This is a genomic window from Campylobacter concisus (assembly GCF_003048675.2).
Taxonomy (GTDB): domain Bacteria; phylum Campylobacterota; class Campylobacteria; order Campylobacterales; family Campylobacteraceae; genus Campylobacter_A; species Campylobacter_A concisus_F.
This window is the reverse complement of the sequence record NZ_CP060707.1, coordinates 1,095,761-1,326,446: the sequence shown is the minus strand read 5'-3', so window position 1 is coordinate 1,326,446 and position 230,686 is coordinate 1,095,761. Positions and strand designations below refer to the sequence as shown.

Below are 230,686 nucleotides of genomic sequence, written 5' to 3'. Positions count from 1 at the left end.
GTAAAAGCGGCATCGACAAGGCACGGGAAGCTATCATAAACCACGCTCTTGGTAGGTAAAATGCAAACCATAAGCAGCTTAGATATTAAAATTTTTAAAGGCTTTTGGTGGGTCATTTTTTTGCTCTCTTACGAGATTGCAACTACGCAGTTTGGCTTCTTGCCACCACTTATTGGCATCTTTTTTACATATATGATTTTGGAGTATTCAAGAAAGCAAAAGCAGTATGATGAGTTTAAGCCTTCGTGGTATTTTTCACTCGTTTTCTTGGTCTTTGCCGAGCAAATTCATGGCTTTTATCTCTTTTCAACGATCATTGCATTTTTGCTATTTTACAACTTCGTGCTAGACTGGCTCTATACGACGATGAAGTGGCGAAATTGCCTGCTCATCATCTTTGTCGCCTCTGGCTATGTGCTAACTTTTCTTGTAAATAACCTTTTTGCCTACGTCTTAAACGAGCCAAATTTGACTTTTAGTGCAGAGTATCTATTTTTCATAGCGCTTGAGAGTGTGCTTGCTATCGTGCTTTTTAGGGATAAAGTGCTATGAGGATGCGTATCGTTTTTGGCGTGATTGCTCTTTTTTGGATCATGCTTTTGGGGCGGATTTACCACCTAAGTGTCAATTCAAACACTTATTACAACGAGATCGCTGAGCAAAATGCGATAAAAACTATCTACATCCCGCCAGTTAGAGGCATCATCTTTGATGCGCACGACAAGCCTATGGCGGTCAATCGTCTTGGCTTTTCTATCTATGTAAAGCCGCACCTTAGCGCAAACAAAAAGGTGAAAATTTTAGACGATGAGCTAGCCTATATCGGCTCGCTATTTGGCGATCTAAACGTCACCAAGCTTAAAAATGAATATATCAAAAACGACTCAGCCTACAACCAAGACTTTATAAACGTGGTCGAATTTGTTGATTATGATAAATTTTTGCCATTTTTTGCACCTCTTTCTCTGCGTGAAAATTTAGAGATAAGACCCGCTTCAAAGCGCCACTATCCATACAATGATCTAGCTTCTCACATCATCGGCTACGTCGGTAGGGCAAACCAAAAAGATATGGAAAACGACCCTTTGACAAAGCTTACAAACTATATCGGTAGAAGCGGAGTAGAGCGCTTTTATAACCCGATCTTGCAAGGAATTCAAGGCTTTAAAAAGATCAAGGTAAATGCACTAAATGAGGAGATCGAGCAGGTGAGCTATCAAGCGCCGCAAAGTCAAAACATAAAGCTCGCCGTCGATCTTGAGCTTCAGCAGTTCGTCGCTGACGTCTTTGGTAAAGATGCAGGAAGCGTCATAGTTATGAGCTTAAAAGATGGCGCTATAATCGCAGCAGGAAGCTTTCCTGAGTATGATCTAAATCCGTTTGTGCTTGGAATTTCTCAGACTGAGTGGGAAGAGCTTGTAAAAAACGTCGATCATCCATTTACAAATAAGCTGATAAACGGCCTCTATCCGCCAGGATCTGTCGTAAAAATGGGTATGGCGCTTGCCTTTTTGGACAATGGCATGAGTAAATATGATAGCTTTTTTTGTAGTGGCTCGTATGAGCTTGGAGGGCGTAAATTTCGCTGCTGGAACTCGCATGGTCATGGCACGGTTAATATGAACACAGCCATTAGAGAGAGCTGCGATGACTATTTTTACAAGGGTAGTCAAAAGATCGGTATAGATGCCATTGTGCCGATACTTGAGCGTATGGGTTTTGGTAGAAAAACAGAGGTTGATTTGCCAAATGAATTTGTGGGGACCTTGCCAAGCAGGGAGTGGAAGATGAGGAAGTATGGCAAGGCGTGGTTTCAAGGCGAAACGCTCATCACCTCTATCGGACAGGGAAATTTTCTAGTCACGCCTATGCAGGTGGCTAAATACACAGCAGGCCTTGCAACTGGGCTAAATGTGACGCCACATTTTTTAAAGAGCATAGATGGCAAGGATGTTGATTTTACGCCAACAGATGATGCTTTTACGCCGTTTGAAAAGTCGCAGCTACCTGCCATTAGGCATGCGATGTATGAGGTGGCAAATCACCCAAGAGGTACGGCAAATAGGCACTTTGTGGGAAGTCTTGTAAAGGTTGCGGCAAAGACTGGAACAGCTCAGGTCGTTGGCATCTCGCAAACTGAAAAGAAACGTATGAAAGAGGAGGATATGGCGTATCTGCAAAGATCTCATGCGTGGATGACGACCTATGCGCCTTTTGAAGACCCACAATACGTCATAACGATGGTTGTCGAACACGGCGGTCACGGTGGTAGCGCTGCTGGACCAAAAATCTCTCAAATTTATAACAAGCTAGTTGAAATGGGATATATAAAGCTAGATAAAGTCCAGACTGAGAAAGAGAAGAAATAGAATTTTTTGAGTATATAGAGGCAAACCCTAGGATTTTGAAGCTTATATGTAAATATGAGGAAGTTTTTGAGTATATTCTTTTTTAAATTTTGATTTTCAAGCTACAAGCAGAATGTAATTCAAGTTTTTTATCCTTTTTTAACAAAAAATATAAAGTTTGCAAATTTTAAAATCTTACTCACTCTCCTTAGCAACTTACTAAATTTAGAGCATATAGTAGTCATTCACCACTAAAATCAGAGCCTACTCGTTTATGAAATTTTAAAATTTGATATATACTCGTCTAACACAAAAACGCATGCAGTGCAAAGCACTGAAGCATGCACTTCTAACGTGCGAGGGGATTGGAAGATTTAAAAAGGGGAATAAGGGGACGGCTTTGCTTCGCAAGCTCACAACTGCAAGCAGACCGTAATTCAAGTCCCCTTGTCTCCCTTTTGAATAATTTGAATAAAAAGAAATTTACAAATTTAATCAAGCTATTTTGCAAATTTTAAAATCCCATTCACTCGCAAGAATTGACTACTAAAATTTGGCTTCGCTTACAGCTTAGCTCAGATTTTAGGACCGAAATTACTAGTTCATGAAATTTTAAAATTTGATTGAAATTTTCGCGTTATATTGTTTAAATTATCAACTACTTATATGTGCTTTTTGTACTTTTAGGATTATAAATTTCTCTAGCCCCAAGTGAGACAAAATGGGGCTAGAGTATGGATTATTTTTTAGCTACAAGAGCGTTTTTTAGCACATCATCGATCGTATCAACTGCGATGATCTTCATATCAGCTTTTACTTCAGCTGGAATATCGACAAGGTCGCGGTCATAGTTTTTATGAGGTATGAGAGCTGTTTTGATGCCAGCTTTATGAGCGGCGATGAGCTTCTCTTTTAGCCCGCCGATAGGTAAAACTCTGCCAGTTAGCGTGATTTCGCCAGTCATTGCGATGTCGTGTTTGACCTTTGTGTCAGTCAGTATCGATGCGATCGCAGTTGCCATCGTGATGCCAGCGCTTGGGCCGTCTTTTGGCACGGCGCCCTCTGGCACGTGCAAGTGAAGGTCGTAGCGTCTATAAACGTCGCTGGCTTCTAGCTTGTGCTTGTCATCGTCAAATTTTGGCACGATAGCCATCGGCACTTTTAGCTTTTTGTTATCGATCAGCACTTTTACGACGCTAAATGCGATCTGAGCGCTCTCTTTCATTACGTCGCCTAGTTGGCCGGTGATCTGCATATTGCCTTTGCCTTGGATCCTGATAGCCTCGATCCTTAGCACGTCGCCACCGACACTGGTCCACGCAAGGCCATTTACCAAGCCGATCTGATCTTTTTTATCCGCTGGCTCGATCTCATAGACCTTTTTCTCTAAAAACTCTTTTAAATTTTTAGCCGTGACGCTGATCTTGCCCTCATTCTTTTTGGTGAGGATATTTTTGGCGACTTTTCTTAGTATGTCAGCGATCCTACGGCGTAAATTTCGCACGCCACTCTCTCTTGTGTAGTCGCTAATGATTAGCTCAAGCGCCTCTTTGCTGATGCTTACATCACTTGGTTTTAGACCGTGCTTTTTAAGCTCTTGGGGCAAGAGATATTTTTTAGCGATCTCAAATTTCTCTTGTGGGGTGTATGAGCTAAGCTCGATAAACTCCATCCTGTCGCGAAGTGCGGCTGGTATCATACTCACGTCATTTGCCGTAGCGATGAAGATGATCTTGCTAAGATCGATGTTGAAATTTAGGTAGTAGTCTCTAAATTTATTATTTTGCTCTGGGTCTAAAATTTCAAGTAAAACAGCGGTCGGATCGCCTCTGTAGCTTCTGCCAACCTTGTCGATCTCATCTAGTACAACCACTGGGTTCATCTGCTTGGCTTCTATGAGCCCTTGCACGATGCGGCCTGGCATAGCGCCTATATAGGTGCGGCGGTGTCCTCTTAGTTCGTTTACGTCCTCAAGTCCGCCAAGCGCGATCCTGACTAGCTCGCGCTTTAGCGCCTTTGCGATCGAGTTTGCAAGACTAGTTTTACCCACGCCTGGAGGGCCCGCAAAGCATAAAATGGCGCCGTTATTTACCTTTTCGCCAACACCTCTAAGCTCTAAAAGCTCACGCAATGCAAAATACTCCTCTATGCGCTCTTTTGGCTTTTCTAAGCTGTAGTGGTCGGCATTTAGGTGCTTGCTCACCTCGGCGATAGATGACTTTTTCTTAGCTACATTCTCAAATGGAATTTCAAGTACCCAGTCGAGGTAGCTTTGCAAAGTGTTCGCGTCGGCTGAGTCTGGGTGCATGCGAGAGAGCTTATCTATTTGCTTTTTGATCTCTTTATAGGCGTCATCAGCCATAAATTTCTTCTTCGCATCAAGCTTTTTGCGGTACTCTTCAAGCTCTTCTTCTCGGCTCGTATCCGCTCCAAGCTCAGCTTGAATTTGCTTTAGCTGTTCTTTTAAAAAGTACTCTTTGTTTGTCTTGTCGATCTTTGAATGAACCTTGTTTTTGATCTCTTTTTGAAGCTTGTTTGCCTCGATCTCTTCGATGACGTAGTCGATGAGCTTTAGTAGGCGCTGCTCTAAATTTTCTTCGACAAAAAAGCTATAAGCGATCTGTTTTTTTAGACGAAGCGCGCTTGAGACTAGGTCGCAAACTCTGATCGCTTCAGCACTCTCTTCGATCGTTTTTAAAAGATCAGGTGGGAAAAAGTGGCTAAACTGCGAAAGCTCTCTTACTTTTTCTCTTAAAACTACGATGAGAGCGTCAGTTTTGACCTGTGATGGGCGCTTTACGTGGAGCATATCGACGATGCCTCGGAGCGGATTTATACCTGATTGTTTTAAAATTTTACCTTTGTCGATACCCTGAAATAGCACTTTTACGCGTCCGTCAGGTAGAGGCACACGGCGCATTATCGTGCCGATAACGCCTGCGTCATATATGCCGTCAAAGTCTCTAGCGCCGTCTTGCTGGGGCTTTGTTGGCACGACAAGGATCGGCGTTTCTCCTTGTATGGCAAGCTCAAGCGCTTTTAAATTTTCTTCGTCGCTTAAAAAAAGCGGCGTTATCATAAATGGATATAAAAATAGCTCGTCCTCAACTATGATAGGGATCTCAGTTGGGAAGCCTTTGTTTTCGTTTATTTGCAAAATTTCTCCTATTCAAACAGTTTTCTATACCATGCCACGTCAGGTTTGATAAGGTCTGAGTTTTTAAACGGTGACTCTTCTAGCTTTTGCTCGTAAATTTTAGCCGAAACATCACGGCCAGTTCTCTTGTAAAGATCTGCTATTTGCATGTCTAAGAAGTAAAGAGCGAGCTTAAATTTGATAAGCATGGTCTCGATAAGCGGTTTATACTCGGTATTTGGATACATATAAAGAAATTTTTCGATCTCAGTTACGCTATCTTCCATTAGCTTTTGGTTGCGGTTTGGCTGGGTAAATGAGTCAAAATTTGCTTTTATTTTTAGGTACTGGGCAAATTCTGTTTTTGGGCCGTTATCGCCGTATCTTTTGATGTATTCATCAAGATAGTGATTTGCCATAAGATACTCTTCGTCATTTGCGTGAGCTTGGGCAAGGATGAGTAAAATTTGCTCCAAAAGTGGGCTTGCAACGTGCTCGCTAGCCATTGAAACGTAGTGTTTGTCAGCTGACTCCAGATCGCCATCTTTTATGTCAGCGATGACCTGAGCGTACCACTCGTCTGGAGTTAGATTGTAAAGTTCGGTGTATTTTTCAGCACAACCACTAAAAAGCCCTAAAAGAGCTACGACTGCTAGAAATTTAGAAAATCTTTTCATGCTTTTCCTTAAAAATTTTAAATTCGCTTATTTTACATTTTTTGGCATTATTTTTGTATAAATTTTTTAAAACTATGCTAAAATAAGGCAATTTTACAAAACAGGAGTTAGTATGATTTTTAGTGTTAAAAGCCCTATTTTAGGCTTCGAGCATATCAAGACGATGGAACTTATTGAGCTCGATAAATTTTTTGTTAAGCTAGCGAGCAAAGATGACGAAACATCTTTTACAATGATAAATCCTTTTGCCTTAAGAAGTTATGAATTTGACATCCCAAGCTACTACGAAGAGCTTATGGATATCAAAGAGAGTTCGCAACTTAGAATTTACAACATCATCGTGGTTGCGCTTCCACTTGAGAAATCAACCGTGAATTTCGTGGCTCCTATCGTTTGCAATATGGACAATATGACTTTATCTCAAGTAGTGCTTGACGTTACAAAATATCCACAATACGGACAAGCTGAAATGATAGAAAATTTCATACAAAAATAACAAACAAGGACGTTTAGAGCTCTTAGCTCTAATTACATTAAGGAGATTGTAATTTGAAAATTCTTTTTTTATTCCTATTTTCTTTTATCTATGTTTTTAGTGATGTTGATCCTGATGATCTAGAGTTGCCAAGCACCGTTAGAGCTTGTACTACTGCTGAACAAGCAGCTTGTGGTGCAGGCATTGTTTGCAGGATCGACTATGACAACATTAGACACTGTGTAGGCGCTAGTCAGGATACCGGAGCTGTTTATCCAGAAACTCCAAATGTAGTAAATGGTAGAGTAGTAAGCCTAAGTGGATATAGGGATGTGAGTTACTATAAAAATTTAAACGATAGTAGCCAAATGAAAAAAAGAGATAAATTTATAAGGGTTATCGGCGACATGGATGTTATCGGTGCTAGTGTCATCGTGCCAAGGGTAAATGGCTTTAAGTTTGAACCATCGCTAAGTGGCACAACAGATGATCCTAGTGCAAACACTTCTCAAATAATAGAAAAAAGATATGTTAACGAAGAGCCAGGTCTTGGCACTAGTAAATTTCCAAATTCATCTCGTGCAACTTTTAAATTTGAAGATAAAAGTGAATATGAACGAAAAAATATAGATAAGACAAAGATTAAATACGCCAGACTTTACTGGGGTGGAGCAGTTTATGATGAGTGGAAAAAAGATAAAGGACTGCTAAATGCTATGTATGAAAATATCTTTGGCTATACTAGTGTTAAATTTAAAACCCCTGATGGATTAGTGCATCTTGTAAAGGCTAATGAGGAAGATGTAAAATGGGATAGCTCTTTTACTCCTTATAATCCAAATGCCGTAACACGCGATACATATTATAAATACTGCAAAGATCCAAACAACCCTGATGATACTGGTGGTTGCGATGCTAAATATACTATACCACTTCATCCTGACAAAGATGGCAATGCTGCAAAATCAACTGTTGGCATAAGAAGTGGTATGTACTTTACCTATCAGGCGAGCGCTGATGTGACTGATCTAGTTAAGGCTAGTCTTGGCAAGAGTGATGCTGGTAGGACATTTGCAGTTGGAGGTATAGCATCAACTATCAAAAAAACTACTCCAAGAAGCTATAAAGTAACGATAGATGCACAAGAGCAAGACGCAAAGGTGGCTCATGGTACAGCTTTGTACGCTGATGGTGACTGGAGTATTAGCTACGTTGTCTCACAGTATGGCGGCTGGAGTTTGGTTATAGTATATGACTTTGGTGAAGAGGATGAAGGCAGGATTAAGCCAAAAGCTGTAAATATCTATAGCGGCATGTCAAATATCTCACCTTTTGTTAAAAGAACGAGGACGACATCAACTCAAACTATACAAAATACAAAACTAAATTTAACATTTGATGACTTTTATACTCCGACTGCAGGCACTGTAAATTCAAGCCTTGCTTTTATGGGCTTTGGTGGACGTAAGGAGATAACAGGCGAAGATGTGATGATAAAGAAGAACGATGGAACTTTTCAAAGCCTCACTTCAGGAGCTAATCCATCTGATCCAAACTCAGTAGGTAACCCAAGCCATAATCAATTTAACTCTTCTATCACAAGGTTTGGCTATCTGGCTAATGTTGATAAAAAATTTAACAGTCAAATGGATCTAGATATCTTTGATATATCAAATTTTATGTCAAATAAACAAAGCAGAGTTGATATGCAGTTTGAAGCAACTGCTTCAAATGTATCTGGAAATACTCAAGGCGATAGGTTAAATATCGGTATGGTTGCTTTCTCTACTACACTATACGATCCTGAGGTTTGTTATACAGAGGAGCTTCAGATATGGGATAGTGTTGCAAAAAAATGGGTGGATGTTGCTGTTAAAGGAGATAATGACACAAATAAAGCAAGAAAAGTAAAAACTGGAACTGAACTTAAAACGCTTGTAACCATACAAAATAAAGGTCACGAAGATGCAAATAATGCTTTTTTAAAGATAAATTTTGATCCTAAATTTATAAGTTATAAACCTAGCTCAAGTTGCCTTCAGATAAATACATCTGGACCAAGCGATTCTCAATATAATAATTGTCAAGTATTACAAGATAGTGGGGATCGTGTTCAAATCATAGGTAATACATTAAAATACGTAATAGGCAAAAATGCAAGTACCGGAGTTGGTGGAACGCTTGCGCATGATTCAGGAAACTTTGCAAGATTAAAATTTGTTGGGGTACTAAATTCAGAATATAAAAAGACAAAATATGAGGCTGAATTTGAAAATGCTTCTATAGGGTTAAAATATAATGGCAGGATTAAAGAGTGTGTGCCAACGAATTACGACTTAAAGATCGTTAATGAAGAGGAAAATGACTTTTATCCAAGAAGTCAAGCAAATGATCCAAGTGGGAATTTTAAAAACAAGCTTTATACAAAGATAGCAAATAAGCCTTTTGATATCACTATCTCAAACTACAAAAAGACTGATGGTACTCTAAAGGCGCCTGACTCAAATACTGATGTGACATTAAAGCTAGTGACTGATTGTAGTTCTGATAAATCAGTCATACCAGCTGAGACTTTGCACTTTACTACTTCAACTCACACTATCACAAGAAGAGTGACCGTGCCAAGACCATATCCTGACTTACATGTAAAGCTTAGCTATCAAAATAAAATCACAAATTTAACCGATGAAAAATGTGCTGCTTTTGATAGTTTTGCAGTAAGGCCAGCGACATTTGGCCTTTATGATGCGATTACAAATTCGGCCTATACGGACAAAACATTAATAGGTGGCAAAAGCTACAGCGAGATAACTCTTGGAGCTTATGACGCAAATGGAGGCTTGGCAAACGGCTATACAAACACCTTAAAAGCTGATAGCACAACTGACAAAGTACTACTTGCCTCAGTGAAAAAAGGCACAAGTGATTGCGTCTTACCAACGGCTATAAGTGATGGAAGTAGCGATCAGCTTCAAGTAAGCTTTAATGATCCTGATAAAGCCATAGGGATTATAAGTAAGCTTGGATCTATTGGTGATGATGATAATGGATTTTCTTTTTCTGATATAGGTGAAGCCTACTTTGACGTAAGAGATGCTAGCTATACAAAAGTAGATCAAAAAACAACACAGCAAGATAGTGACTGTGCGCTTGGCAAGAGCTATAATGAAGAGGATGGGGATGGTAAATTTGGTTGTGATATAAATTTTAATCAGCATAAATTTAATTTTGCGCCAAAAGACCTTGAAGTAAGTGACTTTAAGATATTAGGAGGTGGTATTAGTTATATTGCTAATGAAAAAGAAGCTCCATCTCCAACCTTAAATTTTAAAGTAAGAGCAAGGCTTTTTAACGACAATCCAGCGCTTTTGTATCAAAATGGTTGCTATGCAAACAATACAACATTTAAAATAAAAGCTGGAGAGATCATAGCCGAATATACTGATAATAGTGGTTCAAAGCTAAGCGGTGATGCTGCTGGGGTAGATAGACTAAACAGTGAAATAATATTTTTTGATGATAGCAATCCTTCTGCACTTGTAAAAAAGGTAAATTTATCTCCGCATGATGGAGCTTATAGTGTTAAGAAAGAGGCATTTGGAAGTGATGGCTATGCTGATGTAAGTATCAAATTTAACTTCAAACGTGAAAAAAATGTGGCAAAAAATCCTTTTGAGGTGACAAGTGATGTATTCACTTTTGAAAGCTTAGCTGAGGATCAAAGTAGCAGAAATAAAACAAAGGGAGATAACTACAAAAAGCCAACCACAAAAACATCTGCAAAATTTTACTACGCTAGGACATACGCGCCTTACTATGAGGGACCAAATACCGGCTTTAAGGCAAAAATTTACTACGGAGTGTATTGTAATGGCTGCGACGAGAGTAAATTTATGTTGCAAAAACCAGGATCAAGCGCTCGCTGGGAGGAGTTTGCTGGTACGCACTCATGGTATGTAAATCCTCTTCACGATGCTAGTTATGGCAATGTCGATAGTTACAGCTTTTCAAATCACACTACGCGAGATACAGCCAAAGAGACAGCACTTAGTGACGGCGTCAGCTACATTTATGTAAAAAATAACCGAGCAGTTACGGATATAGCCAAGATGCATACGAAAAACTGGCTCATATATAATGAATTTGATAAAGATGCGGCGACAAATGATTTCACAGTGAGATTTCTCGTGCCAAATGGCGACTGGGCTGGCAAGACCCTAAAAAGTGGCTCTGGCAAAGGTGACGTAGGAAATGTCATAGGCGGCGAAAACAACTTTAACGATCTAAGCGATAAGACAAATAGGAGAATTTCTTGGTAAAAAGAGGCTTTTCTCTTATAGAGCTTATCCTCTCGATAGTCGTTGTGGCGATCATCAGCACGTCGATACCACTTGTACTAAAGACCACATCTGAGCTAAATCAAAAGGCAGTTACACAAGAGAGCTTGATGAATGCCAAGACCTACATGGGACTTATCTTAAAAGCTCCTTTTAGCGACAAGGTCATCAAGGTCTCAACAAACATTGGCGGCAGTAGCGCTGAGACGGCCTACTTTTTCCCTATCATCCTAAAGCCAGGTGATCATAGAAACGAATTTTATAAGATAAACAAAATAACAGGCGATGGGCATAGAGTTTTTGCCTATACAAACTCATCAGATCTAGTACCTGATACGGCAGTGAGGTCTGTGGATTATTACAAAACAAAAAATAAAAATTTAAATACAGCAAATCAAAGCAGAGACTATATAGTTGGCTCAGACTACGAGGTAAGTGTTAGCGAGGATAAGGGCTGGTTTAAGCCAAATTTAGCGCTAGATAACAGCGATGTAAAAGAGATAATAGTAACTGCTACTTCATATAAAAACAACACAAAACAAGAGACAACGTCAGTGCTAAGAGCTTATGCTTTTAACCTAGGTGAGGGCGGCTCGCTAAATACGAAAGCGTGGAAATGAAAAGAGCCTTTACGCTTCTTGAGCTTGTAGTCGTCATCGTCGTACTTGGTATCATCGCTATGATGAGCTTTAATGCGATAATGAACATCTACTCAAACTACTTTCAAACAAAGACAGTAAATGAGCTCGAAACGCAAACAGAAATCGCACTGGAGCAAATTTCAAAGAGGCTAGAGCACCGCATAAAGCCAAGCGTGATTGCTAGAAAAACTGATGGAGCTTTTTTGGCGCTAAACGATAATAGAGTAAATTTAGATGCTAAGTATGAAATTTTAGAATTTATCCCCTATGCGTATGAAATTTTTAATGACGTTATATCTCTTGATGCTAATGACCATGTCATAGAGCAGGGCGGAAAAGCAGGCAGATATAGTGGCTATGCGGATCTTGCTAAGAGCTCACCAGCAACTGGTCTGATAAGTCCTGGAAGTAATTTTACAACTGGAGTTGTAGAGACCATAAAAGATCTAACTTGCAAAGATGACACAAGAAATGCCACTTGTGTGGATTTTACAAAAAAGGATGGTGGCGTTGTAGCGATATTTTCTGATGTTTATTACAATGTGCAAAGCTCTTTTGGCTATAGCAATGGAACTGTGCCTGTCAGTCTAGACATAGCAAAAGTTGGTGTAAATGGCGGTCAAAGTGGTTTAAACGGCAATACGCTAGAAATTTCAGGTTTTGGTGGCAAGCAAATTTCAGAGCAGTATCATCTAGCCTACACTGCAAATGCCATAGTACCAGAGCAAAGTACTGATCCAAAAGATACAGCAAACGGCGTCTTTGATCTAAATTTATACTATGACTATCGTCCATGGATGGGAGAAAAATATAAACCAAATGGCGAAAAAGCAACCCTTGCCAAAAACGTTACGAGGTTTGTCTTTACTGAAAAAAATGGCGTCATCGTGCTAAAACTTTGCATGAGAGCAAAAAACTCAGAGATAACCATCTGTAAGTCAAAGGCGGTTTATTGATGAGGCGAGGTTTTACACTCATTGCGGCGATATTTTTTGTGGTGATCGCAAGCTCTATTTGCATGCTGGCTCTTTCGATCGCTAGCACTTCAGTCAAGCAAAATAGCGAAATTTATCTAAGAGAGCAAAGTGAGCTAGTGGCCCGTGCAGCTACTGAGTATGCTATGCTAGCTATCATAAGCAATGATTTTAGCACCACTTGCCTAGGGAACCAAAGTAAAAATGCAAGTGAAGACAATCCAATAAGTGGCGAATTTGGCGACCTCTTTACATTTAAAGTATATGTAAAATACTTTGGCGATATGGGTGATGCTTGCAAAAACAAAGATGCTGTGATAGTAGAAGGAATAAATCAAGGCACGATAATGCTAGATGTCTTTGTCAGCTCAAAACCAGGAAAAGCCTCAAATCCTATAAATTTTCACAAACGAACTCTTCAAAAACTTTAAAATTTTATAAAGATTTTACTTTAATTTGCTTTTAGTTTCGTCGTGTTATAATCATCTTACTTTCTATAAAGGAGATTGCGATGAACATAAGCATTGTAGGAAAACAATTTGAGCTAACAGAGCCCATCAAGAACTATATCCAAGACGCTTTTGATACCCTTGGCAAGTACAACCTTGACATCATCTCAGCAAGATGCGTAGTAGGAGCAGATGAAAAGCAAGGCAAAAAGGGCTTTAATGCAGAATTTTCTCTAAATATGGCACATAAAGACACGATAGTCGTCCGCCAAAAAGATAAAGATCTCTATGCGGCGATAGATCTTGCTATCGAAAAGGCTTCAAAAGTTTTAAGAAGAGAACATGATAAGAAATTTACCGTAAAAGGTAAGGCCGATGATAAAGAATTTCGCTCAAGAATAGGCGAAGAAAAGATCGAAGGTGTCGAGGAGATCGTGCCTATGGAGCTTGAAATTTACAAACCTCTTGAGGTAGAAGAGGCACTAGATAAACTAAAATCAAGCGATAAACAATTTTACGTATTTAACGATGTCGATGCCAAAATGCGCGTCATCTATAAAAGAACAGACGGAACTTTCGGTCTTTACTAAAACTAGGGGCAGCTTTGCCCCTAAATTTATTATCCATTTTTAACTTGATATTTTTAAATTTCAAATTTTATTTTGTATTATGCGATGGAAATTTTATGGACAAGCTCTAAATTTAACTTGCTAAATAATATAAGACCGCGTAGTCAAATTTAAAGCCTTCGGAGAATATTTTGTTGCTTAAAAGTGGCATATAAATTTAAGAATCTAGCGAGTGAAATTTATAAAAAACTTTCAAAAACTTGATGAAATTTAAGATATAAATTTAAAAAACCAGACAACATCTAAATAAATTTGGCTAGCTTGGTGATTTTAAAATGTTAATAAATTTAAGATTTTGATGAGCAAATTTTATAAAAACTTAGAAATAGTAAAAATTAAGAGTTAAATTTAAAAGATTTTAGCCCAAAATAGGGCTAAAATTTATGGATTATAGACCTTCAAAAGGGTTTGTAGCTACGTCTTTGCGATCAACTATGTAAGGTATGATAGCTGCATGGCGAGCTCTCTTGATCGCTTTTTCTACCATCTCTTGGTATCTTTTTGATGTGCCAGTTAGGCGTCTTGGCATGATTTTAAATCTCTCTGACAAGCAATACTTCAAAAGTGAAGTGTCTTTGTAGTCTATAAAATCAATTTTTGCTTCTGTAAATTTGCAATATTTGCGTGAATATTTTCTTTTTTCTGCCATTTTTTATCCTTTAAAATTAAAACGGTATTTCTTCATTGTTGAAGCTCTCAGCATCAACGTCTATATCAGGAACTTCTGAATAACTCTCTTGCTTTCTTTGTGGTGCAGCTTGTGGTCTAGCTTCTTGTTGGCGGTTATATTGGTTATTTTGATATCCGCCTTGCTGTCCGTAGCCACCGCTATTTTGGCTATTCATAGAGTATCCGCCTTGTTGCGTTTGGTTATTTGAGCCAAGCATTTCCATGCTCTCAACGGCGATAGAGTGTTTTGAGCGGTTTTGTCCGTTATTGTCGGTCCATTGGTCAAATTTAAGTCTTCCTTCGATAAGCAGCTTCGATCCCTTGTTGAGATATTGGTTTGCTATCTCTGCACTCTTGCCAAAAAATGATATATCAATAAAGCAAGTCTCATCTCTTCTTTCCCCATTTGAGGTGATTTTGCGTGTCACAGCTATACTAGAATTTCCTATGGCAACGCCGCTAGTAGTATATCTAAGCTCTATATCTCTGGTTAAATTTCCAACTAATACTACTTTATTGAACATTTTTTATCCTTGATTATTCTTCTGTAAATGTTTGCTCGTCTACTTTTTCAGCTCTTGGCTCGCGTGGTGCTCTTGGTTCGCGAGGTTCTTTTTTTATAGTTTGCTTGATACCTTTGCAAAGTCTTTCCCAAGCTGCGATTTCGCGTTTGTTTTCATATTTAACGCTTAAAAATCTTATGATATCTTCTGTGATTCTTACGTTTCTTGTAAGCTCTGCAAGAAGTGCTGGTGGAGCTTTGTAGTAGATAACAAAATATGTTCCACGCTCATATTTTTTGATGGTATAAGCTAGCTTTCTAGTGCCCATCTCAACGACAGTAGCGATCTCGCCGCCGTTTTTTGTTATGACTTCTTTTACGAAATCAACCTTAGCTTTAACTTCCTCTTCCGTCAATGTCGGCTTAAGAATAAATAAAAGCTCGTAATGTTTCATTTTTTCTCCTTATGGATATTTAGCTCACTTTGTGAGCAAGGATTTTGCATTAAGCAAGGGTGGATTTTAGCTTAAATTTACTTAATATTTGCTGTTGATATGAGGTGCTGGAGGTTTAAAATGGTTGATAAAACGAAAATTTCTTTATCCATTTTTGTATTTGTTTTTAGCTCTAGCTCGGCTAAATTTAGCGTTTTAAATATCTCTAAATAGGCATTTAAACTTAGCTTTAAGCTATTTGCTTTTAGTAAATTTGCCACATTTACTGGCGGCTGATAGCCGATCGCTTCGTCTAAAATTAAGCGGCCATTTATCTTGATGTAAGAGTAAATTTTAAACAGCCTAAAAAACGCTTTATAAAGTGAGTTTAGAAGTAAAATTTCATTAAAATTTGGATCTTCTAAGTAGGTAAAAAAGTCGTTTTTTATATCTTTTAGAGCCATAAATTTATTGAAAAAGTCATCAAAATTTATCCCGCCAAGTCCAAAGACCAGCCTTTTTACATCGTCTTGTTCGATGTGAGCGTTTAGGCTCTTTAGTTTTGTTAGCTCGCTTGCTGCAAGGTATAAATTTTCATTATGCGTAAAATAAAGCTCATAAAGTGCGTTTTTGGTTATATTTAGGCCTATTTTAGCTGAGCTTTTAGCTAGTAAATTTATAGCTTCATCTGGGTTTGAGGGCTTGAAAAACCTAGCAAAATTTGCCCCAAAAGCCTTTTGTGTATCAAAAACTAGCTTCATATCAGCCTCATAAAGCTCAAACAAAAAGTAGTTGTCATGGCTTTTTGAACAAAGCGAGATGAGCTCTTTTAGCTCTTTTGCTGGGATCTTTTTATCGCTTTTTACATAGAGGATATTTTTGCCGCCAAAAAGCGACTGCTCGCTTAGGTGAGAGCTTGCTTGCGCGTAGTTGTACTCGTCAAAATAAAGGCTTAATAAATTTGCATCTTCGCTTGCATAAAAACTCAAAATTTCTTTGCCAAAAAGCTCGATCTGAAACTCGTCTGCGCCAAAAAGCAAGAAGTAGTTGCTTAAATTTGCATTTGCTAAATTTAGCTCCAAATCTTTTCTATACATCGATCTTTCTTATCACTTTTGCAAAAATTTTAGCGCTCGCGATGTCGGCCTCTGTGATCTTTACGACAAGCTTTTGAAGTAAATTTGCGCTGTATCCAGTGATGAAAATCCTAGCTCCAACAAAGTAATCATCAAGCTTAGCGACCAAGACATTTTGGTTTTCGCTCACGTAGCAACGCACCTCTTTGCCGATGTTTGCAGCTGCCCAGCGTGCAAATTTCCTATCCATAAAGTCGTAGGCTACCTTGTCGGCCTCTCTTTCAAGCTCGCTTAAGGTTGCGCAGGTGCTTTGGATGTTTAAAAGCAAGAAGTTGTAAAGCTTATCATCTTTTGAAATTTTAGCCTTTAAAAGTCTGTGTAAAATAAGGTCAGAATAGCGTCTAATAGGGCTTGTAAAGTGCGTGTATCTATCAAATCCAAGCCCAAAGTGGCCTAAATTTTCACTTGAGTATTCAGCCTTTTTTTGAGACTTGATGATGAGCTTGTCTATCTCTTCGCGGTTGCCTAGTTCATCGGCCTTTGCTTGGATCTTTCTTATCAAATTTGCAAGGTCGCTCTCGTAGGTAAAGTCAAGCCCCAAAAGCTGCAAGTCCTCAAGCAATGTATCTATCTTTTTAAAATCAGGCGATGCGTGGTTTCTAAAAACGCCCTTTGTGATGAGCTTTGCTGCAGCTTTGTTTGCTAAAAGCATGCAGTCTTCAACTAGTCTATGCGAGTCGGAGTCACTTTCAAACCTAGTTTGTGAAATTTGACTCTCTTCATCAAGGCTCATTCTAAGCTCTTTTGTCCTGAAATCAAATGCGTGCAAAAGCCTTTTTTTGCGAAGCTTCGTGGTGAGTTTAAAAAGTGGCTTGACCCATGAAATTTCACACTCTCTTTTGCCTTCTAAAATTTCATCGATCTCATCGTAGTTAAAGCGCCTTTTTGAAAGGATGATCGCCTCAAAAAGCTCCTCTTTTTTTACCTCATTGTTTGCATCGAGTGAAATTTTAAAACAAAATGCAAGGCGCGGCACATTTGGCTTTAGCGAGCAGATATTTTCACTAAGCGCGCGCGGCAACATCGGCACTGAGATGTGCGGAAAGTAGATAGAAAAGCCTCTTTTTTTAGCCTCGCTATCAATGGCGCTATACGCGGTCACATACTCGCTTACATCGGCGATTGCGACGTAAATTTCGCGCTTTTTCTCATCAAAATATATGGCATCGTCAAAGTCTTTGGCATCGACTGGATCGATCGTGCAAAACTCTAAATTTCTTAGATCAATCCTGTTTGGATACATGCTAGCATCGACTTCATCACCAAATGCCTTTGCCTCAAGCTCGCAGGCCTCGCTAAATTTATCATTTTTATTATAAATAGCAAGCGAAATTTTCTCATCGCTTAGCGGATCTTCTAAATTTCCTAAAACCTCGACTATTTCGTTGTTTAGGTTATTTATCTTTAGTAGCGTCCCAAGTGGGAGCATCTTTAGGCTTTTTTGAGTTGCCTTTAGGGTTGTGCTTAGCCCAGTTTTTAAATTTGCCCCTAAAATGGCCGCCCCAATGCGTTTTGTATAGACCACGCTAGTCTCATTTGCAAGCTTTAGGCTCATTACTATCTTAGCGCTTTGGCGTTTTTTCTTAAGCGGCAAAAGCTTTGCTAACACGATATCGCCAAGGTGAGAGTTGTTTAAATTTTTATTTTCGACGATAATATCTTGCTTGAAGCGCTTGTCAAATGGCATGATAAAGCCAGTTGCATTTTGGCTGATGTCTAGCTTGCCGCAGACATAGCCGTTGTTTAGGTAAAATTTATCTTTATGTAAGCTTACGGCACCAAGATTTAGGAGATTACGTAAGATCTCTTTGTCTTCGTTTGATATCTCTTTTTCTTTGATGCCAACTAGAAGTGATGTTAAAAATTCTTTCACAAATTGTCTTTGACTTTGCTAACAGCCATTAAAAATGTATCTCTCTCAAAGCCATATTCGTTTATAAGAAGTGTTGCGTTATTTACGCTTACATCGTCAAGCTGGTTAAAGATATTAACCGCTGTTTTTACTACTTTTAGCGCTCTTGCGTACTCTTTTATATGATCAGGTGCCTCTTCAGGAGTGTTTGAGTAGAGGATAGAATTTCCAAGCTCGATCTCTAAATTCCACTGCTCAAAAATTTGAGCTGTAACCTCTTCGTTTGTGATGTCTAAAATTTCAGACTCTAAAAGCGCAAGGTCATAGGTAGATGAAATTTGTTTTAACTTTGTTTTAAACTCAGCAACTTGATTGTTTTCTGTGAGCTCATGTGCTAAAACGATCTTGCCAACTTCAAGCATAAATGAAGCAGGAGAGAGAATTTCTAGATTTTTAGGTTTTATCTTAGAGTACCAGTGATACATCAAAGCATTTTGCATGATTGAGATATTTAAAAAATCTTGTGCGGTAATGTCGTATGGCTCTAAATTTATAGAAAAGGTCTTTTTGATGGCACTTGATAGCGCAAAACCGCGGATAGTAGCCATACCAAAAAGTGAAATGGCTCTTGCGATAGTTGTGATCTCTTGAGAAAAACCGTAAAGTGGAGAGTTTGCTGAACGCAAGATATTTGCTGTTAGCATAGGGTCTTTCTCAACCACTTTTGTGAGATCATTTATCGAGCTATTTTCGTCAGCATGTAGGCGCTGGATCTGTATGACAGTGTCGTCTAGTGGCGGAAGCGCTTTGATTTTTTTAAAAATTGATTCATTCATGTAAAGTGACTCTTTTGGTTAAAAATTTTGTCACATTATAGCAAAAAGCTGCAGCATAAAACTTAAAGATACTTTTTTGCTCTTTTTCAGCAACGTTTTTGTTGCTAAAATGTATAATTTCGCCAAATTTTAACAATAGGAGAAACAATGGCTATAAATGTTTATTATGATAAAGACTGCGATTTAAGCCTTATTCAGAGTAGAAAAGTAGCAATCATTGGCTTTGGCTCACAAGGTCACGCACACGCTGAAAATTTAAGAGATAACGGTGTAAGTGTTGTTATAGGTCTTGCAAAAGGCGGCAAAAGCTGGGCAAAAGCTGAGGCTAAAGGCTTTGAGGTAAAAACTGTTAGCGAAGCTACAAAAAGCGCTGACGTGATCATGATCTTAACGCCAGATGAGCTTCAAGCTGAAATTTATAAAAATGAGATCGAGCCAAATTTAAAAGATCACGCTGCTATCGCATTTGGACATGGTTTTAACGTTCATTTTGGACAGATCAAAGCTCCAGCAAACATAGACGTCATCATGATCGCTCCTAAAGCACCAGGACACACAGTTAGAAGTGAATTTTTAAGAGGTGGCGGCATACCTGATCTTATCGCTGTTGAGCAAAATGCAAGTGGAAAGGCTAAAGAGATCGCTCTAAGCTATGCTTGCGGTATAGGCGGCGGTAGAACTGGCATCATTGAGACAACATTTAAAGATGAAACTGAAACAGATTTATTTGGCGAGCAAGCTGTGCTTTGCGGTGGTCTTTGCGCACTTGTAAATGCTGGATTTGATACGCTTGTAGAGGCTGGATATGAGCCTGAGATGGCGTATTTTGAGTGCTTGCACGAGCTAAAACTAATCGTTGATCTAATGTATCAAGGCGGCATGGCTGATATGCGCTACTCTATCTCAAATACCGCTGAATATGGCGACTACGTAAGTGGCGTAAGAGTAGTTGGCGAAGAGAGCAGGAAAGCTATGAAAGAAGTTTTAAGAGAAATTCAAAATGGTAAATTTGCAAAAGACTTCATCCTAGAGAGAAAAGCAGGATATGTTAGAATGAACGCTGAGCGCGGTATAGCTGAGAGAAGCTTGCTAAATAAAACTGGCAAAAAACTTCGCGCAATGATGCCTTGGATAACTAACGGCAAACTTATAGATCAAAGCAAAAACTAAGCCTTGAGCGAAAAAAAGACTACAAAGAAGCGTCCTGCAAAAAAGAGTGCAGGTCGCTCTCATAATAAAATTTTCCTTGGTATCGGCGTCATCGCTGCTATTTTGATAGTAGCACTCATCGCAGCTCTTAGCATCAAAAATAAAGATGTTGAGCAGATAAGCAAAGCAAATGAGCCAAAGAGCGAGAAGCAAATTTCAAAAAAAGCTGAGCAAAAAGTTGCCAGCAAAGATAAAAAACAAGAGTACGAGAAGAGAAAATACCCTCTAAAATTTGATGAAGATGAAAATTTAAGTAAAATTTTTACCGACCCTAAACATAAAAGTGAGCTTGCTCTAAAGCCAAAAACTGAGCCAAAAGAGCAAAAAAAGATAACTCCTGAGATAAAAACTGAAGTAAAAGTAGAAACTAAAAAAGAAGAGCCAAAAAAAGAGCAAAACGATACGAAAAATCTACTTGCAAATTTATATAAAAATATGCAAAGCAGCGTAGATGCAAGCTCTGAAGCAAAGAGTGAAGAAAAACCTGAGCAAAAGGTCGAGCAAAAGGTTGAGCAGGTTATCGAGCCATTTTATGCAGGCAAAAATGAGGCAAAAACAGAGCAAAACAAGAGCGTTGAAGCAAATTTAAGCATAAAAGAAAATTTAAAGCATAGTGAAATTTTAAAACCAGAACCAGCTAAAAAAAGTGAGGTTGAGCCTAGTAACAAAGCCAAAAAGCAAATTTACAGCGAAAAACCGCAAAAAGAGAGTGCAAAAAAAGATGACTTTGCTGTTGTGCCATTTACTCCAAATAGCAGCGTAAAAGGGCGTGCAAAGCTGGTGCTAATAATCGATGATGTGGCGACATTTGAGCACGCTAGCATGGTAAAGTCAATCGGTCTAAAGATAACGCCGTCCATTTTCCCAGCGACAAAAACTCATCCAGATACGCCAAACATCGCTAGAACGTTTGAGTTTTATATGATACATCTGCCGATGCAGGCAAAGCACTTTGATAGCCCAGAGATAGGCACTCTTACGGTAAATGAGAGCTTTGAGAGCATGCATGAAAAGATAAAAAAGATACGAAGAGACTTCCCGCGTGCAAAATATACAAACAACCACACAGGATCGCGATTTACCAGTGATTATGACGCGATGGACAAGGCTTATAGAGCGCTGATAGAGCAGGGCTTTATCTTTGTTGATAGTAAGACGATCGCTCAAACAGCAGTGGCAAGGGCTGCTAAAAAGTATAATCAGCCTTACATTTCAAGAGATATATTTTTAGATGATGATCCATCGGCTAGTGCGGTTAGGCGAGAGCTTGTGGCTGCTGTAAATTTAGCCAAAAAAAGAGGCTATGCGATCGCTATCGGACATCCAAAGAAAAACACGATCGCAGTGATAAAAGCTAGCAAAAACAACATCTTAAAAGATGTAGAAGTTGTTTATCTAAAAGATATTTTATGAAGCTTGAAATCATCCCAGAGGCGCTAAATAGGCTAAAAAATCCCCCAAAAGAGCTAAATTTCATAGGCGACACTTCGCTTCTTAGCATGCCAAAAGTAGCAGTCGTTGGCTCAAGAAAGGCAAGTGCCTATACAAAAGAGTGCGTCACGGCACTTTGCGTAGCGCTAAAAAATGCAAATGTCTGCGTCGTAAGTGGTGGGGCTATCGGTGTGGATATCACAGCTCATAAAGCCGCCATGCCACGAACTATCGGTGTTTTTGCAAATGGACTTGATATCATCTATCCAGCTCAAAATAGGGCATCGATAAAAGAAATTTATGAAAAAGGCTTGGCTCTAAGCGAGTATGACGATGGCGAGCCACCGATCGCTTATAGGTTTTTAGAGCGAAACCGCATAGTTGTGGGGCTTGCACAAGCTCTGGTTGTCGCACAAGCTGATCTAAGAAGCGGCTCTATGCAAAGTGCGAGGCTAGCAAATGAGCTTAAAATCCCTCTCTTTGTCCTGCCTCAGCGCATAAATGAGAGCAATGGGACAAATGCTTTACTGGCTAGCAAAAAGGCCGAGCTTATCGATGATTACGTTAAATTTGCTTCGCTTTTTGGCGAGGTAAAAGAGCAAGAAAAAACAAGCGATGAGATCTTGAAATTTTGCAAAAACGGAGTTAATCTTGATGAAGCATTGTCTAAATTTGGTGAGATCATCTATGAATACGAGCTTGACGGGCTAGTTGAAATTTCAAATTTAAGAGTAAAAAGCGCGCTATGAGAGAGAAATTTATGGCGATCGATGTTGGACTAAAGCGCATAGGGCTTGCTTTTGGCTTTGGCGAGGTCGTGACGCCCCTTGAGCCAGTTCTCAGAAAAAACAGAAACCAAGCCGCAAGAGATGTAAGCCAAAAAGTAAATGAATACGCTCCAAACACGCTAGTAGTGGGCATTCCGATCGGTGGTAGTAGCGAGGATGAGATGAGAAGGCGTATCGAGCATTTTGTCTCACTTTTGGAGGTGGAAGCTGCGATCGTCTATCAAGACGAGGCCTTTAGCAGCAGCGAGGCAAGTGAAATTTACACAAACACAAAGCGAGATGGCAGGCTTGATAGCGTCTCAGCCACCATCATCTTAAAGAGATACCTAAAAATTTTATAAATTCCTAGCCACTATCCCTAAAGTCTCGTGCAAACTATCGCTAGTAAATGGCTGTCTAAGTGTGGTCATCTTCTCGCTTTTGATACTTTTAGCTTCATCTTTGCTTATGATGACGATGTAGAAATTCTTAAGCTTTTGATAAGTTAGCATCTCATCAAGCCTTGTTTTGTCGCTTAGATACTCCTTTTGCACAAAGATGATGTCTGGCTTAAAAATGGCATCTTTTATGTGTAAATTTAAACTCTCAAAGCTCTTTTGTTTGCTAAGCTTCAGCCCTGTAAAGCTTAGCTCATGACTTAGCGTTAAAAATAAATTTTCATCATCGCAAGCTATTATCGCATTTTTGCCTAAGAGGCTTGCTATCTCGACGCTTTGCCTTTTAAATGTCCCGCTTTTTGGTAGTGGCACGCTTATGCTTATATTAAAGCCATCCTCTGCTTTGCTCATCTTGGCATTTAGCTCTTTTAATAGCTCGCCAGCTTCTTTTACTAGCTTCTCATTTGGCTTTTGCGGGCATGAAGTACATCTTATATGTATGTCAAAATGCACCAAACTTAGGCTGTAGCTTACTAGAGTAAAGGAGATTAGCAGTTTTGAGTTGCTAACGCTATTTAGGTAAAATTTGCTTAAATTTTTGATCGCACCTATTAGCTTGTGTGCTTCAAAGCTTAGATAGCGTGGGTAGTTTGGGTTGTAGTTAAAGACGATGGCGTTATCTCTGGTGGTTGCGTCTTTAAAAAGTGCCTCTAAAAAAAGCTCCATTTGCGCGATAAAATCGACATTTTTCATATCACAAGCATCCCATCTCCATATGAGTAAAATCTATACTTTTCGCTAACCGCCGTTTCATAAACCCTCATCGTTTCTTCAAGCCCTATGAAGCTAGTAACTAGCATTATCAGCGTTGATTTTGGTAGGTGAAAATTTGTTAAAAGGTAGTTTTGTCTGATAGGCTTATTGTTTAGATTTAAAAATAGCTTGCAAAAGCCACTTGGCTGCTTGCTTCTAGCAAATTCTTCAACGCACCTAGTAACTGTCGTGCCAACGCCAAGGATGGGCTTATTTGAGCTTATGATCTCTTGAGCTTTTTCGCTTAGCTCGTAAAACTCAGAGTGCATTTTGTGATCATTTATGTTTTGGCACTCCACACCCTTAAATGTCCCAGCGCCCACGTGAAGCGTGATGTAGGCGACCTCGTGCTTTACCTTTATTCTCTCTAGCATCTGCTCGCTAAAGTGCAGGCTAGCTGTCGGAGCCGCGACTGCGCCGCTATTTTTGGCAAATATACTTTGATACCAGCTCTCGTCATCCTTTGTATCAGCTCTTTTTATGTATGGCGGAAGTGGGACGTGACCGATCTTTTCTAGCTCGCTAAAAAGTCGCGCCGTATCTAAAATAACGCCATCTTTGGTGAAATTTACCACCCTTGAGCCATCGTCATTTAGCTCAAGCACATTTACCTTTATGCTATCAGCGAAATTTAAAACGCTACCGACACTTACTTTGCTCCTTATATAGACGCTAAATTTATTATCATTAAGCGGTTGATTTAGCATCACTTCGCAAGCTCCGCCGCTTTGTTTGTGTCCTAAAATGCGGGCTTTAACTACCTTTGTATTGTTAAAAATGACCGCCGCATCATCTGGGATGAGACTGGCTAGATCTTTAAATTTATAGTGCTTTATCTCTTTTGTTTTTTTAAGATAAACAAGCAGTCTTGCCTCTTCTTTGGGCAAAACTGGCTCTTTTGCGATGAGCTCATTAGGCAAAAAATAATCATAGCTTGAGATATCGTTTATATCACTCATCGCCTGCGTCGCTGTCTGTATCGCTATCTTCTTCATCGTCGTCGCTTTTGCCAGCTCTTTTGGCTACGATGATAGAAATTCCATAAAGTCCGATGAGTGGCAGTGCCATTAAAATTTGACTTATAACATCTGGCGGTGTGACGATGGCTGCAAAGATAAAGATGACGACTACTGCGTATCTGAAGTAGTCTTTTAGCATCTTGTCATCGACAAGGCCTATCTTTGCTAAGAAAAATGTAATGACAGGCAGCTCAAATGAAATTCCAAAGCCGATCAGAAGTTTCGTGAAAAAGCCCACGTATTCGCCGATACTTGGCAGCGCCGTAAAGAGCTGACCGCCAAAATTTACCAAAAATGTAAAGCCAAGCGGGATGACCACGTAGTAGCAAAACGCCGCCCCGCACGCAAACATAAATGAAGCTGAAAGCACAAATGGGATCACATATTTTTTTTCATTATCATAAAGCCCAGGTGCGACAAATAGCCAAAACTGCCAAAAAATGATAGGCAAAGCAAGCACCAAACCAGCAAAAAAAGCGACCTTCATCGCAGTGAAAAATGGCTCTTGGATCTGTGTAAAGATGATATTTGAGCCAGCTGGTAAGACCTGCTTTAGCGGCTCGCTCATCCATGCAAGCAGTGGATTCCAAAATGTAAAGCAGATGCCAAAACAGACAAAAACGCTTACTATGCTTATAAAAAGCCTCTTTCTAAGTTCGATCAAATGGGGTCTTAGCTCTTCAAACATCACGCCTCTTTTTTATCGTTTAAGATCGCATCTTTAACTAAATTTGTTGGATTTTGTATATTTTCTACCGTTTTTTTCGTGTCGCTTACGACGTTTTGTATGCTCTCAGTGACGTCGCTTGCGCTTTTTTTGATCTCGTCAAGCTCTTCAAAAGTGAGTTTTTTACGTACGCTTTGAGCGCTTTGAGTTATGCTTTCTTTATATTTTTGAGCGTCTTCTTTTAGCTCGGCTATCTTCATCTCTTGATCAAAAGTTGATTTTGCGTCGTTTATGCCTTTTTTAAACATCTTTAGAAATTTGGCGATCTGCACCATAGCGCTTGGCAGCTTGTCAGGGCCCAAAACTAGCACGGCGATCACGGCGATGACCAAGATCTCAGAAAAACTCATTCCAAACATTTTTGCCTCTGTTAAATTTTATTTAAGCTTTGTATTTTATCTTGACTTTGCTCAAATTTTTATAAATTTAGCCCTCGATAAAGAGTGCGATCTCGTCGCTTAATAAGAAATTTGGGTTGTAAAATTTGCCCTCTTTAAAGAGCAGTTTTTCATTTTCTACAAGTAAATTTGCTCTTTTTTTCTGAGTCTCGCTTAAACGCCCAGCCTCCACGCCTACGATGCTTCTAAGCCCTAAAAATATATGCTCTCTAGCTAGCTCGCTTTGGCTTAAAATTTCTCTTTCTCTATGCGTTGGCTGAGCGATGTAGGCGTCTATGCTACTTTTGGCGTAGTATCTAGTGCCATTTACAAAGCCCACGCTAAAAGCCCCCACACCAAGGTAGTTTTTGCCTTGCCAGTAGCCAAGATTGTGCTTGCAAATTTCTCCGAAATTTGAAATTTCATACTGCTTAAAGCCAGCCCTCTGGATCTGCTCTATCATAAATTTAGCCAAAGTGTCGCTATCCTTTTTATAGCTTTTTTTGCCAGCAAATGGGGTGTTTTCTTCAAGTGTGAGCGAATAGGCGCTTAGATGCGTGATAGCAAGGCTTTTTAAATTTTCAACCTCAGCCAAAAGGCGCTTTTTGGTATCAAATTTAGTGTCATAGATGAGGTCTAAATTTATGCTCTTAAAGCCAGCTGCATGGGCATTTTCAACTGCTTTAAAAATTTGCTCCTTGCTGTGGATGCGCCCTAGAAATTTAAGCTTATCTTCAAAAAAGCTTTGAGCACCAAAGCTTATGCGGTTTGCGCCTAAATTTTTTACATGCTTTAGCCAGGCTAAATTTGCTGAATTTGGATTTGCTTCAAGCGTTATCTCAGTTTTGGGCGTGCAAAGTGGAGCTAAAATGCTAAAAATCTCATCATAAAGCTTGGCATTTACCGCACTTGGTGTGCCGCCGCCAAAAAAAATGGTTGAAATTTCTTTTACATTTTGGCTTTTTAGCTGGAAATTTAGATCAAGGAAAAGCGCTTTAAAGTAAGCGCTAACCTTCTTAAATTCGTCGTCGCTTGAGCCAAAGGCGCAGTAAGGACACTTGCTCTCGCAAAATGGCACGTGGATATAAACTTGCAAATTTCTCTCTTTTTTAAATTTTGGCGATTATAAGAAATTTGGCATTTAGCGCAGTTTAAAAGTAGCTTTTTTGCCTTATTAGCTCGCTTGGTAAAAAGCCAAAAGTGCCTTTAAAAATTTTTGCAAAATGTGCTGCATTTGTGTAGCCAACGATACTGGCAGCCTCTTTTATGCTGATATCATTTTGCTTTAAAAGGGCAAATGCAAGCTTTAGTCGCTCTTTTGCTAAAAGCTGATAAATCGTCTCTTTGAAAAAGAATTTAAAATTTTTCTTAAGCCAAAAGTCATTAGTGCCGCAAAGATGGGCTAGCTCTTTGATACTTGGGGGATTTTGCATGCGAGTAAGCAGAATTTTCTTAGCCTTTAAAAGCACTTTTTCTTCGTCGCTACTAAAGCAAATTTTCTCATCTTTTAAAGCTTTGCTCTTGTAGATAAGCTCTAAAATTTTTGACTCTATAAAGATCTCTCTCATCGTGCCATCATATAAATTTGTCGTCTCAAGCTCGTTTAAAACGCAAATTTGATCCTTATCTTTTTTGTATTTTATAAGATCGAATTTCTCTTCAAGCCTAAGCTCACTAAAAATTTCAAGCTTATTTGCGTAGTGCTCTTCAAAAAGCAAGGTTTTGGTTTTATAAAATTTATTTTGATATTCAAAAACGCCTTTTAAGCTATCATTTACCAGCCCTATGCAAAACTCATCCCTGCTTAAAAGATACTCTTTTTTATCGAGCTTGAAGCAAAGATTATCTTTTGCTTCGTTAAACATTAAAAATAGATATTTTTTATCTCCCTGGCTCTCTCTTTTTATGATTTCGTTGCATAAAATCTCGCTTTTTAGGTAGCTGATGCCATTATTTTGTTTAAAAAATTCTACATTTATCCGCTTGTTGCTTCGCGAGATTTTACTTATGCCATATCTTTTATCTAAAATTATCATTTTATCCCTTGAGCGTTAAATTTAATCCCTCTAGCGTTATGTCTGATATTGATAACGATTATTTTATTTTAGTAAAATGTGATTTAAATTTTAATAAGGAGTTTTTTGTGAGAAGTCTATTAAAAATTTCTATTTGTGCGGCAGTTTTTATAAATTTACCGCTTTTTGCAAATGAAGATAAAGTTCTGCCAGAGGTTAAAGTAGTGAGCGCAACTGGCTTTGAGCAAAATATAAAAGATGCCCCTGCAACGCTTAGCGTCATCACTCAAGATGCGCTAGAAAAGAGAAATCACAAGGACGTTGAGAGCATGGTAAAAGACGTGCCAAGCCTTTTTGGAACGACTCCCGAAGCGGCAAATAGACGAGGAATTTCTATACGCGGATTCTCTCCAAGATTTACTAAAATTTTAGTAAATGGCATGCCAGTGCCAGGAGATAACGCTTATAAGGGGCTAAGAAGCGTTGGAGGCTCATATAGCTTCATCCCACCAGCAAGTGCGATAAGCCGTATCGAAGTGATACGCGGTCCTATGAGCTCGCTTTATGGCAGTGACGCACTGGGTGGCGTGATAAATATCATAACAGATGAGTTTAGTAACGACTTTCATGCAAATCTTGGCTCAAGCTATAAATTTGCTAGAAATAAAAATATAAGCGGCGAGTTTTACAACAGCCTCTATCTACACTCTGGGCTAATAGACGATCTTTTAAGCATCTCAGTTTATGGCAAAAATTTAAACAAGTCAGAGGATAAAATCTCATACGCAAACAGAGAGCAAAAAGATAGAAATTTTGGCACGAAGCTCTTTTTTAGACCAAATGAAAATAACGACATCACGCTTGAGCTTGCAAGAAGTGATGTGAAATATAAAAGAACTAAAGGCAAAACACTATCAACTGGTACTAACTCGGTTGCTAGCGAGAGAATAAAGGGCGATGTGATAAATTTAAGCCACGAAGCAAGGCTTGATAATATCTTACTTCAAAGCTACCTCTCTTACGGCAAGATAAAAGAGATAGCACAACAAAATTTGACGTTAAAAACACTAAATTTTGATACAAAAGGTTCATATTTTACTGATAACAACGCCTTTACTTTAGGGCTAAACGCCAAAAAAGAAAAGCTTGATGAAAAGGCAACCACCGCAGACGCTGCAAATGTAAAAAGATATGACATTTCGCTTTACGGCGAGGATGATTATCACCTTACGAAAGACTTTATCTTAAGCACTGGCATTCGCTATAACTACGACGAGAACTATGGCTCGCACGTTTCACCAAGAATTTATGGTATATATAACTTAAATGACTTTTTTGCCCTAAAAGGCGGAGTTAGCACAGGATACGCTACGCCTGACATCAAACAACGCACGCAAGATCTTGCATTGCCATTTGCTGGAGGACGTGGAGCACAGCTTGGTAGAAGCAGCCTTAAGCCAGAGACAAGCGTGAGCTATGAATTTGGCGGCGTTTATAATGACAATGAAGGCTTTGAAGCATCGCTAACTGGCTTTTACACAAGTTTTAAAGATATGTTAAGCTATAGCCCTATCTGCTCAAGAGGCAGTGTTTGCAGACATAAAGGCAAAATTTATCCAAATGGTATTTGGGAGAGTGTAAATATCGGCAAAGCTGAAATTTACGGAGTTGAACTAACAAATGAGTGGCAGGTGACAAATGCTCTTAGGCTAAATCAAAGCTATGTTTATACAAGATCAAAACAAAAAGATGGAGCCGAGATAGGCAAAAGTTTAAACAACTATCCGCTTCATACATTTAAATTTGGAGCGAACTACGAGCTAAACAGATGGCTAAATTTCTGGTCTCAGATAAATTATTATGGTAGGACTAAAAACTCATTTAGCTATGCTGATGATATGAGACCTTACGTGATCGCTGATCTTGGCATAAACTACAACGTAACTAAAAATTTCAGTCTAAATCTAAGCGTTTATAACCTCTTTAATGAGTACTTTACGACAAGATCTGGCAGATACGACATCTTGATAGCTGACGGGCAAAAGATCGAGCTTGGTTTTAATCTAAAGTTTTAAAATGATAAAAATTTTGAAAAAATTTCATCTCATCTTGGCTTTTATCTTTGCCTTGCCGCTTCTTGTGCTTAGCATTAGTGGAGCGATCATCTCGTATCACGATGAGATAATTGATATCTTTAGCAAAGATGAGGTTGTGGCTGGCAAAAAGCTTTTAGAGATAGATGAAATTTTAAAAATTTTTAGCAAGAGCGAGCCAAATTTTAATCTTAGCTACCTAAAGATAAAATCAGAGGCAAACAAGGCTTACGTCATAAGCGGAACTAACGAAAACGGCGAGTTTGAGTCGTTTTTTGTAGATCCTTATACTGGAGAAATTTCAGGCAAAAATAGTGCAGAGAAATTTATAGGGCTGGTTTTAAATTTGCATAAAAACTTAGCCCTTTCGCTTTTTAAAAATGAAAATTTGACCAAATTTGCAAGCGAGCTAATAGCGCTCTCTACGCTTGCGTTGCTTTTTATCTTGATAGGCGGGGCGGCTATATATTTTTGGAGGTTTAGAAGCAGGGTGGGGGATGCTTTTAAGCTAAATTTAAAAGCAAGAAAATTTGCGTTTTTGTATTCATTACACGGCTTTTTGGGTATCTATCTTGGCGCCGTTTTAAGCGTGATTTGCATTAGTGGGCTTTACTTTTCTTATGAGAGTTTTGTTAAGGTTATAAATCAAATTTGTGGCGAAGAGAAGGTCTTTAAAAAGCCAAATTTTACAAACAAAAATGGCTTTAGCTTAAGCGACGAGCAAAAGGTGGCAAACCTTAAAAAGGCTTATGAAATTTTCATCTCTAAATTTGGAGACGAGTTTGAGGCTTTAAAATTTATAGCAAATAGCGGCGGCGTCAAATTTATGCTCTTTTACCTGCCAAAAGGTGCTAGCGAGAGAGATGGTGCTAGGCTTTTAGTCGATACAAAAAGCGAGCAAATTTCAAAAAATGCCATGCCAAAGTCATTTGAAATTTATAAATTTATGCTTGATTTGCACGCTGGATATATCTTTGGCGAGCTTGGTAAATTTATATTTTGCCTAGCATCATGCGGTGTGGTTTTACTGCTTTTTAGTGGAGGTGCGATTTATTACAAACGGCGCAAAAACTAACTTCATTTATCTATCTCTTAACTCTTTTTCGTTATCATCTCAAATAAATTTTTTGGAAAAGACATGCAAAAAAAATATAGACCAAATGTAGCAGCTGTCATTTTGTCTAGCTCTTACCCTTTTAAATGCGAAATTTTAGTCGCAAAAAGGGTTGATATGGACGATATTTGGCAGTTTCCTCAAGGTGGCATAGACGAAGGCGAAAGCCCAAAGCAGGCACTAAAAAGGGAGCTTAAAGAGGAGATCGGAACTGATAAATTTGACTTCTTAGAAGAGTATCCTGATTGGCTTAGCTACGACTTTCCAGCAAATGCGTCAAAGAGATTTTATCCATATGATGGGCAGACGCAAAAGTACTTTTTGGTTAGGCTAAAAAATGGTGCTAGCATAAATTTAAAGACCGAGCATCCAGAGTTTAGCGAGTATAAATTTGTAGATATCAACAAGGCTTTAGAGGGGATAAATCACTTCAAAAAGCCTATTTATGACAAAGTTTTGAGTTATTTTAAAGAGAAAGGATATTTTTGATGTTAATCGTTCAAAAATTTGGCGGAACTAGCGTAGGCACGCTTGAGCGCATCGAAGCTGTGGCAAATAGGGTCATAGAGACTAAAAACAGCGGCGCTGACGTGGTTGTGGTAGTTTCTGCGATGAGTGGAGTTACAAATCAATTAGTTGAATATAGTGAGTATTTCTCAAAGCACCCAGACGGCGTTGCTACTGATATGCTTTTAAGCTCTGGGGAGCAAGTAACCACCGCGCTTTTGACGATTGCGCTTAATGCAAAAGGCTATGCATGCGTAGGACTAACTGGCGCAATGGCTGGGATAATGACTGATGATGTGCATACAAAAGCTAGGATAGAAACGATAGACACCACTAGGCTAAAAGCTGAGCTAAAAGCTGGCAGGATCGTCGTCGTAGCAGGCTTTCAAGGCATAGACGACAAAGGCGATATCACCACTCTTGGCAGAGGTGGAAGTGACCTTAGTGCGGTTGCGCTAGCTGGTGCGCTTGAAGCTGATCTGTGCGAAATTTTTACCGACGTTGATGGCGTTTATACGACTGATCCAAGGATAGAGAAAAAGGCAAAAAAGCTAGAAAAGATAAGCTATGACGAGATGCTTGAGCTCGCCTCTGCTGGGGCAAAAGTGCTACAAAATCGCTCAGTCGAGCTAGCAAAAAAACTAAATGTCAAACTAATCACAAGAAGCAGTTTTAACCATAACGAAGGTACATTAATAGCAAAGGAAGATAATATGGAAGCGGTTTTAGTAAGCGGTATAGCACTAGATAAAAATCAAGCAAGAGTAACTTTAAGAGGCGTAGTCGATAAGCCTGGCATCGCAGCTGAAATTTTCACAGCTCTAGCTCATCAAAATATAAATGTAGATATGATCATCCAAAACGTAGGACACGACGGAACGACAAATTTAGGCTTTACAGTGCCACAAAACGAGCTTGATCTAGCAAAAGAGACTATGCAAAAGCTCTCAGCTGCAAAACATGTCGAGTATGACGATGCGATCGTGAAAGTCTCGGTTATCGGCGTAGGCATGAAGAGCCACAGCGGCGTAGCATGTCTAGCATTTGAGACGCTTGCAAAAGAGGGGATAAATATCCAGATGATCTCAACAAGCGAGATAAAAATTTCAATGATCGTCGATCAAAAATATGGCGAGCTCGCAGTTCGCGTACTTCACGATGCGTATAAGTTAGATAAATAATGCAAGATTTTATCCAATGGACGCTTGAGACTATAAGAAGCGAAAGATATATGAGCTGGATGGAGGAGAAGCGCGTCGAATGGACGCCTTTGCTTGCATCTAGGCTTAAATTTTTGCTTGATAGCAAGGCTTTTATAGTCATCTGCGACGATGAGCGAGAGTGGTTTGAAAACTATCTTTTAAGAAATATCAACCGCACAAAAAGCGAGCGTCCATTTTTGCCATTTTTTAGCCTAAGATCGCTCTATCCAGCCTTTGACAGCGTCGAGACAAACGAGCAAAAGCAGCTTTTAAAAGATATGCTAAGCCTTGCCTTTCCAAATGGCTACATCTTTTTTTACATAGGCAAAAGCATAGACAAGCGTGCAAATTTAGCTAAGACTGATGAAAACAGCTATATGTGGCTCTTTGACGAGCAGGCGCAAAACAGCTTCACGCTAAGCTCTAGTGATGAAAACTTAGACATCAAACTTCTAAATTTATATAAACTTTTTGACAAGAGCATAGACGCTGTGCTCTTTGCAAAGGTGATACTCTAAATGCTTAATAAAATCGTCATAACAAGCGATTTTGAAAATTTAAAAGCCAAGCTTGAAGCCGAGTTTGGCGTAAATAATCTAAGATTTTTTATAAGCGATGATTTTTTGCTAGAAAATGCAAAAGAGGTCATCGCCGAAGCTTACATCGCCGAAAAAGATGAGAAAATTTTAGTCATAGAGGCGAAGTCTTTTCGCACCGAGGCTCAAAACGCACTTTTAAAGATCATCGAAGAGCCCCCAAGAAATATCAAATTTATAATAGTAACGCAGAGTAAAAATTTGCTTCTACCAACGATAAGATCGAGGATGCTCATAGAAAATAAGCTCACCAAAAAGCCAAAAATGAGCGTAGATCTAAATTTAAAAGCCCTTAGCCTAAAAGAGCTAACAAGCTTTATCGATGAAAAGATAGCAGAGGAGCAGGCGCAAAAATTTGGCAAAAACGAGCTAAAAGAGCTTGTGGGCGCTATCGTGACAAAGGCGGTTGATAGCGGGTATAAATTTAGTGGCGATGAGATGGAGTATTTTTTCTCGCTCATCAAGCTTGCCGATCTAAACGCCAAGTCTCATGCCGTTTTGACGCCACTTTTGCTTACTATCTTTGAGAAAGGACGACGTTGAAATTTTATAAGATAAATAATAAAAGCGACTTTGATCAAATTTGCAAGGCCATCTCGCCAAGTCCGGCTGGTGCGAAGCTCATGCAAGAAAAGAGCGAGATAAATTTTATCTTCATTGACGAGATAAAGACCCCAGCGGCAAATATCCTAAAGCAAGACGCTCTAAGCGTTGGCGCCGAGCTTGTGACGCATAATGATACGATCTTGGGTCGCGAGAGCCTAAACAAAGCCTTGCTAATGGCGACAAACGCGCAGCTTAGGCAGTTAGCTAAAAAAGAGAAGCTGCAAGACTTTGGGCTTAAAAAGCTTGCAGGTTTTTTAGAGACTAAATTTACAAAGCCAGCAAAGCCTCTTATAATGGGCGTTGCAAATATAAATTCAGATAGTTTTAACGAGCAAAGCCGCATAAATACACAAAATGGCATAGCAAAAATCGAAGCCATGATCGAGGCAGGTGCCCACTACATCGATCTTGGCGGTGTTAGCTCAAGGCCAGGGAGCGAGTATTGCGGACGCGAGGAGGAGTTTAGGCGCATAAAAGATATCGTGGAGGAAATTTACAAGCTAAATTTACATGAAAAGGCAAAATTTAGCCTTGATAGCTTTGATCCTTATTGCTTAGAATTTGCGCTAAACCACGGCTTTAAGATGATAAATGACATCACAGCAAATGCAAATTTAGCCACGCTTGCTGCAAGATATGACGCTCAGTTTTGCATGATGCACATGCAAGGAGACCCTGCCACCATGCAGATCGCGCCAAAGTATAACGACCTAATCGGCGAAATTTCAGACTTTTTTGAGCAAAAGATAGCCCTAGCAAGGGAGCTTGGCGCTAAAAAGATAGTGCTTGATGTGGGTATCGGTTTTGGCAAGACGGCTGAGCAAAATTTACTGCTTATTAAGCATTTGGAGCATTTTTTAAAATTTGGCTGCCCGCTGCTAGTTGGTGCTAGCCGCAAATCAGTCATAAATCACTACTATAAAAGCGAGGTCAAGGAGCGCTTGCCAGGCTCGCTTTATCTACATCTAAAAGCTTTTGAAAACGGCGCGCAGATCATTCGCACACACGATGTGGCCGAGCACAAGCAGCTTTTTGATATGCACGAGGCGATGAGCCAAGCCACGCTTTGGTAGGGCATTTGGCTAAAAAGAGGCTAGATGAGAAATTTATTGCTGCCACCTTGGATCAAATTTCCCCAGATTGCTCCATTTTCTATAGGCTGGAGGATGGGCGCTGGCGAGGATTATAAGTTTAAATTTAATGGCTGGCTAAAAACGCTAAGCCAAGATGAAAAACGTCAATATCAGCAGCTCTTTGCTGAGCCTGCGACGTGGCGTGGATACTGGGATGAGAGGCTAGGCTCTGATGAGAGCGCGCTTTTTATCAAGGATGAATTTGTTATATACCTTTGGGAGTGCGAGCCTAGATATGATCTAAAATGGCTTAAAAAGCGCTATAACGCAGGCAAGTCGGATAAATTTCTCTTATTTTGGGGTCATCAAAAGAGCGCAAATTTAAGTGCAAGCTGCCTTAGTCAGTGGTATAGCTCTAGTTTTTGTGAAGATGAAACTAAATACATTTGCGCCGAGCAATATATGATGGCTAAAAAGGCTCGGTGTTTTGGCGATGACGAGGCTATGGAGCAAATTTTATCCGCCAAAGATCCAGCGCAGATGAAGGCGATTGGCAGGCAGGTGCGGGGCTTTGACGCTAAGGTCTGGGACGAGGTCAAATTTGGCGTCGTGCTAAATGCGAGCTATCTAAAATTTAGCCAAAATGCCAAACTGCGAGAGTTTTTGCTCTCGACAAAGGATAAAATTTTGGTTGAGGCAAGCCCTGTTGATAAAATTTGGGGCATAGGCATGAGTGCTGAAGATCAAAATACGCACAATCCTACGAAGTGGCGAGGGCAAAATTTACTTGGCTTTGCGCTGATGAGGGCTAGAGACGAGATAGCAAAGGTCTATAAAAATGTCCATTTATGTGACGCGAGAGAGTTAAATTTGGATCATTTGTAAAGTATGTTTAAGATAAAATGCGGTGTAAATTTGGAGCAAAAATGACAAAACAAGAGTACGAAAAAGCGGTAGATACGCTAAATGCGTGGGCAAAGGCCTACTACGACGAGGACGAGCCACTTGCAAGCGACGAGGAGTATGACGCGCTATATCACGCGGTGCTTGAATATGAGAGGGCAAATCCTAGTGAAATTTCGCTATTTTCGCCGACTAAGCGAGTAGGCGGAGGCGTAAAAGAGGGCTTTAGCAAGGCAAGCCACATAAAGCGCATGTGGAGCATGGAGGATATTTTTAGTCTTGGCGAGCTTGAAGCGTGGCTAAAGCGTGGCGATAAAGAGAACTTAACCTTTGTTACTGAGCCAAAATTTGACGGAGCGAGCCTAAATTTACTCTACGAAAATGGCGTTTTAGTTAGGGCGATAACCAGAGGCGACGGCGTTACAGGCGAGGACGTGACGCAAAATGCAAGAACCATTAGCTCGGTGCCAAAGAGCATTAGCTACAAGGGGCTCATTGAAATTCGTGGCGAAGTCGTCATAAGAAAAGATGACTTTGAGCTACTAAACGCAGAGCGCGCAAAAGAGGGCGAGGCGCCACTTTCAAACCCTAGAAACGCAGCTGCTGGAAGCCTTAGACAGCTTGATAGCGCGGTTACTGCAAAAAGAAAGCTACTTTTCATACCTTGGGGCGTGGGCGAGCAGAGCCTTGGGCTAAAAGATCACAGCGAGGTGATGAAATTTGTGCGAGATCTTGGCTTTGAGAGGGATGAATTTTTCAAAATTTTAAAAAAAGATGAGCTTGAGGCCGCATATAACGAGCTCTTGGCAAATCGCGACTCAAAGAGCGTGATGATGGATGGCATGGTGATACGAGTAAATGACCTTGCGCGCTGTGAAGAGCTAGGCTACACAGTCAAATTTCCAAAATTTATGGTGGCGTTTAAATTTCCAGCCATTGAAAAGGTGACTAGGCTAAGAGATGTCGCACTTCAGGTTGGCAGAAGCGGCGTAGTAACGCCTGTTGGCGTGCTTGATGAGGTAAATATCGATGGTGCTAATGTAAAATCCGCCACCCTTCATAACTTTGACGAGATAGAGCGCCTTGGTGTCATGAAAAACGACTACATAGGCATCATCCGCTCAGGAGATGTGATACCAAAGATAACAAAGGTTTTTAAAGATAGACGAGACGGCAGCGAGCAAGCGATCGAGAGGCCTAAATTTTGCCCAGTTTGTGGCTCGCACCTGCTTGATGAAGGGGTCTTTGTAAAGTGCCAAAATTTAAGCTGCAGGGCAAGAGTGGTGGGCTCAATAATTCACTACGCATCGAAAAAGTGCCTAAATATCGACGGCCTTGGCGATGCGATCGTAAATTTGCTATTTGACAAGGGGCTAATTGCTTGCATAAAAGACATCTACGGCCTTAAATTTGATGATCTCATGGCGCTTGAGGGCTTTAAAGAGAAAAAGGTAAATAACCTTTTAAATGCCATTGAGGCTAGCAAAGGTGCGGAGCTATCGCGCTTTATCACGGGTCTTGGCTGCGAGCACATCGGCGAAGTGGCGGCTAAAAAGCTAGCAAGTAGCTTTGGACTAGGCTGGCTTGATGCTAGCTTTGAAGAGCTTGTCTCGTTTGAGGGCTTTGGCGCGGAGATGGCAAATAGCCTAATTGATTTTGCCGAGGTAAATAGGGACGAAATTTTAGCTCTTAGTCAGATCGTGCAGCCAAGCGTGACGCAGGTGCAAAGCATCTCAAACGCACTAAGTGGCAAGACGGTGGTGATAACTGGCACGCTAAGTCGCCCAAGGGACGAGATAAAGGCGGAGCTTGAAAGTTTTGGCGCGAAGGTTTCTGGCTCAGTTTCTAAAAAAACGGACTTCGTCCTAGCTGGCGAGGAGGCTGGCAGCAAGCTTGATAAAGCAAATGAGCTAGGTGTGCTGGTGATCGATGAGAGCGAATATGAGAGGCTAAAACTTGAGGTTTGATAACTACGTCGCAAGCGTTTTAAACATAAGTAGAAATAAGGCTAGCGAGCTTATAAAATCTGGCAAGGTGCTAGCAAATGGCGAAATTTGTACCAAGGTTTCAAGCGAGGTTAGCGAGGCTAAAATTTCACTGCTTGATGAAATTTACGTTGGGCGAGGCGCTTTGAAGCTAAAGAGCTTTTTAGAGGCGATGAAATTTAACCTAGCTGGCAAAAACGCACTTGATATCGGCAGCTCAACTGGCGGTTTTATGCAAATTTTGCTTGAGCGTGGCGTAAAGAGCGTGACTGGCGTCGATGTGGGCACTGATCAGCTAGATGCCAGCCTAAGAGGCGATGAGCGAGTAAAAATTTATGAGAAAACTGACGTCAGAGAGTTTGCTAAAACGCACAAAAATGAATTTAACCTCATAACCTGTGACGTGAGCTTTATCTCTTTGGCTGAAATTTTGCCTGCCATTTGTGAGCTAGCAAGCGAAAATTCGCTCATCATAACGCTTTTTAAACCGCAGTTTGAAGTGGGCGTTGGCGTAAAACGCAACAAAAAAGGCGTTGTCACCGACGCTAAGGCTGTAAATTTAGCTATGAAGCGCTTTGAAGTGCTAGCAAGTAGCTTGAAATTTGAACTGATAGCCTGCAAAGAGTGCGAGGTCAAGGGAAAGGAAGGAAATGCCGAATTTTTCTACGCTTTTAACAAAAGATAACATCACTGCCGTTGCGATCGGGCACTTTGACGGCGTGCATAGGGGGCACAAGCAGCTTCTAAAACAGCTTGGCGAGTTTGGCGGACTTGTCGTCATCGACAAAAACAAGGCAAACATCACGCCAAAGCTAAAGCGAGCCGAGTACTCAAACTATCCTTGCTTCTTGTATGATTTTGAGAGTATAAAAGGGCTTAGCGGCGAGGAATTTATCGCACTTTTAAAGAGGGATTTTAAAAATTTAAAAAAGATCGTTGTTGGATTTGATTTTAGATTTGGCAGAAACAGAGCGTGGGACAAGCACGATCTGAAGAGGATTTTTGATGGAGAAGTGGTCGTCGTTGATGAGGTTTGCTATGACGGCATGGGCGTGCATAGCTCCTCCATCAGAGAGCTGATACGCCAAGGCAACATCGATGAGGCAAACAGGCTAATAGGCAGGGAGTACTCGATCGAGGGCAACGTGATAAAAGGGCAGGGCATCGGCGCAAAAGAGCTGGTTGCTACGCTAAATTTAGATATAAAAAGCTATCTTTTGCCGCGCGAGGGCGTCTATGCGACAAGAACGAGGATGGGCTCATACACCTATGGCTCGGTCACTTTTATAGGCAACAGGCTTAGCACGGATGGAAATTTTAGCGTCGAGACGCACATTCTAGACGAGGTCGCGCCAAAAGTGACGAAGCATGTTGCTGTTTGCTTCATAAAACGTTTGCGCGATAATAAGAAATTTAATAATCTTAGCGAGCTAAAAGAGCAGATAAAACGCGATATAAACGAGGCTAGGCAGTGTGTGGGCGTGTGCGATCTCTTTTTTGGAGAGACGATGAGATACTTTGACGGATATGGAGCTGGTATATGAGAGATGAAATTTTTAAAGAGCCTATAAGCAAGCAGTTTGAATTTGATGACTTTGTGGCGAGCGTTTTTGATGATATGATCTCGCGCTCGGTGCCATTTTACGACGTTAGCTCAAATTTAAACGCAAAGTTACTGGCTAAAATTTTGCCAAAATCAGCAAAAGTGTGCGATCTTGGCTGCTCTACGGCAAATAGCCTACTTTTGCTAAACAACCTTAGAAACGACCTCGTGCTAAGTGGCGTGGATAACTCTGAGGCGATGCTTGCAAATGCAAAAAACAAGGCAAAAGCTTATGGGGCTGATATAGAGTTTGTCTTGGATGATATCTTAGAGTGCGAGCTAGAGGGCTTTGACGCGGTTTTAGCAAACTATACTTTGCAGTTTATAAGACCACCAAAAAGGGCTGATCTGGTGCAAAAAATTTATAACGGACTAAATGAAAATGGCGTTTTTTTGTTTAGCGAAAAGATCATCTTTGAAGATAAAAAGCTTACTAAAAGCGTCATAGAAATTTACGAGGACTACAAGCAGGCGCAAGGCTACTCACGCTACGAGATCGCCCAAAAAAGAGAGGCGCTTGAAAATGTGCTTGTGCCATACACTGAAGAAGAAAATAGAAACTTAGCCCTAAATGCTGGCTTTAAGCGTGTCGAGAGCACATTTAAATGGGGAAATTTTATGAGCTTTTTGGCGTTTAAGTAAAATTCTCTTTTGAAAAAGCTATTTTATTCTCAAATATTTAGGGCATGCTTTATAAAACTAATGCCCCAAAAACTTCTAATATAGATATGGCTTAAATAATAAAAATTTAAAATTAAAGACTAAAAATCAGTTTTGATCTGCTTAATAATCGCTTGAAACTTATAAAATTAATTAAAAAAATATAAAAACAAGTGATATCTTAGGATTTGTAAAACTAGAAATTTAAATTTAGTAGTAAAGAAATTTAGCGGGAGTTACCCGCTAAATTTACTCATTTATCGCTGCGTTTCCGTGGTGGTGGAAGTCATCGTAGATGATCTTAGAAGTTTGGAATTTCTCGCGTTTTAGCTCTCGAACTCGTAAAAATTCCTCTTCATCGATCTTTTTGATCTGGATAGCTGCTTTAAATGTCGGAGTCTTACTGATGTAGTCCCAACCGCTGCTTGTTAGCTCGTTGCAAGAGCTCTCCCAGTAGTGGAAAGTCATCTGGATGATGCCATCAGGCACGATGTCAGTTACTTCAGCTTTTACGACGATGTAACCGTATCTACTCCAAGCTTTGATAAAGTCGCCTTGTTTTAGTCCGTATCTTTCTGCAAGTGCTGGGCTCATCTCAGCGATAGGTCCGATGCTATCTCCGCCCTCTTCGATGGCACGTGAGCGTCTTGTCATGGTGCCAACTGTGTATTGATAAACTTTTCTTGTAGTTAAAAGCTGTATCGGATACTCAGCGTCAGTCTTCTCATCGACTGAACCAGCCATGATAGGATACTCTGGCGACATATTCATCTTCTTAGCAAATTCAAGTTTTGCGCTCTCGATCTCATCAGCTTTATCCACAAATAGGCATGGTACAAAGCGACCTTTGCCATCAGGTGTAAAGAATTTCTTATCAAGATAGAGGCTTTGACCACCCATATCATCTTCAGTTGGGCATGGCCAGTGAAGTCCGTGATATTTTTTAAGTCTATAATAGCTCATACCGCCGTAGCGTCTAGGGTCGCATTTTCTAACTTCTTCCCAAATCTCTTCTGGAGAGTTAAAGTTAAAGCCCTCTGTTGCGCCCAAACGACGTGCGATCTCGCAAACGATCCACCAGTCTTGTCTAGCATCACCTGGAGGTGTGATGACAGCTTCGTTGTGTTGGACACGGCGCTCTGCGTTTGTGTAAAGACCCTCTTTTTCGCTACTTGCAACGCCAGGGAGAACGACGTCAGCTTTTAGTGAAGTCTCAGTTAAAAATAGATCTTGAACCACGTAGAAATCGACATTTGCGATGCCTTTTAAGAAGTGGTTTGTATTTGGCTCAGAGATGACTGGGTTTTCGCCGATAGTCCAGAAGAAATGCACTCTGCCATCAAGGATCGCATCAGGTACTTCAGTTTTATGGATACCTATCTTTGAGTTTAAAAATCCAGGCTCTAGGTGCCACATTTTCTCAAACCAAGCTCTTTGCTCTGGGTCGGTGACTGAGCCAAGATTTGGGAAGATATTTGGTAAAACGCCCATGTCACAGCAGCCTTGAACGTTCTCTTGACCTCTAAGCGGCAAGTCGCCTGTGCCAAGCTCGCAGATGTTACCAGTGATCAAGAATAAATTTGATACATCGCAAACTCCGCCAACGCCGTGGTTGAAGTGAGTTACGCCCATGCCGTGAGTGATGACGGCTGGTTTTGTGGTGGCATACATTCTAGCAGCTGCTCTGATATCCTCTGGATTTAGCCTTGTGTATTTAGCTACAACCTCTGGAGCATAGTCTTTTACAGCTTCTTTGACATACTCGATGCCTATTGTGTGGTCTCTTACAAATTCCTCATTTACAAGGCCTTCTTCAATGATAGTGTAAAGAAGTGCGTTGATAACTGGGATATTGTGCTCAGGCTCTAATTGCAAGTGGATGTCTGCTCTACTTGCAAACTCAGTCTTGATAGGGTCGATAACGATCAGTTTTGCACCGCGGTTTAGCGCTCTTTGGATGTGCATAGCTGCGATTGGGTGACCATTTTCTGGGTTTGAGCCTATCATTAATATACAGTTACTATAAGTGCCAATCTCTGTAAAGCTATTTGTGGCAGCTCCGTTTCCGATTGTTTTAGCAAGTCCTGCTACTGTCGGAGCGTGTCAAATTCTAGCGCAGTGGTCGACGTTGTTTGTGCCTATGACTGCACGCATTAGCTTTTGAGCGACGTAGTTGTCTTCAAGTGTACAGCGTGCTGAGAAATTTCCTGCTAATGAGTCAGGGCCGTATTTCTCTTTTGCCTCTTTCATCTTTTCTACGACAAGATCAAGCGCCTCGTCCCAGCTGGCCTCTTCAAATTCACCGTCCTTTGAAAAGACTCCATTTTTCTTTCTAATAAGCGGCTTCGTAAGTCTGTCTGGACTTGCAACGTAGTCCCAGCCATAAAAGCCCTTTAAACATAAATTTCCTTGATTGACTGGATTGTCTTCGACGCCAGTAGCGGCACGAACGACGTTGTTTTCCACGTGCAAGGTTACTTGACAGCCTGTCCCGCAATAAGGACAGATGACTTTGCCTTCTTTCATCACTTTCTCCTTCTAATTATGCATTTTCTGCATATTTATTTTGAGTAATATTACTAGTGCGAAACTTAATCTTTTATGAAAAATTCTTTATTTAAAAAATAAATTTTAATTTTAAGTTATATTTTATATAAAAATTAAAAAGCCGAATATATAGTAATTTAAAAAATATGCTAAATTTGCAGGAATTTCTAAAATTTATCAAATAAGAAATAAATTGTGTAAATTTGACACAGAAGCTGAAAGATAAAAAATTAAATTTAAATTTAGTTTGAGACAAGCTGTTTCAACTATAAAAATAAAGAGAAATTTTGAAAGTAAAAGTGAAATTTAAAAGGAGAGCAGGTCGCTCTCCGTGGGATTATTTATCTCTTAAGCCAAGCTCAGAGATTAGTTTTGAATATGTAGCGTAGTCTTTGTTTTTAAGATACTTTAAAAGTCTTTTTCTTTGACCAACTAGTTTCAAAAGACCTAAACGTGACGAAAAGTCTTTTTTGAAAATTTTAAGGTGTTCTGTAAGTTCAGTTATTCTAGCTGTTAAAAGAGCTATTTGAACTTCTGGAGAGCCTGTATCTCCCTCTTTTCTAGCGAATTTCGCAACTATTTGAGCTTTTTTAGCCGAATCCAAAGCCATGATGACCTCCTGATTGGTGAATTTTGGAAGAGCGATTATAGCATTTAAAACATAAAGTTAGATAAAATTACGCTTTTTAAAAATTAATGAAAAATGCAGTAAAAATTTAATAGAATTAGGGCTATTTAAAGAGTTAAGGAAGATAAATGCTTTTTACAAAGGCAAGCGAATACGCTCTACTTTCGCTTATTTTAATATCTCAAAAATCATCGCCAGTCGATGTTGATACGATCTCAAATGAGCTTAAAATTTCAAAAAGTTTTCTGGCAAAAATTTTACAAAATTTAGCAAAAGATGGAGTTTTGAAGTCATTTAAAGGAGCAAATGGCGGTTTTGCACTAAACGGCGAACCTGAAAATCTAAGTATAAAAAAGATAATCGAATGCGCCGAAAAGCGCGAACTAAGCGTCTTTGAGTGCTCATCTTCAGCACTTGGCTGCCCGTCAAACAAAGCCTCAAGCTGTCAAATTTGGTCGATGTTTAGCGGCCTTCAAGGCAAGATCGACGAGATGCTTGACGCGATAAAACTAAGTGACATCGTTAAGAAGTAAAGTTGGCAAAGCAAAAAAATAATATCTTGACTCTTGTCGCACCGTTTCTTGCGCCGATTGTCAAATTTAAAAGTCTTAGCATCGTTGGCATCATCGTTGCCATCCTTGCTATCATCATCGTGCCGCTTCCAAGTGCGGTGCTTGACTTTTTCTTAGCACTTTCGATCTCGATTTCAGTGCTTATTATTTTGATATCTATTTACGTACCAAAGCCGACTGATCTTAGCACGTTTCCAACACTCATTCTCATCATCACGCTTTTTCGTCTTTCGCTAAACATCGCAACCACACGTATGATCTTAAGTGAGGGTCACAACGGCCCAGAAGCGGTCAGTGAGATCATCTCAAGCTTTGGAAATTTCGTCGTTGGCGGCAACTTCGTCATCGGCACCATCGTCTTTTGTATCTTAGTACTCATAAATTTTATGGTCGTAACAAAGGGCTCAACCCGCGTTAGTGAGGTGCAAGCTCGTTTTACACTTGATGCGATGCCTGGTAAGCAAATGGCGATAGATGCGGACCTAAATGCAGGTCTAATAGACGAAAAAACGGCGCGCGAAAGACGTCAAGCCATCATCGGCGAGGCAAATTTTTATGGCGCGATGGATGGTTCGTCTAAATTTATAAAAGGTGACGCCGTCGCTGGCATCATCATCACTATAATTAACATCATCGGCGGCTTTGCTATCGGCTCGTTTCAGCACGGCCTTGATATGGCGACATCTGCTCAGTATTACACGATCCTAACTATCGGCGATGGCCTAGTTAGCCAGATCCCAGGACTTATCACTTCAACAGCGACTGCTATCATCATCACAAGAGCTAGCAAAGACGACGAGGACTTTGCAGAGGGCACGCTAAATCAGCTATTAGGCGATTATAAAACCTTGCTGATAGTGGGCTTCATACTATTTATGTTTGCTCTTGTCCCAGGACTTCCAACCCTATCTCTTGGCTTTATCGCGCTGCTATTTTTGGGGCTTGGCTACATCATCAAGCAGACAAAAGATGGCGGGCTAAATTTAAACCTTGCGCCAAAAGAGAAAACGGCTTCTAAAAAGGCTGGAGCCGCTACGCCAAGTGGGGCAGGAGCAGCAGCTGCGAGTGGTGGGGCTGCTAAGGCACCAAAGAAGAGCGACGAAGAGATCGCAAGAGAAGAAGAGACAAAGATAAATGACATCTTAAAGCTTGAAATTTTAGAGCTTGATCTAGGATATGGCCTACTAAAGCTAGCTGATGTGGATCTAATCGAGAGAATTCGCGCTATGAGGCGAAATATCGCTTCAAGCCTTGGCTTTTTGATGCCAAAGATAAGGATACGCGACAACCTTCAACTACCACCAAACGAGTACCGCTTTAAGTTAAAGGGCATCGTGATCGGTCAGGGCGAAATTTATGCGGATAAATTTCTAGCGATGGATAGTGGACTAGTGAGCGAAGATATCGAGGGAATTCCTACTAAAGAGCCAGCTTTTGGGCTGGACGCTCTTTGGATCGATGCTAGTGTCAAAGAGGACGCCATACTTAGCGGCTACACGATAGTTGATCCTGCAAGCGTCATCTCAACGCACATGAGCGAGCTTATCAAGCAAAACGCAGCCGAGCTTCTAACTCGCCAAGAGACGCAAAATTTACTAGACAAACTAAAGATCGACTACCCAGTCGTGGTCGAGGATACGCTAAGGATCGCACCTATAAATTTGATCCAAAAGGTCTTAAAAACGCTGCTTAAAGACAATATCCCGATCAAAGACCTACTTAGCATACTTGAAGCCATCAGCGATATCGCCGAGGTTAGCAAAAATTTAGACATGATCATCGAGCACGTGCGTGCAGCACTTTCACGTGTCATCACCTCGCTTTATGTAGATGAAAAGGGCCAGCTAAATTTTTATATCCTAGACACCGCCGCACAGCAAAAGCTCATGGATGCGGTGCAGTATAAAGACGGAGCCTATCATCTGATGATAAACGTAGCTCAGACATCATCGATCGTGCAAGCACTTAGGCGTGAAAAAGAGAAACGACCGATGAGCCAACACGGAGAAATGGTGCTTTGCGTGGAGCCAAGCCTTCGCAAATTTATAGCAAATATCTGCGCAAATTTTGCCATCGACATAGTAGTACTAAGCTTTGCTGAGATCTCGGCAAATACGCCATTTGAAACGGTTGGCGTCATAGAAATAGAAAATTTATAAAGGAAAACGATGAAAATTTATCACCTCTCACACACCGATCTTGACGGATACGGCGCACAATACATAACAAATTTTTACTTCAAAGATGTGAAATTTCTAAACTCAAACTACGGCAGAGAGATAGATGATAAATTTGCTCAAATTTTAGATGAGATAGATGCCTCAAATGATAGTAAAAACGTCATCTTAATCACCGATCTAAATTTAAGCCTAGCTCAGTGTGAGAGCTTTGAGGAGATGATAGAGGGTAAAAATATAAAGCTATTTTTGCTAGATCATCACCAAAGTGGTGTTGAGTGCGCGAGCGCTTACTCGTGGTACTTTTTGGATAGTTCAAGGTGTGCTACAAAGATCACTTATGACTTTTTTGCGGGTATTTTTGGCAAAAACAAAGAGCTTGAAATTTTTAGTGATGTCGTAAATGCAGTGGATATCTGGCTAAAAGATGATAAAAATTTCGAGATGGGCAAGGTCTGCTTGGGGCTTGTGGCAAACGCTAAAGAGATAAATAAGGTGATGTTTGAAGCTGAAAACAACCTTTACATGGATCACATCTTAAAAGAAGCTAGCAAATTTTTTAACGAGAAAAACGACTATATCGGCCTTGACATGCAGGTGCATGCCATTAAAAAGTCATTTTTCAAAGAGGACAAGGACGATACGCTAAGCAACCTGATCTCAAACTACGTCGTCAAAAAACTTAGTGAAAATAAAGAGAAATTTAGCATAAGCTATAAAGATCATAAAGGAATTTTAACCTACAATGTCGGCAACGTTTCGGTTATCGGCAACGACTTTTTAGTGGCAAATCCTGAATTTGACTTCTTTATCGACGTGACAAATAAAAAAACGCTAAGCTTTCGCGCAAATGGCAAGCTTGACGTTAGCGCCATGGCAAAACACCTAGTTGGTGGCGGCGGACACGTGAACGCTAGCGGTGGCTTGTTTGCAAATTTCAAAGATGGCTTTAGCTATGAGCCTATCAAGGCACAGATAGTTGATCTGATAACTAAAAAAACACAGGAGGAGATATGAAAGAAGAAGAGGTAAGCGTAGAGGAGCTTAGCTACGAGCTTAGCATGGTGCTTGAGGCGATGTTTTACTATGCTGGCGTGAAAAAAGATAAGCTTGAAGAGGCGGCAAATCTCTATGTCGAGTGCATCGACGATGCGTTAGAAAACTCTGACGCTAGCGGTAGCGACGAGGTCATAGAGATAGTTGAATATATGAAAAAACACCATCCAAAGTTATTTAAATAAGGAGAAAATATGAAGAAAATTTTAGTTTTTGCAGCGGCACTTTTTGCGTTAAATGCAATGGCAAATGAAAATTTAGACAAGGCAAATGAGCTTTATGCGAAGAAAAATTTTAACGAGGCCTATCTTGCGTTTAACAAAGCTTGCGGTGAGGGCGAGAAAAAAGCTTGCACGATGAATGCGATCATGCTATTTAACGGCGATGGCGTGGCAAAAGATAGAGCTCAGGCTGAGAAAATTTTTACAAAAATGTGTGACGAAAGTGAGGGCATGGCCTGCGAAAAACTAGGCGAAATGACAGCTTATGGACTTATAAAAGATAAAGATGATAATGAAGCAAAAAGCGAAGAGAAGGCAAAAGCTTTGTTTAAAAAAGCTTGCGACAATGGCTACAAACCAGCTTGCGACTTTGTAACAAAATAGATCAAAAAGGGCTTAAAATGGGCTACAAACATAAAGATTTGATAGGAACTAGAGAGCTTAGCAAGGAAGAAATTTTATATTTTCTAGAGGCAGCGAAAGAGTTTAAGGAGCTAAATTTAAGCCAAGTGAAAAAAAATGACTACCTTCGTGGAAAGACCACGATCAACGCATTTTATGAAAACTCGACAAGAACTAGAACTTCTTTTGAGATCGCAGCAAAGAGGCTTGGAGCCGATACGATAAATTTTAGCTCATCAAGTTCGAGCGTGACAAAGGGCGAGAGCCTAAATGACACGATGAATAACATGGCTGCTATGAGAACTGACATCATTGTGCTTCGTCACCCAAGCTCTGGAGCGGCGAAATTTGCAGCTGATAGGACAGAAGCTAGCGTCGTAAATGCAGGAGACGGCACAAATGAGCACCCAAGCCAAGCGCTGCTTGATCTTTTCACACTAAGAGAGCACGGCAAAATTTTGGATAAAAATTTAAACGTGGCGATCATCGGCGACATCACTAGAAGCCGCGTGGCAAGGTCTGACATCTGGGCGATGAAGAAATTTGGCATAAATTTAAAGCTCTTTGCGCCAAGGATGATGATGCCAAAAGACGCTGAGGTCTTTGAGTCTAGAATTTGCAAAAATATGGAAGAGGCTTGCGAGGGTAGCGACGTCATCATCATGCTTCGCATCCAGCTAGAGCGTGGCGGTGCAGACGTGGCATTTCCAAGCTCGAGGGAGTACTCGAAATTTTTTGGACTAAATAAAAATAGGATAAAGCTAGCAAAGCCTGATGCGATCGTGCTGCACCCAGGACCGATAAATAGGGGTGTGGAGTTAAATTCAGACGTGGCTGATGGCACACACTCAGTCATACTAAATCAAGTTGAAAACGGCGTTGCTATAAGAATGGCGATACTAAATACGCTTGCAAAAAATAGGGGCTAACAATGAAAATAGCAATAATTAACGGCACTATCGTAAATAGCGACGAGAAATTTAAGGCAAATATCCTAATAGAAAACGGCAAAATAGCTAAAATCGGAAGTGAGAAATTTGAGGCTGATAAGGTCATAGACGCTACAAATAAGCTAGTCATGCCAGGGCTCATCGACATGCACGTGCATTTTCGCGATCCTGGTCAAGAGTATAAAGATGACATCATCTCAGGCTCGCAAGCGGCCGTAGCTGGAGGAGTGACCACCTGCCTTTGCATGGCTAACACAAACCCAGTAAACGACAATGCTTCAATCACAAGGGCGATGATAGAAAAGGCCAAAAACTGCGGGCTGATCGATCTTTTACCGATCGCAGCCATTAGCAAAGGGCTTGGCGGCAATGAGATCGTCGAAATGGGCGATCTTATAGAAGCTGGAGCAGTTGCATTTAGCGACGATGGCCTACCAGTGACTAGCTCAAGCGTGATGAGAGCGGCACTTGAGTATTCAAGCATGTTTGGCAGCTTTTGTATAAGCCACTCAGAGGACTGCTCGCTTTGCAGGCAGGGCGTCATGCACGAGGGCAAGGTCTCAGCCATACTCGGACTTCGCGGTATGGCAAGAGAGAAAGAGGAGATCGCAGTGAGCCGTGATATGCTGCTCGCAAAGCTCACCAAAGCGCACATCCACATCGCTCACGTAAGCTCAGAGTACTCGCTAAAGATCATCGAAATGGGCAAAAAAGAGGGCATAAACATCACTTGCGAGGCCACACCTCACCACTTTAGCTTTAGCGACGATGAAATTTTGAAAAATGCCTACGATACAAATTTCAAAATGTCGCCACCACTTCGTGAGATAAGCGACGTAAAAGCGGTAAGAGAGGCGCTAAAAAGCGGCCTTATAGACGTTATCGCCACCGATCACGCCCCACACCACACGGACGAAAAGATAGTGGAATTTGACAAGGCGCCATTTGGTATCATCGGACTTCAAACCCTTGTGCCACTCACTCTTAAGCTCGTAAATGAGGGCGTTATAAGCTTAGAGCGCATGGTGGAGCTAACATCTACAAACGCAGCTAAGATGCTAAATTTAAAAGATAAAGGCAGACTTGCTGAGGGCATGCTAGCTGATATCGCGGTGATAGACCCTGAGATCGAGTACGTTTATGACGAGAAGATAAACCGCTCAAAATCGGTAAATTCTCCACTCTTTGGCAAAAAGCTAAAAGGCGCAGCGACTACTACTATAAAAAGTGGCAAGATCGTTTATGAGTTTGGAAAATAATATAAATTTGCTCGTGCGTACAGGTGAATTTGTTTAGATGCTTTGAAATATAAAATTTGCTAGAAATTTCTAGCAAATTTTGTTTTTTTAAGAGTTATATTTTTTAACGATACCGCGAACGACTTTTTCGATAAAAAGCGCAGAAGCTACTTCGCAGTGCTCTCTTGTAGAGTGAGGTGAGTAGATATTTGGTCCTATTGAACATGCACTAAGACCTGCTTTTTTCTCCAAAAGCACTCCACACTCAAGACCTGCATGCACAGCTGTTATCCTTGCATTTGGCTTATAAATTTTAAGCTCTTCTAAGATATCGTTTGCAAATTTATCATTTATAGGTTTCCAAGCTGGGTTTCTATCTTTTGAAATGACGTTAAAGCCAATCGCTTTTGCAAGCTCTGAAATTTCAAATTCCATTCTATTTAGCCCGTCTTTACTCATTGACCTTGCGAAAAACTCTCCAAGTTTATAGATAAGAAATGTAAAAAGAATACGCAATAAAGAAGCGGATAAAATAGAATGGTGACATTAAATTTGAAGAATTTAGGGTTAGCTATTGGAGCCACCATTTGGTAGCCAAGATAGATGCTCATTAAGATAAGTGGAGCAAAACCCTATATAAATAGGTAGGATGAAATTTGTTTTGATAAAAGCCTAAATTTATAGCCCTTATCAAAACGCTTAAATTTAAAGCCAAAAATACTAAATTTTGGCTCTTTTTTCTCTTGCTTTTTTGATCTTGTTTTTAACTACATGAAATTTTGAAGCCGCAGCCGAGCATATATCCTTATAAGTGACTAAAATTTTTGACTCTTTTTTAGTGCAAATGGCTGCAAAAACGCTCTCAAGGTCGATTCTCTCTTTTTGTGTTAAATTTTCCATCTATTTTCCTAGCAATTTTCTCATCTTATTGACAACAAATAATATTTCATCGTCATCAAGCTCACATAGCAGTTTGCAAACAGCAGCAGCAGCTTGTGGCTTTGAGTTACCAAGCCTCCAGTCCTGATATGTCCTCATAGGCACGCCAAGATCCTCTGCCATTTTTGCTTGTGAAATTTTCTTACCGATATTTTTTGCCTCAACTGCATTGTGAAGCAAATTAAATATATCACTTGTTTCAATCATTGAAGAATTATACGTTATTTATCATTAAATATACCTAAAATATTATATAAATAATGTAAAATAGTATATAAATATCAAAATAAAGTATTAAATATACTAAAAATTATTTATAATATACGTTAAAACGTATAAAAAGCTTTTAAATTTTTGAATAAAATTAGAAATTTCGGGTTTTTATGTTGAAGTTAAATTTCTTATTTTGTTTTAAATTTTATTTCTTTTTACGCAAAGCTTATATTATAGGCATTAGAAAAGTTTAGTTATATAGGCTAAATATATATAAATAAATTTTTTTAACTTATATACTTGACATTGATAAACTAAAGTTGTATAATCCGCTTAGCAATTAAAAAGAAAGAGTGCTAAAAGTGAGTAAAACAAATAAACGCGATTTGATACTAAATTCTATCATTGAAGCCTATTTGCAGGACAATGCGCCTATTGGCTCAAATGAGCTTGGCTCTCGCATGAGTATGGCGATACCGGCATCTACGATACGTGTTTATTTCAAAAAGCTTTCAGATGAGGGTGAGATCACAAAACTTCACATTAGTGGCGGCAGGATCCCAACTATCGCTGCGATGAGGAGATATTGGAGCGAAATTTTTGGCGAAAACGACATAAATTTAGAGATAAATGATCCAAGAAGCTTAAAGATGCTCTGTGATGAGTTTGAGCTTTATTGTATGATTTTTGGCACGATCGACAAGGAGTTGCTAGAAATTTTAAATTTAAATGATAGATATCTGGTTTTAAATTTTAGTGGCGATGAGATTGCTATTAAATTTGATGCCAGGACTTATAAATTTTTAAACAACCTTATCGGAGTTAGCTTAGACAAGCTTGAGCTTATCTGCTCTCAAGTTGGCTTAAGCGAACTAAAAAACAAGATAAGAGAGCTTAAAAGGACTAAAATTTACTTCCAAGAAAATGAAATTTTAGCCTTTGATATGTTTAAGGATAGAAGCTTTAAGATGGTTTTTGACCCAAGTTTTAGCTTGCAGATGGATGAAGAACTTACATTTTCTCCTATGTTTGATGAAAATTACATGGGGCTTAAATTTAAAGCAAACTACCTTGGTAGTGAGGCGCAGATGATCTGCGCTGGCAGTGTTTATACTGATTATGTGAAATTTATAAATCTAATAAAGGAGGCCGCGTGAGCGAAGAGGTAAAAGAGCAAAATCTACCTGAGGTCGAGCCTGTGCAAGAGGCAGCTAACGATAGCGTAAATTTAGATGCACTTAGCGATATCTCAAAAGTGGAGAAGCTCGAAAAAGAGCTTGGCGAGATCACTGATAAATATTACAGAGCAAATGCTGAGTTTGAAAATATCAAAAAGCGTTATGAAAAAGAGAAAGCAGACGTTGCAAGCTATGCAAATGAGAAATTTGCAAGGGACTTGCTACCAGTCATCGACGCGCTCGAGATCGCTGCAAATTTTGACCCAGAGGATGATGAATTTGCTAAAAAGATCAAAGAGGGCATTTTGATAACGATAAATCAGTTTAAGAAATGTTTTGAAAAGCATGGCGTGAGCGAGATCGCAACTGATGCCGAGTTTGATCCAAATGTGCATAATGCCGTTTTAAGGGTTGATAGCGAGGAGAAGCAAAGCGGTCAGATCGTGCAAGCTTTGCAAAAAGGCTATATGATAAATGGTAGGGTTTTGCGCCCAGCTATGGTCAGTGTGGCAAACTAAATTTAAAAAAATAAATCTAATAAAGGAAAAATATGTCAAAAGTTATAGGTATAGACTTAGGTACAACAAACTCTTGTGTGAGCGTTTTTGAGCGCGGCGAGAGCAAGGTTATCCCAAACAAAGAGGGTAAAAACACAACTCCATCAGTTGTTGCTTTTACAGACAAAGGTGAAATTCTAGTAGGTGATGTTGCAAAACGTCAAGCAGTTACAAACCCTGAAAAAACGATATATTCTATCAAACGTATCATGGGTTTGATGAGCAATGAAAAAAATGCTGAAGAGGCAAAGGCTCGCTTGCCATATCATGTTGTAGATAGAAATGGTGCTTGCGCGGTTGAGATCGCTGGCAAGGTCTATACTCCGCAAGAAATTTCAGCAAAAATTCTTATCAAACTAAAAGAAGACGCTGAAGCATATCTTGGCGAGAGCGTGACAGACGCGGTTATCACTGTGCCTGCATACTTTAACGATAGCCAAAGAAAGGCTACAAAAGAAGCTGGAACGATCGCTGGTCTAAACGTGCTTCGTATCATCAACGAGCCAACAGCTGCGGCACTTGCGTATGGTCTTGATAAAAAAGAGGCTGAGAAAATTTTAGTTTATGACCTAGGTGGCGGTACATTTGACGTTACAGTGCTTGAAACTGGCGATAACATCGTTGAAGTTTTGGCAACTGGCGGTAACGCATTCTTAGGTGGTGATGACTTTGATAACAAGATCATCGACTGGCTAGTAAGTGAGTTTAAAAACGAAACTGGTATCGATCTAAAAGGCGATATCATGGCGCTTCAACGCTTAAAAGAAGCAGCTGAAAATGCTAAAAAAGAGCTAAGCTCAGCTCAAGAGACTGAGATAAATTTACCATTTATCACAGCTGATGCGACTGGTCCAAAACACCTTGTCAAAAAGCTAACTCGCGCTAAATTTGAAGGCATGATCGACTCACTTGTTGGCGAGACTATCACTAAGATAAATGAAGTCATCAAAGATGCAGGCCTAAGCAAGAGTGACATCAAAGAGGTCGTAATGGTTGGCGGTTCAACTCGTGTGCCACTTGTTCAAGAAGAGGTTAAAAAGGCATTTGGCAAAGAGCTAAATAAGAGCGTAAATCCAGATGAAGTCGTGGCTATCGGTGCTGCGATCCAAGGTGCGGTTATCAAAGGCGATGTTAAAGACGTTCTACTCCTTGATGTTACTCCACTTAGCCTTGGTATCGAGACACTTGGTGGCGTGATGACTAAGATCATCGAAAAAGGCACAACTATACCAACTAAGAAAAGTCAAGTATTCTCAACTGCTGAAGATAACCAAAGTGCCGTTACTATCATGGTTTTACAAGGTGAGCGTGAGTTTGCAAGGGATAACAAATCACTTGGTAACTTCAACTTAGAGGGCATCCCAGCAGCTCCAAGAGGCGTGCCTCAAATCGAAGTTGAATTTGACATCGACGCAAACGGAATTTTAACCGTTTCAGCAAAAGATAAAGCTACTGGCAAAGCCCAAAACATCACTATCTCAGGATCAAGCGGTCTTAGCGAAGATGAGATAAATAGCATGGTAAAAGATGCTGAGCTTCACAAAGAAGAGGATAAAAAGCGCAAAGATGCAGTTGAGGCTAGAAACCAAGCAGACGCGCTTGTTCATCAAACTGAAAAGAGCATGAGCGAGCTTGGCGAGAAAGTCCCAGCTGAAGATAGAAGCAACATCGAAGCTGCGCTAAATGATCTAAAAGAGGTTCTAAAAGATGAAAACTCTTCAAAAGAGCAAATCGATGCAAAAGTAGAAGCTCTAAGCAAAGCTAGCCACAAACTAGCAGAAGCTATGTATAAAAAAGATGAAAACGCTGGTGCAAACGGCGGAAATAACAAAAAAGACGACGACGTCATAGACGCTGAAGTCGAGTAAAACTCCTAGAGCAGGGCGCTTGCCTTGCTCTTTTAAATTTAATCTATAAATTTAAACTTCTAAACACTTCTTAGCACACGCTCACGACATCATCTTATAAGATAAAAAGTATAAATTTCTAAAATGCAAAAATTTAGCCGCACCCAAAAAATCAAGATCTTTTAACGATCTCCACCCATCTATCAAGCTCTTGTTGCTCGGCTTTTAGCGTGCTACTTTCGCCGTGTCCTGGATAAAGTGCGAAGTCACCCTTTAGATTTTTACATTTTTCTAGGCTTTTTAGCATCTCATTTTTATCCGAATATGGAAAGTCCCAGCGTCCGATGCTACCTTTAAATAAAAAATCCCCACTAAAGATCGCGTCATCTATCTCTATCATCGAGCAGCCTGGCGTATGCCCTGGAAAATGATGAAATTTAAAAGAAAAGTCACCCACTACAAAGCTCTCATCTCCTTGAGCCAAAACATCTGGCACAAAGGTGTTTTTCATATAGCCAAAAATGTCACTCTCACACATAAAAGCGTCAAATTTATTGATATAAACTGGGATTTTTAGCTCATTTTTTAGCTCGCTCACGTCGTAAATATGGTCAAAATGCCCATGAGTGCAAAGTATCGCCTTTAAATTTTGTGCATTTTGCAAAACCCATTTTTTTGCCCCATCGCCTGGATCTATCACTAAACTTGAGCCATTTTTGGTAACGATGTAGCAATTTGTCCCAAAATCGCCAAAACTTTTATGCATTACTCTCATTTCTTACCTTAAATTTATCATTTCTTAAATATTTACATCTTTTTACTTAAACTTAAAGAAAAATTTTAAATTTAATTAGTATAATTTTTGCAAAAGGAAGCAAATTTAGGCAAAGGGACAATGAAGGGGTATCAAAAAATAGAAGAAACCTTAGTTTTTAGCTTAAAAGATAAAACTAAAGGTAAAAAACTACTATTAGGAGTAAGCGGCGGTATTGATTCTGCTGTGGTTGCGACACTTTGTGCGAGAGCAAAGCCAGATGAAACTCATGCACTCATTATGCCAACAGCATCATCAAACAGACAAAATATGGACGACGCCTTAAATTTATGCGAAAAACTAAACATAAAATATAAGGTTTTGTCCATAGAGGGCATTTTAAATGCCTTTTACAAAACGATAGATGTAAATTTAAGCAATTTAAGAAAAGGGAATTTAGCAGCTAGAGTTAGAATGAGCTTGCTTTATGATTATTCATCTAGTATAAACGCTCTAGTCATCGGCACAAGCAACAAAAGTGAGCTTATGCTTGGTTATGGCACGATATTTGGGGATTTGGCGTGCGCGATAAATCCTATCGGAGAGCTTTATAAGAGTGAAATTTTTGAATTTGCAAAACATCTTGGTGTTGATGAAAATTTTATCAAAAAAGCACCTTCAGCCGATCTTTGGGATGGGCAAAGTGACGAGGGCGACATAGGTTACAGCTACGCTGTCATTGATGAAATTTTACAAAATTTAGAAAATAACAAGGAGCAAGCCATCAAAAAGTTTGGATTAAAAGCGGTCTTGGATATAGAAAATAGAGTTGTGTCAAACAGGTTTAAACGACAAATGCCGTTGATAGTGAAAATTTAAAGGATTAAAGATGAGAGAAATTCCGTTTTACAAACCAACTATCACTGAGCGTGAGAGTGAGCTTATCGAAGAGGCTTTGCATTCTGAAAATACCACCGATACGGTTGCTAAATTTGAAGAAAAGCTAAAAGAGTACTTTGGTGCTAAATTTGTTATCACTACAAACAACATCGCAGCAGCGCATCATCTGGCTCTAAGCGCGATGGACACAAAGCGCGGTGATAAGGTCATCTGCTCAGTAAATGCCTTCCCTAGCGTGGCTCAGGCTGTTAGACATTTTGATGCCGAGCCTATCTTTGTTGATATCGATGAAGAGGATTTTAACATCAGCCCAGAAGCCCTTGAAAAGGTGCTAAAAGAGCAAAATCACAAGAAACTAAAATGTGCTTTTATCTCACACATCGCTGGACAAAGCGCTAGACTTGATGAGATAAAGGCTATCTGCGAAAAATATGGCATAGTCGTTTTAGATGATGCAAACCGAGGCATAGGACTAACTTATAATGGCAAAAAAGTCGGTTCAGACTCGTTTTTGTCATGCTTTCAGACAAACTCACGCGTGCAAAATCCTATCTCAACAGTTGGATTTTTCACGACAAATGACGAAGAGGTCTATAAAAAAGCAAAACTACTTCGTAACTATGCCCTTGTAAATGGTATAGATAAATTTGGTAGTTTAAGCTACATCTACGACGTCGTTGATATCGGTTTAAAATATGACATAAACTCGATAAATGCGGCATTTTCTATCGCTCAGCTTGAAAAGACAGACGAGCTTATAAAACGTAGAAAAAAGATCGCTGAAATTTACGATAAAGAGCTTAAAGAGTGTCACAACATCACAACTCCAGTCAAAAAACGCGAGCACATCTACACTCAGTACATCATCAAGATAAATAAAAACCGCGACAGCTTTGCTAGAGAGCTTTTGGAGCGTGGAATTCACACTTCGTTGCACTACATACCGATACATTTGCTAAGTTATTATAAAAATAAATATTCGCTTAAAGTAAATGACTTCCCAAATGCTCTAAAGACATATCAACAAGTCTTGTCGCTACCTATATATCATAGTTTGAGCGACGAAGAGGTGCAATACATCTGCAGCACAGTAAAAGAAATTTCTAAATCTCGTGTTTAAGAAATTTAACATCCTTTTACACGCATGGGCGAATGACTACTTCTTTCGCCCAAATTTCTTTCAAATTTTACTAGCATTTTTACTTCTGCCACTAAGTCTTATCTATGCTCTAGTCGTTATTTGCAAGAAATTTAGCGCGCGAAAAAAAGATCTAGGCATAAAGATAATAAGCGTTGGAAATTTAACCCTTGGAGGAAGCGGCAAAACACCACTTTGTGTCGCTATCGCTAAAAATTATGAGGGCGCTTTTATCATTCTTAGAGGCTATAAAAGAAAGAGCAAAGGCATGCAAGTTGTCGCAAGAGATGGCGAAATTTTACTTGACGTGGCAGCAAGTGGCGATGAGGCGATGATATATGCCACAAGCCTCAAAAACGCAAATGTGATAGTGAGCGAAGATAGAAAAGTAGCCATAGACTACGCCAAAAAGCATGGCGCAAAGTATATCTTACTGGATGATGGGTTTTCTAAATTTGACATAGCTAAATTTGACATCTTGGTACGTCCAAACCCAGAGCCAAAGCTAAAGCTTTGCCTGCCAAGTGGGGCTTATAGATATCCATTTAGCTTTTATAAATTTGGTGATTTTATAGCGCATGAGGGGCAAACTCACTTTAGAAAGAGCGAAATTTTAAATAAAACCGAAAAAATGGTGCTAGTTACCGCCATAGCAAACCCAGCGCGCCTTGAGGCATTTTTTAGCGAGTGCGTGGGACAGGTATTTTTCCCTGATCACTACGACTTTTCAAAAGAAGAGCTAAGCGAAATTTTACAAACCTACGGCGCCACCTCGCTTTTGATGACACAAAAAGACTATGTAAAGGTAAAGGATTTTGGGCTGAGAGTATCGCTTGTAACGCTTGAAGTTACGCTAAGCGAGGAGTTTAAAAAGGTTTTGGCGCAGCAAATTTAAGCCCATTTTGTTATAATGAGCCACTTTTTAAAAGGAAAATTTAGATCAAAATGAGAATTTTAATCACCTCAGTCGCAAAGAAAAAAGAGGCAAAAAAACTAAGCAAAAAGCTCGTAAAAAAGGGCCTTGCAGCTTGCGTGAGTAGCTTTAGCGCAAAGAGCATTTATCTTTGGCAAGAGAAGCTTTGTGATGAAAAAGAGCAAATTTTACTCATAAAAACGGACGTGAAATTTAAAAAAGTGGCTAAATTTATAAGAAAGCACCACAGCTACGAAACCCCAGAAATTTTGACACTTAAGCCAAAAGAGGTTTTTAAAAAATATGAAAATTGGATAAAAAAATCAACCACAAAAGGCAAAAAATGAGACTAACACCAACTAGAAGCGTGAAAGATGAAAAGGTAAAAAACGTAAATTTAAGCACAGCTATGCTTAGCCCAAGCTCCGCTCACGGCGGACTTTACGCGCCAAAGAAGCTACCAAAGATCACAAAGGCAAAGTGGCAAGAGCTCTCAAACCTAAGCTACGAAAAGCTCGCACTTCACATCATCTCGCTATTTAAATTTGATGTATCTGAGGCGTTTTTCAAAAAGGCGCTCAAGAGATATGCAAGCTTTGATGATCCAAAGCACCCAGTCATTTTTAAAAAAATAGATAAAAATTTATACGTAAATGAGCTCTATCACGGTCCAACAAGAGCGTTTAAGGATATGGCGCTTCAGCCCTTTGGCTCGCTGCTTAGTCAGCTAGCAAAAGAGAGAGGCGAAAGATACCTTATCATGTGCGCAACTAGCGGCGACACGGGCCCTGCGACACTTCAAACCTTTGCAAACGACGAGAATATTAAGGTCGTTTGCCTCTATCCAGATGGCGGCACGAGCGAGGTGCAAAAGCTGCAAATGCAGACCATGCAGGGTGAAAATTTAAAGGTTTTTGGCATAAAAGGCGACTTTGACGACGCTCAAAGAGCGCTAAAAACGCTGCTTGCAAATGATAAATTTAAATCTGAGCTTAAGAAAAAGCGCCTTAAACTAAGCGCGGCAAACTCGGTAAATTTTGGCAGAATTCTCTTCCAGATCATCTACCACGCCTACGCCTACGCAAATTTGCTAAAACAAAAGGCACTTAAGGCAAACGAGAGTTTTGACATCATCGTGCCAAGTGGAAATTTCGGCAACGCACTCGGGGCGTATTACGCTAAAAAAATGGGCGCAAAGATCGGCAAGATCAAGATCGCCTCAAACGCAAACAATATCTTGACGCAGTTTTTCACCACCGGCGTTTACGACCTAAGGGATAAAAAGCTGGTTAAGACGATAAGCCCAGCCATGGACATTTTAATAAGCTCAAACGTCGAGCGCTTGCTGTTTGATAAATTTGGTAGCGTTAGAACAAATGAACTCATGCAAAGCCTAGCAAAAGATAAATTTTATAAGCTTAGCAAGCAAGAGCTTGAAGCGCTAAAAGAGGACTTTGAGGCCAGCTGGTGCGACGATAAAGAGTGCGAGGCATACATCGCAAAGCTCGCAAAGAGCGGCTACGCGATCGATCCGCATACGGCTACTTGCTTTAAGATGGTGGATGCTGGCCGCATAAACGTCATCACATCGACCGCGCACTGGGTGAAATTTACGCCAAGCATGATCAAAGCGTGCCAGATCAAAGATACAAAAGATGAAAAAGATGCGCTGGCAAAGACCGCTAAAATCTTAAATGACAGCGTGCCAAGCTCGATAAACTCGCTATTTAGTGCGAAAATTTTGCATAAAAATATCATAAAAGAGGACGAGATCGAAAAGTGCGTCCTAGAATGGATCGAGCGATGATAATCATCCCAGCCCGCCTTGCCTCAACAAGGTTTAGTAATAAAATTTTAAAAGAGATAAACGGCGTGCCGATGTTTGTGGCGACGGCTCTTAGAGTAAGCGGCGTGGACGATGTGGCGGTTGCTGTGGATGAGCCAAGCGTGCTTGATATCGCCAAGGCTCACGGCATAAAAGCTGTGCTAACTAGCAAAGATCATCAAAGTGGCACTGACAGGATAAACGAAGCGGCGCAAATTTTGGGGCTAAGCGAGAGCGAGATCATCATAAATGTTCAGGCTGACGAGCCATTTATCGAGCCTGAAAATATCGCTAAATTTAGGGCATTTTGCGAGCAAAATAGGCAAAATGCCTTTATGTTTTCTTGCTATAAAAAGATGGACGATGAGTTTGCAGATGATAAAAATTTGGTCAAAGTGGTGACTGATTTTGAGGGCTATGCGCTTTACTTTTCAAGATCGAGGATACCATTTAACAGAAGCGAGTGTAAAAGCTACAAGGCACACCTTGGCATCTACGGATACAGCGTAAAGAGCCTAAAAGAGTTTTGCGGCCTCTTGCCTTCAAGCCTTGAAAACACCGAAAAACTCGAGCAGCTGCGCGCCCTAGAAAATGGCAAAAAGATAGCAATGCTAGAGGTTGAAAGTCAAAGTATCGGCATCGATAGCGAAGAGGACTACCAAAGAGCGCTTGCTAAATTTGGCAAATGAGCCTAAATTTGCTCTGTTTGGCGTCTTTACTGCGGCAGAGTAAATTCTAAATTTTTATAAATTTGAGTAATGATTTAGCTAATTTTTTGCCTTTGATTTTGCGGTCTAGCTAAATTTAGCCCTGTTATTGGTTAAATTTACTACGAATTTCATATTTTAAATTTATTTGAATAATTTTGTCTATGTGCTGAGATGTTTTAAATTGCAAACTTGACTTAAGTTTTTTGATCTCGTGGTCTTGTTCGTACGTGGTTTGGCAAAAAAAATTGATTAAATTTTGGTTGCGTTGCTACCTTGGTGCAAAGCTAAATTTAGTTTCTATTTCTATTTGTTGGCATGTTTTAAAATTTGATAAAATTTAAGATGACCGCAAGTTTGGCTAAAGTTTTTTGTTTTTGGTCTTATTGGATGTGAGATTGAGCGAAATTTGATTAAATTTTAGTTGCTTTACAATCCTAGAATTAAACTAAATTTACTGAAATTTTGCGATTTTACTTACGTCGCCAAATGATATAAATTTGATAGTCTAAATTTACTTCTTTGCTATATTTCTAGCTAGTTACAAGGTCTGCAAAGCCTAGAAAAATTTGGCTGATAAATTTAAAATTCCAGCCAAATTTGCTTTTTTAATCTAAATTTTCTCAAGCTTTGCTATGAAATTTTTAGCATTTATAAAGCCGATCGTCCTAAGCGCTTTTTGCTCTTCGCCGTCTTTAAAAAGTAGAAGTGCAGGCGGATCAATGAGCCCAAAATTTCTTAACATCTCATCGTTTTGCGCCCCACCACTTGTCACGTCGATGCGAATAAGCGTAAAATTTGCCAAAGCATTTTTCACGCTAGCGTCTTTAAAAGTGATGTGCTCTATCTCTTTGCAGCTCGCGCACCACTCGGCGTAAAAATCCACCAGCACTGGCTTGCTTGAACTTTTTATCATCTCATTTAGCTCGTTTAAATTTTTAGCTTGTTTGAAATTTAGCTCGCTCTCATTTTTGGCTAAATTTAGCCCAGAAAGCGGCGAAAACGCGTCTTTTGAGCCCAAAAATGCGCCGATTATCAGCATGAGCGAGTAGATAAAGACCAGCACGAAAAGTGCTTTTTTAAATTTAGACCAGCCGTTATTTGCTGCCTCAAATGCCCCAAGATAAATGGCTGCAAAGACGCCTATGACGCCATAACCAAGTAGCTCAAAAAACGCTCCAAGCACGCGTGCAAGGATCCAAACGGCCATGATGAGCATCAAAAAGCCAAAGAGTTTTTTAATTTCATCCATCCAGCCACCAGGTCTTGGCAGGAGTTTGCCAGAGCTTAGCCCTATCACAAGAAGCGGTGCGCCCATGCCAAGCCCCATGACAAAGAGCATGATGCCCCCATAAAGTGCGTCGCCGCTTTGCGCGATGTAAAGAAGTGCGCCTGCTAGCGGTGCTGCTACGCAAGGCGAGACGATGAGCGCTGAGGCAAAGCCCATGATGAAAACGCCGATGAGACCTGAGCTGTTTTGCGACTTTTTGCTGATTAAGTTTTCAAATTTAGAGGGCAGCTTGATGTCGTAAAAGCCAAACATACTAAAGCTTAAGATGACAAAAATGGCCGCAAATGCGCCAAGCATGTAGATGTTTTGGAGTGCCCCTGCGATGCCAAAGCCAAGTAGGCTTGCTCCAACGCCAGCAAGCGCGTAAGCAAGGCTCATCGCAACTACATAAACTAGCGAGAGCAAAAAGCCTTTTTTAGCATTTAGGCTGCCGCCCTTTGAGACGATGATACTTGATAAGATCGGTATCATCGGAAAGACGCAAGGTGTGAGCGAAAGCAAGAGACCGTAGCCAAAAAATGTCGCAAGCGAGATAAAAAAGTTTTTGCTGCTTAGCTCGTTTGCGATGCTTTGATCTTCTGAAAGCTCGGTAAATTCAGGATTGGTTTCATCTTTTTGCTCTTTTTCAAAGGCTATGATGTTAAATTTGCCAAATTTCTCAAAGATGTCATAAATTTTATTTTGCGGGCGGTAGCAAATGCCATTTTTAGCGCAGCCTTGATAGCTTAAATTTAGCCTAGCATTGCCGTTTTTAAGATGCTCTTTTACTAAATTTAGTGGGATAAACAGTGAAAAATCTTTTGGGTAAATTTCGTATTCGCCAGTGTTTTCACTCTTTGGCATATTTAGCAAAGAATTTATCTTCTCTTCACCAAGCTTAACCTCAAAGCTATCTTTATAAAGGTAGATATTTTCGCCAAATTTAAACTTGATCTCAACGCCTTGTTCGTCGATACTTGGGCTTAAAACAAATGCCTTGCTAACATCTAAAACCTCGGCAAAAAGTGAGCTTGCAAACAAAATGAGAGAAAAAATAAATTTAAAAAACATGCTAATCCTTGCTAAATTAAAAGAGATGATTTTAGTCTAAATTCTTAAATTTATTCTATTTTATAGTAAAATCTTGAAAATTTAGAAGGAGCGAAGATGTCAAAGGATAAAAAACACCAAAAATCCGATAAACTCGGCTACGAAGATGAGCTTAGGCTGCTTCAGATAGAACTTTTGAAATTCCAAAATCATGTCAAAGACAAGGGACTTAGAGTGCTTATGCTAATGGAGGGTCGAGACGCGGCTGGCAAGGGCGGCACGATAAAGCGCCTAACAGAGCATTTAAATCCACGTGGTTGCCGTATAGTAGCGCTTACAAAGCCAAGTGATGTCGAGAAGACGCAGTGGTACTTTCAAAGATATGTGACGCACCTGCCAAGTGCTGGCGAGATCGTCATCTTTGATAGGAGCTGGTACAACAGGGCTGGAGTTGAGCCAGTGATGGGCTTTTGCACGCAGGCTGAGCATAAGGAATTTTTGCGTGAAGTGCCAAAATTTGAAGAGATGATCATAAACTCAGGCATCATTTTTTTTAAAATTTACCTCTCGATCACAAAAGAGGAGCAAAAAAAGCGCTTCAAAGAGCGTCTAAATGACCCACTAAAGCAGTTTAAGATCTCTCCAGTAGATCAAAAAGCGCAAGAGCTTTGGGATCAGTACTCCATCGCCAAATACTCGATGCTGCTAGCCTCTCACAATAGCATCTCGCCGTGGGTGATCGTCTCAAGTGACAATAAAAAAGAGGCGAGGTTAAATGTCTTTAAATTTATCCTAACTCACGTCGAATATCCAAAAAAGATAGATGAGTATCTAAAATACGACAAAAGCGTCGTAAGAGATGGAAGTGAGGAGATCAAGCGCATAGAAGAGGGGCTAAATAAGGATAAGCTAAAAAGTATCGACTGAAAATTAGACTTGGCTGCAAATTTGGGCTTAAATTTACAGCCAAATTTTACTGCTAAACCCACCACATAAGTTTTGCCAGAATGACCATTATCAGACAAAGCACAAGGGCTATGTGGTGCGAAAATTTACCAAATGGATCTGGCTTTTTTAAGATAGTGACATTAAAAATAGAGATGAAAGTGACAAGGCACATGAGAAGCAAAACTGCGATTTTTGCTAGCAAGAGCTTTTGAAAGTTGCTTTGCCACCAACCATGCTCGCCTCCAAGATAGTCCTTTGCCATAAAAGCTCCGCTTATCAAAAGTAGTAAAAATGCCGTGCCAAAAACCTTTGCACTGCCTTTTGTGTAAGCCTTTTTGACAGCTTCAAGGGTTTGTGGATTTATCGTTTTTTTGGCAAATGGATATATGCAAACATCAAAAAATACATATCCTATAAAGATAATGGCGCAAACTAAATGCGTAATGAGAGAGAAAAGATACATTTTTTGCCTTTTTTTGTTTGGCATTATATAAATTTTATTGGTTATATTTGCTGATTTTGATTAAGTATTGAGAAGTTGAGAAGATCCGAGCGAAAGCTCGCTCGGATAAATGTTTTTAGAAGCTATATTTTGCTTCAAATCTGATACGATTTTGTTTGTAGCTTTCGCCGTCTTTTTTATCTTTAGCAGCTGCATACCAAGAAAGGAATGTAAGTTTTTTGCTATATTTGTAGCTAGCATCAAGAGACCATTCGCTTCTTTTTGCTCTCTCTTTACTAAGAGCCCAGCTATAGCCTTTACCTTGAGTATATCCAGCACCAAAGCCAAATTTATCTATATCATATCCAGTTGTAACAAACCAGTAGTCGTTGTTTCCTTTGATGTTATTGTAGTATTGCTTGCCACCACTCATTACACCATTTAGGATTTTTGCTGGGTTGATAAGTTCGCCATTTGCATCAAGTGTTGCAAATGAAATTTTATTATTGTCTTTGTTCTTAGCATCAAAATCTAAATAACCAGCGTTAAGTTTAGCACCAAATAGTTTTGTGCCAGCTTGAACTGCCCAGAAGTTAGCATCAGCTACATCTTTGTGATCTGAGTCATTGTGAACAAATTGACCTTTTAAGTTTAGATTTACATCATCAGTTACATTAAAGCTTACACCAGCATCAGCACCGTAAAGTGTAGCTACTTCTTGAACATTTGCAATAGCTGCTTTAAATGATACTGGATCATAGCTGCCAGCTGCACCTAAATAGTATATATTGCCAGGAGCGTCACTGATGCTTCCTGCAAGTGTTGTTTTTAGTAGCGGACCATCCAACTCTGTACCGTCACCTTGTACTGCATCAAATGCAGCTGCAGCTAAAGTAAGACCTGGTACGTCAGTATTTATTACTTTTAGACCTGTGCCAGCTACATCTTTGTCATCAAAGAAAGTACCTAATAGTTGTTTACCAGCTGTAATAGCAGTGTTACCTACTTTATAGCCTAGATACATCTCATAAACACCAAATGTTCCTGTTGTGTATGTTTTATCTGTTCCAGCAGCGTTTTTATCACCAGAATCATCAGTTAGATCATATCTTAAATTTAATACACCAAAGAAGTTATCATCTATCGCAGCTTTAAATGCTGTTTGCATTCTAAAAGCATGACCAGCACCACTATTTTTTACTGTACTATTTTGGTTTGAATTTTTTATAAAATCATTTGTATAACGATATCTTGCAAATCCTGAAAGATCTACATTTTTTATAGCTTCTTCAAGTGGAGTTGCACTTGCAACGCTTGAAAATGCACCTAAAGCAACCAAAGCAGCTAAGCTAACTTTTGTAAGTTTCATCTAAATCTCCTTTTGATAAAAAAGTTTTGAAAGGATATTAACACATAAAATTAATTTTTAAGCTTAAAATTCACTAAATTTTCAAAAATTTGTTACCGATCGTTTACCAAATTGAGATATTAGGATAAAATTTCTCTTTTAAAATTTGAATTTATTTGAAGTAAAAGATGAGAATTTATATCTCATCAGTTAAATTTAGCCGTTGTTTTTAGCCTGCGCCTCTTCGCGCTCTTTCTTTTGTCTTATAGCGGCTTCTTTTTGGATATTTTTTTGCTGAGTGACAAAGATATGCTCTTCAAGCGTGACTAGCTGAAAGACGCCCTCAAATATCTTGATCTCTTTTACGTAGCCTATCACTTTTACCTCTCTTTTTCTGCTCTCTTCAAACCTTGCTTGTGCGTCAAATTCGACCACATCGCCAAGCTTTAGCGGTCCAAAGAAATTTATCCTAGCTCCGATGCTAACGCAAAATTCTTCATTTATAGCTAAAAGTGCTGCGTAGTTTGCCCCCATGAAGACAAAACCGCTATGTATGAGCCCTTCAGCATCGCTCACCATGTCAGCTGTGGTAAAAAATCTAGTTTTTGCGTGATTTTTCTCAAGTAAAAATGCCGTTCCACTAAAATTTAGCTTTGTTAAAGGTGCTGTTTTTATCTCGTTTCTTAACGGGTTTTCGTCCTCTGGGAGGATTATTTGCGATTCGTCTTTTGCTTCAAAAATATTTTCATCTGCCATATTTATCCTTAAATTTTAACTCTCACGTAGGCTCTTTTTGGAGCTGGGTAGCCCTCGATGGTCTTTGTATTATCGTCTGGGTCTAAGAAATTTCCAAGACTTTCGCCATCTATCCACTGCGTTTTTCGCTGCTCATTTAGATCAGTCGCCTTTGTATCAAGCAAGCTAAAGTCCTTAAATTTAGCCCTCTCGCACCAGTTTTCAAGTGCGCTAAGCGTTGGCACAAAGTAGATATTTGGAATTTTTGAGTATCTATCCTTTGGGCTTAGAGCAAAGTCGCCATCCATATCTATATACATCGTGTCTAAAAATAGCTCGCCACCAGGATTTAGCGCGGTTTTTAGCTCTTTTAGCATCTTTATAGGATCGCTTCTGTGGTATATCACACCAAGGCAAAAAATGGTGTCAAATTTCGCTGCGTATTCAGGCAAGCTCTCTACTCCAAGAAGCTCGTAAGCGATATTTGAGCGGATAAATTTATTTAAAAAAGCAAATTGCAAATATGTATGCACGCTAGGGTCAAAGCCAGTTATGCTTTTTGGGCCGTACTCAAGCATCTTAAACATATAATATCCATTGTTGCAACCCACGTCAGCCACGCACTTGCCAGCTAAATTTAGGTGTGGGGCAAGGATATTAAATTTAATAAAACTTTGCCACTCGCTATCTATATATATATCATCAAGTAAAAATGGCCCTTTTCGCCAAGGCTTTAGGCTAAGGGCGAGGTTGTAAATTTCATCTTTGCTTGCAGCGTCCAGCTCTTTAAATTTGACATTTACGCTCTCACTAAGGCTAAATTCGCAATCAAAATTTGCTAAATTTTCTATCCTATTTAAAATTTGCTTTTGTTGCTCGTTAAATTTGCTAAGATCCACGCTATTTCCAGTCGACGATGTTGTGCGGACACTCTTTTTGGTAGGTGCCAGTCGCGTCATAATACTCTTTACAATCATTATAATATTGCGTCGAAACTCCACGCTCATTCATATAAAGACAACCATTGCAAAATAGCGCTATAAAGCCTAAAAATATAATCTTTTTCATGTGGCGGATTTTATCATAAATAAAAATTTTATGCTAGAATAGCAGGCAGTTTTAGAGCCAAGTTTGGCTAAGATTAAGCAAAAAGGCATTTTATGCAAAGAAGAGATTTTTTTAAATTCAGTAGTTTTTTAGGTGCAGCAAGTCTGCTTCCAAGTGTCACTCTAGCTAGCGACGAGCCAGCAAACCCAGTAGTTAGAAATTTCGACGTAAATTTTAAACACCAGCTTCTTGAAAAGGGCAAAAACTCAAGAATTTGGTTGCCCCTTCCACTAAGCACCACTTATCAGCAACTAACCCAAGACTACGTCATAAACACAACCGCTAAAAACGTCTATATCTCAGACACGCTAATACCAACAATGTATGGCGAATTTGAAGAAAACGAGCAAAGACCTATTTTAAATATCCAGTTTAAAATTCAAACAACAGAGCGCAACACCGACTTTAGCAAGGTAAATTTCGATCCAAACGAGAAGGTCGATCCTGCTGTTTTGGAGTTTTTAAAACCAACTTCACACATCCCAACTGACGGCGTCGTAAGAGCAAAAGCGCTAGAGATTATCGGCAATACTAAAGGCGATTTGGAGCGCGCAAAAGCGATCTATACGTGGGTTGCAAACACTATGCAGCGTGATAACAGCATCCTTGGATGTGGCACAGGCGACGTTAAAGCGATACTTGAAAGTGGCAAACTAGTTGGCAAATGCACTGACATAAACTCAGTTTTCGTGGGACTTTGCAGATCAGTTGGCATCCCTGCAAGAGAAATTTTTGGTATCAGGGTTGGTCAGTCTAGATTTTCAGATCAGATGGGTAGCGCAAAAGACGGCGTGGCTAAAATTTCAGGCGGACAGCACTGCAGGGCTGAGTTTTATCTAAAAGGCTATGGTTGGATACCGGTTGATCCAGCAGATGTCACAAAGGTAAGACTGGGCGAGAAATTGACAAACGACGACGCTAAGATCGTAGCTGTTAGGGACTATTGCTTTGGCAACTGGGAGATGTGCTGGATAGGCTTTAACTATGGACGCGACTTTATCTTAAAGCCAACTCCAGAGCAAACTCCGCTAAACAACTTTGGCTATCCATACGCTGAGGTTGATGGCAACACACAAAACTACTATTCGCCAAAAGAATTTAGCTACGACTACATCTCAACAGAGCTAAAATGAGAGCCTTTTGGCTGATACTAACATCCATAGGTAGTGCTATCGGCGCTACCTTGTGCTGCTTACCAGCACTTCTTTTCTTGCTTTTTGGCACATCTTTTTCTTTTCTATCTTGGACACAAAATTTATACGAGTACCGCGTCCCTTTAAGCGTCGTGGCCGTTATTTGCTTTGTGATCTCAGGTGTGGCTCTATTTTACAAGCCAAAAAGCTGCAACCTAAGCTATAAAAAGAAAAAATGGATACTTATATATATACTTTTTGGAGTGATTTTGCTTTTACTCCTTACATATCCGGAGCTTTTAGGAGAAATTTATGCGTAAAATTTTAGTTTTAGCCCTTTTGGTGGCTGCAAGCTACGCTGATAAAAAGATAGAAATTTCAGTGCCTAGCATGCACTGTCCGCTTTGCACAGCGATAGTAAGAAAGGCCGCACTTAGCGTTGAGGGCGTAAAAAAGGCAGACGTATCGCTAAAAGAGCGAAAAGCTGTCGTTGTAGCAGATGATAAGGTCGATAAAAAAGAGCTTTTAAAGGCGGTCGATGCGACTGGCTATAAGGGCGAGATAAAATAAATTTAAAGGAGGCAAATATGTCAAAGAGCGAAGTTCTAACGAAATTTGAGACACTTACGACGATACCGCACTGCAGTTATGAGACTGACAAGATGCGTGATTTTTTAGCTGATTTTGCAAGAGATAAGGGCTGTGAAGTCGTGGTCGATAGTTTTGGCAACGTTCATGCATTTAAAGGCAAGCCAAAAATTTGTTTGCAAAGCCACTACGATATGGTCTGCATGGGCGACGCACCAAAGATCGAGATAGTTTATGGCGATGATGGCTATATGAGGGCTAAAAACTCATCTTTAGGCGCGGATAACGGCATAGGCGTGGCTATCATGATGCAGATGATAAGCGAATTTGACGACATTGAGTGCCTCTTTACAAACAACGAAGAGGTCGGCATGGTCGGAGCTGCTGGCTTTAGCGGCGATCTAAAAGCCGATAAGCTTTTAAATTTAGACAGCGAAGAGGACGACCGCGTAACTATCGGCTGCGCTGGCGGTGTAAATTTATTTGCTACTATCTCGCTTAATAGCAAAAAAACAAAAGAGAGCACGCTTTATGAAATAAAAGTGAGCGGCCTACCTGGCGGACACTCTGGCAACGAGATACATAAAAATATCCCAAATGCGATCAAGGTTTTGGCGGCATTTGTTACTAAAAATAGCTGCAAGCTTGTTAAATTTGAAGGTGGCGAGCGAAGCAACTCTATCCCAAGCGGCGCAACTGCACTGGTTTTAAGTGATAAAGAGCTAAAGAGTGAGTGTGAGAATTTAAGCGTGAAAAAGCTTGGCAAGGGGGATGAAATTTTAGAAAACGGCGAGAAAATTTTAGCTCTTATCAACTCATTTTCACAAGGCGTAAGAGCCTATAACTGCGAGCTGGGTATACCACAAGATAGCGTCAATCTCTCACTTGCAAAGATCAAAGATGATGGCACGCTTGAAGTAGAGTTTTTCGCAAGATCAATGAGTAAAGACGGGCTAAACAGAATGGAATTTGAAATTTCAGAGCTTGCAAAAGCGGTTGGTTTTAGCGTCATTTCAAAAGATAGAAACCCAGCTTGGAAGCCAGTTAATGATAAATTTGCAAACGATATCTTAGAAGAGCTTAAAATTTATAAGCCAAATGCAAGGATAACAGCTGTGCATGCTGGCCTTGAATGTGGAGTGCTTTTGGAGAAAAAAGCAGGTCTTAGTGCATGTTCTATTGGACCAAATATCTACTCACCGCACTCTACAAGAGAGCACTGTGAAGTAGCTTCTGCACTTTTTATAGAAAAAGTCGTTCGTGGTATAGTTAAAAAATATAACTCATAAAAAAGTAAAATTTGCTAGAAATTTCTAGCAAATTTTATCTATATCATCTTATCTTTGCTCTTGCAAAGATCGCTTAAAATACACTCAAAACAAAGCGGTTTTTTAGCCTTGCAGGTGTAGCGCCCAAAAAGAACCATAGCTTGATGAAGCTTGCCAAGGTCAGTTTTAAAGGCAAGGCTTAGATCCTCTTCTGTCGCTTCTGTCGTCTTTGCGCTGCTTAAGCCAAGTCTATGTGATACTCTAAAAACATGCGTATCAACGGCCATGACGTTTGCGTTTGTAGCCTCTAAAAGCACGACGTGAGCGGTCTTTTGCCCAACTCCAGCAAGCGCTTTTAGCTTCTCTTCATCAAGCGGAATTTCTCCGTTATAAAGCTCGACCACGCTGTTTGCCATCTTGATCAAATTCAGGGCCTTATTGTTAAAAAAGCTGCATGAGTTTATCATGAGTTTTAAACTGGCTAAATTTGCACTAGCTAGCTCAAAAACATCTTTATACGCCTCAAATAGGGCAGGTGTGATCAAATTTACCCTTTTATCGGTGCACTGAGCTGAGAGCATGACGCAAACAAGTAGTTCATATAAATTTCTAAATTTAAGCTCGCTTTTGGCGTCTTTAAACTCTTCTAAAAGCCTTTTTTTTATCTCTAAAATATCTTTTTTTGTTCTCATTTGGCTATTTTACCTAAAATTGCAAGTTAAACGAAAAGTTACCGCATTATTTGATATAATTTTGCCCATAAAATCAATTTTTTAAAGGATTTATATGAAAAAATTTTTGTTTCCAGCAGTTTTAAGTTTAGCTGCAGCTGTCACTCTAAACGCAGCAGTAGTTGCAACAGTTGATGGCGATGCTATAAATGATAGCGATATCTCAGCACTTTTATCAGCGGCTATGCCAGGTTTTGACGCTAGCAAGCTTCAACCAAATGAGAAAAAACGTATAATCGACGATCTAATCAACAGAAAACTTCTTTTAAAAGACGCAAAAGCGACAGGCATTGAAAAAGATGTTGATTACATCAAGGCTGTAAAAGCTGCACAAGAAGGCATTGCAGTTGAGCTTTATATGAGAAAATTGTTTGACGGCATAAAAGTAAGCGATAGCGATTTAAGAGATTTTTACAACAAAAACAAAGCTAGCATGAACCAACCAGCTCAAGCAAGAGCAAGACATATCTTAGTTGAAGATGAAAAAACAGCAAATGACATCATTGCTCAACTTAAAAATTTAAAAGGCGAGGCGCTAACTAAGAAATTTGCAGAGCTAGCAAGCCAAAAATCAATCGACAAAGGCTCAGCAGCACACGGTGGCGAGCTTGGCTGGTTTGGTCAAAGCCAAATGGTAAAACCTTTTGCAGACGCAGCATTTTCAATGGCTAATGGCACAGTTTCGACTAAGCCAGTTAAAACTCAGTTTGGCTACCATGTTATCTTAAAAGAAGATGGCAAAGCAGCTGGTACTGTAAGCTTTGAGCAAGCAAAACCAGAGATCGAGCAAGCTGTAAAAATGGAGAAATTCCAAGCTGCTGTTAGACAAAAAAGTGAAGCTCTACGCCAAAAAGCAAAGATAGAATACAAATAAAATTTGGAGGATAAAATGGGCGTTTTAGATATCGTAAAACCTGGTGTTTTAAGCGGAGATGATGTAACAAAACTTTATGCTTATGCCAAAGAGCAAGGTTTTGCAATACCTGCTGTAAATGTCGTAGGCAGCGACTCAGTAAATGCTGTTTTAGAGGCAGCGAAGGTTGCTAACTCGCCTGTTATCGTTCAGTTTAGTAATGGCGGTGCAGGTTTTTACGCTGGTAAAGCCTGCGAAAATGCAGCCGTTCTTGGTGCGATCGCTGGAGCAAAGCATGTTCATTTGCTAGCCAAGGCTTATGGCGTGCCAGTCATTTTGCACACTGACCACGCTGCTAGAAAGCTTTTGCCTTGGATAGATGAGCTAGTAAAAGCAAGTCATGAGTATAAAAAAACTCACGGCGTGCCACTTTTTAGCTCTCACATGCTTGATCTTAGCGAAGAGAATATCAACGAAAATTTAAGCACGTGCGAGAAGTATCTAAAAGAGCTTAGCGAGCTTGGCATCAGCCTAGAGATCGAGCTTGGCGTCACTGGTGGCGAAGAAGATGGCGTAGATAACACAAGTGTTGATAACGCACTTCTTTACACTCAGCCAGAGGACGTCGCGCTTGCTTATGAAAGACTAAGTAAGATAAGCGATAAATTTAGCATCGCAGCTAGTTTTGGCAACGTTCATGGTGTCTATAAACCTGGCAATGTCGTGCTAAGACCAGAAATTCTTAAAAACTCACAAGCCTATGTTGCTAAGAAATTTAACACAAAAAGCGACAAGCCAGTAAATTTTGTATTTCACGGCGGAAGTGGCAGCGAGCTAAAAGATATCAAAAATGCTGTAAGTTACGGCGTTATTAAAATGAACATTGACACCGATACTCAGTGGGCTTTCTGGGACGGCGTGCGCGAGTATGAGGCTAAAAATAGAGCATACTTGCAAGGGCAGATCGGCAACCCAGAGGGCGATGATAAGCCAAATAAAAAATACTACGATCCAAGGAAATGGCTAAGAAGTGGCGAGGAGAGCATGGTTAAGCGTCTTCAGACTGCTTTTAGCGACTTAAACTGCCTAAATAGGAACTAATCCTATGCAAAATCAAAATGATTTTAGTGAGCTAAGCGTGCCAAAAGAGCGCCAAGCTCACTCTTTCTTTGTCTTTTTTAAAGTTATCTTTATCCCTTTAGCTATCTACATCTTGGCGATACTAGCCTATCTTGGCGTTATAAATTTTCAGATGAAGCTTCACACCATCGTGATGATGGGCGTTATACTCTTTGTCGCTTTTATATTTTCACGCCATAGCGCCTTAGTAGCTTACTCAAATTTCTTAGCAAATGCCAAAGACTACAAGATAAGGCTAAAAGAATTTATCATCGCTCACCTTTTTGAAATTTCAAGCGTCAAAAAGGCAAACGCTAAATTTGAAGATTTTTTCGAGAGCTATACAAGAAATTTTAGAAATGACAACCTAGCAAACATCGGCCAAGCAGTCTTTCCTATGCTTGGAATTTTGGGTACATTTATCAGTATCGCTATCTCTATGCCAAGCTTTAGCTCAAGCACCGCAAACGGACTTGAAAAAGAGATCGCTATACTGTTAAACGGCGTGGCTACGGCGTTTTATGTATCGATTTACGGCATATTTTTAGCGCTTTGGTGGATGTTTTTTGAAAAGATCGGCATTAGTAAATTTGAGAGATTTTACAGCGAGCAAAAAGAGCTAAGCCGTGAGTTTTTCTGGCAGGAAAATGAGCTAAATGCAAATTTCATGAAGGCAAGTGTGGGCTACTTTAAAGATAGCCACGATGCCTTTAAAATGGTGCTTGACGATAAATTTGTAAAAGAGCTAAGCGAGCAGACAAATGAGAAATTTAACAGCCTAAAAGAGCTTTGCGAGGTTGAGAAAAATATCATCAATCAAAGCAAGGCAGAACTTAGCGCAAGTTTAAAAATGCTAAATGAATCTGGGCTAAAACAAGATGAATTTGTAAAAATCCACTCCGATATATTAAAGGCAGTTGGCGCGTTTTCTAATGCCTTTAAAGATATGGAGGTTAAAATTTTAACCGAGCATGCAAAGCTTGGCGAAATTTTTAGTAGAAATTTAAACGCTACAAAAGAGAGCCAGCTTAAATTCGAGCAGACTATCAAGAGTTTTGATGCCATTTTAAAAGAATTTTCTCTCTCTTTGATGAAAGAGCAAAACGAGGCACTAAAGGCATTTAGAACCTCGCTAGTGGAGAGTGCGACGATATTTAAGGCAGCCTACGAGCAAGAGGGTAGGAGCTTGGAGCGTGAAAAAGAGCGCGAGAGCCTTATCGCTGAGCTTAAGAAGAACATAGACGAGATCGATAAAGAAGCAAATTCTGTAATAGAAAAAATCGAAAATCTAGTGCAATGAAAATAGACAAAAATAACGAGGATCAATCGAGCTTTTGGGTTTCGTACGCAGACTTGATGGCAGGTCTGCTCTTTGTTTTTATGCTGCTAATAGGCGCTGTCGTCGTAAAATACGTCCTAACTCAAAACACTCTTGAAAATAAAGAGCAAGCCATCATCGCAGCACTAGCAAATTTAAAAGACGCCCAGGGTAAGAATTTCACCCTTGAAGAGCTAAATGACGCCCTAAAAAACGAGCTTTCAAAGATAAGCGACGAAAACATAAATTTAAAAAAATCAAATGAAATTTTCATCATCCAAATAGACGCCCTAAAAGAAAAACTAGCCCAGCTTATAGAGGAAAACAAGGACGCAAATGCGAGCATAAAAGAGCTAAATGCCAGCATTTTTGATCTAAATCAAAAGATGATCGTGCTAAATGATGAAATTTCATCAAAAGATAGAGCGCTTAGTGACGCAAATGCAAGCGGCGAGAAAAATTTAGCCAAGATCGCCTTTTTGCTCGAGCAAGTAAGCAAAAAAGAGGCTAGATATGACGAGCTTTTAAGGGATCTAAATGTCACTCGTGACAGGGTCAAAAACCTAACTGGCATAAGGGTAAAAGTGATCTCAGCCTTAAAAGATAGGCTAGGAAATAGCATCGAGATCGACCCAAACTCAGGCGCACTAAAGCTTAGCTCCTCAGTACTTTTTGATAAAGCAAGTGCAGTCTTAAAAGAAGAGGTCAAAGAGGAGCTAAAGGCGACACTTAGTAAGTATTTTGACGTGCTTTTAAATGATAAAGAGATCGCCTCAAACATCGATCAGATCGTCATAGAGGGCTTTACAGATAGCGACGGAAGCTACATTTACAACCTAGAGCTTTCGCAAAAAAGAGCCTATGCCGTGATGGAGTTTATAAACTCATTTAGCGATGATGCGCGCCTTAGAAAGCTGCTTGTCGCAAGTGGCCGAAGCTACAACGAGCTAATTTTCAAAGACGGAGCCGAAGACAAGGACGCTTCAAGGCGCATCGAGATCAAATTTTCACTCTCAAACAAAGAGGCTATCAACGAGATAGAGAAATTTTTGGAGTTTAAGGGTGATTGATAAAATTCGCTTAAGAGGGCGAGAATTTTGGCTTTTAAGGGACGATCTGCTTGGTGAGTTTAACGGCAACAAAGCAAGAAAGCTGGAGTATTTTCTAAAGGCTGATCTTGGCGGCATCAAAGCCATCGTATCTCACGGCTCAAGCCAGTCAAATGCTATGTATAGCCTAAGTCTTTTTGCCAAGCTAAAAGGGCTTAAATTTTACTACGTCGTCTCTCATCTAAGCTCAAATTTAGAGCAAGATCCGGTTGGAAATTTCAAATTTGCACTTGAAAATGGCATGGAAATTTTTGTGAAAGAGGAGCGTGAGAAATTTGCTAAAGAGCTAGCAAAGAGCCAAAATGCGCTCTTTATAAACGAGGGCGTGGCGCAGAGTGAGGCTGAGCTTGGCTTTATCACGCAAGCAAATGAGATCAATGAGTGGAGTAAAAAAAGTGGCATAAGGCCTGATATTTTCTTGCCCTCAGGCACAGGTACAAGCGCATGCTACCTGGCAAAGCACACCGATCTTAGGGTCTTTACTGCTCCTTGCGTAGGGGATAGCGACTATCTAAAAAAGCAAATTTATGAGCTAGATAAAAACAGCAAAGTGCAAATTTTAAATCCGCCAAAGAAGTATCATTTTGGAAATTTATATAAAGAGCTTTATGAAATTTGGCTTGAAGTGTGCAAAAGTGGCGTAGAGTTTGACCTTATTTACGACCCAGTGGGCTTTATGACGCTCTTTGCAAATTTAGACAAGCTTGGGAGCGAAATTTTATATATCCACCAGGGCGGAATTTTAGGTAACATTACACAAAAGCAAAGATATGAGAGAAAACTAAAAATAAAGGATCATAAATGAAATTTTTACACAGCAGCGACGCAGACTTTGAGAGTAAATTTTCGCAGCTTGTTAGACGAAGTGACAATGACATGAGTGCCGTGATGCCAGTGGTTGCAGGCATCATAGACGAGATAAAAAAAGATGGCGATAGCGCGCTTTTTGCCCAGATAAGTAAATTTGATAAATTTAGTGTCACAAGCAAAAACGACATAATAATCGACGTAAAAGAGATGGAAGCGGCCTACAATTCGCTAGATAACGCCCTAAGAGTGGCTCTAAATTTAGCCCACGACAGGATAAAAAGCTATCATGAGCGCACAAAACCAAGCGACTGGACCTACAAGGACGAGCACGACATCTTGCTTGGCGCTAAATACACCCCAGTTGATCGCGCTGGCCTTTATATCCCAGGCGGCAAGGCCGCATACCCTAGCTCGCTTCTCATGAATGCTATCCCAGCAATCGTTGCAGGCGTAAAAGAGATCGTTGTCTGCACTCCAGCGCCAAATGGCAAGGTAAATCCTCTGCTTCTTGCGGCGATGCATCTATGTGGCATCAAAACAGCCTTTAAAATAGGCGGTGCAAGTGCGATCGCAGCGATGGCTTACGGCACAGCGACCGTGCCAAAGGTCGATGTCATCACAGGACCTGGCAACATCTACGTAGCGACTGCTAAAAAGCTAGTTTATGGCGACGTAAATATCGATATGATCGCAGGTCCAAGCGAGATAGGCGTGATCGCTGATGATAGTGCTGACCCTCGCCACATAGCGATCGATCTACTCTCACAAGCCGAACACGACGAGATCGCAAGTGCCTTTTTGATAACGCCAGTGGAGGCCTTTGCAAGGGCAGTGCAAAGACACGTTGAAGATGAGCTAAAAACGCTGAAACGCGAGCCAATCGCAAGTGCTAGCATGAGAAATAAAGCTGCTATCATCGTCGCAAAAGACTTGCAAGAGTGCTTTAAGCTGATGAATGAGCTTGCTGTGGAGCACCTAGAGATCGCTACAAATGACGCTTTGAGCTATATGGACGAGGTAAAACACGCTGGAGCGATATTTTTTGGACACTTCACGCCTGAAGCGATGGGCGACTACATTGCTGGACCAAACCACACCTTGCCAACTGGCGGAAGTGCGAGATTTTACTCGCCGCTTGGAGTTGAAAATTTTATGAAGCGAAGCTCTATCATCTCAGTTAGCAGAAAAGGTATCATGCACCTTGGCAAACCTTGCATGCAGCTAGCCGAAGCCGAAGGATTAACGGCCCATAGAAAATCAATCGCAGTGAGGTTAGAGGACTAAAAATGAAATTTTATTTTAGAAAATTTAAAATTTTCTAAAATCTTTTTAAAAATATTTTTTTCTTTAAGAAATATTTTTGCAACTTTTTATGAAATTTATAGTAAAATCCATCACGAAACTACTAAAAAAGGAGTTGATATGAAGTTAGGAACTTATACTGCAAACCAGGCTTCAGGAAACTATTATTTAGATCAAGCTAAAAATAGCGAGAAAAAGGCGCTAAACGCCATCTCTGCAAATAGCGAGATCAAAGCATCAGGTGCAAATTTGCAAATCGCAGAGAGCTTACTTTCGCAAACAAATGTCCTAAATGAGGGCATGGCAAATGCAAACGATATGATCGGTATGCTTCAGATCGCTGACTCAATGCTTTTAAATTTAAGCGAGAGTGCGGATAAGATCGGCGAGCTATCAAGCAAGCTTTCAAACCCAGCTCTTTCAGCGAACGAGCAAAAGGGCATAAAAGGCGAGATAAATGCGCTTAAAAATGCGATGAGTGACAGCGTAAAAGAGGCTAAATTTAATGGAAAAAACGTTTTTGACGCCGAGCTTGGCTTTTTTACAGGTGAGGGCACAAAAAATATAAATTTAAGTACAAATGCTATTTTAAATGTTAAAGAAGACGGCTCAAATTCTGGCGATATTTTGAAAAATATAAATTCACTTCGCTCTGAGATCGGCTCGACACAAAACGCTGTATTTAAGGGTATGAACGCTCTAGCAGCTAGAAGCGTAGCAAATGCTAATAGCGTAGAGAACCTTGATAGTAGCGACATCGCAAAGAGCTTGGAAGAAAATTTACAAGCAAATTTAAAGCTACATGCTGCCTCTTTAGCTAAAGCTCACGATACTACGAGCTTGGCTGCAAAACTAGATAAACTTCTAGGCGAATAAATTTTTACCGGTCTTGTGCCGGTAAATCTCTCTTTTATTTTTGATGCTTTACTTTTTGATTTTAGAATATATGTTCAAATCAAGAATTTGATATTTCTCGTTTGAAATTTTATAGCAAGCGTGCCCTCAAAACGAAGGTTAAGTTAATTATGCTTTAAGATGATAGTCATATGCAATGTTTAAAACAATTTTTATGTATAGATGCTATAAATTTTTCAAAGAGAAAGTCTTTTAAAGGGTATAGACGCTAATAATTTACCAAAAGAAAAGAGCTGTCTAAATAAGAGTATATATATGCCAAAATAGGGTATAGACACATACAAAAACATTAAATTACTTACCAGCCTTTTTCACGCTTCGGTTGCAAAATAACTTAATTATAGACTAGTATATAAATTTGATTTTAGAAATTTAAAGAGTTTAGATGCGGACGCCCAAAAGGGCAGGGCTTGTTAGCCCTCGATGTAGTTTTTGAGTTTTCTACCAACTTTTGGGTGTTTTAGTTTTTTGATGGCTGAGCTTTCTATCTGGCGGACGCGCTCACGAGTGACGTTTAGTGCCTTACCGATCTCTTCAAGTGTGCGGTCGCTCTCATCTTCAAGCAAGCCAAATCTCATCGAAATAACCGCCTTCTCACGCTCATTTAGCTGAGAGAGCACATCGTCGATTTGCTCTCTAAGGTCACTTTTTAAAATTTGATCTATCGGTGATAGCGAAGTTTTGTCTTCAACAAAATCTCCAAATTTACCGTCTTCTTCGTTTGCGATAGGAGCTTCAAGGCTGATAGGCTCTTTTGTGATCTTGATCACCTGTTTTACCTTATCAACGCTTAGTCCGACCTCTTTTGCGATGACGCTTACATCAGGCTCTTTTCCCTCTTCTTGGAGGTATTTGCGGTTGATTTTGTTGATACGGTTTATCGTCTCTATCATGTGGATAGGTATCCTGATCGTCCTTGCCTGATCGGCGATCGCACGTGAGATAGCCTGGCGGATCCACCATGTGGCGTAGGTTGAAAATTTATAGCCTTTTCTATATTCAAATTTATCAACCGCCTTCATAAGGCCGATGTTACCCTCTTGGATGAGGTCAAGAAACGGCAAGCCCCTGTTTGTGTAGCGTTTTGCGATACTTACAACTAGACGGAGGTTTGACTTGGCCATTCTAGCTTTTGCTTCGTCTGAAATTTTCTTTCCACGTTTGATCTGCTCTAAAATTTCTTTTAGCCTTGCTGGCTCAAGGTCAAAGCCTTGTTTGCTCGCCTCTTTTGTCGTAAAAAGCTTTTTGATCTCGACATAGGTTGAGACCATCGTAGCCTCTGGCACGCGAGCTGCGATCTCTTCTTTGCTAAGTTTGATGATATCTTTTAAGATGCTTTTGTGATTTTTCTTTAGCTCGTCACTAAACATCGGTAAGCGATACTCCAAGCGTTTTAGCTCTCTGTCAAATTCATCGTCGCTTTTAAGAGCTGTCTCCATTGATTTTACGATCTCGCTGATTAGCTTACTTGTTGGGCCAAGATCCATCAGCTTCTCTTTTAAAATTTTCTTTTTAAACGCAAGCGTCATCTTTGAAGCTGTGTCGTCGCTTTCTACTTTATCTTGCTTGTTTGCAGTCTTTAGCCACTCTTTTTTAGCCTTTTCAAGAGCTTTAAAGCTCTCTATAACTTTTTCTGCGCGCTTGTCGTTTTTGGCTGATTTTTTAGGAGCTTCGTTCTCTTCGTTCTCCTCATCCTCTTCGTCTATATCCTCTTCGCCATCTTCATTTTCATTTTCGCTCTCGTCTTCAAAGCTTTTAAAAAGCTCTTTTACGCGGCGTTCTCTATTGATAAGTGGCTCTTTATAGTCAAGTATGAAATCGATCAAAAACGGCACCGAGCAAAATGCATCGATGATGATATCTTCGCCAAGCTCGATCCTCTTGCTGATCTCTACCTCTTCTTCTTTTGTAAGAAGTGCGATCTGGCCCATCTCTCTTAGATACATCCTTACTGGACTATCTGATCTTGACCACTCTAAAAGGTCGCTCTCGCCTGAAAGATCGAGATCCTCGTCGATATCTTGATCACTTTTTTGAGCATTTTCTTGACGTTTTTTGGCGTCAGCTAAATTTCTAAGCTTTGCAGCCTCAGCAGATGTGATGAGCTGGACTTTGTTTGTTTTTGCGAGTTGTTCTATCTTCTTTACTATCGTAGCCGTCGGAGCTTTGTCTAATAATTTTACTAATTTTTCGTATGTCAAAAAGCCTTTTGCATTTTCAACAAAAAGCTCTTCTATCTGAGAAAAAGAGTCTTTTGCGGCGCTCATAAATTTCCTTTCAAATCGTATCATTGTGATTTAAGTATTGGTTAAAAGAAAGTGGATTATACCCAAAATTTTTTAAATGTCTATAAAAAGAAAGTTGGAACGATGATTGCTTAGTAGCTATAAAAATCAAATTTTGATTAGGAAAATTTATGCAAAATGGTTATTATCAAGCCACTGCTGGCATGGTAACGCAGTTTAACAGACTAAATGTCATCTCAAACAACCTTGCAAATGTAAATACGATCGGCTACAAACGAAACGACGTAGTCATCGGCGACTTTGCGAGAATTTTTAAAGAGACGCAAGATGAGCTCCCACTTAAAAATCACACAAAAGACGGAGCTAAATTTCTAAACAGAACGCTTGATCGCGTGCCACAAGTGAGCGGAGAATACACCGACTTTAGCGCTGGTGGCTTTAAATACAGCTCAAATACGCTTGACTTTGCGATAAAAAGAGAGGACGCATTTTTCTTAGTAGATACTCCAAATGGCGTAAAACTAAGCAAAAATGGCTCTTTTAGCCTTGATGCGGACGGATATATCGTCACAAAAGAGGGTTATAGGGTGCTACCAAGTGGCTATGAGGCGCAAAATCCAGGTCAAAGAGGCATCCAAGTGCCACAAGGCGAGGTTTTGACGGTTGATAAAAATGGAAATTTATACTCAAATAACAATCAATTTTCTAAATTTTACATCGCTCAGCCAAGAGAGATAAGGGATCTAAAAAAGGTCGGCGACAATCTCTTTGAGAGTAGAAATTTTGACGACATAACCGAGCTTGATGAAGCTGATAGCGTGATGCAAGGCTACGCTCAGATGTCAAATGTAAATCCAGTCTTAGAAATGGTGGGTCTAATAGAAACCCAACGCTTAGTTGATATGTATCAAAAGGTTATGACAAGCCACATGACTGACCTTAACCAAGATGCTGTTCAAAAACTAGCCCTAAAAGCTTAATAAAAGGATAAAACTATGATGAGATCACTTTACACTGCGGCCACTGGCATGATCGCCGAGCAGACGCAGATAGACGTAACCTCACACAACATCGCAAACGTAAATACTTATGGATATAAGAAAAATAGAGCTGAATTTGCCGATCTTATGTATCAAGTCATGGAGTACGCAGGCACTGCTACAAGCCAGACTACTACAAGCCCGACAGGTATCGAAGTAGGCCTTGGCGTGCGCCCAACAGCGATAAACAAAATTTTCTCTCAGGGTTATTTTAAAGAGACTAGCAACAACCTAGATATGGTCATAGCTGGCAACGGTTTTTTTCAAATTCAACTCCCTGATGGCACGACAGCTTATACTAGAAACGGCGCATTTAAGCTTGATGCAAACGGCACGATCGTAAATAGCGACGGCTATCAGCTCATCCCTCAGATCACAGTCCCTGCAAATGCGACGCAAATTTCAATAGGCACAGACGGCACCGTCTCAGTTTTGCAGGCTGGCGAAACCGACATGGCTCAGATAGGTCAGATCGAGCTAGCAAATTTCATAAACCCAGCCGGTCTTCACTCAATGGGCGATAACAACTACCTTCAAACAAGCGCTAGTGGCGACGTGGTGGTGGGTGTGGCTGGCCTTGACGGACTTGGCACCATTAGACAAGGCTTTGTCGAGATGAGTAACGTTCAGCTTGTTGAGGAGATGACTGATCTTATCACAGGTCAGCGCGCATACGAGGCAAACTCAAAGGCGATAACTACGAGTGATTCGATGTTAGAGATAGTAAATGGACTTAAAAGGTAGGTAGTATGGACGCGACTTTGGCTATTGTTGGACTTATACTCGTTGCTTTTACGCTTGATGTTTTTTACTTTTCAGATAGGACCCCAAAGGGCAAGGGTCCCAAAAGTCAGGTGCATTAAATTTATAGGCCATTGTAAATTTGGCAGTCTTCGTCGTTACCTAGCTCGCAGGACTTGCCAAAGTACTTTTTGGCTAAATTTTTATCGCCTTTTTCTTCAAAGTAAATAACTCCAAGGTTATGACAACCATCCCCAAAGTCCATTTCGCAAGCTTTTATAAAGAGTTTGCTAGCTCTTTTTTGATCTTTTTCTACATATTTTCCGCTATGAAGCATCATGCCAAGGCTATTGCAGCCTGCTGGTGCGTCTAGATCGCAGCTCTTTTCAAAGAGCTCTTTTGCCTTTTTGGCGTCTTGCTTTACGCCATTTCCGTCATAGTATAAAAGCCCAAGGCCGTAGTATCCGTCGCTATCTTTTAACTCGCAAGCTCTTAAAAATAGCTCTTTTGACTTTTGATAGTTTTTATCTAACGTATAGACAAAGCCAAGTCTAGCACAGCCAAAACCGTCATTTAGCTCGCAGCCCTTTTGGTAAAATTTGGCTGCATTTTTGTTATTTACATCTTTTATGTAGTCCATGTCATAAAGCACGCCCACGCTACTGCAAGCACTTGCGTGTTTTAGCTCGCAAGCTTTTTTGTAAAACTCGCCCGCTTTTTGGTAGTTTTTGCTCTCTTGATAGATAGAGCCAAGCTCGTAGCAGCTTGTGGCGTCAGCCTTTTCGCACTTTGTCTCAAGCACTTTTTGGTCTAAATTTACACTCCACAAAAGAGCTGTAGAAGATAAAAGTAAAACGATCTTTTTCATTGCCTGCCTTTTTAAAAATTTAAATAAGTTTAGATAAAAAGGTCTAAATTTATAGTAAATATATTCTCATTATCGTTTAGGATGTGAAATTTAATACCCAAGCTTATCTAATAAATTTCTCATATCACAGCCCTTTTTAAAACCTAGCTCGCATGATCTTTGAAAGTAGCTTTTGGCAGTCGTTTTATCCTCTTTTTTGCCGTTATCTAAAAGCGCGTAGTTTAAAAATCTTGCATATCTATTTAATATGATAGTTTGATTAAGCTCGCTACCCACGTCGTTGTAGCCATTTAGATAGATGAGCGCAGCGCTGTAGCAACCCTCTTTCATATCATTTTCGCAAGCTAGTAAAAATATCTCTTTTAGCTTTTTGAAATCTTTATCATCGCTTGAAGAGTTATAAATTTTTGTAGCGGCCTTGTAACAGCTCGTTAAATTTGCTCTTATGTCGCCCTCGCTTTGGCACATCTCATCTAAATTTTCTGCATTTAGAAGCAAAAAGAGAGATAAAAACAAAATTAGCTTTTTCATAAACGCTCTTTAGTGAAAATCTCTAACTATCTCGCAAGCCTCTTTAAGGCCTAGCTTGCAAGCTTTGTTAAGCTCTTTTTTTGACAGCTTTTTATCCTTTTTTGTGCCTATACCATGATAGTAAAAGTATGCAAGATGTTTGCACCCACTTGCGCTATCTAGCCTGCACGCTTTGTTGTAGTATCTAAACGCCACTTCATCGTCTTTTTCTACGCCAAGAGCGTCGTCATAAAGGCTGGCTAGGTTATTGCAAGCATCGGCAAAGTCAAGCTTGCAAGCTTTAAAATAGAGCTTGCTAGCCTTTTCATACTCTTTTGCTCTTGATACAAGCTCGCTAGGTTGCAGCAAGAGATGCTAAAGTCGCCATCACAAGCCTTTTTGTAAAGCTTTACCGCTTCTTTGTAGTCGCGCTTTACGCCAGGCGTGTTGTGGTATAAAACCGCTAGGTTGTAGCATCCTTCATAGAAATTTTGCTCGCAAACTTCTTTGTAAATTTTAGCAGCCTTTTTGTAGTCTCTTTTTACGCCGCCGCCGTTATTATATAAAACTGCGACGTTAAAACAGCTTTGTATAAAAGCTAGATCGCAGCCTTTTTTAAAAGCTTCTAAAGCCATTTTGTGATCTTTCATCTCTTGATACTCAACACCAAGGTTGTGGCAGGCAAATTTGTTATTTTCATCGCAAGTTCTGTTAAGGATTTCTAGTGATTTTGTCGCGTCTTTTTTTACGCCAAGTCCGCTTTTGTAAAACTCAGCCAGATAGATGCATGCGTCTAAATTTTTAACCTCGCACTCACTTTTGTAAATTCCAAATAGCCTTTTATACTCATCATCACTATATTTGCGGCTAAAATCAATGCAGTTATCCTCGATATTGCAGCTATTTGCTTGAGGGATTTTGATCTTTGGATTTGTTGTTAAGGCTATTAAATTTAGTGTTAAAAAAATATTAGTAAAACTATCTTTTTCATAGAAATTTTTCTTTATAAATTTTGTTGTTATTTTATAAAAATTTAGTTTTAAAATGCGAAAAGGTCATTAAATTTATAAGAACAAAATCTATTCTTTAAATTTAACTCTTTTAAATATATTTTTAGCCTTTTTTGGTATTTTTAGTTAGTAAATTTTACAAGGAGAAATAATGAAAATAAACAAAATTTTATTTTTAATCGCCCTATTTTTGGGCTTTAGCGCGGCAAACGCACAAGACAGCTTTCAGCATATCAGAAACGCTACCGCAAAGATAAACTATGCGGGAGTGAACTTTCTGCTCGACCCGTATCTTGCACCAAAGGGTAAATATCCTGGCTTTGAGGGGACGCTAAACTCACACCTTAGAAATCCTTTGATAGAACTTCCTATGGATGCAAAAGAGGTGTATAAGGGCGTCGATGCGATCATCGTTACGCACACGCATCCTGATCACTGGGATGAGGTCGCGGCTGAAATTTTACCTAAAAATATCGTTATCTTTGCTCAGCATAACGATGATGCGGCGCTAATCAAAAAGCAAGGCTTTAAAGACGTAAGAGTGCTAGACGAATCGGCTGAATTTAAAGGAGTGAAACTATATAAAGCAGGCGGCGCTCACGGCACAGCAGAGATGTATGAAAATAAGCAGCTTGGTGCTATTTTGGGCGATGCGATGGGTGTAGTGTTTGAAGCCAAGGGGCATAAAACTCTTTACGTCATGGGCGATACGCTTTGGACTGCGGACGTAAATAAGGCTCTAAACAAATTTAATCCTAGCGTGGTCGTGATGAATACGGGCGACGCTCGCGTGCTAGCATTTCCTGACAACGGTATCATAATGGGCAAAGCCGACGTAGCTCACGCCGCAAAAGTTCTTAACGGCGCGACTATCATTGCAGTGCATATGGACGCCGTAAATCACACAAGTGTAAGCCGTAAAGATCTTCGTGAATTTGTTAAAAAAGAAGGCATAGAGAGTAAGATCACTATCCCAAATGACGGCGAAATCATCAAATTTTAATCTCAAATTTTACCCTACAAGGCTAGAATTTCTAGCCTTTATCCTAAAATTTTTAAATTTTTGCTAATATTTCGGCTTTTTTATGAAGGTGAAATTTGACATTTAACTACGTTTTTAAACTATCCATTCCTATCTTTATGGGCTATTTTCCGCTTGGTGTCGCCTTTGGCGTGCTGGCAAAGAGCATGGGAGTGAGCGCATTTATAGCTATGGCGCTTAGCATGCTTGGATACGGCGGAGCAGCGCAGTTTATGATGCTTTCGCTCTTTAGTGTTGGCACGAGCTACGTTGAAGTCTTTATCGTGAGCTATCTTGTAAATTTGCGTCACACTTTTTATGGGATTTCACTTTTAAAAGAGTATAGCGGGATCAAATTTAAGCTCTTAAACATCGCTTTGCTAACAGATGAGACCTTTGCGATATTTAAAAATTTGGGGCTAAAAGAGGCTAGTGATCGAAGTTTTGTCTTTACCTGGCTAAATATCCTATCTTGGTCATACTGGGCGGCTGGGACGCTTCTTGGAGCGATACTTGGTGACTTTATCAAGGCCGATACAAGGGGGCTTGAGTTTAGTTTGACCTCGCTTTTTATAGTGATCGTCATCGAGATGTTTAAAAATGATAAAAACTACCGCGTGCTCTTTGCGGCGGTCTTTTTTGGCGTGCTTGGAGTGAGCCTATTTCCAGCTAAATTTGTGCTGGTTGGCTCGATGGCGCTTTGTTTTGTATTTTTGCTTTTGTTTAAGGATAAAATTTGATAAGTGTAAGCTCAAGTGAAATGGTGCTTTTTGTGGCGGTGCTTTTAAGCGCCTTGGCTACTTTTATAACGAGGGCGACGCCATTTTATGCGTTAAGAAACTATAAGTCAAATCCTTATTTAGACGCCATTGAGAAGCACATGGGTATGATGATAATGGTCGTTTTGGTCTGCTACGGGCTAAAAGATACAAAATTTAGCGAGTTTCCATACGGCTTAAGCGAGATAGTGGCGGTTTTTACGGCTGTTTTGGTGCATTTGAAATTTAAAAATGCCCTTCTTAGCATAGTCGTTTCAACTGGAATTTATATGCTTTTGATAAGAATTTTTTAAATAAATATAAATTTTAAAAATTAATAAATTTTTTAAATAAAGGACGTTATAATGCTCTAGCAAATTTTAATGCAAAGGAGCTAAAATGCGTTTAATCTTTAAGGCGGTGTTACTCATGATTTTAGGTGCTACTTTAGCGGTTGCTAAGCCAACCATCTACATCCTAGCTACTGGTGGAACGATAGCAGGAAGCGGCTCAGGCTCGCTTGATTCAAGCTATACTTCTGGAACTGTTACGGTCGATAAACTAATCGCAGCCGTGCCAGATATCAACAAGATCGCTACCATAAAAGGCGAGCAAATTTCAAATATCGGCTCTCAAGATATGAACAACGAAGTTTGGCTTAAGCTTGCAAATAGAATAAACGAACTTCTAAACAGCGGCAAAGCCGATGGTATCGTCGTTACTCACGGCACAGACACTATGGAAGAGACAGCTTACTTCTTAAATTTAGTCGTTAAAAGCGACAAGCCAGTTGTGCTTGTAGGTGCGATGAGAAATAGCGGCTCACTAAGTGCTGATGGCCCACTAAATTTATTTAACGCTGTAAATGTAGCTATCAGCAAAGATAGCGTAGGCAAGGGCGTTGTAGTTGTTATGAATGACGAAATTCACGCGGCTCGTGAGGTGACAAAGACCAACACTACAGGCGTTGATACATTTAAATCACCAAACAGCGGCAAGATCGGCACAGTCTTTTATGGCAACGTAAAATACTATATGAACCCAATCAGAAAACACACAGCAAACTCAGCTTTTGACCTAACTGGCGTAAAAGAGCTTCCAAGAGTTGATATCATCTACTCTCACGCAAATGACAACCCTGACTTTGTAAATGTGGCTGTTAAAAACGGCGCAAAAGGCATCGTTAGCGCTGGTCTAGGCAACGGCAACCCTTACTTTAGCGTGTTAGAGGCTCTTGGTGAGGCTTCAAAAGCTGGCGTAGTGGTAGTTCGTGACTCACGTGTGGGAAGTGGCGAGACAACTATGAATGGCGAAGTTGATGACGCAAAATACGGCTTTTTAACAAGCGACAACCTAAACGCTCAAAAAGCTAGAGTACTTTTGATGCTTGCTCTTACAAAAACAAGCGACAAAGCTAAAATTCAAGAGTTTTTCTTAACTCACTAAGCGCAGCGTCTAGCGATATTTGCACTTATTTAATATTACGGCGGAACAATTAAATTTATAGCTCCGCCCTCTCTTTTTCAAATTTACATTAAATTTAAGGCTCTAAAATGGGGATCAGCGCGCACTACTATGCCTACTCGCAAGATGATATAGAAAAGATCAAAAATGGCGGTGGCGGCGAACTTTTGGACGAATACGACATGGGTAATTTTTGGGACGCGATTTGTAAAATGCTAACTGGCACAAATTTTCAGGAGAGGCTTAAGGCTGGCGATATTTTTAGCTCAAAAGAGCCTTTTAGCTGGGCTATTTTTGGGCGTAGTGCCTTAAACGAAGAGCTAAGCGAGATGATCTCTTATGCTAACGCTTCGGATGCAAAAGAGGTGGCTGAGACGTTGAAAAATGTTGATATCAACGCACTTTTAGCAAAGATAAATTTAAAAGAATTTGCTAGCTCAAAGACATATCCTAATATTTTTGGATGCGAGAGTGAATTTGAAGATATAAAAGAAAAGCTAAAAGAGCATTTTGCCGGGCTTTTAAATTTTTATCAAAAAGCCGCGAGTAATGGGCTTGGCGTGTTAATCGTAATAGCCTAAATTTCTAAATTTTTAGTGGGGCTATTTTGCTCTAAATTTAGCTAGCTTTTGTGGCAAATAAATTTATAGAGTGCCTTTATATCAAAAGCTAAATTTGCCATCTAGGCTGTGAAATACACACAAAATCGCCCTTGTTTTTGCGCTAAATTTATTAAATTTATATGTCTAGCACCAAAAGCCAAATTCCTCACGTCCAAAAGCAGGTTAAATTTGCTAATAAAGCGCTCTTTTATCATAAATTTATAGATTTTGATTTAGCATTTCACTAAATTTTTAAGGCGCTTCATGAATTTCTTGCTCTTTTTTGTCACGATTTTCCCGATCTCCATGATGCCAGGCATCAACATGACCTATGCGATGAGCGTTGGCATGAGCCTTGGCTACAAACACTCGTTTTTCGTGATGGCTGGGCAGCTTTTGGCGATCGCTTTTGTCTCATTTAGCTGTATGCTGGGCGTAGGCGCGGTGCTACATCATTTTGAGTACGCATTTAAGGTGCTAAATATCATCGCAGGCCTTTATATGCTCTATCTTGGCGTCATGCTCTTTTTTGGCAAGGGCGAGCTTAGCATTACAAATGTCTCAAATTTGCCAAGCAAAAAGCAGATGTTTATAAATGGCTTCATCGTTAGCGTCTCAAATCCAAAGGCGTGGATATTTTTATCAGCCTTGCTGCCTACATTTTTAGACAAAGACGCCCCATTTAGCCTAGTTCGCATGTGCGTTATCACCGTAACGCTCGTTTTCATCGAGTTTTTATCGCTAAATATCTACGCACTTGGCGGAGCTATGCTAAAGAAATTTTTACAAACGCACCTAAGACTACTTGAAATTTGTACCGCCATCATAGTCTGCACGATCGGCGTGCTCTTGCTTTTTAGATAAATTTATCCCCTTTTTACCTAGCTTGGCTAAAATTTGCCCAGTTTGCACTACCAAACGCGCAGTCGATCTTGCGCGAAATAGCACCAAAAAGCCAGAAAACTACGACGCGGGTCTTGTGGCGATGCTAGAAGAGCTTTACGCTGGTGCGCGATGCTTAAGGTTTGTGGTAGCTGCCAAACAAGGTGTGGTTTGCATGTGGGAGAGCCTTATTTTGAGGCTGAGGTGAAAGGTAGCATGGATATCTTGTCCGAGTGGGTGAGAGAGTGCGATCAGGTGATGACATTTTAGAGCAAAAAAAGGAGAATTTATGAGTTTAACATTTAGTGTAAAAAATAAAAAGAAACTACTTGGCGGATACGCAAAGGCGCTAAGCGAACGTGAAATTTCAGCTCTTGTTGAGGGGCTTTTCTTTTTTAACAGCGAGCAAGAAGAGCCAAGCGCAAATGAGCTTGGTGCTGACGTGATGATAGCAGGCGTGTGGCAAAAGAGCGCTCGTGGCTTTGAGCTAAACTACGAAAATGGCGAGTATATCGTGCGTGTTTATACTCCAAGTGGCGTTGGCGACTGGCAGATCGCGCTTGAGCTACTCTCAAAGCTCTCAGCCCAAACAGGCTCAAAAATAGAGTGCGACAACGAAAAAATTTATGATAGTGAGCAAATTTTAAAATTTGACTACGAGACTGACATCATGTGGGGGCTTGAGGCGTTAAAAGATATAAAAGAGAAAAATCAAACGCTTTATATCTCTGGCGTGGAGCGAGACGTGGCGTTTGACGCGGTTATGGTAGATGAAATCTTTGCCAGTGCCAGCCCTGCGGCTAAATTTGATGAGATGATGAGGCAGGTGCAGTATCTTGACGCATACAGCGCAAAAGAGCACCTCTATCAAGACAAAGACGGCAACGAAATTCTTGGCACATATACGCTTAGTGAAAATTTACCGACTATCTTGCCTTATGCTCCATCTCCGTCGTGGCAGGCACAAGAGGCGCTTGGAGATCGCAAGGTATCGCGATGGGTGCTTACGCTAGTTGTGGGCGTGGATGATAGTAACGCTCAAGTGCTTGATGAGTGCGAATATGGAGCTTTCATGGCAAATTTACCAAAAGAAAAATACCACTTCATCGACGCTGCAAACGTGCTTGTTGAGCCACTTAGTGAAGATGAGATGAAAGAAATTTTGCAAAGGGCAAAGGCTTAAATTTATTAAACCCCAAAAAATGTAAATTCACCTCAGACTTGCTTAAAACTTAAGCCAGTTTAAGTGCATTTTTAAGCTCATAAAAGCCAGAATTTTACTGACTATACCGCTTTTTGAGTATGATACGCATGGTTTAAAAAGGATAAAAATGAAAATTTTAAAGGCTATCTTAGTGGCGGCATCAGCGATTTGCTTTCTAAATTCGGCCGTTTTACCGCAAAGCGACTGGAGCAAAAAGGATCTAAAAGGCGAGGTCAAAAGCATGACGGCTACGGAGTATGAATACTCTACGGACGGCTCTGGCGCATTAGAAAATACGCGCGTAAAGCGGACGGAGTTTAACGAAAACGGCTATATAGTGCAAGAAACCGAGCATATAAACGGCGTACCAAATAGCTCGGTTTTGTTTGAGTACGGCAAAGACGGACTAGTGCGCAAAAAATATCAAGATAGCGCCGTTTATCTCTACGAATACGAATTTGACGGCGAAAATTTAGTCGAGACGGCCAAAGAGCAGTATATCGAGGATAAATTTTACCCGCGCACGGAGAAAACTACCTACGGCAAGGACGGCAAAATGATCGCTCGGGCTGTGTATTCGGGCAGGGAACTAGTGATAGACGATAGCTACGTCTACGACGAAAATGGCACTTTAATGCGGATAGAAAATAATATGGAGCCGCGCAACGGCATAGTGATAAGCTTTGAGCGCAAACCAAATGGCGAATATGAAAAAAATCACGCAATCGCCGGGCTCAAAATGGGTTTATTACTACGCAGCAAATGGCGATGAAATGGAGTATACGTCGGTAAATTACTTTGGCTCTGAGGCAAAAATCTGGCAAATCTTGCAGTTTAAGGATATAAGCAGGGACGAGCGGGGAAACTTGACGCATAAAACCTCGGTCAAATTTAAGCCTGCTGACAAATACTACGAAAACGGCGATATAACGGAAATAGGACTATATAAAAAGCTAGAAATTAGCTACGAATACTACTAATAAAATAACCGCTCTTAAATTTACAATCCTGCTGGCGGAGGCTAGCTGGCTTGATAAAACTGAGCATCGACATTAACTGCTAAACTAGGCGGTGCATGTTTTTATTTTTGCTTTTTAGCTATTTCGCCACTAAATTTAGTAAGACTTAAATTTTTAGCTCATGCACATCGTTTAAAAGACCTTAAATTTACTCACACTAACCGATAGTTGCCGAGTTTTGATTATTTATTTAGCTTCTTTTGGTTAAAATCAGCCCAAATTTACAAAACTAAAGGTTAAAAATGAAACAAGGCAAAGTTTGGAAATTTGGCGATAACATCGACACCGACATCATCATCGCCGCAAGATATTTAAACACTTCAGACGAAAAAGAGCTAGCAAAACACATCATGGAAGACGCTGATCCTAAATTTAGCTCAAAAATAGCAAAAGGCGACATCATCGTAGCTGGCGAAAATTTTGGTTGTGGTAGCTCAAGAGAGCACGCCCCACTAGCGCTAAAAGAGGCTGGCATAGCAGCTGTTGTGGCTAAGAGCTTTGCTAGGATTTTTTATAGAAACAGCTTTAACACAGGGCTTTTGATACTTGAGATAAAAGAGACTGACGAGATAAACGAGGGCGACACACTAAAGATCGACGTAGATAACGGCGTCATCGTAAATGAAAGTACAAAAAAGGAGTATAAATTTAACGCTATCCCGCCATTTATGCAAGAGCTTTTAAACGCTGGTGGCCTTATCGAGTACGCAAAAGCGAAGATGAACTAAGGAGCGGCGATGAAAAACTATAAAATTTGCGTCATAAAAGGCGATGGCATCGGCCCTGAGATCATTGACGAGGCGATAAAGGTTTTAGACGTAGTGAGCGCTGAGTTTGGTATCAAATTTGAGTACGACTACAAGCTTATGGGTGGCGCAGCCTACGACGTTTTTGGCGAGCCATTACCTGATGAGACGCTAAGCTCAGCACTTAGTAGCGACGCTGTGCTTTTTGGAGCGATCGGCGGCGAGAAATGGGACAGCCTGCCAAGACACCTAAGGCCAGAGAGCGGGCTTTTAAAGATCAGAAAAGAGCTTGAAGCTTATGCAAATTTACGCCCAGCCATCATCTTTGACGAGCTAGTGGATGCTAGCACGCTAAAGCCAGAGGTTTTAAAGGGCGTTGATTTTGTCGTGGTTCGCGAGCTAACTGGGGGGCTTTATTTTGGCCAGCCACGTGAAAAAGGCGAAGATAGAGCGTTTAATACGATGGTTTATACTAAATTTGAGATCGAACGTATCGCAAAGATCGCCTTTGAGACGGCTATGCTTCGCAAGAAAAAGGTCTGCATGGTCGATAAGGCAAATGTCCTTGAGACAAGCCAGCTTTGGCGCGAGGTGACAAGCGAGGTGGCAAAGGGCTATCCTGAAGTAGAGCTTAGCTTTATGTATGTAGATAACGCAGCGATGCAGCTAGTAAGAGCGCCAGCAAATTTTGACGTCATACTTACTGAAAATTTATTTGGCGACATTTTAAGTGACGAAGCGAGCATGGTTTGTGGCTCGATAGGACTTTTACCAAGTGCTAGCATGGGCGGCAAAGTGGGAATTTATGAGCCTATCCACGGCTCAGCGCCAGACATCGCAGGGCAGGGCATAGCAAATCCGATCGCGACCATTTTAAGCGCAGCGATGATGCTAAGATACGCATTTGGCGAGAATGAAGCTGCAAACGCGATAGAAAATGCCGTAAAAACAGCGCTTGCAAAGGGATATAGAACAAAAGATATCGCCGCTTTTAACGCAGTTGAAATTTGCTCAACAAGCGAGATAGGCGACGTGATAGCAGGATTTATCAAAAAATGAAAAACACGATCACTGAAGCACTGATCTACGAGGCGCAAGGGCTAAAAGATGATGCGCTTGAAATTTACAAGAACATCTTAAAACAAGACCCATCAAACAAGGATGCCATTAGCGCGATAAACCGCCTGAGCGGACTTCGCAAGGAGCGAGTGATAAAAAACGAGCAGATGAAAGAGTTTTTTATCAGGATGAATAGTGACGAAGAGATAAATGAATTTAAAAGGTGGTTGATAAGATTATGAAGCTTGATGATATCGCTAGGATGGCTATTAGTGAGGTTAGCGCCGAGCTTGAGAAGATAGAGGCACTGCAAAACAAAAAGCAAGAAGAGCTTGAAAGGGAGAATTTAAAAAAAGAGCTTTTGGCAATAGAAACTGCCAAAGAACAAGTGCTTGAAGAGCCAAAAGTAGAGGCAATCGTGTCAAGTGTGTCAAGTGCGCAAAGCGAGCCAGAGCCAAAGGTGGCGCAAATTTCGCCAAATAGCAGGGAGATAAGCGACGAGGAAATTTTCTTGGCAAACCTTGCTGAGCGCATCGAAGTGCTTTTTGAAGGGCTTAAGCAAACTAGCGAACAAGATCTTAGCCAAAGGCTCGAGCTAACGACTAAATTTTTAGAATTTACCCTTGCAAACATCGAAAATAGACTACAAAATCTCTCAAAATAATAAATTTGAGACAAAAACTGGGACAGAAATTTGCAAAAATAGCGAACTAGACTTCTTTAGATCGCTATTTGCTCCATTTAGCAAGCGTGTCTATCTAGTCGGAGGCTGCGTGAGAGACGCGCTTTTGGGACGAGAAATTTATGATTATGACATCGAAGTTTATGATATCGACCCTCTCAAATTTGACGAGCTGATGGCTAACATAAAGGCTAGTGGCGTTGGCAAAAGCTACTTCATCTATAAATACAAAAACTACGACCTTGGACTGCCTAGAAGCGAGAGTAAGACTGGAAATTCTCACAAAGACTTTGCTGTAAGCTACATAAATGATCCTAGCCTTGCAAGTCTTAGGCGTGATTTTACGGTAAATGCCATGATGATGAATATCTTTGATGGCGAAATTTTAGACTTTCATGGCGGCAAAAAGGAGCTTGCGAGCAAGACGCTAAGGCACATCGATAGTGAGAAATTTAAAGAAGATCCGCTAAGGGTGCTTCGCGGCGTGCAGTTTAGCGCTAGGCTTGGCTTTAGCATAGCTGACGAGACGCTAGAGCTTATGAAAACGCTTGATTTAGCGCATCTAAGTAAGGATAGGATAAATACCGAACTGATTAAATTTTTTAGGGCAAAGGAGCTTGAAAAAGGGGCGTTTTATCTTTTTAAGCTCTCTCTTTTTGAGCAAATTTTTGGCGTGCAAATTTGCGAAAACGATGAGTTTTTGAGCGAACTTAAGAGTGCTAGAAATTTCGTAGATGACGAGAGGCTGTTTTTGTATATGCTTTTTGGTAAATTTGAGCTTGACGCAAAGGAAATTTTAGAGAAAATGCGCCTGCCAAAGAGCTACTTTTCTATCTTAAAAGAGCCCTATTTTAAAGATATGCCAAGCGATAATGAGCTACTAGAAATTGCTCTAAATATGCCACTAAAATCATGGCTTGGAGCTTATAATAAAGAGCGCATAGGGCGTGCAAAAGAGCTTGGGATCTATGAGAGTAAATTTGACGCAAAGGTTGGTGTAAGCGAGATCTTATTGGCTGGCTTTAAAAATGAGATGATAGCAGCTGAGATAAAACGAAGGCAGTTGCTTGCCATCACAAAGCACCTTGAAACTCTTGCAAAACGCTAAATTTATAGATAAATAAAATTTAAATTTTAAAACTCTTAAAAGCCCATTTTGGCTAGAATAAAGCAGTTTATAACACTTTTTAAGGCAAAAAATAAATTTATGTTTAACATAGTCCTAGTCCATCCTCAGATACCGCAAAACACCGGAGCTATCGGCAGAATGTGCGTAAATGCAAATTTAAAGCTTCACATCGTTAAGCCAACGGTCTTTGATCTGAGCGAAAAGGCGGTCAGACGTGCTGGGCTTGATTATTGGAAAATTTTAGATCCAAAAATTTGGGAGAGCCTAGATGAGTTTTTACAGGCAAATTTAAGCCACAAAGGGCGATTTTTCTTTGCTACGACTAAGACAAATAAGCTTTACTACGACGCTAAATTTGAGCCAGGAGATTTTATATTTTTTGGCGGAGAGAGCACGGGACTACCAAGAGAATTTATGGATATAAATTTTAAAAATGCCATAACGATCCCGATGGGAAAAGAGGGCAGGAGCTTAAATTTAGCCATGAGTGCTGGCATCATCGCGTATGAGGCGATCAGACAAAACATCTCTAAATTTGACTTTAGGAGCGAGGTTTGAGAGCGCTTTTTGCATTAGTTTTTGCCGTTTTGATAGCGTTTGCAAGCGATATAAGCATCGCAACTTATAACGTGCAAAATTTATTTGACTGCAAGGACGATGGCAGCGAATATCCTGACTTTAAATCTAGCACTTCAAAGTGGGACTGCGAGGCGGCTAGCTCAAAACTAAAAAGAACAAAACAGGTCATAGACGCCCTAGATACCGACATCATCGCACTTGAAGAGGTCGAAAATGAGCAGGTTTTAAAGGCTTTGGTTGATGGCAGCGAGTATAAATTTATAGCCTTTAGCAAGGCAAAAAACTCTCCAGTTGGGCTAGCTCTTGTGTCAAAAATAAAGCCAAGTGGTAGTGAAATTTTTGAAGTGCCAAATGTAAAAACTAGAAACATTTTAAAGGTTGTTTTTGAGGTGGAGGGCAAGAGATTTAGCGTTTTTGTTAATCACTTTCCAGCTTACAAAAACGGCATAAATATGCAAAAAAAGGCTGAAAGAACGCTAAGAGCAGCTCTAGGTAACGAGCAAAACGCCATAGTTTTGGGCGATTTTAACTCACCTTATGGGCAAAAATCCATCTTAAACGATATCATCGCAACTCGTGGATTTTACGATCTTTATAGCTTTTTAGCCCCAAAAGATAGATACTCTCATGCAGTCCATGGCAAAAAGCGAGCCATTGATCACGTTTTGCTCTCGCCTAGCTTTATGGCAAATGGCGATCTAAGCTATGTTGATGGCAGTTTTGAGGTCTTTAAGCCAAGCTTTGTGCTTGATGAGCATGGCTTTGCAAAGAGCGATCTTTACTCAGACCACTTTGCGCTTAAATTTAAAATCTCAACCAAACCAAGTCCTGCTAAATCAAATGAAAATTTAAAAAAAGAAGCTAAAAAAGTAGAGGATCAAAACTATAAAAAAGCTGACATAGAGACGCTTTTTGAGCATCCTGAGGATGTGCCAGCACTTGTGGAGCGAGCCGTTGTCATCTTAAAAGATAAGCATGGCTTTATCATCTCAAAAAATCGCCGAGGAATTTACGTATATGATCCTAAAAATAGCGTCGGCGTGGGCGATGAGCTTGACATTTTGATCAGGCGAGTGAAATTTTACAAAGAGGCGCTTGAAGTAAGCTCTTATGAGATCATAAATGAGCATGGCACAAAAGATGTGAGCGAAAATTTGCTTGATAGCTCAAAGCTAAGCATTGCAAGAAGCGGCGATGTGATCGCTAAAATTTCAGGCAGGCTAGAGAGTGGCTACTTGCATACACCGCATGGCAAGATCAGAGTTTATAGCAAAAAAAGGCTAAAAGATGGCGAGTATAGCTTTGAGCGGGCGAGGGTGAAAATTTATAAAAACGAAAAAGAGATCGTTGTGGAGTAGATGGTGCAAATTTTAGATATTTTTATGATCGCAGCGTTTGTCTTGTTTGTGATATTTATGATAAGAGGCGTCATTTTGCAGGCGCAAGAGAAGGAGAGAGCAAGAGAGATGATAAGAGAAAAAAGAGAAAATTTTAATAAAAAGAGTGAGATATGAAAGAGTTGTTACTAGAGATCGGAGTCGAGGAGCTCCCAGCGATACCATTTTTAAGGGAGCTGCCAAACATCAACGCTAAATGGCAGGCTGTGCTTGAAAAATATAACATCAAAAGCGAGTTTAAATTTTACTACACGCCGCGCCGTTTGGTCTTTTTCCATGAGAAATTCCCGCAAGCTCAGCCAGATAGCGTGGCTAGCTTCGTTGGCGCGCCAAAGCAAGTAGCGCTAAAAGACGGAGCTTTTACAAAGGCAGCGCTTAGCTTTGCAAATAAATGTGGCATAAGCGAGAGCGAGCTTAAATTTAAAGAGATAGACGGCAAAGAGGTGCTTTATCACGAAAAAGAGGTGAAGGGTGAGCCAGTCGCTAAGATAATGGGCGACATGGTTGAGGAGTTTTTAAAGAGCCTTAGCTTTGGCAAGTCTATGCGCTGGGGCAACGGCAAATTTGAGTTTATCCGCCCGATAAGATCGTTTTTATGCTTGCTTGGAGATGAGGTCATTAAATTTAACAAATTTGGCGTAGAGAGCAGTAACTCTACCTATCCTCACAGAAGCATTAGCTACGACAAGATAAAAATTTCAAATATAAAAGAGTATTTTGAAGGCTCAAAGAGCCGTGGCGTCGTGCTTGAAGCGGATGAGAGAGAGAAAATAATCCTTGATGAATTTGAAAAGATCAGTCAAAAAAGTGGGCTAAAGATCGAGATCGATAAAGAGCTGCTAGCTGAAGTGGTGGCGATCACAGAGTATCCAACAGCGCTTCTTGGCTCGTTTGAAGAGGAGTTTTTGGAGGTGCCAAGCGAGGTCATCATCACATCGATGAAAGAAAATCAGCGCTACTTCCCAGTCTTTAAAGATGGCAAGCTCGCAAATGGCTTCGTTGTCGTTAGTAACGCCATCACGCAAGACTACTCACTCATCATTAAGGGTAACGAAAAGGTGTTAAGAGCAAGGCTAAGCGACGCGATGTTCTTTTGGCAAAGCGACCTAGCGCACGAATTTGGCCCAGAAAAACTAAAAAATATAACCTATCTAAAAGAGCTTGGAAGTATCTATGAAAAGGAGCTTAGAGAGCTAAAAGTGGCTAAAAAACTAGCTTGCAACTATGATGAGCCACTTAAAAAAGAGGCTGGCGAGTATGAAGCGAAGCTAGAGCGAGCTGTAATGCTAAGCAAGGCTGACCTTACAACACAGATGGTTTATGAATTTACCGAGCTTCAAGGCGTCATGGGTGCTTACTACGCAAAGGCTAAAAATGAGGACGAAAATGTCGTTTTAGCTATAAAAGAGCAGTATCTGCCAGACGGCGAGGAGGCGCAGTGCCCAAGCAAGGTCTTTAGCTCGGTTGTGGCGCTTTCAAATAAGCTTGATACGCTAATGGGACTTTTTAGCATCGGCAAAATCCCAAGCGGCACGAAAGATCCATACGCTCTAAGGCGCGCAGCAAATGGTGTGATAAAGATCGTTTTGGCTCATAATTTGAAATTTAACGTAAAAGAAATTTTAGAAGATGTCGCAAAAGAGTATAAGAAATTTGACGTTGAGGTGCTTATAAATTTCATCCTTGATAGGCTCTACACCTTCTTTGACGCAAACGCTTCTATCGTAAAAGCGTGCATAAAAAGCGGCGAAAAGGACATCTTGGAGCTAACTAAGATGATAGAGGCGCTTGCTAAAATTTCAAGCGAGCCAAATTTTAGAGAGAATTTCTCGACATTTAAACGCCTTGCAAACATCATAAAAGATGATAAATTTAGCAAGGTCGATGAGAGCCTCTTTGAGATAGATGCTGAAAAGGCCTTAAATGAGGCGTTTAAAGCGGTTGATAAGAGCCTAGCCTACGAGCCAAGGCTAAAAGCGCTATTTGCACTAAAGCCGCAGATAGATGAGTTTTTTGACAAAGTTATGATAAACGTTAAAAACGAGAAAGTGCGAAATAACCGCGTCGCGATCATTGGTCAAATTTATAGCGAGATATTAAAAGTAGCTGATATAAAAGAGATCAGCTTTTAAATTTGCGCCAGCTTCGGGCTTTGCCTAGGCTGGCTTTTAAATTTACTGCCTAAAAATATCAAATTCTGGCTCATAAGCCTTAGTTTTCACCCCAAAATATCCAAGAACTGAGCTAAAGACAAAATCATGCGAAAGACTTTCGCCTTTTCTAGTTTTTAGCCTTTTTAAAAGCTCGCTATCGCTTGAAAAGATAATGGCTGGGATGTGTTTTTGCTCGTCTGGAGCGATGGAGTAAGGCAGTCCGTGTAAATATATACCATTTTCACCCAGGCTCTCTCCATGATCTGAGAAAAAGAACATAGTGACTTCAAATTTAGCTTTTTTTGCTTCAAGGGCGTTTATCAGCTCACTTTGTAGATAGTCCTCGTATAAAATGGTGTTGTCATAGGTGTTTGCTATCTCATCTGGCGTGCATTTGTTTAGCTCGGCAGTGTCGCAGGTTGGGGTGAATTCTTTAAATTTACTTGGATAGCCTTTGTAGTAGATAGGACCATGCGAGCCTTGCAAATGTAGCACGATAAAGGTAGTGGAGTTTGCATCTTTTATGACCTTTTTTGCCTCATCAAATATCACTTCATCAAAACCTTCTGCTTTGTGCTCTGAAGTGTGGTTTTGATCAAGGTTGTCGCAAACGCCCTTGCAGCCGCCACTATTATTGCCAAAAAAGTATGTTTTTATGCCAAGTTTATTGATGATATCAACTAAATTTTCACGAGCCTTAGCCTCACGGTTGCTAAAATTTTCTCGCTTTATCGTTAGTAAGCGTTGCGTCACCTGCCACGTAGGTAAAAGGCAGCGGTTTTTGCGCCAAAGACTTTGCTAGTCTTATACCAGAGTAGATAGGATAGTATGGGAGTAAAACGCTTGAGACGTTATGCTCTCTAAAAAATGGTATAAAAATTTTAGACATGAGTGCAAAGATTATAGCTGCACTTGCTAAAGTGCTAAGGGCTATTTTTACTCTTGATCTAAGCGCATTTTTAAAACTACCATAGCTAATCTTTACAAGCGCTACATATATGCAAGGCTTTAATAGCATGCCTTTATCTATAATGACGCCATAAGCTTGCATAAAGTAAGCAGATATGCTGCTAATCATGATGAGAAAGATAGCAAGAGGTTTTAACAAAAATGGCACAAGCAAAATGCAAAAAACTCCAGCAAAGAGTAAAAGAAAAAATATGCTAAGTAGAGCAAAAAGCAGTATAGAAAAAGATAAAGTGTCGCCCTATAAAACCCTAAAAACACGCCCTTAAATAAAAATATGTAGTTTATGAAAAACATATAAGCTACAAATAAAATTAAAAATTTTACAAAGCTTATATGTCTTATTTTGTCGATGTTTAGCACTCTAGCCACCTTCTTTCAGGGGCGTAATGATAGAGCTAAAATGTAAATGGCTAGAAATTTATAAAAGAAGAATTATTTTTTCTTTTTCTTGCTTTTTAGTTTTTTGCTTTTTGACTTCTTTTTGGGCTCAGCCTTTTTCGCCTTTTGGCTATCTTTTACACTAAGCTTTTCTTTGACATTTTGCATGTCGTTAAAGCCGATGCCCTGAACCTTCTCAAGCTCCTCGACACTTGTAAATTTATGAGCTTTTCTATACTTTATGACGTTTAGTGCCTGGCTTTTGTTTAGCCCAAGGCTCATTAGCTCGCTCTTACTAGCTGTGTTTAGATCAGCGCCGTATGCAAGGCCTGCAAGCGCTAGACAAAGTAAAATTTTTAAATTTTTCATCTTATCTCCTAAAATAATAATCCATCGTTTTCTTGATCTTGAATAATGTCATTTGTTGGCGTATTTTGCGGCAACGGTGAGTCGTTTGTGTAGTACTCATCAGCGCCGTTGTAGTATCCTTTATAGACACCATCAGGCTGTTCAAATGCACGTCTTAGGGTAGGGTAGAGCTTGATATAGCCCTCCATAAATTTCTTAAAGACAGGCGCCGCTGTTCTGCTGCCACCCTCGACCTTTTTCATAGGGCTGTTATCGTCGTTTCCGTACCAGATGATGGCCTCGATATCAGGCGAATAGCCACAAAACCAAGCATCGATGCTGTTGTTTGACGTGCCAGTCTTGCCAGCGATCTGGATGCCATTTACCTTTGCGTTGCGTCCGGTGCCGTTGTTTACGACGTTTTGAAGCAAGGTAGTCATCAAAAATGCCTGCTCAGGTTTTAGCACCTGCTTCTTTTGTGGCTCATAGTCCATCGACGCGCCAAAGCTATTTTCTATATGCTTAATGAGCGTAGGCTCGACCACTTCGCCATCGTTTGGAAACATCGAGTAAAATTTCGCAAAGTCAAGTGGCGAAATCCCAAAGCTACCAAGTGCGATTGATAAATTTTCAGGGATGTCGTTAAAGCCCATATCTGTAAGCTGTTTGCGAACCGAGCTAAGACCAAGATCGTTTAGTAAATCTATGGTTGCGAGGTTGCGAGACTGGGTTAAGGCTGATTTTATCGTGATGTAGCCTTGAAAGCCGCCACTATAGTTTTTTGGCGTCCACTCTTTGCCATTGCCCATGTCAAACGTCCTAGCGATGTCAGCTACCTGAGAGACGACAGAGTAGCCGCTATCAAGCGCTATTTGATAGATAAATGGCTTAATGCTTGATCCTGGCTGACGCTTGCTCTGGGTGGCGCGGTTGTAGCTACTTTTTGCGTAGTCGATGCCGCCAATCAGAGCTAAAATTTGTCCGCTTTGTGGATGAGTGACGACGATAGCGCCATTTAGCATCTCTGGATTTGCCTTTTTATCTCTTTTTAAAATTTCATTGTAGCCATAGACTAGAGCGTCTTGAGCGATCTTTTGCACGTTTAGATCGACGGTGCTTTGTATCTTGTAACCACCAGTTTTTATATCGTCAAATTTCTTTGAAGCCTCTTTTATGATCTCATCGACCACGTAAGGGGCTTTATTGCGTGTTAGCGTATCGTCAAAGACTGCTGGCTCTTCAAGCACGCCCTTGCGGTACTCATCTTCGTTTATCCAGCCGATGCTATACATCCTCTCAAGTACCCTGTTCGCGCGGCTAAGTGAGAGGTCAAGGTGCTTTGTAGGATCATAGGTGCTTGGCGCTTTTGGCATGCCAACTAGCATCGCTATCTCTTTTATGCTTAGCTCATTTAGTTCTTTTCTAAAGTATCCCTCCGCAGCTGTTTTGATGCCGTAGTAGCCGTGCCCGAAATATACGTGATTTAGGTATCTTTCGATGATGTCCTCTTTGCTAAGCTCGCTTTCAAGCTTCATAGCAAGCACGACCTCTTTTATCTTTCTTGTAAATTTCTTCTCGCGGCTTAGGGCTAGGTTTTTTATGAGCTGCTGAGTTAGCGTAGATGCGCCTTCTACTAGCTTTCTAGCTTTGATATCCTTTATCGCTGCTCTTGCCATGGCTTCTACGTTGATACCGCCGTGCTCAAAGTAGCTCGTGTCCTCGATAGCCACGAGCGCTTCGATGACACGTGGCGGGATGTCGTTATACTTTACGTAAATTCTGTTTTCTTCAAAGATATTTGCGATAAGCTCGTTGTTTCTATCAAAAATTTGTGTCGCAAGCTTTGGCTTGTAGTCGATGATGGTATAAGCGTCAAATCTCACCTGCGAATAAAAGTATAAAAACGCTCCGCCAAGTGCGATGGCAACTACAAAGATAAATGCCAAGATATATTTCATAAAAATGCCTTTAATATTTTTAAATTTAGCCCCATTGCTGTGCTTGTCTCGCCGTGCTGGGAGATGATGTATTTTTTATTAAAATTTTCTATCGTCATGGCTCCAGCTTTGCCTTGCCACTCGCCACTTTCTAGGTAGCTTTTTAGATCTTGCTCGCTAAATTTAGCAAATTTATATGTAGTCTTGCTTACATTTATAAGCTCAAATTCGCCTAAAAATATCATCGCCGTATAGACGCTACACTCATTGCCACTTTGTAAATTTAGCATAGCAAGTGCCTCGTTTTCATCCTTTGCCTTGCCTAAAATTTTATCCCCACAAGCCACACAGCTATCTGCAAAGAGTAAATTTAAAAGCTTGCCATTTGCCTTTAAAAACTGCTCTTTTTTAGCTTTTACGACGTTTTGGACGTAAATTTCTGGTCTTAGGCTCTTAGCTATCATGCTCTCATCAAAGCTGCAAGAAATTTGTTTAAATTCTATCCCAGTATCTTTTAGTAAATTTGCCCTTGTTGGCGAGCTAGAAGCAAGAGTGATCATCAAAAGCCCCTATAGCTCACGCCAAGATAGACAGCCGCAAGCGAGGCTAGTAAATTTAGCGGTGTGAAGTAGTAGATGATGACGATTAGGCTCTCGTTTAACTCGATCATCTCGTGCGATCTTAGAGTTTTTAAAGCCTTTTTGTATCTATAAAAGATATAGCTTAAATTTAAGAGTAAAAATAGCTCTATCGCCCATTTGGTCGCTACTATGGCACTTGCCATCGGATTTTGCATTTTGCCATCATCAAAGTAAAAGATCATTATTAAACTAGTTAGTGCGATGCCAAGAACTAGCGCAAAGATGGCTAGTCCAAAGCGTCTTATGATGTGAAGCAAGATGTGATAGCGCTCTTTATCTTCAAATTTATTTTTTATAAAATAGCTTCCAGTAAGCACCAAACCAGCTTGTAGTCCTATAAAAAGAGCTACGAAACTAATGTGCAAGAAGATGATTAGTTGATCAAATTTAAAAAAAGCGATCTCTTGATGAATCATTTTTCTAAAGCTTGCCTTGCATACTCAAGTGAGCTTTTTATGGCGTCTTCGATGGCTAGAGCGTTTTTGCCGCCAGCTGTTGCAAAGTCGTCTTTGCCGCCGCCATTACCGCCTAGAATTTGCGCTGCAAATTTAACCCAAGCGCCAGCTTTTAATGGAGCATTTTTCACGCCAGCTGCAAGAGAAATTTTACCCTCTTCATCTGTTTGGATCAGCAAAATAGCAGCCTTTTCGTGCCCATTTTTAAACTCATCTATCAAAGTTTTTATGTCGCCACCATCGATGTGTGCCACACAAAGTTTAGTTTCATTTACATTTGTAAAGGCTAACTCCTGAGAGCTTTTAGCGTTTTTTAGCTTATCTTTTAAGCCCTTTATCTCGCCTTTTAGTTTCTTAACGGCATTTAGTGGCTCTGTGCTTTTTAGCTCGTCTTTTAGCTCTTCAAGCTCAGCTCTAAACGACCTTGCTAAATTTAGCGCAGCCCTTGAGCAAACAGCCTCTATACGCCTAACACCAGCACTTACGCCGCTCTCTTTTGTGATGAAAAACGATCTGATCTCATCTATGTTTTTCACGTGTGTGCCGCCGCAAAGCTCTTTGCTGACATCGCCAAAGCTCACAACTCTTACTTTGTCGGCATATTTTTCGTTAAATAGCGCGATCGCTCCGCTTTTTTTAGCCTCTTCAAGCTCCATAACCTGTGTTTTTGCATTTGCGCCGTTTAAGATCCACTCATTTACAAGGTTTTCGACCTTTGAAATTTCTTCGCTAGTAAGCGCCTTTGGATGAGAGAAGTCAAATCTTAGCCTATCTGCCTCGACATTTGAGCCAGCTTGAGCGATGTGTGTGCCAAGCACGCTTCTAAGGGCTGCGTGAAGCAAGTGTGTAGCGCTGTGATGACGTGCAGTTTCTGCTCTATCGCTGCCCACTTCAAGCTCAACTTCGTCGCCAACTTTTAGCGCTGCGTTAGTTTTTACTAAAGATAAATTTAGTCCGTGGAATTTTTGCGTATCAAGCACATTTGCTTTGCCTACTATCTTACCGCTATCGCCGCACTGACCGCCACTTTGAGCGTAAAATGGAGTGACATCAAACATCACCCAGCCCTCTTTGCCAGCATCTAGGCTATCTACATTTTTAAATTCTTCATCAAGTAGGGCTAGAATTTTACTTTTACTCTTAAGCTCTTCGTAGCCTATAAATTTATTCTCGCCAAATTTCTCAAGTAGCTCTTTAAAATCGCCCTTCGCACTCTTGTCGCCACTGCCTTTCCAAGCAGCTTTTGCACGTGCTTTTTGCTCACTCATAAGCTCATCAAACCTTGCCTCATCGACCTTTAAGCCCTTTTCTCTAAGCATATCAGCCGTTAGATCAAGTGGGAAGCCAAATGTATCATAGAGCTTAAATGCAGCCTCTCCACTAAAAATCTCTTTTGTATTTTTAAGCTCACTCTCAAATAGCTCTAAACCACTAGCGATAGTCGCTAAAAATCTCTCTTCTTCAAGTTTGATCTGCTCTTTTACAGCCGCTTTTTTATCGTTTAGATAGGTGTAGTGTCCGCCCATAAGCTCACAAACTTTATCGACAAGCTTATACATAAATGGCTCTTTTATGCCTAGTAAGTATCCATGGCGGATTGCACGGCGTAAGATACGGCGAAGCACGTAGCCACGGCCCTCTTTATCAAATGTCGTGCCTTGAGCTAGCAAAAATGTGACTGAGCGGATGTGGTCGCTTATGACGCGGTAGCTAGCACCACTTTCATAGACGTATGGCTTGCCGCAAAGCTTTGCCACTTCATTGATAAGCGGCATAAAAAGTGTGCTGTCGTAGTTGCTAAATTTACCCTGCAAGATAGCAGTAACGCGCTCAAGCCCCATGCCTGTATCGATGCTTGGCTTTGGTAGCGGGCTTAGTTTGCCATCCGCACTTCTTTCATACTGCATGAAAACAAGGTTCCAGATCTCTAAAAATCTATCTCCATCGCCGCCCATGTAATCTTCTGGTGTGTTAAAGTGTTCAGCCCCTTGATCGTAAAAAATTTCACTGCAAGGGCCGCATGGTCCAGTATCACCCATTTGCCAGAAGTTATCGTGGTCGCCAAAGCGGTAAATTCTCTCTTTTGCGATGTGAGTGCTCCAAATTTCAAACGCCTCATCGTCGCTTTCGTGAACGGTTACATAAAGCTTATCTTTTGGTAGTTTTAGCACTTCTGTGACAAATTCCCAAGCGTAAGCGATCGCCTCTTTTTTGAAGTATTCGCCAAAGCTAAAGTTGCCAAGCATCTCAAAAAATGTGTGGTGGCGCGCTGTGTAGCCGACGTTATCAAGGTCGTTGTGCTTACCGCCAGCCCTTATGCAGGTCTGACAGCTAGTGCGGATAGGTGGTGTTGGGCGTGGCACTTCGCCTGTGAAAATGCTCTTAAATGGCACCATGCCAGCATTTGTAAAAAGCAGTGTTGCATCGTTTGGCACAAGTGGCGCAGAAGCTACTACTTCGTGACCTTTTGATTTAAAAAAATCAAGATATGCCTTTCTTATATCTAAATTTTGCATTTTTATCCTCGTTAGTTTTAAAATTTTGCTTGATTTTAGCCAAAATTCGTTTGCGAAATTCTAAAAAGAGAAAAAATAGTGATATTTTGAAAACTATCTCTTGTTTTATCTATTTAAAAGCGATTTGTAAATAAAATAATTAAAAATTTCTAAAGTTTTAAAGGGTGAATGTGAAGCTAAAAATCGGCATTATCGGCTATTGCAGCACAGGTAAAAAACATTATTTAGAGCTTAGACGCTCAAACGAGTTTGAAATTTGTGGCATTTTTGACAAAGACAATGTTGATGAGTTTTGCAGAGCTGATTTTTATACTGATTTTAAAGAATTTATAGAGGTTGCCCAGCCTCAAGCAGTCGTGCTTTGCTCGCCAAGAGAGGAGATGGTGGAGGCATTTTGCCAGTGTGCAAAATATTGTCAAAATATCCTCATCTCACGCCCAGTTTTTAAAAGTATCGCAGATCTTAAAGAGATAAAATATGCCGCCAAAACAAACAAAACTAGGGTTTGCACGGGAATTTCTGAGCGTTTTAATCCAACTATCTTGTCACTTAAAAAGGCACTTTTAAAAGAAGAGGAAATTTATAGCATTTCTATCGCTCATTTTAAGCCACTTTGCGACGGAAATATCATAAATGAGCTCTCAGTTTCAGACATCGATCTAGCAAAAAATATCATAAATTCTGAAGTCAGCGACTTTTACTACACTCAAACAAACAAGACAAATGCCAAAAGTGCCGATAACGTGGCGATAAGCTTTAAAAGTAAAAATCAAATTCTAGTGCATATCACTGACTCATTTTGTGGCTCACTAGAGCGCTTTAAGATAGAGGTAAATGCGAAAAATGGCGTCTATTTTGGCGATCTCATCGATCACAAGCTTCATCAAGTGAGCGAAAATGGACAGATGAATTTAAAGATAGATACAAATAATAGCGAGCTAAAAGCGCAATACGAGGCCTTTTACGATCTTTGCCAAAGTGGCGAGAGCAGCGAACTTTCAAACATCGATGACGCTATAAAAATAAGAGAACTATTTTGATGAAAAAAGCTCTTTTGCTTTTAAATATGGGCGGTGCAAACAGCCTAGATGATGTCGAAATTTTCTTAACAAATATGTTTAATGACCCATATATTTTGGGTATAAAAAATAAATTTTTAAGAAAATTTGTAGCTTTCATGATCACAAAAGGTAGGCTAAAAACTGCGAAGCACAACTACGAGCAAATAGGCGGAAAGTCGCCACTTTGCGAGCTTACAGCTAAGCTTTGTGAGAAAATTTCAAGCCTTAAAAGCGAATTTGACGCGGTTGATTTTGCGATGAACTACACTTCGCCATTTGTAAAAGATGTGCTTAAAAAGTATGAAAAATTTGATGAGATAGTTCTTTTGCCGCTCTATCCTCATCACTCACAAACTACGATAACTTCGAGCCTAGCTGATTTTAAAAAGGCAAAAGAGAAGCTTAAACTAAAAGCTAAAATTTCACTTTGCGAGCCATTTTATGATGATGACGCTTACAATAAGATCATTATTTCCCACATCCGTGAAGCGATAAAAGATACCGATATAAGCGATGTTAGCCTCATCTTTTCAGCTCACTCTTTACCTCGCAAGATCATTGAAAAGGGCGATATCTACGAAAAACATATAAACGAACATGTGCAAATTTTAAGCAAAATGCTAAAAGAGCAGGGGTTAAATTTTAAAGATGTAAGCCTTGCTTATCAGTCGCGTCTTGGCCCAGTTAAATGGCTAGAGCCATCTCTAAATGAGGCTTTAGCAAAGTGTGAAAATAAAAAAGTGCTTATCTATCCGCTCTCTTTTTGTATAGATAACTCTGAGACCATTTTTGAGCTAGTTATCGAGTACGCTAAGCTTGCAAAAGAGCTAAATTTTAGCTTTTATAAAGTGGTAGAGTGTCCAAATTTTAGTGATGAATTTGCTAGTTTTATCCTAGAAAAATCAAAAAACGCTAGAGAATTTAGCCTTTAGGAATAAATCTTGCTTATAAAAAGCATCTCAAATTTAAAAGGAGATGTATGAAGGTTCAAAATAACGATATTATCGATTATTTGTTGCAGTCAGGCTCAAGCAAAGCTAATGATAAAAAAAATAGTTTTGATGAAATTTTAAGTCTAACGCTTGATAAGATCACAAGCGAGGCAAAGGTTTCAGACAAGCTTGAGCAGTTTAAGAAAAGGCTTACAGAGATCGGTGCTGCTGGCTTTATAAATGAGCTAAATTCAAACAAGATAGAAGAGAAAATAGCTCAGAAAAAAGAGGAGCTAACCGAGCTTTTAAGCATAAATGATCCGACCAAAACGCAGGATCAAAAAAATGAGCTACTTAAAATAATGGATAAAATTTTAAGTGACTACCGCAAAGAGCTAAACATGGCACTTACTAGCCAAACACTGCTTGAGAAGCAAAATAGCCTTGGCAAAAATACAAATAATTCTGTAAATTTAAGCTCTGTCTTAAATGAACTTGGACTTGCATAAATTCTGGATTTAGGCCGCTTGCCTAGATCCAAATTTCTACTTTAAACTCTAAATTTGAAATTTAATATTTATATCTTAGAAGTTAAATTTAATCTAACGCTGGTTTTTGCTTTACTTTATCATTTTTAAGCTTATCTTTTTTAGCTTCAAACTCAGCTATGACATTAGGATCTGGAAACAAATAACCATCTTCAACCATTAGATCAACGGCCTTTTTAAATGTCGGCAACGCACTTTGCGCACCAAAGTAGTAGTAAGGCTTTTTAGGGTCTCTTGCTAAAACGCCTATCGTGTAGCTGTTACCTCTCGTGTCGTTTACGAAGCCAAAAAACGAGCCATTATAGGTGTTGCTATATCCGCCTTTGCCAGAAGCGATGTGTGCGGTGCCAGTTTTTCCGCCTATCTCAAGACCTGGTGTAAATGCCTTTAAGCCAGTGCCTTTTTCAACTGTTTTTATCAAAATTCTCTTCATTATCTTTGCGGTCTCTTGCGAAATGACCTGAGCTGGCTCTGCTTTTGGCAGATCGTAGCGCTTGCCATTTCGCTCAAGATATGCCACCATGTGCGGCGTCACCTCGATACCTTTGTTGTTAAAGGTGTTATAAGCTTTCAAAAGCTGCATGAATGTCGCTTGAAGGCCGTATCCGTAGCTAACTGTCGCTTTATAGGTCGATGAATTTAGTTTAGTAACCGTTGGCATCATACCCACTTGCTCGTATGGCAGGTCGATGCCAGTCTTTCTTGAAAAGCCAAAATTTAAAAGCCCTTGATAAATTTGTGGGCCATTTAGTCTATCTACTAGCTGGATCATACCGATGTTTGAGCTGTGCACGATGATGTCTTCAGCACTCATAAAAGGCTCTGGGTGGGTGTCCTTGATGATCCTTTTGCCTAGCTGATAGCGGCCGTTATAGGTATTTACTAGCTCAAAAGGATTTACCTTTTTTTCTTGAAGTAGTATGGAGAAGATAAAAGGCTTAAAAACCGATCCAACCTCGTATGCATACTCGCTTGCGCTCGAATTTAGCGCGCTGTAATCTTGCTTTCTTATGTTTGAAGGATCATACCTTGAGCTAGAAGCTAGGGCTAGAATTTCGCCATTTTTGCTATTCATTATGCAGATGATTAGCTCTTTTGCATCTAGAAATTCGCGCTTTTCATCTAAAATTTGCTCTAGCTTTGTTTGAAATTTAAGCGGTATAGAAAGCACTGCGTTATAGCCATCAACCCTTGTTGCTAAATTTGAATCACTGGTTAAAATTATGTTGTTGCCGATATCGCGCGGACCAAGGATTTTGGCGTTTTGTATCGGAGCTAGGTAGTCCTCGTAGTATCTCTCAAGCCCTTTTACACCTTTACTTTTAGTAAGTGCGTCGCTCTCTGTTTTACTCACGTAACCAATGGCTGGCGTAAGGGCGTCTTTAGACATAAATTTGCGGTTTTGACCGCTCTCCATCACGCGCATACCTTGAAATGAGGCAAGGCCAGTTTTTGGGTCAAGATAAGAGATTAAGATGCCCTTGCGGTTTAGCTTTCTGGAAAGCTCCTGAAGATAAGTAGCGCCCTTTGCGTCAATACTGTAAGAGAGCGTGACAAGGCCTTTTGTGCCGTTTATGATCTTTCTTACTTTGTTTGGATCATCACCGCTGTAAAGCGAGTAGAGCTTGATGAACATCTCTTTTTTATTTGGATCGATGTTTCTGGTGTCAAGCATCACTTTGTAGAGTTTTTGGCTTGATGAGATGCTAAAGCCGTCTTTAGTGACGATGTTGCCACGGATCGCGGTATTTACGTCGCTTGTTTGAAGCTTAGGAAGCTTTCGCTCGATGCTCGCTCTATAAAATATAACAAGCACAAAGATTGAAATTCCAAAAGTAATTAATAAAAAAAGTATGGTTATTTTTGATTTTCTGGAATTCATTCAATGGCTTAAATTTGCGTTCTTGAAATTTCTTTGTATGCGCTTAGTGCTTTGTTGCGAATTTCTAGCATAAGCTTCATGCTAGTCTCTGCTTTGCCTATGGCGATAGCTGCTTGGTGTAAGTCTTTTACTTCGCCAGTTGCAAGATCAGCTATGGCTTTATCGGCGTTTATTTGAACTTTGTTTAGCTCTTTTAAAGAGTCGTTTAGTGCATTTTCAAAGCCGCCTTCTTCGCCTGCTTTTGCTATTTTGCTTGAATTTTCGTTTTTGTTTAGCTTATCTAAATTTATACTATTTATCATTATGCTTGTCCTGAAATAAGTGATATCGCACTTTGTGCTATTGTTTTTGCGTTTTGAAATGACGCTACATTTGCTTGATAAGCCCTTGTCGCCTCAAGCAAGTCAGCCATCTCGATGACTGGGTTTATATTTGGAAATGCGACGTAGCCATTTGCATTTGCGTCTGGGTGGCTAGGGTCGTATTTTAGCTGAAAGTCCTTGTCGTCGCGCACCACTTTATCTACGATCACGCTAGTTAGGGCAGGGTGAGCGTTTTTGGGTGAGCTTGGGTCATCGAGTGGATTTTCATAATCAAGTAGGCTTTGTGAGTTTTTAAGTTGATCGTTTAAAATTTTATCAAAGTTCATCTCTTTAAAAATTACCTCTTGCCTTCTGTAAGGGCCGCCCTCAGCCGTTCTTGTGGTTTGAGCGTTTGCGATGTTTGAGCTGATGACGTTCATTCTGAAGCGTTGCGCGCTTAGTCCGTATCCGCTAATATCAAAATCATTTAAGTATGACATCATCTCTCCTAGTTCTTAGCACTTGCGTCTATTACGCTTTTAAAGATATTGCCCTGAGCCTTGTAGGCGCCATCAAGGGCGTTTATCATAACTGTGTTTTTGCCCATTTCTGTTGTTTCAACATCAAGATCAACCGTGTTTGCGTCATTTCTAGCCATGTGACCATCACGCAAGAAAATTTGAGCTGTGTCGCTTTTTGGAAAATCAACCGCAGCCATGTGCGCTTCGTTTGTTTTAGCTAAATTTAGTTTTTTGCTCTCTGAAACGTTATAAATTTCATTTGCTTTTTCTCTTAAAATATCTTCAAATCTTACATCTCTAGCCTTGTAAAATGGCGTATCAACATTTGCAAGGTTGCCAGAGATGAGCTTTTGGCGTAGTTCTCTGCCTGCAAGGGCTGATTCGACTAATGGGCTAGATTTTGATCTATCTAAAACAAACATTTAAAGTCCTTCTAAAATTTCACACATTTATAAGCAAATGATGTTCCATATATAAGGCAAATTTATTTTGTTCCATAAATTTTTGCCAAATCTTCTTTCATTTTTGTGACTTTTATGCCGCCAAGATAGTATTTTACTCCGTATTGTCCGCTATCTACGTCTGTTAAAATTTGATATTCGCCATTTTTTATCACCACCTTAAAAGGTAGTGCGATCTCATGTTTGTATTCAATATCTCTTACGATCTGCTCGGCAAGTCTGTCATTTATCTTTTGGTCGTTTGTTATGAAGTAGTAGGCATTAAATTTTTGCATAAATTCATGCAAAACATACTCATTTGTGACATTTTCAAAGTGGGTTAGTCCGATTAGTGTAAATTTATCTTTGTTTTCAAGCTGATATTTTGTAAGCTCAGCTGCCTCTTTTTGGCAAGGCGGGCAAAATGTGCCAAAAATATCGATCATTAAAACCTTATTTTCATCATTTTTGATAGCAAAGCCGTGATCTTTTCTAACCAAAGTAAGCTCCTTGCCGCTTACATCTACGAACTTAACCTCTTCACTTGGGCTAAATTCTTTAAAATTTACGCTGCTGCTCTCATCATCGCCGCAACCAAAAAAAGCAAATAAAGCGATTATTAAAACGAGTAAATTTTTCATCTTATCCCTTAAACATATCTTTTTATGGCAGCTCTTGCCTCTTTGTCCGCCTCGCGCCTTTTTAAAGCCTCGCGCTTGTCGTGTAAATTTTTACCTTTTGCAAGGGCTAACCTTGCTTTTACGATGTTTTTATCGCTTAGATAAAGTGCTAAAACAACTAGAGCAAGTCCATCTTGTGAGACTTGACCGAAAATTTTATCGATCTGCTTTCTGTGCATCAAAAGTTTTCTGGCTGCTCGTTCATTTGGACGAAATGCGCTGTGTGTAGTCTCAAGATAGCTGATATGAGCGTTTAGTAAGAAAAGCTCGCCTTTTATGACGCGCACAAAGCTATCTTTTAAATTTGCTCTGCCAGCCCTTAGAGCCTTGACCTCGCTACCTTTTAAAACGATGCCAGCTTCAAAGGTCTCAAGTATGCTAAAGTCGTGCAAAGCTTTTTTGTTTTTTGCTAGATCTTTTATCAAAATTTTACCTTTTAATTTACGCTAAATACGCTACTGCCGCTGCCGCTTAGAAATTTATCTCTAAACTCATTCATCTGTGGATAGAGCTTAAAGCATGGGGCAAAAAGATCGTTTAGCTCCTCGTTTTTATAAATTTCAAGTAGCTCTTTGCTCTTTAAATTTTGCATCTTTTTTGCAGCATTAATGTCTATGTATTGTAAGAAATTACTTCTAAATTCTTGATAAACCATCGGTGTGGAGCAAAAAACATTTGGCGTGAAAATATTTAAATTTGGCACTTCATCGTCAAATTCTTCTATGATCTCACCTATGCCGCTTACATTTGCTGCCTTGTAGCCACTCACAAAAAAGGCCACGTCTGCGCCGATTTTAGAGGCTATTTGCATCAAATTTTCGCGTTTTATATTTAAATTTAGCTCGTCATTTACCATTAGTAAAAAGGTGGCAGCGTTTGAACTGCCTCCTCCTAGACCAGCACCTATTGGGATTTGTTTGTTGATGATGATTTTGTGAGAGCTAAAAAACTCATCTAGCTCATTTGAAAAGCCAGCTTTTTTTAGCTCGTCTATCGCTTTTTGGATGATGTTCTCTTTTATCTCTTTGTTGTCGCATTCTATAGCAAAAGAATTTGACCTCTCAAAATAAATTTCATCAAAAAGCTGCTCGCAAAGAACAAAACGTGACAAAATTTCGTGGTAGTTGCCTCTGGTGCCAACTACCTTCAAAAAGACGTTGATCTTTGCAAAGCTTTTCATTTCTCGATTTTTTTCGCAAGCTCGTGGATATCGGCTTCGCTTGCTTTTTTAGTGGCGTGGATATTTTCGTTTTTGATATCGTTTGCCAGCTCGCTTCTTAGTATCATTGTGTTGCGCGGGGCCTCGATACCAAGCTTAACGGTGCTTTTTGAGATACTTACTACGACGACTTTTATGTCGTTACCTAGTAAAATTTCTTCGTTTTCTTTTCTTGCTAAGATTAACATTTTTCTACCTTGTTTAGAGTGTAATTTATAGTATCATCCATGATTTGGATTACGCTCATAAATTTATCATAATTTAGCAAATAAATTCCTTGTGTTTGTGTTTCAAAATCGTTAATTTTTAATTTCTTACCATCTAGTATGTTATTAATATCCCCAAAATACGTGTTTTGTTCAATATTTAAAAAATTGCAAATATTTAAAAATTTTTCATTTTCATAGCGAAATTTACCCTCGCTTACCCTCTTTAATGAGCTTAAAGTTACATTATAACCAACTTTTTGTCCAAAAATTTCTGCATAAGAGCGGATGTAACTCCCCTCACTTACGCTTAAACGAAGCGTCAAAAAAGGGTGCGAATAATTTAAAATTTCACTCTCGTAAATTTCCATTGTCTCTGGCTTTAGCTCAAATTCTTCGCCGCTTCTTGCTAGCTTGTAAGCTCTTGTGCCATTTACATGTTTGGCGCTAAATTTTGGCGGGATATAGCTTATCTTGCCGATTAGCTCGCCTCTAATGGCTTCAAGTTTTTCTAAATTTAGCTCTTTTACATTTAAAATTTCAGTGATATTTTCATTATCCATGCTGGGACTGCTCGCCCCAAGCCAGATCGTCGCCTCATAGACCTTTGGGCTTTTGTCTAAAAATCTAAAAAATTTCGTATACGAGCCAAAAGCGACTATCAGGCAGCCACTCGCAAATGGATCAAGCGTGCCTGAAAATCCAGCCTTTTTAACGCCATACTTTCTCTTTAGTCGTCCTAAAAAGTGGTTTGAGCTCATGCCAGCAGGCTTGTTTGCCACGAAAATGGCGTTCATACGGCTTTTTCCACGAAGCTTGACATGATCTCTCTTACATTGCCACCAAAATTTATAGTCAGTTTAAACTCTTTTTTGATCTTGCTAACCGCACTCACCCTGCCGATACCAAAAATTTTATGTTTAACAAGGTCGCCTTTTTTAAATTCATTGCTCTGTTCGATAACTAGCGAGCCATGTGTGATACCACTCTCGCTTAAAAATCTACTCTTATTTAGCCTCGTGCGCTGACCTTTGTAAAAGCGCGAATTTGCAAAGCTTAGGCTAAGTGTCTTTTTAGCTCTTGTTATCGCTACATAAGCAAGCCTGCGCTCCTCCTCGATGTCGCTACCGTCGCCAATGAGCGGGAAAAATCCCTCTTCAAGGCCGATCACAAAAAGGTGCTCAAACTCAAGTCCCTTGCTCGCATGCACGCTCATGATACTAATAGCCTCGTCGCTAATGCCGTCTTGCTCGCTTGTTAGCGTGATCTCGTTTAAAAACTCCTCCAGATCAAAGCTTGGATTTTGCTTGATCTGATCTTTTAAAACAGCGTAAAACTCGTCGATGTTTGCCGCTCTTTCAGCGCCATCTGGCAAGCTCTCGTAGTATTTTTTCACGCCAAATTTAGCTTCAAATTTATCTATGAGGTCAAAAACCGAGCTGCTTTCTTGAAGCTCTTTTAGATTGTTTGCAAACTCAAGAAGGGCTGATTTTACCTTTTTACTAAAGGCTTCGTCGTTATCAGAGATGTTTGAGATCGCCTCGAAAATGGAAATTTTGCCCTCAAAAGCCATCTTTTCGAGCTTATCAAGGCTCACTTTACCAAGGCCGCGCTTTGGTCGGTTTATTATGCGTCTTATTGAAAAGTCATCATTTGGATTGTTTATCAGCCTTAGGTAGCTTATGATATCTTTGATCTCGGCTCTTTCATAAAATTTTACGCCACCAACCATTTTATAGGCGATCTGCTCTTTGTTTAGCCCATCTTCAAGTGAGCGAGAAAGCGCGTTTATGCGGTATAAGATCGCGATATCTTTTGCTTGCACGCCTTTGCTTAAAAGCTCTTTTATGTTTTTTGCGATCTTGCCAGCCTCTAAATTTTCATCAAAACTCTCTATCAAATTTACAGCTTCACCTTCGCCTTTTGTGCCTACAAGCTTCTTGCCAAGGCGGTTGCGGTTGTGATCTATTAGCTCGTTTGCAGCCTTTAGTATCGCTTCGCTCGAGCGGTAGTTTTTCTCAAGTCTGATGATCTTTACGTTGCTAAACTGATCTTTGAAATTTAAGATATTATCGATCTTTGCACCGCGCCAGCCATAAATACTTTGGTCATCATCGCCAACCACACAGATGTTTTCGTGGCATAGACAGAGCTTTTTTAGGAGCTTATACTGAAGGTCGTTTGTGTCTTGATACTCATCGACCATTATGTATTTGTAGCGGTTTGAAATTTCTCTAGCAAGATCTTCGTTTTCGTCTAAAATTTTATACGTAAGCCCTAGTAAATCGTCAAAATCAACAAGGTTGTTTGCCTTTAAATAGTCCTCGTACTTTTCATAAATTTGCGCTGCTTGCTTGTAAAAGTTATCCTTGCTCTTGTCAAATGAAGAGAAATTTGCATTTTTATAGACCTCTTCTACGCTTAAAAGCGAGTTTTTGTAGTTTGAAATTTCACTTGACAAAATAGCCGTGGCAACTGGACTTTCAAAACTTTTGATGATGCGCTTTTTATCGTCTGTGTCGATTATGACGAAGTTATTTTTTCTGCCAAGCTTTTCTATGTAGAGCTTTAAAAACAAAAGCCCAAATTTGTGAAATGTGCAAAGTAGCGGCGAGTAGTTTTTGCCGCTTTGGCTTAGCATCGCCATGGCTCTGCTGCGCATCTCGTTGGCGGCTTTGTTTGTAAAAGTAAGAGTTAGCGTGTTTGCCGCGTCTATGCCGACCTCGCCGATGAGATAGGCAAGCCTAGTCGTGATCGTCTTTGTCTTGCCACTGCCAGCACCTGCTAGTATGAGCATCGCACCGTCTATGTGGGTGGCCGCTTCGCGCTGGGCTTCGTTTAAATTTGATAGTAAATTTTCCATTTTTCGCTTTTTAAATTTTCTTTTGATTTTAGCCAAAAATGCTTAAAATTACTATTTTTTCTTAAATATATCTTTATTTTTTGGGTTTTGCAAAAAGACTGAGGCTGATTTTTTAGCGTGATCGACTTGCTTCTCTTTTGGCTTATAAATGGAGAAATTTACAAGGATCGGGCTATTTTCAACCAAAATTTGAACCACCGCTCCAAGTGGAAATGATACCACTGAGGCAAAATTCTCACTACCAAAGCCAGCCTCAAAGCTTAGCTCATCTTGCGTTAGCATGGTACTCTCAAGCGTGTAGCCACCAAGTGAGAACATAATGACTGGCATGCTAAAGCCACTGCTTATCTCATCTGGCAAGCTAGGCTCAAAGCTAACTAGCGGTAAATTTGCCATAACTGAGAAATTTAGCCCCTTTTCAAGCAAAAAGTCAATGCACTCATAGACGTGCATCTTCATCAAAAGTGCAAATTTCTCATCGTCTAAAATTTCGTCTAACATTTTATTCCTTTTGAAATTTCTAAAAACTCATCTACTAGATTTTTAACCTCGTTTATGCCGATCTGCCAGAAATTTTTATCATCTATGTCAAAGCCAAATTTACCAACAAGCTCCCTTGGGCTAAGGCTCCCACCAAGGCTCAAAAACTCGGTGTAAATTTCAACAAAATTTTCGCATTTACCGCTTTTGTAAAGCCCAAAAAGTGCAAGCACAAGAAGCTGTGCGTAAGAGTAGGCGTAGCAGTAAAATGGCGTGTGGATGAAGTGCGGAATGTAGCTCCACCAAATTTTATAGTAATCATTTAGCGTGACACTTTTGCCAAACATCTTTTTGCTCTCTTTTAGCCAAATTTTATTTAGCTCATCTAGGCTGATCTCGCCCTCGTGTGCGTGTACGGCGCGCTCGAAGGTGGTGAAATTTATCTGGCGGTAAAGCGTGGCAAATATATCCTCGATCTTGCCAGCAAGCAGTGAAATTTTCTCTTTTTTGCTAAGGCCGTCTTTTATGTGGTCAAAAACTAGCATCTCGCAAAAGACTGAAGCTGTCTCAGCCGTGGTTAGCGGTGTGTCTGAGTTTAGGTAGCTTACACTATAAGAGAGCTTTTGATGCACGGCATGGCCAAGCTCGTGGGCAAGCGTGAAAAGGTCTCTTCGCTGGTTTGTGTGATTTAGCAAAACATAAGGATGCGTGTCGCTTGATCCAGAGTGAGAAAATGCCCCGCCCCGCTTGTTTAGCGCTGGATAAACGTCGATCCAGCCATCACTAAAGGCGTTTTTGGCTATATCGCCAAATTTAGGTGAAAATGTCCCAAACGTCTTTAAAACTATCTTTTTACACTCATTAAATTTATACTCACCCTCGCTGCTAAGAGGCGCGTATCTATCGTAGTCATAAAGCTTTTTAAGGCCTAAAATTTCTTTTTTTCGCTCGTAAAATTTAGAAACTAGGTCAAAATTTTTCTCAGTTACAGCGATGAGCGAATCAACGCTTTTTTGACTAATCTGATTTTCAAGGTGTCTTGGCTCTTCAGGAAGCTTGAAATTTCGCAGCTCGCAGCTCGTTTTTAGATCAGTTTTTATCATATTATATATGTAGCCAAGAAGGTGCTGGTGCTTGCTAAGCTCGTTTGAAAGGCTTTTGGCGGCTAGTTTTCGCACGCTTTGGTCACTCTCATGAAGCTTGGCTAAAATCTCTTCTTCGCTTAAAAGCTCGCCTTTAAATTTAAACCTCATCTTGCTCATGCTCTCATCAAAAAGCCTTGAAAAGCCCTCAGCTCCGGTGCTTGCCGTGCGAAGTAGCACTCTCTCTTCGGCAACGCTAAGTTGGTGCGGTTTTGCTTTGGCGAGATTGCTTAAATAGTAGCCATATTTTTTAGAGCTTTTTATGATCTCTTCTTGTTTTTTAGGGGCAAATTCATTAAATTTGATCTCAAAAAATATCAAATTTTCATTTGCTTTTGTCGCTATTTCATCGATCTTTGCATAGAATGCACCCTTGCTTGTATCTTTGGCAAAATTTAAAAAAGCGTAGGTCATTAATTTTGAAATTTTGGCTACCAAATTTTCAAACTCAGCAAATGCCTTTAAAAACTGGTCTGTTTTTAAATTTTCATAATTTTCAAGGTATTTATCTTTAAATTTCTCGCACTCTTTTTGTAAATTTAGTGCGTTTTGCTCGCACTCTTTTTCGTTTGCAAAAAGTGCTTTTAGATCCCAAATTTGCATATTTATCCTTTAAATTTTTGGGATATTTTACAAAAAAATGGATAAAAGTAAAATTTCAGCCAAAATTTAGCTGAAATTTTATGAATGTTAGTTTGACGTCTCTGAAGCTACGGCTGTAAAAAGCACGTCTGATGAGCTATTTAGTGCAGTTTCAACTGAGTCTTGGATGACGCCTATAGTAAAGCCAACTGTGACAAACTGCATAGCGATGTCATTGCCGATGCCAAAAAGTCCGCACGCTAATGGCACTAGAAGTAGTGATCCGCCAGCCACGCCTGAAGCGCCGCATGCGCCAAGGGCTGAGATGAAGCATAGAAGTAGTGCATCGCCAAATGTAACCGTGATAGATGGGATAGAATTTACCGCAGTAAGTGCTAGGATGCTAATGGTAACTGCTGCACCACCCATGTTTATGGTGGCACCAAGTGGGATAGAGATAGAGTATAGCTCCTCTTTTAGTCCAAGCTTTTTGCAAAGCGCCATATTTACAGGGATGTTTGCAGCCGAGCTTCTTGTAAAAAACGCTGAGATCGCGCTCTCCTTTAAGCAGATCATCACAAGTGGATAAGGATTTTTCCTAGTTAGTGCAAAAACCATCGCTGGATAGACGATAAATGCCACTACAAGCATCGCTCCAACAAGAACCAAGATCAGTTTGAGATATCCTGCCAGTGCCTCAAATCCAGTGTCGTGAATGCTGATAGCAACCATACCAAAGATACCAAATGGAGCTAGTCTAATGATAAATTTAACGATATGAGTTACGCCGTCGCTTATATCTTTAAATACCTTTTTGGTCTCAGCTGTGGCGTATCTCATAGCGATACCACCGCCTATCGCCCATGTGATAATGCCTATATAGTTGCCATTTGCTAGGGCGGTTATCGGGTTTTCAACCATTTTATAAATAAGATCTTTTAGCACGTTTGTGATGCCTTGTGGAGCAGACATATCAGCGCTTTGCAGACCTTTTAGTGGTATCTCTATAGGAAATAAAAAGCTAGCAATGACTGCCACAACAGCTGCTAAAAAGGTACCAACGAGGTAGAGTGTGACGATCTTTTGCATACCTTTTGTATGACCAAAATCTTTTAAAATGATAGAGGTTGCAACTAAAACAAATACAAGAATAGGCGCGATCGCTTTTAGAGCGCCTTTAAACAAATCTCCTAAAACTGAGGCTGAAGCAGCGATAGAATCAGCCGAACTAGCCTTTTCTTTGGCCTCATCAAGCTGTTTTACTTCATCTTGGCTAAGACGAGTTTTTATGACTTCATCTGCGCTTAAGCCACTCTCTTTTTGGATGGTTTGAATTTTAGCTGAGATTTGGTTGTAAGGGGCTGCCTGATAGTGTGTGTAAAAGCCAACTAGGGCACCTAGGATGATACCAACTAAAATTTGAACGATCAAATTTCCGTCAGCGTATCTTCTTGCAATGTTTTTAAACATATTCATTTGACACCTTAATAAATTAGTTTTTTGTTGATTTTAGCTAAATGATTTTTAAATATAAAGAAATTTAAAAAGATTAATTAGCTTTTTATATAGATTTGTTACAATTGCACGAAAATTTAACCAAGGAAAAGGACTAAAATGTATCTATTTACTTCTGAAGTTGTAAGTCCAGGTCATCCAGATAAATGCGCTGATATTATCGCTGATAGCATTGTTGATACTATCTTAACGCAAGATCCAAATGGACGCGTTGCAAGCGAAGTTTTCGTAGCTGGAAAAAATATAGTAATAGGTGGAGAGATAAACTCAAAGGTAAAACTCTCTTATAAAGACTACGAAAAGATAGTAAAAGATGCTCTTGCACATATTGGATATGATGGAAAGAGTAACTTTACAAAAGAGCAGTGCTTGCACCCAGATGATATCGAGGTCAAAGTCTGCTTAAATCAACAAAGCCCAGATATAAATCAAGGCGTTGATCAAAGTGATGGCGAGATCGGAGCAGGTGATCAAGGTATCATGTTTGGTTTTGCAAGCTGCGAAGCGAAAGAATTTATGCCAGCAGCTATAACTTATGCAAGAATGCTTTGTGAAAAAGTCTATAAATTTGCCAAAGCAAACCCTGATAAGCTTGGTGTTGATATAAAAACTCAAGTTACGATTGATTACGGCAGCAAAGATAACTTTGAAAACTGCAAACCTCAAAGTATCCACACTATCGTTGTTTCAGCACCTTGCGTGGAAAGCATGAAGATAGAAGAGCTTCGCGCACTAATTCAAAATTTAATAGATGAAACTGGTCTTCCAAAAGAGCTATATAACAAAGAAAAAACGATCATCTATATAAACCCAACAGGCAGATATGTAAATCACAGCTCGCTTCACGATAGCGGTCTAACAGGCAGAAAACTAATCGTTGATAGCTTTGGCGGATATAGCCCAATAGGTGGTGGTGCTCAGTCAAGCAAGGACTACACAAAGGTTGATCGCAGCGGACTTTACGCAGCGCGCTGGATAGCTAAAAACATAGTCGCAGCTGGTCTTGCTAAAAAATGCATCGTTCAGATAAGCTACGCGATCGGCGTTGCAAAGCCAACTTCAGTTAGCGTTGATACTATGGGAACTCATGCAAACGGCGTAAATGACGATATGCTTTCAAATTTTGTAAGCGAGCATTTTTCTCTAACACCTCGCTGGATAACAAATAAATTTGGTCTTGATAAACCAAGCAAAGAGACATTTTTATATGCAAAAGTAGCTGCAAAAGGTCAAGTGGGAAATGCAAAATACCCTTGGGAAAAGCTTGATGCGGTTGATACTTTCAAGGCTTTACTAAAAAAATAATCAAAAAAGTGGCTTTATCTAAAAAGCCACTTTAAATTTCTTTTAAAACTCATCCCAAAATGCTTTTTTAGGCTTTATGATCTCGCTTTTTGAGCCATTTACGCTGTGATAGACCGCTTTATTATATTTTGTAGCAAGGTGCTTTATAAGCACTCTTTGAAGTACAGGTTCGCTACTTGGCACAAACCAGCCGTTGTTTGTGATAGCCACGACCACGTCAAATTCGCCCTTATAAAGCTCCTCTCTTGTCGCTTCATAGCAGATAGCATTTCTGATTTTAACCCCGTCTATCTCATAGTCACTAAAATTTTCAGCCTTTTTAAAGTCGCTAGCTCCGCCAAAAAATAGCTTATTTACCGCATCTTGCATAAATTTTGGCAAAGGAATTTCTTCTCCAAATGGCACTAAAAATTTCTTATCCATTCGTCTTAGAGTGCCGTCTTGAAACAAAAATGCAGAGTTATAAATTTGCTTATTTTCATAGGCAAGTGCGCCAGCTACGATGGTTATCTTTTTTGAAAGCTCTTTTAGCTCATCAACAAGCAGTGGCTCATTTGTCATAAATAATGGAAACGCACTCTCAGGCAGCACGATGAGTCGTTTTTGCTCGGCGATAGCACTATTGATGAGGTCTAAATTTTCATTTGTAAATTTCATACGCAAGCTTTTATCCCAGCGCACTCTTTGAGCGACATCGGTGTTTGTTAGTTCCACGTTAAATGGTAGAGTCTTTGCCTCGCTACTTTTAAACTGCAAAGCGGCGATGAGGCAGATAAAAGCTAGGATAAATTTTAAAATTTTACCTTTTAAACTCAAAGAAATAGCCGCTAAAAATATAAATATAAGCCCTCTAGTGCTTGGCTCAAAAGCCCCTAAAACAAGCGTTGCTTCAAGGTTAAACCAGTTAAAGCCAAATGGGTGCACGTAGCTTATTAAAAATAGTAAAACGGCTCTTAGTGCTATAAAGCTTGGGAAAGAGGCTATCCAAAATAAAAGTCCATAAACAAGGGCTACAAAGAGGATGACAAATGGTATAAGCCAGACAAGCTCGTAGTAGATAAAGCTAAAGCCGATCCAGTAAAACCACAAAATCCCAGTGAAAAATCCAGCTGCGAAAAAGCCAGCCCTGCTTAAATTTATGATGATGTAAATTCCAGCTAGCGTGAGAAAAGGTGAGATGAAATTTAAAATTTGATTTTCAGCCATAGCTAAAAAAATGAAATTAGAAAGCAAAAAAGCACCGACAAAGGCTTTTATTATAATTTTAGTGCTAAAATGTCCGTTTAAAAATCTTACAAATAAGGAAATCCATGCAAAACGCTGATTTTTTAACATCATTACTACCTCTTGTTGTGCTTTTCGCCATATTTTACTTTTTGGTTATCAGACCTCAACAAAAACAACAAAAAGCCCACGCAGCAATGCTTGCAGCTCTTGACAAAGGCGATAAGATAGTAACTAATGGCGGACTTATATGCGAAGTGATTAAAGCCGAAAATGATTTTATCAAAGTTAAACTTAACGATGATGTAATCGTTCGTATAGCACGCGAGTTTGTAGCTAAAAAGATCGAAGATAAATAATGCGTAACGCAAGAGTTACATATAGGCTGATTATATTAATATTAGCCTTGGTTTTTGGTTTTGGCTTTTCGGTGCCATCTTTTTTTCAGACTCAAAGCGGAGCTAAAATTTCTCTAGGACTTGACCTTCAAGGCGGTCTTCATATGCTTCTTGGTGTTGAAACTAACGAAGCTATCCACTCTAAGATCAAGTCAATCGCTGGAAGCATAAATTATTATGCCAAAAAAGAAGATGTGCTCATTGATAAATTTAAGATAAAAGAAGATAGTGTTGATTTTGCACTACTTGATAGTGACGAGGCTCCAAAAGTTGATAAAGCGCTTGCTGAGATAAAAGGGCTTGATATCAAAAAAGATGGTCTAAACTATCATATCACTCTTACAGAGCAAGAGAGGCTTGATACGATCGAGTATGCGATCTCGCAAGCTGTTGAGACCATTAGAAACAGGCTTGATCAGTTTGGTTTGGCTGAGCCAACAGTTGCTAGACAAGGTAAGGATAACATCCTAGTCGAGCTTCCTGGCATAAAAACTGAAGAGGACGAGCAAAGAGCGAGAGATCTTATCGCAAAGGCTGCTCACTTGCAGCTTATGGCAGTTGATGATAAAAGACAAGATCAAGCTAATACCATGAGCGAGGCCGAGGCTGAAAGCTATGGTGACGTGATCTTTAAAGATGCTAAAAATGACCGCGTAAAATATGTCGTTAAAAATATCCCTGTGCTTGATGGCTCGATGCTAACTGACGCAAAGGTCGCATTTTCTCAGCAAAATAACCTACCGATCATAAATTTCACACTAAATTCAGAAGGTGCTAGAATTTTTGGTGATTTTACTGGTGCAAATGTTGGTAAAAGGCTTGCTATCGTGCTTGATGGTAAGGTCTATTCAGCTCCAGTTATAAATGAAAGAATAGGTGGTGGCAGCGGCCAGATCAGCGGTGGCTTTACACTTGACGAGGCTCACGATGTAGCGATCGCGCTTAGAAGTGGCGCACTTTTAGCACCTGTTAAGATGCTAGAAAAAAGAAGTGTTGGTCCATCTTTAGGACAAGAGAGTATAAACCAAAGCATGGTAGCACTTGCTGCTGGATCTATTTTAGTCGTGCTATTTATGCTAGTTTATTACGGAATTTCTGGAATTTTTGCAAATATCGCGCTAGTTGCAGACGTTGTTATATTGGTCGCTGTCATGGCGCTTTTTGGAGCGACGCTTACTCTGCCTGGTATGGCTGGTATCGTGCTAACTATCGGTATGGCGGTTGATGCAAACGTCATCATAAACGAGCGTATACGCGAGCTTTTGCGTGAAGGCGTGGCGATAAGAACGGCCGTGCAAAAGGGTTATGAGCACGCCATGAGCGCTATCATCGACTCAAATTTAACTACTATCATCACAGTTGCAGTGCTTTATGCTTATGGTACTGGCCCAGTTAAAGGCTTTGCAGTAACAATGGCAATAGGTATCATGGCTTCGATGCTAACAGCTATACTTGGCACTCATGGTATGTTTGATGCCGCTATGGATAAGATAGAAAAAAGTGGAAATACCAGACTTTGGTTTGGTTATAAAAGGAGCTAGGGATGCAAATTTTTACTAAGGCAAAAGTTTATGATTTTATGCGGTTTAGATTTGCTTCATTGGCACTTTCTATATTTTTATTTGTTGGTTCGATCTTTTTACTTGCAACAAAGGGTCTAAACTACGGCATCGACTTCTCTGGTGGTACGCTTATCCAGCTAAAATACGATACCAAAGCGCCACTTGATAAAATTCGCGACGCTTTTGGCACAAATGAAGTGCTTAAAAACGCCTCTGTTACTGAGTTTGGAAGTGAAGATGAGGCTGTTATTAGATTTTCAGGATCAAGTTCAAATTTAACTGGTGACATCGGCACTGAGATAAAGCAAATTTTAAAAGATACTGGAAATTTTGAAGTAAGACGTGTTGATATCGTTGGTCCAAAGGTTGGTGACGAGCTTAGGCAAAAGGGCTTGATGGCTCTTGGAATTTCACTAATTGGCGTGCTTCTTTATATCACATTTAGATTTGAGTGGAGATTTGCGCTAGCTGCGATCGCAACTGAAATTCACGATATCGTTATAACAGTCGGTGCTATTTCGCTATTTGATATCGATGTAAATTTAGACACACTAGCTGCTGTTTTAACGGTGCTTGGCTACTCGCTAAACGATACGATCATCATTTTTGATAGGATCAGAGAAGGCATAAAAGAGAGCAAGAGGACTGATATCGAGGGCGTTATAAACGAGTCAGTCTCAGCTACACTTTCAAGAACCATCCTAACCTCAGCCACTACGATGATGACTGTTGTTGTGCTATTTTTGTTTGGCGGAGATATGATACATGGATTTTCATTTATTCTTATCGTTGGTATAGTTATAGGAACGATCAGCTCGATCTACATCTCATCACCATTTCTTATCTGGTTTAAATTTAGCATCGAGCATTTTAGAGCTAGAGAGGCTGAGAAGCAAAGGATCAAAAAAGAGCGTGATAAAGAGCGCGCTATGTTTGAAAAAGGCGTTGTGTAAGGAGGGATAATGAACTGGGGAAAAGTTATCTACATATTTTTTGCGCTGATGAGTCTTACGACTACGGCGGAGTTTTTATATGATAAAAATGAGATCGCCCTTTTTGTGGCAGCTAGTATAAATTTAGTTTCTACGCTACTTAAGATCGGTGTTAAAAATTTGCTTTCAGCTGAGCTTTTTGCTAGCTCTCTGGTTGCTGATTTGCACCTTATACCAGCTTTTGTCATTTTGCAAGTATCTGAAAATGCAACGCTTAGCTATTCATTAGCTATTGGCGCAGTCATTGCAAATATATTTTCACTAGCCTTGGTATTAATAGAATCAAGCAAATCACAAGAAGAATTTTAGGAGAAAAAATGGCTGAAAAGAGAAAATATGAGCCTTTAAAGATAGAAAAAAAGTGGCAAGAAATTTGGGATAAAAATGATGAATTTGAGCCAAAAGACGATCTAAGCTTGCCAAAAAAATATATCCTAAGCATGTTTCCATACCCAAGCGGACGCATACATATGGGGCATGTGAGAAACTACTCTATCGGCGATGCGCTGGCTAGATCATATAGAAAAAGCGGCTACAACGTGCTTCATCCTATCGGCTTTGATAGCTTTGGTATGCCAGCTGAAAACGCAGCCATAAAACATAAAATCCACCCTAAAATTTGGACTTATGAAAACATCGACTATATGAAAAAAGAGCTTGCAAGCCTTGGCTTTTCGTTTTCTAAAAAGAGAATTTTAGCCACATCTGACCCACTTTACACAAAGTGGGAGCAAAGCTTTTTTATAAAGATGTTTGAAAAAGGGCTTGTTTATAGAAAAAACGCCATCGTAAACTGGTGTGAATACGATCAAACCGTGCTTGCAAACGAGCAGGTTGAAGACGGCAAATGCTGGAGATGCGGTAATGATGTGGTGCAAAAAGAGCTTCCAGGATATTACTTCAACATCACAAAATACGCTAGCGAGCTACTTGATGATCTAAAGCTTCTTGAGGGCAAATGGCCAAATCAAGTCATCACAATGCAAGAAAACTGGATTGGTAGAAGCTATGGCTTGGAGTTTAAATTTAGCCTTGATGAGGTATCAAAAGAGACTTTGGGCGGTAAATTTGATGGTTTTGAGGTATTTACAACAAGACCTGATACGATTTATGGCGTTAGCTACACAGCCCTTGCGCCAGAGCATCCTATCGTAAAAGCACTTCTTGAAAGTGATAAATTTGATGAAAGCAAGAAGGCAAAGATAAAAACAATACTTAATCAAAGCCCAAGAGAGCGTCAAGCAAGCGATAAAGATGGAGAATTTTTAGGAATTTACGTCGTTCATCCACTTACAAATGAAAAGATCCCAGTTTGGGTTGCAAATTTCATCCTAGCTGACTATGGCAGTGGCGCTATCATGGCTGTCCCTGCGCACGATCAAAGAGATTTTGAGTTTGCAAGCAAATTTAATCTACCTATAAAACCTGTCGTAAAGCCACTTGAAGGTGAGAATAACGGCTCTAAGGCCTATTCGGAGTATGGAATTTCAATAAATTCTGAGCTTATAAACGGCCTTAGCTCAGAGGATGCCAAAAGCTTTATAATAGAGAAATTTGAAAAAGATGGCCTTGGCAAAAGGATCACAAACTACAAACTAAGAGACTGGGGAATTTCTCGCCAAAGATACTGGGGTGCGCCAATACCTGTCGTGCACTGCAAATGCTGCGGCGTAGTGCCTGAAAAAGAGGAAAATTTACCTATCGCGCTACCAGAAGATGTCGAAATCACAGGCGAGGGCAACCCTTTGGATAAACATCCAACTTGGAAATTTACAAAGTGTCCAAAATGCGGCAAAGACGCTATCAGAGAGACTGATACTATGGATACATTCGTAGAGAGTAGCTGGTATTTTGCTAGATTTGCAAGCGATGAGAAGAGTTGGGAGCAAAAAGCGCTTGATGAAAAGAGCGTGAATTATTGGATGAATGTAGATCAGTACATCGGCGGTATCGAGCATGCGATCTTGCACCTTTTATACGCTAGATTTTTCCAAAAGGTCTTAAGGGACCTTGGCTATCTAAGAGACGATGAGCCGTTTGAAAATTTACTAACTCAAGGCATGGTCTTAAAAGATGGCAAAAAGATGAGTAAAAGCAAGGGCAATGTCGTAGATCCTGATGATATCATAAATAGATACGGCGCCGATACGGCAAGGCTATTTATTCTTTTTGCTGCTCCTCCTCAAAAAGAGCTTGAGTGGAACGACAGCGCAGTTGAGGGAGCATTTAGGTTTTTAAATAGGCTTTGGGAGAAGGCACAAACTATTAAAAAAATAGATAAACTACCTGAGATAGATCATGAAAGTCTAAATAAAGATGAAAAATTTGCAAGGCTTAAAATTTATGAAGCGCTTAAAAAATCAACAGAGGTTTTTGGCGATACATTTGCTTTTAACACTTTAATCGCTGCTTGTATGGAGGCACTAAATGCCATAAATGCGCAGGATAATGACGATGTAAATGCTGAGGGCTTTTTCATCATCTTAAATTTACTAGAGCCTATCGTGCCGCATATCGCAAATGAGCTTAGCGAAGAGCTTTTTAGCAGAAAGAATTTCACAAAGATAGCTGTAAAAGAAGAGGTCTTTGTAAAAGATAGCATCGCTCTTGCAGTTACAGTCAATGGCAAGAAAAGGGCTGAGTTTGAAGTAGCAGCAAGCGAGAGTGAGAGTGAAATTTTAAAACAAGCTAAGCAAAATGTGGCTAAATGGCTTGAAGGAAAAGAAATTTTAAAAGAGATTTATATAAAAGGCAAATTAGTAAATTTTGTCATTAAAGGATAAATTTTGAGATATTTTTTAGCGTTTTTTATTGCTATATTTATCTGCGGATGTGGCTATAAACCAGTTTCAAAGATCTCGCAGGATTTGGTTGGAGATAGAGTTTATGTCGATGTTATCATCAGCAAAGAAGAGCCAAAAAATAGTGTCTGGATAAAAGATGCAGTAAAAGAGGGTATGGTCGCAAGGCTACATAAATCACTATCAAGCAAAGATAGCGCTGATACTTCGATAATAGTTTCGGTAAAAAGTTTAAATTACGAGGCAATAATCTATGATGAATATGGCTATATTACATCTTATAAAGCTCTTTTAACTCTAAACTATAAAACCAAATTTAAAGATGGTCGTGTCATAGATATACCTGCTACTGGCGAGTATGATTTTAGTGTGGCAAGACGTCAAAAGAGCGTAAGATACGCAGATAGTGTCATTAGCGATACTCAAAAGTATGAAGCTATAAAAGAGGCTTCAAAAGAGGCGTTTGATGAGTATATCGCAAATTTAGCTGTAAAAGGATATAAAAATGGCAGCAGTAACCGTTAGTCAAATAGTCAAGGAAGCCTTGAGCGAGATAAAAGATCGCCATTTGATGCTAACGCCAGAAAATTACACCGAAGTTTATAATGAAATTTCTAAAAAATATGGCTTTACTACCGAAGAGAGCAAAAAGATAGAAAAATATATCTCAAGGCTTGGTGATGACTATAAAGCGCAAGCTATAAGCCTTCATATAAAAACGGTTGATGAGTTTGTAGCTTTTATGACCGCTAGGCTCTCTCATGGTGCTAAAAATGGCGCAACCCAAGTGGTCGATGATAAAAAGTTAAAGTCACTAAACGCCTTTGCAAGAAGAATCCTTCAAGCCATCTCTATGCTTCATAACAAAGACGCAAAAGCTCTAGCGGAACAGGGCATGCAGCTACTTGCTAGAAGATATGATGAGAAAAATCTTGAAGAGATGTGCCTTAAATGGTTTGACTTTGTAAGCTCTTATGACACTGAATTTTTGGACTTTTTGAAATATTACGGCGTGAGAGACTTTGACGATCTAAAGACTATGAGCGCTGAGCTTGAGAAATTTCTCTCTCAAAAAAATGAGAGCGGTGAAGAAAACGCTTTAGTTGAGCTTTTAAATTTTGCGCTTGAGCCTTCTATCACAAAAGAGCTTGGCGAAGAGCTTAGCACCATTAGAAACGTTTTAAAACAAAATCCACAAAGCCTAAATAGCAAAGAATTTCAAGAGAAGATAAAAACCTTTGTCGATCGCAGGATCGAAGAAGATAGAACCGAGATCATCGAAAAGGTTGGCTCATTAAACAACATCTTACAAAGCATAGGCGATAGAATTTCTGACATCGCAGCTAGCTCAAAAAGTAGCTCTGCTAAGGTGCAAAGCATCAAAAATGATCTTAAAAATGTAAATTTAAATGCAAACAGCATCGATCATGTAAAGAGCATGCTTATCGAGATCGCGGGTGCGCTTGAGATCGAGAGCAAGGAGCTTGGCCTTGAGATGAATAGCAAGCAAGCGACCATTTCTGAGCTTCAAAACAGGGTCACAAGCTTAGAAAAAGAGCTTGAAGCTGCTAAGCTTGAGAGTAAAGAGGACTTTTTAACTAAAGTGGCCACAAAAAGAGCTTTGATGAGTGAAATTCAGCGTATTGAAGAAGCCTATAAGCGCTATGGCACGGACTATTCGATCTGCTTTGTTGATATCGACTTCTTTAAAAAGATAAACGATACTTACGGCCACGAAGCTGGCGATGTGATCCTTTCAGCCGTGGCTCAGGTGCTTAAGAAAAATGCTAGAAAGGTTGATTTTGTCGGTAGATATGGCGGCGAAGAATTTGTCATTTTGCTACCAAGTACGAGCCTAAAAGATGGCGTGAGATTTGGCGAGAAGCTAAGAAGTATGATAGAAAATTTCAAATTTATCTATAAAAACGAGCGCATCAAAGTTACCATTAGCTCTGGTGTGGCGACAAGAAGCGCAAATTTAAGCGACACGATGACACTTGAGGGCGCTGATAAGATGCTCTATCTTTCAAAAGAGGGTGGCAGAAACCAAGTAATGCCAAAGATAATCGAGGAAAAATGAGCCTAGCGAAATTTCTTGACGGCAAGCCACTTTACTACAAAGAGATCGACTATGGTAGGATCATAAGGGCTTATGATACGATCAAAGGTCATCTAAAACCTTTTAAGATAATCCACATCATCGGCACAAATGGCAAAGGTAGCACGGGCCGTTTTTTAGCACAAATTTTAAGCCAAAAAGGGGCAAAAGTAGGGCACTACACAAGCCCACATATATTTAAATTTAATGAGCGATTTTGGCTAAATGGCGAGGTCGCTAGCGATGAAATTTTAGAGAGAGCTCACGAGCGTTTGCAAGCTCTTTTGAGTGATGAGTACAAGGTAAAAACGAGCTATTTTGAGTATATGACGCTGCTTTCTGCAGTTCTTTTTGAGGGTTGCGACTACTTTGTCTGCGAGGCTGGCATGGGTGGCGTGCTAGATGCTACAAATGTCTTTGAAAAAAAGCTAAGCATCTTTACTCCGATCGGCTTTGATCACACGGCGATACTTGGAAATAGCATAGAAGAAATTTCACGCACCAAATTTGAAGCCATGGGCAAAAGAGCTATCTTAAATGATGAGATGAATGATATAAGCGTTGCTATCGCAAAAGAGATCGCAAGCGAAAAAGGCGCTACTTTAAGTTTTCCAAGAGAAATTTTGACCAAAGAGAATTTAAACGAGATCGCAAATTATGCAGATAAATTTAATCTACCAGAGTTTTTGCGCTCAAATTTAACTCTAGCTTACGCCGCGGCTAAAATTTTAGATAGCAGCATAGATATCAAAAAGCTTGGCGCTTTATCGCTTCGTGGCAGATGTGAAAAGATCGATTCAAATTTATATGTGGATGTCGGTCACAACGAGCTTGGCGCAAAGGCTGTGGCTAAGAAATTTAGCTCTGATGAATTTAACGGCAAGAAGATAACGCTAGTTTATAACTCATTTTTGGATAAAGATTTCAAGGCAGTCTTAGCAGCTCTAAAGCCAGTCATTGAGGGCGTGCTGCTTTATCACTACCACTGCGAGGGCAGGGAGCTTGGCGGAGAGCTCATAAGCAAAGCGCTAAACGAGCTTGAAATTTCGCATAGAGAGTTTGAGCCAAGCGATATGAACGATATAAAAGAGGCAAAAAACGGCAAAATTTACCTAGCATTTGGCTCGTTTCACTTGGCCGAAGCCTTTTTAAAAGAGTACTATGCAAGCAAAGGTCTATGAGTATCTTTTAACACACGCCCCACAAATTCTCATCTGCGAAGATGATAAAGAGGCGGCACTCTGCGCTGATGCGGCCAGTTTTGCTGGCTTTAGCGCCTTTAAATTACCTGATTTTAGGGCTAAAAAGGGCGATGATCTAAGAAGCTTTAACGAAGAGCTCTTTGAAATTTCATCCGTGCTTAGCAAATACTATAAATTTGATGGCAAAAAGATCATAATAAGCCCATTTAGTACGCTTTTAAACCCACTTCCAACGCAAAAAAACCTAGAAAGCTCAACGATCAAGCTAAAAGATAATCTAAATTTAAGCGAATTTGCCGACTTGCTCATACGATTTGGCTACGAGTGCGTCGATATCGTTGAGAGCGTTGGCGAGTTTAGCATACGCGGCGAAGTCGTGGACATTTACGGCGTAAATATGGATGATCCTGTTAGAATTTTGCTCTTTGGCGATGAGGTGGAGAGTATTAGAAACTACAACACCGCCACGCAAATTAGCAACAAAAATGAGCTAAGCGAAGCCGAGATCGTGCCATTTATCGCAAATCTTAGCAAAGATGAGTTTGAAAAAGTGAGCCAAAAGATCGAGGATATGCAAAGTGATGCCTTGGTGAGTGATCTAAATTCTCTTGGATTTTGGGCGATAGATAGCTTTAGCGACTACTTAAAAGAATTTGACTCAAAGCTGGTTAAGAAGATAGATTTTGAAATTTACGATACGCTTGAAGATAAATTTAAAGGCATTGAAATTTTGCCTGAGCCAAAGGTCTATAAAGACCTAGAAGTTACTTTAAATTTTGACTTTTTTGAGCTAAATAAGAGCAAAAGCATAACCGTTCTTTCAAGAAACGAGGGGCTTTTTAAGGGCTATGAGCTTGATGGCTTTGCCAACGTAAAGCTTGAAATTTCGCCCCTTGTAGTAAATTTAACCTCAAGCGACAAGATCGTAGTCTCACTAAATAAATTTGAGAAAAAAAGGCGAGTTAAACGCTCAAGCCTCGTGGTTGATGAGCTAAAAGTAAATGACTATGTCGTGCATGAAGAGTATGGCATAGGCCGTTTTTTGGGGCTTGAAAAGATCAAGGTTTTGGGTGCGACTAAAGAATTTGTGGTTATCGCCTATCAAAATGACGACAAGCTTCTTTTGCCGGTTGAACATCTAAATTTGATAGATCGCTACATCGCGCAAAATGGCTCTATGGCGGTGCTGGATCGCTTGGGCAAGGCAAATTTTGCCAAGATAAAAGAGAAGGTTAGAGAAAAACTCTTCGCGATCGCCTCAAAGATCGTGGCGATGGCAGCAAAAAGGGAGCTAATCGCAGGCAAAATTTTACAAAAAGAGGATATCTCTTATCTAAATTTCGTCCAAGACGCTGGCTTTTCATATACGAGTGATCAGCAAAAAGCGGTGAATGATATAAAAGATGAGCTAAAAAGCGGAAAAGTTATGGATAGGCTGCTTAGCGGAGATGTTGGCTTTGGTAAGACTGAAGTTGCGATGAATGCCATATTTACCTGCATAAAATCAGGCTTTAGCGCATTTTTCTTCGTGCCAACGACACTTCTTAGCTCGCAGCACTACAAGACGCTAAGCCAAAGATTTAGCAAATTTGGCATAAAGGTCTTTAGGCTGGATCGCTTCTCAAGTGCTAAAGAAAAATCAAGCTTGCAAAAAGCGCTAAAAGAAAGTGAGCCAATAGTTTGCGTGGGTACGCATGCGCTTCTTGGCGTAAAGGCTGAAAATTTAGGGCTTATCGTCGTTGATGAAGAGCATAAATTTGGCGTTAAGCAAAAAGAGCAGCTAAAAGAAATTTCTCAAAACTCACACATCTTAAGTATGAGCGCCACGCCGATACCAAGAAGCCTAAATATGGCGCTTAGTAAGATAAAAACATATAGCATTTTAGCCACTCCGCCAAGCTCTAGGCTGGATGTGAGAACAAGCGTGAGAGAGTGGGACGAAAAGGTTGTCAAAGAGGCGATCATGCGTGAGCTAAGACGTGGCGGACAGGTCTTTTACATCCACAACCACATCGCAGACATCGAGCAGACGGCAAATGATCTAAGAAAAATTTTGCCAAAGCTTAGAATTTTGATACTTCACTCAAAGGTAAATGCGAAAGTCACTGAAGATGAGATGATGAAATTTGAGCGGGGCGAGTATGACCTACTACTTTGCACCAGCATCGTTGAAAGCGGCATCCACCTGCCAAATGCAAACACTATAATTGTAGAAAATGCTAATAAATTTGGCATGGCTGACCTGCACCAGCTGCGCGGTCGCGTGGGTAGAAGCGACAAGCAGGCTTATTGCTACTTTTTGGTTGAGGATAAAGATGCCATTAGCAAGGACGCTCTAAAACGACTTGTCGCACTTGAGGGCAACTCATTTTTGGGCGCTGGCTCGGTGCTAGCCTATCACGACCTTGAGATAAGAGGTGGGGGTAACATCATCGGCGAGGCGCAAAGCGGTCACATCGAAGCTATCGGCTACTCGCTATATCTAAAGATGCTAGAAGATGAGATAAATAAGCTTCTTAATCAAGACTCTGCAAAGCTTGACAAGATCGATCTAAAACTTAGTGTGAGTGCCTTTTTAAATCAAGAATTTATAAGAGAAGATAGGCTAAGGCTTGAAATTTATAGACGCCTTAGCAAGTGCAAAGAGGTGGGCGAGGTCTATGAGATACAAAGCGAGCTTGAGGATAGATTTGGCAAGATAGATACCTTTACAAAGCAGTTTTTAGACGTCATCATCATCAAAATTTTAGCCCTAAAAGCTGGCATAAAGACGATCTCAAACAGCGAACAAAATATACTAATAACAAAAAATGACGACGAGAAGATCAGGCTAAAGTCACGCAGCAAGGACGACGACGATGTTTTGGCTGAAATTTTGGTCTATCTAAGAAAGGATAAGAAATGATAGATTGGGGTATGAAGTACGCAGCGATTTATAAGAGCACAAAAGGGATGTTAAAACCGGTTGAGGATATTGATTTTGTCGATATCGACTCACTTTATGGGCTAGAGAAACAAAAAGAAATTTTGCTAAAAAATACTAGAAATTTTATAGCTGGCGGCGAGGCAAATCACGTGCTTCTTTGGGGTGAGAGAGGATGTGGCAAGTCAAGCCTTGTAAGGGCTGTTTTTACTAAATTTTATAAAGAGGGACTTCGCATCATTGAGATCGGCTGCGAGGATCTAAAATATCTTGGCGACATCATCGATGAGATCAGAAAGAGCGAGTTTAAATTTATCATTTTCTGCGATGATCTAAGCTTTGAAAATGGCAGCAATGAGTATAAATTTCTAAAGCCTATTATGGACGGCTCTATCCAAAAGCCGCCTAAAAACGTCCTTTTATACGCCACATCAAACCGCAGACATCTAATAAGCGAGTTTAAAAGCGAAAATGAAAACTCAGAGCTAATAGACGGAGAAATCCACTACAGCGACGCAGCTCAGGAGAAAATTTCTCTCTCAGACCGCTTTGGTCTTTGGATCAGCTTTTATCAAGGCAACTACGACGAGTACCTAAAAATGGTTGATTTTTACTTTAAAGACTACACTGGCGACAAAGATGAGCTTCACACGCTTGCTAAAAATTTCGCCACTCTTAGGGCTAGCAGAAGTGGCAGGACTGCAAAGCAGTTTTATCTAACATTTAAAGAAAATTTAAAATGAGATCAACTGATCTATTTTTAGCTCTGCTAAATCACAAAAGTAGAAATTTAGACGAGCTAAAATGGCCGGGCGAGGGCACTTTTGAGGTTATTTTGGGTGCTATTTTGGTGCAAAATACCAACTGGAAAAATGTAGAAAAAGCGCTAGATAATCTAAAAAAAGCAGGCAAAGATAGCCTGCAAGGCATTTGCACGCTTGAAAACAGCGAACTTGCCACACTCATAAAGCCAAGTGGTTTTTACAACACAAAGGCAAAACGGCTAAAGACGCTTTGTCTAGCTATAAAAAATGAATTTGGTTACTTTGAAAATTTCAAAGAAAACGTAGGCCGCGAGTGGCTTATAAGTGTAAAAGGCGTTGGCGCTGAGACTTGCGACGCGATACTGGCATACGCCTGCGGCAAGCCTTACATGGTCGTTGATGCTTATGCGCTTAGGATAATGGCATATTTTGACTACATTTTTGAGAGCTACGACGAGGCGGCTGAGTGGTTTAGTTCGCTTGATTATGATGAAATTTATAAATTTCTTGATAGCGAGAAATTTGACGAGAGTGAGGTTTTGAAGCTTTATCATGCGCTTATTTTGGAGTTTTGCAAGGAAAATTTTAAAGGCAAAATTTTAAGCCAAAGCGGACAAGAGGTGCTTGATAGCATTAAAAACTAAATTTTTATTTTAAATTTAGCGCAAATTAGGACTTTTTATGTTTTATTTTAAATTCTATGCTAAATTTACGAGAAATTTATTTTAGGAGGAGTGATGATCTACGATAACATCGTAAAAACGATCGGTAATACACCTATCGTAAAGGTTAAAACAGGTGCTGACGAGGCTGAAATTTACGTAAAATTAGAGTTTTTTAACCCAGGCGGCTCTGTAAAAGATAGGATCGCGTTTAATATGATCACTAAAATGCTAGCTGATGGCACGCTAAAACATGGTGATACTATCGTTGAGCCAACAAGCGGTAATACAGGTATCGGCGTAGCTATGTGCGGTGCTGCACTTGGTTTTAAAGTGATCCTTTGCATGCCTGAGAGCATGAGCATCGAAAGACGCAAGATCGTTGCTGCATATGGCGCTCATCTTGAGCTAACTCCTGCAGCTGGTGGTATGAAAGCAGCGATCGCAAGAGCTACTGAGCTAGCTTCTCAGCCAAATCACGTAATGCTAAGCCAGTTTGAAAACAAGTATAACCCACAAGCTCACGAGCTAACAACAGCTGCTGAGATCGTGGCTGATTTTAGCAAGCTTGATGCCTTTGTAGCAGGCGTTGGCACAGGTGGCACGATAAGCGGCGTGGCAAAGGTTCTAAAAGAAAAAGGCTATGACACTAAGATCATCGCAGTAGAGCCTGAGGCGTCACCGGTTTTAAGTGGCGGCAACCCAGGACCACATAAAATTCAAGGCATCGGAGCTGGATTTTTACCAAATACAATGGATATGGGCCTAGTTAGCGAAGTAGAAAAAGTAAGCAACGATGACGCACTAAACGCAGCTAGAGCGATCGCAAAGAGCGATGGTTTGATGATAGGCATAAGCGGCGGCGCTTCTTACGTGGCTGCAAAAAGAGTGGCTAAAAGACTTGGCGCTGGCAAAAAAGTGCTTTTCATAGCTCCAGATAACGGCGAGAGATACCTAAGTACAGAGCTTTACGGAGCGTAAAATTATGTGGGAGAGTCTAAAAGAGCTAGTTCAAACCGTCCGTGAAAAAGACCCATCGGTGCATAGTTGTTGCTTTTTGGCGATACTTATAAACACTCCTGGCATCCATGCGGTTTTATTTCACAAAATTTCTCATTTTTTATATGAAAAAAAGTGGTTTTTTCTAGCTAGACTCATCTCGCAAATAGCAAGATTTCTAACAGGCATCGAGATCCACCCGGGCGCTAAGATCGGTAGGAGATTTTTCATAGATCACGGCATGGGCGTGGTTATCGGCGAGACAGCTGAGGTTGGGGATGATGTGATGATGTATCATCAAGTCACACTTGGTGGCACTGGCAAAGAGTGTGGCAAGCGCCATCCGACCATTAAAAATGGCGTGACTATCGCCGCTGGCTCAAAGATACTTGGGGCTATAACGATCGGCGAAAATGCCAAGATCGGCGCAAACTCAGTCGTGCTAAAAAACGTCCCAGCAAACGCAACCGTAGTTGGCATACCAGCAAGAGTTGTCAGGGTAAATGGGACAAAATTTGAGCCAGAATTTATCATTTAAAATTTAAATTTACTCTCACTACACCATAAAAATGCAAATTTTTGATACGGCAAATTTACTATCCACTATGCTGCCAGCGTTTTTTAGCTTTGCGCTGCCTATTATAATATTTGTCATTTTAGTAAATTTGATAACAAAATTTATCAGGCGAAAACTGCGCCAAAAAACTTATGTAAAATTTAATCAAAGAAATATAGCTGATACGTTTAGCGCAAAAGAGATAGCAAAAAAATTTGGCAAAAACGCAAAAGATGTAAATTTGGCTTTGCTAAATTTGGGCTTTATAAAAAAATGTGACAATGGCTACAACGTAACAGATGTTGGCAAATACTATGGTGGCATGCAAAACTACTGCATGGGTAGGGCTAGCGTTAGGTGGGATGAGAGGATAGTTTATAACGAAAATTTCGTAGATGAGATAATGAAAAATACCGCAAAAACGGCCAAAGAAGAGCAAAAAGAAGATTTTAGAGAGAAATTTAAGGCTGAATACCGAACTAACGACGGCCACTACGTAAAAAGCAGGGCCGAGCTAGCCATCGCAAACTGGCTTTTTGCTGAGGGCATAGCCTACGCTTATGAAAAAAGAGTGCCGATAAAAGAGAACATATATTGTGATTTTTACATACCAAAAGGCAAGGTCTATGTTGAATTTTGGGGCTTGGAAGATGACGAGGCGTATATAAAAAGAAAAGAGCAAAAGATAGAGCTTTATAAAAAATACAATCTAAATTTAATAGAAATAGACAACAATACAATCAACAACATCGATGACTATCTGCCAAAAGAGCTTTTGAAATTTGGTGTGAGTTTAAATTTATAGAAAAAGGGGCGAGCGCCCCTATAATTATTTTAGTGTTTGGATGTATTCTGCAACTGCTTTGATGTCGTCGTCGCTCATTGGAGTAGCGATAGGTTTCATCATAGCACCAAGACCAAATTTATTTGCTCCTGTTTTGTAGCCTTTTAGAGCTGCTTCGATAGCTGCTGCATCAAGTGATGTTAAAGCTGGAACTTTGTTATTGAAAACTTTTTCAGCTTTAGCGCCATGACAGGCAACGCATTTTTTATAGATAGTAGCGCCATCTGCAGCGAAAGCAGCAGTTGAAAGTAGTGCTGCAACACTTGAAACGATTAGTAGTTTTTTCATTTGTCATCCTTTTTAAAAAACGTGCTGGCATTATAATACAAAAATGTAAATTTGCAAGGGGTGGGTTAAAATATTTTGGCTATAATCACCAAATGATAAAAGAAACAGCCAACAAAGCACTTTTTTTAGACCGAGACGGCGTCATAAATGAAGACGCTGGATACGTTTGCGAGATCAAAGACTTTAAATTTATTGATGGCATTTTTGATGCGTTAAGAGAATTTGCTAAGGCTGGCTACAAGCTCTTTGTCGTGACAAATCAATCAGGCATCGGCAGGGGTTACTACACGCAGGAGCAGTTTGACGCTCTAAATAAATTTATGCTAGAAAGCTTTAAAAAAGAGCAAATTTTTATCACCAAAGTCTATTTTTGTCCGCACGCTCCAGAGCAAAAATGCACCTGCAGAAAACCAAATCCAAAAATGATACTTGATGCTTGCAAAGAGTTTAACATCGACCTTGAAAACTCGCTCATGATAGGCGATAAGCCAAGCGACGTCGAGGCTGGCAAAAGGGCAGGTGTGGGCAAAAATTTCTTGCTTGATGGCATAAATTTTAAAGATGTAAGAGATGTTTTAAATAAGCTAAAAAAGGAAAAATCACTATGAATTTAAACGGAAAAAAGATAGTTATAACTGGCGGCGCTGGCTTTATCGGCTCAGCCTTGGCGCACTATTTTGATGAAAACTATAAAGACGCTCACGTGCTTGTTGTGGATAAATTTAGAAACGACGAGACATTTAGCAACGGCAACCTAAAAAGCTTTGGACATTTTAAAAATTTACTTGGCTTTAAGGGTGAAATTTACGCTGGCGACATCAACGATCTTAGCACACTTGAAAAGATAAAAAGTTTTCGCCCAGACGTCATCTACCACGAAGCAGCGATCTCAGACACCACTGTAAAAGAGCAAGATGAGCTTATAAAAACAAATGTAAATGCCTTTGTAAATTTGCTTGATATCTGCGAGAGTTTGGGCGCAAAGATGATCTACGCTAGCTCAGGGGCGACTTATGGCAACGCAAAGAGCCCACAAACCGTCGGCGAATGCGAAGCGCCAAATAATGTCTATGGCTTTAGCAAGCTAAGCATGGATAATATCAATAAAATTTACGCAAAGCGCGGCGTGAGCGTGGTTGGGCTGAGGTATTTTAATGTCTTTGGCAAGGGCGAGTTTTTTAAAAACAAAACCGCCTCGATGGTGCTTCAGTTTGGCCTGCAAATTTTAGCTGGCAAGACCCCAAGGCTCTTTGAGGGCAGCGACCAGATCAAACGCGACTTTGTCTATATAAAAGATATCATTGACGCAAATATAAAAGCGCTTGACGCACCAAGTGGCGTCTATAACGCAGCTACTGGCAAGGCTAGAAGCTTTCAAGATATCGCTGACATCTTGCAACGCGAGATCGGCGTAAATTTAGGCAATGAATATATCAAAAACCCATTTATTGGCTCATATCAGTTTCACACAGAGGCCGACGTAGCCCCAGCTAGAGAGGCATTTGGCTTTAGCGCGACTTGGAGCTTGGAAGAGGCGATAAAAGACTATTTGCCAGAGATAAAGAGAATTTACAAGGAAGAGCTAAATGGCTAAGAGAGTTAAAATTTTAGTCGTCGGTGATCTTATGCTGGATCACTACATCTGGGGCAGTTGCGAGCGCATCTCGCCTGAGGCGCCGGTGCAAGTTGTAAAGATAAATAACGAAACATACACGCTTGGTGGCGCTGGTAACGTGGTGAGAAATTTACTCTCTCTTGGCGCAAACGTAAGCGTGGCTAGCGTCTTAGGAGATGATGAGGCTGGCAAAAAGATAAAGGAGAGGCTTGCTGAGCTAAATGTAAAAGATGAGCTCATCCTTACTGAAAAAGGGCGTGAAAGCTCGATAAAAAGCCGCATCATGGCATCTCACCAGCAAGTTGTCAGGATCGATAAAGAGAGCGTTGTCAAGATAAATTTAGAAGATGAGCTAGTCTTAAAAGTCAAAGAAAATCTTGCAAATTTCAAGGCTGTCTTGCTAAGTGATTACGGCAAAGGCGTGCTTAGCGAGAAGGTCTGCCAAGAGATCATAAACGAGTGCGTGAGGCTAAAGATCCCAGTGCTCATAGACCCAAAAGGCAGCGACTACTCAAAGTATAAAAACGCAACCCTTCTAACGCCAAATAAAAAAGAGGCGAGCGAGGCTACAAATTTAAAGATAAAAGACAAGGCCGAGCTTGAAAAGGCGATAAAACAGCTAAAAGACGAGCTAAATTTGACCTATTCGATCATCACGATCTCAGAAGAGGGCATCGCGCTATATGATGATAAATTGCATATCTTTGCTGCCAAGGCAAAAGAGGTCTTTGATGTCACTGGCGCTGGAGATACGGTGCTTGCTACACTTGGCTACATGCTAGCAACTGGCGCTGATATAAAAGAGGCGATAAAGATAGCAAACCTCGCAGCAGCCGTCGTCGTGGCAAAGATAGGTAGCGCAACGGCTAGCTTTAGTGAGATCGAGCAGCTGCTAAATAGCTCGTTTGGGGCAAATTTCGAGCACAAGATTAAAAGCGTCGAGGAGTTAGAAGAAATTTTGAGCCAAAAGGACAAGAAAAAGATCGTTTTTACAAATGGCTGCTTTGATATCTTGCACGCTGGACACGTAAAATACCTAGCTCGTGCAAGGGAGCTTGGCGATCTTTTGGTTGTTGGGCTAAATTCAGACGCTTCAGTTAAGAGGCTAAAAGGCGAGGCTAGACCTATAAACTCGCAAGATGACAGAGCCTGCGTGCTAAGTGGGCTTGGATTTGTCGATTATGTCGTGATATTTGATGAGGATACGCCTTTAAATTTAATAACAAAGATAAAACCAGACGTGCTTGTAAAAGGGGCTGATTACAAGGGCAAAGAGGTCGTTGGCAGCGAGATCGTAAAAGAGGTCAGGCTAATTGACTTTGTCGAGGGCAAAAGCACAACAGGGATAATAAAAAGGATAAAAGATGCTAAAAACAATGATAAAAAATGAGCTCGAGGCTCACCAAAAGACCTTTAGCGAGCATGTAAATTTGCTGAGCAGCCTAGAGCGTGCTTGCCAGATGGTGGCTGATACGCTAAAAAATGGCAAAAAGGTGCTCATATGTGGCAACGGCGGCTCTGCGGCGGACGCTCAACACTTTGCAGCCGAGCTAACTGGCAGATATAAAAGCGAGCGCCAGCCACTACCTGGCATCGCGCTAACTACTGATACCTCGGCACTTACGGCCATTGGCAACGACTATGGCTTTGACTACATTTTCTCACGCCAGTTTGAGGCCTTAGCTCAGCCAGGCGACTTGCTCGTGGCGATCTCAACTAGTGGCAACAGCAAAAATGTCCTTGAGGCTATAAAAAGTGCCAAGAAAATGGGCGCATCAGTGCTTGGACTTAGCGGCAAAGGAGGTGGTGCGATGAATGAAGGTTGCGATCTAAATTTAGTCGTTAGCTCAAGCGATACGGCAAGAATTCAAGAGTCGCACATCTTTTTCATACACACGATCTGTCAAGCTGTAGATGAGGCTTTTAGGGGTTAAAATGCAAGAAGCGATGGATAAATTTTTAAGTGATCCTAGCGAGAAAAATGAGGTAAATTTGATATCGGCTTTAAAAAGGGCCAGCTTTTTCGCTCCGGTGCTTTTAAACCAAGCGCTCGCAAAGCCTGATGGTGGCGTAGTTTATGAGGAGGAGGGCTCAAATATCAAATTTATCCTACTTGAAGATGAGGGCGAGAAGCTTAGCTATTTTCCGGCATTTACAAGTAAAGAGGCGATGAAGCTTTGGCGAAACGACAGCGAGCAAGAAAGCATTGAGATAGGGCTAAAAGAGTATCTTGCGATGTTAAAAGAGAGCAGTTATGCTGGCATCGTGGTCGATGCTTTTAGCTATGACTTCGTGCTAAAAAGAGAGCTTATAGAGAAAATCCTCGCTTAGTGCGTAATAAAATTTATAAAATTTTACGCATTATTTTATGCAAATGGCTTTGATGAGGTAAATTTAAACTGCTGGCTTGTTTGATTTTGTTTTATGGGCTAGCTTTTTGTTATGTTAGACGCTTTTTTATAAATTTGACTTTTTGGATGCGTTTATTAAATTTGATGTTGTAGATGAGTTAAATTTAGTAAGCTACAAATTTCACCATCTCGTTTATAAAATTTGATTTCATATATCAAATTTATGCTTTTGTTATTGGTGGCAAAGTTAAATTTAATATACGATTTCAAAGCTACAAGACCGCCGTGAATTTTAAATTTAATTGAAGACGGCAGCTATCCTGCAACAAAGATATGCGGATCAATTTAAAGTTTTATTGCTTGAGAAATTTATATCGTAGATGAGTTTTTTGGCTGTTTTAAAGCAGCTGTGAAATTAAATTTACTTGATGATGCTTTAAATTTGGCTCTTGATAGATTAAATTTGACTTTTAGCATAGAAAATTTGCAAGTTTGGTGCCGCATTTGCCAAGATTAAAGCGGGCATTTACTTGAAAACCTGAGTAAATTTGCTGCTTAAGGCTTTAAATTTTACTTTTCAGATTAAATTTGTAGTTCTAGTTACCCTAACTTAAGCCCAAAAAAATAGTTGCAATAAACTAAAAATAAATAAATTTACCGATAGAAATTTTAAATTTTGCAGACTTAATGCTTTAGTGTTAATATCGTAAGGGTAAAATTTAGCGCTAGAAACTTTAAATTTGCTCTTTTGTGGGTCAAATTTGTTGCCTTTATGCTCTAAATTTAAATGCAAAAGCAATTTATGTTAGAGAAAAATAGCCAAAACTAATTTCGCAGTTTTTGCTCTAAATACCAATGTTAGTGGGTGCTCTAGTTTAAGGGTTGAAGCAAAATTTAGTTTTAAATTTGACCTTTGTATATTAAATTTACAGATAGAAATTTTAAATTTTTACAGACTTGTTAAGATTGTTGTAGAAAATTTGGTGATAAAAAGTTTTAAATTAACCTTTAGTAGATCAAAATTTACAGACTAAAAAGCTCTATTTACTAAAAAAATTTAGAAAGGTTTTCTATTTGAACGCCCTTTGTAAATAAGTAGCTCCTATTTATCGCTGGGAGCTTTAAAATTCTAGCCTTTTCTTTAAATATTTTTGGCATTACGGCTTTGCAAAATGGCGTTACTAAGATATATTTATTAGCGTAGCCAACGGCGATCTTGCCACTTAACACCACGCTTGTTTGCTTTGCTAAATTTGCACTTAGCTCATCTTTTTGAGCCTTGCTTAAAAGCACATTTAGCTCTTTTGCTGCCATATCGACGCCTCGCACAACGTTGCTATCATTTTTTACGACAAAAATTTCATCGCTCATTTTCGTGATCTTTGGCAACAAAATTTGCCTATCAGCCTCTAAAAACTCAAAGCTTTTTTTCACGCCGCTAAAATACTCGTCCAAAAATGGCTCGCTAAAATTTAATCTCACAAAGCTTCTTTTAAGCTTGCCTTCTAAATTTGTCTCATCGATAAAGTAGCGTAAGCTTCGTTCGTCAAGATAGTTTTGTAGCTCTTTTTTACGTAAATTTAAAAGCGGTCTAACGAGCCAAAAGTGCTTTCTTTTTTCAAGCTCGCTCATGCCAAAGAGCTCTTTTAGCCCAGCACCCTTGCCAAGCTGCATCAAAAACCACTCAAATTTATCGTCAAACTGGTGAGCTAGGATCAAATTTTCATAGCTATATTTTTGGCAAATTTCGCTAAAAAACTCATACCTTGCTTCGCGCGCATTTTTTTCAAAATTTGAACCAGCCAAATTTACACTTTTTACGTAGATCTCTTTGCCAAATTTGCTAGCAAGCTCTTTGGCGCTTTCAACTTCAAATTTACTCTGCTCTCTAACGTTGTGATCGACTATGGCTAGATCAAATTTGACCCCAGCTTTGTCTAAAATGTAAAAAAGTGCGGTGCTATCGACGCCATGCGAGAAGGCAAGCAGGTTTGCGCCTGAGCTTAGCCTACCAAGCACATTTTGGCTTATCATTTTGCTTTTTTGATGATGGTGGCGACTAGTTTTTGATCGACCGTGTCGCTGACCTCACAAAGGTAGAGTGAGCCGATCTCAAGCTCTTTTACATCGCTTTCATTGATCAAAATTTCGCCGTCTATATCTTTGTCCCAGATATCTTTTTTGGCAGCGTAAAACATCTCGCCCTCACTGCTTTCACCCTCAAGCGATGCGTAAATTTGCTTGCCAAGCTCTTTTTGCAAGCTCTCATTTATCGCTTTTTTAGTGATCTTTTCTATCTTGCTTAGCCTTTTTGAGATGATTTTAGCTGGGATTTGCTCCATTTCAAAAGAGGCTGTGTCTTCTTCTTTTGAGTAGGCAAAGGCGGAAATTCTATCAAATTTAAACTCTTCTAAAAACTCGCAAAGCTCGTCAAAATCCTCCTCGCTCTCGCCTGGGTGTCCCACGATGACGCCAGTCCGCAAGAATGAATTTTTGGCATTTCTCATCAAATTTAAAAGCTCTTTTATCTTTTTAGCGCCACTTCCGCGCTTCATTATCTTTAGCATATTTTCGCTGATGTGCTGGATCGGCATGTCAAAGTAGTTGTGAAAGATAGGCGAGGCGATGATACGCTCTATTAGCTCTTTGCTGGTCGTGCTTGGGTAGAGATAAAGTATCCTAGCGCTTCTTACGCCTTTTATCTTTTCTATCTCGTCTATTAAATTTATTAGTCCGTCGCTAACGCCGTGATCGCGCATATATGAGCTTGAGTCTTGGGATAAAAAGCTAAAGTCGTAGTAGCCTTTTTTGACTAGATTTTTGACCTCATTTACGATGTTTTCAAGCGAGCGCGATTTTAGCTTGCCTTTAAATGTCGGTATCGCGCAAAAGCTGCATTTTTGGTTACAGCCCTCTGAAATTTTGATGTAGGCGTGGTAGTTTGAGCCAGTTATGACGCGCTCTTCGTTTGCCTGCAAATAGGTCTGCGGGCTAAATAAATTTTGCCTTTTCAAGATGATCTCGTCGATCTTGTCATAATCAGCCACGCCGGTAAAGAGATCGACCTCTGGTAGCTCTTTTATGAGCTCATCTTTGTAGCGCTGCATAAGACAGCCAGTCACCACGAGCAAAGAGCCATTTTTACGAGCTTCGTGCATCTCAAGGATGGTTTGTATGCTCTCTTCTTTGGCAGATTTGATAAATCCACAAGTATTTACGATAATGACGTCTGCGTCGCTGATATCGTCCGTGATATCGTAGTTTTGCAAGCGTCCCAGCATGATCTCAGAATCAACTAAATTTTTATTACAACCAAGCGAGATTAGATGAAGTTTTGGCATTTTTAGATCCAGATGTTGTCTATTAGCCTAGTTTTGCCTACAAAGGCGGCTACTAAGATGATGGTGTTGCCTTTTTCTACCTTTGAAATTTCATTTAAATTTCTATCTGTAACCACGACATAATCAACTTTTAGCGGCTCAAGTACCTCAAGCATGTTTGCCTTGACCTCGCTCGCGTCTTCTTCGCCATTTTGGATCAAATTTTGTGCTTTATTTAGCGATCTTGAAAGCCTTAGCGCGTTGCACTTATCTTCGTCGCAGATATAGACGTTTCTGCTTGAAAGTGCTAGGCCGTCTGGCTCTCTAACGATATCGCAGGCAACTAGCTCGATGTTTAAGAAAAATGTCTTTATCATATTTTGCACGATGATGAGCTGTTGGGTGTCTTTTTTACCCATGTAGACGCTATTTGCACGAGTTAGGCGAAATAGCTTATTTAGCACTCTTAAGACGCCATCAAAGTGTCCTGGCCTAGTTTTGCCCTCTAAAATGGCTGAAAGCTTCTTTGGGGCAACGATGAGCGGCTCATCTTCAAAGTAAAGCTCATTTTCGTTTGGGATGAAGATAGCGCTAACGCCGTTTTGCTCGCAAATTTGGATGTCGCTTTGCTCTTTTCTTGGATATTTTTCTAGGTCTTCGCCTGGTAGAAATTGAGTTGGATTTACGAAAGTTGAGACGATACTTATCTCATTTTCGCTCACGCATTTTTTTATAAGGCTAACGTGTCCGTTGTGAAGTGCGCCCATTGTCGGGACAAAACCGATCTTACCACTTGCGTTTTGGACAAAATTTTCAAGCTCTTTTATAGTTCTTATGATCTGCATATTTGACTCTTTTTATCTAAATTTTAACTTGGCATTGTAACAAAAAAGGATTAAAAGGGCGTAAATTTAAAAATGTAAGCAACTTTTGGCTAAAATCGGCAAAAAATTATGGAGAAAAACTTGGATAGTTACGAATACAACGAGCTTTTAAAGAAGCTACAAACAAAAGTTGAAAATATAGGCTCTATCGTAAAGCCTGACGAGATAAAGGCTAGGCTAAAAGAGATCGAGGCTATAGAGCAAGACCCTGACTTTTGGCAAGATATCGCAAGAGCTGGGGCATTAAATAAAGAAAAGACAAAAATTTCAAACATGCTTGCTAAATTTAGTGACGCCAATCAAGCAGTTAGCGACGCAAAGGAGCTCTTTGAACTAGCAAATTCTGAAAATGACGAGGAGACTATAAATTCTTTATTTGAAGATGCTAAAAATTTAGATGAAAAGATAGTAAATTTAGAAATTTCTATGCTTTTAAGCGGCGAAGATGACGGCAAAAACGCGATCGTATCGATACACCCAGGAGCTGGCGGCACTGAGAGCAACGACTGGGCGAGCATGCTTTATAGGATGTATCTTAGATTTTGCGAGCGTGAGGGCTTTAAGGTCGAGACTCTGGACTTTCAAGAGGGCGAAGAGGCTGGACTAAAGGATGTGAGCTTTATCGTAAAAGGCGAAAATGCTTATGGATATTTCAAAGCAGAAAATGGCATCCATAGGCTCGTTCGCACAAGCCCATTTGATAGTGCAGGACGCCGCCACACGAGCTTTTCTAGTGTCATGGTAAGCCCTGAAGTAGATGATGATATAGAGATCGAGATAGAAGAAAAAGATCTAAAGATAGACACTTATAGAGCTAGTGGCGCAGGCGGTCAGCACGTAAATAAAACTGAGTCAGCCATCCGCATCACGCACATACCTACTGGCATCGTTGTGCAGTGTCAAAACGACCGCAGCCAGCATAAAAACAGAGCCACAGCGATGAAAATGCTAAAGTCTCGCCTTTACGAGCTTGAGCTGATGAAACAGCAAGAGGCGAGCAACAGCGTCGAAAAGAGCGAGATCGGCTGGGGGCACCAGATAAGATCGTATGTGCTTTTCCCATACCAGCAGGTAAAAGACAACCGCAGCGGCGAGGCATACTCACAAACTGACGCGATACTTGATGGGGATATCAAAAAGATGATAGAGGGCGTCTTGATCGCTCAAAAGGCTGAGGCGTAGTAAATTTAAAAGAGATGAGAGTTAAAATTTCATCTCTTTTAGCTTCATACATGCCTCTTCTTTGCCATGGTAGCAAGCCTCGTCAAGATAAATTCTCGCTTTCTTATAGTCGTTTTTACCTAGATATATAAGCCCTAGATCGTAGCTAGCTTCACTTGAGCCAAGGCTTGTGGCTTTTTCATAAAAATATATCGCTTTTTCTAAATTTTTATTGACCCCAAGGCCGTATTCGTAGATATATCCAGCACTTCTAAGACCATCTATGTTGCCGTATCTGCCAGCTGTCTCAAACCAAAAAAGTGCTCTTAAGATATCTTTGCTAAAGCCTTTGCCATCACGAAAACAAACGCCAGTTTGCTGCATGGCTAGGACATTGCCATCTTTTGCGTAGTCGTAAAATCTCTTGCAAGCTTTTGGGTAGTTGCCCTCGTTATATAAGTAGATGGCGTCTGCTATCTGCTCTACTTCAGGATCAAGTGGTGGCTCGCTAAGACCTAAATTTTGCGAAATTTGCTCTGCAGAACAGCCCCAAAATAGCAAAATACTAAATAGAAAAATGATAAATTTTTTCATATTTGTCCTTGAAAATTTAGGCGATTTTATCGAATTTTATCTTATAATGATCGCAAATTTTAAGCAAAAAGGAACGATATGGATCATAACGCACTTTTGACACAGCTTGGCTATAACATAGATGAAACGACCACTGAGCATATGCGTAGAATTTTAAATAACACTGACGGCCTTTTGCCAAAGAGTGTGATCGAGCTAAACGATCATCTAAAGCCACACCTTTGCTTCGTAGCGATGAGCGGGAGCGAGGATAGACTAAAGATAAAAAATGTCGCAACCGTCAAAGAGATAAAAGAGCGGGTTGATGAGATCATCAAAAGCTGGGCAAATAAATACAAAATGGATATCAAAAAAATAAACGAAACTACATACTACATAATAGGAAAAATTAAATGAAATATGACATTGTTATTATTGGATTTGGTAAGGCTGGCAAAACACTAGCTGTAAAGGCTGCTGCGCTTGGTAAAAAAGTCGCGCTAATCGAGAGATCGCCAAAGATGTATGGAGGCACTTGTATAAACGTAGGCTGCATACCGACAAAACGTCTAATCACAGCTGCAAAAGAGGCGATATATGCAGATAATAGCGTTGAAAACGAGTATTACACGCTTAGTATCGAAAACAAAAATAAGCTAATCTCAGCTTTAAATTCTAAAAACTATGCGATGTTAAATGATAAAGAAAATATCGACGTGATCGATGGCGTTGGCTCGTTTAAAGATAAAAATAGCGTCCTAGTTACGACATCAAATGGCGAGCAAAAAGTCGTTGAAGGCGAATTTATCATCATAAATACCGGCTCAAAAGAGGCGTATGCGCCATTTGAGATAACAAACTCAAATGTATTTTCAAGTAAAACCTTGCTCGATCTCAAAACTATGCCAAAACATCTTGTCATCGTTGGCAGCGGCTTCATCGGCATCGAGTTTGCATCGATGTTTGCAAATTTTGGCTCAAAAGTGACCATCGTCGGACGCTCACCACTTCTAAAAAATGAAGATGAAGACATAGCTAAAAGCGTAAAAGATGCGCTAAACGTGCAGGGCATCGAAATTTTAGAGGGCTGCGAGATAGAGAGCCTAAAAGACAATGCGCTAAATTTCAAACAAGACGGTGAAGACAGGATCATCAAGGCAGATGCGTTCTTGGTGGCGCTTGGTAGGGTGGCAAATTTAGATGATCTAAATTTAAAAGAAGCTGGCGTCGAGCTAAATGAAAAAGGCTTTATAAAGACAAATGAGCGCCTTCAAACAAATGTGTCAAACATCTACGCAGTGGGTGACGTGCGCGGCGGAGAGCTTTTTACCTACACTAGCTTGGATGATTTTAGGATAGTTTTCTCGCAAATTTTTGGCGATAAAAAACGCACCACACAAAACAGAAGCATCCACGCAAATGTGCTATTTACCGACACTCCGTTAGCAAGAGTTGGCGTAAATGCAAAAGAAGCTAGCAAGCTTGGGCTAAATTTCAAGGAGCTAAAGCTTAGCATGGCAGCAGTGCCAGGAGCAAAGGTGCTAAATCACGATGTGGGCATGCTAAAAGCGATCGTTGAAGCAAGTAGCGGCGAAATTTTGGGGGCGAGCTTTCACTGCATCTACGCAAATGAGATCATAAACGAGATCGCGATCGCTATGAATTTAAAAGCAAATGCAAATTTCTTTAAAAACCAAATTTTCACTCACCCAAGCATCAGCGAAGCCCTAAATGACTTGTTTGGACAATACTAAAAGGACAAAAATGAAAAAATATCTACTACTTTTAACTGCTCTATTTTTCACAGGCTGCTTAAATGTCATCGGCATCGGGGATACGCCAAAACAAGATGACTCATGGCAGCAGCCAAAGGACGAAAAAGTGGTGCAAAACAAAGAGCAAATTTCAAAAAATGCTATCGATCTTTTAACACCAAAGTGCGAGAGCGGCGATGCTGAAGCGTGCAACGACTTGGGTGTAAATTTTGAGCTTATGAAAGAGTATGACAACGCTTACGCAAACTATAAAAAGGCTTGCGATGCGAAAGTGCAGCTTGCTTGCTCAAACCTTGGCACGCTCTATGAAAACGGTCTTGGCGTAAAAAAAGATCCAAAAAAAGCGGTCGAAATTTACAAAGATAGCTGCAACAGTGGCGGTGTGCAAGCTTGCTACCACCTAGGCAACGCCTACCGCAAGGGCGAGATTGTCAAACAAGACTACTACCTAGCGATGGAGGCCTACACAAACGCTTGCAACGCTGGGGATCTGCCAAGCTGCGCAAATATCGGCGCTATGTATGAGCTAGGGCTTGGCATGAACAAGGATGAAAAAAGAGCTTATGGAATTTACAAAGTCGCTTGCTTTCGCGGTCTAAACAAGGCGTGCCCACAGATGAAAAGACTTGGCGCAAAGCTTGGCATGTAAGCAGGAAAATAAGTGAAAAAAGTTTTAAATTTTGGACTTATCGTAGCTGCTAGCTTTATGCTAAGTGGCTGCTGGTCGTGGCAAAAGATGGTGAGCTTTGGCTTTTGGCAAAGTGATGAGGAGGCTAGGGCGGAGCGTCTTGAGCTCGAAAAAGAGAAGATGGTGCAAAACTGCGAGAGCGGAAATAGCATCGACTGCAACAACCTAGCTGTAAATTTTAGCAACGAAAAGGACTTCGTAAAGGCAAAGGGCTACTATGAAAAGGCGTGCAACGCTGGGCTTGCGACTGCTTGCTCAAATTTAGGTCAAATTTACGAGCAAGGGCTAGTTGATGAGCAAAAAGATATCGAAAAGGCTCTAAAGCTTTATAAACTAGCTTGCGATAGTGGCGACGGCGTTGGCTGCTACAACGAGGCAATGGGACTAAAGTCATACATCGAAAGCGAAAATTTAAAAACTCATAAGATAGATAGAAACAAGGCTGAGGCTAGGGTGCTAAAGCTTTTGGTAAAGAGCTGCGAGCTTGAGTATGCGCAGTCTTGCTTCTTGCTTGCAAAGCTAAGCGGCGATGAAACAAAGGCAGACGCACTTTATAAAAGAGCCTGCCAACTTGGCAAATGCGTGGATAAAAAGTAAAAATTTGTGTAGCTTAAATTTATAAAAGCTACACAAAGTTAAATTTAATTTGCTCCGCTAAGTCTATATCCCACGCCTGAGATGTTTTTGATGAGGTCGGCGTCAGTTTTTGCCCTTATCTTTTTGATAGTCATTCTAAGCGCTTCGTTGCTCATCGATTTTTCACCCCAGACATAGGTTTCTATCACTTCGTAACTCACCACTTTTTCTATATTACTCACGAGCAAAAAGAAGAGTTTTGCCTCATTTTTTGGCATCTAAACCTCTTCACCATTTTTGAAAAGCTGCTTGCTCTTCATATCGTATTCGTAAATTTCTTTAAATTTGATCCTGCTTTCAAAAATATCTTTTGTCGCCATTATGATCGTGGTTTGAAGCTCTTTACATAGTTTTATAACCTCGCTTTGTGTGCCAGCATCTGCGTGTAAGAGCTTGTTTGACCTCTTGTAGCAGAGATGGCTCTAGCTTTTTTATATCCAAGTATTTGCTAAGAAGCGGTGCAGTTTTAAATTTTATGCGAAGAAATTTATTAAATTTGGTTACTTCAACCCAAAAACTTTTATGTTAAAGGTTGTGTGGATCTTGTCGTTTTCGCCCTTCATGACAATAGGAAATTCGGCTTTTATGATGCTGTCGTAGCTGCTAAGTGCATCTAAAAAGTCATAAAATTTTTGCGGGGTTTTAAGCGAGCTAGTGACATTTAGGCGGTATCTAAAAAACTTCTCAGTTGCGTTATTCTCGCCTTCTTCTATCTTGCTAAGGCTCACTTCGCTAAAAAATTGCGATGCGAAATTTATAAACTTATCCTTATCAAAAGCTGTATCATAAGCCAAGATAATAGCGCCATCTTTTTGTCTTGTCGCCTCAAGTGCTTTAAATTTAGCTTCAAATTCATTTTTTACCTTCGTGTATGATGAGGTTTGCGAGTAGTTTTGTCTTGAGAGGCTTTTAAATTCTTTTATGTTTGGCACGATAAAGCCAAATATCATAATGAAGCAAACTATGATAAAAGCAAATATAAAAAGTAAAAGCTTTACTGGGTCGATTTTTTCTAAGCTCGTATCTTTTTTACTCATTATATCCCTCAGAATTATCAATCTTATTTGTGCTTATAAAGCCGTACCAGCCGTTTTTGCTCTGATAAAAGCTAGTGTTTGACGTGGTGAAAATCGACCTTAGCGGCGAGGCTAAGAGCTGGTTAAAGACATCCTTTGTTGGCGTTATGCCACGGATGATGAGTGAATTTTTATCCATAAAGACCTCTTCAAGTGTGATGCTATCAGGCACAAGGTCAAAGAGGTTGTGCAGGCTTTGCTTTAGGATAGAATTTGACGTAAAGATGTCGTTTGCAGAGTCTATCTGCACAGCAAGCTTGGCTGAAATTTCATCCGTAGTGACTATCTTTTGGCTAAGCTCTTTTTGCTCGTTTGCTAGAAATTCTATATTTTTTTTGGTTGAGTAGTTTTTATAAACGATGAAGAAATTTGCCACCAAAAGCACCATAAAGACAAAGCCAATAAGGCTTAGCCAGAGCTTACTAAAGATAGATAGAAGCGGTCTTGGTTCTGGGGTGATGAAGCTAAATTTCATAGTGTTATCTCTTCTTGCATGATCTCATTCATTATGTGATTTGTATTGATCGGATAGCTTGATGTCTCCACAAATAGCTCTGATTGCAGGTATTGTAAAAATGTCGCACTTGTCTTTGTGTTTTCAAAAACGATGATCTGCTCGATAAAATCGCCGCCATAGATCGGATTTTCATAAAATTCTTTCATAGCCTTTGCGATGTAGTCAAACATCTTCATATCGCGCCCAAAGATCGCTACTGACTTCTCGACGTTTGTCGAAGTTGGCATGTTTAGCTCGTAGTTTAGATCTTCAAATTCTTTTGGCTTATCGTCGCTTAAGAAATCATCCAAACTCTTGAAATCATCAAGCGCCGTTGCGCCATCTTCTTCTTTGACGATAAGGTTGTCGATGTCTGTTATATCCTCTTCTTTTAGGCTTTCGATCTCTTCGTTGCCCTCTTCAGCGTCGTTCATATTTAAAAACGTCGAGAGCTTCATCTGCTTGTCTTTAAATATCGCAAGCGCAAAAGAGTGCGAGTGGATGTAGAGATATAGCGTAGTTTTTGGCGAAATTCCACGCTTTAAAAGCTCGTGAAAGAGCAGGGCGATAGGCGAGTAGATAAGATCGACACTACCTTGCCCAAAGAGGTTTTTATATCTTCTTATGGCGTTTAAATTTGCATATATGCTCCAGCTATCTTGCATCACAAGGCTGGTTAAATTTTGCGTGTTGATGTTAAATTTCTTGTACTCGTCAAAGTTAGCAGTAGGCAGCGCACCTTGTGAGTCGTCGTTAAAAAAGAGCGAAACATAGACGCCAAAATAGGCCTTTTCTTGCTCTTCTATGTATTTTAAAACTTTTTCATCGACACTATCGATACTTATGTCTGTAAATTTAGCATTTATGGTTTTTATAAGCTTGCCATTTCTAAAGACCTGACCGTAAAAAACGCACTCATTGCCCTCGATCACGGCGCTTAAGAAAAGGTTTGAAAAAAGCTTTTTGATGCTAAAAGACATAACTCTCCTAAATTTAGTGCATTATTTTTGGTATGTTAGCTAAAAAGGGATTAAATAAGTTTAAAACAGCTCGTTTTTTAGTTTTGCAAACGCCTCTTTCATCTGCAGAGCCTCGCTTTTTAGCTCATCATCAAGCAGCGCAGAATTTCTTAAGCTTTCAAAATCCTCTATCATCACATCACACATCATTTTGATGCGCTCATTATCAGCCTTGCTGACGCCACTTTGGCTCATTTTTTTGATGCGTTCAAGATACTCTTTGCCATTTTTTATGTATGAGTTAAATTTCATAGCTGCCTTGCTTTGATTAAGCGTGGTGGAGGCCATTTTGTTGTAGGCGTCAAGATCAAGGGCTTTTTGGCTTAAATTTATAGCCTTTTCATACTCTTTGCTCTCGTAGTAAAATTTCGCTTCAAGAGCGAGTTTATAGGAGTTATCGCTGTAAAAAAATAGCCAAAACAAAGCTATTATAAAAATGGCTATAAAGATAGAAAATTTATTTTTCATAAATTTCGTCCAAAATTTCTCTTATCTCGTCGCTTATTTGCGGATTTTTATGCGCATATTTTTTCCACCAAATTTTTAAATTTGACCTAAAGTCTTCTTTGTTTTGTAGCACGCTCTTGCCACCGTCATTTTGCGAAGCTTGCCAAAGCTCATTTTGTATCTTCTCTTTTGCCTCTTTTTGCTCTAAATTTGCCACGCTAAAAGGGGCTGAGAGGCTAAAATTTATAGTTGAAAATGGCTTTGGAAGTATCATCTTATCCCAGCTTTTAAACTCCAAAAACGAGTTTGCTTCGAAATTTAGAGCATAAATTTCGCAAGATGACTTTTGTGCGATTACCGCAGCTCCATCCGCTACGCTGTGTCTTGGTCCGCGTGGGCCATCTGGTGTGATGATGACGTCGTGGCCTTGTTTTATCTCTCTTAGAGCCTCTATAAGCGCTCTTGCACCGCCTTTTGAGCTGCTGCCTCTAATGGTACCGATGCCAAAAAATTTGATTATTCTGGTGATAAGCTCGCCATCTTTGTGGTCGCTAATTATTACCTTGCCTTGTTTTCTGTTTTGCTTACTCCACCACTGCCTATAAGCAAAGCTCATAAAGCTAAGCCTGCCGTGCCAAAAGACGACGACGCAGCCATTTTGTGGTAAGAGATTTGGAGTGTAGTTCTTTTTGCAGGTTAGAAAAATGAGCCACATCAAAATGTAGATAAAAAAGACGCCAACATTTAGGGCGACCTTTTCAAGGGTGTTTTTAAATTTGCAGCTCGCCATACAAAACCATTCGTTTTGGGTTTGTGATCTTTACCTTTTGCGTAGTGCCAAGAAGCTCTTCGCTGCCATCAGCTTGAACTAAAAAGTTGTTAAAACTTCGCCCAGCAACGCCGCCATTTGCCCTTAGCTCTTCAAAATATACATCAAAAATTTTATCTTTTTGCGCCGCCACGATCTCGTCTAAAATTTCGCTATGGCGATTTTGCAGGCGCGTTAGCCTTTCTGAAGCGGTCTTGTCGTCTATTTGATTTGTAAAAGTAGCTGCTTTTGTAAGCGGACGAGGCGAATACTTAAAGCTAAAAATTTGCTCAAATCTAACTTGCTCAAGCACGTCCATCGTATCTTCAAACTCGCTATCACTTTCGCCCGGAAATGCGACGATGATATCAGTTGAGATGCTCACATCTGGGCACATCTTTCTAAGTCTTAGCGCGCGGTCTAAAAACCACTCTTTTGTATATCCGCGCTTCATCTCGCGCAAAACTTTTGTGTTTCCGCTTTGAAGCGGCATGTGCATCGACTTGCAAATTTTTGGATTATTTGTGAAAATTTCAAGAAATTTATCATCCATGTGAAGCGGGTGCGGACTTGTAAATCTTATCCTCTCAACGCCATCTACCTCGCTGATCTTTACTAGAAGGTCGCTAAAATCGATATTTTCTTGCGCGCCTGAAAATCTTTTGCCGTAGTTATTGACATTTTGCCCTAGTAAAAATATCTCTTTTGCGCCGCTGCTTGCGGCCTTTTCTACCTCTTTTAAGATGAGGCTTGAAGGGATAGAAATTTCATCGCCTCTGGTGTGTGGGACGATGCAGTAGGTGCATTTTTTATCGCAGCCGATTGAGATGTTGATGTGGCTTTTATATGGCGAGCCTCTAAATTCGCCAAATGCGTATTCGCTCTCGTCGTGGTTGATGTCGGTTGAGATAAATTTAGGCGTATTTACCGCCTTTGTGATCTTGCTAACGTTTCTTGCGCCAAGGACAAAATCAACATAAGGCGCACGTTTGAAAATTTCACTACCCAAATGGCTTGCAGTGCAGCCGCAAACGCCTATCTTTGCACCTCTTTTTTTGGCTTTTTCAAAGGCACCGACCTCGCTAAAGAGCTTATGCACTGGCTTTTCACGAACTGAGCAGGTATTTATAAGGATTAAATCAGCTTCTTCGATGTTTTGTGTTAAGGAGTAGTCTTCTTTTTGTGAGAGCTCGGCTATGATATGCTCGCTGTCACGAACATTCATAGCACAACCTAGAGTTTGGATAAAGAGTTTTTTACTCATTAAAGTATATGCACTTCATACATATAATCGCTATCATCAAGGCCGTATTTTACGGTTCTGTGATAAACGCTTAGCCCTTTTTCTTCAAAGTGCTCGACTAAGGCGATTAGCTGTTTGTGCGTGTTTTCTTTATCAAAATAGAAAATTTTCTGACCCTCTTTTTCGACAGCTGCCTCTATCTTTTCTAGTGAAATCGTTTTTGGTTTTGCGTCTAATTCGGCTCTTGCAAGTTTTAGCTCCATTTTTAATCCTTTCAAAATCTTAAATTTTAATCGGTCAATATACCCAAATCATCATAAAAAAAGGATTAAATAAAAGTTAATAACAAGCTTAAAGTTATTAAAAGTATGGCTTATGTATAATTTCAAAACTTCACGAAAAATCCCCGAAATTTATCGTCACAATGGAGAAAAAATGGAAAGAATATCAGACATTATAGAGTCAATTGCAAATGAAAAAAATTTAGAGATAGAAGATGTAAAAGAGCGTGTCATAAGGGCTTTGATAAACACTGCAAAAAGGGTTTATGGCGAAAATTATGAGTATGACGTGAGCATCGATGCTAATAAAAATTTAAAGCTTTATCAAAAAATTTCAATCGTAGCAAACGACGATGAGAGGCTTGCTGAAGACAATGAGCACTTTTTAAGCTTAAAAGAGGCTAAAAAGATAGATAGTGGCGTTGAGATCGGCGATGAGCTCACATACGAGCTAAGCCTTGATAACCTTGGCAGAACAGCTGCCCAAACGCTTCACAAGGAGCTTGAGTATCACATCCAGCGCCTAGTCGAAGAGAAAATTTTACAAAAATATAATGAGATGAGCGGCCACATGGTCTTTGGTCCGGTTGTTAGGGTTGATAACGACGAAAACACCTTTATCGAGATAGATGAGCTTCGTGCCATCTTACCACGTAAAAACCGCATAAAAGGTGAGAAATTTAAAGTGGGTGACGTGGTAAAAGCGGTCATTAGAAAAGTTTTTACAGATAAAAATTTAGGCATAAAGGTCGAACTTTCAAGGACTTCGCCTAAATTTCTTGAGGCGCTACTAACTTCAGAAGTACCAGAGATAAAAGATGGTGGTATCATCATTCAAGGCAGTGCGAGGATCCCTGGCGAAAGAGCCAAAGTAGCGCTCATCTCGACCACTCCAAACATCGATCCAGTAGGCGCAACCGTTGGCACAAAGGGCGTTAGGATAAATGCTGTAAGTAAAGAGCTTCATGGTGAGAGCATCGATGCGATCGAATACACCACTGAGCCAGCGATCTTGGTAGCTCGTGCTATGGCACCTGCGATCATCACATCTGTAAAGATCGAAGAAAATAAGGCGATCGTGACACTTGCGAGCGAACAAAAGAGCAAGGCGATCGGCAAAAATGGCATAAATATCCGCCTAGCAAGCATGCTAACTGGCTACGAGATCGAGCTAAACGAGCTTGGCTCTAAAACTGGTAGCGGCGATAGTGACGGCGGAATGGTCAAGGATCTAAAAGCACTCTTTGGTGACAACTAATGAAATTTCAAATAAGAAAAGCGACTAGAGGCGATATTGACGTGATCTGTGAGCTTGTAAGAGAGCTTGCTAGCTATGAAAAGATGAGTGATCAAGTCACTTTTACAAATGAAATTTTTGCAGACTCTATCTTTAATAAAAATCACGCAAAAGCTCTTATCTGCGAGAGTGAGGGCAGGGCGATCGGCTACGCTATCTATTTTTACACATTTTCTACATTTTTAGGGCTTGGCGGGATCTATCTTGAGGACATCTACGTCAAAAAAGAGTTTAGAAATCAAGGCATCGGTAAGGCATTTTTTAAATTTCTAGCTCAAATTTGCAAGGATGAAAATTTAAAGAGGCTTGAGTGGTGCTGCATAAACTGGAACGAGCCAAGCATCAAATTTTATGAAAGCATGGGCGCTAATAACCAATCTCTTGAGTGGAGAACCTACCGCTTAGACGGCGAAAATTTAGAAAAGCTGGTAAATTTATAGTTTCTAGTAAAGCTCAAATTTGCTTTGAAATTTGAGCTTGCAAATTATTAAAATTTATATGTATATCCCATATAAAGACCGACGTTTGTCTCTTTGGCATCAACCATGTCAAATTTACTGATCTTGCCGTAGTCAGCTCTATCAGCTTTTAGACCAAATTCAACTGCATTGTTTTCATTGATAGAGTACTCAGCGCCAACTCTTGCACCTAGTATCCAGCCGTTCGTGCTAGCGCTTTCCATCGGAGTTTCAGCATCGCCACCTCTTAGTTTAAGCTTTGAAAAACCAGTATAGCCACCAAGAACTAGTTTAAGATCTTTTGCTACGTTTGGAGTATAGTCAGCTCCAACTATAAATTTATGAGTTTTCCACTCAGCTACGCTTTTATCTTCGTCATTTGCTGTTTTCTTAACTTTAAAATCATATATGTAAGCACCATAAACTCTAGCCACATCAAAATCATAACCAGCTTTTATACCAAGACCTGGTTGAGCTTTTTTAAATTTGATCTTTGAGCCGTCATCGCCTTTTACAGTAAGCTTTGATCCAAAAGAGTAATCTCCCTCAACTCCTACAAAGGCTCCTTGCGCTAAAGCAGCGGCACTAGCTAGGCTTAAACCTAAAGCAACTTTTAAAACTACATTTTTCATTTTTACTCCTTATTTAAAAAATGTTACGTGGCTATTTTAAATTTTCTTATATTAAATAAAGTTTAAATATTCAATGAAATTAATAAAAAACATAAAATAATTCAATTGTTTTCTTATCAGAATAAAATTTATAAAATCACTCGAAAAAAGGAGTGTAAAGTGGCTAAGATGACAAAACGTGATATGGCTTATCATTTAGACGTTGATGTCGCAACGCTTTACAACTGGCGAAAACACAAGCCAAACCTTTATCGTATCGTGATGCTTGGATTTAAATTTGATGAGCTTATCGAGCAGAGCAAGAAGACTTGCAACGAGCTTTGCGAGTATGAAAATTTAATCAATCAAGACATAGAAAAATTTAGTAAATAATCGTTTAAAAATCGTAATCTCTTTTATAATAGCAAGAGCTAGAAAATTCAAAATTTCTAAGATATTTTTGGCTAGAAAGCTGGAGTTATATGTTTTAAATGAAGTGATTTGAGCTCAAAGCAAGCGCTTCAAGCTCAGTTAAATTTACTCGTTTAGGATAGAGAGAAGCTCTTTGTTATCTTTTGTTTTTAGCATTTTTGCGTATAAAAATTTAAGCGCTTCGACATCATCCATTGTCGCGATAGCAGAGCGAATAGCCCAAATTTTTTGAAGCTCATCAGGCTTTTGAAGTAGCTCTTCTTTTCTGGTGCCTGATTTTAGCACGTTGATAGCTGGGTAAATTCTGCGGTCTGAGATGTTGCGGTCAAGCACGATCTCGCTGTTTCCAGTGCCTTTAAACTCTTCAAATATCACTTCGTCCATACGTGAGCCAGTGTCGATAAGTGCGGTTGCGATGATGGTTAGAGAGCCGCCGTGTTCGATATTTCTAGCTGCGCCAAAGAAGCGTTTTGGCTTGTGAAGTGCATTTGCGTCTACGCCGCCAGTTAGTACCTTGCCGCTTGGCGGGGTCACTGTGTTGTAGGCACGTGCTAGACGGGTTATGCTATCAAGCAAGATGATGACATCTTTGCCCATCTCAACTAGACGTTTTGCCTTTTCGATGACTAGCTCTGCTACGCGGACGTGGTTAAGTGCTGGCAGGTCAAATGTCGAGCTAAATACCTCGCCTTTTACGCAGCGCTGCATATCGGTAACCTCTTCTGGTCTCTCATCGACTAGAAGCACCATTAGCTGGGCTTCTGGGTGGTTTTTGGCGATGCCGTGAGCTAGTTCTTTCATAAGCTCAGTTTTACCACTTCTTGGAGGTGCGACGATGAGGCCACGCTGACCCTTGCCAATAGGCGTGAAAAGGTCGAGCACACGGCCCGTTAGCTTCATCGGATCATACTCTAAATTTAGCTTTTCGGTTGGGAAAAGCGGGGTTAGGTTGTCAAAAAGCGGCCTCTCTTTTGCGTCTGCTAGAGGCATATAATTTACCGCTTCGATCTTTAAAAGAGCGTAGTATTTCTCCTGATCTTTTGGCTCTCTTACTTGGCCGGTGATGATGTCGCCCACACGAAGCGCAAATTTACGGATCTGAGAGTTTGAAACATAAGCGTCGTTTGAGCTGTCACTTAAATTTGCATCAACAGCTCTTAAAAAGCCGTAGCCCTCGTTTGTGATCTCTAAAATTCCAGTAAATAGTATAAAGCCGCCTTGTTTTGTCTGGGTTTTTAGTATCTCAAATATCAAATCCTGCCTGCGAAATTCGCGTGGATTTTCGACGCCAACGCCATTTGCGATCTGCACTAGCTCATCTAAGCTAAGCGTTCTTAGCTCTTCGATCTTGTGTCCGTCGACTGGTACGTGGGTTCTTGATGCTTGATGTTTTTTTGTAGTTTTTGCGCTTTGAGCAGCACTTTGCTCGGTTTGGTTATTGTTTTCCATTTTTCCTCTTTAAATGCGGGGATAAGATTGCAGAATTCTGGGCTTCAAAAGTTTTTTGAAAGTTTTGGCATTTTATAAAAATAAAACTTTGTTGTCAAGAAATGCCACAACCAAAGTCGCTAAAATAGGCAAATTTGCAGGCAAAATGACCTGCAAATTTATCTTAATGCTCGCTTTTTAGCCCAGCACCACACATCGAGATGATGCTTTTGCCCTCTATCTTGTGCGATTTTGCGTAGCTTGCGTAGGCGGCGTAGATGGCTGCTGTGGTGTGCTCGACGTAAAAGCCGCGGCTTGCTAGGAAATTTCTAGCTGGCATGATCTCATCTTCTTTTATCGTGATCACCTCGCGCTCGCCAGCGTAGTTGCTAGCTAAAATTTCGGCGCCACGAGCAGGTTTTGCGATCGCTATGCCCTCAGCCAAAGTTGGCTTAGCTTTTATCGCAACTGGCTCGCTTATCGCCCCAAGAAACGGCGCGCAATTTTCACTTTGGACTATAAAAATTTTAGGTAGCTTTTTGATCACTCCAGCCTCAAAAAGTTCTTTTAAAGCGATCTCGCAGCCTATTAGCAAGGTGCCGTTGCCAACTGGCAGAAATAAATTTTCAGGGACAAAGCCAAGCTGCTCGTAAATTTCATATATATATGTTTTAGTGCCTTGATAAAAAAGCGGGTTAAATACGTGGTTTGCGTAAAATATGCCCTCATCTTTTGCCCTTTTTCTACAAGCATCTGCCGTCTCGTCGCGCATGCCGTCAAAGACAACCGCCTTTGCGCCGTAGTACTCAAGCATCTTTATCTTTTTCTCGCTTGTGCCTTTTGGGACGTAAATTTCACACTCTATGCCAGCTCTTGCAGCGTAGGCAGCTACCGAGTTTCCAGCGTTTCCGCTGCTATCTTGCAAGATCTTTTTGATGCCATAAGTTTTACAAAACCAAATAAGCATCACAGCACCCCTATCTTTAAAGGAAAGCGTTGGCATCGCATAGTCCATTTTAAGGTAGAGTGAGCCATCAAATTTCACGCTCTTTGTTAGCCCTTCGCCAAGGCTGATGTCACGCCAGAGCTCATTTTTGATAGGGAAAAACTCGCGGTATCTAAAGAGGCTAAACTCGTGCTGGTCGATCAAATTTAGATCAAATTTGGCTGGCTTAAACTCCAGATCATAAAGCCCGCCACACTCGCACGCAAATATAGGTGTCTCAAAATCTGTGCTATTGCAGCACTTTGAGCAGATAAATTTAGGCATTTTCGCTCCTTTTAAATTTTTCTATCAAGTATCGCTGTGGCTTCGATCTCTAGCAGGCAGCCAAAGTGAAGTTTGTTTGTCGGCACTACGACGCGAGCTGGCTTGTGATCGCCAAAAAATAGCGCATACTCGTCGTCTATCTCGTCCCAAAAGTCGATATCTGGCGTATAGATGCGGCACATCAAGATATCATTTCTTGTCGCATTTGCCAGGTTTAGCACGTTATCAAGGTTTTTTAAAGCCTGCCTTGTTTGTGCCTTTAGCCCCTCTGGAATTTGCCTAGTCTCAGGGTCCATGCTAAGCTGACCTGAGATGTAGAGGATGCCGTTGTGTTCGGTAGCTAAAGAGTAGTGAGCCTTTTTTTCTTTTTGAAATTTCGGTTTCGTAAAATTTTTCATATTTTTCTCCCTTAAAAATTTAAAAATTATAGATAAAAAAATTATTATTTTTCACTTAAATTTTTACAAATTTTTCATAAAAAAATTATATTTTTTTATTATCGAAAAATTTAAAAAAATATTTTTGGCTAAACTTAAACAAAATCAAATGGCGCCTTATGCATCCTATATTAAAGGCATTTATCCCAACGGCAAATCTCATACAAAAAAGCTCGCCATTTGCCTGCGAAGTCGTGCTACACGATCTCTCAAACCCACAGCGCTCGGTCGTCTATGTAGCTGGCGACGTCACTGGCAGAAAGGTCGGACAAAGCTTTGACCACCTTGTAAGCGAGGTCTTAAACAGCAAAAATTTCAAAGACGACTACGTGGCAAACTACTTTTTTACAAAGGACGAAAAGCTGGTAAAGTCTTCAACCGCTTTTATCAGAGATGAAGCAGGCGAGATCATAGGGGCGATATGTGTAAATGTCGATGCGAGCGTAGCAAAGAGTCTTTTTGAAATGGCTGGGAATTTCTTAAAAACTGGTGAAAATGAGCCAGATGGCGAGCAAAACGACGACGTGACAAAGATCGTCCTAGGCTTAATCGACAAGATTATCGCCAAAAACGAGGGCAAGAAGCTTAAAAAAGAGCAAAAGCTTGAGCTTGTTGGCTTTATGAACGAAAAGGGCATTTTTAATATCAAGGGTGCTATCGAGGTCGTGGCAGCCAAGCTAAATGTCTCAAAGATCACGATATATGGCTATTTAGACCAGCTTAAAAAGAAGCGTCCGTGAAGTGTAGGTGCTCTCACTGCAAGCAAAGCTTTGATGAAAGCGCGATGATAGAGGCTAAGGGCGGGCTTAAATTTTGCTGTGTCGGCTGCAAAGGCGTCTATGAAATTTTAAATGAAAGTGGCCTTGGCGAGTTTTACGAGAGGCTTGGCAAAAACACGCTAATGCCTGCAAGTAGCGGTGCAAATGTCAAAAATTTAGCTGCAAATTTTAGCGAGCTAGTGACAAAAGAGGGCGAGTTTTCTAAAATTTCACTTCTGATTGACGGTATCACATGCTCAGCGTGCATCTGGCTGCTTGAAAAGGCACTTTTTAGCCTACCTGGCATCTTGGAGGTAAATATCAACTCGCTTAGCCAAAAGGCAGTCATCGTTTACGATGAGCAAGAGCTTTTGGTGGAGCAGATAATCGAGAAAATTTATGCCGTTGGCTACACTCCAAAGGCCTACGCGGCGAGCCAAAAAGAGGATGAGCTAGTCAAAAAAAGGCGAAATTTCTACGCAAAAGCGCTTGTTGGCGTCTTTGCCACGATGAATATCATGTGGCTGGCGATCGCGCAGTATGGCGGCTACTTTAGCGGTATAAGAAGCGACGTGAAGGACCTACTAAGCTTCGCGCAGTTTGTGCTGGCAACGCCTGTGCTTTTCTACACTGGTAGCGAGTTTTTCAAGGGGGCAAAAATCGCCATTAAAAACGCCTCGCCAAATATGGACCTGCTTGTCATCACGGGGGCTAGCATAACCTATATCTACTCGATATTTGCGATGCTTACAAGAAGCGGCGAGAGTTATTTTGACTCGGTTGCGATGATCATAACCTTTGTTTTTATCGGTAAATTTTTAGAAATTTTAGGCAAGAAAAAGGCACTTGAGACTTCAAATTTTTTAAGCGATATGTTGCTTGCAAAGGTGTGCGTTTTAGAGGACGGCAAGGACATTTTAAAAGAGCCAAAAGATGTAAATTTAGGCGAAAAGATAGTGCTAAGAGCTGGCGAGAGGGCGCTACTTGATGGCGTGGTGCTTAGTGGCGAGGCAAGCATCGATAGCTCAAGCTTAACAGGCGAAAGTTTGCCACTTTTGCTAAGCTCTGGTAGCGAGGTAAAAAGCGGCGTCGTTTGCTTAAACGGGCAGATCGTCTATGAAGCAAGGCAAATTTTTAAAAACTCATATCTTAATAAGCTTATAAATTTACTCCAAAACGCAGAGCTAAAAAAGCCAAATATCGAGCTAGCAGTCAATAAAATCGCCTCGAAATTCTCTCTTAGCGTGCTAACTCTGGCATTTTTTACATTTTGGTTTTGGTACTTTAAATTTAGCTTTTCAGAAGCGATAGTGACAGCTGTGAGCGTTATCGTGATCGCTTGTCCTTGCGCGCTTGCCCTTGCCACGCCAGTTAGCAGCGTTTGTGCCCTTGGAGTGGCCTTTAAAAACAAGGTGCTTTTTAAGGAGGCTAAATTTTTTGAAAGCCTTGCAAAGTGCGACGTGGCGGTCTTTGACAAGACTGGGACGCTTACAAGGGCTAAATTTGAAGTTGGCGAGTTTTTTATAAAAGAGGGCGTGAGTATCGATAAAATTTACTCGCTTTGCCTTATCTCAAACCACCAAATAAGCGTGGCGGTGGCTGAGTTTTTAAAGCAAAAAGGTGCAAAAAAAGTTGAGCTTGAAAATGCAAATTTAAGCGTAGCAAAGGGAGTTAGCGCTGATATCGCAGGTGAGCGTTTTGTGGCTGGGAGCAAGCGCTTTTTGGCTGAAAACGGGGTGAAATTTGAAGAGAGCGAAGAAAATGTGAGCTTTTTTGTTGGCAAGCATGGCGAGCTGGTGGCTAAATTCTACCTAAAAGATAGCGTAAAGCCCGAAGCAAAGGCGCTAATAGAGGAGCTAAAGATCGCTGGTATGAAGGTGTGTATCCTAAGTGGCGATGTGCAAAATGTGGTAAAAAACGTGGCAAGTGAGCTTGGCGTGAGCGAGTTTGGAGCTGGGATGCTGCCTGATGAAAAGGCTAAATTTATAGCTGGTCTTAAGCAGCATGGCAAAAACGTGCTGATGGTAGGAGACGGCATAAACGACGCAGCCGCGCTAAGCCTTGCCCACGTGGCTATTTGCATGGGAAGTGGCGCGGCCGTGAGCTTAGAAAAAAGCGACGTGGTGCTACTTGATGACAGCCTTCAAAGCCTTGCAAAAGCGGTGAAAATTTCAAAATTTACCTATAAAACGATAAAGCAAAATTTGCTATTTTGCCTGCTTTATAACGCCCTTAGCCTGCCATTTGCCGTCTGTGGCTACGTCATGCCGCTATTTGCCGCGCTTTTTATGTCGGCAAGCTCGCTTAGTGTGATACTAAACTCGCTTTTTATAGTTAGAAAATTTAAGGATAAATAGTGGATACAACGACTCTTGCGATGCTTGTTTTTATCTCTGTTTTGATGGGGGCGGCCCTGCTTTTTGGCGTGCTTTGGGGGATAAAAAATAGGCAGTTTGAAGACTACCGCAAATTTTTAGACGGAGCAAATTTAGATGGCGAAGACGCGCTAAATGAAGCCTACCAGCTCGAACTTCGCAAAAAAGAGGCGCTAAAAAAGAGGCTAGAAGCTAGCAAAAACGAGCATGAAAGCAAGGGCGAGCATGATGAGGCCGACAAAAAACTCTAAAATTTTCCAAGAGATAGGCCTTGCAAAGATGGGTGCTAAAAACCTAGCCAGATAGCCAAGTGCGAAGAAAAAGCAAAATGAAGCAAGGCTAGCACCCACGCCAAATATCAAATTTTCATCTTTAAATTTAGTCGAAACCGAGCCTATTAGTATCATCGTGTCAAGATAGACGTGAGGATTTAACCAAGTAAATGCGAGAGTTAAAAGGATATTTTTCTTTAAATTTGATCTGGCATAATCGCTGCTCGTATCCATGCGAAGATCCTTGAAAAAGCATGAGTGAAAGCTCTTTAGCGCGTAAAATAGCAAAAATAAGAAGCCGCCATATAGGGTTATTTGCTTGATGATGGGGAAGTTTTGCACGAGGCTGCCAAGCCCAAAAACTCCCGCAAAGATCAAGACAGCGTCGCTAATAGCGCAAATAAGGCAGATGATAAAGATATTTTCTCTTTTGATGCCCTGTTTTAGCACAAATGCGTTTTGCGCGCCAATGGCTAAAATGAGCGATAAAGAGGTGAAAAATCCAGATATAAATGCTTGCAAATTTATCCTTCTCGCTAAAGTTTGGCTTAAATTTAGCAAAATTTAACTTTATCATAACCATAAATTTATGCCTTTTTTTATAAAATCAGCAAATTAAAATTGCAAAAAGGAAAGCAGTTGCAAGCACTAGCCCTAAAATATCGACCAAAAAATTTTGACGAGCTCATCGGACAAGAAGCCGTAAGCAAGAGCCTAACCCACGCACTTGATGAGAACAGAGTGAGCCATGCTTATTTGTTTTCAGGCCTTAGGGGAAGCGGCAAGACATCGAGCGCTAGGATATTTGCAAAGGCTTTGGTCTGCGAGAAAGGGCCAACTTCTAGGCCTTGCGAGGTCTGCGCGCAGTGCGTGATGGCAAATGAGTCGCGCCACATGGACATCATCGAGATGGACGCAGCTAGCCACAGAAAGATCGACGACATAAGAGAACTCATCGAGCAGACAAAGTACGCTCCTACGGCTGCTAGATATAAAATTTTCATCATCGACGAAGTGCATATGCTAACAAAAGAGGCGTTTAATGCCCTCCTTAAAACGCTTGAAGAGCCGCCAAGCTACGTTAAATTTATCCTTGCAACTACCGACCCGCTTAAGCTTCCAACGACGGTGCTTTCAAGGACGCAGCATTTTAGATTTAAGCAGATAAGCAGATATGAGATCGTAAAACATCTTGAATTTATCCTTAGCAAAGAGGGCGTGAGCTACGAGAGGGAGGCGCTTGAGATACTAGCTAGAAGCGGCGGCGGCTCGCTAAGAGATACGCTAACGCTGCTTGATCAAGCTATCATTTATAGCGCTGGCAATATCACAAAATCAAGCGTGGCAGCGATGCTCGGACTTCTTGATCCAAGTAGGATCGAGCAGATCATCGAGCACGTCGCAAATGCCGATAAAAACGCCATTAGAGTGCTTGTGACCGAGCTTGAGACCTATGAGCCAGAGATGATCATAGATGAAATTTTGGCAAATTTAAAGCAGAGATTTTTAGACAACGACCCAAAATTTTCGCTTCTTATATATGAGAGATTTTTTAGGATTTTGGCGCAGGCAAAGTCGATGCTAAGCGTATCAAGTGACAACGGCTTTGTATTGATGCTTATGCTTTTTATGATGATAGAGGCGCTAAATCTGCAAGATATCGATGAAGCGATAAAGCTTGCTAAAAGCGAGCCTAGCGTGACCCTGGAGCCAAAAGCTGGTGTGAGTGAGCAAATTTTAGCCATAAAAGAGGCGCCAAAGACGCCATACGAGCAGTTTGTGGCAAAAATTTATGATAGAAGCTTTGAGCTTGGAGAAATTTTTAAAAATCACATAAGTTTTAGCTTTTTAAATGAAAATGAGCTTGGCTTGGTCGTCAATGCAACTGGCGATGAGCTCGCGTTTTTCAAAAAAAGCTGGGGCGTAATGCATGAAATTTTACATACAATTTTTGGTAAAAAGATCAAGATTGTAAATGCCAAAACACAAATTCCTGCCGCAAAGCCTGAGCCTCAAACTAAACCACAAGAGCCACAGGATAAATATAGCTACCTTGACGAGGAGATCGCCAAGATAAAGGCTAGGCAGAAAGACGAGCAAAAAGATGAGCCAGTAAAAGAGCCTGTTGTGGCACGACAAACCGAGGTAAATGCGCTATCTCAGCCACAAAATGACTTTGCAAAAGAGCTGATGTCGCTAAGTCAGAGCAAGAGCCCAGAAGAGCTTAAAAAGCAAAGAGAAGAGGGTGTGATAAAAGAGGCAAATAGGCTCTTTGGACAGCCTGAAGTGCAAAATAGCTAGGGGTTTGGCTGTTTTGTAAATTTGCTTTATTTAGCGCTTTAAATTTGACTTTTCTGGCGTAAATTTTTAAATAAAAGTGGTCAAATTTAGCTTTTTTAATAAATTTATCTGCTGTTGCTATCCTGACTAAATAAAAATCTCAAATTTATATTGCAAAAATTTAAAAAGAGCTAGAGCTTATTAATTTGAACTTTTTAATGAGGCAGATAAATTTAAAAATTATGGTAAATTATCCCCTGTTTGCAAAAATAAAAATTTAATTCAAATTTTTAACCGCCGTAGGATTTTTATATTTCTAATTTGAAGTTTAAGAATTTATCCGATGCGGTTTTTTTGGATATAAACTTAAATTTCTAAATTTGCATGAACTTAGGCTTATTAAATGTAACCTTTCTAAAGCAAAAATTTCTAAATAAAATTAGTCAAATTTAGCTTGTTGTTTTTGTTTTTGATGCTTAAATTTAAAGCCAAAAATTTATCTGCTATGACCATTTTTTTGCTAGGCAAAAATCTCTAAACTAAAAAAACAAATTTACAATGTCTATGACTTGTTAATTTTTTTAAATTATCCTTTTGGACAAAAATTTTCTAAACAAAAGTAGCCAAAATTTAGATAGGTGTTTTTGTTTTTTATATTTAAAGCTTGAAGTCTTAAATTTATCCGCCATGGCTTTTTTGGATATGAGCTTAAATTTCTAAATTTGCATGAGTTTGGGCTTATTAAATTTAAAATTTATTCTTATTCGTAAAGCCAAATTTAGACCAAAATTTAACTATATAGACTTTATATTTTTAAATTTAAAATTTATCTGTTGTAGTTAAAAAATTTCTAAGCGATAATGCTTATCGGATTTAGATTTAAATTTAATAGTCGCAGGATTTTATATTTTAAATTTGATTAAAAAAAATCTCCAAGCCCAAAAAAGCTTGGAGATTGCGTTTTAGCAAGAGAAGCAAGTCTTAAACTCATAAGCGGTTGGACGTGCTTCGTAAGGCCAAACCTGAGTTTCAAATTTCATGTGCTGATAAGTGTCGATGAAAAGATCGCTCATTATCGGTTTTAGGTATTCGTTATCGCGGATAAGCGCTTCAAGGCTACCACGAAGTGTGTGTGGGAGCTGCTCTATGCCGCGTTCTCTGATCTCATCGAGGTGAAGTTTAAATAAATTTTCATCCATCGGACCAACTGGCTCGTATTTGTGTTTAACGCCGTCAAGGCCTGCCATTAGCATCGCTGAGAAGGCTAGGTAAGGGTTTGCCGTGCTATCAGGGAATCTCATCTCAGCCCTAACTGACTTCTCGCCAGCGCCGTAAGGTATGCGGATGCTAGCCGAGCGGTTTTGGCTAGAGTAGGTGAGGATAGATGGCGCTTCAAAGCCCGGGATTAGACGTTTGTAGCTGTTTGTACTCGGGTTTGTGAAAGCTGCAACGCTTCTTGCGTGTTTTAAAACGCCGCCGATGTAGTGCCTTGCAAAGTCACTTAAATTTGCGTAGTTGCCCTCTTTATAAAATAAATTTTTACCATCTTTCCAGACTGATTGGTGCACGTGCATACCGCTGCCGTTGTCGCCATAAAGCGGTTTTGGCATAAATGTAACTGTTTTGCCGTTTAGGTGAGCGACCATGCGAACGACGTATTTGTAAATTTGAACGTTGTCAGCAGCCTCGACTAAGTTGCCAAATTTCACGCCGATCTCGCCTTGACCTTGTGCGACCTCGTGGTGTCCTAAAAATACTTCAAGACCAACTTGCTCTAAAACTTGCATCATTTCAGCCCTTAGATCGACCATGCTGTCGATTGGCTGAGTCATCAAGTAGCCGCCCTTTCTGCGTGGGCGGTGACCTGTGTTGTAGCTATCTTTGAAGTCTGCAGCGTCGTTCCACTCGCCTTCTTCACTATCTACTTGATACATCGCGCAGTTTGGGCTATCGATGATTTTGACGTTGTCAAATACAAAAAATTCATTCTCAGGGCCAAAATATGCCTCGTCGCCAAGTCCGCTATCTTTTACATATTGCATCGCTCTTTTTGCGATCGAGCGAGGGCATTTTTCATAAATTTGACCTTTGTAAATGTCGTAGATATCGCAAAAAACAACGACTGTGATATCAGAGGTAAATGGGTCCAAAAACGCCGATGTCGCTTCTGGCTTCATTATCATATCGCTCTTGTCGATAGGCTGCCAGCCGTTCATCGAGCTAGCGTCCATTGGGATGCCGTTTGTGAAATTCTCTTTTGTAACAGCTTTTATGTTGTAGCTTATGCTGTGCCAAGCGCCGTTTAGATCGGTAAATCTAAAATCTACAAATTTAACTTCATTTTCTTTGCAAAAATCAAAAAAATGATCGATGTTTTGGACAAATTTTCCCATTTTTTATCTCCTTCTGGTTTTTAATTTTCGTATTGTATCACAAAATTTTATATTTAAGATTATCTTTATATTTTATTTGACCCCAAACTAAAATTTTACTAATTCTCTATCTCTATTTTTAAATATCGCACACTTTGAATATCCCAAATTTCTAGCTATCTGCTCGCAAATTTCGCCGTTTTTGCCGATATCTTCTTTGGCGTGAGCGTCTGAGCCAAAGGTGATGGTTATGTCATTTTCGGCAATTAGCTCAAGTAAATTTACGCTTGGATATTGCTCGCCGATAGGCTTTCTAAAACCAGCTGCGTTTATCTCAACTACTAAATTTGCCTCTTTTATCGCTTTTATCGCGTTTTTGGCTAGGATCCTGACATCTTTTTTTGGTAAAAATTTAAATAGCTTTAAAAGATCGATGTGCCCCATGATGTCAAATTTACCAAGCCTAGCTGACCTTTCTATGTGGTCAAAATACTCTTGCCAAATTTGATCCAAGTCTTTGCCCTCGTAATCGCCGATAAATTCAGGGTTGTCAAACGCCCAGCCGTTAAAAAAATGCACAGAGCCTATTAGATAATCAACCTTTCTAGCAAAAACTCGCTCATCCATAAAGCCATCTAAAAAGTCCATCTCGTAGCCAAGTAAAATTTCTATCTCACCGCTAAATTCCTCTCTTAAACGTAAAATTTCGTCTTCGTAGCTTTGCATCTCTTCAAATTTCATTCTATAAGCTTCATCGTAGTTCATCGGTGCATGATCGCTAAAGCCAAAGTATCTTGTGCCAGCTTTTATGGCGCATCTCACAAATTCTAGCGGTTCGCCAACTGCGTGGTTGCAAAGCGGTGTGTGGTTGTGAAGATCGACGGTCATTTTTAGCCTTTTAAAGTCGTTTATTTTTCAAAAATGCTACCTAAAATTTGATAAATTTAAAGATAAACGCATACTTTTTAAACTTTCTTTTTATTTAAATCCTATATAATCAAGGCAAATTTTATTAGGAGCTTTTATGACCCAAGAGGAACTTGACGCGCTTATGGCGGGCGGATTAGAGGATGATTTAGGTGATACTAAAGATGCCAGCCAAGAGGTCGCGGACGTCAAAGAGGATATAGACGAGGTAGCAGAAGTTGCAGAGGCAATGAGTGCTAAAGCAGATGAGCCACAAGCAAAGTCAGAGAGTAGCTCAAAACAGAGCGAAAACTACAGAGTGAGTGCGGACGGCGTTTGGCCACCACCACCACCGACTGAAGACCATAAAATGGTACATCAGCTTGACGATGTGACAAGAGATAGCGAAGAGAAAGCTACTCAGATGTTTGACAAGCTTGAGACTATAAATAACTTTTTTATGGACGCTGAGAGCGACTCAAATAGCCTAAAAGACGCGATAAACTCAAACGTTGAGCTATTTACGACACTAAGTGAGAAATTTCCAAATATCGCTGCATTTAGCGAAGCTTTAGAGAAAAATAACTCGCTTCTTGGCACGATAGATAATATCATCTCAAATTTACAAATGGGACAAGATGAGATCATGATGGCTATGGATATGATGCAGTATCAAGACATCCACAGACAAAAGATAGAGCGTGTTATCAACGTTATGAGGGCGCTTAGCAAATATATGAATACATTGTTTGAAGGTCGTATCGATGATGATAAGCGCGTGGGATCTGCTGTTCATATCGCTGGTGATACAACGACTGAAAACCTTGTCAGCAACGATGACATCGAAGCCTTGATAGAAAGTCTAGGTAAAAAATAGTGCTAAAAAAGCCTGAGCTTTTATCTCCAGCTGGAAATTTAACAAAACTTAAAATCGCCCTTGAATACGGAGCCGACGCTGTTTATGGTTCGGTGGCTAGCTTTTCGCTAAGGACTAGATCGGCAAGGGAGTTTAACCTTGAAACATTCAAAGAGGCGATAGACTACACACACGAAAAGGGAAAGAAATTTTATGCGACCATAAATGCCTTTCCTTTCAACTCTCAGATAGAGCCGCTAAAAAGGCACCTGCAAACCATCTCGGCGATGAAGCCAGACGCCTTTATCATCGCAACTCCAGGTGTCATGAGCCTAGCAAAAGAGATCGCTCCAGATATCGAGATACACCTATCAACTCAGGCAAACGTTATGAACGTTTTGGACGCCAAAATTTATCACGACATGGGCGCAAAACGCATCGTCGTGGCACGCGAGATGAATTTAAAAGATGTTATAAAGATAAAAGAGGAAATTCCAACCCTTGACATTGAAATTTTCGTCCATGGCTCGATGTGCTTTGCCTACTCTGGCAGGTGCCTAGTAAGCTCAGTGCAAAGCGGACGTATGTCAAACCGCGGCAGCTGCGCAAATGACTGCAGATTTAAGTATGAACTCTACGCCAAAAATGAAGAGAGCGGCGTGCTTTTCCGCCTAGAAGAGGACGAAAACGGCACTCACATCATGAACTCAAAAGATCTTTGCCTCATCTCACACATCAAAGAGATCGTTGGTAGCGGTGTCATTGACAGCTTTAAGATAGAGGGCCGCACAAAGAGCGAGTACTACGCAGCCTGCACGGCAAGAGCCTATAAAATGGCGATAGATGATGCCATGGATGATAAATTTGACGCGCAAATTTATGAAAATGAGATAAATACGCTGAAAAATCGCGGTTTTACGGACGGCTACTTGGTGCATAGACCTTATGAGCGAACCGATACGCAAAATCACACGAGCAGCCTAGAAGAGGGCACTCATCAGGTAAATGCTATAAGTGAAGACGGTGAGTTTTTTAAGTGCAAGTATAAAATTTTCCCAGATAAGAGCTACGAGATCGTGGCGCCAACTGGCTCACACATAGATGATAGTGAAAATGAAATTTCAAAGGTCTATTCACAAGATGGCAAGAAATTTATCAAATTTAAACAGCTCATCACCAAAAAAGGCAAGGTCATGAGTGAAATTCATAGTGGCAATGAAAATGAGATAAATCTCAGCGTTAAGCTGCCAAAATTTAGTTTTTTAAGGGAGAAGATATGAAATTTGTTTCTATTATAATGGGAAGTAAAAGCGACTATGAGATCGTTAGCGAGGCGGCAAAGACTCTGGAGAAATTTGGCGTAAAATATGAGCTGATAATCAGCTCAGCCCACAGAAGCCCAAAAAGAACTAGCGAATACGTCGCAAATGCCGAGAAAAAGGGTGCAAAAGTATTCATCGCAGCTGCTGGCATGGCAGCTCACCTAGCTGGTGCGATCGCTGCAAATACAACAAAACCAGTGATCGGCATACCAATGGCTGGCTCAGCTCTAAGCGGCGTTGATGCACTTTACTCAACCGTGCAAATGCCAAGTGGCATGCCAGTGGCGACATTGGCTATCGGCAAGGCTGGTGCGATAAATGCAGCCTATCTTGCGGTGCAAATTTTAGCCATTGAAGATGAGGGGCTAGCAAGTGCGCTAAAGGCCGACAGAGAGGCAAAGATAAAGGCTTTAGAGGAAGACTCTTCAAAGGTTGAAGTGATACTATAAAAGGAGAAGCGGTGCAGACCTATCTTGGAGTTGATGAATTTTGCAAACTTGTGCACTTGGAGCGCGAAGTTATCGAGGATATGATAAATCGTGGCGTTTTGAAAACCAAAGAGGAAAATGGAGAAATTTTGATAGAAGCGAGCGAGGGAACGATGAGCGTGGTGCCTAGTGTTTCGCAAAATTTATCCTTGCAGCCGCAAAGCCAAGATGGTTTTACCTTTGTCGAAAAGACGATCGGCACGATACTAAATTTACACGAAAAGGTGCTTGACGCAAAAGATGAGACGCTTGAGACCTTAAGAAATGAGAATAAATTTTTAAAAGAGGCACTCATTTCGATGCAAGAGCTCTATGACGAGGATAGAAAAACGGTCGAAACACTTACAAAACAGCTTAAAATTTCACAAGATGAAGTTGAGTTTTTAAAACGAAAATACAAGCTCATGTGGAACCAAGCGGTTGAAAATTTTAACGGACAAAAGTAGTTTATGAAGATTATAAATTTAGATGATGGTTTTGAAATTTACGGAGTAAAAACTCGCACTAAAAATGAAGACGAGATAGGCGATGAGGGTAAAATCCCAGCTTTATGGTCTAAATTTATGAGTGAATACTATGATGGCAAGAGTGAAATTTATAGCGTTTACTGCAACTACGAAAGTGATCTTAATGGACATTATGATAACTTCATCGGCATAAGATCGCACCAAAAAGGTGATGAAAATTTAAAGATACAAAGTGGAAAATATGCTCTTTTTAGTTTTGCAAATGAGCCACAAAATGTTGCACAATTTTGGGGTGAAATTTGGAGATATTTTGAAAGTAGTGAGCTAGAAAGAGCCTATAAAACAGACTTTGAAAAATACCTAAAAAATAAAATAGAAATTTATATATCAATAAAATAAAAGGCAAAAAATGACATTTTCACAAATAATACTAACGCTTCAAAACTATTGGCAAGAGCAAGGCTGCGTCATACTTCAGCCATACGACATGCCAGCAGGTGCTGGCACATATCACCAAGCGACATTTTTAAGAAGCCTTGGACCAAAGCCCTGGGCGACTGCATACGTAGCTCCAAGCCGCCGTCCGACTGATGGCAGATACGGCGAAAACCCAAACCGCCTTGGCGCTTACTATCAGTTTCAAGTGCTTATAAAACCAAGCCCAGAGAACATCCAAGAGCTTTATCTAAAAAGCCTTGAAAGACTTGGTTTAAATTTGAAAAATCACGACATCCGCTTTGTCGAAGACAACTGGGAGAGCCCTACACTTGGCGCTTGGGGGCTTGGCTGGGAGGTCTGGCTAGATGGTATGGAGGTCACGCAATTTACCTATTTTCAACAAGTTGGCGGCATCGCCTGCGAGCTCATATCTGGCGAGATAACATACGGCCTTGAGCGCTTAGCTATGTATCTACAAGACGTAAATAGCGTCTATGACATCGTTTGGGACGACTCTAATGGCAACATCGTAACCTACGCTGATGTGCATAAACAAGGCGAATATGAGTGGAGTAAATATAACTTTGAAGTGGCAAACGTTGATATGCTTTTTAACCAGTTTGAAAACGCATTTAACGAGTGCAAACGCTGCTTGGAGGCTAAAATTTCACTGCCAGCCTACGACTACTGCATGCTTGCAGCTCATACATTTAACGTCCTTGACGCGCGCGGAGCGATCAGCGTGACGCAAAGACAAGACTACATCTTAAAAATTCGCGAGCTAGCCAAAGAGTGCGCGCTAACATATAAAGAGAGCTTAGAGCAAAAGTAAAATTTGATGAAAATAGCTGAAATTTATAAAAACTTAGATGAAATTTGCCCATTTGCGAGCCAAGAGGGCTGGGATAATAGCGGCCTGCAGGTTGGCTCATTTGACAGCAAATTTGAGCGAATTTATCTAAGCCTTGATCTTGATAGCGAGCTTTTGCAAAATGTCTTGCCAAACTCGCTCATCATCACCCATCATCCGCTCATTTTTAAGGGGTTAAAGCGCCTAGACTACAGCTTTTATCCAAGCTCGCTCATAAGAGAGATGATGATAAAAAATATCTCGCTCATCTCGCTTCACACAAACGCTGACCTTGCATTTTTAAATGAAAAATTTGTGACGCAGGTTTTGGGGCTTGAAATTTCAAGCAAAGAGGGCTTTTTGATCTACGCTGATGTGAATATGAAATTTAGCGAGCTTTGTAAATTTGTAAAAGAAAAACTTGGGTTAGAAAATTTAAGAGCCGTTCATGCAAAAGATGAAATTTCTAAAATTTGCATCTGCACTGGAAGCGGCGCAGATATCATCCAAGAGGTCAAAGCAGACGCCTTTTTAACGGGCGATCTAAAGTATCACCAAGCCCTTTATGCAAAGGAAAATGGACTAAATTTGATTGACATAAACCACTATGAAAGTGAGCGTTATTTTAGTGATTTTTTAGCAAAATATTTGCAAAATCTAAAAATTGAAGTTATAATAAGCAATTCTAAAAACCCATTTACATATTGCTAACAAAAAAGGAAACATTATGAATAAATATTTGCAACAATTAGTTGAATTATCTGATCTTGACAAACAAATAGACGGTTTCACACCGCGCATACAAGAAGTAGAAAAAGCCTATAAAAGCATAGAAGAAGAGTGTGAAACTATAGCGGTTAATGTAGAAAGACTTGACGAAGAGGTAAATGATCTAAAATCACAAAAATCAGGCACAAACGCTCACATCGCAGAATTTAGCGCAAAGATCAAAGATGTAGCTAAAAAAAGCTCAAGCGCAAAAAGCGAAAAAGAGATAAAAGCGCTAGGTCTTGAAGAAGATATCGCAAAAGAGCAACTTGAAGCAGCAAACGAAGAGATCGCTAGACTTGAAAAAATAATAGACAATAAAAATGCTCAAAAAGATGAGCTAAACGCTAAAAAAACAGAGCTTGAAGGAAATTTAGAAAAGATAAAAAGCGAGGTTTCATCTGAGCTTGAAAAGATCGAAAAAGAGCGCAAAGAGGTTTATGCTAAAAAAGATAAACTTGTCGCTGCGATGAACCAAAAAATCCTAGCATTTTATGAAAAAATCAGAAAATGGGCACACAACACAGCCGTTGTGCCAGTTAAAAAACAAGCTTGTTATGGCTGCTTTATGCAGATAAATGATAAAACTTTCTCTGCGGTTGTAAAAGGCGAAGATATCGTTACTTGCCCGCATTGTGGCAGAATTTTATATAAACAAGAGCAATAACACACTTTCGTGATAATAATATATTATTTTTTAGCCTCAATACTCTATTTTTTTGGGGCTATTTTTCTAGTTTTATTAAGTTTCAAAAAAAAATACCATAGATCGATCCCAGCACGTTTTTTTCTCTTTAATAATCCAAAATTTCAAGATGCAGATGTGCATTTTCACGCTTGCTCATTTGGCGAGGTGCAAGCGCTTAAGCCTTTAATGAAAAAATTTGACAGCAAAGCCATAAGCATTGTGACAAATACGGGCTTTGAAGCGGCAAGTAAAATTTGTGCTAACACAAGATTTTTGCCATTTGAAATTTTCTTGCCATTTTGGCTAAAAAAGAGCAAAATTTTAGTCATTTTTGAGGCTGAGCTTTGGCTTATGCTAGTTTTCATGGCAAAGCTAAAAGGCAGTCGCGTGATACTGATAAACGCTAGAATTTCAGATAGAAGCTACAAAAGCTACTTGAAATTTGGTTTTTTTTACAGATATCTTTTTAAATTTATAGATAAAATTTACGCCCAAAGCGAGCTTGATAAAGAGCGGCTAAAAACGCTAGGAGCAGGTGAAATAGAGGTTGTTGGCAACATAAAAGCTGCGTTTTTACCAAGTGTGAATAAATTTTATGAAAAGCCAAAAGCTAGAGTGATCGTGCTAGCAAGTACGCATACTGGCGAAGAAGAGATGATTTTAGATAATTTAAATTTAAATGAAAACGATCTTTTAATCATCGCACCACGCCATCCTGAGAGATTTGCAGAGGTTGAAAAGCTATCGAGCGAGTATGCTAAAAAGTATGACTTTAGCTTTGCTAAATTTAGCCAAAGGCATAAATTTGACGCTAAAGTAAATTTGCTTGATACTTTAGGCGAGCTTGTAAATGTCTATGCTATTAGCGATATAGTCGTGCTTGGTGGCAGTTTTGTGCCAAATATCGGCGGGCATAATCCAATCGAGTGCGCGCAATTTAACCCAGTGATAATTAGCGGTGAGTTTATATTTAATCAAAAGGCGCTATTTGGCCTAGTTGAAAACATCTACATCGCAAAGGCTAGCGAGATCGGCGGCATAATGGGTAGTGACGCCAAAAAGAGCAAGATCGCCGTGCAAGCAAGCGCTGATGCGATCATAGAAGATATAAGGAGCACTTTATGAGTGAAGAAAAAGCGTATAAAATTTTAGCCAAACAAAAAAATATCTCAAACAACGAGGCAAAGGAGCTAATCGACAGCGGACTAGTCTATGCTAAGGGGCAAAAGGTGATGATTGCTCGTGCACTGATGAGCGAAAATACTAAATTTAGCGTTGAAGAGATGCCAAAGCCAAGTGTTATCTTTGAAGATGAAAATTTAATAGCCATTAATAAGCCTGCTGCCATAACTAGCGAAAAAATCAGTCAAATTTATAAATTTCCACTCCTTCACAGGCTCGATAAAGATACAAGCGGCGTGCTGCTTCTTGTAAAAAATGACGAATTTGCGAGCCTTGCCATAAATGAGTTTAAAAAGATGAAGGTTGAGAAAATTTACGTGGCCGCAGTTAGGGGCATCATGAGCGAGGAGGTGGTCGTAAATGAGCCGATCTTAACGATAAAAAATAAAAATGGCGCCTTTTCTAAGATATCAAAAGATGGCAAAGAGGCGATCAGTGAAATTTCACCGCTCATGGTTGCGGGTAAAAAAACGCTTGTAAAAGTTGCCATAAAAACAGGCAGAACGCACCAGATAAGAGTGCATTTGGCTAGTTTAAATTTACCTATCGTTGGCGATGAGAAATACGGCAAAAATAGGGCAAATAGAATGTTTTTGCATGCTTATTCTATCGCTCTTTTAGACTATAAATTTAAGGCGCCGATCCCAAGAGAATTTAATTCTCTTGGATTTGAGCTATCTAATAAATTTGAAATTTAAAGAGCAATAAAGAAATTATTTAGTAATATACGCCCTTTAATAACAACTTAGAAAGGTGATTAGTGTTCGAACAAATTAGCGAGTCTTTTAGATTAGCCGTTAGCAAGATACGTTTTGTAGATGACGAAAAAGCTCTAAAAAACGCACTTGACGTGCTTAAAAAAGCTCTTTTAAAAGCTGATGTTCACCATAAAGTCACTAAAGATCTACTCGCATCTATCGAAAGCGAACTAAAGCAAACTGGAGTTGGTCAAAAGAATTTCTTAGATGCAATCAAGTCAAATTTAACGACTATCTTAACAGCTCCTGGTAATCAAGGCTTTGTCTATGCGCCAGTTGCACCGACTATCGTTTTGATGGCTGGTTTGCAAGGTAGCGGTAAAACTACGACAACTATCAAGCTTGCAAACTATCTAAAATTAAGAAAGAAAAAAGTTTTAGTTGCAGCTTGTGATTTGCAAAGATTAGCGGCCGTTGAGCAGCTAAGACAGCTCTGCGTTGCAAACGAGATCGATCTTTTCTATATAGAAAATGAAAACAACCCAATAAAAGTAGCAAAAGAAGCACTAGAAAAAGCAAAAAGCGGCCTTTATGACGTACTTTTGGTGGATACTGCTGGTCGTCTTGCGATCGATGAAAAGTTGATGCAAGAGATAAAAGATGTAAAAAATGCGATAAATCCACATGAAATTTTCTACGTAGCTGACGCTATGAGCGGACAAGACGCTGTAAAAACAGCTACAAGTTTTAATGAAGTTTTGGGAATTTCTGGAGTTATCCTTTCTAAATTCGACTCTGACTCAAAGGGTGGCGTAGCTATTAGTATCGCAAAACAGCTAAATATTCCACTTAGATTTGTCGGTACTGGCGAGAAAGTAGCTGATATCGAGAGCTTTATACCAGATCGTATCGTAAGCCGTATAATGGGCGAGGGTGACTTAGCTACTTTGGTCGAGAAAACATCGATTATTATAGATGAAAAAGAGGCAAAACGCCTAAATCAAAAGATAAAGAAAGGTCAGTTTAATTTTAATGACTTTTTAGATCAAATGGAAAGCGTTAAAAAGCTTGGTAGCATGAAGTCTTTGATGGGGATGATACCTGGACTTTCAGGTCTTGCAAATCAGATAAAAGATATAGACCTTGATAATTCAAAAGAAATTTTGCATATTAAGGCTATGATAAACTCTATGACGCAAAAAGAGCGTGAAAATCCAGATCTTTTAAACAATAGCAGAAAAAGGCGTTTGGCAGCTGGCTCTGGACTATCTCAAGTGGAGGTAAATCGCTTTTTGAAGCAGTTTGAAAACGCTTCAAAGCTTGCTAAGAAATTTTCAGGAAAAGGCGGAGCAAAAGGACTTGCAAATATGCTTTCACAAGCAAATTTAAAAAGACCTGTTTGAAAAAAGGGTTTAAATTTGGATATTTGTTATCTAAATTTAAGCTTTATTTAAAACAAGAGGAGAATATAATATGGCAACAGTAGTAAGACTAACAAGAATGGGACGTAAAAAAAGACCTTTTTATCGTATAGTTGTTACAGATAGCAGAAAAAGACGTGATAGCGGTTGGATAGAGAGCATTGGTTATTACAACCCTATGGTTGAGCCAAATGTTATAAATTTCAACAAAGAGAGATTGGATTACTGGAAAAGCGTCGGTGCTAAACTTAGCGACAGAGTTGCGCAAATTACAAAATAATGGTTGAAAATTTTTTATACGAATACGCCAAGCTGATAGCTGATTTTCCTGAAAAGGTAACTATCGAGCGTCAAGAGCTTGGTGAAAATTTTGTCGAGATTATTATAAGTGCCGATAAGGTTGATACTGGAAAACTTATCGGCAAAGACGGCAAAATGATAAATGCTATAAAGACCGTTATTATTGGCTGTAAAGCCAAAGACAATACAAGTTATAGAGTAACGGTAAAAGCTATTGAATAGTGATATTGTTGAAGTCGCTACCATCGGGAGATGTGTTGGTTTAAAGGGCTATTTAAAGCTTCACAACAAGAGCGACTTCCCAGAACAATTTAAAAAAGGCGCAACCTTTTTTGATAAAAACAATGATCAGCTCATCATAAAAGACTATAATAGACAAAAAGAGCTGGTTTTGTTTGAAAATTTTGATGACTTAGACCTTGCCAAAACACTTGTAAATAGAACCATCTACACTACAAAAGAGCTCACTAGAAAAAGCTGCAAGTTAAAAAAAGATGAATTTTTTCAGTTTGACATTATTGGATTAAAAGTAGTAGAAAATAGTGAAATTTTGGGTATTGTGGAAGATATCCAAGATAATTTTTCAAATTCACTTTTATACATAAAAACAGACGAAGAGCTTATCGTAGCCGGCAAACCAAAGAATTTCTACATTCCATACTTGGAGCAGTTTATCATAAGTGTAAATTTGGATAGTGGAGAGATTTTGGTAAAAGGCGCTAGAGACATCTTAGAAAATTCATGAAATTTACATTTATTACACTTTTTGAAAATTTAGTCAAACCTTACTTTTGTGATTCTATTTTAAAACGTGCGATTAGTAATAAATTTATTGAAATTGATTTTATAAATCCAAGAAATTTTACCAATGATAAGCATAATAAAGTTGATGATTATATGATCGGAGGCGGAGCAGGGCTTTTGATGTTTCCACGGCCTTTGGATGAATCTATCAAATTTCTAAAGCAAAAAGATAAAAATGCTCATGTGATATTTTTGACGCCAGCCGGTAAAAAATTTTGTCAAAATGACGCAAAAAGGCTTTCTCAAAAAGATCATATTTGTTTTGTTTGTAGTAGATACGAAGGGCTTGATGAGAGAGTTGTTGAGCTTTGGGCGGACGAAGTTTTTTGCATAGGTGATTTTATTTTAACTGGCGGAGAGCTGCCTGCACTTTGTATGAGTGACGCGATATCAAGAAACGTGCCTGGTGTTTTAGGAAACGACGTGAGCCTTGAAGTAGAGAGCTTTGAGGATAATCTGCTTGAAGCTCCAGCTTTTACAAAACCTGATAATTTTAAATCCATCTTTGTGGTTTCAGAGTTTTTAAAGGGTAATCATGCTAAAATCCACAACTTAAAAAACAAGATGGCTCACTGCAAAACAAGGTACTTTCGCCCTGATTTATATCAAAAGCTAAAGCCACATAAATAAGGAAAAACATGAGAAATAAATACATTGAAGCGTTTGAAAATGCTCAAATTGCTGGTAAGAATATCCCTGACTTCCGTGCAGGTGATACATTGCGTGTGGCTACTCGTATTCATGAGGGCGACAAAACAAGAATTCAAAATTTTGAAGGCATTTGTATAGCTAGACGTGGTAGCGGCACTGGCGAAACATTTATCATCAGAAAAATCGGTGCTAATAGTGTGGGTGTTGAGAGAATTTTCCCAATATTTAGCGACTCTATAGAAGAGATAAAGGTTCTTAGAAAAGGTCGTGTTAGAAGAGCTAAACTATTCTATCTACGCGAACTACGCGGTAAAGCAGCTAAGATTCGCGAACTTAGAAAATAAAACTTTTTCCCTGAAATTTTCAGGGATTTTCTCCTATAAACTATATTTAAAATCATTTTATATTACTCAATATTTATACTTCATTAATCACTCTTTGCTAGAATTTTACTTCAAATTTACTTTTAAGGAATAAAAATGAAAAAAATATTGGTTTCACTTGCAGCTATTGCGTCTTTGGCTATGGCAGCAATCAATCTAAACACAGCTACTAAAGAGGAGCTTATGAGTCTTGATGGCATTGGCAGTGCAAAAGCAGACGCGATCATCGAGTATAGAAAAGCAAATAAATTTAACTCAATCGACGATCTCAAAAATGTAAATGGCATCGGAGATAAAACTTTTGATAACCTAAAAGGTGAAATTTCTACTACTGGCAAGAGCGAAGTAAGCGAAAAAGCAAAAGCTAGTAAGAAGAAAATATATGAGGCAAAAGATGAGATGAAAGAAAAAATCTCTGATAAAAAAGATAAATTTAAAAAGAAAGCTTCTAAAACCAAAGAAGAGCTAACTTCTAACAAAGAAGATGAAACTAGCATAAGTGAAAAAGCAAAAGATGAAAAAGATAAGGTTGTTGATAAAATAAAAGAAAAGAAAGAAAAAGCCGCTTCAAAAGCTAAATCTAAAAAAGAAAAACTTAAAGAAAAACTAGAGAAATAAAAATATTTTAAAACCCGCTTGTGGTTTCAAGCGGGTTTTATAAAATCATATATTTTTTGTTTTAATTATAATTGACAAAAAATATTACAACTTTCTTCAAATTTTATTGATCCGATAATTTGCTTAATTTTCATCTTCAGCCAAGGTGTTTTTCTAAATTGTGTCAAAATAGCTGCCATCTAACTTTGCCAACTAAAAATTTATATGGAACTGCCCCAAAAAAACGACTATCAAAAGAGTGATTGCGGTTATCGCCAACCATGAAAAATGTATCTTTTTCTAACTTCCATATAAAAACATTTTGACAATCCGGAGTATCTAAATTTGATTTAGATGAAGCTATTTCTGAAGTATCCGTGCCATTAAGAGTTTCTTTTAACTCTTTTTGATACTCATGTTCTAAGGCATTAAATATCGTTGCACTATCTTCATCATAGTATATGCCTGCAAATTGTTCTTTATACGGATCAAAAATAAATTCTTTGTCTTGCGGACGTTTTAAATAAAGACCGTCACAAGTGAATTGAACCTCATCACCACCAATAGCAAAAACGCGTTTCATAAGGTGAGTTTTTGGACTTAGTGGATTTCTAAAAACTATCACATCTCCACGCTCCGGACGGGCAGTAGAATCTAATATGTGCCCACTATCGGCTTTTGATGAGATAAGAGGCGTTTGCGAGAAAGGACTATATGGGTTTAATATACCGTAGTCAAAAAGAGTTGCAACTATAACCGAATCAATCTTGTATGTTGGTTCCATTGATCTTGTGGGAACAAAGTATATCCTTAAAAAGAATACTTGCATTACGATAAATAATGCAATGATACCAAGTATAAATTTTATAAAAAATTTTTTCATAAAGAAAACATCCTTTATCTACTAAGTTGGTTGTAATTGTATAGTAATTTTGCTTAACATCTCAAGACGACCGTGTATAGGAGGATTTCTTTTTTTCTTGACATACAATAATGTTTTTTGTATAATCTCAATTCTTTTTTAAATAATCATGTCTTGCTAGCTCAGTCGGTAGAGCATCTCACTTTTAATGAGGGGGCCGTTGGTTCGAATCCAACGCAGGACACCATTTTTTTGGGTTTATGACCCTTTCGTCTAGTGGCTCAGGACTCTACTTTCTCTGTGTAGGAACAGAGGTTCAAATCCTCTAAGGGTCGCCAGATATTTTAAATTTTTAGGTCGCTTAGCTCAGTTGGTAGAGCGCCACCCTTACAAGGTGGATGTCATAAGTTCGAGTCTTATAGCGACCACCATTACTTTTAGGTGCAGCGGTAGTTCAGTTGGTTAGAATGCCGCCCTGTCACGGCGGAGGTCGCGGGTTCGAGCCCCGTCCGCTGCGCCATCTACTTTTTAAATTTTTTCATATTTTTATTTTTGTCTTTATTTTTAAATTTAATGCAATTTTATAAAATATTCTGTTAAATAATATGTAAAATAATACATAAAATATTGTCTTTAGAAAAATTTAAAATATATTTTTCTATTAAAATTTTTAGCTTTTTATAGTTAAGGCAACGATGACAGCATAAAATTTCACTCGATTTTTAAATTAATCAATATTTAAATTTAAAAATTACTTATTTTTGAATTTAATATAGAAATTCTCAATTATCTTTATAGTGCTATCAATAAGCTAAAATAACAATTTATTGTTGCCTAACGTTTAAGGCATATTTTAGTAATTCTAATTCAAAAATTTGTTTTTATCGCACAAACATACATTTAAATTTTATGCCTATATGAGATGAATTTATTCTGCCAAATGGCTAATATCAACCTCAAAAGCTTAAATTTTGGTGTAAATTCTTTTTTTTTCTCAAAAGTGATTACCGGCAAAGAAAAAATATGGTTTTTATCTTTTGATTATCAAAATATCAATATAATCGTAAAAATTTATAAAAGGATAATTATGGCACTTGAAAATGTATTAAGAGCGATTGAAGATATAAAAAATGGAAAAATGGTCGTCATGGTCGATGATGAGGACCGCGAAAACGAGGGCGATCTAGTCTTTTCGGCAGCTAGTAGCGACATGCAAAAGGTAAATTTTGCTATCACTCACGCAAAGGGCGTGCTCTGTCTTGCGATGGATGAGGCAAACGCTAAAAGGCTTGATCTGCCGCTAATGGTAGCCAAAAATACATCGAGCCATGAGACAGCTTTTACGGTTACGATCGACGCAAAGGATGCAACAACGGGTGTGAGCGCATACGAGCGCGATATGACGATCAGACTTGCGGCTGAGGCTAGCTCAAAGCCTGAAGACTTCGTGCGTCCAGGACACATTTTCCCGCTAATCGCTAAAAATGGCGGCGTGCTCGTTCGTACAGGCCACACCGAGGGCTCGGTCGATCTTTGCAAGCTTGCAGGTGTTGCTCCTATGGCATCGATATGCGAGATCGTAAAAGAAGATGGCACTATGGCAAGACGCGATTATTTAGAGGAGTTTTGTAAGAAATTTGGGCTAAATATGATCAGTGTTTCTGACTTGGTTGAGTATAGGCTAAGCCATGAAAGCCTCATAAAAGTTGGCGAAAAAAGTGACGTGATGATCGCAAACTGTGCCGCAGTAAGATACGATATCACCGATCACAAAGGTAAAATCCACTCAGCTTATATTTTTGGTGAGCCAAAGAGCAAGGCAAATGTCAAATTTCAAAAGATCCTCGCCGATCACGAGCTTTTGAGCAGTCCAAAATATGACGAGCTTTTAAAAACTATCAAATTTTTAAACCAAAATGGTGGAATTTTGATCTTTTTAGATAGTGACAACCAAAATTCGAGCAAAGACTACGGCATCGGAGCGCAAATTTTAAATCACTTTGGCGTAAAGGATATCGAGCTTCTAAGCTCAAATAAAAATAAAGAATTTGTAAGCTTAGCTGGTTTTGGGCTAAATATAGTCGGTTATAAGGAAATTTAAAGGAGATAAAATGAGCGAAGAGGCACAACGCAGAGCCTTACAAAATCAAATTTGGAGCATCGCAAATGAAGTAAGGGGTGCTGTTGATGGATGGGACTTTAAGCAGTATGTCCTCGGAACTTTGTTTTATAGATTTATCAGCGAAAATTTTACTGACTACATAGAGGCTGGAGACGAGAGCATCGACTACGCTAGCATGGGCGACGATGAGATAGATGACGAGCAAAAAAGGGTCATTATAGAAGAAAAGGGCTACTTTATATATCCTAGCCAGCTTTTTAAAAATGTCGTAAAAAATGCCTCAAATAATGAAAATTTAAATACCGATCTAGATCAAATTTTTAAAAGTATCGAAGGCTCAGCCGCTGGTTTTGAGTCAGAGCAGGATATCAAAGGTCTTTTTGCTGACTTTGATACGACAAGCAACAGGCTTGGCAATAGCGTCGCAGATAAAAATAGAAGGCTTGCTGCTGTTTTAAACGGAGTTGCTGGGCTTGACTTTGGTGACTTTAAAGATAACCACATTGATCTTTTCGGCGATGCTTATGAGTTTCTCATCTCAAACTACGCCGCAAATGCCGGTAAGTCAGGTGGTGAGTTTTTCACTCCGCAAAATGTATCAAAGCTCATCTCTGAGCTAGCCATGCACGGACAAGAAAGTGTAAATAAAATTTACGATCCAGCTTGTGGTTCTGGTTCGCTACTTTTGCAAGCTAAAAAGAGATTTGACAAGCATGAGGTAGAGCAGGGCTTTTTTGGACAAGAGATCAATCACACGACATTTAACCTTGCTCGCATGAATATGTTTTTACACAACATAAACTACTCTAAATTTCACATAGAGCTTGGCGATACGCTTTTAGACCCAAAGCTTCAGGATGATAAGCCATTTGACGCCATCGTCTCAAACCCTCCTTACTCTATAAACTGGATCGGCAGCGATGATCCCACACTTATAAATGATGCTAGATTTGCCCCAGCTGGTGTGCTAGCACCTAAAAGCAAGGCAGACTTTGCCTTTATCATGCATGCCCTTAGCTATCTTTCAGCCAAGGGGCGAGCCGCTATCGTTAGCTTTCCTGGCATTTTTTATAGAGGCGGCGCAGAAAAGAAGATACGTGAGTATCTAGTAAAAGAAAATTTCGTCGAAACCATCATTGCCCTAGCACCAAATCTCTTCTATGGCACATCGATCGCTGTAAATATCCTTGTGCTCTCAAAACACAAAAGTGAAAACAAAACGCAGTTTATAGACGCTAGTGAGTTTTTTGAGAAAAGAACGAACAATAACGTTTTAACAAATGAGCACATTAAAAAGATAGTAGAAATTTTTGCTAGCAAAGAAGAGATCGCTCACGTGGCTACATCGGTGGATAATGACACTATCGCCCAAAATGACTACAACCTAGCAGTTAGCTCCTACGTCGAGCCAAAAGATACACGCGAAAAGATAGATATAAATGAGCTAAATTTACAGATAAAAGAGACCGTGGCTAAGATATCAAATTTACGCTCGCAGATAGACGATATCATCGCGCAGATAGAGCTGGGCGGCGAGAGATGAGTAAAATTTTTGATCTGATAAATGAGCTTTGTCCGAATGGGGTTGAATTTAGAGAGCTTGGAGATGTCGTGGATTACACTCAGCCTACAGATTTTATAGTTGTTAATACAAATTATGATGATAAATTTGATACCCCAGTTTTGACGGCTGGTCAAAGTTTTATACTTGGCTATACAAACGAAGCTTTTGGAATTTATGAAGCATCTAAGACGGCAGCTATTATTTTTGATGATTTTACAACAGCATTTCGATGGGTAGATTTTGATTTTAAAGTTAAATCGTCGGCAATAAAAATTTTAAATAATAAAAATGATGATGAAACGAATTTTAAATTTGTTTATTATGCTATGAAGTGTATAAAATTTGAGCCAATAAATCATGAACGACATTGGATTAGTAAATATTCTAAATTTAAAATTCCTGTGCCTCCGATGGAAGTGCAGCGTGAAATAGTCCGTATCTTGGACTCTTTCACGCTTCTTGCAGCAGAGCTTGCAGCAGAGCTTGCAGCAGAGCTTACAGCTAGAAAAAAGCAGTATGAATTTTACCGCGACTTTCTTTTAAATTTTAACGAAGATCAAAGTGAAATTGAATGGGACATTATAGACAATATTTTTATTATGAAAAATGGCTATACACCTTCAAAAGCAAATAAAGATTTTTGGGAAAATGGAACTATATCTTGGTATAGAATGGAGGATATACGTGAAAATGGTAGAATTTTATCTGAGTCTATACAAAAAATAACACCTCAAGCTGTTAAGGGAGGTAAATTAATCCCTAAAAATTCAATTATTGTCGCGACTACCGCGACTATTGGCGAGCACGCGCTCGCAATCGCTGATTCATTTTTAATGAATCAGCAATTCACGTCTTTTACAATACGTGAATTGCTAAAAGACAAACTTGATACCAAGTTTGTCTTTTATTATTTCTTTAAAATTTGTGAATGGTGCAAACAAAATACAAATTCTAGTTCTTTTCCATCAGTTGATATGGCTAAACTTAAAAAAGTAAAATTTCCTATCCCATCACCTCAAACACAGCAAAAGGTTGTTGAGATATTGGATAAATTTGATACGCTTGTAAATTCTATAACTGAGGGTTTGCCACGAGAGATAGAGCTAAGGCACAAGCAGTATGAATACTACCGTGAAAAGCTTTTAAATTTTACAGAACTTAAAAAGGAGATATAAGCCTCATGACAACTCTTAATGAAGTAGCAAATGAGTTGAAGAAGTGGAACAAAAAAACACAGTTAATCTATGCTTTTAATGGTACAGGCAAAACGCGGTTATCTGTGGAGTTTAAAAACTTAATAGATCCAAAAAGAGATGAAAATGATGATTTTAATCAAAAGAAGATCGTTTACTATAATGCTTTTACGCAGGATTTATTTTACTGGGATAATGATATAGAAAACGATATTGAACCAAAACTAAAAATACAGCCAAATGTTTTTACGGATTGGATATTTAAAGTGCATGGTCTAAGCGGAGAAGTTATTGATATTTTTCAACTTTATGTAAATAAAAAACTTGAGCCTAAATTTAATGAAGATTTTTCAGAAGTTTTATTTCATTTTGTGAGTGATAATACCCCTAATGATAATGTTAAAATTTCAAAAGGAGAAGAAAGTATTTTTATTTGGAGTATTTTTTATGTGTTAATGAAACAAATAATAAGCGAATTAAATATAACAGAGTCAGATAGTCGTTCAACGCATGAATTTGATAATTTGGAATATATTTTTATAGATGATCCAGTTAGTTCGCTGGATGAGAACAATTTAATAGAGATGGCTGTCAATTTGGCTAGGAGAATAAAGGAAAGTGAATCGGATTTAAAATTTATAATCACTACTCATAGTCCCCTTTTTTATAATGTTTTGCATAATAGTTTCAAGACTGACACAACTGCCAGAAGATTAATCTTAAAAAAAACGGAAGATGGAAATTATGACCTTAAAGATCAAAAAAATGATTCGCCTTTTGCTTATCATCTTTATTTAAAGTCTGAGATAGAAAGAGCTATCGAAAATAATCAGATAAAGAAGTACCATTTTAATTTTTTAAGAAATATTTTGGAAAAAACTTCTACTTTTCTCGGTTATGAAAAATGGGCTGATTTATTACCAAATACTTCAGGTGGTGATTCTAAACCATATGAAACAAGATTGATTAATATTTCAAGTCATTCTAAACATTCTGCTGAAGAGTATTCTGAACCAACAGATAATGATAAAAGGGTATTGAAATTTCTAATGCAAGAGATAAATACTATGTATCATTTTCAAGATAACAAGTTAAAGAGAACAAAATGATAGAAAATAAAGTTATATTGGAATCTGAAAATTTCATCGTTTTAGATAAATATGAGAGATTGCCTCAGTCTTCAAGCTACCAAAGCGAAGCGGATATGGAGCGTGAGCTTATAGATGATCTTGCAAAACAAGGCTATGAGTATAAAAAAGATATAAACTCTCAAACGGAACTTTTACGAAATTTAAAAGAGCAGCTAGAGAGGCTAAATAACGTTAAATTTAGCCCCTCAGAGTGGAAAAGGTTAGTCGAAGAGTATATCGACAAGCCAAACGATGGCATAGTGGAAAAGACCCGCAAGATACAAGATGATCACATATATGATTTTGTTTTTGATGATGGGCATATACAAAATATCTGCCTTATCGATAAAAAAGATATCGCTAAAAACAGCTTGCAGGTGATAAATCAATTTGAACAAACTGGCTCATCGCGCAACAGATATGATGTCACTATACTTGTTAATGGCTTGCCGCTCGTGCAAATAGAGCTTAAAAAGCGAGGCGTAGCGATAAGAGAAGCTTTTAATCAAATTCACCGCTACTCCAAAGAGAGCTTTAACTCATCAAATTCTCTCTTTAAATACTTGCAAATTTTTATCATCTCAAATGGCACAGATACAAGATACTTTGCAAACACAACCAAGCGGGATAAAACCAGCTTTGACTTTACTATAAACTGGGCAAATTCAAAAAACGAAGCCATAAAAGATATAAAGGACTTTACGGCTACATTTTTGGCGAAAAATACGCTTCTTAGCATACTTAGCAAATACTGCATCTTTGACACAAACAACACCTTGCTTATAATGCGTCCTTATCAGATAGCGGCGACTGAGCGCATACTTTGGAAGATAAATAGCTCGCATAATGCTAAATGCTACTCAAAGCCAGAGGGCGGCGGCTTTATATGGCATACGACAGGATCTGGCAAGACGCTAACTAGCTTTAAGGCAGCTAGGCTTGCTACGCAGCTTGATTTTATAGAAAAAGTCTTTTTTGTGGTTGATAGAAAAGACCTTGACTATCAGACTATGAAGGAGTATCAAAAATTTTCAAAAGATAGTGTAAATGGCTCAGCTAGCTCAGCAGAGCTAAAGCGAAATACTCAAAAAGATGACGGAAAGATAATCGTAACAACCATACAAAAGCTAAATAACCTGATGAAGAGCGAAGATGATCTAAGCATATATCAAAAAGAGGTTGTTTTTATATTTGACGAGTGCCACAGGTCTCAGTTTGGTGAAGCGCAGAAAAATTTAAAGAAGAAATTTAAGAAATTTTATCAGTTTGGCTTTACTGGAACGCCGATATTTCCTCAAAATGCCATCGGAGCAGAGACTACGCAAAGTGTCTTTGGAAGCTCACTTCATGAATATGTAATAGTCGATGCCATAAGAGATGAGAAGGTGCTTAAATTTAAGGTTGATTATAACAATGTCGTGCCTAAATTTAAGAGCATAGAGACGGAAAAAGACGAGCTAAAGCTAAGTGCAGCTGAAAACAAAAGTGCATTTTTGCACCCTGAGCGTATCAAAGAAATTTCAGAGTATGTGCTAGAGAAATTTCATCAAAAAACTCACCGCTTAAACGCAAGTGGCAAGGGCTTTAACGCTATGTTTGCGGTAAGCTCGGTAGATGCAGCGAAGCTTTATTATGAAGCGTTTAAAAATTTACAAAGTAATCAAAAGCGAGCTTTAAAGATAGCGACAATATTTTCTTTTTCACAAAACGAAGAGCAAGATATGGTTGGCGAGATAGCTGACGAGGGCTTTGAGCCAGAGGCGATGGACGTTAGCTCAAAAGAGTTTTTAAACAGCGCGATAAAAGACTACAATGCCTACTTTAAGACAAATTTTAGCGTTGATGGTGGGTCGTTTCAAGACTACTACCGAGATCTAAGCGAGCGCACAAAAAAGCAAGAGATCGATCTGCTCCTAGTTGTTGGCATGTTTTTAACTGGATTTGACGCGCCTTGTCTAAACACGCTCTTTGTGGATAAAAATTTACGCTATCACGGGCTCATACAAGCATACTCTAGGACAAATAGAATTTATGGTGCTACAAAAACTTTTGGCAATATCGTGACATTTAGAGACCTAGAAAAAGCGACAGAAGATGCTATAACTCTTTTTGGTAAAGGCAGCACCAAAAGCGTCATACTAGAAAAAAGCTATAAAGAGTATATGGATGGCTTTACAGATGCGGTATCTGGCGAGGCAAGAAGGGGCTTTGTAGATGTAGTAAGCGAGCTAGAGGCGAAATTCCCTGATCCTGCTAAGATAGAGACGCAAAAGGATAAGAAAGAATTTGTAAAGCTTTTTGGAGAGTATCTAAGGGTGGAAAATGCTTTGCAAAACTACGATGAATTTGTTGCTCTAAGGGCTTTGCAAGAGGTAAATTTAGACGATGAAAAAGCAGTTTGTGAGTTTAGGGATAAATTTGGCTTAAGTGATGAACAAATCAAAGAGATGCAAAGCATAAAAGTGCCAAATGCAAGGGCTTTGCAAGACTACCGCGGAACGTATAATGATATAAGAGAGTGGCTAAGAAAAGAAAAGGCTGGCGAAGAGAAGGAAAAAGAGAGGATAAACTGGGATGATGTGGTATTTGAGGTTGATCTACTAAAGTCTCAGGAGATAAATTTAGACTATATTTTGGGTTTGATATTTGAGCATAATAAAAAGATAAAAGATAAAGCAGCCCTTACTGATGAGGTGCGTCGCATCATCCGCTCGAGCTTGGAAAACCGCTCAAAAGAGGGGTTGATAGTTGATTTTATAAACCAAAGCGACTTGGATAAATTTAAAGACCGAGCCAGCGTGATAGAAGAGTTTTTTAAATTTGCAAAAGGTGTGATGAAAAAAGAGGCGGATGAGCTTATCACTTCTTTAAATTTAGACGAGACTGGAGCAAGAAGGTTTATAAGCTCGTCTTTAAAGAGTGGCTTTGTAAGTCAGAGCGGAACGCAAATAGGCGAGATACTGCCTAAGATCAGCCCTTTAAATAAAAACTATCCAATAATCAGGCAAAAAGTCATCGACGAGATATCGCATTTTGTTGATAAATTTAAAGAGGTTGGCTCGTCGGTTTAGGGGTGCTTTTAAGCAAAATTTATAGTTTTGCATTTGGCTTATTTATGCCTTGCTTCGTGTTCTAGTAGCCAAATTTTAGTTGGTAAGCCCTCGCCGCCTGAGTAGCCACCAAGCCCGCTGTGAGAGAGCACTCTGTGGCAAGGGACGATGATAGGCAGTGGGTTTTTGGCATTTGCTGAGCCTGCTGCTCGGTAAGCGTTTTTATGGCCTGCGGCAAGTGCTAGGGCTGCGTATGTGGTCGTTTCGCCGTATGGCACTTTTTGCAAAACGTCATAAATTTTAGCTCTAAATTTGGTCGTTTTTACATCAAGTCTAACGCTAAATTTTTTAAGCTTACCCTTAAAATAGGCCTCTAGCTCATTTAAGCAAAGCTTTAAAATTTCATCTTTTACCGCAACTTTTTCAAATTTATCTACAAAATTTATCTCACAAATTCCATTTTCACTAGCAACGATCTCTAAAATTCCAATGGGTGATTTTAGGTAGGCTTTTGACACATTTACTCCTTGAAATTTGAAATTTTGGGCAAATTTTACTTTAGATTGTTTTGCTTTTTGATAAAATGCAAGCAAAATCAGCGATTTTAGACTAAAAACGAGCAAAAATCACAAAGGAAATTTATGAGCTTTTTTACCGACTACGAAAAACACGTGAGTGAGCGAGAAAAAGAGGGCGTGCCTCCGCTTGCGCTAAACGCCAAGCAGACAAGCGAAATTTGCGAGCTTATAAAACTTGCTGGCAGCTCTAGTGGCGATGAAAAGGCGCAAAACGAGCTAAAATTTCTTATAAATTTACTTACAAATCGCGTAAATCCTGGCGTTGATGACGCGGCAAAGATAAAGGCAGAATTTCTTGGCGAGGTGATAGAAGGTCTTAAGATAGACGGACTTGATGCGGTTCGTGCCATTAAAATCTTAGGCAAGATGCTTGGCGGTTACAACGTAGAAATTTTGGTGCGAGCGTTAAAAAATAGCGATGATGTTATCGCGCAAGCTGCGGCAAATGAGCTAAAAAATATCATTTTGGTGCATGAGCATTTTGACGAGATCGCAAAGCTAGCAAACAGCAATAAATTTGCAAAAGAGGTGCTTGCTTCTTGGGCAAATGCGGAGTGGTTTACGCATAAAAAGCCACTTAGTGAGTGCATAAATGCAGTGGTTTTTAAGGTGCCTGGCGAGACAAATACAGATGATCTAAGCCCTGCAAGCGAGGCCTATACAAGGGCTGACATACCGCTTCACGCAAAGGCGATGCTGGTTAAAAAGATGCCTGAAGGGCTAGAAATCCTAAAAGAGCTAAAAAGCCTTGGCAAGAGTGTGGCGTATGTTGGCGACGTGGTTGGCACTGGCAGTAGTAGAAAGAGCGGTATAAACTCGATTCAGTGGCACCTTGGCGATGAGATAGAAGGCGTGCCAAACAAAAAAACCGGCGGCATCGTGATCGGCACGACCATAGCTCCGATATTTTTTAACACCGCTGAAGATAGTGGCGCGCTGCCGATAGTCGCAAACGTAAATGAGCTAGAAATGGGCGATGAGATAGAAATTTATCCATTTAAAGGCGAAATTTACAAGCTTGCAGGCAACGAAAAAAAGCTTGTGGCAAATTTTAAACTTAGTCCAAACACTCTAAGCAACGAGATAAGAGCAGGCGGCAGGATACCTTTGATGATAGGTAGGCAAGTGACCAAAAAGGCTAGAGAGGCCTTGGGGCTTGGCGAGGAGCAAATTTTCATAAAGCCAGATCAGCCAAAAGAGCTAGGCGGTGGCTATACGCTCGCTCAAAAGATGGTCGGCAAGGCTTGTGGCAAGGCTGGCGTGAGAGCTGGGGCATACGTGGAGCCTGAAATTTTGACCGTTGGCTCGCAAGATACCACAGGGCCCATGACTAGAGATGAGATAAAAGAGCTTGCTAGCCTTAGTTTTGGGGCGGATTTTGTCTTGCAAAGCTTTTGCCATACGGCTGCTTATCCAAAGCCAAGCGACCTTGTGATGCACGAGAGCCTGCCAAAATTTATAAATTTACGTGGTGGCGTGAGCCTAAAACCAGGCGACGGCGTCATCCACTCGTGGCTAAACCGCATGGTGCTGCCTGACAGCGTGGGTACTGGCGGCGATAGCCACACGAGATTTCCTATTGGCATTAGTTTCCCTGCTGGCAGTGGTCTGGTGGCCTTTGCAGCGGTGCTTGGCATGATGCCTCTAAATATGCCAGAGTCGGTTTTGATCAAATTTAAAGGCGAGCTAAAAGAGGGCGTGACACTTCGTGATCTAGTCAATGCGATACCTTATTTTGCTATCAAAAAAGGGCTTTTAAGCGTTGAAAAGAAGAATAAAAAGAACATTTTTGCAGGTAAAATTTTAGAGATCGAAGGGCTTGAGAGCCTAAAAGTGGAGCAGGCATTTGAGCTAAGTGACGCTTCGGCTGAGCGCTCGGCGGCGGCTTGCGTGGTAAATTTAAGCGTTGAAAGCGTTGCAGAGTACGTTCGCTCAAACGTTGCGCTAATTGAAGCGATGATAAAAGCAGGCTATGAGAGCCATGAAACGCTGCTTAGACGAAAAGAGAAGATGCAAAAATGGCTAGAAAACCCAACTCTTTTAAGAGCCGACGAGGACGCAAGATATGCTGAAATTTTAGAGATTGATTTATCCAAGATAGATGAGCCGATCCTCGCCTGTCCAAACGACCCAGACGACGTGGCGACGCTAAGTGAAATTTTAGCTGATAGTAAAAGAGCGCATAATATCGATGAGGTCTTTGTGGGTAGCTGTATGACAAATATCGGGCATTACAGGGCGCTTGCTAGAATTTTAGAGCGTGAGAGCAAGCTCACTACTAGGCTTTGGATCGCACCGCCAACAAAAATGGATAAAAAGACACTTGAAGATGAGGGCGTTTATGAGATATTTAAGAGGCTAAATGCTAGGACTGAGGTGCCTGGCTGCTCGCTTTGCATGGGTAATCAAGCAAGGGTGAACGACAACACCGTCGTATTTTCGACCTCGACTAGAAATTTTGACAACAGAATGGGCATGGGCGCAAAGGTCTATCTAGGAAGTGCTGAGCTGGCCGCTGTGTGCGCGCTGCTAGGGCGTTTGCCAAGCGTTAGTGAGTATAAAAAAATAGTAAGAGATAGCCTTAGTTTAAACAAAGGTCAAATTTATAAATACCTAAATTTTAATGAAATAAGCGAGTTTAGTATATAAATCTGTTACAATATCGCGAAATTTTAAGGAGCTTTGATGAGAAAGATAGTTTTTCCCTTCTTTTTTAGCGTTTGCCTTTTTGCAAATTTGCATGCACTAGAGTGCGAGGACCTTGCTAAAAAAGAGAGCTTTAAAACTACTCCAAAAGAGCTTGCTTACGTGAATGAGGGGCTATTTTATTGCGATGGCTCGCTTTTAAATTTAAAAGAGGTAAAAGAGCTTTTTGATGCGAGTGTGGCTGTTAGAAGCGAGTCTCAAAGCTGCGTTGGCGAGGGTGTTTATAGAGAAAATTTAAATAAATTTAGATGGATCTTGCTAAAAGCTTCGTTTGCCCCTGAAATCTATCAAAAAGAGCTTGCAAAGCCAGAGGTGGCTGAGGCTCAAAAAGACGCTCAAATGGAGTATTTTAGATATTGGGCGAATGAGAGCTTGTTTAACTTTTTAAAATATAAAAAATTCAGCGAAGCTTATAAAAATGCTCAAACTCCGCTGGTTAAATTTTATGAGGCTTTAGGCGTTGATAGTGCAAGTGCTGCCTACTACGCAACTAGCGTGATAAATGAGTTTTTAAGCTTTAGTGTCGGCAAAAATGTAAATAAAGCTAAAATTTTAACCCCGGAGCAAAAGATGATGGCTCAAAAGCTAAGCCAAGACGAGCTTGCGAATTTGCTTTATTCTAAAAATTTCACCACCGCAGAGCTTACAAATTTACTTGATATCGCACTGCTAAATGACAAAAGTAGCGAGATGATAGAAGAGATCATCAGGCGCGGGGCGGATCTAAATTTAGGCGATGAGACGCCGCTATTTTTTGCTCTTAAAAATTTAGAAAATGTAAAAATTTTGCTTAAAAATAGAGCCGATGTAAATCATAAAAATTTCTTTGGCAAAAGTGCGCTTTTTTATGCTGTGCAGTTTGAGGATGCACCTCTTTGTGAGCTTTTGCTAAAGAGCGGGGCAAACGCAAACGAGAGCTACATCGACGAGCAGTCTAAGATGAATATGATAAATTTAGGCATGATGCAAGTAGAGGATACATGCGGCCTAGAGCATACAAACAGAAGCGTTTTCATGCATGCAGCAGCTCACGCGACGCCTGAAATTTTAAAGCTTTTGATAGATAACGGCGCTGATATGAACGCCACTGATGATGCGGGATTTAACGCGCTTGATTATGCGATTAAAGATAAAAACGAAAAAAATATTAAATTTTTAGAAGAGCTTGGTTTAAAGCCAAATTTTAATTAGGAAGAGATATGAAAAAGACAGCTTTTGTGACAGGTGCGACATCTGGCTTTGGCGAGGCGATCGCTAGAAGACTCTCACAAGAGGGCTACAAGATAGTAGCTCTTGCAAGGCGCGAAGATAGGCTAAAAAAGCTAGCAAGTGAGCTTGGCAATACGCACATCATCGTAGCTGACATACGTGATAAAAAGGCTGTTTTTGACGCAGTTGATAGCCTGCCTGATAAATTTAAAGATATCGAAGTGCTTGTAAATAACGCTGGACTTGCCTTGGGACAAGAAAAGACGATAGACGCAAAGGTTGAGGACTTTGAGACGATGATAGACACCAACGTAAAGGGTCTCATCTACTCTACAAAGGCCGTTTTGCCGCTACTTTACAAGCAAGAAAAGGGCTATATCTTTAACCTAGGCTCAACAGCTGGCTCGTGGCCATATCCTGGCAGCAACGTTTATGGCGCTACAAAGGCCTTTGTAAAGCAGTTTAGTCTAAATTTAAGAAACGATCTAGTTGGCACAAATATCAGGGTGACAAACATAGAGCCAGGGCTTTGTAAGACTGAATTTAGCGAAGTTAGGTTTAAGGGGGATAAGGCAAAGGCTGATAGCATCTACGAGCATACAAATTTCATCACCGCTGAAGATATAGCGACCATTTTGCTTAATTGCCTAAATATGCCTGAGAGTGTAAATATAAATAGGGTCGAAGTCATGGCAAACACGCAGACTTGGGCTGGACTTGCGATAGAAAAATTTTAAGGAGTTTATGTGAGACAAATTTTATTGTTACTATTTTTTAGTGCCGTACTTTTTGGAGTTGATCCGGAAGTCGCCAAAAGAAACGCACAAATTTACGGCGTTTTCACGCTTATACCGCCAGTTGTGGCCATAGCGCTTGCTTTTATCACAAAAGATGTTATATTGTCGCTATTTATCGGTGTTTTTAGCGGAACTTTTCTTATAAATATCGTTAATGAAAATGTCTTTATGGGCATCATTAAAGGCTTTACAGGCATCGTTTCAAGAGTGGTTGAGTCGATGGCTGATAGCACCGATGCTGGCATCTTGCTTCAAGTGCTTTGTATAGGCGGCGTGGTCGCACTTATCACAAAGATGGGCGGCACAAAGGCGGTTGCTCTTTGGCTTAGCAAAAAGGCAAAAACTGGCGTCTCAGCTCAAATTTCAACTTGGCTTATGGGTATTTTTGTATTTTTCGATGACTACGCAAACGCCCTAATCGTTGGCCCTATCATGAGGCCAATAAGCGATAAATTTAAAATAAGCCGCGAAAAGCTAGCCTTCATCATCGACGCTACGGCTGCACCGATCGCTGGTATCGCTATCATCTCTACATGGGTCGGACTTGAGGTTTCGCTCATCGAAAAGGGCTACGAGCTTATCGGCGAGACAGGCATAAACGCTTATTCTATATTTATCGAGACCATTCCATATAGATTTTACAACCTCTTTATCTTGTTTTTCATCGTCTGCACAGCCTTGATGCAACGTGAGTATGGTCCTATGCTAGCAGCTGAAAGACGCGCTAGAAAGGGCGAGCTTCACTCAGGTAAAACTCAAATTCAAGACCTTGAAGATAAAACTCTTGAGCCAAAAGAGGGCGTAAAACTAAGCGCTTCAAATGCGATAGTGCCGCTTCTTGTGCTAGTTATCGGCGCATTTACTAGCTTTTATTTTAGCGGTCTTGCTGCACTTGAGGGCGATACTCTTAAAAATGCCCTTGCAAATCCACTTTCATTTTCAACATTTAAAGATACTTTTGGCGCAGCTGACTCTGCTACATCGCTATTTCAAGCAGCATTGCTCGCTAGTATAGTAGCTATCACGATGGGCGTTTGGCGCAAAATTTTTGATGTAAAAGAGGCTATTAGCACGTGGGTAAAGGGCTGGAAAACTATGATCATCACGGTCGTCATCTTGCTTCTTGCTTGGAGCCTTAGCGCGGTTATCAAAGAGCTTGGCACTTCAAGATATTTGGTTGATTTGCTAAGTGATTCAACGCCTAAATTTATCTTGCCAGTGGCTGTTTTCATCCTTGGCTCATTTATCAGTTTCTCAACTGGCACCAGCTACGGCACGATGGGCATTTTGATGCCTCTTGCTATCCCGCTAGCTTATGCAGTGGGCAAAAACTACGGCTTAGATGGCGATGCGATGCACGCTTATATGATCGTAAATATCTCAAGCGTTCTAACTGGCGCTATCTTTGGTGATCACTGCTCGCCGATCTCTGATACTACGATACTTTCATCAATGGGCGCAGGATGTAGCCACATCGATCACGTCTCAACACAGATGATCTACGCACTTAGCGTTTGTGCGGTTTGTGTGCTTGTTGGCTACTTGCCTGTCGCACTTGGTCTAAGCGTTTGGATCGCACTTCCTTGCGGATTTTTAGCGATCTGGGCTTTGGTTAGATTTGCCGGTAAAAAAGTCGAAGAGAAAGCGGCATAAATTTGGACTGTAAATACCTAAAAGAGTGCGGATCATGCACTCTTTTTACCCCTTATAGTGAGCAAATTTCATTTAAAACCGATCTTATCAAGCAAAATTTCTCCCAGTTTTATGAAGGTAAATTTGATCTTTTTAGCTCAAGCCCAAAGCACTACCGCACGAGGGCTGAGTTTGGCATCTGGCACGAGGGTAGCAAGCTTAGCTATACGATGCACGCAAGCCAAAAGGGCAAAAAGGTCTTCATAGATGAGTGCCCAAAGGTTTGCGAGCAAATTGGGACTCTCATGCCAAGGCTACTTGAGAGCTTGCAAGATGATGAAATTTTACGCACAAAGCTCTTTGGAGTGGAGTTTATCGCCTGTAAAAGCGGCACCTTAGTCACGCTTCTTTATCACAAAAAGCTTGATAGTGAGTTTGAAGCGGTGATGAAAATTCTAGCTAGTAAGCTTGATGTGATGATCCTAGCTAGGTCACGTGGTCAAAAGCTTCTTAGTGGTGAGCTAAATTTAGTTGATGAGCTAAATGTTGATGGGCAAATTTATAAATTTAGCCTAAGTGAAAATGCCTTTATCCAGCCAAATAAAGCGGTAAATGAGAAGATGATAGCTTGGGCAAAAGAGTGCGTGCAAGGTGGCGCTGACCTACTGGAGCTCTACTGCGGACATGGGAATTTTACCATCCCGCTTTCGTTTAAATTTAAAAACGTTCTCGCTACTGAAATTTCAAAAAGCTCGATCGCAAATGCCCTTAAAAACTGCGAGCTAAATGGGGCAGAAAATATCAAATTTTTGCGAATGGACGCTGATGAGCTGATGAGCGCATTTGCTGGCGTTAGGGAGTTTAATAGGCTAAAAGATATAAGCTTAAACGACTTTAACTTCTCTCACGTCCTTGTCGATCCACCTCGCGCAGGACTAAGTGAAAGCGTCATAAATTTCATTAGAAATTTCAAAAACATCATCTATATATCGTGCAACCCAGATACGTTAAAAGAAAATCTAAATGAGCTTACTAAAAGCCATAAAGTGATAAAATTTGCGCTCTTTGATCAGTTTGTCAACACTCATCACATCGAGTGTGGCGTGCTACTAGAGGCAAAAGATAAATTTTAAAAGGAAAGTTGAAAATGGTTTCATTAAACAAAATAATCCAAGCAAAGATAACGATCGGTCACTTTGTAAATAAAACTCCGTTTGCGCTAAGTGCAAAACTTAGCAAAATTTTAGGCGCAAATGTCTATCTAAAAGAGGAAAATTTACAACGAACTGGAGCTTACAAGATAAGAGGCGCTTACAATAAAATAGCTAGCCTAAGCGAGGAGGAGCGAAAACGTGGCGTCGTGGCTGCAAGCGCCGGCAATCACGCTCAAGGCGTGGCGATAAGTGCAAAAGAATTTGGCGTGCATGCTTGCATCGTCATGCCAGAATCAACCCCACTTCTAAAGGTGGCTGGCACAAAGGATCTTGGCGCTGAAGTGATCTTAAAAGGTGATAACTTTGATGAGGCGTATGAATTTGCAGTAAATTACGCCAAAGAAAAAGATATGACCTTTGTTCATCCATTTAACGATGAGTATGTCATGGCAGGGCAGGGCACTGTGGGTCTTGAGATGCTTGATGAGATAAGCGACCTTGATATGGTTGTAGTGCCAGTTGGTGGTGGTGGCTTAGCTAGTGGCGTGGCAAGCTGTATAAAACAAGTCAATCCAAAAACCAAAGTCGTTTGCGTCGGCGCAAAGGGCGCTCCAGCGATGTTTAACAGCTACGGCGCTAAAAAGAGCATAAACTCAAAGTCAGTTCGCACAATAGCCGATGGTATCGCTGTGCGTGATGCGAGTGAGATAACGCTTAAAAATATCGTTGAGTGCGTGGATGAGTTTGTGCAGGTCGATGATGAGGAGATCGCAACTGCGATTTTGTTCTTGCTAGAGACGCAAAAGATCGTGGTTGAGGGAGCTGGCGCAGCTGGTGTGGCAGCACTTATGCATGATAAGATCAAATTTAAAAAAGGCGCAAAGATAGGCGTGGTTCTAAGTGGTGGAAATATCGATGTTCAGGTGCTTTCTATCATCATCGAAAAGGGTCTTATCAAGTCTCACCGCAAGATGACCTTGCAAATCACGCTTGTGGATAAGCCAGGAGCGCTCATGAGCCTAACTGATAGCCTAAAATCAGCAAATGCAAACATAGTTAAGATCGACTACGACCGCTTCTCTACTAAGCTTGACTACGGCGATGCAAGCATCACTATCACGCTTGAGACAAAAGGGCTTGAGCATCAAGAAAAGATCAAAGATACGCTTAATAAAAACGGCTTTTCTTTCACTCAACTCTTTTAAATTCATAAGCTCGCTACCTTTTAAAGTAGCGAGCTTTTAATCAACTAAAACAATATCTCAAATTTAGCATTTACGCTGTTTGATCTTACATCTTTAGCAAAAGCTCCAGTGTAAGAAAGGCCTAAATTTACATTTTTATAGACATTTGCTTTTATGCCAAGGCTAGCTGTGCCAAGGTTTTTAACCTCTTTGCCCTCTAGCTCTAGGTATCCAGCATTTGCGACATTCACGCCGATAGTTGGTTTTGTGTCGCCAACTAGTCTGTTGTATGCTAGATCAGCTTCAAATTTCATCTTAGTGCTACCTAGACTAAAAGGTACGCTAGGGTTTAGACCAAGGCTAAAAATGCCTAAATTTCTAGTTTTTTCATCAACATCCATTTTGAAAATTCCTACATTTTGGCTTGTGCTATCAGTTTTCATGCGTAGATAGCTTGCACCCACATAAGGATTTAGTGAGAAATTTTCTGTATTAAAGCTAGTTAGGGCTAAATTTGCATAAGCATTAAGCGCTTTTTCTTTGCTTTTTATATGATCGTTTGAGTAAAAGCTTGCGATTGTTGCACCATTTTGAGTTTTGCGCTTAGCATCTGTGTATAGGACGCCAAGGTCTAGTTTCGTGCTAGCGATCTCACTTTTGCCGTAGATACCGATGCTTTTGCCTTTTGTCTTATAGGCATCATCGCCGTCTTCTTTTACTTTTTCTGTGCTAGCACCAAGAACACCGCCAAGTACAAATGCGTCATTTACACTGCCGTCAAATCCAAAAAGCTGTGTCATAGAGTTTGCTTTTATGTCATTAAATTTCATAGCGTCAAACATGGTATTTGACCAAAATTTCATACCATTTGAGTCGCTTGCTCTTATGCCAAATGGGTCAGATTCGTGGTTGATAACTGCATTTTTTAGCATGATGCTTTCTAGTAAAAATGCATTGTGCTGAGCTAAATTTGCCTCATTTGCAAATGTTTTTAGAGTTTGTTTTGCCTCTTTTGGTGTAGTGTAGATGAAGTGTCTATAAAGATCGCTTGTGATAACTGCTGGCCTGCTTCTAAATGGCGAAGGAAGTAGCGCTGGCTGGCTTGCTGTGCTTTCTATGAGCTGTGCAACTTTCTTTTGGTTGTCATTAGCTGCGATGCTTGTCATTGTATTTTTTGATTTTTTAAGAGTAAGCTCTAGCTTGTCATCACTATAGTTTTTGCCAAGATCAAAAAATGCATACTCTTTTGAAAGGGTATCATCATAGCCTTTGAAATTTCCAGTTGCTGTAAATGTCTTTGATTTTGTGCTGTCGTTATAGAGCCTTTGCATGACCTCTAAGCTTGGCTCACTTATGTTTATAAATGAGCTTTTTTCAAAGTTTAGATCCAAATTTGAAGCGCCGTTTGAGACGATGTAGCTACCGCCTGATTTGATAGTGGCTTTTACTACGTCATTTGAGCTTTTTTTGGTCACTTCTCCTAAAGATAGTTGCAAGGTAAATTTATTTCTACTAACCTTTGGCACGCTCATTTCTCTTACAATTTCTAGTGCGCCGCCATTTTCTACTATCACGTCGCTTGATTTTAGAGATTGATTAAGAGCTGTGATCTTGCCGCCTTTTATTATGGTCTTGCCAGTGTAAGAGTTATCTCCTGCTAGGCTTAGTGTGCCTTGACCTCTTTTTATAAGAGTACCTTCGTAGCCCTCACTTGCCCTTAGCTCTCTTGCTCTTTCTCTAGCGTTACCTATCTCAAGTTCGGCTTTTTGCTCTGGTGTTAAATTTGCTATTTTCTCTAGCTCAGCCTTGCGCTCGGTCCAAATTTTAGCCTCTGCATCATCTTCTGTTTTTCTAAATTTGATAGCCACATCGCTTATATTATTTGAGTAGATATCATCGCTATTTAAATTTACATCAAACACTCCTAGAAGCTGACCTGGTCCAAACATCGCCTTATATAGATCCACTACGCCCCAGCCCCAGCGCTCATCAGGCACTCCAAGCGCAGCACTAAAGCCTGAAATTTTTCTAGTATCGGCTGGCTCTTTGAAGTCATCATGAACTTGCCTTGCAGTAGTTAGTAGCACCTCTCTTATCTGAGCGTTATTCATATATGGGTATCTTTGCATGATGACACCAAGTGTGCCAGTGACGTGTGGAGCTGCCATTGATGTGCCGCCTTTTGTGCCGTAGTCTGCTTTGCCAGTTTTTAGATCAACGACGGTTGAGTATATAGGCTTTGCAGGTGCTGCCACGCTCCACCATTTTGAGTGACCAGGTGTGTTGTAGCGCTGTGTGTCGCCCTCTAGCTGACCAGTGACATTTAGCCAGTATTTCTCAGCATCAGGTCTAAAGTATGGGAGCATCGCTCTTGTATATGACTCTTTCATCCCGTCTCTGTTGCCAGCAGTAAAAATTTGGATGACGCCATATCTTGTAGCGACCTCATAGGCTGCATCTAAGAAATTTTTGCCATTTACTACAAATGGATAGTAGCTTTTATAGGCAGCATCAAGATCTTTTATATCTAGGTTGTTGCCACCATCATATCCAGTAGCACCTTCATAGGCTTTGTAAAATTTGCGGTTTGAACCCCAGCTGTTATTTATCGCTCTAGCTCCACTCTTTGCTAGTCCCTCGTAGGATTTTAAAAAGAAGTTGTAGTCTTGATTTGGACCATATGTCATACCGTCAGTGCCGCCAGTATTGCCCATTATAAGCCTTGAGTCAAATGCTACGCCGTGCATGCCCACACCATCTCTTGAAGCAGCTATGCTGCCAGCTACGTGAGTGCCGTGAGAGTCGTTTACTCCAGCTATCCAGTCACCATCTATGCTAAATTCCTCGCCTTTTTTAAAGTCACCAAAGTCTTTTTTATTTTTATCTCCGCTACCTTTTCCAACTAATGGCGAGTTGCCATACGCGGTGTCAGGGTATCTTTGACCATCTTTATAGTAGCTACCAGAGACTTTTAGCGCACTTACTCTGCCATCACTAAATTCTGGATGGCTAAGTAGCACTCCAGAGTCCATCACGCCAAGCGTTACGCCTTTGCCAGTTGCTCCAAGAGCATACGCAACGGCTGCGTTCATACTCACTAAACCCCAGTCAGCTTTGTACTCATCGCTCTGCCAGCTTTTTATATCGCCAAATTTGCCCCTGTTTTGCTCACTGGCACTTAGTTGATTAGCAAGCAAAAGAGTGCAGCAAGCAACGCTTAAAAGGATGCACTTTTTGCTTGAAACGGATCTTTTCATATCTCGTCCTTTGCATAAAATTTAAACTAATTCTAAAATTCTTAAAATAAATTATTAATTAAAATAATAATAATTTAATGAAAAATAGTAGGCTAAATTTACGAAAATATACGTTATTTACGCTATTTTTATATTTAGCAAGATATTTTTATAAAAAAGTTCATCTAAAATTAGTTATTTAAATATAATTTTTTTTATTGCCATTCTTAAAACTATTATTTATATATTTTTTAAAGGATTATTATTTTTCATTAAATTTACAGGACTAAAATTTCGCAAATTTATTCAAGGATGAGATATGAAAAAGAGTTTATTAAGTCTTGCGTTGTTTTGCACTTTGGCTTTTTGTGCCGATGATGAGGTGGTTGGCAAACAAAATGATCAAGTATGGATAGGAGCTATGGGCGGATGCAAGCTTTATGTATTTTCACTAAAGACGACTGACGCGCCAGTAGATAAGCTAATAGCCAAAGATGAGGCGCAAAAAGAGCTTGTGGCAAATACTAAAAATTTACCAAACAAACACAACGTAATGTTTGCAAAGTGCGAGGACTACACAGCGCTCATAGATAGCGGTTATGAAGATAGCTTGGAGGTTTTAAAGTATGATCTGCAAACTTTTGGCAATATAAAACCAGAGGATCTAACCTACGTCATCATCACGCACGCTCATCCTGATCACATAGGCGGGCTCATAGATGGTGGCAAAAAGACATTTAAAAATGCCAAGCTTTTTATAGATGAAAAGGAGTGGGACTACTGGATGAAGGGTAAAGATGAGAGGACAAAGAAAATTTTATCGCTTTATAAGGATGATAAGAGCTTTTTTGACCATAAAAAGCCGCTATTTAACGGGGCACTAAAGATCATGGCTATCCCAGCCTATGGCCACACTCCAGGGCACAACTTGATAAGCTTTGAGACAGATAACGATAAGATCATCTTTATAGCCGACCTTCTTCACGTCCTAGCAGTGCAAGAGGTCGAGCCAAGCATATCTATAACTTATGATGTAGATCCAGCGCAAGCTGCTAAAACAAGAGAAAAGGTGCTTGATGGCTTGGAGGATGAGACTACAAAGATAGTGGGAGCTCACATGCCTTATAATAGCCCCATCACCTTGCCAGAGTGATAAATTTCTTTTGCTTTACAAATTTAGGATAAAATGCGGGCTTTAAAGGAGAAAATATGAGCGAATACGCAAATTTGATATTAGCTATCTTGCTAGCTATTTTGGCATTTGCATTTTATAGGTCAAACAAGGCGCTAAAAAAGGCAAAAGACGATAGCGAAAATGTCTCAGTCAGCACTGAAATTTCGCAGCTTAAAAGCATCGGCGAATTATCTGTTTTTCAAGTTTATAGCAAAGAGATCGTTACAAAGACAGATCATGCGTTTGGAAATTTTGGTAAAGAGTATCTAAGGTGGCTAGTGAGTGAAAAGAAGCTTTCGATGATATTTGAGTTTGAGATAAATTTCATCTACGATCTAACCAGCCCAAAACTTGAGATCATGCAGATCGCAAACTCTAGCTACAAGATAAAAATGCCCCCATGTAAGTATAAATTTTCAATCGCCGATATGAAATTTTATGATGAGAAAAACGGAAAATTTATACCATTTTTGCTGCCTGACTCGCTAAATGGCTTTTTTGGTAGCACATTTACTGAAGAAGATAAAAATAGACTAATCGAAGAGGCAAGAAACGAAGTGAAAAAGATGAGCGTTCGCCTTATCTCGCAGCTTCAAAGCAAAATCCACAAATCAGCTCGTGACACGCTTGAGGCGATAGCTAAGAGCTTTGGCGCAAATAAGGTCGAGTTCGTCTTTGACGATAGTGACGAGCAGATAAATGAGCAACTAAATTTAGAAAATATCGCATAAAAATTAAATTTAAAGGAGAAAAAATGAGTGTAAATTCACAAGAGGTCACACAAACACCTGGTAACAACACAGTCTTTCAAACATGGGTCTTAAAAGGCGACAAAAAGGCATGTAAAGAGGGCTTTGCTAAGCTTTGTGCTTTGGTTGTAAATTTAAATAAAACTGCCAAAGTTAGATTTGGCGCAAATGAAAATGTAAATTGCGTCCTTGGCGTGGGTCATGATGCTTGGAAAAAGCTTGAAATTTCAAAAGAATTGCCAAAAGAGCTTGTAAATTTTAAAGCGATCAAGGGCGATAAACACGAAGCTGTTAGCACAAAGGGCGATATACACATCCATATCCGCGCTCTAAATGCGGCTGACTGCTTTGACATGGCGCAAAATATCAAAGAAGTTTTGTTTAAATTTGCAGAGCTTACAGATGAGACTCAAGGCTTTAAGTACCACGACGGCAGAGCGATAATTGGCTTTGTCGATGGCACTGAAAATCCTGACGGCGAAGATAGAGACCACTTTGCAAAAGTTGGCAAAGAGGATGCTAAATTTAAAGGTGGTAGCTACGTTTTCGTGCAAAAATACTTCCATAAAATGCAAGAGTGGAACGCCACAAGCGTGAGCGAGCAAGAAAAAGTTATAGGCCGCTCAAAAGAGTATGACATCGAGATGGACGAGAGCGTAAAACCTACAAATTCACACTCAGCTGCAGCAAATGTAGGCGACGATAAAAAGGTCGTGCGTGGCAATATGCCATTTACTGAAGGTAGCAAAACAGGCACTTACTTCATCGCTTATGCGAGCACATTTTCAACGGTTGAGCTTATGCTTAAAAAGATGTTTATCGGCGAGCCAAAAGGCAACTCAGATAGGCTGCTTGACTTTAGTACGCCAGTAACTGGTACACTATTTTTTGCGCCGACAATTGATATGCTTGGCGATTACGAGGGATAAATTTAGCTTGGGGCGAAGCAAATTTGCCCCTTTAAATTTATAAGGATAAAGATGCCAGAGTGGTTTATTTACGCAGCTCTTTCGGCTGTTTTTGCTGCGCTTACAGCGATCTTTGCAAAGCTTGGTGTAAAGGACATAGACAGCGATTTTGCGACATTTATAAGAACGATCGTTGTCATTTTGATGCTTGTTTTGCTTTTAAGCGTGGCTAAAAAATGGCAACCGCTAAGCTCGCTAAGTCCCAAAAACTGGCTCTTTCTCATACTAAGTGGCATGGCAACTGGGCTTTCGTGGCTTATGTATTTTAAAGCGATGCAAGCGGGCAAGGTCTATCAAGTAGCACTGGTTGATAAATTTAGCGTTGTGCTAGCTGTCATTTTGGCTGTTATATTTCTTGGTGAGAGGCTAAATTTAAAAGAAATTTTAGCCGTCTGTCTTATCGTATCTGGCGTATTTCTACTCATTTTTAAATAAAATTTTCTGCGTTATTCTTAAATTGTATTTTTAATTTTAATTTGTAATTAATCAAAAAGCCTCTAGAATTTGACAATTTCATTTTGAAGGGAGAAATATGAAAAAAATTATTCTATCAGCCATCGTGGCTTGTGCTGCATTTGGTGCGGGTATGAACTACACAGATGTCGTAAAGGACGTATATGCTGACGCAAACTCAGCTAAGAGCATAGGCAGGCTGCTACCAACCAACGCAGTTGAAATTTTGCAAACTAGCGGCGACAGAGTGCAGATCAAAGTAAAAGGCTATCAAAACCCAGCCGTTAGCAACGTAGTTTATTTTGCTGATGGAGCGAGGATCATCTCAGTAGCATTTGCTAAAACTGCACCTTTTGATATCAAAGTGATAAAAGAGGGCAAAAACGGCAAATGGAACGAGGTAGAAACGACTGTTTTTGTTCAAAAAGATGGCTTTAGCACTGATGTAAATGCGATGTTTGCAAAAGCTGATAAGATGTATAAAGAGAGCTGTGGCGTTTGCCATGCGTTGCCTCAAACTACGCACTTTAACGCAAATCAATGGCCATCACTTCTAAAATCAATGATCGGCAGAACCGCAATAGAGAAAAAAGACGAGTGGCTAGTTATCGAATACCTACAAAAACACTCATCTGATGTGAATTTAGGCAAATAAGTAAAACATAGCAGGGCTAAATTTAATCAAATTTAGCAAGGCAAAGGGTTTAAATTTAATGGTTTTACTTAGATAGAAAACCAAATTTAGTCCGCGTAGTCGGACAAGTAACTTTAGGTGGGTGCAGGGAGTGCTTGCACTTCCGCTCGCAGCTTGGGCTTGCTCAAGCGAGAAGTAAAACCAAAATTTAGATCGCAGACTTGCGATCTTAGTCTTTAGAGTTGGTTCTTAGGCTTAGCTTTGCTAAGCTGCTAAAGAACATTAAAATAGATCGCAGATTTGCGATCTTAGTCTTTAGTGCGGGATCAAACCGATGGGGTTTGTCGCAGCTTGGGCTTGCTCAAGCGAGAAGTAATAAAGCAAAGTAAAAAAGGTATTTATTAATGCAAAGACGAAAATTTTTAAAAGGTAGTTTGGCTTTAGCTGCTACACCTTTTCTAGGCGGTTGCGCTTTTAGTGGAAATGGCAGTGTAAAACCAAGCTTAGTACAAAATGGTAGCGTTAGAACCTCGGCGTATTGGGGTATGATGGATGTTAGCGTAAAAGACGGTGTTGTGACTGGCTCAAAGCCACTTAGCGTTTTAAGCAGCATACCAAACCCATTAAGAGGCTACACTGCAGACATGATCTACAAGTGCCGCATCAAGCATACTATGGTGAGAAAGAGCTATCTTGAAAACCCAGATAGCCCAAAGCCAGAGCTACGCGGTCAAGATGAGTGGGTGCAGGTAAAGTATGAGGACGCTATCAAGCTAGTTGCAAGAGAGCTAAAAAAGACAAGAGCTCAAAGAGGCCTTGCTAGCGTTTATGCGAAGTCTCCAGCGTGGAAATCAAGTGGAAATTTCAATAGCTCGACCACGCTTTTGGCTAGATTTATGAACCTAACTGGCGGCTTTGTCGGCGGTCTTGGCGACTACTCGACAGGTGCAGGGCAGGTTATCATGCCTCACGTTATGGGCGGCATAGAGGTCTATGAGCAGCAAACTACATGGCCAGTGGTACTTGAAAACTCAAAAGTCGTAGTGATCTGGGGAAGTGACCCAGTAGCTACACTAAGAGTTGGCTGGACGGCGACTGATGAGCTGGGATACAAATACCTAGAAGATCTAAAAAATAGCGATAAAGAGATCATTATAATTGACCCTATCAAAAGTCTAACGGGTAATTACTTTGACGGTAAGGCAAAATGGATCGCTCCAGTGCCAAACACCGACACAGCTATGATGCTTGGCATGGCGTATCATCTATATAAGACCAAAAACTACGATAAAGAGTTTTTAGAGAACTACACAGTTGGCTTTGATAAATTCTTGCCATATCTACTTGGTAAAAAAGATGGCAAGCCAAAAACACCAAAATGGGCGAGCAAAATTTGTGGCGTCAGCGAAAAGGTGATAAAAGAGCTTGGTGTTAAAATGTACAAAAACCGCACGATGATAATGGGCGGCTGGGCTATGCAGCGTGCTCACCACGGAGAGCAGCCTTACTGGATGCTAGTCACACTTGCGGCGATGCTTGGTCAGATAGGCCTACCAGGCGGAGGCTTTGGCTTTAGCTATCATTACAGCGGCGGCGGCGTGCCAACTAGCACAGCAACGGTCGTTGGCGGTATCAACCCTGCAGATATCGGTGTCATCAAAGATGGTAAATTTAAAGGATATGCAAAAGACGTGGCTGATGAGAAGCTAAAAGCCGAGATAGAAGAGATGCAAGCAGCCTCTTTCCCAGTGGCTCGCATAGCTGACGTGCTTTTAAACCCTGGCAAGACGATAGATCATAACGGCAAAAAGATCACCTATCCAGATATCGACTTCATCTACTGGGCAGGGGGCAATCCATTTGGTCACCAGCAAAATTTAAATAAGCTAAAACGTGCATGGCAAAAGCCAAGAACGGTCGTGGTAAATGAAATTTACTGGACACCAACAGCAAAGATGGCTGATATTGTATTTCCAGTGACGACGCTTTATGAAAGAGATGATATCACTATGGTTGGCGACTACTCTAATCAATACATCATGCCAATGAAGCAAGTCGTAGCCAAACAAAACGAGGCAAAAGACGACTATCAAATTTTCTCTGATCTAAGCAAGGCCTATGCTGATGGTGTGGCTGAAATTTACACTGACGGGGCGAAAGAGCCGCTTGATTTCATCAAGTCATACTACGATAGTGCCGCTAAAGTCATCAATGAAAACAAAGCTCTTGGCGTTAAAATGCCTAAATTTAGCGAGTGGTGGGAGAAAAACGAGCCTACTAAATTTGACTCAACCACAGAGAACGAGGCTTGGGTAAGACACGCTGAGTTTAGAGAGGACCCTATCTTAAACGCTCTTTGCACGCCAAGTGGTCTTATAGAAATTTACTCAGAGACGATAGCAAATATGAACTACGACGACTGCAAGGGTCATGCTATGTGGATGGAGCCTGCTGAGTGGCTGGGTGCGAAGAAAAAATCAGCTAGCATTCACCTGCTAAACCCACACCCAAGCGTGCGTTTGCACTCTCAGCTAGGCATAACGTCGCTTAGAGATACGTACGCGGTAGCTGATCGTGAGCCGATCTTGATAAACACTAAAAATGCTAAAAAACTTGGCATCAAAACAGGCGACATCGTGCGTGTTTATAACAAGAGAGGTGAAATTTTAGCAGGCGCTGTGGTGAGCGATGATGTGAGCTACAACGTAGCAAGGCTTTGCGAGGGCGCATGGTACGACCCAGATGAGAAGGGCGTTTGCAAAAATGGCTGCATAAACGTTTTAACAAACGACATCCCAGCTAGCAAGCTCTCAAATGCAAATATCTCGCATACGACGCTTGTTAATATCAAAAAATTTAAAGGTGAGGCACCAGAGCTTAGCGCCTTTAAAGAGCCAAAATTTTCAGTCTGATCGGACTGTAAATTTGTAAGAGTGAGCGGAGCATATCGCTAGCGATGCGAGCGATGGGTAGCTACTCTAGGATAAAACCAAAATTTAGATCGCTTAATTGCGATCTTAGTCTTTAGTGCGGGATCAAACCGATGGGGTTTGTCGCAGCTTGGGCTTGCTCAAGCGAGAAGTAAAACCAAAATTTAGGATCAAAAACTAGGTCTTAAATTTAATGTGTTTTACTCGGGGAGAAAACCAAATTTAGTCCGCGTAGTCGGACGAGTAACTTTAGGTGGGTGCAGGGAGTGCTTGCACTTCCGCTCGCAGATTGGGCTTGCTCAAGTGAGAAGTTAAAGATAATAAAAGGAGAAAAAATGAACGAGAACAGACGAGATTTTCTAAAAAAAGGTGCAACAGCACTTGCAGCTACACCTTTGCTTTCAGGTGTAACAGCTTCAAATTTGTTTGCTGATGAGGTTAAAAAGGGCGTTGTAAAAAATGGCGAAACTCTTACAGCTGCTCACTGGGGCATGCTAAAAGTAACAACCAAAAACGGCATCGCTGTAAAGTCAGAGCCTATCCAAAAGACAAGTGAAATTTACAACCCACTTCAGCACTACACACCAGATATGATCTACAAAAGTCGTATCAAACGCCCAGTAGTTAGAAAGAGCTACCTTGAAAACCCAGATAGCCCAAAACCAGAGCTTCGCGGCATCGATGAGTGGGTCGAAGTGCCTTACGAAGAAGCGATCAAACTAGTTGCTAAGGAGCTTAAAAAAACAAGAGCTCAAAAAGGTTTAGAGAGCGTTTTTGCAGGTAGCTACGGCTGGAAATCAAGCGGCAATGTGCATAACTCAATAATTTTACTTCATAGATTTATGAACCTTAGTGGCGGCTTTGTTGGCTCGCTAGGCGACTACTCAACAGGCGCTAGTCAGATCATCATGCCTCACGTTGTAGGTAGTATCGAGGTTTATGAGCAGCAAACTAGCTGGCCAGTCGTGCTAGAAAACTCAAAAGTCGTAGTCATCTGGGGTGCAAACCCACTTGCGACACTTCGTATAGCTTGGACAGCGACTGATGAACAAGGCTTTAAATACTTTGAAGAGCTAAAAAACAAAAAAGATATCAAAGTGATCGTGATCGATCCTATCAGGTCTGAAACAGCACAATACTTTGACAAAGCTCAGTGGATCGCTCCAGTGCCAAACACCGACACAGCGATGATGCTAGGCATGATGCACTACCTATATGAAAGTGGCAAATACGATAAAGAATTTATCGAAAACTACACTTATGGCTTTGATAAATTCCTCCCATATCTACTTGGCAAGACAGACAACACTCCTAAAAATTTAGAGTGGGCGAGCAAAATTTGTGGCATCGACAAAGATACTTTAAAAGAGCTAGCTGATACATTTGTAAGCAACCGCACAATGCTAATGAGTGGCTGGGGTATGCAGCGCGCTCACCACGGCGAGCAACCACACTGGGCGATGGTGACACTTGCAGCTATGATCGGTCAGATAGGCCTACCAGGTGGAGGCTTTGGCTTAAGCTACCACTACTCAAATGGCGGCGCACCAACATGCAAAGGCGCAGTCATAGGCGGCGTAAATAGCGCAAGTGTGGGTAAATTTAACGAAAAAGGCGAGTTTATCGGCACTGATACGGGCGAATTTGACAAACACGGTCGCTTTGTCGCAAAAGCAGCCGCAGTAGCAGGCACAGGTCAAAGCTGGCTACAAAAAGCAACCAACTACGCTTTCCCAGTAGCTCGTATCGCTGATGCGTTGCTTCACCCTGGCAAAGTGATAGATCACGACGGCAAAAAGATCACCTATCCAGACATCGACTTTATCTACTGGGTCGGCGGCAACCCGCTTGTGCATCACCAAGATACTAATACAAATTTAAAAGCGTGGAGAAAGCCAAGAACGGTTGTCGTTCATGAAGCATACTGGACACCGACAGCAAAGATGGCTGATATCGTCTTTCCAGTCACAACAGAGTATGAGAGAAACGATATCACGATGACTGGGGACTACTCAAACATGAATATCGTGCCAATGAAACAAGTCGTTGAAAAATACCGCGAGGCAAAAGATGACTATCAAATTTTCACTGACCTTTGCAAGGCTTATGCTAAAAATTTAGTGATCGCCTACACAGATAACGGCAAAGACGAGTTTGACTGGATCAAAGAGTACTACGACGCAGCCTACGCTCAAGTAAAGGCCGTCCCTGAGCTTGCAAGCGACATGAAGCCATTTGAAGAGTTTTGGAATGAAAACAAACCAGTCACATTTGCCTCATCTCAAGATAGTGATAGTTGGGTAAGACTTGGTGAATTTAGAGAAGATCCTGTGCTAAACGCTCTTGGAACGCCTAGCGGTCTTATCGAAATTTACTCAGATACGATCGAGAAAATGGGCTATGACGACTGCAAGGCGCACCCAACTTGGTTTGAGCCGATCGAGTGGCTAGGCATGAAAGACAAACCTGCAAAATACCACATGATAAGCGCTCACCCAACTGACCGCTTGCACTCACAGCTAAGTCAAACTTCACTTCGTGACAAGTATGCTATCGCTAACCGCGAGCCAGTGTGGATAAACGAAAATGACGCAAAAGAGCTTGGCGTAAAAACAGGCGATTTGGTGTGTGTATTTAACGCTCGTGGCGAGGTACTAGCGGGTGCCTATGTGACTAAAAACATAAAAGAGGGCGTTGTAAAACTAGCTGAGGGCGCTTGGTATGACGGCTTTGATAGTGGCATCTGCAAAAACGGCTCTGCAAACGTGCTAACCATAGATATCCCAACAAGTAAGCTAGCAAACGGCAACATCAGCCATACAGCTCTTGTAAATATTAGAAAATATCAAGGCGATGAAGCACCAAAACTTACAGCGTTTTCTGAGCCAAAATTTTCTAAATAATCTCAAAGCAGGGGAGTGATCTCCTGCTTAAATTTATCTTTGCTTATAAAATATCTTTAACTACTTTTTCAAATTTATCTATTCATTTTCGTAAATTTTAGAGAAAATTTAAATATTTTTTATTAATTAATATTATTTATTTGTAATTAAAATTTTCTTAAATCACCTAAAATAGGCTATTTACTAAGTAAAGTAAATTTATTGTTGCTTAAATGTAATTTATATTTTCAAGTTATATTTAATTATTAAAGTAATAAAATCCGCCTTGTTTTTAGGAGAAACAGCCTATATATCGTATCTTATAATGCAAAGGAATGAAAAATGAATAATCTAAGTATAAAAATAAAGATCCTATTAATTGTAATTTTAAGTCTTATTTGTTTAAGTGCAACAAGTATTTATATTTTAAATGGTGTTTTTAAGACTAGAAGCCAAGCTGTATCAAGCCTTAATACAGCTGAAGATATCATAAAACAAAGTGAATTTATCCATGAACTTCAAAAAGAGCGTGGTTATAGCGCAGGCTTTATAGCTAATGGCAAAGATGCTGATAAAAATTTAAAAGAGCAAAGAGCTAAAGTTGATGGCGTTTTGTCTAAACTTTCTAACAAAGATGAACTCTCAAGCGAGCTTAATAACATAAGAGCAAAAGTAGATAACAAAGAAAGTTTTGCTCTCATAGCTCCTAAATTTCACGATATGATCGAAAATACACTTATATTTGAAAATTCCCTCGCAAGCAGCTCTGAGCCTGATATGAAAGACAACTTGGCTAGGATTTTTAGCATTTCAAAGATCAAAGAGTACTACGGCATCACAAGAGCGATAATGAACGTCGCCTTTATCAAAGACGAGATCGACAAAAACACTTATGTAAATTTGATCTCTCACGACGCAAACATCAAAAAGTTTTTAAACGACTATGTCAAATTTAATAGCGGCAAATACGCAGACAGCCTGCAAAAAGATATCTTGCAAAGCAATGAATTTAAGCAAATAGACGAGATCATCAAAGACGCTATCGCTACTCCAGAAGAGACAGCCAGAAAGATCGAGGCGGCTAGCTGGTTTAAAGGCATAACAAATTTGATCGATAGTCTCAGAAACTACGAGCTTTACTTGCTAAATGATATGAAAGAGCTAGCCACTCACGACAAAGATGAGGCCAGCAACCTTGTGCTATTTATGGCTATAATGCTTGCCTGTTTTATCGTCGCACTCGTCTTTATCTCGCTTGTCGTTGGTAAAAATATCATCTCAGGCATCGATAGCGTAAAGGGCGGTCTTGGCGAGTTTTTCTTGTATCTAAACAACAAGACAAATTCTGCCAAACTTCTAAGTTTAAAAGGCAAAGATGAAATTTGCATCATGTCATCGCTTATAAATGAAAATATAGAGGTTATCCAGACGGCAAAAGAGCATGAAAACACCTTCATCCAAAAAGCCAACACCTTTGTAAATGAGATAAAAGATGGCAACTATGAAGCAAGCTTAGAAGCAGATACTAATAACCCAGCTCTAAATCAACTAAAAAGCACATTTAAAGATCTACAACTTGCTCTTAAAGAAGCAATCTCAAGCAATGGTAAAGATGTATTAAATCTACTAAACACTTATAAAAACCAAGACTTTACAAAAAGACTTGATGATGATGGAAAGATAGCAAGTGGTATAAACTCTCTTGGCATTGAGATATCTAAAATGCTAAATGACAATCTAAACCAAGCTCAAGTACTAGAAGAAAAAGCTAAACTTTTAGCTAGCTCAGTTTCTAAAGTAGCAAGCTCAGCAAACACTCAAGCAAATAGCTTACAAGAATCAGCTGCTGCAGTTGAGCAAATGTCTAGCTCAATGAATGCCATCTCTCAAAAGACAGCTGATGTTATAAGACAAAGTGATGAAATTAAAAACATCATAACTATCATTAGAGATATAGCAGATCAAACAAATCTACTAGCTCTTAATGCTGCTATTGAAGCAGCACGTGCAGGAGAGCATGGCAGAGGCTTTGCCGTAGTTGCTGATGAAGTTAGAAAACTAGCTGAGAGAACTCAAAAATCACTTGGTGAGATAGAAGCAAATACAAATGTATTAGCTCAATCAATAAATGAGATGAGTGAATCAATCAAAGAGCAAAGTGAAGGCATAAACATGATCAATCAATCAGTTGCTCAAATAGATCACCTAACAAAAGAAAATGTAGTAATTGCTAACCAAGCAAATGAAGTAACATCAGAAGTAGATGAGATGGCTAAAGCTATAGTTGAAGAGGTTAGGAAGAAGAAATTCTAAAACATTTCTTGTTTAGGGTTTTAAATAAGCTCAAATTTGTTTAATGAAAAACTACTCAATAAATTCCAACCTGGTTTAAGCTGGGTTGGAATTTAATAAATTATCTTTTTAATTTTAATATTTTATTTAACTGCTTTAAAATTTTATATTGTTTTTTCTGCTCATACCTTTAGTATTTGCAAATTTTAAAATTCCATTCACTCGCAAGAATCGACTACTAAAATTTGACTTCGCTTACCGCTTAGCTCAAATTTTAGAGCCGAAATTACTCGCTCATGAAATTTTAAAATTTGATAGACGCTTACTAAAATAATTAGCAGAATAAGAGCTATTTATTATTTGATATATAAATTATATGTATTTTTATATGTAAAATTTTACAAAATTTCAAGTCTTGTGCTGATGTCAGCAACGCCTTTTGAATACATTGCAGAAGTTACTATCGCATCGGCAGCTGCAAATTCTTTTGCATTTGATAAATTTACGCCGCCAGCTGCTAGTATCATAGTATTTGGCGAAATTTCATCTCTTAAGGCTAGCACGTTTTTGATAAGCTCTGGGCTAAATTTATCACACTGCACGACGTCGCATTTTGCCTTTAAAAGCTTGCTCGCCTCATCTAAATTTTCAGCCTCGACGCAGATCTTTCGCTCGACCATTTTGGCTTTAAATTCTGGCAAATGTGAGATAAATTCATCAAAGCTAGCGTAGGCTTTTATGTGGTTTTTAAAGAAAAGAACGCTGTCGCTAAGTCCAAGTCTGTGCATACCGCCACCACCTTCAAGCACGGCTTTTACACAAAATTTCTTTGCAAATGGGAAGCTCTTTCTGGTTGCTAAGACCTCGCATTTTTCATTGACGCCTTTTGTAGCTTTTGACATTTTGTTTGTGTAGGTTGCGATGGCGCTGGCGTACTCTAGTGCAACTTGGGCTAGTTTCCAAGCCTTATGCACATCTTCGTAGCTGCCATAAATTTTTATGATCACATCGCCAGCCTTGCAAATTTGAGAGTTTTTAACAAAAATTTCGCTCTCGCAGCCAAGTAGCCTTGCTATGCTTGCTGCCACATCTACGCAGCTAACGCAAATTTCATCACGCGAGTAAATTTCAAGCGAGGCTTTTTTATCGATATCTTGAAGCGACGTTGTGAGGTCAAAGTAGGGTAGATCCTCATTTATGTAGTCTAAAATTTCAGCGTCGCTTATTCTCATTTTATGCCTTTTTTGAAGCGGTTTTTGCTTTTACGATCATCTTTTTAAAGATGCCATTGTCGTAAAGTCCAGCGTGGTAAAGTGCAAAGCATGTAAATGCGATGCCAGAAACTACGTGGAATTTTTTAACAGATCTATTTTTCATAAAAAGTGCGCTTAGGCAAACAGATGCCAAAGTGACGCTCATGCCGACCTTCGCTACTTGTCTATGCGTGTTTAGATCTAGTAGTTTGCCGCTTATCTTCATATCTTTTCCCAAATTTTCTCCTTTAGTTTTTGCCCCAGCAGCTTGTATTTTTGATGCCTAAACTCTCTGGGTCAAATTCTGGATTTTTACCAGCTTTTCTTTGCGCTTCGTAGTCTTTTATCGCTATTATCACCACTTTTGAGAGTAAGAAAATGGCGATAATGTTTATCGTAGCCATGGCTGCCATCGTGATATCAGCGATGTTCCAAGCGAGTTTTAAGTTCATCTGAGCACCTATAAATATCATAATCACTGCTGTGATCTTAAATGCTAGCGTTAAATTTTTACTTTTTGTCAGAAATTTCATATTTGCTTGTGCGTAGTAGTAGTTGCCGATGAGCGATGTGATGGCAAATAGCACTACTGCAAGGGTCGTAAAGTGTAGTCCAAAGTCGCCAAAATACTCTTTCATCGCTGCTTGAACAAGAGGTAGGGCGGTTAGCACTTCGCCACTTACGCCAGTTTGTTTTGTAAGATATGCTTGAGAAAAAAGCACGATCATACCAGAGGCGACGCATATCGTCATATCGATAAAGACAGCCATTGCTTGCACTAGCCCTTGTTTTACTGGGTGGCTTGTGTGCGCCGCAGCCGCTGCATTTGGCGCTGAGCCCATACCAGCCTCGTTTGAGAAAAGTCCTCTTTTTATGCCTATTACGATCACGCTTCCAGCAAATCCGCCAAAGATCGCTTTAAAATCAAAGGCACTTTCTATGATCATCTTGATGACGGCTGGAATTTCTTTGAAATTTAAAACGATCGCGATGATAGCTAGCAAGATGTAAGTAAGCGCCATGAAAGGCACGATATATGAGCTAACTTTGCCGATGATGTGGCTCTTGCTAAAAAACATCACAGCTGTAAATGCTGTAAGGATAAGTCCGATGCCAATAGGCAAGCCACTTTGCGCAAAGGTGATGTTGCTGCCTGCTTTGTCGTAGTAAATTTCAAAAGCAGAGGTCATGGTGTAGCTTTGAAGCCCGTTAAAACCATAAGCATAGGTGATGATGAGGATGATGGCAAACAAAGAGCCAAGCCACTTTATGCCAAGCCCATTTTTGATGTAATAAGCCGGTCCGCCTTTAAAGCCAAAGACATCTTTAGTTTTATAAATTTGAGCCAAAGTACTCTCTATAAAGGCTGAAGCTGAGCCTAAAAATGCCATCAAACACATCCAAAAAAGTGCTCCTGGACCACCTGCGACGATAGCCGCTGAAATTCCAGCGATGTTGCCGATGCCAACGCGCGAAGCAGTTGAGATCATCAGCGCTTGAAACGGCGTTAGATGGTGCTTGTTATACTTATCCTTTTTCTCTACCAGAACTCTGCAAGCTTCAAAGAACATCCTAAACTGCACAAAACGGGTAAGGTAGCTAAAGTAAATTCCTGAAGCTACAAGGATGATAACCAAAAAATATCCATATAAAAAGTCGTTGGCTACATCCATTTTGCCGTTTAAAAAGTTTAAGAAATTCTCAAACACCATCTATCCTTTCAAATTTATTTTGACTTGATCTTCACGCCCTTCATTGAGTTGAGCAGAAGCCAGATCGTCGTGCCATTGTGAAGCATGGCAGTTGCTATTGGATTTAGCATGCCAAGCGTTGCGGCACTTAGTATGGCTGTATTTACGCCAACGGTTGAGCGGAAATTTGAGCTAATTAACTTCATAGTTTTATTAGCAAGCTCTTTTGCAAGTGCTACGCTCATGATGTCATCTTTTAAAAGGCTTATATCAGCCGTTGCTTTAGCGATATCAGCACCTTTGTGCATGCTTATGCCAACATTTGCTTTTGTTAGGCTTGGCGCGTCATTTATGCCATCTCCGACAAAGGCGACCTTTTTGCCCTCACTCTTTAGCTCTTCTATGATCGCTGCTTTGTCCGTTGGCAAGCACTCAGCATAGACCCTATCAAGCCCAAGCTCGCGCGCTACCTCTTCAGCTTTGCTCTTTATGTCGCCACTTAGCATAACTATCTCTTTTACGCCAAGATTTCGTAGTTTTGCCACCATATCTTTAGCATTTGCTCTCATATCATCTTTCATAGCGATCACACCAACAAGCTCTTTGTCGTATCCTACGTAAAGCAGGGTTAGTCCGCTTTGCAAAGCCTTATTTATAAGCGTTTCGTGAGCTTTAAAGCTTATCATCTCATCATCTTCTAAAAAGTGCCTACTGCCGATGACCACCTCTTTGCCGTGCATCGCAGTTTTTACGCCGTGAGCTACAATAAATTCGACCTCGTCGTGGTGGATATGGCTAAATCCACGCTTGTTTGCAGCCTCAACTATCGCTTCAGCTACTGGGTGGAAGTAGTGCTCCTCAGCACTTGCGGTTAAATTTAAGATATCAGCCTCTGAAAATCCATCTTTAAAAGAGTAAATTTCAACCACGCTTAGGCGTCCGTGAGTTAGAGTGCCAGTTTTGTCAAAAACAAATGTATCAACCGAGCTTAGAGCCTCGATCGCCTTTGCGCCTTTTATGAGGATGCCGTTTCTGCCGGCTTTTGAGATGCTTGACTTAAACGCAACTGGCGTAGCAAGTTTAAGTGCGCAAGAGTAATCAGCCTGAAGCACGCTTGCAACGCTGTTCATATTTTTATTTATAACATACGAAAGCCCAGCAAGAGAGAGTGTGACTGGCACTAGTTTATCAGCTAGTTTTAGAGCTTTTACGCCGATGGCTGATTTTTCATTAAGTGAAGTTTGGATGTACTCTTTGATCCTTGCGGTTGCGGTGTCGCTACCTACGTTTTCAGCCCAAATTTTGATCCTGCCTTCATCTACAACAGTGCCACTTATGACGCGGTCGCCTCTAGCTTTTGCCACGGGTTCTGCTTCTCCAGTCATTGAGACTTGATTAACATCAGCATTACCCTCGACGATGTAGCCATCAACGCCTATCGTCTCGCCAGCTCCGACTACTACGATGTCGCCTTTTTTTAAATTTTCGGTTTTTACCTTTTCAAGCGTCTTTTCACCGTTTAAATTTCGCTCGACCCAGACCTCTTCGATGTTTGGTTTGGCTAGCTCTTTGATGAGATCATCGCTTCTGTGGCTAGCACTTTCTTCCATGTATTCGCCGATATTTATCATCAAATTTGTGCTATTTGCCGCCAAATGATCGCCCATTGCAAGGCTTGTGCCAATAGCAGTTGCTTCAAGCACTTTTGAGGTGATGCCATCGTACCTTAGCTCTTTTGCGCCTTCTATTAAATTTGGAGCTGTTGCGTAAAGAGTTACGGCTGATTTTAGAGTTTTGTTACTCATAAATGGCGTTACACCAAGTGCAGCAGCAGCTTTGTAGATATTTGCTTTGCTAGGTAGGCTCTCATCTTTTGGCTTGGTTGGAAAATCATAGCTTTTTATAAAATCTAAAATTTTCTCATAGCTCTTATCAAACTCAACAACGATGCTTTTTGCGTATTTATTTACACGCACGCTTTTTGCATCGGTTCGCTCTGAGATCGCAGCCTCGATGGCGCTGACATCGCTTCTAGCGTTTAGGCTCTCGCAAATAAACCTCGCTCTATTTTTGCTCTTGTGAGCTAGAGTGACCTTATTTTTGTGAGTCAAGTTCTGCTTTGACATCTTCAAAACGCTCTTTTAGTTCTTCTATGCCAGCGTTTATTAGCTCGCCACCTTTGATGATCGCTTTAAATACGCACTCTTGTGCTTTTGGATTAGTTAGCACATAAGCTGCTATGCCGCCTAAAAGTAGGCCTTTTACAAAGCCAGCTGCGTTAAAATTTTCAGGTACAAATGGTAAATTTTGAGCTGCATTATTTATCGCATTATCAACCGCACTTGGCTGAGTTGCTGCTGCGTCATTTGCTGCTATTTCGTTTGCATTTTCTTCATTGATATAAGGGTTATTCATTATTTACTCTCCAATTTTATTAGTTCTTCAGCTATCAAAAGACCGCCGATGCCAGCTGCAGTGAAAGCCGCTGCGTTTAGATATTTTTTTTGTGCTATCAAATTTGAAGCGTGAATGCCAACAGCACCTACAAAACCACCAGTTACGGCGTATTTTGCTATCTTTTTAGCGACGTCTTTTTTAGTTGCTCTGTTATTTAGATAGTCGCTAAAGCCAAGCGCAGCCGCACCCATACCAGCGATCAAGGCTCCACTGATGAAGTGATCAAATGGAAGTCTTGTATTTGAAAGTGTAAAAAGACTATTTTCTTGCATTCTCTATCCTTAAGCTATATCGTTTGGTGTGATAGCTTTTGGAGCTGCTGGCTTTTTAGCGCGTGGTTTTCTTGTTTTTTTAACCACTTTTTCAGCCTCTTTTTCTACTTTTTTAACGCCACGTTTTGCTTTTTTCTCTTCTTTAACCATGAAGTCTTTTGCATCTTTTGCGACATTTTTGCCTTTTTTGTAAAGATCTTTTGCAGCCTCTTTGCCTTTGTCTAAGCCGTCTTTTGCGCACTCTTTGATCTTATCTCTTTTACTCCAAGCAACTACTGCTAAACCGCCTACTGCTAAACCTGCTAAAAATGGTAATGCCATTTTAAATCCTTTCTTTGTTTGATTTTGTAAATTATTCATCTTCTTCATCCTTATTTAAATTTTTGCTAACTACTGAAATGCCTAATGCCCCAAGCGCAAGCCCGCTAAAAAACGAGAAATTTGGGTTGTTTGTGATCTTTGCCAACTCGCTTTTATCAGCCTTGCCACTTGCGATATTTTGCAAGCTTTTAGTTATCTCATTAAAGTCATTTTGATAGCTTTCTAAAATGTTTGTTATGCCATTTTGCTCAAAATTTTGTGAAATTTCATTTAAATTTAGCTCATTTTTTGCCTCACATCCGCTATAAATTTCTTTTAAGCAGTGCTTTAAAGAGGCGATATATTCGTTATTTGAAGTAGCCCAAAGTCTAAAAAATAGATCTTTTAGCTCCTCGTCATCTAAGCTTTCACAAAATTTTTCATACATTTTGTTTAGCTCATTTTCATAGTTTAGTGCCTCTATCAGTGCATCTTCTTTATTTTTTGCTGGCAAAAAGATAGCTTCATTTTCGCAAACAAGCTCATACTCATGCGCACTTGCAAATTTCTCTATCAAAACGATCGCATTTTTTCTCACGCTTGCGATTTGATCAAATACTTCGCCAAATGAAGCTAGGCTTTCATATAACCTAAGTGCGTTTTTTTCGCTCGTATAAGAGGCGTTTAAAAGCTCATTAAGCATATTTTACTTCTCTTGCTACTTCATTTACTTTAGCTGAAATTTCTTCTAAATTTTGCCCTTTTAAGAGATCCTCCCAGAGATTTTTAGGGAAAATTTCATGATCGTATTCGATCGTTACAGAGCCGATTATCTTGTTAAATTTAACATTTTTTATGCCATTTATTTGAGCTATCATGTCATCTAAACTAGCTAAATTTACGCTACTGCTTAGCTCTTTGATCTTTGGGCTAACCCTTACTCTTAGTCTGCCATTTGTGTGAGCTATCATCGAAAAATAGCTTGCAACTTGTGCTAAAGTTTGTGTTTTTATATCCATTTTCATCCTTTTATTTTGTCTGCGTATTATCTAATCTGTAACTTAAACAAATCTGAAATTTTTTTGTCTTTCATTATCAAAAAGTAAAATGAAATGATAAATTTAAATCCCATTTTTTGCTTGGCAATCACTGCAAATTCCATAAAGTATCATCTTATGAGACTCTGCACTAAATGATCTTTGATTACAAATTTGATCTTGTCTTTGCTCTATCATCTCATCTTCAAAATCAATCACTTTGCCGCAAATTTCACATATCAAGTGATCGTGAGAGGATTTTAAATTTAGCTCATAATTTTTAACACCATTTTGCTCAAAACTATTTGCCAAATGGTGCTCTTCAAGGAAATTTAAAAAGGTATATATCGAAGTCATTGAAATTTCATTTTTGTAAGTTTCATAAATTTTTTGGCAAATTTCTTGAGCATTTAGATGCGACTTGCTAACAAAAAGCACACGCAAAATTTGCTCTTTTATCTCAGAGCCTTTTTGACCAAAAGCTTTTAAAAACTCGTTAAAATGCTTGTAAAATAGTTCAAAGTCTTCCACAAAATCCCTATCAAATTGATAATGAAAGTAAAGATTTTACAACTTTGCTACTAAAAAATGCATAAAATTTCTTACGAATTTAAAGTAAAGTATTTTATAAGCTTCTTTTGGTATAGTTTCGCATTTTTTAAATCAGAATTAAGGAACGAAATGACTTACGACGAGCTAGAATTAGACGCCGTTTTGTTAGAGGTTTTGGAAAATAGAGGCAGCTTTGACTCGATGGATGACGAAGAGCTTTACGAGCTTATCGAGCAAGTCGCGCAATACACTGACGGCGACTACGAAGAGGCGTTTGAATATATGACTCAATTTTCTCCGATCCCTAAAAAACGCTTTGTATCACTATTTATGGTTTAGCAAAAAGGCTAAGCCATAATCTTGCTAATTTATAAACTAAATTTCAAAAATCTTTAAAATGCTAAAAAAGAGCTTGACTCTTTTAAAAGAGCCAAGATGTGAGGTTTTTATAAGAAGTATTTTGAGATTATCTCTTTAAATTTGATTGTGTATTTGCTAGCTTTTGGGCTGTTGTTGTAGATATCTTCGAATTCATAAATTCTATCGTAGTAGTCGTTTGTATCTTGCGCGTTTATCTTAAGTCTTGCCACGTCTAAGCTAACGCCAACAAAAGCTCCACTAGTCTTGCCACGCTCCACGACAAATGCTGAAATTTCAGGCAAATCGCTAGCTATCGCCACTTCGTTACCAACGCCGCCAGTCGCTTCTGCTTTTAGACTGATCGTATCTTTTGCGTTAAATAAGCTTGCGTAGGCTTCTGAGTTTTTAAACAAGATGATCATATCAGCTGAGCTATATCCTAGCTGAAGTCCGATGCTGCCAGATGTGTAATTTACAAAAAACGGGCTTGACCACTCGCCATCGTCGTTTTTAGCGATAAATACGCCTTTGCCTTTTGAGCCAGTGATGATCGCGCCTGCTTTTGTTACGTCTGGGATGATAGCGATGGCTTTGATGCCTGTAAATTTGGTATTTGGTTTTAAATTTCTAGTGCCAAAAGCGTTTAAAATGTTTATCGCGTTTTTTAGTTTTTGATTTTGGATCACGTCAGCGTTTAAATTTAACGCAAAAAATGAGCCGATCAAAAAGAGCAAAGTTAGAATTTTTTTCATCAAATTTCCTTATTTAAAATTTTTGTTATTATAGCCTAAAATAAACTATTATTTAAAAATTTATTAATGAAATTTTATGAGATTTCATTATAAAATGCCCATTTTTAAGGAAAAAATATGAGCTTAATACTTTTTGTCGAATACGTCGGTATCGCATCAGCTGCGCTTAGTGGCTTTTTGTTTGCAGTAAAAAGAGAGTGTGACTGGCTGGGCGTCTTTTTGTCTGCATTTTTAACTGCACTTGGAGGCGGTATCGTGCGTGATATGCTTGTTGGCAGGGCGGTTTATTCATTTACTCACTACATGCCAGTAAGCGTCGTCATCTTTATGCTTGTCGCATCCAGGATCACAAATTTGCATATAAAAAGAGATGGTTTGGAGAAGAAATTTGTCTTTATCTTTGCCGATGCGATCGATGTTATCTGCTTTTCTATCGTTGGAGCGATGGTTGCCATTGAGTATAGCTACAACATCTTTGGCGTCATGATGATCGCCTTTTTTAACGGCGTTGGTGGTGGTATCTTAAGAGATATCTTGCTAAATGAAGTCCCATGGTTTTTGCGCACCGGACTTTACGGCACGATAAGCCTTGGCGTGGGGCTTGCCTACTTTATCCTATATCATCTAGGCCTTACCAACATATTTTTTACCATGCTCTTGCTTGCTGCTGGCATAACGGTCAGGATGTTTGCATTTTATAGAGGCTGGAAGCTGCCTGACCTATGAAATTTAGCGAGTTTTTTGATATCTGGGTCAATGAAAACTACTATAAATTTGGCGTGGATATCGGTAAAAAGGGTGATTTTTACACAAATGTAAGTGTTGGCTACCTCTTTGGTGCCTGCCTTGCAAACTACTTTTTAAAGCTACTTAAAAACGGCGAAATTTCTAGCTCTTGCAAGGTCGTGGAGATCGGCGCAAACTCGGGCGATATGCTGGCTGATTTTGCACAGGGCATCTTTACACTTGAGCCAGAAATTTTGTCAAATTTAGAGCTTATTATCATAGAACCTCATGAAATTTTACGCAAAAAACAGCTTGAGACATTTAAAAATCGCTTTGGTGACGAGGTTAGAGTAGGGCACTATGAAAATTTGGGCGAGTGCTCGTTTGATGAAATTTTTGTCATCTCAAATGAGCTACTTGACGCATTTAGCTGTGAGGTGATAGACGCAGATAATATGCTTTTTGTGGATAGCGATCTAAAATTTCACTGGCAAAAAGCTGATCAAAATTTACTAGCCCTTGCAAAGAAATTTGGCATAAAAAAGGGCGAGATATCAACTAGCTACGCTAAATTTGCGCTCCAGCTTGCAAATGCGGCAAAAAAGGTGAGATTTTTAAGCTTTGACTATGGCGAATTTGAACCAAAAAATGAGTTTAGCCTAAGAGTTTTTAAGGATCATCAAGTTTTTTCTTTGTTTGAAATTTCAAACCTTGCGCCATATTTTAAAAGCTCAGATCTAACTTATAGCCTTTGTTTTAAGCAGGTAAAAGAGGCTTTCTCTCTGGCTGGCTTTTTGATGCTTAAATTTAAAAAACAAAATGATGCTTTGGTTTGCGACTTTGGCGTGGATGAAATTTTATCTTTGGTGCTTGAAAAAGGCAGCAAGCAAGCCTACGAAAACGCCGCAAAACAGGCAAAATTTCTACTCTCGCCCGAGTTTTTAGGCGAGAAGTTTAAATTTATAGAGTTTTTAAAGAGCTAGCCTGGCGATATCAGCGTAACCCGCTTCGCAAGCCTTCAAAAGGTCATTTGGAGCTATCTTTATCTGCTTGCCTCTTACTCCAGCGCTTACTAGCACGTACTCTTGCTCTTTTGCTCTCTCATCGATGAAGGTCGCAAAGTGCTTTTTCATAGCAAGTGGCGAGCAGCCGCCTCTGATGTAGCCGGTGATCTTCTCTAGGTCTTTTAAATTTATAAGCTCGCAGCGTTTGGCACCGCACGCATAAGCAAGTGCTTTTAGATCAAGCTCCAGATCGCC

237 protein-coding genes and 4 tRNA genes (2 of these 241 cut by a window edge) are annotated in these 230,686 nt (G+C 39.9%); 153 read left to right on the top strand and 88 right to left on the bottom strand.

The annotated features are described in order from the left end of the window. The 3 genes in view from yihA to mrdA are tightly spaced (at most 1 nt apart) and all read left to right on the top strand, a layout consistent with a single transcriptional unit that may run on beyond the window. On the top strand, positions 1–59 hold the end of the coding sequence (yihA, locus tag CVT00_RS06675; protein ID WP_103642658.1) for a ribosome biogenesis GTP-binding protein YihA/YsxC. Its footprint begins 553 nt before the window's first position; only the last 59 of its 612 coding nucleotides appear in the window; its start codon lies beyond the left edge, outside the window; it ends in the stop codon at positions 57–59. A gap of 1 nt (position 60) precedes the next feature. Beyond that, entirely contained in the window at positions 61–552 is a 492-nt protein-coding gene (locus CVT00_RS06670; RefSeq protein WP_021087205.1) for a hypothetical protein, read from the top strand. Next, positions 549–2,369 carry a penicillin-binding protein 2 gene (gene mrdA, locus CVT00_RS06665; protein ID WP_107832742.1) on the top strand — a complete coding sequence of 607 codons (1,821 nt, stop codon included), beginning with the start codon at positions 549–551 and terminating at the stop codon, positions 2,367–2,369. Before CVT00_RS06670 ends, mrdA begins: the two co-directional genes overlap by 4 nt. 718 nt (positions 2,370–3,087) lie before the next feature. Here the strand turns inward: mrdA and lon are convergent. Beyond that, the gene (gene lon, locus CVT00_RS06660; protein WP_107914879.1) at positions 3,088–5,505 is read right to left on the bottom strand and encodes an endopeptidase La; all 2,418 of its coding nucleotides are present in this window, start codon (positions 5,503–5,505) and stop codon (positions 3,088–3,090) included. An 8-nt stretch (positions 5,506–5,513) separates the two neighbouring features. After that, on the bottom strand, positions 5,514–6,161 hold the full coding sequence (locus tag CVT00_RS06655; RefSeq protein WP_009294177.1) for an outer membrane protein assembly factor BamD: 648 nt from the start codon (positions 6,159–6,161) through the stop codon (positions 5,514–5,516). Positions 6,162–6,273: 112 nt separating this feature from the next. On the opposite strand from CVT00_RS06655, the gene fliW reads away from it, so the two are divergent. The 6 genes from fliW (at position 6,274) to hpf (ending at position 13,627) form a co-directional block, all read left to right on the top strand. Next, complete coding sequence (gene fliW, locus CVT00_RS06650; RefSeq protein WP_012140104.1) at positions 6,274–6,657, top strand: flagellar assembly protein FliW; 384 nt, start codon at positions 6,274–6,276, stop codon at positions 6,655–6,657. Positions 6,658–6,710: 53 nt separating this feature from the next. After that, entirely contained in the window at positions 6,711–10,955 is a 4,245-nt protein-coding gene (locus CVT00_RS06645; RefSeq protein ID WP_107914881.1) for a hypothetical protein, read from the top strand. Continuing rightward, positions 10,949–11,593, top strand: coding sequence for a type II secretion system protein (locus CVT00_RS06640; RefSeq protein ID WP_103559123.1), 645 nt, complete (start codon positions 10,949–10,951; stop codon positions 11,591–11,593). Before CVT00_RS06645 ends, CVT00_RS06640 begins: the two co-directional genes overlap by 7 nt. After that, positions 11,590–12,570, top strand: coding sequence for a prepilin-type N-terminal cleavage/methylation domain-containing protein (locus CVT00_RS06635; protein ID WP_103559124.1), 981 nt, complete (start codon positions 11,590–11,592; stop codon positions 12,568–12,570). Before CVT00_RS06640 ends, CVT00_RS06635 begins: the two co-directional genes overlap by 4 nt. Beyond that, positions 12,570–13,019, top strand: a complete 450-nt coding sequence (locus tag CVT00_RS06630) for a type II secretion system protein (protein ID WP_103559150.1) — start codon at positions 12,570–12,572, stop codon at positions 13,017–13,019. The genes CVT00_RS06635 and CVT00_RS06630 overlap by 1 nt, the downstream gene beginning before the upstream one ends. 80 nt (positions 13,020–13,099) lie before the next feature. Further along, the gene (gene hpf, locus CVT00_RS06625) at positions 13,100–13,627 is read left to right on the top strand and encodes a ribosome hibernation-promoting factor, HPF/YfiA family (RefSeq protein WP_004317788.1); all 528 of its coding nucleotides are present in this window, start codon (positions 13,100–13,102) and stop codon (positions 13,625–13,627) included. A gap of 427 nt (positions 13,628–14,054) precedes the next feature. On the opposite strand, the gene rpsR is transcribed toward hpf, so the two are convergent. The 6 genes from rpsR to CVT00_RS06595 all read right to left on the bottom strand — a co-directional run bounded on the left by rpsR (position 14,055) and on the right by CVT00_RS06595 (position 19,095). Continuing rightward, positions 14,055–14,315, bottom strand: a complete 261-nt coding sequence (gene rpsR / locus CVT00_RS06620; protein WP_021089765.1) for a 30S ribosomal protein S18 — start codon at positions 14,313–14,315, stop codon at positions 14,055–14,057. A gap of 16 nt (positions 14,316–14,331) precedes the next feature. Then, positions 14,332–14,859 carry a single-stranded DNA-binding protein gene (locus CVT00_RS06615; RefSeq protein WP_103559125.1) on the bottom strand — a complete coding sequence of 176 codons (528 nt, stop codon included), beginning with the start codon at positions 14,857–14,859 and terminating at the stop codon, positions 14,332–14,334. Positions 14,860–14,872: 13 nt separating this feature from the next. Next, entirely contained in the window at positions 14,873–15,292 is a 420-nt protein-coding gene (gene rpsF, locus CVT00_RS06610) for a 30S ribosomal protein S6 (protein ID WP_004317779.1), read from the bottom strand. A gap of 77 nt (positions 15,293–15,369) precedes the next feature. Continuing rightward, positions 15,370–16,368 (bottom strand): DNA polymerase III subunit delta, encoded by a 999-nt coding sequence (gene holA / locus CVT00_RS06605; protein WP_103559126.1) that lies wholly within the window; start codon positions 16,366–16,368, stop codon positions 15,370–15,372. Further along, positions 16,361–18,280 (bottom strand): RNB domain-containing ribonuclease, encoded by a 1,920-nt coding sequence (locus CVT00_RS06600; RefSeq protein WP_107914883.1) that lies wholly within the window; start codon positions 18,278–18,280, stop codon positions 16,361–16,363. Before CVT00_RS06600 ends, holA begins: the two co-directional genes overlap by 8 nt. Beyond that, positions 18,277–19,095 (bottom strand): HDOD domain-containing protein, encoded by an 819-nt coding sequence (locus tag CVT00_RS06595; RefSeq protein WP_103567760.1) that lies wholly within the window; start codon positions 19,093–19,095, stop codon positions 18,277–18,279. Before CVT00_RS06595 ends, CVT00_RS06600 begins: the two co-directional genes overlap by 4 nt. 147 nt (positions 19,096–19,242) lie before the next feature. Between CVT00_RS06595 and ilvC the strand changes: the two genes are divergently transcribed. Genes ilvC through ruvX form a run of 4 tightly spaced genes read left to right on the top strand, consistent with a single transcriptional unit; the run spans position 19,243 to position 22,864 of the window. Continuing rightward, positions 19,243–20,265 (top strand): ketol-acid reductoisomerase, encoded by a 1,023-nt coding sequence (gene ilvC / locus CVT00_RS06590; protein WP_107914886.1) that lies wholly within the window; start codon positions 19,243–19,245, stop codon positions 20,263–20,265. 3 nt (positions 20,266–20,268) lie between these two features. Then, positions 20,269–21,717, top strand: a complete 1,449-nt coding sequence (locus CVT00_RS06585; RefSeq protein WP_107914888.1) for a divergent polysaccharide deacetylase family protein — start codon at positions 20,269–20,271, stop codon at positions 21,715–21,717. Further along, positions 21,714–22,484, top strand: coding sequence for a DNA-processing protein DprA (gene dprA / locus CVT00_RS06580; RefSeq protein ID WP_107914890.1), 771 nt, complete (start codon positions 21,714–21,716; stop codon positions 22,482–22,484). Before CVT00_RS06585 ends, dprA begins: the two co-directional genes overlap by 4 nt. Continuing rightward, the gene (gene ruvX / locus CVT00_RS06575) at positions 22,481–22,864 is read left to right on the top strand and encodes a Holliday junction resolvase RuvX (RefSeq protein WP_107914892.1); all 384 of its coding nucleotides are present in this window, start codon (positions 22,481–22,483) and stop codon (positions 22,862–22,864) included. The genes dprA and ruvX overlap by 4 nt, the downstream gene beginning before the upstream one ends. On the opposite strand, the gene CVT00_RS06570 is transcribed toward ruvX, so the two are convergent. From CVT00_RS06570 to CVT00_RS06545, 6 genes are all read right to left on the bottom strand, one after another. Further along, positions 22,859–23,653: a hypothetical protein gene (locus tag CVT00_RS06570; protein WP_107914894.1), complete on the bottom strand. Its 795-nt coding sequence runs from the start codon at positions 23,651–23,653 to the stop codon at positions 22,859–22,861. The genes ruvX and CVT00_RS06570 overlap by 6 nt on opposite strands. Further along, positions 23,650–24,672, bottom strand: a complete 1,023-nt coding sequence (gene queA / locus CVT00_RS06565) for a tRNA preQ1(34) S-adenosylmethionine ribosyltransferase-isomerase QueA (protein WP_107915013.1) — start codon at positions 24,670–24,672, stop codon at positions 23,650–23,652. The genes CVT00_RS06570 and queA overlap by 4 nt, the downstream gene beginning before the upstream one ends. Beyond that, positions 24,665–25,420 carry a twin-arginine translocase subunit TatC gene (tatC, locus tag CVT00_RS06560; RefSeq protein WP_107914896.1) on the bottom strand — a complete coding sequence of 252 codons (756 nt, stop codon included), beginning with the start codon at positions 25,418–25,420 and terminating at the stop codon, positions 24,665–24,667. Before tatC ends, queA begins: the two co-directional genes overlap by 8 nt. Continuing rightward, entirely contained in the window at positions 25,420–25,818 is a 399-nt protein-coding gene (gene tatB, locus CVT00_RS06555) for a Sec-independent protein translocase protein TatB (RefSeq protein WP_012140063.1), read from the bottom strand. Before tatB ends, tatC begins: the two co-directional genes overlap by 1 nt. 67 nt (positions 25,819–25,885) lie before the next feature. Then, positions 25,886–26,932, bottom strand: a complete 1,047-nt coding sequence (gene hemW / locus CVT00_RS06550) for a radical SAM family heme chaperone HemW (RefSeq protein WP_103559132.1) — start codon at positions 26,930–26,932, stop codon at positions 25,886–25,888. A gap of 55 nt (positions 26,933–26,987) precedes the next feature. Continuing rightward, positions 26,988–27,872, bottom strand: a complete 885-nt coding sequence (locus CVT00_RS06545) for a helix-turn-helix domain-containing protein (RefSeq protein WP_103559133.1) — start codon at positions 27,870–27,872, stop codon at positions 26,988–26,990. A gap of 107 nt (positions 27,873–27,979) precedes the next feature. Here CVT00_RS06545 and CVT00_RS06540 point away from each other — a divergent pair, with 107 nt between their 5' ends. The 12 genes from CVT00_RS06540 to cmoA all read left to right on the top strand — a co-directional run bounded on the left by CVT00_RS06540 (position 27,980) and on the right by cmoA (position 40,175). After that, positions 27,980–29,926: a TonB-dependent receptor domain-containing protein gene (locus tag CVT00_RS06540; protein ID WP_103559134.1), complete on the top strand. Its 1,947-nt coding sequence runs from the start codon at positions 27,980–27,982 to the stop codon at positions 29,924–29,926. Between the two features lies 1 nt (position 29,927). Then, positions 29,928–31,019: a PepSY-associated TM helix domain-containing protein gene (locus CVT00_RS06535; protein ID WP_107914898.1), complete on the top strand. Its 1,092-nt coding sequence runs from the start codon at positions 29,928–29,930 to the stop codon at positions 31,017–31,019. 63 nt (positions 31,020–31,082) lie between these two features. Continuing rightward, positions 31,083–31,547, top strand: a complete 465-nt coding sequence (locus CVT00_RS06530; RefSeq protein ID WP_012140061.1) for an RNA pyrophosphohydrolase — start codon at positions 31,083–31,085, stop codon at positions 31,545–31,547. Next, positions 31,547–32,746 (top strand): aspartate kinase, encoded by a 1,200-nt coding sequence (locus CVT00_RS06525; protein ID WP_103559136.1) that lies wholly within the window; start codon positions 31,547–31,549, stop codon positions 32,744–32,746. Before CVT00_RS06530 ends, CVT00_RS06525 begins: the two co-directional genes overlap by 1 nt. Then, on the top strand, positions 32,746–33,285 hold the full coding sequence (locus CVT00_RS06520) for a HobA family DNA replication regulator (protein ID WP_021087775.1): 540 nt from the start codon (positions 32,746–32,748) through the stop codon (positions 33,283–33,285). The genes CVT00_RS06525 and CVT00_RS06520 overlap by 1 nt, the downstream gene beginning before the upstream one ends. Beyond that, complete coding sequence (locus CVT00_RS06515; RefSeq protein WP_103559137.1) at positions 33,286–33,906, top strand: DNA polymerase III subunit delta'; 621 nt, start codon at positions 33,286–33,288, stop codon at positions 33,904–33,906. Next, a complete protein-coding gene (gene folP, locus CVT00_RS06510; RefSeq protein ID WP_103559138.1) occupies positions 33,903–35,042 on the top strand; it encodes a dihydropteroate synthase in 1,140 nt (379 codons plus the stop codon). The genes CVT00_RS06515 and folP overlap by 4 nt, the downstream gene beginning before the upstream one ends. Positions 35,043–35,066: 24 nt before the next feature. After that, the gene (locus tag CVT00_RS06505; protein ID WP_103559139.1) at positions 35,067–35,927 is read left to right on the top strand and encodes an NADAR family protein; all 861 of its coding nucleotides are present in this window, start codon (positions 35,067–35,069) and stop codon (positions 35,925–35,927) included. A 41-nt stretch (positions 35,928–35,968) separates the two neighbouring features. Next, on the top strand, positions 35,969–37,912 hold the full coding sequence (gene ligA, locus CVT00_RS06500; protein WP_107914900.1) for an NAD-dependent DNA ligase LigA: 1,944 nt from the start codon (positions 35,969–35,971) through the stop codon (positions 37,910–37,912). Continuing rightward, entirely contained in the window at positions 37,902–38,615 is a 714-nt protein-coding gene (gene tlyA, locus CVT00_RS06495) for a 23S rRNA (cytidine-2'-O)-methyltransferase TlyA (protein ID WP_103559141.1), read from the top strand. The genes ligA and tlyA overlap by 11 nt, the downstream gene beginning before the upstream one ends. After that, positions 38,581–39,474 (top strand): bifunctional riboflavin kinase/FAD synthetase, encoded by an 894-nt coding sequence (locus CVT00_RS06490; RefSeq protein ID WP_002939474.1) that lies wholly within the window; start codon positions 38,581–38,583, stop codon positions 39,472–39,474. Before tlyA ends, CVT00_RS06490 begins: the two co-directional genes overlap by 35 nt. Continuing rightward, entirely contained in the window at positions 39,471–40,175 is a 705-nt protein-coding gene (gene cmoA / locus CVT00_RS06485; protein WP_103559142.1) for a carboxy-S-adenosyl-L-methionine synthase CmoA, read from the top strand. Before CVT00_RS06490 ends, cmoA begins: the two co-directional genes overlap by 4 nt. Before the next feature lie 267 nt (positions 40,176–40,442). Here the strand turns inward: cmoA and fdhF are convergent, their stop codons facing one another. Continuing rightward, positions 40,443–42,719 (bottom strand): formate dehydrogenase subunit alpha, encoded by a 2,277-nt coding sequence (fdhF, locus tag CVT00_RS10390; RefSeq protein ID WP_080655749.1) that lies wholly within the window; start codon positions 42,717–42,719, stop codon positions 40,443–40,445. Positions 42,720–43,077: 358 nt separating this feature from the next. Continuing rightward, positions 43,078–43,350 carry a 30S ribosomal protein S15 gene (rpsO, locus tag CVT00_RS06470; protein WP_021087762.1) on the bottom strand — a complete coding sequence of 91 codons (273 nt, stop codon included), beginning with the start codon at positions 43,348–43,350 and terminating at the stop codon, positions 43,078–43,080. Between the two features lie 146 nt (positions 43,351–43,496). Between rpsO and CVT00_RS06465 the strand changes: the two genes are divergently transcribed. Genes CVT00_RS06465 through CVT00_RS06435 form a run of 7 tightly spaced genes read left to right on the top strand, consistent with a single transcriptional unit; the run spans position 43,497 to position 50,005 of the window. Continuing rightward, complete coding sequence (locus CVT00_RS06465) at positions 43,497–43,901, top strand: Rrf2 family transcriptional regulator (protein ID WP_004317794.1); 405 nt, start codon at positions 43,497–43,499, stop codon at positions 43,899–43,901. Between the two features lie 2 nt (positions 43,902–43,903). Continuing rightward, positions 43,904–46,099, top strand: a complete 2,196-nt coding sequence (gene flhA, locus CVT00_RS06460; protein WP_103601767.1) for a flagellar biosynthesis protein FlhA — start codon at positions 43,904–43,906, stop codon at positions 46,097–46,099. Between the two features lie 9 nt (positions 46,100–46,108). Then, positions 46,109–47,134 carry a DHH family phosphoesterase gene (locus CVT00_RS06455; RefSeq protein ID WP_107914902.1) on the top strand — a complete coding sequence of 342 codons (1,026 nt, stop codon included), beginning with the start codon at positions 46,109–46,111 and terminating at the stop codon, positions 47,132–47,134. Beyond that, positions 47,131–47,358, top strand: a complete 228-nt coding sequence (locus tag CVT00_RS06450; protein ID WP_002942640.1) for a hypothetical protein — start codon at positions 47,131–47,133, stop codon at positions 47,356–47,358. The genes CVT00_RS06455 and CVT00_RS06450 overlap by 4 nt, the downstream gene beginning before the upstream one ends. A 9-nt stretch (positions 47,359–47,367) precedes the next feature. Continuing rightward, on the top strand, positions 47,368–47,778 hold the full coding sequence (locus CVT00_RS06445; protein ID WP_107914904.1) for a tetratricopeptide repeat protein: 411 nt from the start codon (positions 47,368–47,370) through the stop codon (positions 47,776–47,778). 17 nt (positions 47,779–47,795) lie between these two features. Beyond that, the gene (locus CVT00_RS06440; RefSeq protein WP_107914906.1) at positions 47,796–48,725 is read left to right on the top strand and encodes an aspartate carbamoyltransferase catalytic subunit; all 930 of its coding nucleotides are present in this window, start codon (positions 47,796–47,798) and stop codon (positions 48,723–48,725) included. 2 nt (positions 48,726–48,727) lie between these two features. Continuing rightward, the gene (locus CVT00_RS06435; protein WP_107914908.1) at positions 48,728–50,005 is read left to right on the top strand and encodes a dihydroorotase; all 1,278 of its coding nucleotides are present in this window, start codon (positions 48,728–48,730) and stop codon (positions 50,003–50,005) included. A gap of 87 nt (positions 50,006–50,092) precedes the next feature. Here CVT00_RS06435 and CVT00_RS06430 read toward each other — a convergent pair whose 3' ends face one another. From CVT00_RS06430 to CVT00_RS06420, 3 genes are all read right to left on the bottom strand, one after another. Then, positions 50,093–50,443, bottom strand: a complete 351-nt coding sequence (locus CVT00_RS06430) for a hypothetical protein (RefSeq protein WP_230853733.1) — start codon at positions 50,441–50,443, stop codon at positions 50,093–50,095. A gap of 261 nt (positions 50,444–50,704) precedes the next feature. After that, a complete protein-coding gene (locus CVT00_RS06425) occupies positions 50,705–50,884 on the bottom strand; it encodes a hypothetical protein (protein WP_107914910.1) in 180 nt (59 codons plus the stop codon). After that, positions 50,885–51,130 carry a DNA-binding protein gene (locus CVT00_RS06420; RefSeq protein WP_009294123.1) on the bottom strand — a complete coding sequence of 82 codons (246 nt, stop codon included), beginning with the start codon at positions 51,128–51,130 and terminating at the stop codon, positions 50,885–50,887. Positions 51,131–51,498: 368 nt separating this feature from the next. Between CVT00_RS06420 and CVT00_RS06415 the strand changes: the two genes are divergently transcribed. From CVT00_RS06415 to dnaK, 3 genes are read left to right on the top strand one after another with little or no spacing between them, the layout of a single operon-like run. Beyond that, positions 51,499–52,293 (top strand): HrcA family transcriptional regulator, encoded by a 795-nt coding sequence (locus CVT00_RS06415; RefSeq protein WP_103558621.1) that lies wholly within the window; start codon positions 51,499–51,501, stop codon positions 52,291–52,293. Further along, a complete protein-coding gene (gene grpE, locus CVT00_RS06410; protein ID WP_103558620.1) occupies positions 52,290–52,832 on the top strand; it encodes a nucleotide exchange factor GrpE in 543 nt (180 codons plus the stop codon). Before CVT00_RS06415 ends, grpE begins: the two co-directional genes overlap by 4 nt. A 32-nt stretch (positions 52,833–52,864) precedes the next feature. Beyond that, on the top strand, positions 52,865–54,739 hold the full coding sequence (gene dnaK / locus CVT00_RS06405) for a molecular chaperone DnaK (RefSeq protein ID WP_103558619.1): 1,875 nt from the start codon (positions 52,865–52,867) through the stop codon (positions 54,737–54,739). A gap of 151 nt (positions 54,740–54,890) precedes the next feature. On the opposite strand, the gene CVT00_RS06400 is transcribed toward dnaK, so the two are convergent. Further along, positions 54,891–55,493, bottom strand: a complete 603-nt coding sequence (locus CVT00_RS06400) for an MBL fold metallo-hydrolase (protein ID WP_107914912.1) — start codon at positions 55,491–55,493, stop codon at positions 54,891–54,893. Between the two features lie 120 nt (positions 55,494–55,613). Between CVT00_RS06400 and CVT00_RS06395 the strand changes: the two genes are divergently transcribed. The 6 genes from CVT00_RS06395 to kdsB are packed head-to-tail and all read left to right on the top strand — an operon-like array spanning position 55,614 to position 60,937. Then, positions 55,614–56,351 carry an NAD+ synthase gene (locus CVT00_RS06395; RefSeq protein ID WP_107914914.1) on the top strand — a complete coding sequence of 246 codons (738 nt, stop codon included), beginning with the start codon at positions 55,614–55,616 and terminating at the stop codon, positions 56,349–56,351. A gap of 10 nt (positions 56,352–56,361) precedes the next feature. Further along, a complete protein-coding gene (locus tag CVT00_RS06390) occupies positions 56,362–57,492 on the top strand; it encodes a DegT/DnrJ/EryC1/StrS family aminotransferase (RefSeq protein WP_107914916.1) in 1,131 nt (376 codons plus the stop codon). Then, a complete protein-coding gene (locus CVT00_RS06385) occupies positions 57,485–58,405 on the top strand; it encodes a tetraacyldisaccharide 4'-kinase (protein WP_107914918.1) in 921 nt (306 codons plus the stop codon). The genes CVT00_RS06390 and CVT00_RS06385 overlap by 8 nt, the downstream gene beginning before the upstream one ends. Before the next feature lie 50 nt (positions 58,406–58,455). Then, positions 58,456–58,770 (top strand): divalent-cation tolerance protein CutA, encoded by a 315-nt coding sequence (cutA, locus tag CVT00_RS06380; RefSeq protein ID WP_107914920.1) that lies wholly within the window; start codon positions 58,456–58,458, stop codon positions 58,768–58,770. Next, complete coding sequence (gene thrC, locus CVT00_RS06375) at positions 58,767–60,230, top strand: threonine synthase (protein WP_107914922.1); 1,464 nt, start codon at positions 58,767–58,769, stop codon at positions 60,228–60,230. The genes cutA and thrC overlap by 4 nt, the downstream gene beginning before the upstream one ends. Next, positions 60,227–60,937 carry a 3-deoxy-manno-octulosonate cytidylyltransferase gene (kdsB, locus tag CVT00_RS06370; RefSeq protein ID WP_103596722.1) on the top strand — a complete coding sequence of 237 codons (711 nt, stop codon included), beginning with the start codon at positions 60,227–60,229 and terminating at the stop codon, positions 60,935–60,937. The genes thrC and kdsB overlap by 4 nt, the downstream gene beginning before the upstream one ends. Positions 60,938–61,568: 631 nt before the next feature. Here the strand turns inward: kdsB and dsbD are convergent. Further along, entirely contained in the window at positions 61,569–63,296 is a 1,728-nt protein-coding gene (gene dsbD, locus CVT00_RS06365) for a protein-disulfide reductase DsbD (RefSeq protein ID WP_107914925.1), read from the bottom strand. A 96-nt stretch (positions 63,297–63,392) separates the two neighbouring features. Between dsbD and ppk2 the strand changes: the two genes are divergently transcribed. Then, positions 63,393–64,202: a polyphosphate kinase 2 gene (gene ppk2 / locus CVT00_RS06360; protein WP_103557913.1), complete on the top strand. Its 810-nt coding sequence runs from the start codon at positions 63,393–63,395 to the stop codon at positions 64,200–64,202. A 52-nt stretch (positions 64,203–64,254) separates the two neighbouring features. On the opposite strand, the gene CVT00_RS06355 is transcribed toward ppk2, so the two are convergent. From CVT00_RS06355 to CVT00_RS06335, 5 genes are all read right to left on the bottom strand, one after another. Then, positions 64,255–64,686, bottom strand: a complete 432-nt coding sequence (locus tag CVT00_RS06355; RefSeq protein ID WP_103557914.1) for a trehalose-6-phosphate synthase — start codon at positions 64,684–64,686, stop codon at positions 64,255–64,257. Between the two features lie 115 nt (positions 64,687–64,801). Continuing rightward, the gene (locus CVT00_RS06350; protein ID WP_103557915.1) at positions 64,802–66,034 is read right to left on the bottom strand and encodes a major outer membrane protein; all 1,233 of its coding nucleotides are present in this window, start codon (positions 66,032–66,034) and stop codon (positions 64,802–64,804) included. A 195-nt stretch (positions 66,035–66,229) separates the two neighbouring features. After that, positions 66,230–66,769 carry a thioesterase gene (locus CVT00_RS06345; protein ID WP_087580924.1) on the bottom strand — a complete coding sequence of 180 codons (540 nt, stop codon included), beginning with the start codon at positions 66,767–66,769 and terminating at the stop codon, positions 66,230–66,232. Positions 66,770–66,777: 8 nt separating this feature from the next. Next, positions 66,778–67,647: a tRNA 5-methoxyuridine(34)/uridine 5-oxyacetic acid(34) synthase CmoB gene (gene cmoB / locus CVT00_RS06340; protein WP_230853809.1), complete on the bottom strand. Its 870-nt coding sequence runs from the start codon at positions 67,645–67,647 to the stop codon at positions 66,778–66,780. A gap of 1 nt (position 67,648) precedes the next feature. Continuing rightward, complete coding sequence (locus CVT00_RS06335; protein WP_002942642.1) at positions 67,649–67,816, bottom strand: hypothetical protein; 168 nt, start codon at positions 67,814–67,816, stop codon at positions 67,649–67,651. A gap of 92 nt (positions 67,817–67,908) precedes the next feature. Between CVT00_RS06335 and CVT00_RS06330 the strand changes: the two genes are divergently transcribed. From CVT00_RS06330 to CVT00_RS06315, 4 genes are read left to right on the top strand one after another with little or no spacing between them, the layout of a single operon-like run. Next, complete coding sequence (locus tag CVT00_RS06330) at positions 67,909–68,988, top strand: transglutaminase-like domain-containing protein (RefSeq protein ID WP_107914929.1); 1,080 nt, start codon at positions 67,909–67,911, stop codon at positions 68,986–68,988. Next, on the top strand, positions 68,985–69,308 hold the full coding sequence (locus tag CVT00_RS06325) for a hypothetical protein (RefSeq protein ID WP_009294140.1): 324 nt from the start codon (positions 68,985–68,987) through the stop codon (positions 69,306–69,308). The genes CVT00_RS06330 and CVT00_RS06325 overlap by 4 nt, the downstream gene beginning before the upstream one ends. Then, the gene (locus CVT00_RS06320) at positions 69,301–69,558 is read left to right on the top strand and encodes a heavy-metal-associated domain-containing protein (protein ID WP_107914931.1); all 258 of its coding nucleotides are present in this window, start codon (positions 69,301–69,303) and stop codon (positions 69,556–69,558) included. Before CVT00_RS06325 ends, CVT00_RS06320 begins: the two co-directional genes overlap by 8 nt. Before the next feature lie 17 nt (positions 69,559–69,575). Next, on the top strand, positions 69,576–70,865 hold the full coding sequence (locus tag CVT00_RS06315; protein WP_107914933.1) for a M28 family peptidase: 1,290 nt from the start codon (positions 69,576–69,578) through the stop codon (positions 70,863–70,865). Positions 70,866–70,903: 38 nt separating this feature from the next. Here the strand turns inward: CVT00_RS06315 and nth are convergent, their stop codons facing one another. Then, positions 70,904–71,536, bottom strand: a complete 633-nt coding sequence (nth, locus tag CVT00_RS06310; RefSeq protein WP_107914936.1) for an endonuclease III — start codon at positions 71,534–71,536, stop codon at positions 70,904–70,906. A 94-nt stretch (positions 71,537–71,630) separates the two neighbouring features. On the opposite strand from nth, the gene CVT00_RS06305 reads away from it, so the two are divergent. From CVT00_RS06305 to CVT00_RS06275, 7 genes are all read left to right on the top strand, one after another. Continuing rightward, positions 71,631–72,449 carry a peptidylprolyl isomerase gene (locus CVT00_RS06305; RefSeq protein WP_009294116.1) on the top strand — a complete coding sequence of 273 codons (819 nt, stop codon included), beginning with the start codon at positions 71,631–71,633 and terminating at the stop codon, positions 72,447–72,449. Positions 72,450–72,464: 15 nt separating this feature from the next. After that, on the top strand, positions 72,465–73,529 hold the full coding sequence (gene fbaA, locus CVT00_RS06300; RefSeq protein ID WP_009294115.1) for a class II fructose-bisphosphate aldolase: 1,065 nt from the start codon (positions 72,465–72,467) through the stop codon (positions 73,527–73,529). A gap of 4 nt (positions 73,530–73,533) precedes the next feature. Then, a complete protein-coding gene (locus CVT00_RS06295) occupies positions 73,534–74,847 on the top strand; it encodes a MotA/TolQ/ExbB proton channel family protein (protein ID WP_107914938.1) in 1,314 nt (437 codons plus the stop codon). After that, positions 74,844–75,935, top strand: a complete 1,092-nt coding sequence (locus CVT00_RS06290) for an OmpA family protein (protein WP_107914940.1) — start codon at positions 74,844–74,846, stop codon at positions 75,933–75,935. Before CVT00_RS06295 ends, CVT00_RS06290 begins: the two co-directional genes overlap by 4 nt. Continuing rightward, entirely contained in the window at positions 75,928–76,779 is an 852-nt protein-coding gene (locus CVT00_RS06285) for a pyridoxal-phosphate dependent enzyme (protein ID WP_107914942.1), read from the top strand. Before CVT00_RS06290 ends, CVT00_RS06285 begins: the two co-directional genes overlap by 8 nt. Further along, on the top strand, positions 76,776–78,068 hold the full coding sequence (hisD, locus tag CVT00_RS06280; RefSeq protein WP_107914944.1) for a histidinol dehydrogenase: 1,293 nt from the start codon (positions 76,776–76,778) through the stop codon (positions 78,066–78,068). Before CVT00_RS06285 ends, hisD begins: the two co-directional genes overlap by 4 nt. Before the next feature lie 138 nt (positions 78,069–78,206). Beyond that, the gene (locus tag CVT00_RS06275) at positions 78,207–78,962 is read left to right on the top strand and encodes a flagellin (protein WP_181000463.1); all 756 of its coding nucleotides are present in this window, start codon (positions 78,207–78,209) and stop codon (positions 78,960–78,962) included. Between the two features lie 452 nt (positions 78,963–79,414). On the opposite strand, the gene rpoD is transcribed toward CVT00_RS06275, so the two are convergent. Then, positions 79,415–81,268 (bottom strand): RNA polymerase sigma factor RpoD, encoded by a 1,854-nt coding sequence (gene rpoD, locus CVT00_RS06270; protein WP_103557925.1) that lies wholly within the window; start codon positions 81,266–81,268, stop codon positions 79,415–79,417. Positions 81,269–81,417: 149 nt separating this feature from the next. Here rpoD and CVT00_RS06265 point away from each other — a divergent pair, with 149 nt between their 5' ends. After that, positions 81,418–82,227 carry a flagellar hook-basal body protein gene (locus tag CVT00_RS06265; protein ID WP_103557926.1) on the top strand — a complete coding sequence of 270 codons (810 nt, stop codon included), beginning with the start codon at positions 81,418–81,420 and terminating at the stop codon, positions 82,225–82,227. 15 nt (positions 82,228–82,242) lie between these two features. After that, positions 82,243–83,031: a flagellar basal-body rod protein FlgG gene (gene flgG / locus CVT00_RS06260; RefSeq protein ID WP_002942100.1), complete on the top strand. Its 789-nt coding sequence runs from the start codon at positions 82,243–82,245 to the stop codon at positions 83,029–83,031. Between the two features lie 121 nt (positions 83,032–83,152). Here the strand turns inward: flgG and CVT00_RS06255 are convergent, their stop codons facing one another. The 4 genes from CVT00_RS06255 to CVT00_RS06240 form a co-directional block, all read right to left on the bottom strand. Further along, positions 83,153–83,896 (bottom strand): tetratricopeptide repeat protein, encoded by a 744-nt coding sequence (locus CVT00_RS06255; RefSeq protein ID WP_103557927.1) that lies wholly within the window; start codon positions 83,894–83,896, stop codon positions 83,153–83,155. Positions 83,897–83,986: 90 nt separating this feature from the next. Beyond that, the gene (locus CVT00_RS06250) at positions 83,987–84,427 is read right to left on the bottom strand and encodes a sel1 repeat family protein (RefSeq protein ID WP_103557928.1); all 441 of its coding nucleotides are present in this window, start codon (positions 84,425–84,427) and stop codon (positions 83,987–83,989) included. 9 nt (positions 84,428–84,436) lie between these two features. Then, a complete protein-coding gene (locus CVT00_RS10240; RefSeq protein ID WP_230853732.1) occupies positions 84,437–84,622 on the bottom strand; it encodes a hypothetical protein in 186 nt (61 codons plus the stop codon). 44 nt (positions 84,623–84,666) lie between these two features. After that, a complete protein-coding gene (locus CVT00_RS06240; protein WP_430516360.1) occupies positions 84,667–85,191 on the bottom strand; it encodes a tetratricopeptide repeat protein in 525 nt (174 codons plus the stop codon). Between the two features lie 376 nt (positions 85,192–85,567). On the opposite strand from CVT00_RS06240, the gene CVT00_RS06235 reads away from it, so the two are divergent. From CVT00_RS06235 to glyS, 19 genes are all read left to right on the top strand, one after another. Then, entirely contained in the window at positions 85,568–86,419 is an 852-nt protein-coding gene (locus CVT00_RS06235) for an MBL fold metallo-hydrolase (RefSeq protein WP_107914948.1), read from the top strand. A 95-nt stretch (positions 86,420–86,514) separates the two neighbouring features. Continuing rightward, positions 86,515–87,177 carry an AzlC family ABC transporter permease gene (locus tag CVT00_RS06230; RefSeq protein WP_103558557.1) on the top strand — a complete coding sequence of 221 codons (663 nt, stop codon included), beginning with the start codon at positions 86,515–86,517 and terminating at the stop codon, positions 87,175–87,177. After that, positions 87,174–87,509 (top strand): branched-chain amino acid transporter permease, encoded by a 336-nt coding sequence (locus CVT00_RS06225; protein WP_103558556.1) that lies wholly within the window; start codon positions 87,174–87,176, stop codon positions 87,507–87,509. The genes CVT00_RS06230 and CVT00_RS06225 overlap by 4 nt, the downstream gene beginning before the upstream one ends. A gap of 85 nt (positions 87,510–87,594) precedes the next feature. Next, complete coding sequence (locus CVT00_RS06220) at positions 87,595–88,641, top strand: type II asparaginase (protein WP_103558555.1); 1,047 nt, start codon at positions 87,595–87,597, stop codon at positions 88,639–88,641. Positions 88,642–88,748: 107 nt separating this feature from the next. Then, positions 88,749–89,240 carry a DUF1877 family protein gene (locus CVT00_RS06215; RefSeq protein ID WP_103558554.1) on the top strand — a complete coding sequence of 164 codons (492 nt, stop codon included), beginning with the start codon at positions 88,749–88,751 and terminating at the stop codon, positions 89,238–89,240. A gap of 285 nt (positions 89,241–89,525) precedes the next feature. Next, positions 89,526–90,125, top strand: a complete 600-nt coding sequence (locus CVT00_RS06210) for a LysE family translocator (protein WP_103558553.1) — start codon at positions 89,526–89,528, stop codon at positions 90,123–90,125. 150 nt (positions 90,126–90,275) lie between these two features. After that, positions 90,276–90,413, top strand: a complete 138-nt coding sequence (locus CVT00_RS10235) for a hypothetical protein (protein WP_230853730.1) — start codon at positions 90,276–90,278, stop codon at positions 90,411–90,413. A gap of 19 nt (positions 90,414–90,432) precedes the next feature. Next, complete coding sequence (locus CVT00_RS06200) at positions 90,433–91,326, top strand: DUF4299 family protein (RefSeq protein ID WP_107914950.1); 894 nt, start codon at positions 90,433–90,435, stop codon at positions 91,324–91,326. 148 nt (positions 91,327–91,474) lie between these two features. After that, positions 91,475–92,119 (top strand): hypothetical protein, encoded by a 645-nt coding sequence (locus tag CVT00_RS06195; RefSeq protein ID WP_230853729.1) that lies wholly within the window; start codon positions 91,475–91,477, stop codon positions 92,117–92,119. Position 92,120: 1 nt separating this feature from the next. After that, on the top strand, positions 92,121–92,327 hold the full coding sequence (locus CVT00_RS10230; RefSeq protein WP_230853728.1) for a hypothetical protein: 207 nt from the start codon (positions 92,121–92,123) through the stop codon (positions 92,325–92,327). Positions 92,328–92,608: 281 nt separating this feature from the next. Continuing rightward, positions 92,609–93,094: a 3-isopropylmalate dehydratase small subunit gene (locus tag CVT00_RS06190; protein ID WP_002941843.1), complete on the top strand. Its 486-nt coding sequence runs from the start codon at positions 92,609–92,611 to the stop codon at positions 93,092–93,094. A gap of 9 nt (positions 93,095–93,103) precedes the next feature. Then, positions 93,104–94,171, top strand: coding sequence for a 3-isopropylmalate dehydrogenase (gene leuB / locus CVT00_RS06185; RefSeq protein ID WP_103558551.1), 1,068 nt, complete (start codon positions 93,104–93,106; stop codon positions 94,169–94,171). Continuing rightward, positions 94,168–94,413, top strand: coding sequence for a hypothetical protein (locus CVT00_RS06180; RefSeq protein ID WP_021085850.1), 246 nt, complete (start codon positions 94,168–94,170; stop codon positions 94,411–94,413). Before leuB ends, CVT00_RS06180 begins: the two co-directional genes overlap by 4 nt. After that, on the top strand, positions 94,410–94,835 hold the full coding sequence (locus CVT00_RS06175) for a CiaD-like domain-containing protein (RefSeq protein WP_021085847.1): 426 nt from the start codon (positions 94,410–94,412) through the stop codon (positions 94,833–94,835). The genes CVT00_RS06180 and CVT00_RS06175 overlap by 4 nt, the downstream gene beginning before the upstream one ends. Next, positions 94,795–95,961 (top strand): CCA tRNA nucleotidyltransferase, encoded by a 1,167-nt coding sequence (locus CVT00_RS06170; RefSeq protein ID WP_103558550.1) that lies wholly within the window; start codon positions 94,795–94,797, stop codon positions 95,959–95,961. The genes CVT00_RS06175 and CVT00_RS06170 overlap by 41 nt, the downstream gene beginning before the upstream one ends. A 99-nt stretch (positions 95,962–96,060) precedes the next feature. Beyond that, entirely contained in the window at positions 96,061–96,540 is a 480-nt protein-coding gene (locus CVT00_RS06165) for a tRNA (cytidine(34)-2'-O)-methyltransferase (RefSeq protein WP_103558560.1), read from the top strand. Beyond that, positions 96,537–97,919: an endonuclease/exonuclease/phosphatase family protein gene (locus CVT00_RS06160; protein ID WP_107914952.1), complete on the top strand. Its 1,383-nt coding sequence runs from the start codon at positions 96,537–96,539 to the stop codon at positions 97,917–97,919. Before CVT00_RS06165 ends, CVT00_RS06160 begins: the two co-directional genes overlap by 4 nt. A gap of 3 nt (positions 97,920–97,922) precedes the next feature. Next, positions 97,923–98,075, top strand: coding sequence for a hypothetical protein (locus CVT00_RS06155; RefSeq protein WP_162141601.1), 153 nt, complete (start codon positions 97,923–97,925; stop codon positions 98,073–98,075). After that, positions 98,072–100,090 (top strand): glycine--tRNA ligase subunit beta, encoded by a 2,019-nt coding sequence (gene glyS, locus CVT00_RS06150; protein ID WP_021085937.1) that lies wholly within the window; start codon positions 98,072–98,074, stop codon positions 100,088–100,090. Before CVT00_RS06155 ends, glyS begins: the two co-directional genes overlap by 4 nt. A gap of 42 nt (positions 100,091–100,132) precedes the next feature. Here the strand turns inward: glyS and CVT00_RS10225 are convergent, their stop codons facing one another. Both CVT00_RS10225 and CVT00_RS10220 read right to left on the bottom strand, forming a co-directional pair. Beyond that, entirely contained in the window at positions 100,133–100,864 is a 732-nt protein-coding gene (locus CVT00_RS10225; RefSeq protein WP_230853727.1) for a phosphoethanolamine transferase, read from the bottom strand. Next, positions 100,824–101,228, bottom strand: a complete 405-nt coding sequence (locus CVT00_RS10220) for a phosphoethanolamine transferase domain-containing protein (RefSeq protein WP_230853726.1) — start codon at positions 101,226–101,228, stop codon at positions 100,824–100,826. Before CVT00_RS10220 ends, CVT00_RS10225 begins: the two co-directional genes overlap by 41 nt. Between CVT00_RS10220 and CVT00_RS10215 the strand changes: the two genes are divergently transcribed. Beyond that, the gene (locus CVT00_RS10215) at positions 101,176–101,346 is read left to right on the top strand and encodes a hypothetical protein (RefSeq protein ID WP_230853818.1); all 171 of its coding nucleotides are present in this window, start codon (positions 101,176–101,178) and stop codon (positions 101,344–101,346) included. The genes CVT00_RS10220 and CVT00_RS10215 overlap by 53 nt on opposite strands. A 166-nt stretch (positions 101,347–101,512) precedes the next feature. On the opposite strand, the gene CVT00_RS06140 is transcribed toward CVT00_RS10215, so the two are convergent. The 5 genes from CVT00_RS06140 to alaS are packed head-to-tail and all read right to left on the bottom strand — an operon-like array spanning position 101,513 to position 107,355. Beyond that, positions 101,513–101,827 carry a helix-hairpin-helix domain-containing protein gene (locus CVT00_RS06140; protein WP_107914954.1) on the bottom strand — a complete coding sequence of 105 codons (315 nt, stop codon included), beginning with the start codon at positions 101,825–101,827 and terminating at the stop codon, positions 101,513–101,515. An 8-nt stretch (positions 101,828–101,835) separates the two neighbouring features. Further along, positions 101,836–103,764, bottom strand: a complete 1,929-nt coding sequence (locus CVT00_RS06135; RefSeq protein ID WP_107914956.1) for a transglycosylase domain-containing protein — start codon at positions 103,762–103,764, stop codon at positions 101,836–101,838. Then, the gene (gene maf, locus CVT00_RS06130) at positions 103,761–104,303 is read right to left on the bottom strand and encodes a septum formation inhibitor Maf (protein WP_107914958.1); all 543 of its coding nucleotides are present in this window, start codon (positions 104,301–104,303) and stop codon (positions 103,761–103,763) included. Before maf ends, CVT00_RS06135 begins: the two co-directional genes overlap by 4 nt. Then, the gene (locus CVT00_RS06125; protein ID WP_107914960.1) at positions 104,303–104,800 is read right to left on the bottom strand and encodes a 3-isopropylmalate dehydratase; all 498 of its coding nucleotides are present in this window, start codon (positions 104,798–104,800) and stop codon (positions 104,303–104,305) included. Before CVT00_RS06125 ends, maf begins: the two co-directional genes overlap by 1 nt. Next, positions 104,797–107,355 carry an alanine--tRNA ligase gene (alaS, locus tag CVT00_RS06120; protein WP_107914962.1) on the bottom strand — a complete coding sequence of 853 codons (2,559 nt, stop codon included), beginning with the start codon at positions 107,353–107,355 and terminating at the stop codon, positions 104,797–104,799. The genes CVT00_RS06125 and alaS overlap by 4 nt, the downstream gene beginning before the upstream one ends. A gap of 170 nt (positions 107,356–107,525) precedes the next feature. Between alaS and CVT00_RS06115 the strand changes: the two genes are divergently transcribed. From CVT00_RS06115 to CVT00_RS06105, 3 genes are read left to right on the top strand one after another with little or no spacing between them, the layout of a single operon-like run. Then, positions 107,526–108,395: a Gfo/Idh/MocA family protein gene (locus CVT00_RS06115; RefSeq protein WP_009294081.1), complete on the top strand. Its 870-nt coding sequence runs from the start codon at positions 107,526–107,528 to the stop codon at positions 108,393–108,395. Beyond that, positions 108,395–109,348, top strand: a complete 954-nt coding sequence (gene hemH / locus CVT00_RS06110) for a ferrochelatase (RefSeq protein WP_107914964.1) — start codon at positions 108,395–108,397, stop codon at positions 109,346–109,348. The genes CVT00_RS06115 and hemH overlap by 1 nt, the downstream gene beginning before the upstream one ends. A 47-nt stretch (positions 109,349–109,395) precedes the next feature. Beyond that, the gene (locus CVT00_RS06105) at positions 109,396–109,857 is read left to right on the top strand and encodes a response regulator (protein WP_103595559.1); all 462 of its coding nucleotides are present in this window, start codon (positions 109,396–109,398) and stop codon (positions 109,855–109,857) included. 88 nt (positions 109,858–109,945) lie between these two features. On the opposite strand, the gene CVT00_RS06100 is transcribed toward CVT00_RS06105, so the two are convergent. The 13 genes from CVT00_RS06100 to sstT all read right to left on the bottom strand — a co-directional run bounded on the left by CVT00_RS06100 (position 109,946) and on the right by sstT (position 121,689). Further along, positions 109,946–111,778, bottom strand: coding sequence for a peptidoglycan D,D-transpeptidase FtsI family protein (locus CVT00_RS06100; RefSeq protein WP_107914966.1), 1,833 nt, complete (start codon positions 111,776–111,778; stop codon positions 109,946–109,948). An 8-nt stretch (positions 111,779–111,786) separates the two neighbouring features. Next, positions 111,787–112,080 (bottom strand): flagellar hook-basal body complex protein FliE, encoded by a 294-nt coding sequence (gene fliE, locus CVT00_RS06095; RefSeq protein WP_021089607.1) that lies wholly within the window; start codon positions 112,078–112,080, stop codon positions 111,787–111,789. Then, positions 112,080–112,580 (bottom strand): flagellar basal body rod protein FlgC, encoded by a 501-nt coding sequence (gene flgC / locus CVT00_RS06090; protein WP_012139981.1) that lies wholly within the window; start codon positions 112,578–112,580, stop codon positions 112,080–112,082. The genes fliE and flgC overlap by 1 nt, the downstream gene beginning before the upstream one ends. A gap of 8 nt (positions 112,581–112,588) precedes the next feature. Further along, on the bottom strand, positions 112,589–113,023 hold the full coding sequence (gene flgB, locus CVT00_RS06085) for a flagellar basal body rod protein FlgB (RefSeq protein WP_107856256.1): 435 nt from the start codon (positions 113,021–113,023) through the stop codon (positions 112,589–112,591). 62 nt (positions 113,024–113,085) lie between these two features. Continuing rightward, positions 113,086–113,682 carry a thioredoxin gene (locus CVT00_RS06080; RefSeq protein ID WP_107914968.1) on the bottom strand — a complete coding sequence of 199 codons (597 nt, stop codon included), beginning with the start codon at positions 113,680–113,682 and terminating at the stop codon, positions 113,086–113,088. Between the two features lie 8 nt (positions 113,683–113,690). Beyond that, the gene (gene smpB / locus CVT00_RS06075; protein ID WP_103598892.1) at positions 113,691–114,143 is read right to left on the bottom strand and encodes an SsrA-binding protein SmpB; all 453 of its coding nucleotides are present in this window, start codon (positions 114,141–114,143) and stop codon (positions 113,691–113,693) included. A gap of 14 nt (positions 114,144–114,157) precedes the next feature. Further along, positions 114,158–114,901, bottom strand: a complete 744-nt coding sequence (locus tag CVT00_RS06070; RefSeq protein WP_107914970.1) for a 4-(cytidine 5'-diphospho)-2-C-methyl-D-erythritol kinase — start codon at positions 114,899–114,901, stop codon at positions 114,158–114,160. After that, on the bottom strand, positions 114,898–115,128 hold the full coding sequence (gene csrA, locus CVT00_RS06065; protein ID WP_002941828.1) for a carbon storage regulator CsrA: 231 nt from the start codon (positions 115,126–115,128) through the stop codon (positions 114,898–114,900). Before csrA ends, CVT00_RS06070 begins: the two co-directional genes overlap by 4 nt. Further along, a complete protein-coding gene (truB, locus tag CVT00_RS06060) occupies positions 115,122–115,943 on the bottom strand; it encodes a tRNA pseudouridine(55) synthase TruB (RefSeq protein ID WP_107914972.1) in 822 nt (273 codons plus the stop codon). Before truB ends, csrA begins: the two co-directional genes overlap by 7 nt. Next, positions 115,940–118,009, bottom strand: a complete 2,070-nt coding sequence (locus tag CVT00_RS06055) for an ATP-dependent helicase (protein ID WP_087580882.1) — start codon at positions 118,007–118,009, stop codon at positions 115,940–115,942. Before CVT00_RS06055 ends, truB begins: the two co-directional genes overlap by 4 nt. Before the next feature lie 51 nt (positions 118,010–118,060). Beyond that, positions 118,061–118,510, bottom strand: a complete 450-nt coding sequence (locus CVT00_RS06050; protein WP_012139975.1) for a hypothetical protein — start codon at positions 118,508–118,510, stop codon at positions 118,061–118,063. Beyond that, positions 118,504–120,234 (bottom strand): M3 family oligoendopeptidase, encoded by a 1,731-nt coding sequence (locus CVT00_RS06045; RefSeq protein ID WP_107914974.1) that lies wholly within the window; start codon positions 120,232–120,234, stop codon positions 118,504–118,506. The genes CVT00_RS06050 and CVT00_RS06045 overlap by 7 nt, the downstream gene beginning before the upstream one ends. Before the next feature lie 87 nt (positions 120,235–120,321). Then, a complete protein-coding gene (gene sstT / locus CVT00_RS06040; RefSeq protein ID WP_430516352.1) occupies positions 120,322–121,689 on the bottom strand; it encodes a serine/threonine transporter SstT in 1,368 nt (455 codons plus the stop codon). 138 nt (positions 121,690–121,827) lie between these two features. On the opposite strand from sstT, the gene metK reads away from it, so the two are divergent. After that, entirely contained in the window at positions 121,828–123,033 is a 1,206-nt protein-coding gene (gene metK / locus CVT00_RS06035) for a methionine adenosyltransferase (RefSeq protein ID WP_021084435.1), read from the top strand. Between the two features lie 42 nt (positions 123,034–123,075). Here the strand turns inward: metK and CVT00_RS06030 are convergent, their stop codons facing one another. Then, the gene (locus CVT00_RS06030; RefSeq protein ID WP_196376837.1) at positions 123,076–124,368 is read right to left on the bottom strand and encodes an apolipoprotein N-acyltransferase; all 1,293 of its coding nucleotides are present in this window, start codon (positions 124,366–124,368) and stop codon (positions 123,076–123,078) included. Here CVT00_RS06030 and yajC point away from each other — a divergent pair. From yajC to CVT00_RS05960, 14 genes are all read left to right on the top strand, one after another. Continuing rightward, positions 124,344–124,616: a preprotein translocase subunit YajC gene (gene yajC, locus CVT00_RS06025; protein ID WP_002941849.1), complete on the top strand. Its 273-nt coding sequence runs from the start codon at positions 124,344–124,346 to the stop codon at positions 124,614–124,616. The genes CVT00_RS06030 and yajC overlap by 25 nt on opposite strands. Beyond that, a complete protein-coding gene (gene secD, locus CVT00_RS06020) occupies positions 124,616–126,196 on the top strand; it encodes a protein translocase subunit SecD (protein ID WP_107686526.1) in 1,581 nt (526 codons plus the stop codon). The genes yajC and secD overlap by 1 nt, the downstream gene beginning before the upstream one ends. A gap of 2 nt (positions 126,197–126,198) precedes the next feature. Further along, positions 126,199–127,170: a protein translocase subunit SecF gene (gene secF / locus CVT00_RS06015; RefSeq protein ID WP_021092267.1), complete on the top strand. Its 972-nt coding sequence runs from the start codon at positions 126,199–126,201 to the stop codon at positions 127,168–127,170. A gap of 9 nt (positions 127,171–127,179) precedes the next feature. After that, positions 127,180–127,518, top strand: a complete 339-nt coding sequence (locus CVT00_RS06010) for a DUF6394 family protein (protein WP_002942000.1) — start codon at positions 127,180–127,182, stop codon at positions 127,516–127,518. 8 nt (positions 127,519–127,526) lie between these two features. After that, positions 127,527–129,992, top strand: coding sequence for a leucine--tRNA ligase (gene leuS / locus CVT00_RS06005; protein ID WP_107914978.1), 2,466 nt, complete (start codon positions 127,527–127,529; stop codon positions 129,990–129,992). A gap of 3 nt (positions 129,993–129,995) precedes the next feature. Beyond that, positions 129,996–130,535 (top strand): LPS assembly lipoprotein LptE, encoded by a 540-nt coding sequence (gene lptE / locus CVT00_RS06000; protein ID WP_087580875.1) that lies wholly within the window; start codon positions 129,996–129,998, stop codon positions 130,533–130,535. Beyond that, complete coding sequence (locus CVT00_RS05995; RefSeq protein WP_107914980.1) at positions 130,516–132,090, top strand: GGDEF domain-containing protein; 1,575 nt, start codon at positions 130,516–130,518, stop codon at positions 132,088–132,090. The genes lptE and CVT00_RS05995 overlap by 20 nt, the downstream gene beginning before the upstream one ends. Further along, the gene (locus CVT00_RS05990) at positions 132,087–133,289 is read left to right on the top strand and encodes a Mur ligase family protein (protein WP_107914982.1); all 1,203 of its coding nucleotides are present in this window, start codon (positions 132,087–132,089) and stop codon (positions 133,287–133,289) included. Before CVT00_RS05995 ends, CVT00_RS05990 begins: the two co-directional genes overlap by 4 nt. After that, on the top strand, positions 133,270–136,215 hold the full coding sequence (mfd, locus tag CVT00_RS05985; protein WP_107914984.1) for a transcription-repair coupling factor: 2,946 nt from the start codon (positions 133,270–133,272) through the stop codon (positions 136,213–136,215). The genes CVT00_RS05990 and mfd overlap by 20 nt, the downstream gene beginning before the upstream one ends. Then, positions 136,212–136,976, top strand: a complete 765-nt coding sequence (locus CVT00_RS05980) for an ATP-binding protein (RefSeq protein ID WP_107914986.1) — start codon at positions 136,212–136,214, stop codon at positions 136,974–136,976. The genes mfd and CVT00_RS05980 overlap by 4 nt, the downstream gene beginning before the upstream one ends. Next, positions 136,973–137,641: an endonuclease III domain-containing protein gene (locus CVT00_RS05975; protein ID WP_107914988.1), complete on the top strand. Its 669-nt coding sequence runs from the start codon at positions 136,973–136,975 to the stop codon at positions 137,639–137,641. The genes CVT00_RS05980 and CVT00_RS05975 overlap by 4 nt, the downstream gene beginning before the upstream one ends. 93 nt (positions 137,642–137,734) lie before the next feature. Beyond that, positions 137,735–138,640, top strand: coding sequence for a cysteine synthase A (cysK, locus tag CVT00_RS05970; RefSeq protein WP_107914990.1), 906 nt, complete (start codon positions 137,735–137,737; stop codon positions 138,638–138,640). 4 nt (positions 138,641–138,644) lie between these two features. Next, positions 138,645–139,196, top strand: a complete 552-nt coding sequence (epsC, locus tag CVT00_RS05965; RefSeq protein ID WP_009294053.1) for a serine O-acetyltransferase EpsC — start codon at positions 138,645–138,647, stop codon at positions 139,194–139,196. A gap of 31 nt (positions 139,197–139,227) precedes the next feature. Continuing rightward, a complete protein-coding gene (locus tag CVT00_RS05960; protein WP_230853725.1) occupies positions 139,228–140,019 on the top strand; it encodes a hypothetical protein in 792 nt (263 codons plus the stop codon). Between the two features lie 24 nt (positions 140,020–140,043). On the opposite strand, the gene CVT00_RS05955 is transcribed toward CVT00_RS05960, so the two are convergent. Further along, the gene (locus tag CVT00_RS05955) at positions 140,044–140,346 is read right to left on the bottom strand and encodes a c-type cytochrome (RefSeq protein WP_087582377.1); all 303 of its coding nucleotides are present in this window, start codon (positions 140,344–140,346) and stop codon (positions 140,044–140,046) included. Between the two features lie 92 nt (positions 140,347–140,438). Here CVT00_RS05955 and gmhB point away from each other — a divergent pair, with 92 nt between their 5' ends. From gmhB to CVT00_RS05930, 5 genes are read left to right on the top strand one after another with little or no spacing between them, the layout of a single operon-like run. Next, complete coding sequence (gene gmhB, locus CVT00_RS05950) at positions 140,439–140,954, top strand: D-glycero-beta-D-manno-heptose 1,7-bisphosphate 7-phosphatase (RefSeq protein WP_107915017.1); 516 nt, start codon at positions 140,439–140,441, stop codon at positions 140,952–140,954. Next, positions 140,951–141,940 (top strand): ADP-glyceromanno-heptose 6-epimerase, encoded by a 990-nt coding sequence (rfaD, locus tag CVT00_RS05945; RefSeq protein ID WP_103558522.1) that lies wholly within the window; start codon positions 140,951–140,953, stop codon positions 141,938–141,940. The genes gmhB and rfaD overlap by 4 nt, the downstream gene beginning before the upstream one ends. Beyond that, positions 141,933–143,351: a D-glycero-beta-D-manno-heptose-7-phosphate kinase gene (gene rfaE1, locus CVT00_RS05940; protein WP_103558521.1), complete on the top strand. Its 1,419-nt coding sequence runs from the start codon at positions 141,933–141,935 to the stop codon at positions 143,349–143,351. The genes rfaD and rfaE1 overlap by 8 nt, the downstream gene beginning before the upstream one ends. After that, positions 143,326–143,895 (top strand): D-sedoheptulose 7-phosphate isomerase, encoded by a 570-nt coding sequence (gene gmhA / locus CVT00_RS05935; protein ID WP_103558520.1) that lies wholly within the window; start codon positions 143,326–143,328, stop codon positions 143,893–143,895. Before rfaE1 ends, gmhA begins: the two co-directional genes overlap by 26 nt. Position 143,896: 1 nt before the next feature. Continuing rightward, positions 143,897–144,292, top strand: a complete 396-nt coding sequence (locus CVT00_RS05930; RefSeq protein ID WP_103558519.1) for an SseB family protein — start codon at positions 143,897–143,899, stop codon at positions 144,290–144,292. Between the two features lie 1,067 nt (positions 144,293–145,359). Here CVT00_RS05930 and tilS read toward each other — a convergent pair. The 3 genes from tilS to panC are packed head-to-tail and all read right to left on the bottom strand — an operon-like array spanning position 145,360 to position 148,477. Beyond that, positions 145,360–146,346 (bottom strand): tRNA lysidine(34) synthetase TilS, encoded by a 987-nt coding sequence (gene tilS, locus CVT00_RS05925; RefSeq protein WP_103558518.1) that lies wholly within the window; start codon positions 146,344–146,346, stop codon positions 145,360–145,362. Beyond that, on the bottom strand, positions 146,343–147,653 hold the full coding sequence (gene rimO / locus CVT00_RS05920) for a 30S ribosomal protein S12 methylthiotransferase RimO (RefSeq protein WP_103558517.1): 1,311 nt from the start codon (positions 147,651–147,653) through the stop codon (positions 146,343–146,345). Before rimO ends, tilS begins: the two co-directional genes overlap by 4 nt. Before the next feature lie 2 nt (positions 147,654–147,655). Further along, positions 147,656–148,477, bottom strand: coding sequence for a pantoate--beta-alanine ligase (panC, locus tag CVT00_RS05915; RefSeq protein WP_103558516.1), 822 nt, complete (start codon positions 148,475–148,477; stop codon positions 147,656–147,658). A gap of 120 nt (positions 148,478–148,597) precedes the next feature. On the opposite strand from panC, the gene prfB reads away from it, so the two are divergent. Further along, positions 148,598–149,698 (top strand): peptide chain release factor 2, encoded by a 1,101-nt coding sequence (prfB, locus tag CVT00_RS05910; protein ID WP_103558515.1) that lies wholly within the window; start codon positions 148,598–148,600, stop codon positions 149,696–149,698. Between the two features lie 21 nt (positions 149,699–149,719). Here the strand turns inward: prfB and CVT00_RS05905 are convergent, their stop codons facing one another. Then, a complete protein-coding gene (locus tag CVT00_RS05905; RefSeq protein ID WP_002941919.1) occupies positions 149,720–150,271 on the bottom strand; it encodes a tetratricopeptide repeat protein in 552 nt (183 codons plus the stop codon). 78 nt (positions 150,272–150,349) lie between these two features. Here CVT00_RS05905 and CVT00_RS05900 point away from each other — a divergent pair, with 78 nt between their 5' ends. The 4 genes from CVT00_RS05900 to CVT00_RS05885 are packed head-to-tail and all read left to right on the top strand — an operon-like array spanning position 150,350 to position 153,310. After that, a complete protein-coding gene (locus CVT00_RS05900; protein ID WP_012139947.1) occupies positions 150,350–150,667 on the top strand; it encodes a hypothetical protein in 318 nt (105 codons plus the stop codon). Continuing rightward, on the top strand, positions 150,664–152,004 hold the full coding sequence (locus CVT00_RS05895; protein ID WP_103558514.1) for a dihydrolipoyl dehydrogenase family protein: 1,341 nt from the start codon (positions 150,664–150,666) through the stop codon (positions 152,002–152,004). Before CVT00_RS05900 ends, CVT00_RS05895 begins: the two co-directional genes overlap by 4 nt. A gap of 10 nt (positions 152,005–152,014) precedes the next feature. Further along, entirely contained in the window at positions 152,015–152,674 is a 660-nt protein-coding gene (locus CVT00_RS05890; protein WP_087582363.1) for a tetratricopeptide repeat protein, read from the top strand. 12 nt (positions 152,675–152,686) lie between these two features. After that, positions 152,687–153,310, top strand: a complete 624-nt coding sequence (locus tag CVT00_RS05885; RefSeq protein WP_103558513.1) for a tetratricopeptide repeat protein — start codon at positions 152,687–152,689, stop codon at positions 153,308–153,310. 44 nt (positions 153,311–153,354) lie between these two features. Here CVT00_RS05885 and CVT00_RS05880 read toward each other — a convergent pair whose 3' ends face one another. The 8 genes from CVT00_RS05880 to CVT00_RS05845 form a co-directional block, all read right to left on the bottom strand. Beyond that, entirely contained in the window at positions 153,355–153,567 is a 213-nt protein-coding gene (locus CVT00_RS05880; RefSeq protein WP_230853724.1) for a helix-turn-helix domain-containing protein, read from the bottom strand. A 282-nt stretch (positions 153,568–153,849) separates the two neighbouring features. Further along, on the bottom strand, positions 153,850–154,386 hold the full coding sequence (locus CVT00_RS05875) for a hypothetical protein (RefSeq protein ID WP_002942078.1): 537 nt from the start codon (positions 154,384–154,386) through the stop codon (positions 153,850–153,852). Beyond that, positions 154,379–154,900, bottom strand: coding sequence for a hypothetical protein (locus CVT00_RS05870; RefSeq protein ID WP_107914994.1), 522 nt, complete (start codon positions 154,898–154,900; stop codon positions 154,379–154,381). Before CVT00_RS05870 ends, CVT00_RS05875 begins: the two co-directional genes overlap by 8 nt. Beyond that, positions 154,897–155,901: a hypothetical protein gene (locus tag CVT00_RS05865; RefSeq protein ID WP_107914996.1), complete on the bottom strand. Its 1,005-nt coding sequence runs from the start codon at positions 155,899–155,901 to the stop codon at positions 154,897–154,899. Before CVT00_RS05865 ends, CVT00_RS05870 begins: the two co-directional genes overlap by 4 nt. A 60-nt stretch (positions 155,902–155,961) precedes the next feature. After that, positions 155,962–156,408, bottom strand: coding sequence for a hypothetical protein (locus CVT00_RS05860; RefSeq protein ID WP_107914998.1), 447 nt, complete (start codon positions 156,406–156,408; stop codon positions 155,962–155,964). Continuing rightward, positions 156,398–157,177: a lysophospholipid acyltransferase family protein gene (locus tag CVT00_RS05855; protein WP_107915000.1), complete on the bottom strand. Its 780-nt coding sequence runs from the start codon at positions 157,175–157,177 to the stop codon at positions 156,398–156,400. The genes CVT00_RS05860 and CVT00_RS05855 overlap by 11 nt, the downstream gene beginning before the upstream one ends. Further along, positions 157,158–158,459: a tRNA (N6-isopentenyl adenosine(37)-C2)-methylthiotransferase MiaB gene (miaB, locus tag CVT00_RS05850; RefSeq protein WP_107915001.1), complete on the bottom strand. Its 1,302-nt coding sequence runs from the start codon at positions 158,457–158,459 to the stop codon at positions 157,158–157,160. The genes CVT00_RS05855 and miaB overlap by 20 nt, the downstream gene beginning before the upstream one ends. Continuing rightward, complete coding sequence (locus CVT00_RS05845; RefSeq protein ID WP_002941786.1) at positions 158,459–158,701, bottom strand: HP0268 family nuclease; 243 nt, start codon at positions 158,699–158,701, stop codon at positions 158,459–158,461. The genes miaB and CVT00_RS05845 overlap by 1 nt, the downstream gene beginning before the upstream one ends. A 172-nt stretch (positions 158,702–158,873) precedes the next feature. On the opposite strand from CVT00_RS05845, the gene nusA reads away from it, so the two are divergent. Next, positions 158,874–159,977 (top strand): transcription termination factor NusA, encoded by a 1,104-nt coding sequence (gene nusA, locus CVT00_RS05840; protein ID WP_107849880.1) that lies wholly within the window; start codon positions 158,874–158,876, stop codon positions 159,975–159,977. Further along, on the top strand, positions 159,977–160,456 hold the full coding sequence (locus tag CVT00_RS05835) for a GNAT family N-acetyltransferase (RefSeq protein ID WP_107915003.1): 480 nt from the start codon (positions 159,977–159,979) through the stop codon (positions 160,454–160,456). Before nusA ends, CVT00_RS05835 begins: the two co-directional genes overlap by 1 nt. A 47-nt stretch (positions 160,457–160,503) precedes the next feature. Here CVT00_RS05835 and CVT00_RS05830 read toward each other — a convergent pair whose 3' ends face one another. After that, positions 160,504–161,106 (bottom strand): outer membrane beta-barrel protein, encoded by a 603-nt coding sequence (locus tag CVT00_RS05830; protein ID WP_107915005.1) that lies wholly within the window; start codon positions 161,104–161,106, stop codon positions 160,504–160,506. A gap of 159 nt (positions 161,107–161,265) precedes the next feature. Here CVT00_RS05830 and CVT00_RS05825 point away from each other — a divergent pair, with 159 nt between their 5' ends. After that, positions 161,266–161,478 (top strand): transcriptional regulator, encoded by a 213-nt coding sequence (locus tag CVT00_RS05825; protein WP_002941953.1) that lies wholly within the window; start codon positions 161,266–161,268, stop codon positions 161,476–161,478. Between the two features lie 144 nt (positions 161,479–161,622). On the opposite strand, the gene rho is transcribed toward CVT00_RS05825, so the two are convergent. The 3 genes from rho to CVT00_RS05810 all read right to left on the bottom strand — a co-directional run bounded on the left by rho (position 161,623) and on the right by CVT00_RS05810 (position 164,613). Further along, positions 161,623–162,966 carry a transcription termination factor Rho gene (gene rho, locus CVT00_RS05820; RefSeq protein WP_009294026.1) on the bottom strand — a complete coding sequence of 448 codons (1,344 nt, stop codon included), beginning with the start codon at positions 162,964–162,966 and terminating at the stop codon, positions 161,623–161,625. A gap of 163 nt (positions 162,967–163,129) precedes the next feature. Then, a complete protein-coding gene (locus CVT00_RS05815) occupies positions 163,130–164,215 on the bottom strand; it encodes a pyridoxal-phosphate dependent enzyme (RefSeq protein ID WP_107915007.1) in 1,086 nt (361 codons plus the stop codon). A gap of 11 nt (positions 164,216–164,226) precedes the next feature. Further along, positions 164,227–164,613: a RidA family protein gene (locus CVT00_RS05810; protein WP_196376835.1), complete on the bottom strand. Its 387-nt coding sequence runs from the start codon at positions 164,611–164,613 to the stop codon at positions 164,227–164,229. 158 nt (positions 164,614–164,771) lie between these two features. Here CVT00_RS05810 and CVT00_RS05805 point away from each other — a divergent pair, with 158 nt between their 5' ends. The 3 genes from CVT00_RS05805 to ccoS are packed head-to-tail and all read left to right on the top strand — an operon-like array spanning position 164,772 to position 168,036. Next, positions 164,772–165,392 carry a helix-turn-helix transcriptional regulator gene (locus tag CVT00_RS05805; RefSeq protein ID WP_107916079.1) on the top strand — a complete coding sequence of 207 codons (621 nt, stop codon included), beginning with the start codon at positions 164,772–164,774 and terminating at the stop codon, positions 165,390–165,392. Next, the gene (locus tag CVT00_RS05800; protein ID WP_107916077.1) at positions 165,389–167,767 is read left to right on the top strand and encodes a heavy metal translocating P-type ATPase; all 2,379 of its coding nucleotides are present in this window, start codon (positions 165,389–165,391) and stop codon (positions 167,765–167,767) included. The genes CVT00_RS05805 and CVT00_RS05800 overlap by 4 nt, the downstream gene beginning before the upstream one ends. Next, positions 167,767–168,036: a cbb3-type cytochrome oxidase assembly protein CcoS gene (ccoS, locus tag CVT00_RS05795; RefSeq protein WP_103558499.1), complete on the top strand. Its 270-nt coding sequence runs from the start codon at positions 167,767–167,769 to the stop codon at positions 168,034–168,036. Before CVT00_RS05800 ends, ccoS begins: the two co-directional genes overlap by 1 nt. Here the strand turns inward: ccoS and CVT00_RS05790 are convergent. Beyond that, on the bottom strand, positions 167,971–168,579 hold the full coding sequence (locus CVT00_RS05790) for a LysE/ArgO family amino acid transporter (protein ID WP_230853723.1): 609 nt from the start codon (positions 168,577–168,579) through the stop codon (positions 167,971–167,973). The two genes, ccoS and CVT00_RS05790, sit on opposite strands and share 66 nt — an antisense overlap. Positions 168,580–168,696: 117 nt before the next feature. Between CVT00_RS05790 and CVT00_RS05785 the strand changes: the two genes are divergently transcribed. After that, positions 168,697–170,358: a DNA polymerase III subunit gamma/tau gene (locus tag CVT00_RS05785; RefSeq protein WP_103558497.1), complete on the top strand. Its 1,662-nt coding sequence runs from the start codon at positions 168,697–168,699 to the stop codon at positions 170,356–170,358. A 941-nt stretch (positions 170,359–171,299) separates the two neighbouring features. Here CVT00_RS05785 and glnA read toward each other — a convergent pair. Together glnA and CVT00_RS05775 are read right to left on the bottom strand one after the other, a co-directional pair. After that, positions 171,300–172,730: a type I glutamate--ammonia ligase gene (gene glnA, locus CVT00_RS05780; RefSeq protein ID WP_103575036.1), complete on the bottom strand. Its 1,431-nt coding sequence runs from the start codon at positions 172,728–172,730 to the stop codon at positions 171,300–171,302. An 87-nt stretch (positions 172,731–172,817) separates the two neighbouring features. Then, positions 172,818–173,597 carry a histidinol-phosphatase gene (locus CVT00_RS05775; protein WP_107915593.1) on the bottom strand — a complete coding sequence of 260 codons (780 nt, stop codon included), beginning with the start codon at positions 173,595–173,597 and terminating at the stop codon, positions 172,818–172,820. Between the two features lie 136 nt (positions 173,598–173,733). On the opposite strand from CVT00_RS05775, the gene CVT00_RS05770 reads away from it, so the two are divergent. The 17 genes from CVT00_RS05770 (at position 173,734) to CVT00_RS10485 (ending at position 185,549) form a co-directional block, all read left to right on the top strand. Then, positions 173,734–174,492 (top strand): chemotaxis protein, encoded by a 759-nt coding sequence (locus CVT00_RS05770; protein WP_107915595.1) that lies wholly within the window; start codon positions 173,734–173,736, stop codon positions 174,490–174,492. Beyond that, a complete protein-coding gene (locus CVT00_RS05765; RefSeq protein WP_107915597.1) occupies positions 174,492–175,751 on the top strand; it encodes a peptidase U32 family protein in 1,260 nt (419 codons plus the stop codon). Before CVT00_RS05770 ends, CVT00_RS05765 begins: the two co-directional genes overlap by 1 nt. Beyond that, positions 175,748–176,242: a 5-(carboxyamino)imidazole ribonucleotide mutase gene (purE, locus tag CVT00_RS05760; protein WP_103645144.1), complete on the top strand. Its 495-nt coding sequence runs from the start codon at positions 175,748–175,750 to the stop codon at positions 176,240–176,242. Before CVT00_RS05765 ends, purE begins: the two co-directional genes overlap by 4 nt. A gap of 11 nt (positions 176,243–176,253) precedes the next feature. Next, positions 176,254–176,727 (top strand): DUF3972 domain-containing protein, encoded by a 474-nt coding sequence (locus CVT00_RS05755; RefSeq protein ID WP_103567334.1) that lies wholly within the window; start codon positions 176,254–176,256, stop codon positions 176,725–176,727. Between the two features lie 3 nt (positions 176,728–176,730). After that, on the top strand, positions 176,731–177,147 hold the full coding sequence (locus CVT00_RS05750; protein WP_107915599.1) for a GyrI-like domain-containing protein: 417 nt from the start codon (positions 176,731–176,733) through the stop codon (positions 177,145–177,147). Positions 177,148–177,157: 10 nt separating this feature from the next. Further along, the gene (gene glyQ / locus CVT00_RS05745) at positions 177,158–178,018 is read left to right on the top strand and encodes a glycine--tRNA ligase subunit alpha (protein ID WP_021084368.1); all 861 of its coding nucleotides are present in this window, start codon (positions 177,158–177,160) and stop codon (positions 178,016–178,018) included. Positions 178,019–178,024: 6 nt separating this feature from the next. Continuing rightward, positions 178,025–178,747, top strand: coding sequence for a Nif3-like dinuclear metal center hexameric protein (locus tag CVT00_RS05740; protein ID WP_107915601.1), 723 nt, complete (start codon positions 178,025–178,027; stop codon positions 178,745–178,747). Between the two features lie 16 nt (positions 178,748–178,763). Beyond that, positions 178,764–179,471 (top strand): zinc ribbon domain-containing protein, encoded by a 708-nt coding sequence (locus CVT00_RS05735; RefSeq protein ID WP_107915603.1) that lies wholly within the window; start codon positions 178,764–178,766, stop codon positions 179,469–179,471. A 9-nt stretch (positions 179,472–179,480) separates the two neighbouring features. Then, positions 179,481–180,617 carry a lipid IV(A) 3-deoxy-D-manno-octulosonic acid transferase gene (gene waaA / locus CVT00_RS05730; RefSeq protein WP_107915605.1) on the top strand — a complete coding sequence of 379 codons (1,137 nt, stop codon included), beginning with the start codon at positions 179,481–179,483 and terminating at the stop codon, positions 180,615–180,617. Further along, positions 180,614–181,372: an RluA family pseudouridine synthase gene (locus tag CVT00_RS05725; protein ID WP_103557708.1), complete on the top strand. Its 759-nt coding sequence runs from the start codon at positions 180,614–180,616 to the stop codon at positions 181,370–181,372. Before waaA ends, CVT00_RS05725 begins: the two co-directional genes overlap by 4 nt. A gap of 62 nt (positions 181,373–181,434) precedes the next feature. Beyond that, positions 181,435–182,775, top strand: coding sequence for a signal recognition particle protein (ffh, locus tag CVT00_RS05720; RefSeq protein ID WP_103557707.1), 1,341 nt, complete (start codon positions 181,435–181,437; stop codon positions 182,773–182,775). Between the two features lie 70 nt (positions 182,776–182,845). Continuing rightward, on the top strand, positions 182,846–183,073 hold the full coding sequence (gene rpsP, locus CVT00_RS05715; protein WP_009293992.1) for a 30S ribosomal protein S16: 228 nt from the start codon (positions 182,846–182,848) through the stop codon (positions 183,071–183,073). Next, entirely contained in the window at positions 183,073–183,315 is a 243-nt protein-coding gene (locus CVT00_RS05710) for a KH domain-containing protein (protein WP_009293991.1), read from the top strand. Before rpsP ends, CVT00_RS05710 begins: the two co-directional genes overlap by 1 nt. Further along, positions 183,308–183,838 (top strand): ribosome maturation factor RimM, encoded by a 531-nt coding sequence (gene rimM / locus CVT00_RS05705; protein ID WP_103557706.1) that lies wholly within the window; start codon positions 183,308–183,310, stop codon positions 183,836–183,838. The genes CVT00_RS05710 and rimM overlap by 8 nt, the downstream gene beginning before the upstream one ends. Next, the gene (gene trmD / locus CVT00_RS05700) at positions 183,835–184,527 is read left to right on the top strand and encodes a tRNA (guanosine(37)-N1)-methyltransferase TrmD (protein WP_103557705.1); all 693 of its coding nucleotides are present in this window, start codon (positions 183,835–183,837) and stop codon (positions 184,525–184,527) included. The genes rimM and trmD overlap by 4 nt, the downstream gene beginning before the upstream one ends. A gap of 8 nt (positions 184,528–184,535) precedes the next feature. Beyond that, a complete protein-coding gene (gene rplS / locus CVT00_RS05695) occupies positions 184,536–184,892 on the top strand; it encodes a 50S ribosomal protein L19 (RefSeq protein WP_002941851.1) in 357 nt (118 codons plus the stop codon). Between the two features lie 135 nt (positions 184,893–185,027). Next, on the top strand, positions 185,028–185,549 hold the full coding sequence (locus CVT00_RS10485) for a ComEA family DNA-binding protein (protein WP_103557704.1): 522 nt from the start codon (positions 185,028–185,030) through the stop codon (positions 185,547–185,549). Between the two features lie 163 nt (positions 185,550–185,712). Here CVT00_RS10485 and lepB read toward each other — a convergent pair whose 3' ends face one another. After that, entirely contained in the window at positions 185,713–186,411 is a 699-nt protein-coding gene (gene lepB / locus CVT00_RS05685) for a signal peptidase I (protein WP_103557703.1), read from the bottom strand. 150 nt (positions 186,412–186,561) lie between these two features. Here lepB and CVT00_RS05680 point away from each other — a divergent pair. From CVT00_RS05680 to CVT00_RS05640, 9 genes are all read left to right on the top strand, one after another. After that, positions 186,562–186,637 (top strand) — tRNA-Lys (locus CVT00_RS05680). A gap of 15 nt (positions 186,638–186,652) precedes the next feature. Next, positions 186,653–186,728, top strand: a tRNA-Glu gene (locus CVT00_RS05675). Between the two features lie 17 nt (positions 186,729–186,745). After that, positions 186,746–186,821: transfer RNA gene (locus CVT00_RS05670), tRNA-Val, on the top strand. 12 nt (positions 186,822–186,833) lie between these two features. Further along, positions 186,834–186,910: transfer RNA gene (locus CVT00_RS05665), tRNA-Asp, on the top strand. A gap of 567 nt (positions 186,911–187,477) precedes the next feature. Continuing rightward, entirely contained in the window at positions 187,478–188,491 is a 1,014-nt protein-coding gene (locus CVT00_RS05660) for a bifunctional 3,4-dihydroxy-2-butanone 4-phosphate synthase/GTP cyclohydrolase II (protein WP_103558213.1), read from the top strand. Positions 188,492–188,501: 10 nt separating this feature from the next. After that, positions 188,502–190,055 carry a type I restriction-modification system subunit M gene (locus CVT00_RS05655; RefSeq protein WP_103558202.1) on the top strand — a complete coding sequence of 518 codons (1,554 nt, stop codon included), beginning with the start codon at positions 188,502–188,504 and terminating at the stop codon, positions 190,053–190,055. Then, positions 190,052–191,251, top strand: a complete 1,200-nt coding sequence (locus CVT00_RS05650; RefSeq protein WP_107915823.1) for a restriction endonuclease subunit S — start codon at positions 190,052–190,054, stop codon at positions 191,249–191,251. The genes CVT00_RS05655 and CVT00_RS05650 overlap by 4 nt, the downstream gene beginning before the upstream one ends. Positions 191,252–191,256: 5 nt before the next feature. After that, the gene (locus tag CVT00_RS05645; RefSeq protein WP_103558204.1) at positions 191,257–192,378 is read left to right on the top strand and encodes an AAA family ATPase; all 1,122 of its coding nucleotides are present in this window, start codon (positions 191,257–191,259) and stop codon (positions 192,376–192,378) included. After that, on the top strand, positions 192,375–195,470 hold the full coding sequence (locus CVT00_RS05640) for a type I restriction endonuclease subunit R (protein WP_107915821.1): 3,096 nt from the start codon (positions 192,375–192,377) through the stop codon (positions 195,468–195,470). The genes CVT00_RS05645 and CVT00_RS05640 overlap by 4 nt, the downstream gene beginning before the upstream one ends. 38 nt (positions 195,471–195,508) lie before the next feature. On the opposite strand, the gene CVT00_RS05635 is transcribed toward CVT00_RS05640, so the two are convergent. Beyond that, a complete protein-coding gene (locus tag CVT00_RS05635; RefSeq protein ID WP_107915825.1) occupies positions 195,509–195,967 on the bottom strand; it encodes a methylated-DNA--[protein]-cysteine S-methyltransferase in 459 nt (152 codons plus the stop codon). Between the two features lie 123 nt (positions 195,968–196,090). Between CVT00_RS05635 and CVT00_RS05630 the strand changes: the two genes are divergently transcribed. From CVT00_RS05630 to ilvA, 6 genes are read left to right on the top strand one after another with little or no spacing between them, the layout of a single operon-like run. Then, positions 196,091–198,676 carry a bifunctional aconitate hydratase 2/2-methylisocitrate dehydratase gene (locus CVT00_RS05630; RefSeq protein WP_107915819.1) on the top strand — a complete coding sequence of 862 codons (2,586 nt, stop codon included), beginning with the start codon at positions 196,091–196,093 and terminating at the stop codon, positions 198,674–198,676. Between the two features lie 36 nt (positions 198,677–198,712). Beyond that, positions 198,713–199,924 carry an ankyrin repeat domain-containing protein gene (locus CVT00_RS05625; protein ID WP_107915817.1) on the top strand — a complete coding sequence of 404 codons (1,212 nt, stop codon included), beginning with the start codon at positions 198,713–198,715 and terminating at the stop codon, positions 199,922–199,924. 8 nt (positions 199,925–199,932) lie between these two features. After that, entirely contained in the window at positions 199,933–200,679 is a 747-nt protein-coding gene (locus tag CVT00_RS05620) for an SDR family NAD(P)-dependent oxidoreductase (protein ID WP_107915816.1), read from the top strand. Positions 200,680–200,688: 9 nt separating this feature from the next. Continuing rightward, the gene (locus CVT00_RS05615; RefSeq protein ID WP_107915814.1) at positions 200,689–202,392 is read left to right on the top strand and encodes a Na+/H+ antiporter NhaC family protein; all 1,704 of its coding nucleotides are present in this window, start codon (positions 200,689–200,691) and stop codon (positions 202,390–202,392) included. A gap of 2 nt (positions 202,393–202,394) precedes the next feature. Next, positions 202,395–203,504: a tRNA (uridine(54)-C5)-methyltransferase TrmA gene (gene trmA / locus CVT00_RS05610; protein ID WP_107915812.1), complete on the top strand. Its 1,110-nt coding sequence runs from the start codon at positions 202,395–202,397 to the stop codon at positions 203,502–203,504. A 14-nt stretch (positions 203,505–203,518) separates the two neighbouring features. After that, a complete protein-coding gene (gene ilvA, locus CVT00_RS05605) occupies positions 203,519–204,730 on the top strand; it encodes a threonine ammonia-lyase (protein ID WP_009293964.1) in 1,212 nt (403 codons plus the stop codon). 44 nt (positions 204,731–204,774) lie between these two features. Here the strand turns inward: ilvA and CVT00_RS05600 are convergent, their stop codons facing one another. Beyond that, the gene (locus tag CVT00_RS05600; protein WP_107915810.1) at positions 204,775–207,966 is read right to left on the bottom strand and encodes a S8 family peptidase; all 3,192 of its coding nucleotides are present in this window, start codon (positions 207,964–207,966) and stop codon (positions 204,775–204,777) included. Positions 207,967–208,264: 298 nt separating this feature from the next. Between CVT00_RS05600 and CVT00_RS05595 the strand changes: the two genes are divergently transcribed. The 8 genes from CVT00_RS05595 to CVT00_RS10385 all read left to right on the top strand — a co-directional run bounded on the left by CVT00_RS05595 (position 208,265) and on the right by CVT00_RS10385 (position 220,048). Next, the gene (locus CVT00_RS05595; RefSeq protein WP_107915808.1) at positions 208,265–209,098 is read left to right on the top strand and encodes an MBL fold metallo-hydrolase; all 834 of its coding nucleotides are present in this window, start codon (positions 208,265–208,267) and stop codon (positions 209,096–209,098) included. A gap of 56 nt (positions 209,099–209,154) precedes the next feature. Beyond that, positions 209,155–209,850: a DUF4230 domain-containing protein gene (locus CVT00_RS05590; protein WP_002942821.1), complete on the top strand. Its 696-nt coding sequence runs from the start codon at positions 209,155–209,157 to the stop codon at positions 209,848–209,850. Positions 209,851–209,873: 23 nt separating this feature from the next. Continuing rightward, the gene (locus CVT00_RS05585; protein ID WP_107915806.1) at positions 209,874–210,797 is read left to right on the top strand and encodes a Dyp-type peroxidase; all 924 of its coding nucleotides are present in this window, start codon (positions 209,874–209,876) and stop codon (positions 210,795–210,797) included. 51 nt (positions 210,798–210,848) lie between these two features. Further along, positions 210,849–211,271, top strand: coding sequence for an EamA family transporter (locus CVT00_RS05580; RefSeq protein ID WP_107915804.1), 423 nt, complete (start codon positions 210,849–210,851; stop codon positions 211,269–211,271). 97 nt (positions 211,272–211,368) lie between these two features. After that, on the top strand, positions 211,369–211,944 hold the full coding sequence (locus CVT00_RS05575; protein ID WP_107915802.1) for a cytochrome C: 576 nt from the start codon (positions 211,369–211,371) through the stop codon (positions 211,942–211,944). Between the two features lie 383 nt (positions 211,945–212,327). Further along, entirely contained in the window at positions 212,328–214,835 is a 2,508-nt protein-coding gene (locus CVT00_RS05570; protein WP_103558453.1) for a molybdopterin-dependent oxidoreductase, read from the top strand. Between the two features lie 353 nt (positions 214,836–215,188). Beyond that, positions 215,189–217,756, top strand: a complete 2,568-nt coding sequence (locus CVT00_RS05565; RefSeq protein WP_103558454.1) for a molybdopterin-dependent oxidoreductase — start codon at positions 215,189–215,191, stop codon at positions 217,754–217,756. 321 nt (positions 217,757–218,077) lie between these two features. Continuing rightward, on the top strand, positions 218,078–220,048 hold the full coding sequence (locus CVT00_RS10385; RefSeq protein ID WP_107915800.1) for a methyl-accepting chemotaxis protein: 1,971 nt from the start codon (positions 218,078–218,080) through the stop codon (positions 220,046–220,048). A gap of 377 nt (positions 220,049–220,425) precedes the next feature. On the opposite strand, the gene modD is transcribed toward CVT00_RS10385, so the two are convergent. The 10 genes from modD to CVT00_RS05510 form a co-directional block, all read right to left on the bottom strand. Beyond that, positions 220,426–221,259: a ModD protein gene (gene modD / locus CVT00_RS05555; protein WP_107915798.1), complete on the bottom strand. Its 834-nt coding sequence runs from the start codon at positions 221,257–221,259 to the stop codon at positions 220,426–220,428. A gap of 1 nt (position 221,260) precedes the next feature. Further along, the gene (locus tag CVT00_RS05550) at positions 221,261–221,518 is read right to left on the bottom strand and encodes a helicase (protein WP_107915796.1); all 258 of its coding nucleotides are present in this window, start codon (positions 221,516–221,518) and stop codon (positions 221,261–221,263) included. Positions 221,519–221,528: 10 nt separating this feature from the next. Beyond that, the gene (locus CVT00_RS05545; RefSeq protein WP_103565764.1) at positions 221,529–222,992 is read right to left on the bottom strand and encodes an alanine/glycine:cation symporter family protein; all 1,464 of its coding nucleotides are present in this window, start codon (positions 222,990–222,992) and stop codon (positions 221,529–221,531) included. 14 nt (positions 222,993–223,006) lie between these two features. After that, positions 223,007–225,097 carry a heavy metal translocating P-type ATPase gene (locus tag CVT00_RS05540; RefSeq protein ID WP_430516351.1) on the bottom strand — a complete coding sequence of 697 codons (2,091 nt, stop codon included), beginning with the start codon at positions 225,095–225,097 and terminating at the stop codon, positions 223,007–223,009. Further along, complete coding sequence (locus CVT00_RS05535) at positions 225,066–225,386, bottom strand: oxidoreductase (RefSeq protein WP_107915792.1); 321 nt, start codon at positions 225,384–225,386, stop codon at positions 225,066–225,068. The genes CVT00_RS05540 and CVT00_RS05535 overlap by 32 nt, the downstream gene beginning before the upstream one ends. Further along, positions 225,386–225,700 (bottom strand): hypothetical protein, encoded by a 315-nt coding sequence (locus tag CVT00_RS05530; protein WP_009293949.1) that lies wholly within the window; start codon positions 225,698–225,700, stop codon positions 225,386–225,388. Before CVT00_RS05530 ends, CVT00_RS05535 begins: the two co-directional genes overlap by 1 nt. Before the next feature lie 9 nt (positions 225,701–225,709). Next, the gene (locus tag CVT00_RS05525) at positions 225,710–226,021 is read right to left on the bottom strand and encodes a hypothetical protein (protein ID WP_035142523.1); all 312 of its coding nucleotides are present in this window, start codon (positions 226,019–226,021) and stop codon (positions 225,710–225,712) included. 31 nt (positions 226,022–226,052) lie between these two features. After that, on the bottom strand, positions 226,053–226,703 hold the full coding sequence (locus CVT00_RS05520; RefSeq protein ID WP_103603640.1) for a ferritin-like domain-containing protein: 651 nt from the start codon (positions 226,701–226,703) through the stop codon (positions 226,053–226,055). Beyond that, positions 226,696–227,019, bottom strand: coding sequence for an HMA2 domain-containing protein (locus CVT00_RS05515; protein ID WP_002942231.1), 324 nt, complete (start codon positions 227,017–227,019; stop codon positions 226,696–226,698). Before CVT00_RS05515 ends, CVT00_RS05520 begins: the two co-directional genes overlap by 8 nt. Positions 227,020–227,121: 102 nt before the next feature. Continuing rightward, the gene (locus CVT00_RS05510) at positions 227,122–227,568 is read right to left on the bottom strand and encodes a Fur family transcriptional regulator (protein WP_107915790.1); all 447 of its coding nucleotides are present in this window, start codon (positions 227,566–227,568) and stop codon (positions 227,122–227,124) included. 150 nt (positions 227,569–227,718) lie between these two features. Here CVT00_RS05510 and CVT00_RS05505 point away from each other — a divergent pair, with 150 nt between their 5' ends. Then, positions 227,719–227,928, top strand: coding sequence for a hypothetical protein (locus CVT00_RS05505; RefSeq protein ID WP_002942234.1), 210 nt, complete (start codon positions 227,719–227,721; stop codon positions 227,926–227,928). Positions 227,929–228,035: 107 nt separating this feature from the next. Here CVT00_RS05505 and CVT00_RS05500 read toward each other — a convergent pair whose 3' ends face one another. Continuing rightward, complete coding sequence (locus CVT00_RS05500) at positions 228,036–228,701, bottom strand: lipid-binding SYLF domain-containing protein (RefSeq protein ID WP_103609566.1); 666 nt, start codon at positions 228,699–228,701, stop codon at positions 228,036–228,038. 117 nt (positions 228,702–228,818) lie between these two features. Here CVT00_RS05500 and CVT00_RS05495 point away from each other — a divergent pair, with 117 nt between their 5' ends. Further along, on the top strand, positions 228,819–229,427 hold the full coding sequence (locus tag CVT00_RS05495) for a trimeric intracellular cation channel family protein (protein ID WP_021088495.1): 609 nt from the start codon (positions 228,819–228,821) through the stop codon (positions 229,425–229,427). Further along, on the top strand, positions 229,424–230,410 hold the full coding sequence (locus CVT00_RS05490) for an SAM-dependent methyltransferase (RefSeq protein WP_103609567.1): 987 nt from the start codon (positions 229,424–229,426) through the stop codon (positions 230,408–230,410). Before CVT00_RS05495 ends, CVT00_RS05490 begins: the two co-directional genes overlap by 4 nt. On the opposite strand, the gene ybaK is transcribed toward CVT00_RS05490, so the two are convergent. Next, a protein-coding gene (gene ybaK, locus CVT00_RS05485) for a Cys-tRNA(Pro) deacylase (protein WP_103609568.1) crosses the window boundary here: on the bottom strand, positions 230,399–230,686 show its 3' portion. It continues 195 nt past the right edge of the window; only the last 288 of its 483 coding nucleotides appear in the window; its start codon lies beyond the right edge, outside the window; the stop codon is at positions 230,399–230,401. The genes CVT00_RS05490 and ybaK overlap by 12 nt on opposite strands.

Bases quoted from the DNA above. Each gene is read 5' to 3' on its own strand.
- CVT00_RS06670 (WP_021087205.1), top strand. From the start codon at position 61: ATGCAAACCATAAGCAGCTTAGATATTAAAATTTTTAAAGGCTTTTGG.
- mrdA (WP_107832742.1), top strand. From the start codon at position 549: ATGAGGATGCGTATCGTTTTTGGCGTGATTGCTCTTTTTTGGATCATG.
- CVT00_RS06655 (WP_009294177.1), bottom strand. From the start codon at position 6,161: ATGAAAAGATTTTCTAAATTTCTAGCAGTCGTAGCTCTTTTAGGGCTT.
- fliW (WP_012140104.1), top strand. From the start codon at position 6,274: ATGATTTTTAGTGTTAAAAGCCCTATTTTAGGCTTCGAGCATATCAAG.
- CVT00_RS06635 (WP_103559124.1), top strand. From the start codon at position 11,590: ATGAAAAGAGCCTTTACGCTTCTTGAGCTTGTAGTCGTCATCGTCGTA.
- CVT00_RS06630 (WP_103559150.1), top strand. From the start codon at position 12,570: ATGAGGCGAGGTTTTACACTCATTGCGGCGATATTTTTTGTGGTGATC.
- hpf (WP_004317788.1), top strand. From the start codon at position 13,100: ATGAACATAAGCATTGTAGGAAAACAATTTGAGCTAACAGAGCCCATC.
- rpsR (WP_021089765.1), bottom strand. From the start codon at position 14,315: ATGGCAGAAAAAAGAAAATATTCACGCAAATATTGCAAATTTACAGAA.
- CVT00_RS06615 (WP_103559125.1), bottom strand. From the start codon at position 14,859: ATGTTCAATAAAGTAGTATTAGTTGGAAATTTAACCAGAGATATAGAG.
- rpsF (WP_004317779.1), bottom strand. From the start codon at position 15,292: ATGAAACATTACGAGCTTTTATTTATTCTTAAGCCGACATTGACGGAA.
- holA (WP_103559126.1), bottom strand. From the start codon at position 16,368: ATGTATAGAAAAGATTTGGAGCTAAATTTAGCAAATGCAAATTTAAGC.
- CVT00_RS06595 (WP_103567760.1), bottom strand. From the start codon at position 19,095: ATGAATGAATCAATTTTTAAAAAAATCAAAGCGCTTCCGCCACTAGAC.
- ilvC (WP_107914886.1), top strand. From the start codon at position 19,243: ATGGCTATAAATGTTTATTATGATAAAGACTGCGATTTAAGCCTTATT.
- dprA (WP_107914890.1), top strand. From the start codon at position 21,714: ATGAAGCTTGAAATCATCCCAGAGGCGCTAAATAGGCTAAAAAATCCC.
- ruvX (WP_107914892.1), top strand. From the start codon at position 22,481: ATGAGAGAGAAATTTATGGCGATCGATGTTGGACTAAAGCGCATAGGG.
- CVT00_RS06570 (WP_107914894.1), bottom strand. From the start codon at position 23,653: ATGAAAAATGTCGATTTTATCGCGCAAATGGAGCTTTTTTTAGAGGCA.
- queA (WP_107915013.1), bottom strand. From the start codon at position 24,672: ATGAGTGATATAAACGATATCTCAAGCTATGATTATTTTTTGCCTAAT.
- tatC (WP_107914896.1), bottom strand. From the start codon at position 25,420: ATGTTTGAAGAGCTAAGACCCCATTTGATCGAACTTAGAAAGAGGCTT.
- tatB (WP_012140063.1), bottom strand. From the start codon at position 25,818: ATGTTTGGAATGAGTTTTTCTGAGATCTTGGTCATCGCCGTGATCGCC.
- CVT00_RS06545 (WP_103559133.1), bottom strand. From the start codon at position 27,872: ATGATAATTTTAGATAAAAGATATGGCATAAGTAAAATCTCGCGAAGC.
- CVT00_RS06535 (WP_107914898.1), top strand. From the start codon at position 29,928: ATGATAAAAATTTTGAAAAAATTTCATCTCATCTTGGCTTTTATCTTT.
- CVT00_RS06530 (WP_012140061.1), top strand. From the start codon at position 31,083: ATGCAAAAAAAATATAGACCAAATGTAGCAGCTGTCATTTTGTCTAGC.
- CVT00_RS06525 (WP_103559136.1), top strand. From the start codon at position 31,547: ATGTTAATCGTTCAAAAATTTGGCGGAACTAGCGTAGGCACGCTTGAG.
- CVT00_RS06520 (WP_021087775.1), top strand. From the start codon at position 32,746: ATGCAAGATTTTATCCAATGGACGCTTGAGACTATAAGAAGCGAAAGA.
- CVT00_RS06515 (WP_103559137.1), top strand. From the start codon at position 33,286: ATGCTTAATAAAATCGTCATAACAAGCGATTTTGAAAATTTAAAAGCC.
- CVT00_RS06505 (WP_103559139.1), top strand. From the start codon at position 35,067: ATGAGAAATTTATTGCTGCCACCTTGGATCAAATTTCCCCAGATTGCT.
- ligA (WP_107914900.1), top strand. From the start codon at position 35,969: ATGACAAAACAAGAGTACGAAAAAGCGGTAGATACGCTAAATGCGTGG.
- CVT00_RS06490 (WP_002939474.1), top strand. From the start codon at position 38,581: ATGCCGAATTTTTCTACGCTTTTAACAAAAGATAACATCACTGCCGTT.
- cmoA (WP_103559142.1), top strand. From the start codon at position 39,471: ATGAGAGATGAAATTTTTAAAGAGCCTATAAGCAAGCAGTTTGAATTT.
- rpsO (WP_021087762.1), bottom strand. From the start codon at position 43,350: ATGGCTTTGGATTCGGCTAAAAAAGCTCAAATAGTTGCGAAATTCGCT.
- CVT00_RS06465 (WP_004317794.1), top strand. From the start codon at position 43,497: ATGCTTTTTACAAAGGCAAGCGAATACGCTCTACTTTCGCTTATTTTA.
- CVT00_RS06455 (WP_107914902.1), top strand. From the start codon at position 46,109: ATGAAAATTTATCACCTCTCACACACCGATCTTGACGGATACGGCGCA.
- CVT00_RS06450 (WP_002942640.1), top strand. From the start codon at position 47,131: ATGAAAGAAGAAGAGGTAAGCGTAGAGGAGCTTAGCTACGAGCTTAGC.
- CVT00_RS06445 (WP_107914904.1), top strand. From the start codon at position 47,368: ATGAAGAAAATTTTAGTTTTTGCAGCGGCACTTTTTGCGTTAAATGCA.
- CVT00_RS06440 (WP_107914906.1), top strand. From the start codon at position 47,796: ATGGGCTACAAACATAAAGATTTGATAGGAACTAGAGAGCTTAGCAAG.
- CVT00_RS06435 (WP_107914908.1), top strand. From the start codon at position 48,728: ATGAAAATAGCAATAATTAACGGCACTATCGTAAATAGCGACGAGAAA.
- CVT00_RS06430 (WP_230853733.1), bottom strand. From the start codon at position 50,443: ATGAGTAAAGACGGGCTAAATAGAATGGAATTTGAAATTTCAGAGCTT.
- CVT00_RS06425 (WP_107914910.1), bottom strand. From the start codon at position 50,884: ATGGAAAATTTAACACAAAAAGAGAGAATCGACCTTGAGAGCGTTTTT.
- CVT00_RS06420 (WP_009294123.1), bottom strand. From the start codon at position 51,130: ATGATTGAAACAAGTGATATATTTAATTTGCTTCACAATGCAGTTGAG.
- dnaK (WP_103558619.1), top strand. From the start codon at position 52,865: ATGTCAAAAGTTATAGGTATAGACTTAGGTACAACAAACTCTTGTGTG.
- CVT00_RS06400 (WP_107914912.1), bottom strand. From the start codon at position 55,493: ATGAGAGTAATGCATAAAAGTTTTGGCGATTTTGGGACAAATTGCTAC.
- CVT00_RS06395 (WP_107914914.1), top strand. From the start codon at position 55,614: ATGAAGGGGTATCAAAAAATAGAAGAAACCTTAGTTTTTAGCTTAAAA.
- CVT00_RS06390 (WP_107914916.1), top strand. From the start codon at position 56,362: ATGAGAGAAATTCCGTTTTACAAACCAACTATCACTGAGCGTGAGAGT.
- cutA (WP_107914920.1), top strand. From the start codon at position 58,456: ATGAGAATTTTAATCACCTCAGTCGCAAAGAAAAAAGAGGCAAAAAAA.
- thrC (WP_107914922.1), top strand. From the start codon at position 58,767: ATGAGACTAACACCAACTAGAAGCGTGAAAGATGAAAAGGTAAAAAAC.
- kdsB (WP_103596722.1), top strand. From the start codon at position 60,227: ATGATAATCATCCCAGCCCGCCTTGCCTCAACAAGGTTTAGTAATAAA.
- dsbD (WP_107914925.1), bottom strand. From the start codon at position 63,296: ATGTTTTTTAAATTTATTTTTTCTCTCATTTTGTTTGCAAGCTCACTT.
- ppk2 (WP_103557913.1), top strand. From the start codon at position 63,393: ATGTCAAAGGATAAAAAACACCAAAAATCCGATAAACTCGGCTACGAA.
- CVT00_RS06355 (WP_103557914.1), bottom strand. From the start codon at position 64,686: ATGTATCTTTTCTCTCTCATTACGCATTTAGTTTGCGCCATTATCTTT.
- CVT00_RS06350 (WP_103557915.1), bottom strand. From the start codon at position 66,034: ATGAAACTTACAAAAGTTAGCTTAGCTGCTTTGGTTGCTTTAGGTGCA.
- CVT00_RS06345 (WP_087580924.1), bottom strand. From the start codon at position 66,769: ATGGCAGATGAAAATATTTTTGAAGCAAAAGACGAATCGCAAATAATC.
- CVT00_RS06335 (WP_002942642.1), bottom strand. From the start codon at position 67,816: ATGAAAAAGATTATATTTTTAGGCTTTATAGCGCTATTTTGCAATGGT.
- CVT00_RS06330 (WP_107914929.1), top strand. From the start codon at position 67,909: ATGCAAAGAAGAGATTTTTTTAAATTCAGTAGTTTTTTAGGTGCAGCA.
- CVT00_RS06325 (WP_009294140.1), top strand. From the start codon at position 68,985: ATGAGAGCCTTTTGGCTGATACTAACATCCATAGGTAGTGCTATCGGC.
- CVT00_RS06320 (WP_107914931.1), top strand. From the start codon at position 69,301: ATGCGTAAAATTTTAGTTTTAGCCCTTTTGGTGGCTGCAAGCTACGCT.
- CVT00_RS06315 (WP_107914933.1), top strand. From the start codon at position 69,576: ATGTCAAAGAGCGAAGTTCTAACGAAATTTGAGACACTTACGACGATA.
- nth (WP_107914936.1), bottom strand. From the start codon at position 71,536: ATGAGAACAAAAAAAGATATTTTAGAGATAAAAAAAAGGCTTTTAGAA.
- CVT00_RS06305 (WP_009294116.1), top strand. From the start codon at position 71,631: ATGAAAAAATTTTTGTTTCCAGCAGTTTTAAGTTTAGCTGCAGCTGTC.
- fbaA (WP_009294115.1), top strand. From the start codon at position 72,465: ATGGGCGTTTTAGATATCGTAAAACCTGGTGTTTTAAGCGGAGATGAT.
- CVT00_RS06295 (WP_107914938.1), top strand. From the start codon at position 73,534: ATGCAAAATCAAAATGATTTTAGTGAGCTAAGCGTGCCAAAAGAGCGC.
- CVT00_RS06290 (WP_107914940.1), top strand. From the start codon at position 74,844: ATGAAAATAGACAAAAATAACGAGGATCAATCGAGCTTTTGGGTTTCG.
- hisD (WP_107914944.1), top strand. From the start codon at position 76,776: ATGAAATTTTTACACAGCAGCGACGCAGACTTTGAGAGTAAATTTTCG.
- CVT00_RS06275 (WP_181000463.1), top strand. From the start codon at position 78,207: ATGAAGTTAGGAACTTATACTGCAAACCAGGCTTCAGGAAACTATTAT.
- rpoD (WP_103557925.1), bottom strand. From the start codon at position 81,268: ATGAGCGCCGCAAAAGACTCTTTTTCTCAGATAGAAGAGCTTTTTGTT.
- CVT00_RS06265 (WP_103557926.1), top strand. From the start codon at position 81,418: ATGCAAAATGGTTATTATCAAGCCACTGCTGGCATGGTAACGCAGTTT.
- flgG (WP_002942100.1), top strand. From the start codon at position 82,243: ATGATGAGATCACTTTACACTGCGGCCACTGGCATGATCGCCGAGCAG.
- CVT00_RS06255 (WP_103557927.1), bottom strand. From the start codon at position 83,896: ATGAAAAAGATCGTTTTACTTTTATCTTCTACAGCTCTTTTGTGGAGT.
- CVT00_RS06250 (WP_103557928.1), bottom strand. From the start codon at position 84,427: ATGAAAAAGCTAATTTTGTTTTTATCTCTCTTTTTGCTTCTAAATGCA.
- CVT00_RS06235 (WP_107914948.1), top strand. From the start codon at position 85,568: ATGAAAATAAACAAAATTTTATTTTTAATCGCCCTATTTTTGGGCTTT.
- CVT00_RS06220 (WP_103558555.1), top strand. From the start codon at position 87,595: ATGCGTTTAATCTTTAAGGCGGTGTTACTCATGATTTTAGGTGCTACT.
- CVT00_RS06215 (WP_103558554.1), top strand. From the start codon at position 88,749: ATGGGGATCAGCGCGCACTACTATGCCTACTCGCAAGATGATATAGAA.
- CVT00_RS06210 (WP_103558553.1), top strand. From the start codon at position 89,526: ATGAATTTCTTGCTCTTTTTTGTCACGATTTTCCCGATCTCCATGATG.
- CVT00_RS10235 (WP_230853730.1), top strand. From the start codon at position 90,276: ATGCTTAAGGTTTGTGGTAGCTGCCAAACAAGGTGTGGTTTGCATGTG.
- CVT00_RS06200 (WP_107914950.1), top strand. From the start codon at position 90,433: ATGAGTTTAACATTTAGTGTAAAAAATAAAAAGAAACTACTTGGCGGA.
- CVT00_RS06195 (WP_230853729.1), top strand. From the start codon at position 91,475: ATGAAAATTTTAAAGGCTATCTTAGTGGCGGCATCAGCGATTTGCTTT.
- CVT00_RS10230 (WP_230853728.1), top strand. From the start codon at position 92,121: ATGGAGTATACGTCGGTAAATTACTTTGGCTCTGAGGCAAAAATCTGG.
- CVT00_RS06190 (WP_002941843.1), top strand. From the start codon at position 92,609: ATGAAACAAGGCAAAGTTTGGAAATTTGGCGATAACATCGACACCGAC.
- leuB (WP_103558551.1), top strand. From the start codon at position 93,104: ATGAAAAACTATAAAATTTGCGTCATAAAAGGCGATGGCATCGGCCCT.
- CVT00_RS06180 (WP_021085850.1), top strand. From the start codon at position 94,168: ATGAAAAACACGATCACTGAAGCACTGATCTACGAGGCGCAAGGGCTA.
- CVT00_RS06175 (WP_021085847.1), top strand. From the start codon at position 94,410: ATGAAGCTTGATGATATCGCTAGGATGGCTATTAGTGAGGTTAGCGCC.
- CVT00_RS06165 (WP_103558560.1), top strand. From the start codon at position 96,061: ATGTTTAACATAGTCCTAGTCCATCCTCAGATACCGCAAAACACCGGA.
- glyS (WP_021085937.1), top strand. From the start codon at position 98,072: ATGAAAGAGTTGTTACTAGAGATCGGAGTCGAGGAGCTCCCAGCGATA.
- CVT00_RS10215 (WP_230853818.1), top strand. From the start codon at position 101,176: ATGCTGCTAATCATGATGAGAAAGATAGCAAGAGGTTTTAACAAAAAT.
- CVT00_RS06140 (WP_107914954.1), bottom strand. From the start codon at position 101,827: ATGAAAAATTTAAAAATTTTACTTTGTCTAGCGCTTGCAGGCCTTGCA.
- CVT00_RS06135 (WP_107914956.1), bottom strand. From the start codon at position 103,764: ATGAAATATATCTTGGCATTTATCTTTGTAGTTGCCATCGCACTTGGC.
- maf (WP_107914958.1), bottom strand. From the start codon at position 104,303: ATGATCACTCTTGCTTCTAGCTCGCCAACAAGGGCAAATTTACTAAAA.
- CVT00_RS06125 (WP_107914960.1), bottom strand. From the start codon at position 104,800: ATGATTCATCAAGAGATCGCTTTTTTTAAATTTGATCAACTAATCATC.
- alaS (WP_107914962.1), bottom strand. From the start codon at position 107,355: ATGCAAAATTTAGATATAAGAAAGGCATATCTTGATTTTTTTAAATCA.
- hemH (WP_107914964.1), top strand. From the start codon at position 108,395: ATGAAAAAAGCTCTTTTGCTTTTAAATATGGGCGGTGCAAACAGCCTA.
- CVT00_RS06105 (WP_103595559.1), top strand. From the start codon at position 109,396: ATGAAGGTTCAAAATAACGATATTATCGATTATTTGTTGCAGTCAGGC.
- CVT00_RS06100 (WP_107914966.1), bottom strand. From the start codon at position 111,778: ATGAATTCCAGAAAATCAAAAATAACCATACTTTTTTTATTAATTACT.
- fliE (WP_021089607.1), bottom strand. From the start codon at position 112,080: ATGATAAATAGTATAAATTTAGATAAGCTAAACAAAAACGAAAATTCA.
- flgC (WP_012139981.1), bottom strand. From the start codon at position 112,580: ATGTCATACTTAAATGATTTTGATATTAGCGGATACGGACTAAGCGCG.
- flgB (WP_107856256.1), bottom strand. From the start codon at position 113,023: ATGTTTGTTTTAGATAGATCAAAATCTAGCCCATTAGTCGAATCAGCC.
- CVT00_RS06080 (WP_107914968.1), bottom strand. From the start codon at position 113,682: ATGAAAAATTTACTCGTTTTAATAATCGCTTTATTTGCTTTTTTTGGT.
- CVT00_RS06070 (WP_107914970.1), bottom strand. From the start codon at position 114,901: ATGAAAAGCTTTGCAAAGATCAACGTCTTTTTGAAGGTAGTTGGCACC.
- csrA (WP_002941828.1), bottom strand. From the start codon at position 115,128: ATGTTAATCTTAGCAAGAAAAGAAAACGAAGAAATTTTACTAGGTAAC.
- truB (WP_107914972.1), bottom strand. From the start codon at position 115,943: ATGAACGCCATTTTCGTGGCAAACAAGCCTGCTGGCATGAGCTCAAAC.
- CVT00_RS06055 (WP_087580882.1), bottom strand. From the start codon at position 118,009: ATGGAAAATTTACTATCAAATTTAAACGAAGCCCAGCGCGAAGCGGCC.
- CVT00_RS06050 (WP_012139975.1), bottom strand. From the start codon at position 118,510: ATGTTAGACGAAATTTTAGACGATGAGAAATTTGCACTTTTGATGAAG.
- CVT00_RS06045 (WP_107914974.1), bottom strand. From the start codon at position 120,234: ATGCAAATTTGGGATCTAAAAGCACTTTTTGCAAACGAAAAAGAGTGC.
- sstT (WP_430516352.1), bottom strand. From the start codon at position 121,689: ATGAATATGTTTAAAAACATTGCAAGAAGATACGCTGACGGAAATTTG.
- metK (WP_021084435.1), top strand. From the start codon at position 121,828: ATGTATCTATTTACTTCTGAAGTTGTAAGTCCAGGTCATCCAGATAAA.
- yajC (WP_002941849.1), top strand. From the start codon at position 124,344: ATGCAAAACGCTGATTTTTTAACATCATTACTACCTCTTGTTGTGCTT.
- CVT00_RS06030 (WP_196376837.1), bottom strand. From the start codon at position 124,368: ATGTTAAAAAATCAGCGTTTTGCATGGATTTCCTTATTTGTAAGATTT.
- secD (WP_107686526.1), top strand. From the start codon at position 124,616: ATGCGTAACGCAAGAGTTACATATAGGCTGATTATATTAATATTAGCC.
- secF (WP_021092267.1), top strand. From the start codon at position 126,199: ATGCAAATTTTTACTAAGGCAAAAGTTTATGATTTTATGCGGTTTAGA.
- CVT00_RS06010 (WP_002942000.1), top strand. From the start codon at position 127,180: ATGAACTGGGGAAAAGTTATCTACATATTTTTTGCGCTGATGAGTCTT.
- leuS (WP_107914978.1), top strand. From the start codon at position 127,527: ATGGCTGAAAAGAGAAAATATGAGCCTTTAAAGATAGAAAAAAAGTGG.
- CVT00_RS05995 (WP_107914980.1), top strand. From the start codon at position 130,516: ATGGCAGCAGTAACCGTTAGTCAAATAGTCAAGGAAGCCTTGAGCGAG.
- CVT00_RS05990 (WP_107914982.1), top strand. From the start codon at position 132,087: ATGAGCCTAGCGAAATTTCTTGACGGCAAGCCACTTTACTACAAAGAG.
- mfd (WP_107914984.1), top strand. From the start codon at position 133,270: ATGCAAGCAAAGGTCTATGAGTATCTTTTAACACACGCCCCACAAATT.
- CVT00_RS05980 (WP_107914986.1), top strand. From the start codon at position 136,212: ATGATAGATTGGGGTATGAAGTACGCAGCGATTTATAAGAGCACAAAA.
- CVT00_RS05975 (WP_107914988.1), top strand. From the start codon at position 136,973: ATGAGATCAACTGATCTATTTTTAGCTCTGCTAAATCACAAAAGTAGA.
- cysK (WP_107914990.1), top strand. From the start codon at position 137,735: ATGATCTACGATAACATCGTAAAAACGATCGGTAATACACCTATCGTA.
- epsC (WP_009294053.1), top strand. From the start codon at position 138,645: ATGTGGGAGAGTCTAAAAGAGCTAGTTCAAACCGTCCGTGAAAAAGAC.
- CVT00_RS05960 (WP_230853725.1), top strand. From the start codon at position 139,228: ATGCAAATTTTTGATACGGCAAATTTACTATCCACTATGCTGCCAGCG.
- CVT00_RS05955 (WP_087582377.1), bottom strand. From the start codon at position 140,346: ATGAAAAAACTACTAATCGTTTCAAGTGTTGCAGCACTACTTTCAACT.
- gmhB (WP_107915017.1), top strand. From the start codon at position 140,439: ATGATAAAAGAAACAGCCAACAAAGCACTTTTTTTAGACCGAGACGGC.
- rfaD (WP_103558522.1), top strand. From the start codon at position 140,951: ATGAATTTAAACGGAAAAAAGATAGTTATAACTGGCGGCGCTGGCTTT.
- rfaE1 (WP_103558521.1), top strand. From the start codon at position 141,933: ATGGCTAAGAGAGTTAAAATTTTAGTCGTCGGTGATCTTATGCTGGAT.
- gmhA (WP_103558520.1), top strand. From the start codon at position 143,326: ATGCTAAAAACAATGATAAAAAATGAGCTCGAGGCTCACCAAAAGACC.
- CVT00_RS05930 (WP_103558519.1), top strand. From the start codon at position 143,897: ATGCAAGAAGCGATGGATAAATTTTTAAGTGATCCTAGCGAGAAAAAT.
- tilS (WP_103558518.1), bottom strand. From the start codon at position 146,346: ATGATAAGCCAAAATGTGCTTGGTAGGCTAAGCTCAGGCGCAAACCTG.
- rimO (WP_103558517.1), bottom strand. From the start codon at position 147,653: ATGCCAAAACTTCATCTAATCTCGCTTGGTTGTAATAAAAATTTAGTT.
- panC (WP_103558516.1), bottom strand. From the start codon at position 148,477: ATGCAGATCATAAGAACTATAAAAGAGCTTGAAAATTTTGTCCAAAAC.
- CVT00_RS05905 (WP_002941919.1), bottom strand. From the start codon at position 150,271: ATGAAAAAATTTATCATTTTTCTATTTAGTATTTTGCTATTTTGGGGC.
- CVT00_RS05900 (WP_012139947.1), top strand. From the start codon at position 150,350: ATGGATCATAACGCACTTTTGACACAGCTTGGCTATAACATAGATGAA.
- CVT00_RS05895 (WP_103558514.1), top strand. From the start codon at position 150,664: ATGAAATATGACATTGTTATTATTGGATTTGGTAAGGCTGGCAAAACA.
- CVT00_RS05890 (WP_087582363.1), top strand. From the start codon at position 152,015: ATGAAAAAATATCTACTACTTTTAACTGCTCTATTTTTCACAGGCTGC.
- CVT00_RS05880 (WP_230853724.1), bottom strand. From the start codon at position 153,567: ATGCCAAAAAATGAGGCAAAACTCTTCTTTTTGCTCGTGAGTAATATA.
- CVT00_RS05875 (WP_002942078.1), bottom strand. From the start codon at position 154,386: ATGAGTAAAAAAGATACGAGCTTAGAAAAAATCGACCCAGTAAAGCTT.
- CVT00_RS05870 (WP_107914994.1), bottom strand. From the start codon at position 154,900: ATGAAATTTAGCTTCATCACCCCAGAACCAAGACCGCTTCTATCTATC.
- CVT00_RS05865 (WP_107914996.1), bottom strand. From the start codon at position 155,901: ATGTCTTTTAGCATCAAAAAGCTTTTTTCAAACCTTTTCTTAAGCGCC.
- CVT00_RS05860 (WP_107914998.1), bottom strand. From the start codon at position 156,408: ATGAAAAATAAATTTTCTATCTTTATAGCCATTTTTATAATAGCTTTG.
- CVT00_RS05855 (WP_107915000.1), bottom strand. From the start codon at position 157,177: ATGGCGAGCTGCAAATTTAAAAACACCCTTGAAAAGGTCGCCCTAAAT.
- miaB (WP_107915001.1), bottom strand. From the start codon at position 158,459: ATGAGTAAAAAACTCTTTATCCAAACTCTAGGTTGTGCTATGAATGTT.
- CVT00_RS05845 (WP_002941786.1), bottom strand. From the start codon at position 158,701: ATGGAGCTAAAACTTGCAAGAGCCGAATTAGACGCAAAACCAAAAACG.
- nusA (WP_107849880.1), top strand. From the start codon at position 158,874: ATGGAAAGAATATCAGACATTATAGAGTCAATTGCAAATGAAAAAAAT.
- CVT00_RS05835 (WP_107915003.1), top strand. From the start codon at position 159,977: ATGAAATTTCAAATAAGAAAAGCGACTAGAGGCGATATTGACGTGATC.
- CVT00_RS05830 (WP_107915005.1), bottom strand. From the start codon at position 161,106: ATGAAAAATGTAGTTTTAAAAGTTGCTTTAGGTTTAAGCCTAGCTAGT.
- rho (WP_009294026.1), bottom strand. From the start codon at position 162,966: ATGGAAAACAATAACCAAACCGAGCAAAGTGCTGCTCAAAGCGCAAAA.
- CVT00_RS05815 (WP_107915007.1), bottom strand. From the start codon at position 164,215: ATGCCTAAATTTATCTGCTCAAAGTGCTGCAATAGCACAGATTTTGAG.
- CVT00_RS05810 (WP_196376835.1), bottom strand. From the start codon at position 164,613: ATGAAAAATTTTACGAAACCGAAATTTCAAAAAGAAAAAAAGGCTCAC.
- CVT00_RS05805 (WP_107916079.1), top strand. From the start codon at position 164,772: ATGCATCCTATATTAAAGGCATTTATCCCAACGGCAAATCTCATACAA.
- glnA (WP_103575036.1), bottom strand. From the start codon at position 172,730: ATGGGAAAATTTGTCCAAAACATCGATCATTTTTTTGATTTTTGCAAA.
- CVT00_RS05775 (WP_107915593.1), bottom strand. From the start codon at position 173,597: ATGACCGTCGATCTTCACAACCACACACCGCTTTGCAACCACGCAGTT.
- CVT00_RS05770 (WP_107915595.1), top strand. From the start codon at position 173,734: ATGACCCAAGAGGAACTTGACGCGCTTATGGCGGGCGGATTAGAGGAT.
- purE (WP_103645144.1), top strand. From the start codon at position 175,748: ATGAAATTTGTTTCTATTATAATGGGAAGTAAAAGCGACTATGAGATC.
- CVT00_RS05750 (WP_107915599.1), top strand. From the start codon at position 176,731: ATGAAGATTATAAATTTAGATGATGGTTTTGAAATTTACGGAGTAAAA.
- glyQ (WP_021084368.1), top strand. From the start codon at position 177,158: ATGACATTTTCACAAATAATACTAACGCTTCAAAACTATTGGCAAGAG.
- CVT00_RS05740 (WP_107915601.1), top strand. From the start codon at position 178,025: ATGAAAATAGCTGAAATTTATAAAAACTTAGATGAAATTTGCCCATTT.
- CVT00_RS05735 (WP_107915603.1), top strand. From the start codon at position 178,764: ATGAATAAATATTTGCAACAATTAGTTGAATTATCTGATCTTGACAAA.
- CVT00_RS05725 (WP_103557708.1), top strand. From the start codon at position 180,614: ATGAGTGAAGAAAAAGCGTATAAAATTTTAGCCAAACAAAAAAATATC.
- rpsP (WP_009293992.1), top strand. From the start codon at position 182,846: ATGGCAACAGTAGTAAGACTAACAAGAATGGGACGTAAAAAAAGACCT.
- CVT00_RS05710 (WP_009293991.1), top strand. From the start codon at position 183,073: ATGGTTGAAAATTTTTTATACGAATACGCCAAGCTGATAGCTGATTTT.
- trmD (WP_103557705.1), top strand. From the start codon at position 183,835: ATGAAATTTACATTTATTACACTTTTTGAAAATTTAGTCAAACCTTAC.
- rplS (WP_002941851.1), top strand. From the start codon at position 184,536: ATGAGAAATAAATACATTGAAGCGTTTGAAAATGCTCAAATTGCTGGT.
- CVT00_RS10485 (WP_103557704.1), top strand. From the start codon at position 185,028: ATGAAAAAAATATTGGTTTCACTTGCAGCTATTGCGTCTTTGGCTATG.
- lepB (WP_103557703.1), bottom strand. From the start codon at position 186,411: ATGAAAAAATTTTTTATAAAATTTATACTTGGTATCATTGCATTATTT.
- CVT00_RS05660 (WP_103558213.1), top strand. From the start codon at position 187,478: ATGGCACTTGAAAATGTATTAAGAGCGATTGAAGATATAAAAAATGGA.
- CVT00_RS05655 (WP_103558202.1), top strand. From the start codon at position 188,502: ATGAGCGAAGAGGCACAACGCAGAGCCTTACAAAATCAAATTTGGAGC.
- CVT00_RS05650 (WP_107915823.1), top strand. From the start codon at position 190,052: ATGAGTAAAATTTTTGATCTGATAAATGAGCTTTGTCCGAATGGGGTT.
- CVT00_RS05645 (WP_103558204.1), top strand. From the start codon at position 191,257: ATGACAACTCTTAATGAAGTAGCAAATGAGTTGAAGAAGTGGAACAAA.
- CVT00_RS05640 (WP_107915821.1), top strand. From the start codon at position 192,375: ATGATAGAAAATAAAGTTATATTGGAATCTGAAAATTTCATCGTTTTA.
- CVT00_RS05630 (WP_107915819.1), top strand. From the start codon at position 196,091: ATGAGCTTTTTTACCGACTACGAAAAACACGTGAGTGAGCGAGAAAAA.
- CVT00_RS05625 (WP_107915817.1), top strand. From the start codon at position 198,713: ATGAGAAAGATAGTTTTTCCCTTCTTTTTTAGCGTTTGCCTTTTTGCA.
- CVT00_RS05620 (WP_107915816.1), top strand. From the start codon at position 199,933: ATGAAAAAGACAGCTTTTGTGACAGGTGCGACATCTGGCTTTGGCGAG.
- ilvA (WP_009293964.1), top strand. From the start codon at position 203,519: ATGGTTTCATTAAACAAAATAATCCAAGCAAAGATAACGATCGGTCAC.
- CVT00_RS05600 (WP_107915810.1), bottom strand. From the start codon at position 207,966: ATGAAAAGATCCGTTTCAAGCAAAAAGTGCATCCTTTTAAGCGTTGCT.
- CVT00_RS05595 (WP_107915808.1), top strand. From the start codon at position 208,265: ATGAAAAAGAGTTTATTAAGTCTTGCGTTGTTTTGCACTTTGGCTTTT.
- CVT00_RS05590 (WP_002942821.1), top strand. From the start codon at position 209,155: ATGAGCGAATACGCAAATTTGATATTAGCTATCTTGCTAGCTATTTTG.
- CVT00_RS05585 (WP_107915806.1), top strand. From the start codon at position 209,874: ATGAGTGTAAATTCACAAGAGGTCACACAAACACCTGGTAACAACACA.
- CVT00_RS05580 (WP_107915804.1), top strand. From the start codon at position 210,849: ATGCCAGAGTGGTTTATTTACGCAGCTCTTTCGGCTGTTTTTGCTGCG.
- CVT00_RS05575 (WP_107915802.1), top strand. From the start codon at position 211,369: ATGAAAAAAATTATTCTATCAGCCATCGTGGCTTGTGCTGCATTTGGT.
- CVT00_RS05570 (WP_103558453.1), top strand. From the start codon at position 212,328: ATGCAAAGACGAAAATTTTTAAAAGGTAGTTTGGCTTTAGCTGCTACA.
- CVT00_RS05565 (WP_103558454.1), top strand. From the start codon at position 215,189: ATGAACGAGAACAGACGAGATTTTCTAAAAAAAGGTGCAACAGCACTT.
- CVT00_RS10385 (WP_107915800.1), top strand. From the start codon at position 218,078: ATGAATAATCTAAGTATAAAAATAAAGATCCTATTAATTGTAATTTTA.
- modD (WP_107915798.1), bottom strand. From the start codon at position 221,259: ATGAGAATAAGCGACGCTGAAATTTTAGACTACATAAATGAGGATCTA.
- CVT00_RS05545 (WP_103565764.1), bottom strand. From the start codon at position 222,992: ATGGTGTTTGAGAATTTCTTAAACTTTTTAAACGGCAAAATGGATGTA.
- CVT00_RS05540 (WP_430516351.1), bottom strand. From the start codon at position 225,097: ATGTCAAAGCAGAACTTGACTCACAAAAATAAGGTCACTCTAGCTCAC.
- CVT00_RS05535 (WP_107915792.1), bottom strand. From the start codon at position 225,386: ATGAATAACCCTTATATCAATGAAGAAAATGCAAACGAAATAGCAGCA.
- CVT00_RS05530 (WP_009293949.1), bottom strand. From the start codon at position 225,700: ATGCAAGAAAATAGTCTTTTTACACTTTCAAATACAAGACTTCCATTT.
- CVT00_RS05525 (WP_035142523.1), bottom strand. From the start codon at position 226,021: ATGGCATTACCATTTTTAGCAGGTTTAGCAGTAGGCGGTTTAGCAGTA.
- CVT00_RS05520 (WP_103603640.1), bottom strand. From the start codon at position 226,703: ATGCTTAATGAGCTTTTAAACGCCTCTTATACGAGCGAAAAAAACGCA.
- CVT00_RS05515 (WP_002942231.1), bottom strand. From the start codon at position 227,019: ATGGATATAAAAACACAAACTTTAGCACAAGTTGCAAGCTATTTTTCG.
- CVT00_RS05505 (WP_002942234.1), top strand. From the start codon at position 227,719: ATGACTTACGACGAGCTAGAATTAGACGCCGTTTTGTTAGAGGTTTTG.
- CVT00_RS05500 (WP_103609566.1), bottom strand. From the start codon at position 228,701: ATGAAAAAAATTCTAACTTTGCTCTTTTTGATCGGCTCATTTTTTGCG.
- CVT00_RS05495 (WP_021088495.1), top strand. From the start codon at position 228,819: ATGAGCTTAATACTTTTTGTCGAATACGTCGGTATCGCATCAGCTGCG.
- CVT00_RS05490 (WP_103609567.1), top strand. From the start codon at position 229,424: ATGAAATTTAGCGAGTTTTTTGATATCTGGGTCAATGAAAACTACTAT.